This window comes from Halosimplex aquaticum (genome assembly GCF_028747785.1).
Lineage (GTDB): Archaea > Halobacteriota > Halobacteria > Halobacteriales > Haloarculaceae > Halosimplex > Halosimplex aquaticum.
In genome coordinates this window covers 2,572,648-2,793,690 of record NZ_CP118158.1, presented here as the reverse complement: position 1 = coordinate 2,793,690, position 221,043 = coordinate 2,572,648, and the positions used below count along the sequence as shown (strand labels likewise).

Annotated in this window: 220 protein-coding genes and 1 tRNA gene (2 of these 221 cut by a window edge); 102 read left to right on the top strand and 119 right to left on the bottom strand. The window is 68.7% G+C overall.

The genetic code is table 11. The features are described from left to right. Both PSC72_RS14095 and PSC72_RS14090 read left to right on the top strand, forming a co-directional pair. Positions 1-349: the 3' portion of a S8 family serine peptidase gene (locus PSC72_RS14095; RefSeq protein WP_274322054.1), read on the top strand. It extends 935 nt beyond the left edge of the window; 349 of the gene's 1,284 nt are visible here — the last part of the coding sequence; its start codon lies beyond the left edge, outside the window; the stop codon is at positions 347-349. Positions 350-421: 72 nt separating this feature from the next. Further along, positions 422-1,030 (top strand): ArsR/SmtB family transcription factor, encoded by a 609-nt coding sequence (locus PSC72_RS14090; RefSeq protein WP_274322053.1) that lies wholly within the window; start codon positions 422-424, stop codon positions 1,028-1,030. A gap of 249 nt (positions 1,031-1,279) precedes the next feature. On the opposite strand, the gene PSC72_RS14085 is transcribed toward PSC72_RS14090, so the two are convergent. Then, a complete protein-coding gene (locus PSC72_RS14085; RefSeq protein WP_274322051.1) occupies positions 1,280-2,755 on the bottom strand; it encodes a DUF7827 domain-containing protein in 1,476 nt (491 codons plus the stop codon). A gap of 262 nt (positions 2,756-3,017) precedes the next feature. On the opposite strand from PSC72_RS14085, the gene PSC72_RS14080 reads away from it, so the two are divergent. Next, on the top strand, positions 3,018-3,266 hold the full coding sequence (locus tag PSC72_RS14080; RefSeq protein ID WP_274322049.1) for a glutathione S-transferase N-terminal domain-containing protein: 249 nt from the start codon (positions 3,018-3,020) through the stop codon (positions 3,264-3,266). Between the two features lie 178 nt (positions 3,267-3,444). On the opposite strand, the gene PSC72_RS14075 is transcribed toward PSC72_RS14080, so the two are convergent. Both PSC72_RS14075 and nirK read right to left on the bottom strand, forming a co-directional pair. Beyond that, entirely contained in the window at positions 3,445-4,860 is a 1,416-nt protein-coding gene (locus tag PSC72_RS14075) for a UDP-N-acetylglucosamine 2-epimerase (RefSeq protein WP_274322048.1), read from the bottom strand. A gap of 486 nt (positions 4,861-5,346) precedes the next feature. Then, a complete protein-coding gene (nirK, locus tag PSC72_RS14070; RefSeq protein ID WP_274322047.1) occupies positions 5,347-6,435 on the bottom strand; it encodes a copper-containing nitrite reductase in 1,089 nt (362 codons plus the stop codon). Between the two features lie 137 nt (positions 6,436-6,572). Between nirK and PSC72_RS14065 the strand changes: the two genes are divergently transcribed. Next, the gene (locus PSC72_RS14065; RefSeq protein ID WP_274322046.1) at positions 6,573-7,664 is read left to right on the top strand and encodes a halocyanin domain-containing protein; all 1,092 of its coding nucleotides are present in this window, start codon (positions 6,573-6,575) and stop codon (positions 7,662-7,664) included. Between the two features lie 68 nt (positions 7,665-7,732). Then, positions 7,733-9,025: a BNR repeat-containing protein gene (locus PSC72_RS14060; protein WP_274322045.1), complete on the top strand. Its 1,293-nt coding sequence runs from the start codon at positions 7,733-7,735 to the stop codon at positions 9,023-9,025. 26 nt (positions 9,026-9,051) lie between these two features. On the opposite strand, the gene PSC72_RS14055 is transcribed toward PSC72_RS14060, so the two are convergent. Then, positions 9,052-10,020, bottom strand: coding sequence for a transcriptional regulator (locus PSC72_RS14055; RefSeq protein WP_274322044.1), 969 nt, complete (start codon positions 10,018-10,020; stop codon positions 9,052-9,054). Between the two features lie 144 nt (positions 10,021-10,164). On the opposite strand from PSC72_RS14055, the gene PSC72_RS14050 reads away from it, so the two are divergent. Then, on the top strand, positions 10,165-11,436 hold the full coding sequence (locus tag PSC72_RS14050) for a tRNA(Ile)(2)-agmatinylcytidine synthase (protein WP_274326181.1): 1,272 nt from the start codon (positions 10,165-10,167) through the stop codon (positions 11,434-11,436). Positions 11,437-11,503: 67 nt separating this feature from the next. On the opposite strand, the gene PSC72_RS14045 is transcribed toward PSC72_RS14050, so the two are convergent. Beyond that, entirely contained in the window at positions 11,504-11,920 is a 417-nt protein-coding gene (locus tag PSC72_RS14045) for a VOC family protein (protein WP_274322043.1), read from the bottom strand. Positions 11,921-12,085: 165 nt separating this feature from the next. Here PSC72_RS14045 and PSC72_RS14040 point away from each other — a divergent pair, with 165 nt between their 5' ends. Next, a complete protein-coding gene (locus PSC72_RS14040; protein ID WP_274322041.1) occupies positions 12,086-12,310 on the top strand; it encodes a hypothetical protein in 225 nt (74 codons plus the stop codon). A 4-nt stretch (positions 12,311-12,314) separates the two neighbouring features. Here the strand turns inward: PSC72_RS14040 and PSC72_RS14035 are convergent, their stop codons facing one another. From PSC72_RS14035 to PSC72_RS14015, 5 genes are all read right to left on the bottom strand, one after another. Beyond that, the gene (locus PSC72_RS14035) at positions 12,315-12,869 is read right to left on the bottom strand and encodes an NUDIX domain-containing protein (protein ID WP_274322040.1); all 555 of its coding nucleotides are present in this window, start codon (positions 12,867-12,869) and stop codon (positions 12,315-12,317) included. After that, complete coding sequence (locus tag PSC72_RS14030; protein WP_274322039.1) at positions 12,866-13,954, bottom strand: pyridoxal-phosphate dependent enzyme; 1,089 nt, start codon at positions 13,952-13,954, stop codon at positions 12,866-12,868. The genes PSC72_RS14035 and PSC72_RS14030 overlap by 4 nt, the downstream gene beginning before the upstream one ends. An 85-nt stretch (positions 13,955-14,039) precedes the next feature. After that, a complete protein-coding gene (locus tag PSC72_RS14025) occupies positions 14,040-14,162 on the bottom strand; it encodes a hypothetical protein (protein ID WP_274322038.1) in 123 nt (40 codons plus the stop codon). Between the two features lie 118 nt (positions 14,163-14,280). Further along, positions 14,281-15,417, bottom strand: coding sequence for a citrate synthase (gene citZ, locus PSC72_RS14020; RefSeq protein ID WP_274322037.1), 1,137 nt, complete (start codon positions 15,415-15,417; stop codon positions 14,281-14,283). Between the two features lie 392 nt (positions 15,418-15,809). After that, complete coding sequence (locus PSC72_RS14015; protein ID WP_274322036.1) at positions 15,810-16,112, bottom strand: DUF7536 family protein; 303 nt, start codon at positions 16,110-16,112, stop codon at positions 15,810-15,812. A 145-nt stretch (positions 16,113-16,257) separates the two neighbouring features. Between PSC72_RS14015 and PSC72_RS14010 the strand changes: the two genes are divergently transcribed. Further along, positions 16,258-17,214, top strand: a complete 957-nt coding sequence (locus tag PSC72_RS14010) for a succinylglutamate desuccinylase/aspartoacylase family protein (protein ID WP_274322035.1) — start codon at positions 16,258-16,260, stop codon at positions 17,212-17,214. Positions 17,215-17,434: 220 nt separating this feature from the next. On the opposite strand, the gene PSC72_RS14005 is transcribed toward PSC72_RS14010, so the two are convergent. After that, positions 17,435-17,920 carry a dihydrofolate reductase gene (locus PSC72_RS14005; protein ID WP_274322034.1) on the bottom strand — a complete coding sequence of 162 codons (486 nt, stop codon included), beginning with the start codon at positions 17,918-17,920 and terminating at the stop codon, positions 17,435-17,437. Between the two features lie 69 nt (positions 17,921-17,989). Next, a complete protein-coding gene (locus PSC72_RS14000; protein ID WP_274322033.1) occupies positions 17,990-19,408 on the bottom strand; it encodes an MATE family efflux transporter in 1,419 nt (472 codons plus the stop codon). Between the two features lie 107 nt (positions 19,409-19,515). Here PSC72_RS14000 and PSC72_RS13995 point away from each other — a divergent pair, with 107 nt between their 5' ends. Together PSC72_RS13995 and ilvA are read left to right on the top strand one after the other, a co-directional pair. Continuing rightward, positions 19,516-19,935, top strand: a complete 420-nt coding sequence (locus PSC72_RS13995) for a gamma-glutamylcyclotransferase family protein (protein WP_274322032.1) — start codon at positions 19,516-19,518, stop codon at positions 19,933-19,935. A 129-nt stretch (positions 19,936-20,064) separates the two neighbouring features. After that, entirely contained in the window at positions 20,065-21,276 is a 1,212-nt protein-coding gene (gene ilvA / locus PSC72_RS13990; RefSeq protein WP_274322031.1) for a threonine ammonia-lyase, read from the top strand. 19 nt (positions 21,277-21,295) lie between these two features. Here the strand turns inward: ilvA and PSC72_RS13985 are convergent, their stop codons facing one another. Then, positions 21,296-21,514: a hypothetical protein gene (locus tag PSC72_RS13985; RefSeq protein WP_274322030.1), complete on the bottom strand. Its 219-nt coding sequence runs from the start codon at positions 21,512-21,514 to the stop codon at positions 21,296-21,298. A 279-nt stretch (positions 21,515-21,793) separates the two neighbouring features. Between PSC72_RS13985 and PSC72_RS13980 the strand changes: the two genes are divergently transcribed. Continuing rightward, a complete protein-coding gene (locus PSC72_RS13980) occupies positions 21,794-22,039 on the top strand; it encodes a BolA family protein (protein ID WP_274322029.1) in 246 nt (81 codons plus the stop codon). 33 nt (positions 22,040-22,072) lie between these two features. On the opposite strand, the gene PSC72_RS13975 is transcribed toward PSC72_RS13980, so the two are convergent. Beyond that, positions 22,073-23,248, bottom strand: coding sequence for a DUF7118 family protein (locus PSC72_RS13975; RefSeq protein WP_274322028.1), 1,176 nt, complete (start codon positions 23,246-23,248; stop codon positions 22,073-22,075). Positions 23,249-23,252: 4 nt separating this feature from the next. Next, the gene (hisI, locus tag PSC72_RS13970; protein ID WP_274322026.1) at positions 23,253-23,621 is read right to left on the bottom strand and encodes a phosphoribosyl-AMP cyclohydrolase; all 369 of its coding nucleotides are present in this window, start codon (positions 23,619-23,621) and stop codon (positions 23,253-23,255) included. 132 nt (positions 23,622-23,753) lie between these two features. Here hisI and PSC72_RS13965 point away from each other — a divergent pair, with 132 nt between their 5' ends. Beyond that, entirely contained in the window at positions 23,754-24,014 is a 261-nt protein-coding gene (locus tag PSC72_RS13965; RefSeq protein ID WP_274322024.1) for a hypothetical protein, read from the top strand. A gap of 5 nt (positions 24,015-24,019) precedes the next feature. Here the strand turns inward: PSC72_RS13965 and PSC72_RS13960 are convergent, their stop codons facing one another. The 3 genes from PSC72_RS13960 to PSC72_RS13950 form a co-directional block, all read right to left on the bottom strand. Further along, positions 24,020-25,105 carry an A24 family peptidase gene (locus tag PSC72_RS13960; RefSeq protein WP_274322022.1) on the bottom strand — a complete coding sequence of 362 codons (1,086 nt, stop codon included), beginning with the start codon at positions 25,103-25,105 and terminating at the stop codon, positions 24,020-24,022. Positions 25,106-25,312: 207 nt separating this feature from the next. Continuing rightward, on the bottom strand, positions 25,313-25,702 hold the full coding sequence (fer, locus tag PSC72_RS13955) for a ferredoxin Fer (RefSeq protein ID WP_274322020.1): 390 nt from the start codon (positions 25,700-25,702) through the stop codon (positions 25,313-25,315). 131 nt (positions 25,703-25,833) lie between these two features. Then, the gene (locus PSC72_RS13950; RefSeq protein WP_274322019.1) at positions 25,834-26,994 is read right to left on the bottom strand and encodes an inorganic phosphate transporter; all 1,161 of its coding nucleotides are present in this window, start codon (positions 26,992-26,994) and stop codon (positions 25,834-25,836) included. A 125-nt stretch (positions 26,995-27,119) separates the two neighbouring features. Here PSC72_RS13950 and hisA point away from each other — a divergent pair, with 125 nt between their 5' ends. Further along, a complete protein-coding gene (gene hisA / locus PSC72_RS13945; RefSeq protein WP_274322018.1) occupies positions 27,120-27,839 on the top strand; it encodes a 1-(5-phosphoribosyl)-5-[(5-phosphoribosylamino)methylideneamino]imidazole-4-carboxamide isomerase in 720 nt (239 codons plus the stop codon). Positions 27,840-28,097: 258 nt separating this feature from the next. Further along, entirely contained in the window at positions 28,098-28,382 is a 285-nt protein-coding gene (locus PSC72_RS13940; protein WP_274322017.1) for a hypothetical protein, read from the top strand. Between the two features lie 6 nt (positions 28,383-28,388). On the opposite strand, the gene PSC72_RS13935 is transcribed toward PSC72_RS13940, so the two are convergent. Beyond that, positions 28,389-29,462 (bottom strand): TrmB family transcriptional regulator, encoded by a 1,074-nt coding sequence (locus PSC72_RS13935; RefSeq protein ID WP_274322015.1) that lies wholly within the window; start codon positions 29,460-29,462, stop codon positions 28,389-28,391. Between the two features lie 137 nt (positions 29,463-29,599). Between PSC72_RS13935 and PSC72_RS13930 the strand changes: the two genes are divergently transcribed. Beyond that, positions 29,600-30,841, top strand: coding sequence for an MFS transporter (locus PSC72_RS13930; protein ID WP_274322014.1), 1,242 nt, complete (start codon positions 29,600-29,602; stop codon positions 30,839-30,841). 88 nt (positions 30,842-30,929) lie between these two features. Here PSC72_RS13930 and PSC72_RS13925 read toward each other — a convergent pair whose 3' ends face one another. The 12 genes from PSC72_RS13925 to PSC72_RS13870 form a co-directional block, all read right to left on the bottom strand. Then, a complete protein-coding gene (locus tag PSC72_RS13925) occupies positions 30,930-31,103 on the bottom strand; it encodes a hypothetical protein (protein ID WP_274322013.1) in 174 nt (57 codons plus the stop codon). A 74-nt stretch (positions 31,104-31,177) separates the two neighbouring features. Continuing rightward, positions 31,178-31,573, bottom strand: a complete 396-nt coding sequence (locus PSC72_RS13920; protein ID WP_274322012.1) for a hypothetical protein — start codon at positions 31,571-31,573, stop codon at positions 31,178-31,180. A gap of 301 nt (positions 31,574-31,874) precedes the next feature. After that, positions 31,875-32,297, bottom strand: coding sequence for a hypothetical protein (locus PSC72_RS13915; RefSeq protein ID WP_274322011.1), 423 nt, complete (start codon positions 32,295-32,297; stop codon positions 31,875-31,877). Between the two features lie 3 nt (positions 32,298-32,300). Beyond that, positions 32,301-32,999: a hypothetical protein gene (locus PSC72_RS13910; RefSeq protein ID WP_274322009.1), complete on the bottom strand. Its 699-nt coding sequence runs from the start codon at positions 32,997-32,999 to the stop codon at positions 32,301-32,303. Continuing rightward, positions 32,996-33,343: a hypothetical protein gene (locus PSC72_RS13905; protein ID WP_274322008.1), complete on the bottom strand. Its 348-nt coding sequence runs from the start codon at positions 33,341-33,343 to the stop codon at positions 32,996-32,998. The genes PSC72_RS13910 and PSC72_RS13905 overlap by 4 nt, the downstream gene beginning before the upstream one ends. Positions 33,344-33,352: 9 nt before the next feature. After that, positions 33,353-35,275: a LamG-like jellyroll fold domain-containing protein gene (locus PSC72_RS13900; protein WP_274322007.1), complete on the bottom strand. Its 1,923-nt coding sequence runs from the start codon at positions 35,273-35,275 to the stop codon at positions 33,353-33,355. Positions 35,276-35,300: 25 nt separating this feature from the next. Further along, a complete protein-coding gene (locus tag PSC72_RS13895; protein ID WP_274322006.1) occupies positions 35,301-35,786 on the bottom strand; it encodes a hypothetical protein in 486 nt (161 codons plus the stop codon). A 1-nt stretch (position 35,787) separates the two neighbouring features. Next, entirely contained in the window at positions 35,788-37,416 is a 1,629-nt protein-coding gene (locus tag PSC72_RS13890) for a phage tail protein (RefSeq protein WP_274322005.1), read from the bottom strand. Positions 37,417-37,643: 227 nt separating this feature from the next. Next, positions 37,644-38,093 (bottom strand): hypothetical protein, encoded by a 450-nt coding sequence (locus PSC72_RS13885; protein WP_274322004.1) that lies wholly within the window; start codon positions 38,091-38,093, stop codon positions 37,644-37,646. Between the two features lie 62 nt (positions 38,094-38,155). Next, a complete protein-coding gene (locus tag PSC72_RS13880; protein ID WP_328518161.1) occupies positions 38,156-39,139 on the bottom strand; it encodes a phage tail tube protein in 984 nt (327 codons plus the stop codon). Between the two features lie 379 nt (positions 39,140-39,518). Next, positions 39,519-40,313, bottom strand: a complete 795-nt coding sequence (locus PSC72_RS13875) for a hypothetical protein (RefSeq protein WP_274322002.1) — start codon at positions 40,311-40,313, stop codon at positions 39,519-39,521. Positions 40,314-40,594: 281 nt separating this feature from the next. Continuing rightward, positions 40,595-40,825 (bottom strand): hypothetical protein, encoded by a 231-nt coding sequence (locus PSC72_RS13870; RefSeq protein WP_274322000.1) that lies wholly within the window; start codon positions 40,823-40,825, stop codon positions 40,595-40,597. A 733-nt stretch (positions 40,826-41,558) separates the two neighbouring features. Here PSC72_RS13870 and hisB point away from each other — a divergent pair. From hisB to PSC72_RS13850, 4 genes are all read left to right on the top strand, one after another. Then, positions 41,559-42,146 (top strand): imidazoleglycerol-phosphate dehydratase HisB, encoded by a 588-nt coding sequence (hisB, locus tag PSC72_RS13865; RefSeq protein WP_274321999.1) that lies wholly within the window; start codon positions 41,559-41,561, stop codon positions 42,144-42,146. Between the two features lie 104 nt (positions 42,147-42,250). Further along, positions 42,251-42,739, top strand: a complete 489-nt coding sequence (locus tag PSC72_RS13860) for an amino acid-binding protein (protein ID WP_274326180.1) — start codon at positions 42,251-42,253, stop codon at positions 42,737-42,739. Between the two features lie 112 nt (positions 42,740-42,851). Beyond that, positions 42,852-43,904, top strand: a complete 1,053-nt coding sequence (locus PSC72_RS13855; RefSeq protein WP_274321998.1) for a YhjD/YihY/BrkB family envelope integrity protein — start codon at positions 42,852-42,854, stop codon at positions 43,902-43,904. Between the two features lie 25 nt (positions 43,905-43,929). Continuing rightward, positions 43,930-44,550, top strand: a complete 621-nt coding sequence (locus PSC72_RS13850; protein WP_274321997.1) for an IMPACT family protein — start codon at positions 43,930-43,932, stop codon at positions 44,548-44,550. Positions 44,551-44,736: 186 nt separating this feature from the next. Here PSC72_RS13850 and PSC72_RS13845 read toward each other — a convergent pair whose 3' ends face one another. Further along, positions 44,737-46,116, bottom strand: coding sequence for a hemolysin family protein (locus PSC72_RS13845; protein ID WP_274321995.1), 1,380 nt, complete (start codon positions 46,114-46,116; stop codon positions 44,737-44,739). 148 nt (positions 46,117-46,264) lie between these two features. Beyond that, positions 46,265-46,855 carry a type IV pilin gene (locus tag PSC72_RS13840; RefSeq protein ID WP_274321994.1) on the bottom strand — a complete coding sequence of 197 codons (591 nt, stop codon included), beginning with the start codon at positions 46,853-46,855 and terminating at the stop codon, positions 46,265-46,267. Positions 46,856-46,944: 89 nt separating this feature from the next. Between PSC72_RS13840 and PSC72_RS13835 the strand changes: the two genes are divergently transcribed. The 4 genes from PSC72_RS13835 to PSC72_RS13820 all read left to right on the top strand — a co-directional run bounded on the left by PSC72_RS13835 (position 46,945) and on the right by PSC72_RS13820 (position 49,875). Beyond that, positions 46,945-47,214 carry a glutathione S-transferase N-terminal domain-containing protein gene (locus PSC72_RS13835; protein WP_274321992.1) on the top strand — a complete coding sequence of 90 codons (270 nt, stop codon included), beginning with the start codon at positions 46,945-46,947 and terminating at the stop codon, positions 47,212-47,214. Next, positions 47,214-47,729, top strand: a complete 516-nt coding sequence (locus tag PSC72_RS13830; protein ID WP_274321991.1) for a redoxin domain-containing protein — start codon at positions 47,214-47,216, stop codon at positions 47,727-47,729. Before PSC72_RS13835 ends, PSC72_RS13830 begins: the two co-directional genes overlap by 1 nt. A gap of 494 nt (positions 47,730-48,223) precedes the next feature. Next, positions 48,224-49,216, top strand: a complete 993-nt coding sequence (locus PSC72_RS13825) for a ring-cleaving dioxygenase (protein ID WP_274321990.1) — start codon at positions 48,224-48,226, stop codon at positions 49,214-49,216. A 74-nt stretch (positions 49,217-49,290) separates the two neighbouring features. Beyond that, positions 49,291-49,875 (top strand): L-threonylcarbamoyladenylate synthase, encoded by a 585-nt coding sequence (locus PSC72_RS13820; RefSeq protein ID WP_274321989.1) that lies wholly within the window; start codon positions 49,291-49,293, stop codon positions 49,873-49,875. Positions 49,876-49,956: 81 nt separating this feature from the next. Here the strand turns inward: PSC72_RS13820 and PSC72_RS13815 are convergent, their stop codons facing one another. Together PSC72_RS13815 and PSC72_RS13810 are read right to left on the bottom strand one after the other, a co-directional pair. After that, positions 49,957-50,610 (bottom strand): CRISPR-associated protein Cas4, encoded by a 654-nt coding sequence (locus PSC72_RS13815; protein WP_274321988.1) that lies wholly within the window; start codon positions 50,608-50,610, stop codon positions 49,957-49,959. A gap of 97 nt (positions 50,611-50,707) precedes the next feature. Further along, complete coding sequence (locus PSC72_RS13810; protein WP_274321987.1) at positions 50,708-51,307, bottom strand: conditioned medium-induced protein 4; 600 nt, start codon at positions 51,305-51,307, stop codon at positions 50,708-50,710. A 175-nt stretch (positions 51,308-51,482) separates the two neighbouring features. On the opposite strand from PSC72_RS13810, the gene PSC72_RS13805 reads away from it, so the two are divergent. After that, entirely contained in the window at positions 51,483-53,687 is a 2,205-nt protein-coding gene (locus PSC72_RS13805) for a heterodisulfide reductase-related iron-sulfur binding cluster (protein ID WP_274321986.1), read from the top strand. Positions 53,688-53,723: 36 nt separating this feature from the next. Here the strand turns inward: PSC72_RS13805 and PSC72_RS13800 are convergent, their stop codons facing one another. Then, positions 53,724-54,656: a glycosyltransferase gene (locus PSC72_RS13800; protein ID WP_274321985.1), complete on the bottom strand. Its 933-nt coding sequence runs from the start codon at positions 54,654-54,656 to the stop codon at positions 53,724-53,726. Positions 54,657-54,784: 128 nt separating this feature from the next. Here PSC72_RS13800 and PSC72_RS13795 point away from each other — a divergent pair, with 128 nt between their 5' ends. Both PSC72_RS13795 and PSC72_RS13790 read left to right on the top strand, forming a co-directional pair. Further along, positions 54,785-55,516, top strand: a complete 732-nt coding sequence (locus PSC72_RS13795; protein ID WP_274321984.1) for a competence/damage-inducible protein A — start codon at positions 54,785-54,787, stop codon at positions 55,514-55,516. A 94-nt stretch (positions 55,517-55,610) separates the two neighbouring features. Further along, positions 55,611-55,832: a hypothetical protein gene (locus PSC72_RS13790; RefSeq protein WP_274321983.1), complete on the top strand. Its 222-nt coding sequence runs from the start codon at positions 55,611-55,613 to the stop codon at positions 55,830-55,832. Positions 55,833-55,883: 51 nt separating this feature from the next. On the opposite strand, the gene PSC72_RS13785 is transcribed toward PSC72_RS13790, so the two are convergent. From PSC72_RS13785 to PSC72_RS13775, 3 genes are all read right to left on the bottom strand, one after another. Further along, positions 55,884-56,423 carry a GNAT family N-acetyltransferase gene (locus PSC72_RS13785; protein WP_274321982.1) on the bottom strand — a complete coding sequence of 180 codons (540 nt, stop codon included), beginning with the start codon at positions 56,421-56,423 and terminating at the stop codon, positions 55,884-55,886. After that, the gene (locus PSC72_RS13780) at positions 56,423-57,031 is read right to left on the bottom strand and encodes a GNAT family N-acetyltransferase (RefSeq protein ID WP_274321981.1); all 609 of its coding nucleotides are present in this window, start codon (positions 57,029-57,031) and stop codon (positions 56,423-56,425) included. Before PSC72_RS13780 ends, PSC72_RS13785 begins: the two co-directional genes overlap by 1 nt. Before the next feature lie 64 nt (positions 57,032-57,095). After that, positions 57,096-57,743, bottom strand: coding sequence for a DedA family protein (locus PSC72_RS13775; RefSeq protein ID WP_274321980.1), 648 nt, complete (start codon positions 57,741-57,743; stop codon positions 57,096-57,098). Positions 57,744-57,909: 166 nt separating this feature from the next. On the opposite strand from PSC72_RS13775, the gene hemB reads away from it, so the two are divergent. The 11 genes from hemB (at position 57,910) to PSC72_RS13720 (ending at position 68,551) form a co-directional block, all read left to right on the top strand. Further along, the gene (gene hemB, locus PSC72_RS13770) at positions 57,910-58,941 is read left to right on the top strand and encodes a porphobilinogen synthase (RefSeq protein ID WP_274321979.1); all 1,032 of its coding nucleotides are present in this window, start codon (positions 57,910-57,912) and stop codon (positions 58,939-58,941) included. 78 nt (positions 58,942-59,019) lie between these two features. After that, a complete protein-coding gene (locus PSC72_RS13765) occupies positions 59,020-59,820 on the top strand; it encodes a hypothetical protein (protein ID WP_274321978.1) in 801 nt (266 codons plus the stop codon). 395 nt (positions 59,821-60,215) lie between these two features. Continuing rightward, entirely contained in the window at positions 60,216-61,625 is a 1,410-nt protein-coding gene (locus tag PSC72_RS13760; protein WP_382261864.1) for an ammonium transporter, read from the top strand. Further along, positions 61,618-61,983, top strand: coding sequence for a P-II family nitrogen regulator (locus PSC72_RS13755; protein ID WP_274321976.1), 366 nt, complete (start codon positions 61,618-61,620; stop codon positions 61,981-61,983). Before PSC72_RS13760 ends, PSC72_RS13755 begins: the two co-directional genes overlap by 8 nt. Before the next feature lie 6 nt (positions 61,984-61,989). Continuing rightward, positions 61,990-62,460 carry an Lrp/AsnC family transcriptional regulator gene (locus tag PSC72_RS13750; protein ID WP_274321975.1) on the top strand — a complete coding sequence of 157 codons (471 nt, stop codon included), beginning with the start codon at positions 61,990-61,992 and terminating at the stop codon, positions 62,458-62,460. Positions 62,461-62,887: 427 nt separating this feature from the next. After that, positions 62,888-64,249, top strand: a complete 1,362-nt coding sequence (locus PSC72_RS13745; protein ID WP_274321974.1) for an ammonium transporter — start codon at positions 62,888-62,890, stop codon at positions 64,247-64,249. A 5-nt stretch (positions 64,250-64,254) separates the two neighbouring features. Further along, positions 64,255-64,710 carry a P-II family nitrogen regulator gene (locus PSC72_RS13740; protein WP_274321973.1) on the top strand — a complete coding sequence of 152 codons (456 nt, stop codon included), beginning with the start codon at positions 64,255-64,257 and terminating at the stop codon, positions 64,708-64,710. A 40-nt stretch (positions 64,711-64,750) separates the two neighbouring features. Continuing rightward, entirely contained in the window at positions 64,751-65,212 is a 462-nt protein-coding gene (locus tag PSC72_RS13735; protein ID WP_274321972.1) for an Lrp/AsnC family transcriptional regulator, read from the top strand. 97 nt (positions 65,213-65,309) lie between these two features. Beyond that, positions 65,310-66,158, top strand: a complete 849-nt coding sequence (locus PSC72_RS13730) for a CBS domain-containing protein (RefSeq protein ID WP_274321971.1) — start codon at positions 65,310-65,312, stop codon at positions 66,156-66,158. Continuing rightward, entirely contained in the window at positions 66,155-67,951 is a 1,797-nt protein-coding gene (glyS, locus tag PSC72_RS13725; RefSeq protein WP_274321970.1) for a glycine--tRNA ligase, read from the top strand. Before PSC72_RS13730 ends, glyS begins: the two co-directional genes overlap by 4 nt. 18 nt (positions 67,952-67,969) lie before the next feature. Beyond that, a complete protein-coding gene (locus PSC72_RS13720) occupies positions 67,970-68,551 on the top strand; it encodes a diacylglycerol/polyprenol kinase family protein (RefSeq protein WP_274321969.1) in 582 nt (193 codons plus the stop codon). A gap of 50 nt (positions 68,552-68,601) precedes the next feature. Here PSC72_RS13720 and PSC72_RS13715 read toward each other — a convergent pair whose 3' ends face one another. The 3 genes from PSC72_RS13715 to prf1 all read right to left on the bottom strand — a co-directional run bounded on the left by PSC72_RS13715 (position 68,602) and on the right by prf1 (position 71,410). Continuing rightward, positions 68,602-69,798 (bottom strand): cation:proton antiporter, encoded by a 1,197-nt coding sequence (locus tag PSC72_RS13715; RefSeq protein ID WP_274321968.1) that lies wholly within the window; start codon positions 69,796-69,798, stop codon positions 68,602-68,604. Then, positions 69,795-70,280 carry a cation:proton antiporter regulatory subunit gene (locus PSC72_RS13710; protein WP_274321967.1) on the bottom strand — a complete coding sequence of 162 codons (486 nt, stop codon included), beginning with the start codon at positions 70,278-70,280 and terminating at the stop codon, positions 69,795-69,797. The genes PSC72_RS13715 and PSC72_RS13710 overlap by 4 nt, the downstream gene beginning before the upstream one ends. Before the next feature lie 62 nt (positions 70,281-70,342). Continuing rightward, positions 70,343-71,410 carry a peptide chain release factor aRF-1 gene (gene prf1 / locus PSC72_RS13705; protein WP_274321966.1) on the bottom strand — a complete coding sequence of 356 codons (1,068 nt, stop codon included), beginning with the start codon at positions 71,408-71,410 and terminating at the stop codon, positions 70,343-70,345. 264 nt (positions 71,411-71,674) lie between these two features. Between prf1 and PSC72_RS13700 the strand changes: the two genes are divergently transcribed. The 3 genes from PSC72_RS13700 (at position 71,675) to PSC72_RS13690 (ending at position 75,315) form a co-directional block, all read left to right on the top strand. Next, positions 71,675-71,998, top strand: coding sequence for a hypothetical protein (locus tag PSC72_RS13700; RefSeq protein ID WP_274321965.1), 324 nt, complete (start codon positions 71,675-71,677; stop codon positions 71,996-71,998). Between the two features lie 91 nt (positions 71,999-72,089). Beyond that, positions 72,090-74,633 (top strand): DEAD/DEAH box helicase, encoded by a 2,544-nt coding sequence (locus PSC72_RS13695; protein ID WP_274321964.1) that lies wholly within the window; start codon positions 72,090-72,092, stop codon positions 74,631-74,633. A gap of 148 nt (positions 74,634-74,781) precedes the next feature. Further along, positions 74,782-75,315, top strand: a complete 534-nt coding sequence (locus tag PSC72_RS13690) for a redoxin domain-containing protein (RefSeq protein ID WP_274321963.1) — start codon at positions 74,782-74,784, stop codon at positions 75,313-75,315. Positions 75,316-75,354: 39 nt separating this feature from the next. Here the strand turns inward: PSC72_RS13690 and PSC72_RS13685 are convergent, their stop codons facing one another. Then, positions 75,355-76,149 carry an Sjogren's syndrome/scleroderma autoantigen 1 family protein gene (locus tag PSC72_RS13685; RefSeq protein WP_274321962.1) on the bottom strand — a complete coding sequence of 265 codons (795 nt, stop codon included), beginning with the start codon at positions 76,147-76,149 and terminating at the stop codon, positions 75,355-75,357. Between the two features lie 162 nt (positions 76,150-76,311). On the opposite strand from PSC72_RS13685, the gene mdh reads away from it, so the two are divergent. Next, a complete protein-coding gene (gene mdh / locus PSC72_RS13680; RefSeq protein WP_274321961.1) occupies positions 76,312-77,235 on the top strand; it encodes a malate dehydrogenase in 924 nt (307 codons plus the stop codon). Positions 77,236-77,307: 72 nt separating this feature from the next. On the opposite strand, the gene PSC72_RS13675 is transcribed toward mdh, so the two are convergent. The 5 genes from PSC72_RS13675 to PSC72_RS13655 all read right to left on the bottom strand — a co-directional run bounded on the left by PSC72_RS13675 (position 77,308) and on the right by PSC72_RS13655 (position 81,154). Continuing rightward, complete coding sequence (locus PSC72_RS13675; protein ID WP_274321960.1) at positions 77,308-77,439, bottom strand: hypothetical protein; 132 nt, start codon at positions 77,437-77,439, stop codon at positions 77,308-77,310. A gap of 116 nt (positions 77,440-77,555) precedes the next feature. Then, a complete protein-coding gene (locus PSC72_RS13670) occupies positions 77,556-79,070 on the bottom strand; it encodes an aldehyde dehydrogenase family protein (RefSeq protein ID WP_274321959.1) in 1,515 nt (504 codons plus the stop codon). Between the two features lie 155 nt (positions 79,071-79,225). Further along, a complete protein-coding gene (locus PSC72_RS13665) occupies positions 79,226-80,113 on the bottom strand; it encodes an OapC/ArvC family zinc-ribbon domain-containing protein (RefSeq protein WP_274321958.1) in 888 nt (295 codons plus the stop codon). 6 nt (positions 80,114-80,119) lie between these two features. Then, the gene (locus PSC72_RS13660) at positions 80,120-80,509 is read right to left on the bottom strand and encodes a DUF2073 domain-containing protein (RefSeq protein WP_049930009.1); all 390 of its coding nucleotides are present in this window, start codon (positions 80,507-80,509) and stop codon (positions 80,120-80,122) included. Positions 80,510-80,512: 3 nt separating this feature from the next. Beyond that, complete coding sequence (locus tag PSC72_RS13655) at positions 80,513-81,154, bottom strand: Era-like GTP-binding protein (protein WP_274321957.1); 642 nt, start codon at positions 81,152-81,154, stop codon at positions 80,513-80,515. 1,087 nt (positions 81,155-82,241) lie between these two features. Here PSC72_RS13655 and PSC72_RS13650 point away from each other — a divergent pair. Beyond that, positions 82,242-84,152 carry a Cdc6/Cdc18 family protein gene (locus PSC72_RS13650; RefSeq protein WP_382261801.1) on the top strand — a complete coding sequence of 637 codons (1,911 nt, stop codon included), beginning with the start codon at positions 82,242-82,244 and terminating at the stop codon, positions 84,150-84,152. Between the two features lie 132 nt (positions 84,153-84,284). On the opposite strand, the gene PSC72_RS13645 is transcribed toward PSC72_RS13650, so the two are convergent. Continuing rightward, positions 84,285-85,265: a S26 family signal peptidase gene (locus PSC72_RS13645; protein ID WP_328518160.1), complete on the bottom strand. Its 981-nt coding sequence runs from the start codon at positions 85,263-85,265 to the stop codon at positions 84,285-84,287. Between the two features lie 182 nt (positions 85,266-85,447). Between PSC72_RS13645 and PSC72_RS13640 the strand changes: the two genes are divergently transcribed. Beyond that, positions 85,448-87,130 (top strand): DNA-directed DNA polymerase II small subunit, encoded by a 1,683-nt coding sequence (locus PSC72_RS13640; RefSeq protein WP_274321956.1) that lies wholly within the window; start codon positions 85,448-85,450, stop codon positions 87,128-87,130. A gap of 48 nt (positions 87,131-87,178) precedes the next feature. Here PSC72_RS13640 and PSC72_RS13635 read toward each other — a convergent pair whose 3' ends face one another. Continuing rightward, the gene (locus PSC72_RS13635; protein ID WP_274321955.1) at positions 87,179-87,481 is read right to left on the bottom strand and encodes a hypothetical protein; all 303 of its coding nucleotides are present in this window, start codon (positions 87,479-87,481) and stop codon (positions 87,179-87,181) included. 70 nt (positions 87,482-87,551) lie between these two features. After that, positions 87,552-87,851, bottom strand: a complete 300-nt coding sequence (locus tag PSC72_RS13630) for a hypothetical protein (RefSeq protein WP_274321954.1) — start codon at positions 87,849-87,851, stop codon at positions 87,552-87,554. Between the two features lie 203 nt (positions 87,852-88,054). On the opposite strand from PSC72_RS13630, the gene PSC72_RS13625 reads away from it, so the two are divergent. Together PSC72_RS13625 and PSC72_RS13620 are read left to right on the top strand one after the other, a co-directional pair. Further along, entirely contained in the window at positions 88,055-89,347 is a 1,293-nt protein-coding gene (locus PSC72_RS13625) for an O-acetylhomoserine aminocarboxypropyltransferase/cysteine synthase family protein (RefSeq protein ID WP_274321953.1), read from the top strand. 71 nt (positions 89,348-89,418) lie between these two features. Continuing rightward, positions 89,419-90,900, top strand: a complete 1,482-nt coding sequence (locus PSC72_RS13620) for a sensor histidine kinase (RefSeq protein WP_274321952.1) — start codon at positions 89,419-89,421, stop codon at positions 90,898-90,900. Between the two features lie 14 nt (positions 90,901-90,914). Here PSC72_RS13620 and serB read toward each other — a convergent pair whose 3' ends face one another. From serB to PSC72_RS13600, 4 genes are all read right to left on the bottom strand, one after another. Next, on the bottom strand, positions 90,915-91,553 hold the full coding sequence (gene serB, locus PSC72_RS13615) for a phosphoserine phosphatase SerB (RefSeq protein WP_274321951.1): 639 nt from the start codon (positions 91,551-91,553) through the stop codon (positions 90,915-90,917). Between the two features lie 102 nt (positions 91,554-91,655). After that, positions 91,656-92,123: a GyrI-like domain-containing protein gene (locus PSC72_RS13610; RefSeq protein ID WP_274321950.1), complete on the bottom strand. Its 468-nt coding sequence runs from the start codon at positions 92,121-92,123 to the stop codon at positions 91,656-91,658. 220 nt (positions 92,124-92,343) lie between these two features. Next, the gene (locus PSC72_RS13605) at positions 92,344-94,506 is read right to left on the bottom strand and encodes an ATP-dependent DNA helicase (protein WP_274326177.1); all 2,163 of its coding nucleotides are present in this window, start codon (positions 94,504-94,506) and stop codon (positions 92,344-92,346) included. A 184-nt stretch (positions 94,507-94,690) separates the two neighbouring features. Beyond that, positions 94,691-95,650, bottom strand: a complete 960-nt coding sequence (locus PSC72_RS13600) for a cation diffusion facilitator family transporter (protein WP_274321949.1) — start codon at positions 95,648-95,650, stop codon at positions 94,691-94,693. Positions 95,651-95,732: 82 nt separating this feature from the next. On the opposite strand from PSC72_RS13600, the gene PSC72_RS13595 reads away from it, so the two are divergent. Beyond that, a complete protein-coding gene (locus PSC72_RS13595) occupies positions 95,733-96,275 on the top strand; it encodes a metallophosphoesterase (protein ID WP_274321948.1) in 543 nt (180 codons plus the stop codon). A gap of 75 nt (positions 96,276-96,350) precedes the next feature. Here PSC72_RS13595 and PSC72_RS13590 read toward each other — a convergent pair whose 3' ends face one another. Continuing rightward, a complete protein-coding gene (locus PSC72_RS13590; RefSeq protein WP_274321947.1) occupies positions 96,351-96,989 on the bottom strand; it encodes an ArsR/SmtB family transcription factor in 639 nt (212 codons plus the stop codon). A 187-nt stretch (positions 96,990-97,176) separates the two neighbouring features. Between PSC72_RS13590 and PSC72_RS13585 the strand changes: the two genes are divergently transcribed. After that, a complete protein-coding gene (locus PSC72_RS13585) occupies positions 97,177-97,323 on the top strand; it encodes a DUF7859 family protein (RefSeq protein WP_274321946.1) in 147 nt (48 codons plus the stop codon). 11 nt (positions 97,324-97,334) lie between these two features. Here PSC72_RS13585 and PSC72_RS13580 read toward each other — a convergent pair whose 3' ends face one another. After that, a complete protein-coding gene (locus PSC72_RS13580; protein ID WP_274321945.1) occupies positions 97,335-98,345 on the bottom strand; it encodes a threonine aldolase family protein in 1,011 nt (336 codons plus the stop codon). Between the two features lie 76 nt (positions 98,346-98,421). After that, positions 98,422-99,669, bottom strand: a complete 1,248-nt coding sequence (locus PSC72_RS13575) for a hypothetical protein (RefSeq protein ID WP_274321944.1) — start codon at positions 99,667-99,669, stop codon at positions 98,422-98,424. A gap of 181 nt (positions 99,670-99,850) precedes the next feature. Between PSC72_RS13575 and PSC72_RS13570 the strand changes: the two genes are divergently transcribed. Together PSC72_RS13570 and PSC72_RS13565 are read left to right on the top strand one after the other, a co-directional pair. After that, positions 99,851-100,891 (top strand): nucleotidyl transferase family protein, encoded by a 1,041-nt coding sequence (locus tag PSC72_RS13570; RefSeq protein WP_274321943.1) that lies wholly within the window; start codon positions 99,851-99,853, stop codon positions 100,889-100,891. Between the two features lie 67 nt (positions 100,892-100,958). Continuing rightward, positions 100,959-102,053 (top strand): aminopeptidase, encoded by a 1,095-nt coding sequence (locus tag PSC72_RS13565; RefSeq protein WP_274321942.1) that lies wholly within the window; start codon positions 100,959-100,961, stop codon positions 102,051-102,053. Between the two features lie 12 nt (positions 102,054-102,065). Here the strand turns inward: PSC72_RS13565 and PSC72_RS13560 are convergent, their stop codons facing one another. Continuing rightward, entirely contained in the window at positions 102,066-102,725 is a 660-nt protein-coding gene (locus tag PSC72_RS13560) for a helix-turn-helix domain-containing protein (RefSeq protein WP_274321941.1), read from the bottom strand. A 78-nt stretch (positions 102,726-102,803) separates the two neighbouring features. After that, entirely contained in the window at positions 102,804-103,013 is a 210-nt protein-coding gene (locus tag PSC72_RS13555) for a hypothetical protein (RefSeq protein WP_274321940.1), read from the bottom strand. 98 nt (positions 103,014-103,111) lie between these two features. Between PSC72_RS13555 and PSC72_RS13550 the strand changes: the two genes are divergently transcribed. The 3 genes from PSC72_RS13550 (at position 103,112) to serA (ending at position 106,037) form a co-directional block, all read left to right on the top strand. Then, entirely contained in the window at positions 103,112-103,789 is a 678-nt protein-coding gene (locus PSC72_RS13550) for an MBL fold metallo-hydrolase (RefSeq protein ID WP_274321939.1), read from the top strand. A gap of 224 nt (positions 103,790-104,013) precedes the next feature. After that, on the top strand, positions 104,014-104,181 hold the full coding sequence (locus PSC72_RS13545; protein WP_274321938.1) for a DUF7556 family protein: 168 nt from the start codon (positions 104,014-104,016) through the stop codon (positions 104,179-104,181). A 266-nt stretch (positions 104,182-104,447) separates the two neighbouring features. After that, positions 104,448-106,037: a phosphoglycerate dehydrogenase gene (gene serA, locus PSC72_RS13540; protein WP_274321937.1), complete on the top strand. Its 1,590-nt coding sequence runs from the start codon at positions 104,448-104,450 to the stop codon at positions 106,035-106,037. 64 nt (positions 106,038-106,101) lie between these two features. Here the strand turns inward: serA and PSC72_RS13535 are convergent, their stop codons facing one another. Further along, on the bottom strand, positions 106,102-106,524 hold the full coding sequence (locus PSC72_RS13535; protein WP_274321936.1) for a hypothetical protein: 423 nt from the start codon (positions 106,522-106,524) through the stop codon (positions 106,102-106,104). Positions 106,525-107,106: 582 nt separating this feature from the next. Here PSC72_RS13535 and PSC72_RS13530 point away from each other — a divergent pair. Next, the gene (locus tag PSC72_RS13530; RefSeq protein ID WP_274321935.1) at positions 107,107-108,384 is read left to right on the top strand and encodes an adenosylhomocysteinase; all 1,278 of its coding nucleotides are present in this window, start codon (positions 107,107-107,109) and stop codon (positions 108,382-108,384) included. A 171-nt stretch (positions 108,385-108,555) separates the two neighbouring features. On the opposite strand, the gene PSC72_RS13525 is transcribed toward PSC72_RS13530, so the two are convergent. The 3 genes from PSC72_RS13525 to PSC72_RS13515 form a co-directional block, all read right to left on the bottom strand. Next, complete coding sequence (locus tag PSC72_RS13525) at positions 108,556-109,326, bottom strand: response regulator (protein ID WP_274321934.1); 771 nt, start codon at positions 109,324-109,326, stop codon at positions 108,556-108,558. Between the two features lie 142 nt (positions 109,327-109,468). Continuing rightward, entirely contained in the window at positions 109,469-109,621 is a 153-nt protein-coding gene (locus tag PSC72_RS13520) for a hypothetical protein (RefSeq protein ID WP_274321933.1), read from the bottom strand. Between the two features lie 2 nt (positions 109,622-109,623). Beyond that, a complete protein-coding gene (locus PSC72_RS13515) occupies positions 109,624-109,869 on the bottom strand; it encodes a HalOD1 output domain-containing protein (RefSeq protein ID WP_274321932.1) in 246 nt (81 codons plus the stop codon). A gap of 315 nt (positions 109,870-110,184) precedes the next feature. Here PSC72_RS13515 and PSC72_RS13510 point away from each other — a divergent pair, with 315 nt between their 5' ends. The 3 genes from PSC72_RS13510 (at position 110,185) to PSC72_RS13500 (ending at position 117,177) form a co-directional block, all read left to right on the top strand. Then, entirely contained in the window at positions 110,185-115,722 is a 5,538-nt protein-coding gene (locus PSC72_RS13510) for a PAS domain S-box protein (protein WP_274321931.1), read from the top strand. 110 nt (positions 115,723-115,832) lie between these two features. After that, positions 115,833-116,678: a methyltransferase domain-containing protein gene (locus PSC72_RS13505; protein WP_274321930.1), complete on the top strand. Its 846-nt coding sequence runs from the start codon at positions 115,833-115,835 to the stop codon at positions 116,676-116,678. Between the two features lie 142 nt (positions 116,679-116,820). Continuing rightward, the gene (locus PSC72_RS13500) at positions 116,821-117,177 is read left to right on the top strand and encodes a VOC family protein (RefSeq protein ID WP_274321929.1); all 357 of its coding nucleotides are present in this window, start codon (positions 116,821-116,823) and stop codon (positions 117,175-117,177) included. A 494-nt stretch (positions 117,178-117,671) separates the two neighbouring features. Here PSC72_RS13500 and PSC72_RS13495 read toward each other — a convergent pair whose 3' ends face one another. Further along, on the bottom strand, positions 117,672-118,454 hold the full coding sequence (locus PSC72_RS13495) for an SDR family NAD(P)-dependent oxidoreductase (protein WP_274321928.1): 783 nt from the start codon (positions 118,452-118,454) through the stop codon (positions 117,672-117,674). Positions 118,455-118,572: 118 nt separating this feature from the next. On the opposite strand from PSC72_RS13495, the gene PSC72_RS13490 reads away from it, so the two are divergent. Both PSC72_RS13490 and PSC72_RS13485 read left to right on the top strand, forming a co-directional pair. Beyond that, a complete protein-coding gene (locus tag PSC72_RS13490; protein ID WP_274321927.1) occupies positions 118,573-118,995 on the top strand; it encodes a PPC domain-containing DNA-binding protein in 423 nt (140 codons plus the stop codon). A 13-nt stretch (positions 118,996-119,008) separates the two neighbouring features. Beyond that, positions 119,009-124,240 (top strand): LAGLIDADG family homing endonuclease, encoded by a 5,232-nt coding sequence (locus PSC72_RS13485; RefSeq protein WP_274321926.1) that lies wholly within the window; start codon positions 119,009-119,011, stop codon positions 124,238-124,240. Positions 124,241-124,338: 98 nt separating this feature from the next. Here PSC72_RS13485 and PSC72_RS13480 read toward each other — a convergent pair whose 3' ends face one another. Continuing rightward, positions 124,339-124,647: a hypothetical protein gene (locus PSC72_RS13480; protein ID WP_274321925.1), complete on the bottom strand. Its 309-nt coding sequence runs from the start codon at positions 124,645-124,647 to the stop codon at positions 124,339-124,341. A 153-nt stretch (positions 124,648-124,800) separates the two neighbouring features. Here PSC72_RS13480 and PSC72_RS13475 point away from each other — a divergent pair, with 153 nt between their 5' ends. Continuing rightward, positions 124,801-126,489: a histidine kinase N-terminal 7TM domain-containing protein gene (locus PSC72_RS13475; protein ID WP_274321924.1), complete on the top strand. Its 1,689-nt coding sequence runs from the start codon at positions 124,801-124,803 to the stop codon at positions 126,487-126,489. A 36-nt stretch (positions 126,490-126,525) separates the two neighbouring features. Here PSC72_RS13475 and PSC72_RS13470 read toward each other — a convergent pair whose 3' ends face one another. The 5 genes from PSC72_RS13470 to PSC72_RS13450 all read right to left on the bottom strand — a co-directional run bounded on the left by PSC72_RS13470 (position 126,526) and on the right by PSC72_RS13450 (position 129,295). Continuing rightward, complete coding sequence (locus tag PSC72_RS13470) at positions 126,526-127,065, bottom strand: hypothetical protein (RefSeq protein WP_274321923.1); 540 nt, start codon at positions 127,063-127,065, stop codon at positions 126,526-126,528. A gap of 81 nt (positions 127,066-127,146) precedes the next feature. Then, positions 127,147-127,794: an imidazole glycerol phosphate synthase subunit HisH gene (gene hisH / locus PSC72_RS13465; protein ID WP_274321922.1), complete on the bottom strand. Its 648-nt coding sequence runs from the start codon at positions 127,792-127,794 to the stop codon at positions 127,147-127,149. Between the two features lie 99 nt (positions 127,795-127,893). Then, entirely contained in the window at positions 127,894-128,487 is a 594-nt protein-coding gene (locus PSC72_RS13460; protein WP_274321921.1) for a uracil-DNA glycosylase, read from the bottom strand. A 59-nt stretch (positions 128,488-128,546) separates the two neighbouring features. Beyond that, positions 128,547-129,119, bottom strand: coding sequence for an endonuclease dU (locus PSC72_RS13455; protein ID WP_274321920.1), 573 nt, complete (start codon positions 129,117-129,119; stop codon positions 128,547-128,549). Then, the gene (locus tag PSC72_RS13450) at positions 129,116-129,295 is read right to left on the bottom strand and encodes a DUF5786 family protein (RefSeq protein WP_274321919.1); all 180 of its coding nucleotides are present in this window, start codon (positions 129,293-129,295) and stop codon (positions 129,116-129,118) included. Before PSC72_RS13450 ends, PSC72_RS13455 begins: the two co-directional genes overlap by 4 nt. Positions 129,296-129,906: 611 nt before the next feature. Between PSC72_RS13450 and PSC72_RS13445 the strand changes: the two genes are divergently transcribed. Continuing rightward, on the top strand, positions 129,907-130,320 hold the full coding sequence (locus PSC72_RS13445) for a hypothetical protein (RefSeq protein WP_274321918.1): 414 nt from the start codon (positions 129,907-129,909) through the stop codon (positions 130,318-130,320). Between the two features lie 42 nt (positions 130,321-130,362). On the opposite strand, the gene PSC72_RS13440 is transcribed toward PSC72_RS13445, so the two are convergent. Next, positions 130,363-130,950 (bottom strand): hypothetical protein, encoded by a 588-nt coding sequence (locus tag PSC72_RS13440; protein ID WP_274321917.1) that lies wholly within the window; start codon positions 130,948-130,950, stop codon positions 130,363-130,365. 159 nt (positions 130,951-131,109) lie between these two features. Here PSC72_RS13440 and PSC72_RS13435 point away from each other — a divergent pair, with 159 nt between their 5' ends. The 10 genes from PSC72_RS13435 (at position 131,110) to PSC72_RS13390 (ending at position 138,852) form a co-directional block, all read left to right on the top strand. Further along, positions 131,110-132,420, top strand: coding sequence for a nickel pincer cofactor-dependent isomerase, group 22 (locus tag PSC72_RS13435; protein ID WP_274321916.1), 1,311 nt, complete (start codon positions 131,110-131,112; stop codon positions 132,418-132,420). A gap of 141 nt (positions 132,421-132,561) precedes the next feature. Beyond that, entirely contained in the window at positions 132,562-133,977 is a 1,416-nt protein-coding gene (locus PSC72_RS13430; protein WP_274321915.1) for an APC family permease, read from the top strand. Further along, complete coding sequence (locus tag PSC72_RS13425; protein WP_274321914.1) at positions 133,974-134,678, top strand: universal stress protein; 705 nt, start codon at positions 133,974-133,976, stop codon at positions 134,676-134,678. The genes PSC72_RS13430 and PSC72_RS13425 overlap by 4 nt, the downstream gene beginning before the upstream one ends. A gap of 134 nt (positions 134,679-134,812) precedes the next feature. Continuing rightward, positions 134,813-136,015 (top strand): inorganic phosphate transporter, encoded by a 1,203-nt coding sequence (locus PSC72_RS13420; protein WP_274326176.1) that lies wholly within the window; start codon positions 134,813-134,815, stop codon positions 136,013-136,015. Between the two features lie 433 nt (positions 136,016-136,448). Next, a complete protein-coding gene (locus tag PSC72_RS13415; RefSeq protein WP_274321913.1) occupies positions 136,449-136,790 on the top strand; it encodes a glutaredoxin family protein in 342 nt (113 codons plus the stop codon). Positions 136,791-136,899: 109 nt separating this feature from the next. After that, positions 136,900-137,418, top strand: coding sequence for a DUF2243 domain-containing protein (locus PSC72_RS13410; protein ID WP_274321912.1), 519 nt, complete (start codon positions 136,900-136,902; stop codon positions 137,416-137,418). A 71-nt stretch (positions 137,419-137,489) separates the two neighbouring features. Next, positions 137,490-137,975, top strand: a complete 486-nt coding sequence (locus PSC72_RS13405; protein WP_274321911.1) for a hypothetical protein — start codon at positions 137,490-137,492, stop codon at positions 137,973-137,975. 78 nt (positions 137,976-138,053) lie between these two features. Then, complete coding sequence (locus tag PSC72_RS13400; RefSeq protein ID WP_274321910.1) at positions 138,054-138,431, top strand: RidA family protein; 378 nt, start codon at positions 138,054-138,056, stop codon at positions 138,429-138,431. After that, on the top strand, positions 138,431-138,706 hold the full coding sequence (locus PSC72_RS13395; protein WP_274321909.1) for a hypothetical protein: 276 nt from the start codon (positions 138,431-138,433) through the stop codon (positions 138,704-138,706). Before PSC72_RS13400 ends, PSC72_RS13395 begins: the two co-directional genes overlap by 1 nt. A 65-nt stretch (positions 138,707-138,771) precedes the next feature. After that, positions 138,772-138,852, top strand: a tRNA-Ser gene (locus PSC72_RS13390). 427 nt (positions 138,853-139,279) lie between these two features. Here the strand turns inward: PSC72_RS13390 and PSC72_RS13385 are convergent. The 3 genes from PSC72_RS13385 to PSC72_RS13375 all read right to left on the bottom strand — a co-directional run bounded on the left by PSC72_RS13385 (position 139,280) and on the right by PSC72_RS13375 (position 141,573). After that, a complete protein-coding gene (locus tag PSC72_RS13385; RefSeq protein ID WP_274321908.1) occupies positions 139,280-140,476 on the bottom strand; it encodes an MFS transporter in 1,197 nt (398 codons plus the stop codon). Between the two features lie 72 nt (positions 140,477-140,548). Then, on the bottom strand, positions 140,549-141,208 hold the full coding sequence (locus PSC72_RS13380; protein WP_274321907.1) for a hypothetical protein: 660 nt from the start codon (positions 141,206-141,208) through the stop codon (positions 140,549-140,551). A 119-nt stretch (positions 141,209-141,327) separates the two neighbouring features. Then, complete coding sequence (locus PSC72_RS13375; RefSeq protein WP_274321906.1) at positions 141,328-141,573, bottom strand: DUF2249 domain-containing protein; 246 nt, start codon at positions 141,571-141,573, stop codon at positions 141,328-141,330. Positions 141,574-141,727: 154 nt separating this feature from the next. Here PSC72_RS13375 and PSC72_RS13370 point away from each other — a divergent pair, with 154 nt between their 5' ends. Next, positions 141,728-142,144 (top strand): SRPBCC family protein, encoded by a 417-nt coding sequence (locus PSC72_RS13370; RefSeq protein WP_274321905.1) that lies wholly within the window; start codon positions 141,728-141,730, stop codon positions 142,142-142,144. Positions 142,145-142,179: 35 nt separating this feature from the next. Here the strand turns inward: PSC72_RS13370 and PSC72_RS13365 are convergent, their stop codons facing one another. Further along, positions 142,180-142,899, bottom strand: coding sequence for a hypothetical protein (locus PSC72_RS13365; RefSeq protein ID WP_274321904.1), 720 nt, complete (start codon positions 142,897-142,899; stop codon positions 142,180-142,182). Positions 142,900-143,045: 146 nt separating this feature from the next. On the opposite strand from PSC72_RS13365, the gene PSC72_RS13360 reads away from it, so the two are divergent. Continuing rightward, a complete protein-coding gene (locus tag PSC72_RS13360; RefSeq protein WP_274321903.1) occupies positions 143,046-143,666 on the top strand; it encodes an IMP cyclohydrolase in 621 nt (206 codons plus the stop codon). Positions 143,667-143,746: 80 nt separating this feature from the next. Further along, the gene (locus PSC72_RS13355; RefSeq protein ID WP_274321902.1) at positions 143,747-144,454 is read left to right on the top strand and encodes a metallophosphoesterase family protein; all 708 of its coding nucleotides are present in this window, start codon (positions 143,747-143,749) and stop codon (positions 144,452-144,454) included. Positions 144,455-144,485: 31 nt separating this feature from the next. Here PSC72_RS13355 and PSC72_RS13350 read toward each other — a convergent pair whose 3' ends face one another. Continuing rightward, on the bottom strand, positions 144,486-145,838 hold the full coding sequence (locus tag PSC72_RS13350) for a tryptophanase (protein ID WP_274321901.1): 1,353 nt from the start codon (positions 145,836-145,838) through the stop codon (positions 144,486-144,488). Between the two features lie 291 nt (positions 145,839-146,129). On the opposite strand from PSC72_RS13350, the gene PSC72_RS13345 reads away from it, so the two are divergent. Then, positions 146,130-147,395 (top strand): cation:proton antiporter, encoded by a 1,266-nt coding sequence (locus PSC72_RS13345; RefSeq protein ID WP_274321900.1) that lies wholly within the window; start codon positions 146,130-146,132, stop codon positions 147,393-147,395. On the opposite strand, the gene PSC72_RS13340 is transcribed toward PSC72_RS13345, so the two are convergent. From PSC72_RS13340 to PSC72_RS13310, 7 genes are all read right to left on the bottom strand, one after another. Then, complete coding sequence (locus PSC72_RS13340) at positions 147,396-148,448, bottom strand: pentapeptide repeat-containing protein (protein WP_274321899.1); 1,053 nt, start codon at positions 148,446-148,448, stop codon at positions 147,396-147,398. A 126-nt stretch (positions 148,449-148,574) separates the two neighbouring features. After that, positions 148,575-150,380 (bottom strand): HAMP domain-containing protein, encoded by a 1,806-nt coding sequence (locus PSC72_RS13335; RefSeq protein ID WP_274321898.1) that lies wholly within the window; start codon positions 150,378-150,380, stop codon positions 148,575-148,577. A gap of 373 nt (positions 150,381-150,753) precedes the next feature. Continuing rightward, positions 150,754-151,932 carry an aspartate kinase gene (locus tag PSC72_RS13330; RefSeq protein WP_274321897.1) on the bottom strand — a complete coding sequence of 393 codons (1,179 nt, stop codon included), beginning with the start codon at positions 151,930-151,932 and terminating at the stop codon, positions 150,754-150,756. A gap of 210 nt (positions 151,933-152,142) precedes the next feature. Then, positions 152,143-153,882: a glycoside hydrolase family 97 protein gene (locus tag PSC72_RS13325; protein ID WP_274321896.1), complete on the bottom strand. Its 1,740-nt coding sequence runs from the start codon at positions 153,880-153,882 to the stop codon at positions 152,143-152,145. Positions 153,883-153,984: 102 nt separating this feature from the next. Beyond that, positions 153,985-155,070 carry a DUF373 family protein gene (locus tag PSC72_RS13320; RefSeq protein ID WP_274321895.1) on the bottom strand — a complete coding sequence of 362 codons (1,086 nt, stop codon included), beginning with the start codon at positions 155,068-155,070 and terminating at the stop codon, positions 153,985-153,987. Between the two features lie 84 nt (positions 155,071-155,154). Continuing rightward, positions 155,155-155,460: a hypothetical protein gene (locus PSC72_RS13315; protein WP_274321894.1), complete on the bottom strand. Its 306-nt coding sequence runs from the start codon at positions 155,458-155,460 to the stop codon at positions 155,155-155,157. A 61-nt stretch (positions 155,461-155,521) separates the two neighbouring features. Beyond that, complete coding sequence (locus PSC72_RS13310; protein ID WP_274321893.1) at positions 155,522-155,809, bottom strand: hypothetical protein; 288 nt, start codon at positions 155,807-155,809, stop codon at positions 155,522-155,524. 104 nt (positions 155,810-155,913) lie between these two features. On the opposite strand from PSC72_RS13310, the gene hisG reads away from it, so the two are divergent. Then, positions 155,914-156,762, top strand: a complete 849-nt coding sequence (hisG, locus tag PSC72_RS13305; protein WP_274321892.1) for an ATP phosphoribosyltransferase — start codon at positions 155,914-155,916, stop codon at positions 156,760-156,762. Between the two features lies 1 nt (position 156,763). Here the strand turns inward: hisG and PSC72_RS25625 are convergent, their stop codons facing one another. The 3 genes from PSC72_RS25625 to PSC72_RS13295 form a co-directional block, all read right to left on the bottom strand. Continuing rightward, positions 156,764-156,910, bottom strand: a complete 147-nt coding sequence (locus PSC72_RS25625) for a hypothetical protein (protein WP_407653015.1) — start codon at positions 156,908-156,910, stop codon at positions 156,764-156,766. Positions 156,911-156,924: 14 nt separating this feature from the next. Further along, positions 156,925-157,368 carry a DUF7473 family protein gene (locus PSC72_RS13300; RefSeq protein WP_274321891.1) on the bottom strand — a complete coding sequence of 148 codons (444 nt, stop codon included), beginning with the start codon at positions 157,366-157,368 and terminating at the stop codon, positions 156,925-156,927. Positions 157,369-157,437: 69 nt separating this feature from the next. Further along, positions 157,438-157,998, bottom strand: a complete 561-nt coding sequence (locus PSC72_RS13295) for a TATA-box-binding protein (protein WP_123535123.1) — start codon at positions 157,996-157,998, stop codon at positions 157,438-157,440. A 228-nt stretch (positions 157,999-158,226) separates the two neighbouring features. On the opposite strand from PSC72_RS13295, the gene PSC72_RS13290 reads away from it, so the two are divergent. The 3 genes from PSC72_RS13290 (at position 158,227) to PSC72_RS13280 (ending at position 160,899) form a co-directional block, all read left to right on the top strand. Then, the gene (locus PSC72_RS13290) at positions 158,227-159,318 is read left to right on the top strand and encodes a TIGR01177 family methyltransferase (RefSeq protein WP_382261799.1); all 1,092 of its coding nucleotides are present in this window, start codon (positions 158,227-158,229) and stop codon (positions 159,316-159,318) included. Positions 159,319-159,394: 76 nt separating this feature from the next. Then, positions 159,395-160,393 (top strand): thymidylate synthase, encoded by a 999-nt coding sequence (gene thyA / locus PSC72_RS13285; RefSeq protein WP_274321890.1) that lies wholly within the window; start codon positions 159,395-159,397, stop codon positions 160,391-160,393. 2 nt (positions 160,394-160,395) lie between these two features. After that, positions 160,396-160,899: a dihydrofolate reductase gene (locus PSC72_RS13280; protein ID WP_274321889.1), complete on the top strand. Its 504-nt coding sequence runs from the start codon at positions 160,396-160,398 to the stop codon at positions 160,897-160,899. Between the two features lie 23 nt (positions 160,900-160,922). Here the strand turns inward: PSC72_RS13280 and PSC72_RS13275 are convergent, their stop codons facing one another. The 7 genes from PSC72_RS13275 to PSC72_RS13245 all read right to left on the bottom strand — a co-directional run bounded on the left by PSC72_RS13275 (position 160,923) and on the right by PSC72_RS13245 (position 164,625). Beyond that, positions 160,923-161,474, bottom strand: coding sequence for a GTP-dependent dephospho-CoA kinase family protein (locus PSC72_RS13275; protein WP_274321888.1), 552 nt, complete (start codon positions 161,472-161,474; stop codon positions 160,923-160,925). A 1-nt stretch (position 161,475) separates the two neighbouring features. Continuing rightward, positions 161,476-161,676, bottom strand: a complete 201-nt coding sequence (gene spt4, locus PSC72_RS13270; protein ID WP_382261862.1) for a transcription elongation factor subunit Spt4 — start codon at positions 161,674-161,676, stop codon at positions 161,476-161,478. Then, on the bottom strand, positions 161,673-162,251 hold the full coding sequence (locus tag PSC72_RS13265; protein ID WP_274321886.1) for a DNA-directed RNA polymerase: 579 nt from the start codon (positions 162,249-162,251) through the stop codon (positions 161,673-161,675). The genes spt4 and PSC72_RS13265 overlap by 4 nt, the downstream gene beginning before the upstream one ends. Before the next feature lies 1 nt (position 162,252). Further along, positions 162,253-162,633, bottom strand: a complete 381-nt coding sequence (locus tag PSC72_RS13260; RefSeq protein WP_274321885.1) for a twitching motility protein PilT — start codon at positions 162,631-162,633, stop codon at positions 162,253-162,255. Next, positions 162,630-163,862: a translation initiation factor IF-2 subunit gamma gene (locus PSC72_RS13255; protein ID WP_274321884.1), complete on the bottom strand. Its 1,233-nt coding sequence runs from the start codon at positions 163,860-163,862 to the stop codon at positions 162,630-162,632. The genes PSC72_RS13260 and PSC72_RS13255 overlap by 4 nt, the downstream gene beginning before the upstream one ends. A gap of 82 nt (positions 163,863-163,944) precedes the next feature. Beyond that, a complete protein-coding gene (locus PSC72_RS13250; RefSeq protein WP_274321883.1) occupies positions 163,945-164,121 on the bottom strand; it encodes a hypothetical protein in 177 nt (58 codons plus the stop codon). Between the two features lie 84 nt (positions 164,122-164,205). Next, on the bottom strand, positions 164,206-164,625 hold the full coding sequence (locus PSC72_RS13245) for a response regulator (RefSeq protein ID WP_274321882.1): 420 nt from the start codon (positions 164,623-164,625) through the stop codon (positions 164,206-164,208). A gap of 139 nt (positions 164,626-164,764) precedes the next feature. On the opposite strand from PSC72_RS13245, the gene PSC72_RS13240 reads away from it, so the two are divergent. From PSC72_RS13240 to PSC72_RS13215, 6 genes are all read left to right on the top strand, one after another. Continuing rightward, positions 164,765-165,664, top strand: coding sequence for a winged helix-turn-helix domain-containing protein (locus tag PSC72_RS13240; protein ID WP_274321881.1), 900 nt, complete (start codon positions 164,765-164,767; stop codon positions 165,662-165,664). Between the two features lie 142 nt (positions 165,665-165,806). Beyond that, on the top strand, positions 165,807-166,331 hold the full coding sequence (locus tag PSC72_RS13235; RefSeq protein WP_274321880.1) for a DUF7287 family protein: 525 nt from the start codon (positions 165,807-165,809) through the stop codon (positions 166,329-166,331). Position 166,332: 1 nt separating this feature from the next. Beyond that, complete coding sequence (locus tag PSC72_RS13230) at positions 166,333-166,965, top strand: DUF7288 family protein (RefSeq protein ID WP_274321879.1); 633 nt, start codon at positions 166,333-166,335, stop codon at positions 166,963-166,965. Beyond that, complete coding sequence (locus PSC72_RS13225) at positions 166,959-167,927, top strand: hypothetical protein (protein WP_274321878.1); 969 nt, start codon at positions 166,959-166,961, stop codon at positions 167,925-167,927. The genes PSC72_RS13230 and PSC72_RS13225 overlap by 7 nt, the downstream gene beginning before the upstream one ends. Continuing rightward, positions 167,924-170,584, top strand: coding sequence for a DUF7266 family protein (locus PSC72_RS13220; protein ID WP_274321877.1), 2,661 nt, complete (start codon positions 167,924-167,926; stop codon positions 170,582-170,584). The genes PSC72_RS13225 and PSC72_RS13220 overlap by 4 nt, the downstream gene beginning before the upstream one ends. Then, positions 170,581-171,333: a DUF7289 family protein gene (locus PSC72_RS13215; protein WP_274321876.1), complete on the top strand. Its 753-nt coding sequence runs from the start codon at positions 170,581-170,583 to the stop codon at positions 171,331-171,333. Before PSC72_RS13220 ends, PSC72_RS13215 begins: the two co-directional genes overlap by 4 nt. A 221-nt stretch (positions 171,334-171,554) precedes the next feature. Here the strand turns inward: PSC72_RS13215 and PSC72_RS13210 are convergent, their stop codons facing one another. Further along, on the bottom strand, positions 171,555-173,768 hold the full coding sequence (locus PSC72_RS13210; RefSeq protein ID WP_274321875.1) for a vWA domain-containing protein: 2,214 nt from the start codon (positions 173,766-173,768) through the stop codon (positions 171,555-171,557). 158 nt (positions 173,769-173,926) lie between these two features. Between PSC72_RS13210 and PSC72_RS13205 the strand changes: the two genes are divergently transcribed. After that, positions 173,927-174,949, top strand: a complete 1,023-nt coding sequence (locus tag PSC72_RS13205) for a DUF5787 family protein (protein WP_274321874.1) — start codon at positions 173,927-173,929, stop codon at positions 174,947-174,949. Position 174,950: 1 nt separating this feature from the next. On the opposite strand, the gene PSC72_RS13200 is transcribed toward PSC72_RS13205, so the two are convergent. From PSC72_RS13200 to PSC72_RS13190, 3 genes are all read right to left on the bottom strand, one after another. Next, positions 174,951-175,193 carry a hypothetical protein gene (locus tag PSC72_RS13200; RefSeq protein ID WP_274321873.1) on the bottom strand — a complete coding sequence of 81 codons (243 nt, stop codon included), beginning with the start codon at positions 175,191-175,193 and terminating at the stop codon, positions 174,951-174,953. A 91-nt stretch (positions 175,194-175,284) separates the two neighbouring features. After that, the gene (locus tag PSC72_RS13195; RefSeq protein ID WP_274321872.1) at positions 175,285-175,995 is read right to left on the bottom strand and encodes a queuosine precursor transporter; all 711 of its coding nucleotides are present in this window, start codon (positions 175,993-175,995) and stop codon (positions 175,285-175,287) included. Further along, positions 175,992-176,168 (bottom strand): ribbon-helix-helix domain-containing protein, encoded by a 177-nt coding sequence (locus PSC72_RS13190; RefSeq protein ID WP_274321871.1) that lies wholly within the window; start codon positions 176,166-176,168, stop codon positions 175,992-175,994. The genes PSC72_RS13195 and PSC72_RS13190 overlap by 4 nt, the downstream gene beginning before the upstream one ends. Before the next feature lie 130 nt (positions 176,169-176,298). Between PSC72_RS13190 and PSC72_RS13185 the strand changes: the two genes are divergently transcribed. Beyond that, the gene (locus tag PSC72_RS13185) at positions 176,299-178,143 is read left to right on the top strand and encodes a sensor histidine kinase (protein ID WP_274321870.1); all 1,845 of its coding nucleotides are present in this window, start codon (positions 176,299-176,301) and stop codon (positions 178,141-178,143) included. A 70-nt stretch (positions 178,144-178,213) separates the two neighbouring features. Here the strand turns inward: PSC72_RS13185 and PSC72_RS13180 are convergent, their stop codons facing one another. Further along, complete coding sequence (locus PSC72_RS13180; protein WP_274321869.1) at positions 178,214-180,421, bottom strand: twin-arginine translocase subunit TatC; 2,208 nt, start codon at positions 180,419-180,421, stop codon at positions 178,214-178,216. Between the two features lie 161 nt (positions 180,422-180,582). Here PSC72_RS13180 and PSC72_RS13175 point away from each other — a divergent pair, with 161 nt between their 5' ends. Both PSC72_RS13175 and PSC72_RS13170 read left to right on the top strand, forming a co-directional pair. Next, entirely contained in the window at positions 180,583-182,184 is a 1,602-nt protein-coding gene (locus PSC72_RS13175) for a twin-arginine translocase subunit TatC (RefSeq protein WP_274321868.1), read from the top strand. Between the two features lie 36 nt (positions 182,185-182,220). After that, entirely contained in the window at positions 182,221-182,838 is a 618-nt protein-coding gene (locus PSC72_RS13170; protein ID WP_274321867.1) for a histidine phosphatase family protein, read from the top strand. Between the two features lie 437 nt (positions 182,839-183,275). Here the strand turns inward: PSC72_RS13170 and PSC72_RS13165 are convergent, their stop codons facing one another. Further along, positions 183,276-185,258 carry a MutS-related protein gene (locus tag PSC72_RS13165; protein ID WP_274321866.1) on the bottom strand — a complete coding sequence of 661 codons (1,983 nt, stop codon included), beginning with the start codon at positions 185,256-185,258 and terminating at the stop codon, positions 183,276-183,278. A gap of 62 nt (positions 185,259-185,320) precedes the next feature. Continuing rightward, the gene (locus PSC72_RS13160; RefSeq protein WP_274321865.1) at positions 185,321-186,301 is read right to left on the bottom strand and encodes a hypothetical protein; all 981 of its coding nucleotides are present in this window, start codon (positions 186,299-186,301) and stop codon (positions 185,321-185,323) included. Between the two features lie 271 nt (positions 186,302-186,572). On the opposite strand from PSC72_RS13160, the gene larE reads away from it, so the two are divergent. After that, positions 186,573-187,529 carry an ATP-dependent sacrificial sulfur transferase LarE gene (larE, locus tag PSC72_RS13155; protein ID WP_274321864.1) on the top strand — a complete coding sequence of 319 codons (957 nt, stop codon included), beginning with the start codon at positions 186,573-186,575 and terminating at the stop codon, positions 187,527-187,529. A 165-nt stretch (positions 187,530-187,694) separates the two neighbouring features. Here larE and PSC72_RS13150 read toward each other — a convergent pair whose 3' ends face one another. Next, positions 187,695-187,889 carry an AbrB/MazE/SpoVT family DNA-binding domain-containing protein gene (locus PSC72_RS13150; RefSeq protein WP_274321863.1) on the bottom strand — a complete coding sequence of 65 codons (195 nt, stop codon included), beginning with the start codon at positions 187,887-187,889 and terminating at the stop codon, positions 187,695-187,697. Between the two features lie 155 nt (positions 187,890-188,044). Here PSC72_RS13150 and PSC72_RS13145 point away from each other — a divergent pair, with 155 nt between their 5' ends. Further along, entirely contained in the window at positions 188,045-188,299 is a 255-nt protein-coding gene (locus tag PSC72_RS13145; protein ID WP_274321862.1) for a HalOD1 output domain-containing protein, read from the top strand. Between the two features lie 146 nt (positions 188,300-188,445). Here PSC72_RS13145 and PSC72_RS13140 read toward each other — a convergent pair whose 3' ends face one another. The 3 genes from PSC72_RS13140 to PSC72_RS13130 form a co-directional block, all read right to left on the bottom strand. Next, the gene (locus tag PSC72_RS13140; protein ID WP_274321861.1) at positions 188,446-189,588 is read right to left on the bottom strand and encodes a Gfo/Idh/MocA family protein; all 1,143 of its coding nucleotides are present in this window, start codon (positions 189,586-189,588) and stop codon (positions 188,446-188,448) included. Positions 189,589-189,684: 96 nt separating this feature from the next. Next, positions 189,685-189,927, bottom strand: a complete 243-nt coding sequence (locus tag PSC72_RS13135) for a hypothetical protein (RefSeq protein WP_274321860.1) — start codon at positions 189,925-189,927, stop codon at positions 189,685-189,687. Between the two features lie 139 nt (positions 189,928-190,066). Beyond that, a complete protein-coding gene (locus tag PSC72_RS13130) occupies positions 190,067-191,110 on the bottom strand; it encodes a radical SAM protein (RefSeq protein WP_274321859.1) in 1,044 nt (347 codons plus the stop codon). Positions 191,111-191,233: 123 nt separating this feature from the next. Here PSC72_RS13130 and PSC72_RS13125 point away from each other — a divergent pair, with 123 nt between their 5' ends. After that, a complete protein-coding gene (locus PSC72_RS13125; RefSeq protein WP_274321858.1) occupies positions 191,234-192,538 on the top strand; it encodes an amidohydrolase in 1,305 nt (434 codons plus the stop codon). Positions 192,539-192,573: 35 nt separating this feature from the next. Here the strand turns inward: PSC72_RS13125 and PSC72_RS13120 are convergent, their stop codons facing one another. Further along, the gene (locus PSC72_RS13120; protein ID WP_274321857.1) at positions 192,574-193,743 is read right to left on the bottom strand and encodes a zinc-dependent alcohol dehydrogenase; all 1,170 of its coding nucleotides are present in this window, start codon (positions 193,741-193,743) and stop codon (positions 192,574-192,576) included. A gap of 383 nt (positions 193,744-194,126) precedes the next feature. Between PSC72_RS13120 and PSC72_RS13115 the strand changes: the two genes are divergently transcribed. After that, positions 194,127-194,936 carry a DUF4249 domain-containing protein gene (locus PSC72_RS13115; protein WP_274321856.1) on the top strand — a complete coding sequence of 270 codons (810 nt, stop codon included), beginning with the start codon at positions 194,127-194,129 and terminating at the stop codon, positions 194,934-194,936. A gap of 239 nt (positions 194,937-195,175) precedes the next feature. On the opposite strand, the gene PSC72_RS13110 is transcribed toward PSC72_RS13115, so the two are convergent. Next, on the bottom strand, positions 195,176-196,237 hold the full coding sequence (locus PSC72_RS13110; RefSeq protein ID WP_274321855.1) for a zinc-dependent alcohol dehydrogenase family protein: 1,062 nt from the start codon (positions 196,235-196,237) through the stop codon (positions 195,176-195,178). A 109-nt stretch (positions 196,238-196,346) separates the two neighbouring features. On the opposite strand from PSC72_RS13110, the gene PSC72_RS13105 reads away from it, so the two are divergent. Beyond that, on the top strand, positions 196,347-197,021 hold the full coding sequence (locus PSC72_RS13105) for a hypothetical protein (protein ID WP_274321854.1): 675 nt from the start codon (positions 196,347-196,349) through the stop codon (positions 197,019-197,021). Between the two features lie 92 nt (positions 197,022-197,113). Here the strand turns inward: PSC72_RS13105 and PSC72_RS13100 are convergent, their stop codons facing one another. Both PSC72_RS13100 and PSC72_RS13095 read right to left on the bottom strand, forming a co-directional pair. Next, positions 197,114-197,662: a KH domain-containing protein gene (locus PSC72_RS13100; protein WP_274321853.1), complete on the bottom strand. Its 549-nt coding sequence runs from the start codon at positions 197,660-197,662 to the stop codon at positions 197,114-197,116. Between the two features lie 645 nt (positions 197,663-198,307). After that, on the bottom strand, positions 198,308-199,075 hold the full coding sequence (locus PSC72_RS13095; RefSeq protein ID WP_274321852.1) for an IclR family transcriptional regulator: 768 nt from the start codon (positions 199,073-199,075) through the stop codon (positions 198,308-198,310). 207 nt (positions 199,076-199,282) lie between these two features. On the opposite strand from PSC72_RS13095, the gene PSC72_RS13090 reads away from it, so the two are divergent. The 6 genes from PSC72_RS13090 (at position 199,283) to PSC72_RS13065 (ending at position 207,037) form a co-directional block, all read left to right on the top strand. Further along, positions 199,283-201,199 carry a HAMP domain-containing protein gene (locus PSC72_RS13090; protein WP_274321851.1) on the top strand — a complete coding sequence of 639 codons (1,917 nt, stop codon included), beginning with the start codon at positions 199,283-199,285 and terminating at the stop codon, positions 201,197-201,199. 108 nt (positions 201,200-201,307) lie between these two features. After that, positions 201,308-202,459: an ABC transporter ATP-binding protein gene (locus PSC72_RS13085; RefSeq protein ID WP_274321850.1), complete on the top strand. Its 1,152-nt coding sequence runs from the start codon at positions 201,308-201,310 to the stop codon at positions 202,457-202,459. Positions 202,460-202,603: 144 nt separating this feature from the next. Further along, positions 202,604-203,965, top strand: a complete 1,362-nt coding sequence (locus PSC72_RS13080) for an ABC transporter substrate-binding protein (protein ID WP_274321849.1) — start codon at positions 202,604-202,606, stop codon at positions 203,963-203,965. A 28-nt stretch (positions 203,966-203,993) separates the two neighbouring features. Further along, on the top strand, positions 203,994-204,956 hold the full coding sequence (locus tag PSC72_RS13075) for a carbohydrate ABC transporter permease (protein ID WP_382261791.1): 963 nt from the start codon (positions 203,994-203,996) through the stop codon (positions 204,954-204,956). Position 204,957: 1 nt separating this feature from the next. Continuing rightward, complete coding sequence (locus tag PSC72_RS13070) at positions 204,958-205,890, top strand: carbohydrate ABC transporter permease (RefSeq protein WP_274321847.1); 933 nt, start codon at positions 204,958-204,960, stop codon at positions 205,888-205,890. Between the two features lie 460 nt (positions 205,891-206,350). Further along, positions 206,351-207,037: a hypothetical protein gene (locus tag PSC72_RS13065; RefSeq protein WP_274321846.1), complete on the top strand. Its 687-nt coding sequence runs from the start codon at positions 206,351-206,353 to the stop codon at positions 207,035-207,037. A gap of 24 nt (positions 207,038-207,061) precedes the next feature. Here the strand turns inward: PSC72_RS13065 and PSC72_RS13060 are convergent, their stop codons facing one another. The 8 genes from PSC72_RS13060 to PSC72_RS13025 all read right to left on the bottom strand — a co-directional run bounded on the left by PSC72_RS13060 (position 207,062) and on the right by PSC72_RS13025 (position 217,040). Beyond that, on the bottom strand, positions 207,062-208,300 hold the full coding sequence (locus tag PSC72_RS13060) for an ABC transporter permease (protein WP_274321845.1): 1,239 nt from the start codon (positions 208,298-208,300) through the stop codon (positions 207,062-207,064). After that, positions 208,301-209,110, bottom strand: a complete 810-nt coding sequence (locus tag PSC72_RS13055) for an ABC transporter ATP-binding protein (RefSeq protein WP_382261789.1) — start codon at positions 209,108-209,110, stop codon at positions 208,301-208,303. A 25-nt stretch (positions 209,111-209,135) separates the two neighbouring features. Next, positions 209,136-209,489 (bottom strand): hypothetical protein, encoded by a 354-nt coding sequence (locus PSC72_RS13050; RefSeq protein ID WP_274321844.1) that lies wholly within the window; start codon positions 209,487-209,489, stop codon positions 209,136-209,138. A 121-nt stretch (positions 209,490-209,610) separates the two neighbouring features. Then, positions 209,611-212,430, bottom strand: coding sequence for a DUF1508 domain-containing protein (locus PSC72_RS13045; RefSeq protein ID WP_274321843.1), 2,820 nt, complete (start codon positions 212,428-212,430; stop codon positions 209,611-209,613). Between the two features lie 182 nt (positions 212,431-212,612). Then, positions 212,613-213,815 carry a tryptophan--tRNA ligase gene (locus PSC72_RS13040; RefSeq protein WP_274321842.1) on the bottom strand — a complete coding sequence of 401 codons (1,203 nt, stop codon included), beginning with the start codon at positions 213,813-213,815 and terminating at the stop codon, positions 212,613-212,615. A gap of 218 nt (positions 213,816-214,033) precedes the next feature. Next, the gene (locus PSC72_RS13035) at positions 214,034-215,296 is read right to left on the bottom strand and encodes a beta propeller repeat protein (protein WP_274321841.1); all 1,263 of its coding nucleotides are present in this window, start codon (positions 215,294-215,296) and stop codon (positions 214,034-214,036) included. Between the two features lie 88 nt (positions 215,297-215,384). Further along, entirely contained in the window at positions 215,385-216,209 is an 825-nt protein-coding gene (locus PSC72_RS13030; protein WP_274321840.1) for an MBL fold metallo-hydrolase, read from the bottom strand. Positions 216,210-216,311: 102 nt separating this feature from the next. After that, positions 216,312-217,040, bottom strand: a complete 729-nt coding sequence (locus PSC72_RS13025; protein ID WP_274321839.1) for a sugar phosphate isomerase/epimerase family protein — start codon at positions 217,038-217,040, stop codon at positions 216,312-216,314. A 176-nt stretch (positions 217,041-217,216) separates the two neighbouring features. Here PSC72_RS13025 and PSC72_RS13020 point away from each other — a divergent pair, with 176 nt between their 5' ends. Beyond that, positions 217,217-217,750: a gamma carbonic anhydrase family protein gene (locus PSC72_RS13020; protein WP_274321838.1), complete on the top strand. Its 534-nt coding sequence runs from the start codon at positions 217,217-217,219 to the stop codon at positions 217,748-217,750. On the opposite strand, the gene PSC72_RS13015 is transcribed toward PSC72_RS13020, so the two are convergent. Continuing rightward, a complete protein-coding gene (locus PSC72_RS13015; RefSeq protein WP_274321837.1) occupies positions 217,751-218,122 on the bottom strand; it encodes an SHOCT domain-containing protein in 372 nt (123 codons plus the stop codon). A gap of 140 nt (positions 218,123-218,262) precedes the next feature. On the opposite strand from PSC72_RS13015, the gene PSC72_RS13010 reads away from it, so the two are divergent. Continuing rightward, positions 218,263-218,931, top strand: coding sequence for a DUF2270 domain-containing protein (locus tag PSC72_RS13010; RefSeq protein ID WP_274321836.1), 669 nt, complete (start codon positions 218,263-218,265; stop codon positions 218,929-218,931). Positions 218,932-219,025: 94 nt separating this feature from the next. Here the strand turns inward: PSC72_RS13010 and PSC72_RS13005 are convergent, their stop codons facing one another. Further along, positions 219,026-219,475: a hypothetical protein gene (locus PSC72_RS13005; protein WP_274321835.1), complete on the bottom strand. Its 450-nt coding sequence runs from the start codon at positions 219,473-219,475 to the stop codon at positions 219,026-219,028. Between the two features lie 126 nt (positions 219,476-219,601). Here PSC72_RS13005 and PSC72_RS13000 point away from each other — a divergent pair, with 126 nt between their 5' ends. Further along, positions 219,602-221,043, top strand: the 5' portion of a protein-coding gene (locus PSC72_RS13000) for a hypothetical protein (RefSeq protein ID WP_274321834.1). Its footprint extends 181 nt past the window's final position; only the first 1,442 of its 1,623 coding nucleotides appear in the window; the start codon lies at positions 219,602-219,604; the stop codon falls past the right edge of the window.

The following is a 221,043-nucleotide window of genomic DNA, read 5'->3' as shown; positions in this document are numbered from 1 at the left end:
CGTCGTCGGCGTCGGCGCCTACGACCCCCGAGACGGCGGTATCGAGCCGTTCAGCTCCCGGGGCCCGACGTTCGACGGCCGCCTCGGCGTCGACCTGGTCGCGCCCGCTCGACACGAAATCAGGGGGTACGACGAACCCCTCGTCGGCTCGTCGGCCGCGACGCCCTACGTCGGCGGCGTCGCCGCGCTCGTCCTCGACTCCCGCCCCGGGCTGGCGCCGGATCGAGTCGAACACCGTCTCGAACGGACGGCCGTCGACGTGGGGCCGAACGGCACCGACACCGTCGCCGGCCACGGCGTGGTCGCGCCGCGGCGAGCGGTCGGCCGGCCGACGAACGCGACCGGATAGGGGCGTTCAAAGCGCGATTTAACCTACGGACAGGGCTATAGTACCGGCGAATGGATCGGCGTGTACGGACAGATGTCGGGGCTCATCGACCGCATTCAGGACCGGACGGCCACGAGCGACGAGCAGTTGCGGGTGTTAGACGTCGAGGGCGAGGAGACCGACGACGTCCTCGACGCGCTCGCGACGGACACCCGCCGGGCCGTCTACCGCGCGCTCTTCGAACAGCCCCGCACCGCCTCGGAGATCGCCGACCGCATCGACACCTCCGTCCAGAACGTCCACTACCACGTCTCGAACCTCGAAGACGCCGGCCTCGTCGAGGCCATCGACTCGCGGTACTCCGAGAAGGGCAACGAGATGACCGTCTACGGCCCCGCGAGCGACCCGCTCGTCATCGTCGGCAACCGCGAGATGCGACCGCGCGTCCAGCGGTCGCTGACCGACGTGGTCGGCGGCATCGGCCTGCTCGGGGTCGCCGCACTCTTCGTCCAGTGGGGCGCCGAACGGATCGCGCGTCCCGCCATCGACGACGCTAGCGCCATCCCCGCCAGCCCGAACGCGACGCTGGGCGAACCCGGCTCGCTCGCCTGGGTCGTCTTCGACGTCGTCGAGCCCGGCGTCCTCTTCTTCTTCGCCTGCCTCGCCGTCGCTTCCGTCGTCGCGCTCGCGCTCGACTGGTGAGCGCCGGCCGACGCGGGAGCCCTGCGCTGACCGTACTGACGAGATAGCCGACGCTAGTCCTGCGAGTGGCGACTCGTGACGAGTGACGGGAGCCAGATCAGGCGAGAATACTATCGGCGGAGCGGCGGTAGGCGGAATTGCGATGAGCGGAACCGCGGCGGACGGAACCGCGACTGGCGGAACCGGCGGGAAACGGGGAATCGGGGAACGAAAACAGCGGGAGTGGCGTGTGACTCTCGACGGTGCGGATCAGCTGCGGACGAACCCGAGGAACATCGCGATAGCGCCGAACGCGAGCAGTCCGCCGAGCGCGAGCGCGCCGACGCCGGTGAGGAACGAGCTGGAGCCGCTGTCGTCGGCTGCCACGGTCGCGTCGCCGGGTCCGGGCGGCTCGTCGTCGGTCGCTGTCTCGTCGCCGTCACTTCCGCTGTCGCCGCTCTGTTCGCCGCCGCCGTCACCGGCTTGCACGACGATCGTGCCGACCGTCGCGGGGTTCCCGTCGGCGTCCGGCCCCGAGAACACGTCGACCGAGTAGGGCGCGGGATCGAGGACCGAATCGAGCGTCGTTTCGCTCGTGACGTTCGCCGGGCGGGTCTCGCCCGCCTCGGCGACCGCGAGCGCGGGTCGGTCGGCGTCGGCGGTCGCGTTCGTCCGGAAGAGCACGACGGCGCGGCCGTCGCCGTTCGTGTCCCGGATCGAGGCGGTCGTCTCGTAGTTGACCGCCTCCTGGTCGCCGATAGTGATCGTCAGCGCGTCGGCGTCGCCGAACGTGACCGGGATCCGGGCGACGGCGCCCTGGTCGACCCGGTTGATGTCGTGGACCCGGATCTCGTCGGTGGCGAGCGGCGTGGGCGTCGCGGTCTCGCCGTCGCTACCGCCGGAGGTCGCCGTCCCCGTCGGACAGTCGGTCTCGCAGTCGACGATCTGACCCGGGCTGGCGGCGAGGCGGCGGTCGTCGGTGCGGACGGACACGTCGATGGGCGTCCCGGACGACATGTCGCTGAAGTCGAACGTGCCTTCGAAGGTGCCGTCGTCCGCGACCGTCGTCTCTGCCGTCACGAGGAACGGCGACGACGGCGAGTCGGACACTACCCGGATCGAGATGGGCGTTCCGGCGTCGAGCGTCGTCTCGCCGGAGATCGTCTGCCCCGCCTCGGGAGCGACGCGGACTTCGCCGTCGGTCGTGTCGAGGGTCGTCCCGTCGTGCGTCGCGGTGGCACCGTCGGTCGGTGTGGCGGTGTCGGTCGGCGTCTCGTCGTCCAGATGACGGCTGCCCTCGGACAGGACCGAGAGCGTCGCGGTCGCGGCCGGGTCCCCGGGATCGCCGAGGCGGAGACCGTACGGCGCCCGGTTGAGCAGCTGGTCGACCCCGTCGACCTCGGTCCGGTTCTCGATCACGTCGTCGCCGGCGGCGGTGAGGTACGAAGCGGGCCCGGACTCGTGGGCCGCGCCGGTGTCGAATCGGACCGTTACCGTCCCGTCGCCGTCGGTGTCAGTGACCGTCCCTCGGACCTCGAAGTTCACCTCCTCGGCGTCGCCGACGGTGAACCGAGCGGTGTCGGTTCCGTTCATATCGATCGCGATTTCGGCCGTCTCGCCTTGGGCGACCTCGTACCCGTCGTCTGCGAACGAGGGGGCCGCCTCGCCGGCGGCGACGGCGCCGGCCATCGGCGCGGTGAGCAGCGCCGCGACGGCGAGCGCGGCGAGCAGCCGTCGGGCGGTCACGCGACCACCCCCGCTGGCGACGTTCGATGGTCACGCGGTTGTTCGCGGGCGGTGCGTCGGTCAGTACGGCGGTCCGGAGGGGACCGGTCAGGGCGTCTGGATGCCATGCACTCGTCGGATCGTTCGGTACACAAATACCACCCCCGTAAGCTTCAAAGTGGCTTTGAGCGCGGACCGGTCTCGGAGCGGCGGCTCCGTCGGCCGTGCGCGGCCGGTACACGCGACCGTTGGTCTCTTGCCACTCGATCCCTAACTCCCGACGATGGCAAACCTCGAACTGTACGAACTCGAAGGCTGTCCCTACTGCGCGAAGGTCACGAAGAAACTCGACGAACTCGACCTGGAGTACGAGTCGCACATGGTCCCGCGCTCGCACGACGAGCGGACCGAGGTCGAGGAAGTGAGCGGCCAGACCGGCGTCCCCGTCCTCGTCGACGAGGAGAACGACGTCGAGGGGATGCCCGAGAGCGACGACATCGTGGAGTACCTCGAAGAAGAGTACGGAAGCTAGGGCGGTCTCTGCGAGCGCGACAATCGGGAGCGCTCGCCTTTTTGGTCCAGATTTTTGGCCGAGTGGGTCGCGTAGCGACCCCGAGGCGAAAAAGGTGGGACTGACATCGTGGAGTACCTCGAAGAAGAGTACGGGAGCTAGAGCTGTCTCTGCGGGCGGTCCCTTTTTAGACAATCGCTTAGAGGTAGTCGACGGTCTCGCTGCCGACGCCGTCGAACCCCTGGCGTTCGTGCGACCACTCGAAGACGCCCTCGTCGCGGCGCTCCGCGAGGAAGTCCACGATTCGCTCGCCGACGTTCTCGCCGTACAGGTCGGGGCCGGACTGCAGGCGCTCGCGCACGTCGGATTCGAGGGCGTGGGTGACCATCTCGTGGACGAACTCGCCCGATATCGGCGGGACGAGCAGGTTGGTGTTCGCCTCGAAGACGGTCTCCGGCCGGTCGGTGTTGAACCGCGCCGTGAGACAGCAGGCCTCGTCGATGTGGTTGAGCTCCTCCTGCATGCTCCCGGAGTCGGTCAGCTCGGCGAGGCACTGTCCGGATTCGAGGAACTCGTAGACGTGGGCGTGTTTCTTCCAGAGCCCGGTGAACAGGAAGTTCTCGCGCTCGTCGGCCAGCCGCTGGAGCCGGTCGCGGTAGCCGTGGCGTTCGAGCGCGTGGCGCGTCGCGGTCAGTTCGACGAAGTTGACGTTGTGGCCGTCCTCGACGAGCGCGACGACGCCCTCGACGAGCGCCTCGAAGCGGCCGGGCAGGAGGTTCGCCCGACGGTGGATATCGACGCGGATCCAGTCGTCGCGCTCGTCGAGGACGGGGTAGACGTCGAAGACGCTCTCGCCGTCGTGGCCCTCCTTCATCTGAATCGCGTCGACGACGGAGTTGCCGACGACGGGCATGCGCTCGCGCCCGTCGACGGTCCGCGGGTAGCCCTCGGCTTCGAGGTGCTCGCGGTTGAGTTCGACCGGCGCGAAGTGATAGCGGGCGGCCGCCGACCCGACGAACGTGTCGTACTGCTCGGGGAACGGTTCCGTCCGGTCGACCGACCACTCGCCGTTCCACTGCTCCTCCACGAGGGCCTCGGGGTCGGGGTAGTCACCGCCGGCGTCGCTTCCGGCTGCGGCTCCCGCGGACGGCACGGCGTCGTAGTCCGGCGCCATCCCGCGGAGGCCCGCCTCGTTGTGGGCGACCTGCTGATTCGTGGCGAACAGCCACGCCTGCGGGAAGATGGCGGCGGCGTGGGTGTCGCCGTGGACCAGCGGCAGGACCGTCGTGTCCGGCCATTCTTCGAGGCGCTCGGCGAACTGTCGCACGGCGAGCATCGTCTGGGCGGTCTTCTCGCTCAGGTCGCCGCGGATGCCCAGGTCGACGGCGATGGAGTCCTCCAGGTCGTACTCTTCGAGGCCGTGTCCGAGCAGGTCGTCGTAGTGCTGGCCGGTGTGGATCACGAAGCAGGGCAGTCCGCGCTCGCGCGCGGCGGCGACGACCGGCGCCTGCTTGTAGAAGTCCGGTTTCGTGGCCGTGACGACCGCGAGCACGAACTCGCCGCGGTCCATCTCCGCCGCGAGTCGTTCGTCGTAGAACGTCGGGTCGGCGTCCATTGTGTCAACTGTCGAGAGGACCGGACGGGTGTTTACAGTTCCGGAGGGAGGTGGAATTCGTATCCGGGGAATCGTTTCGAATGACGGCGACAGCGCGCGATAGAAGCCCTCGACCCGCTCGCTAGCAGTCGGAGTCACCGCAGGAAACAACAGGTGGTGAAAGCCCTCGACCCGCTCGCGCGGTCTGTGCGGGATATCCTCGGTCGCTGGCGCTCCCTCGGATAGGGCCCGCGCAGACCACGCGACCAGGTCTCGCCCTTTCAGTCCGCCAGGACAGCCACGGCACAGCACCGCACCACACACCTCCCCAGCCGATTCCCTCGGTCGCTGCGCTCCCTCAGTCATCCCTCGCACGGCTCCGCCTCGCGGCCCTCGCAGTGCTCGGGCACGCTCGACAGCGCGCGCCACATCTGAAAACAGGAATTGGCGACACCGTCGAACGCCACTCACGCCGAAACCCCCACCCCGGCGGTCCGCCGACGCCGGTCAGGCGTCGGGTTCCGGGTCGAAGATTTCGGGGTTCTCCCCACCCTGGACGTCGATCACGGCGAGCGCACCCTTGCGGGCGACCCGCGAGAGCGCGTGGTCGACGAGTTTGATCGGGCCGGGGACCGGGTAGTGCATCGTCGCGACGGCGGTGCTGCCCGGCTGGACCGGCGTCGTCTGGATGTTCGGCTGGGGTCGGCCACCGAGGCCGCCCTGCGGGTACACCTCGTCCCAGACGCTCCCGATGGGGTGGAAGCTGCTGGCGAGGTTCGGGCCGCCGACGCAGTAGTACACGCGGGCGGTCTCGCCCGCCTGAGCGGTCATGTCGGCGTACTTGTCGGACGTGATTGCGTACTTCTCGCCGTTGATGAGCACGTAGGTCGGCTCCTCGCGGGCCATCGCGCCCATGTCGAAGGTGTGGTGTCCCTCCTGGCCCGTCTCGCCGTCGGTGTAGACCTCGTGTTGGCCGAGGTAGAATTCCTGATCCACCTCGGGCAGGCCATCCTCGGGCTCGACGAGGATGATGCCGAACATCCCCGAGGAGATGTGGTAGTCCATGTTCGCGACGGCGCAGTGGTAGATGAACGCGCCGGGGTAGGTGACCTTGAAGCGGACGCGCTGAGTCTCGCCGGGCGCGACCGTCGTCGCCTCGGCGCCGCCGCCGGGCCCGCGCACCGCGTGCAGGTCGACGTTGTGCGGCATCCGGTTGCCGTCGTCGCTGTGGACGGTCAGATTGACCGTGTCACCGACGCGAGCGCGGATCATCGGCCCCGGAATCTGCCCGTCGAAGGTCATGTACTCGAAGGTGACGCCGGGCTCTATCTCGGCGGTGACCTCCTCGGTGGTGAGTTCAGCCTCGACCGTGGCGGGCTCGTCGCGGTCGATGGGGGCCGGGATGTCCGTGGGGTCGGCGGCGACGCGGTCGGCGGTCGTCGCCTTGGGGGCGTCGAGCGACTGCGGGCCGCTGTCGGCCTCCGTGTAGGTGACCTTGTCCTGGGGAATCTCGCCGGCACAGCCGGCGACTGCGGCGGCGCCCGCCGCGGCGCTGGTCTTCAGGAACGTCCGACGGGTGGCCGTGGATCGGGTCATGGCTTCACCTGGATATCGGTCGAGGAGACACATATACCGGGACGCGGGTTCTCGGCCGCGAGGAACCACCGAAAGGAGTTCCCAGCATCTGGGAACGCCCGTCGCGGGTTATGTGTGTCAGGTGGCTACCTCCAGATATGAACGCCGACGACGGCATCGACGAGGGACGGCGCACCGTCATGAAGGCCCTCGCTATCGGGGCGACCGCGGGCGGGCTCGCGACGGTCGGGTCCGCGCCGGCGGCGGCGCAGTCGACCGACCTGAGCGGGTGGTTCTCGAACGTCAGCAACGTCGACGGAGTGGTCGACGAGACCGGCAAGAGCGAGGTCACGGTGAAGGTCGGCGTGCAGGCCAACAACGGCGCCTTCGGCTTCGGGCCCGTGGCGGTCCGTGTCGACCCCGGGACGAAAGTCGTCTGGAAGTGGACCGGCGAGGGCACCCCGCACAACGTCGTCGCCGAGGACGGCAGCTTCAGCTCGGACATGATCAGCGAGGCGGGCGCCACGTTTTCCCACACCTTCGAGAGCGCGGGCGTCACGAAGTACGCCTGCGTCCCGCACAAGGCGATGGGGATGAAAGGCGCGGTCATCGTCGGCGACGCCGAGGTGACCGTCCCGAGCGCGAGCGGGTCGAGCGGGTCGAGCAGCGACGGCGGGAGCGGCACCGACACCGGAGGCGACGGCACCGCTGCGGGCGGCGAGTTCGTCGAACCCGACTACGAGGGCTGGTTCGACAACGTCGGCAACTTCGACGGCACGGTCGACAAGACCGGGCAGGACGAGGTGACCATCAAGGTCGGCGCCGAGGGCAACGGCGGCCCCTTCGCCTTCAGCCCGGCGGCGGTCAGGGTCGACCCCGGCACCAAAGTCGTCTGGGAGTGGACCGGCAAGGGCGGCCAGCACAACGTCTCCGGGGAGACCCACGACTTCGAGAGCCCGATGCAGGGGTCGCAGGGCGACACCTACGCGCTGAAACTCGACGGGCAGGGCGTGGTGAAATACGCCTGTACGCCCCACCAGGCCGCCGGGATGAAAGGCGCCGTCGTCGTCGGCAACCCCGCCGGCGCGGCGTCCGGCGCCACCGGGATCGACCTGTTCCAGACCTCGCTGTGGGGGCTCGCCGGCGCCATCGTCGCCGCGCCGTTCGTCGCCAGCGAGATCGTCGCACGCCGGCGGCGCAAGGACGAGGACGACGAGCACCGCCGGCCGCCGACCCACCCCGCGGACTGACCGCGGGACGGCCGCGCCCGCTCTCGGGGGACCCGAACTATTACGTCGGCGACACAGGTAGAGCGGGCATGCGACCGCCGAGAGAACGTAGCGTCGAGACCGTGCTCGACGTCGACGAGGTGTGGGCGGGACATCCGGTCGGGTTCGACCTGCTGACGGTCGAGAACCGGCAGTTCGTCGCCTACTACGACGCCGAGCGGTGGCTGACCGTCGCCCAGCGCGATCTGGACGAGGAGGAGTGGACGCAGACGGCTCTGGACGAGCGCGTCGAGTGGGACAGCCACAATGACATCGCGATGTCCGTCGACGCCGCCGGGCACCTCCACGTCAGCGGGAACATGCACGTCGACCCGCTGGTGTACTTCCGGAGCACCGAACCGCTCGACGCAACGACGCTCGAACGCGTCGACGCCCTCGTCGGCCGCGACGAGGACGCGGTCACCTATCCGACCTTTCTCGACGGTCCCGACGGCGACCTCGTGTTCATGTACCGCGACGGCGGGAGCGGCGACGGCCGGCGCCTGCTGAACGCCTACGACCCCGAGGCGGAGACGTGGCGCCGACTACTCGACGAGCCGCTGCTGGACGGCCGCGGCGAGATGAACGCCTATCCGACCGGGCCGCTCCGCGGTCCGGACGGCGACTACCACCTCGCGTGGGTGTGGCGCGACACGCCCGACGCCGCGACGAACCACGACCTCTCGTACGCCCGGAGCCCGGACCTCGTCGACTGGGAGCGAGCGGACGGGCGAGCGCTCGACCTGCCGATCACGGTCGACGACGGCGCGGTCGTCGACCCCGTCCCCGCAGGCGACGGCCTGCTCAACAGCAACGTCGCCGTGAGCTTCGACGCGGAGGGGCGACCGGTTCTCTCGTATCACAGGCACGACGCCGACGGAAACACGCAGGTCTACGACGCGCGGTTCGACGGAGCGGCTGACGAATGGACCGTCTCGCAGGTCAGCGACTGGGACTACCGCTGGGCGTTCGGCGGTCACGGCACGCTGGACGACGAGATCCTCGTCGACCCCGTCCGCGTCGTCGACGATCGGCTCGTGCAGACGTTCTGGCACGCTGAATACGGCCCCGGTCGCTGGATTCTCGACCCCGAAACGCTCGCCGTGGAGCGGACCGACGCGCCGTGGCACGGCCTCCCCGAGGAACTCGGACAGCCGACGACCGGCGGTCACGAAGTGCAGTGGGCCGCGGACGCGGCGAAACCGCCGGACAGCGAAACGGGAGACAACAACGACGATACGCGCACGTACGCGCTACGCTGGGAGACGCTGCCGGCGAACCGGGACCGGGCGCGGGGGGGAGCTCCGGAGCCGACGACGCTGCGGCTCTACGCCTTCGAGTAGCGGAGAATCCGACGGCGAGACCGCGCTTACGCCGAACCGCCTTCCAGGTCGGCGCGCTCGCGGATGAGGTCGCGGAGTTCGTCGGCCTCCTGGAGGTTCTCCATCTCCGACTCCTCGACGATGGCGGTGCCCTCGACGGACTCGCGGGTGGCGCGCTCGACGACGTACACCGAGCGGGTCCGCGTGACCTTGCCGACCGAGGACATGATGCGGGCGCGCTTCTCGGCGGTCTTGGTGAGCTCCGAGTGGCCCGTCAGCATCTCCTCCTCGCGGCGCTCGTTCTCGCTGACGGTTTTAAATGGCGCGCGGTCCGTCGGGTGGACGTCGAAGCCGACGCGCGTGAGGACGGCGACGATGGGCTCGTCCTCGGGGTCGACCTCGGGGTCCTCCGGCGTCGGTTCGTCCTCGCGGACCTCCTCGGCGCCGTCGAGGACGTCGACGGGCGCGGTGAGCGGCTCGTCGAACAGCTCTTCGAGCTGGCTCGCGACCTCGACGGAGGCGTCCATGCCGTCCTCGTACTTGGAGACGGTCCGGCGGGAGACGCCGAGTTCGTTCGCCAGCCGCCCGAGCGACCAGTCGCGCTCCTCGCGGGCGTCCGCGAGGACGTCGCTGTCGATGTTGACGTAGAGGCCGCCCGGCGCGGCGTAGATGAGCGGCGGGACCTCCTCGACGAAGAGATCCATCGCCGTGTCGGGCGAGAGGACCGGGACGCCGTGGCGGAAGTACGTGACGCCAGGCTTGAGTTCCTCGTCCCGGGTTCGAAGCCCGATGACCATCGGCGTGGCGCCGAGGTAGGTGCCGAGGCGGCGCATCTCGGCGCCGGTGTGGCCGTCGAACGCGTCGATGTTGCCGAGGATCTTCACGAGGAGGACCTCCTCCCCGCGGCGGGCCGCGACGTCGAAGCTCTTGGGCCGGATGGCACAGCGCTCGCTCACCACGAAGCCCGCGTCCTCCAACATCGCGGTGACGTTGCCGACCAGTGCCGACCGTGACATACCCGGAGGTAAGTACGTCACCGCATATATGCATTGTGCCGCCCGTAGACTGTCCGTGCGTCCCGTTCTTTCGCGTTAACCGATAGATTGATATAGTGAAACGCAGTCGAAACCCGTTTGCCCGCGACCCGGCTACGGGCGTTCGTGACCGTCATCGGCCTCGACGATACCGATTCTCGCGAGCGCGGGATGTGCACGACCTACGTCGCCGCGACCCTCGCCGAGCGGGTCCGCGAGGCCGGTGGCCGCGTCGAGCGCCGGCTGCTGGTACGGCTGAACCCCGGCGTCGAGCACAAGACCCGCGGGAACGCCGCGCTCGCCGTCCACACGGACCTCGATCCGGCGCGCGCGCTCGACCTCGCGCGCGACCACCTCGACCTGGCCGAGACCGCCGACCCGCGAACCAATCCCGGGGTCGCCGTCGCGCCGGGGGCTCCGGACGACGTGCCCGACGACGTGGCCGAGTTCTCCCGCGCGGCCGTCCGCGACTACCACGAGGTCGACGACGCGGTCGCCCTGGCCGCCGACGCGGGCTACGAGACCGCCCACGCGGGCAACGGCCGCGGCCGTATCGGCGCCCTCGCCGCCGTCGGCGCCTGGCGCGCGTTCGACGACTGGACATACGAGTGCATCTCCTACCGCGAGCGCGACCGCTGGGGGACCGACCGCGAGGTGGACTGGGAGTCGGTCCGCTCGGCGGCCGAGCGCGCCTATCCGGACGCCTGGGACACCGTCGACCGCGGCGAGGGCTACCCGGTCTGCGTCCCGCGGACGCCCTGCCCCATCCTGCACGGGATCCGCGGCGACGACCCCGAGACCGCCCGGTCGGTGGCCGAATCGATCGAGGGCGAGCCGGTGGCGAGCCGCGCGCTGTTCGTGACCAACCAGGGGACGGACGCGCACTTGCGGCCCGTCGACGGCTTCGGGTCGGTCGCCGACGGGCGAGCCTACCGCGTCGACGGCGAAGTCGTCGAGTCGCCCGAGACGCGCGAGGGCGGACACGTGTTCTGCACCGTGCGCAGCGACGACGGCGCGGCACTCGCGGTCGCGGCCTTCGAGCCGACGAAGCGGTTTCGGGACCGCGTGCGAGCGCTGCGCGTCGGCGACCGCCTGACCGTCTGCGGCGAGGTGACCGGCGGGACGCTCAAACTGGAGAAGTTCGCCGTCCGCGAGTTGGTGGCGACGGAGCGAGTGAACCCGACGTGTCCCGAGTGCGGCCGGTCGATGGGTTCCGCCGGTGCTGGACAGGGGTATCGCTGTCGGGACTGCGGCACGAGCGCCGACGAGAAGGCCGAACGAGTGATCGACCGTGATCTGGAACCCGGCTGGTACGAGGTACCGCCCTGTGCCCGCCGCCACGTCGCGAAACCGCTCGTGCGCGGCGGCTTCGACGCGCCGACGCATCCCGAGCGGTAGCGACGTGACCTCTCGCGGCAGAACGAAATTCGCGATAGCGCCCGCGAAAGGCGCGATTAGTCGGTGCCTACGCGTCGAGCACTTCGATCAGGTTGCCGTCGGGGTCGCGGAGGAAGAGGATGGTCGTCCCCGTCCCCGTCGTCTGCGGTTCGCTGATCGTCTCCACGTCGTCGGGGAGGTCCTCGTAGAACGCCTCGACGTCGTCGACGCCGAAGCCGAGGTGTTTGGCGCCGCGGTCGTTGACGCTGTCGGCGACGGCCTCCTCGCCCTCGGGTTCGTACTCGACCAGTTCGACCCGGGTGCCGTCGCCGTCGAGGTGGGCGAACTGGCCGGTGGCGTTCTCGACGCCGACGCCGGTCGAGAAAGCTTCACCTCCGGACTCGAACTCGGCGAGGACCTCCAGGTCGAACACCTCGGTGTAGAACTCGACGGCGCGGTCCAGGTCTGCGACGGTCGTGCCGGTGTGGTGGACGCTTCCGGACATGTCCGGGTGGCCGACTGCCGGCGGGTAAACGGTGTCGGTCGGCGGCCGCGCGGGCCGGCGAGAGCGGTCGGGGCGGCGGCGAGGGAGTGCCTAATTCGCGGTTAAGCGGGCCTGAACGCGGGTAGTAGACTCGTAACAATGATCGCTGCGTTCGTCCGAGCGGACATGGCAGAGAGATCCTCGGAGACCCGCGACGGGCGCGTCGTGATCGGACCGCCGCCGCCGCCGACCGCCGCGCCCGAGGACGTCCTGCCGGCGGTCGTCAGGACCCGCACCGACGACAGCCGACGCTACATCCTCTACTCCGACGCGCCCGACCGCGACGGCGTCGCCGAGTCCCGGCTCTCCGTCGACGCCGACGTGGTCCTCGACCGCGAGCTCTGGCGGTAGCGGGTCACTCCGCCGTGAACTGTACTCTCTCGCCACGCAGTCGCTCGACCGCCGCCTCGATCCGCCGGCAGTCCACCGACCGCGTCAGGACGCCCCCGTCCCGGAGGTCGGCGAACGACCAGAAGCGCGCGTCGGTCGTCTCCGGTCCCGGCCGGACGGTGCCCGCCGTGTCCGCGCGCTCGACGGCGAACGTGATCGAGAGGTACGAACCGTCGTCGGGGTCGTCGACGTCGAGGCCGGTCCGGACCAGTTCGAGCGCGCCGGGGTCGACCGACAGCCCGGCCTCCTCTTCGAGTTCCCGCGCGGCGCCCAGCGCCGCCGGTTCGTCGACCTCCAGGATGCCGCCGGGGACGGCCCAGGCGCCGAGGTCGGGTTCGATACCACGCTCGATGAGCAGCGCCGCGTCCCCGTCGAGGACGACGACGTGCCCGCCCGGCGTCGGATTCTGGAAGACGAACTCCCGGCACTCGGGGCAGAACCGCCGGTCGCGCCCCTCGAACCCCTTCGTTTCGAGTGCGGTCCCGCAGTACGGGCAGTAGCTGGCTCGTCGCTTGGTCATCCCTTCAACCCCGTTCCCGTGAGCGCGACGACCACGTCGTCGTCAGGCGAGACAGTCCCCCGCTCCCTGAACTCGGCGAGCGCCGCCGTCGCCGTCGCGCTGGTCGACTCGACGTGGAATCCCGCCCGCGCGAGGCGGTCGTGTTCGCGCTCGGTCGCGTCGGGACCGACCGCCATCGCGCCGCCGTCCGTCTCCCGGATCGCCGCGAGGATCTGGTCCTCGCGGGCCGGGTCGCGGATCTGGATGCCGTCGGCGGCGGCGTTCGGCGCTTCCTCGGCACTGCCGCCGCCGTCGTCGACCGCGTCGGCGATGGGGGCCGCTCCGGTGGCCTGGGCGCCCAGCAGTTTCGGCACGGCGTCGGTCCACCCGGCGTCGCGCAGCGCCCGGAAGCCGCGGTAGGCGCCGAGGAGGAGGGTGCCGTGGCCAAGCGGCGTGACGACGGCGTCGGGCGCCGTCCAGTCGCGCTGGGCGGCGAGTTCGAACGCGACCGTCGCCGTCCCGCGGAAGAAGGCGGGGTTCCAGGCGTGGCTTGCGTACCAGCCCTCGCCCGCCTCGACCGCCTCGACGCAGGCATCGGTCACGTCGCCGCGCGACCCCTCGACGCGCACCACGTCCGCGCCCGTCCGCTCGATGGCCCGGAGTTTCCCCGCTTTGGCGTCCGCGGGCACGTAGATTTCGGCGTCCATGCCCGCGCGGGCCGCGTAGGTGGCGATGGCGAGACCGGCGTTGCCCGACGAATCCTCGACCAGTCGGTCGACGCCGAGCTCGGCCGCTCGCGAGACCGTCAGCGCCGCGCCGCGGTCCTTGAAGCTCCCCGTCGGGAAGACCGATTCGAGTTTGAACGCGACGCCCCACTCGGGCGCGTCGACCACCGGCGTCCACCCCTCGCCGAGCGTCACCGCCCGTTCGGTATCGAGAAACGGGTCGAACGCCCACAGCCCGCGGTCGCGGTCGAGGTGCGCGGGCGGGTCGCTCGCGTCCGGGAGCGGTCGCTCCGCGTAGTCGAGCGCGTGGCCGCACTCGCAGCGCCAGGGCGCATCGGCGTCGTCGGGATAGGTCCGTCCGCAGTCGCCGCAGGTGAGCATGGACGTGTCGTGGTGCGGTACGCCCCTGTAGGTGTTGATCCGCGAGCCGCGACGGATCCAGAAAGAGCGCGCTGGCGGCGGCGCGTTACCGCTCGTCGATATCGACGAACTCCAGGTCCTGCGGACCGGTGTAGCGGGCCCGCGGGCGGATCAGCCGGTCGTGCCACCACCTTTTTCTTCGACGGGTTTCCTCGCTCGCTTCGCTCACGGCGCTTCGCGCCGTTCGCAGCGAGGCCCTCACTCCGTTCGAGCCTCGCGCTCGCTGCGGGAACCCGCCTCGAAAAAGATGGGGCAAAAAGCGGCCGCTCACTCCGTTCGCGGCCGTACTATCGCTCGTCGATATCGACGAACTCCAGGTCGTGCGGGCCAGTGTAGCGGGCGCGCGGGCGGATCAGCCGGTTGTCTTCGACGTACTCGACGGCGTGGGCGATCCAGCCGGCCGAGCGACTCATGGCGAAGATGGGCGTGTAGATGTCGACGGGGATGCCCATCTGGTAGTACGTCGAGGCGGAGTAGAAGTCGACGTTGGGCGCGAGGCCCTTCTCCTCGGCCATGTACTCCTCGACCTTCGTGGAGTACTCGTACCACTTCGGCGTGCCGGCGGCCTCGCCGAGTTCCTGGGAGCGTTCGCCGAGGATCTTCGCGCGGGGGTCCTTGACGTTGTAGACCCGGTGACCGAACCCGGAGATGCGCCGGCCCTCGTCGAGGGCCTTCTCGACCCAGCCGATGGGGTCGCGGTCGCTCTCGTCGACCTCCTTGAGCATCTGCATGACGTCCTGGTTGGCGCCGCCGTGGAGCGGGCCTTTCAGGGTGCCGATGGCCGAGGTGACCGAGCTGTGCAGATCCGAGAGGGTCGAGGCGGTGGTGATGGCGGAGAACGTCGAGGCGTTGAGGCCGTGGTCGGCGTGGAGCACCAGCGCCATGTCGAACGTCTCGGCGAGGACGTCGTCGGGCGCCTCGCCGTTGAGCATGTAGAGGAAGTTCGCGGCGTGGCCCAGGTCCTCGCGGGGCTCGACGGGATCCTCGCCGTCGCGCATGCGAGTGAAGGCCGCGAGGATGGTCGGGATCTTGGCGACGATGCGCCGGCCCTTGCGGAGGGTGGCCGTCTCGTCCGTGGCGGGGGCGTCCGCGTCGGGGTCGTACGCGGAGAGCATCGAGACCGCCGTGCGGAGGGCGGCCATCGGGTTCTCGTCGGCCGCGGCGAGCTGGCCCACCGTGTCGAGGACGTCCTCGTCGACGGCCCGCTCGGCGACCATCGAGTCGGTGAACGAGTCGAGCTCGTCGGCGTCGGGGAGGTCGCCGTGCCAGAGGAGGTAGATGACCTCCTCGTAGCTCGCGTGTCTCGCGAGGTCCTCGATGGCGTACCCGCGATAGATGAGTCGGCCCTCGTCGCCGTCGATCTCGCTGAGATCGGACTCGGCGACGAGCACTCCCTCGAGGCCTTTCCGAAGCTCGTCAGTCATACCACCATTTTTGTTCTGGCCCGGGCAAAAGGGTTACCGTTCGTAGGTGGACGCGTACGGAATCACCGAACGCCTTTCTGGACGAACGTCTATCGGCGCCCCGCCCACCCCGCCGACGAATCGAACGTCTCTGCACCCGACGCCCCGCGACGGAGGGGTTTCAGTCGTCGATAGTGACTTCGACGTTCGTCGTTATCTTCCCGCTGGGAGGCGAATTCGTTCGATTCTCCCGAACGGATCGTCGGACCGAGCCGCTCCGGCGGAGCCGCGGCGCCAGACCGCTCGACCCGGTGGTGTGCGGAGACGAGGCGGGACAGCGAGACGACCGGTCGCGAGTCAGAGACGGGATCGGCGGGGATCGATCGGCGGTCCGCGGCGTGCCCTCCGCGAGGTCAGAGTTCGCGTGAGAGCCGGACGGCGCGGCCGAGCGTCAGGAGGAAGGCGACGAGACCGGCGGTCGACATCGCGAGGGTGAACCCCAGCGCGACGTACCACAGCGGCGAGTCGCGCGCGTCGAGGAGCACGACGAAGAGAAAGAACGCGCCGAGCGCGACCGCGACGCCGACGGCCAGCCCCCACTTGGCGTTGCGTCGAACGCGGAGCGCGGCGAGGAAGGCCGCGCGGCCGCTCTCGGGCCGCTCGGTCCCCTGCTCGCCCGGCATCGACTCGCCGCCCTCGGGTCGCTCGCCCACCATGGCGGCGCTTCGGTCACGACCGGCAAAGACGCGTCGATCGGTGACCGCGACCGGCGACGAGAGACGGCGGTCGTCGGGGGACGACGGCGGCAGAGAGCGGGGCACACCGAATCGCTAAAGAGACGCGGGTTCTGCAGTTGTGGTAATGACGACGCTCGGTACGGCCCAGGCGGCGCCCGGGGAGATGGACACGGGCCGTCTGCCGGTCGGCGAGACGCGGGACGGGACGCAGGTCGGGCTCCCAGTGGCGGTCATCAACGGCGCGGCGGACGGCGACACCCTCTACGTGCAGGCCGCGAGCGACGGCGACGAACTCAACGGCGTCGGGGTCGTCCAGCGGGTCGTCCCGCAGCTGGACCCCCAGGATATCGCGGGGACGGTCCTCGTCGTCGGCATCGTCAACTTCCACGCCTTCCAGGTCGCCGAACACCGCAACCCCATCGACGACACGAAGACCAACCGCGCTTACCCCGGCGACGAGACCGGAACCTCCACCGAACGCATCGCCGCCGCCACCTTCCAGGTCGCCCGCCGCGCCGACCTCATCCTCGACCTCCACCAGGGGTCGACCTCCCGGATGATCGACGAGTGCCGCGTCCGCTGTGGTCCCCGCCACCGCCTCCACGACGCCTGCCTCGAACTCGCGAAGGTGTTCGACTGCGGTTACGTCCTCGACCAGAAGGGCCCCGACGGCCAACTCGCCCGCGCCGCCCCCGACGAGGGCATCCCCACCATCGACCCCGAACTCGGGGGCTGTGTCGGCTGGGACGAAGACTCCATCCAGGCCGGCGTCGAGGGCGTGTTCAACGTCCTCTCGTACTACGGCTTCACCGACGGCCAGGTCGACCTGAACCCCCAGACCCGCGCGAACGGCTTCGAGCAGTACGGCTCCCCCGCCGGCGGCCTCGTCTCGCTCCGCGCGGACCTCGGCGAGCGCGTCTCCCGCGGCGACGTGCTCTTCGAGGTCACCGACACCTTCGGCGGCGTCAAGGAGACCGTCACCGCCGACTCGAGCGGTATCTTCTGGCGCGCCCGCAGACTCCCGCAGGTCGCCACCGGCGAGTACGTCTGTTCGGTCGGGACCGACGTGGACAGTTACTGAACCATCTTTTTCCGCCGGGGGGTGTCCTCGGCGCGCTACGCGCGCCTGCGGGCACCCCCCGACGCAAAAGCATGGGTGAAAAAGGCCGGACGCATCACTCACTTCGTTCGCTCGCGTCCGGAGAACCGGCGCGCTTTGCGCGCCGGATGCTTCATCCGCCTACCGCTCCGCGACCGTACCGCTGCCGCTCCGCGACCGTACCGCTGCCGCTCCGCCACCGCTACGCCTTGTCCCCGTGCTTCCGCTCCCACGTCTCGACGGTGAAGTTCTCGTACTCCTCGGTCTCGACGAGGAGCCACTCGTTCTCGTCCCACGCGGGGTAGAAGGTGTCGCCCTCGTACTCGCCGGGGACGCGCGTCAGGACCATCCGGTCGAGGTGCGGCTGGAAGAGGTGGTAGATGGCGCCGCCGCCGAGGACGTAGGCGGTGTCGGCGCCCAGCGACTCGGCGATCGAGACGGCCTCGTCGACGCCTCCGGCGTGGTAGGCGTTCTCGCGGTCGTACTCCCGCTCCGTGCGGCTGAGGACGACGAACGCGGAGCCGGGCGGGTCCGCGAACATCTCGTAGGTGCGCCGGCCGAAGATGGTCGGGTGGCTTGCCACCCGCTCGCGGTACTGCTTCTTGTCCTCGGGGAGGTCCCAGGGGACCTCGTCGCCCTCCCCGATGACGCGGTTCTCGGCGACGGCCGCGACCGAGACGAGTTCCATACCCTGGATTCGGGCGGGTGGACAATAACGAGCGGTGTCTCCCCGTGCGGTCCGGGGGACCGCTCGCGCTCAGTCCGTCGGATCCGCCTCGGCGTCGGGCTCGCCGTCGACCCCGCCGGCGCTCCCGCGCTCGTCCATCATCGCCGCGGCCTTCGCCGCCCAGTCGCCGCGGGCGAACCCCCACGCGACGACCGCGAGCGCCCAGAACTGCTGGAGTGCGATGGCGGCGTAGATGCCGACGACGCCCCACCCGAGGACGACGCTCGTCAGGTAGCCGAACCCGAGCAGGAAGCCGAACAGCCCGGTCGTCTGCGCGATGAAGGGCGTCCGGGTGTCGCTGCCCCCCTGGAGGGCGCCCGAGAGCGCCAGGTACGCGCCGATGGCCGGCGCGGCGACGGCGTAGGCGCGGGCGAACCCGGTCGCGTACCCGGCGGTCGACTGGTCGCCCGTGAAGAACGCGACGAACCAGTCGGCGCCGAAGAACAGGACGAGGCCGATGGCGCCCATCGTCGCCACGGCGAGCACGGTGGTCGCCCACCCCTGGAAGCGGGCGCTCGCCACGTCGCCGTCGCCGAGCGACTGGCCGACGACGACGCTGGTGGCCGTGTGGTACGCCCGGCCCAGCGGCGAGGTGACCTGCTGGTACATCCGCCGGCCGATCTGGTAGGCGGCGTTGACATCCGTCCCGAACGTGAGGAGCAAGGCGTTGAACGGGAACTCCGCCAGCGTCCGCACCAGCCCCTCGGCGATCCGGGGAGCGCTCACCGCGAGCAGTTGCCTCGCGATGACCAGGTCCCGCGGGCGAGTGAACGACGCTTCCGTCCGGGAACTCCAGATCGCGAGCGACAGCACGCCGGCGGTGAAACAGTTCCCGACGGCCGTCGCGATGCCGACGCCGACGATGGCGAGTCGCGGCGCGCCGAACAGCCCGAGCCCCAGCACGAGCGATCCGGCGATGTTGAGGACCGAAGAGGTCACGTCGACGTACATCGGCGTCCGGGTGTCGCCGGTGCCCTGGAGCGCGCGGGCGCCGACGAGCGCGACGTGTCTCGCGGGCGCGCTCGCGAAGACGACCGCGAGGTACGTGCCGCCCATCTCCGCGACGGTCTCGGGCGCGCCCAGCAGCGCGATGGCCTGCTGGCCGAACAGGAAGCCGAATGCGATGAACGGGACCCCCGAGAGCAGGCCGATGAGGATCGCCTGTGTGATCGCCTGGTCGCGGTTCTCGATGGCCTCACCGCCCGTGTCCTGACTGGACAGGGCGATGGCGCCGCTCCCGAGGCCGAGGCCGATCCGGAGCGGGAAGCGGGCGTACAGGTCCGCCAGGCCGACCGCGGCGACCGCCGCCGGCGAGAACAGGCCGGTGACGATCACGTCCGTCGTCCGCATGAGCGTCCGGAAGACGTGCTGGATCATCATCGGCCACGACAGCGAGAGCACTCGCCGCCAGACCGACAGCCCGCGCTCCCGCACGCCCGCCGTCGACATTGCTCCGGAATCCGGACTCGCGACGATTGAAGCTACCGGTGCCGGCGGAACGGACGACGGCGCGGAAGTCGCAACGCCGATACCGTTCGCCGACCGCCGATCCACGTATGGACGTCTTCGTCTACGGCACCCTCACCGACACTTCCCGGGCGGAGACAGTGCTGGAGGACTTCACCTACTGCGGGCCCGCCGTCCTCGACGGCCTCCACCGCGTCGACGGCGAGTACCCGACGCTCGCGCCCGGCGGTCGTGTGGACGGCCGTCTCCTCCGGACCGGCGACCGAGCGGCGCTCGACCGCTACGAGGGCGTCGAGAGCGGGCTGTACGCCCGAGTTCCGGTGCCGCTCGTGGCGAGCGGCACCGACGGAAGCGGAGGCGGCGGGACGACGGTCGAAACCTACGTCGGCGACCCCGATCGGCTGAGTGCGCCTGCCGAGTGGCCCGGAGAGGGCGGGTTCGCCGAGCGCGTGCGAACGTACGTCGAACGTGAAGACGTGGTCGTTCGCCCAGGAGCGGGCCCGTCGTAGCACCTGCTCGGCGTCCCTCGGTTCCACTTTCACTCCGGTTGGCTCGGGTTCAAGTACGGTCGGGCCGAAGTACCAGTCGTCACACGCTCTTCCCCCTACATCTAACACGCCGCGAGCGGTAGCTATGGCATGATCGAACTCGCGGACGTGCTCGACGCACGCGAGCGGGTCGCGGAGACGGCCCGCCACACGCCGCTGGACTACTCGCACACCTTTTCGGCGATGACCGGCGCCGACGTGCACATGAAACTGGAGACCTTCCAGCGGACGGGGTCGTTCAAGATCCGCGGCGCCACCAACAAGATCGCGACGCTCTCCGACGGGGAGCAGGACTCGGGGGTCGTCACGGCCTCCGCCGGCAACCACGCCCAGGGAGTCGCGCTCGCCGCGACGCGCATCGGCGTCGACTCGAAGATCGTCATGCCCGAGCACGCCCCCGTCTCGAAGGTCCAGGCCACTCGCAACTACGGCGCGGAGGTCGTCCTCCACGGCGCCGACTACGACGAGGCCTCCGAGCGCGCCCACGAGATCGAACGCGAGGAGGAGCGCGTCTACGTCCACGCCTTCGACGACCCGATGGTGATGGCCGGCCAGGGAACCATCGGCCTGGAGATCCTCGAAGACCTCCCCGAGGTCGAGACCGTCGTCGTCCCCATCGGCGGCGGCGGCCTCGTCAGCGGGATCGCCACCGCCGTGAAGGCGAAGAATCCCGACGCGCGGGTGATCGGCGTCCAGGCGGAGGGCGCCTCCAGCGTCGCCGACTCCCTGCAGAAAGGGGAAGTGGTCGCGCGCGACTCCGTGGACACCATCGCCGACGGCATCGCCACCCGGAAGGTCGGCGCGCAGACCTTCGACGTGATCCGCGAGCGCGTCGACGAGGTCGTCACCGTCAGCGACGACGAGGTCGCCGTCGCGCTGACGACGCTACTCGAACGCGGAAAGACACTGGTCGAGGGCGCCGCCGCCGTGGCGCTGGCGGCCGTCCTCGAAGGCGCCTTCGAGTACGACGACGACGAGGTGGTGGTCCCCGTGCTCAGCGGCGGCAACATCGACCTGAACGTCCTCACCACGGTCGTCATGCGCGGCCTCGTCGAGACCGGCCGCTACCTCCGCATCCGGACCACCCTCAAGGACCGCCCGGGCGAACTGGAACGCCTCGTCGAGGTCATCAGCGACTCGCGCGCCAACATCCACGCCATCGAGCACGACCGCGCCGGCAAGGACGTCGCCATGAACGCCGCAGAGGTCGAACTCGATCTGGAGACGCGCGGCCCCGACCACGCCACGGAACTGCTCGACGCGCTGCGGTCCGAGGGCTACGACGTCGACGTGCTCGTCTGAACCGGCCCCGTCGGCCGCGTCAGTCGTCGGATTCGAGCCGGTAGCCGACCTCGAAACGCCGGTCGCAGTGCGGACACTTCGTCGTCGACGACCCCTCGGCTTCCTCCGCGGCGTCGACGATCGTGCTCTCGTTCGGGACCGGGACGCCCGTCGCCCGCCCGCAGTCCGGGCACGGAACCATCTGTCCGGTGATCGTGGTATCGGACTCTCCGAACCGACCGCCGGGTGGACGGATCATTCGTCTGTAAGTTCCCCTCCATCGGAAAGAGCGTCCTCCCCAACGTGTTGGGATATCCGCGAGAACCGGCGACGAGCGTCACGCGCCGCTCGGCGGTCCGAGTCGAGGCGGCTCGGAGTCCCGTGTCGTCACAAGGGGCTCGGAGGGGTAACTAATCGTCATCGCCGCCGGTCGGACGGAGACGCCGCGGGCGTATGAATCCCCCGTCATCCTCCGGTTCGGTGGGTCCCCGCGGCGCCAGTGGCAAGCGTTTTTCCGCTCGCCCGCCTCGCTCCGGGCATGAACCTCGACGACGTCGAGCGCCTCATCGAGGAGTCCATCCCGGACTCGGAGGCGACCGTCAGCCGCGCCCGCGGCGCCGACGACGACGACCACCTCGCCGCCACCGTCGTCTCGCCCGCCTTCGCCGGCGAGTCGCTCGTCGACCGCCACCAGCTGGTCTACGACGCCCTCGGCGACCGCATGACCACCGACATCCACGCCCTCGAAGTCGAGACGTACACGCCCGAGGAACGCGAGGAGTAAGCGTTTCCTGCGAACGGACGAGGAGAAGTGCCGCTACAGCGCCGGGTACTCTTCCAGCGCGTTCTCCAGCCGTGCTCTCGCGTCGCGACAGGCGTCCAGTTCCTCGGCTACCTCGCCGCTGGCCAGTCGGTCGCGCTCCTCGGAGCCCAGCTGAGCGCGGGCCTGCGCGCTGTCGCGGAGCCGCTCGTAGTCCGTCTCGCGGGGCAGTTCCCGGACCGTCCGCAGCGCCACGAGCGCGCCTTCGCCGTCCTCCACGTCGTCGGCGAATCGGGCGACGACGCTCGTCAGCTCTCGCGCCCGGAACCGAAGCGTCTCCGCCTCCGGCGGCGGCCAGTCCACCGTCAGCGGCTCCGGACCGAGCCGGCGCAGGTAGGTCCGCTGGGTCGAGACGTTGCGCTTCAGCGCGTCGGGGTCGTTCACGTAGTGGTCGAGCTTCGACTTCGAGTAGTCGGCGTACTCCAGCAGTTGGCCCATCGGCTCCGCGCCGGCCTCGTGGGTCTCGACGTACTCGCGGAGGTCGTCGGGCGGCGACTCGAAGCCGACGAGCGGGTACGACTGGGTCTTGGCGACGAAGTCGAGGAGTTCGCGGGCGCCGGCCGACTGCCGGAACGCCGCGAAGGCGTCGGTCACCCGGTCGTTGTACGTCTCGATGGGGTCGCGCAGGCGCTCGGTGGGCGCCTCGAGGTCGGCGTCGCCCAGCCGCTGCAGGTCTTCGAGGTCGGCGATGCGGTCGGCGAGCGCGTCGATTCGGCGCTCGACGGTAAACCGGACGTCTTCGTACCGCTCGCGGGCCTCGCGGCGGTCCTCGATGCGGGCGACGTCGTCGCGGACGGGTTCGAGCGCCGAGCGGACCTTCCGCCAGTCCGACTCGGTGAGCCGGCGCTGCTGGAGGAGTTCGTCGACGCGCTCGAAGACGTCGCGGTGGCGGAGGTCCTCCGAGAGCTCCTCGGTGACGGCGGCGATCTGGCTCTGGAACTCGATGAACGTCTGGAAGTCGCCGTCGCCGGTCACCTCCTCCTCGTAGCGGTCGAACAGCGTCGTGAGGTCGTCGTAGGTGTCTGCGACGGCCTGCAGTTCCGACTCGCCGATAGCGTCGACGCGGTCGCGGGCGCGGTCGAGGGCCTCGCTGGCCTCGCGGAGGTCGGCGACGAGGGCGTCCGCGGCGGCGCGGGGGTCGTCGGTCGCGGGGTCGAAGGCGGCGTCGCTCATCTCGCTACTCGTAGACCTCGTCGGGGTCGAACACCCGCTCGCCGACGGTCTCGCCGTCGATAGTGCGGTAGAAACACGACTCGTAGCCCGTGTGGCAGGCGCCGCCCTCCTGGTCGACGAGGTAGAGCAGCGCGTCGCCGTCGCAGTCGACGCGGATCTCCTCGACCTCCTGGACGTGGCCGCTGGTCCCTCCCTTCTGCCAGAGCTCCTCGCGGCTGCGCGAGTAGTAGTGGGCCAGTCCCGTCTCGCGAGTGCGCTCGACGGCCTCGCTCGTGACGTACGCGAGCATCAACACCTCGCCGGAGTCGGCGTCCTGGGCGACGGCGGGGATGCGCTCGTTGTCGCCGAACGCCAGGTCCACTTCGTCGGTCATATCTCAACTGGGAGCGACCGGCGAATAGGTCTTTTGTCGCGTTCGGGAGCGCTCGCGGAGGACAGAGTCAACGCGGGATTCAGCCACGGCGGCCGCCCACACTTATGCCCGGGGACGCACAACCCACGGCCGATGATCGGATCCGTTCGGCAGTTCCTCGCCGCCTGGCGCGAGGAGGAGCGGGCGATGCAGGCGTTCCTCCTGTGGAACGCCGGCAACACGGCCGTCGCGGTCGCGCTCCTCGTCGGCGCGTTCGCCCTGCTCGTCGCCACGAGCGCGCCGGGGTTCCAGCGGACGCCGCTGCTCTCGTACATCGCCGTCGCCGTCGTCTGGCTCGTCTCCATCTTCGGCATCGGCCCGGCCTACGACCGAGTCGAGCCCGCCGAATCGTAACGCGCTCAGACGAGGAGGGAGACGAGTTTGAAGAACAGGTCCCCGTAGACGAGGCTGACGACGAGCGCGACGAACATCGGGACGATGAACGGCATCCCCGGCGAGATCCAGACCACGTCTTCGGCGGCGAGTACGTCCAGTCCCTCGCGGAGGTCCTCGACTGTCGTCCCGTACGCCGAGCCCTCGATGTCGTCGAGGAACGCCGCTGCGCCCCACGGGTCGTCGTACGGCGCGGCGTCGGCGTCGGCTCCTGTGACGTCAGCGGCCGCGTCGCGGCCAGCGACCTCGGCGTCGTCGCCGCCGTCGGTCGCGACGTCGGCCTCGACGGGTCCGGTGACGTCGTCGCCGTCGGGGACGGACCCGTCGCCGGGCGAGTTCGGATCGTCGGGGAGGCTGGCGGGGTCGCGGTGGCGCTCGGGGTCCGCGCGGACGGCCGCGAGCGTCGTCCCGCGCCAGCGCAGGTACATCCGGAGGGCGTCCAGGTCGAGGCCGCCGCGGGAGAACCCCTCGGGCGTCTGGAGGAGCGACCCGTACTCGGTGGCGGCGTCCGCGGCCCGGATCGGCTTGCCGATGAACATGATCGGCGCGCGGTGGCCGGAGAGGGCGTTGCGGAGCGTGACGAAGACGGGGTAGGCCGCGCCGACCAGCACCGTGTTCGAGAGGACGGTCAGCGAGAAGACGCCGACGGTGGTCCGGGTCAGCGGCAGCGCCGTCGTCGGGAAGATGTACTCGGGGAAGGTCGGGAAGAGCACGGCGAGGACGATCAGCGCCTTCGCGTCGGCGCCGCCGAACCCGCCGAACCAGTAGAAGAGATAGCCGATCGACCCGACCATCCCGAGCGAGAGCGCGACCCGGAGGTAGAAGCGCTCGCGCTCGACGAGGTCGCCCACCATGATCCCGGTCGTGGCGCGGTAGATGTCCCAGGCCAGGAGGGCGATCCCGAGGAGGGCGAGCGGGAGCCACGTCCGGTTGGGCACCCGTCGAGTGCGGACGTCGCGGTAGGCGGCCCAGGCGAAGACGGGCACGGCGACCAGGCGCAGCAGGTCCGGCGTCGGCGAACTCGTCAGGAACGTCGCCAGCCACTCGATCACGACCGGATGAGTGCGATGGAGTCAGTTAGTGGTTTCGGCGCGCTGCCAGCGGCTGCGACAGCGTCGAACAGAACGAGTGCAGACGCGGGCGAGTGCGGACCCGTCGGGCGGTCTCCCCCGCCAGACCGACGCCGTCGCTCGCGGTGCGAGTTCGAAAAATCGGGCGGGTCCCGATAGTCGTGTAGTACGAGCGCGTCGGTGAGACGCTTATATGACGCGGTTCTGCAGGTAGTCGAGGTGCTTTGCGTTGTAGACGATCTTGACCTCGTCCTCGGCGGCCGAGCCGATGCAGGTCAGGCGGACGTTCTTCTCCTCGACCTCTTCGTCGGAGAGGATCTGCTGCATGTCCATGTCGATCTCGCCCTCGACGACGATGGCTGCGCAGTTGGCGCAGGCGCCGGCGCGACACGAGAAGGGCCAGTCGTAGCCCTGGGCCTCGGCGGCCTCGAGGATGTACTCGCCTTCGTTGACCTCCAGCGTGCCGTAGTCCTCGTCGTCGAGGTCGGCGTCGGCGGCCTTGTCGAAGGTCGCGTCGTCGTACATGTCCCAACCCTGGTCGTCCAGTACTTCGTAATTCAGGTACTCTACGGTGGGCATCACCTGCGATGTTCGCCTTCCTGACTGTTAGACCTTGCTGTTTCCGCTACCGTCTCGACCCCGCGATCGCAAGGTTTGCCGATCGAGCGCCCCGATCAGTGGACGTACGCACACGTCCGGGACCCGCCCGCTCAGACGATCGGGAGGTACCGGAAGACGAGATACGACGCGACGGCCGACAGCGACGGCGTGAGTATCCACAGCAGGACGACCCGGCCGGTCGCCGCGGGGTCGAAGAGGTCGGCGGCCGTGACCTCTTCGGGGGCTTCCTCCCCGATCTTCGCCACGTCGCCAGGTTCCGGCGAGTCCCGGTGCCCGGCGTCGCCGTCGGCGATGGCGTCGACAGAGACGGTGCTGTCGTCGGCCTCGGGCGGGCCGGCGACGGCCTCCGCGGCGGCGTCGGCGATCTTCTTCGTCCGCGTGGCGCGGCCCCACCCCAGCCCGACGATGCACATCGTCGCCGAGACGGCGAGGCTGGCGGGGATCCCCGCGGCCGAGAGCAGGTAGATGATCGTCGCGCTGACCGCCTCGACGATGAGCGCCGCGAGGATCGGCAGGTCGGTGAGGTCGTTGCCGACGGTGTCGAGCGTCCGCCGGGCGATGGTGAACGCGCCGATCCCGATGGCGACCCCGGCCAGGGCCACGTAGGGGGTGAACGAGTCGCCGAGCAACCGGCCGCCGTACAGCGGGCCGACCGCGTTGGCGACGTTCGACGCGCCCGCCGCGTAGGCCATGTAACAGCCGATCCCGACGACCAGCGCCGTCCCCAGCCGCTCGCGCAGCGACGGTTCGTCGCCGGGCGACTCCAGCGTGAAGCGGGCTTCGAGGTGCGGGTAGAGGTACCGGCCGGTGACCGCGCAGACCCAGAAGGCCGTGATGGGCGCGACCAGCCACCAGGTGACGATCTGGCCCATGACTTCCCAGTCGATGCTGCCGGTGGCGACGCCGAGGCCGGCGATGGCGCCGACGGCCGTCATCGAGGTCGAGGCCGGCACGCCGAAGAGGTTCGAGACCAGGAGCGCGAGACCGACGAAGAAGAGGACGGCGACGCTCGCGGCCAGCGTGAACTGGTCGCTCGGGACGATCCGCCCGCCCATCGTTTTGATGACGTTCGTCCCCGCGGTGGCGCCGCCGAAGATGGCGAACACCGTCATCAGCGCCGCGGCGCCGGTCTTCGACACCGACCCGCTCCCGACGGCCGGTCCGAAGGCGACGCCGGTCGACGAGCCGCCGATGTTGAACCCGACGAACGCCGCGACCGTGATCCCGGCGACGAGCAACAGAGAGACCATATCCACTCACTCGACCGACGGCGAGTAAAACGTGATGGAGACGGCGCGGACCGGTGGCGGCTCCGACGCGGGTCGCGGTCCCGCCGATCGATACGCTTTACGGCCGCGCTCGCGCATCGACGGGTATGTTCCCCGAGTTCGAGGTCGTGCCGGCCGTCGACGTCCAGGACGGGCAGGTCGTCCAGCTCGTCGGCGGCGAGCGCGGCACCGGGAAGACGTACGGCGACCCCGTCGAGGCCGCGCGTGAGTGGATCGACCAGGGCGCGCGGACGCTACACCTCGTCGACCTCGACGGCGCCTTCGAGGGCGAGCGGGCCAACGCCGACGCCATCGAGGCCGTCGTCGACGCCGTCGACGTCGACACGCAACTCGGCGGCGGCATCCGCACCGTCGCGGACGCCACCGCGCTCCTGGACGCCGGCGTCGACCGCGTCATCCTCGGCACCGCCGCGGTCGAGAACCCCGATATCGTCGCGGAGATCAGCGACGAGTACCCCGGGAGCGTCCTCGTGAGCCTCGACGCGAAAGACGGGGAGGTCGTCGTCTCCGGGTGGACCGAGGGCACGGGACTGGACCCCGCCGAGGCCGCCGGCCGCTACGAGGACCTGGGCGCGGGAGGGATACTTTTCACCGACGTCGACGTGGAGGGGCAACTCGAAGGCGTGCGGACCGACCCCGTCGAGCGCGTGGTCGACGCGGTCGACATCCCGGTCGTCGCGAGCGGCGGCGTCGCCACGCTCGACGACGTGCGAGCGCTGGAGGCGGCCGGCGCCAGCGCCGTCGTCGTCGGGAGCGCACTGTACGAGGGCGCTTTCTCCCTCGAAGAGGCCATCGATGCCGTCTGACCCCCGATACCGCTCGTTCGCGGCCTGCCGTCGCGCCGCAGCTGTCTGGCGCCCTCATTCGAACTGCCCCTCGATCACGACTGAACTGCGGCTTTCTTCCCAGGTCGATACCGGTAGGGACCGAAGTGGAGATAGTAGGCTACGCTTCGATACCAGTTGAGTGAGGACACTGATCGTTTTCGCCTCTATCCCCGCATATTTCCTACGTATACTCTCGAAAGACGAGTTGTTATTGCGAATTAGGAGAGAGATGCCGCCATGGGACTGAAGTCGATCACATCACTGGACACCGATTCCGCGGAGCAACTCGCCGGCGTGACGGGGCTGGGCTGGACCACTTCGACTCTCGGATTTCTCGGGACGGTCCTCGGCTACGGGAACAGCGTCGTGAGTCGGCTGGTGACCGACCCGCAGTCGCTGCTGTACGTCGGCGTCGTCTGCTTCCTGGCGACACTTGGGCTGGACCGGGTCGCCAGGCGCGCGACGGACGACGCCGGCGAGGTCGAAACCAAAAACGACGGCGAGCGCGAGGTCGGTGCCTGAGGCGCGCTACGCCTCCCGCAGCGTGACGCGGCGAGCGGCGAAGTCCTCGAAGTAGGGGTCGAAGCCGGGGGAGTCGCCGCCGATGCTCGCGGGGCCGTTCTCCGTCTCGACGACGAGCGCGTTCTCCACCGGGAAGGAGCTCGTGACCGGCGGGACGAGGCTCTGTCTCGCCTCGCGGACCGGGACGCCGTCCAGGTCGAGTTCGTGGTCGGAGCCCGTGTCGGCGACGGTCACGTCGGCGACGAGGTCGCGGCCGGCGTCGAGGTGCTGGGCGGCGGTGGTGACGCCGTTGCGGAAGTACTCGACGGTCGTCGGGAGTTCCGGCGGGTCGGAGACGTGGCGCGGGTCGCCCATCGGCCAGACGTTGCTGACCATGTTGCCGTAGAAGCCGTTGGCGACCTCCGGCTGGCCGAACGTGACGGCGTACTCGTCGCCGTGGCGGCCCGTGAGGACGCCGTGGGAACCGACCAGGCCCGCGCGGGCGTCCCGGAGGACGATGATCTGCGGGCGGGCCTCCCAGGTGCGGACGACGTGGGCGTACGCGCCGAAGTCGTCCACGGCGTCGGCGACGACGCCGGTGTCGGGCGCGACGAGCATGCAGTAGACGAAGACGCCGCGGTCGACGGCGGCGGCCATCGCCTCCTTCAGGTCGCCGAAGGAGGTGGCCGGGACGACGACGAACGCCTCGTGGACCGCGTCGCCGAGGAAGCGCTCCGCCCGGCGCTCGACCGTCTGGCGCGAGCGCACCACCTCGAACCCCACGTCGGTCGCCGCCGGTTCGCTGTACACGTCGTCGATGGCCGACTGCAGGTCCGACAGGCGCGTCGACAGCTCCGCCACCGCCTCGGCCGCCGGCCGCGCCCGCAGGACCGTCGGGCTGGCGCCCTCGTCGACGGTCACCAGCCCGCGGTCGACCAGCGTCTCCGCCACCTCGTAGACGTAGCCCTGCGAGACGTCCGCCGCCGTCGCCACGTCCCCCGTCGTCGCCTCGCCGCGGCGCGCGAGCGCCAGGTACGTCTCGATCTCCGTCGTCGAGAGCCCGAACGCCCCCAGGTGTTCCCTGATCCGCGACTCGCTCATTGTGGAAGGTTCTTTGACTATCTACAAAAACGTTTTCCGGTGGCACTCGGTACGGCTCCGTATGCACGAGACGAGCGAGCGGAACGGACGCCGAGCGCCGGCGGGTACCTCCGGAGGCCGCGGCGGGAGGGCTGGCGGTGAGTGAGGAGGCCGCCGGCCCCGCTGAGGCGACGGGCCCCGACGACGCCGACCCGAGGAACCGCCGGCTGTGGACGGTCGCGATCTTCCTGACGATGGCGTTCACGGGCGCCGTGATGCAGGTCCGCGGCGCCGTGCTCCCGACGCTGGAGGGGTATTTCACCGTGCCCGAGTGGCAGCTCGGGCTCGTCGCGCCGGCGGGGACCGTCGGCTACCTGCTGATCATCCTCGTCGTCGGGTCGAGCGCGGGGCGCGTCGACGTGCGGCGGCTCATCGCGGTCGGCGCGTTCGTGACCGGCACCGCGCTCCTCGCGATGGGGCTGGCCCCGTCGTTTCTCGTCTTCCTCGGCGCGCTCATCGTTCAGGGCGCGGCGGTCGGGCTCTTCCGCGCGCTCGACAGACCGCTCCTGAGTCACTTCTACCCGAGCGTCCGCGGACGCGTCTACAACCTCTACGACGGGACCTGGGCGGTCGGCGCCGCGCTCGGCCCGCTGGCGGTCGTCCTCGCGCTTCGAGCGGGGTCGTGGCGGTTCGTCTACGGCGCGCTCGGGGTCGGCGTGCTCGCGCTCGCGGTCGCGTTCCGCTCGCTCCGGGCGCCCGCGGTCGAGTCGAGCGAGGAGCCACTGACGCGCGAGGACCTCGCCGAGCTGGTCCGCCGGCCCGAGGTGCTGGCGCTGCTCGCCATGCTCTTTTTCGTGACCGGCGTCGAGGGCGGCTTATTCACCTGGCTCCCCTACTACGCGCGCGCCGAACTCCCCGCCGGGTGGGCGGAGGCGACCCTGACTGCGATGCTCGTCGCGTACGTCCCCGGGCGGTTCGCCTGCGGCGCCCTCAGCGACCGGCTCGGGCCGCTCACCCTGCTCGTGGGCGTCCTCGGCCTGCTCGTCCCGGCGTTCGCGTTCACGTTCTTCCTCGCCGACGGCCTGTGGGTGCTCGCCGGGGTAGTCGCCATCGGCCTGCTCGTCTCGGGTGTGTTCCCGACGATGATGGCCTACGCGACCGACGCCGCGCCCGAGTACAGCGGGCCGGTCAACGCGCTCGCGTCTGCGGTCTCCGCCGTGTCGGTCGGCGGCGTGCCCGCGCTCATGGGCTTCGTCGTCGGCGACGCCGGCGCGGCGACGGCCATGCGCCTGCTCCTCGCCCCGATCGTGGCCGCGCTGACGGTGGTCGTCGTCGCACGCGTCGCCGAGGGGCGACGGGAGGCCCGCGAGGCCGGCGGGACGGCCGCCGTCGACGACTGAACACGACGGCCTCGCGACGAGCGGGACGGCGGAAGAATCCGCGACCGCCGGGGCCAGCGGGGTCGGCAGTCGCGTTCGCTGGGAGGGGTCAGCGGGGACTGGCCCGTCGGCTGGACGCGACGAACTCGGGGAGGACGAGCGCGTACGCGCTGACGGCGGCGACGACGCCGGCGAGGAGGGCCGCGTTGCTCACCGTGAACAGGACGAACCCGGCGGCGATGCCCGACAGCGCGACGAGGTCAAGCGTCCAGTGACGGTCCATACTCGTGTCATCGACGCAACCAGACGTAAAGCCTCGGCAGACGCGCGTCTGACGATCGGCTGACGCCGCGCCGGTCAGACGACGCGCCGTACTTGCACGCTGTAGTGGTAGCCGCCTGTCGACCCCTGTTCGTAGGATTCGACGACGCGGATCTCCTCGCCTGCGCTCGCGTACGCGTCGACCGTCGCCGCGCCGCCGTCCGGCCGGGTGGTGTCGACGCCGACGCTCGAGCCGCGACCGGCGCGGTCGATCGAGGGCGCTATCCCGTCGAGCGTCGCGCCGTCGCCGACGCCGACGGACACTTCGACGCCCGAGGCGTCGCCGCTGCCGTCCGCCGTGACGTAGACGCCGTCGACGTACCACAGTTCGCCTGCAGGTACCGTCAGCGAGGCGAGCGTGGTCGTCGCGCCGTCGAGTGGCTGTCTGTCGTGGATCGATTCGTCCGCCGTGGTGGTGTCGTAGGTTGGCATAATTTTGAGTGCGTCTCTGCTGCTCGTTTCAGTTCTTTTCTGCCTCCGTTACTCGATCGACGGGCCAGTTCAGCAGGTACTGTCTGCCCTGCACCCACTGTAGCAGCTCGTCAGATTCGATTCGGGACTTGATGCTCACCGCCCGTCTACTGTCTCTGACGGTTGGGCAGCGATCGTCCTTCCAAATCCGTTCCTCCGCTATCCTCGAGTTAGACCGGGAAGGCGAGAGCCTCAGACAATCACATCGCCCATGTGGACAGGCCGAGGAAGCCGCCGGCAAGCGGATCTGCTTTCGGATACGCTACAGAATTTTTCTAGCTATCAACCGAGAATCGACGTTTCTAATCGCTGCTGTGTACCCATCGCTCTGGCTTCGGAGCTGCAACTGGAATTCGTAGTTCCAACCGTCCCCTTGCAGGTATTCTCCAATATTCCCATAACTATACTCTTTGTCGAAATTGGTGTTGTCAGATCTAATTGTCGGTGTTGCGTACTGATTCGAAACTAGGTTGTTCTCTGGGTTGATCATTCGAATCACACCTCGTCCGCGTCCAGGGTACCCGCTACTAGCACCCTTTATTTCGCCGCATATGCCCATTCCGTCCAGATAGATTATCTCACCGTTACTGATGTTGAGCGGTTCAGATTTGACGGTTTGCCACGAATCGTTCGTCGTGCTGGCTTCCGAGCTATGCGAGATGTTCTGTTGATAGGTGTCGACCATGTGTTATCCAAGGAATCCGGGCGCGAAGCCCTCGCTGTGAATCAGTGCTGCGTGTTTTGCTTCCGAGTCACTGTACCTCGTGTGATGGGCTTCAGCGTTCGAGGCGTGGGAGTTTAGCTCGCTGTCGGTTGCGAATTTGGATGCGTGAGCTCCGTCCAGTGTGTCGGCGTCAAGACCGCTCCCCGGCCCGTCTGCGAGCGCACTGGCTGGGAGCGGCGTATCGTTCCCGTCCAGCGTGTCGGCGTCCAACCCGCTGCCGGAGCCCTGAGTGATCACGTTGTTCGGGACGTTCGCAAGCACCGCTCGCGCGTCGTGGATCTCCGAGTCTGACACGCCGTTCGCGTTTGCGGGCACCTCGGTTATCGCCAGCAGTACGGCGTTCGGCGGAATACTCGGTGTCTCGGGAGTCGCCGACGGTTGCCCGGAGACGGCCGACACCGAACCGTCCCGCTCTGCTACCACGATATCGTAGCGGGCGTGGTCGGGGTCGGCGTCGGCGAGGATCACCGACTGGGCCGTCACCGGGACTTCGGTACCGTCGACGAACACGTCGCCATCGACGACGCTCACCGACATATCGATGCTTCCATTGTCGCTGACCATGCAGCCCCGCTTGACCAGTGTGCCGCTGGCCAAGGCGTCCCGTACGACCGCATTGAAGTCGTTGGCGAAGGGGAACTCGCCGTCTTCGTGCTCTCTCATGGGTTCATCGCCCGTTCCGTCAGCCGGAACTCGATCTCGAAGTCGCTCGTCTTGACAATCGAACTATACGTCAGTCGCGCCTGGAGGTCGCCGTCGCCGTCAACGGCGCCGAGTTCGGCGAGGTCTGCACCGTTGGCCTCCGAACTCGTCAGTCGAGTCGCGAAGGTAACCTCACCAGTGCCGGCGTCGTCGCCGTCGACGGGCTTGCGGATCACCTCGTTTTCGAGCGCGGTGTCGGTCTTCGTCGGATCGGTCGTGCCGGTACCGACCGCCAGTTCCGTGACCTCCGACTGCAGGAAGTCCCGGGTAGCGTTCAGTCCGGCGTTAGTGATTGTTCCTGGCATCAGTATGAGTTACAGCAGTTGTTCGGGCTCGCCGCGTTGATCGCCCCATCGGCCGCCACCGACCCGCGGGTCACCCCATCCGCCCTTCGTCGTCCCAAGCAGTAGCTGGTCGTCAGGGACGGTCCGCCTGTAGGCCGTCAGTTCGAGGTCGACGCCGAGCGCTCGGTCGAACTCCACGAACTGGGTGATAGTCGCGTCCTCGTCTGCGGCACGGGAGTCGATACGTGTGACCTCATTACTGAGCGAGACGAGGGTATCGACGACTCCACCGGTGTTCTCCGCCAACTGGACCGCCGTCTCGTCGTCGGCCCAGCGGTAGGTGACCTCCGCTATCCGGAAGTCCCGGTCGACGCCCTGGTCCGGTGCGACGACGTGCGTCACGTCGCCGGGGCGGAGGCCGAACGCCTCCCAGGTGGTCAGCGAACCGGTCTGGACCACGTCACGGTCGGTGAGGATCTGGCGAGCCTTCCGCTCGGCCGCCTCCTCGGAGTCAATCTCGGGGAAGCTCTTCGTGACGCCGATGACGACTGGCCGCGGTCGGTCGAGCTTCTGAGCGAGTTCCTTCTGGCTTTCGCGGTCCTCGACGGCGACCGCCCCCGTGTCCGGTCGCTCACCGTAGTAGAGCGTGACCTCGTTGACCTCCCGTTTGGCGTTCTCCGAGAAGTCCGCGTCGAGGTACTCGCCAGCGGGGAAGTTCCGGGGTGCCGTCCGTTCCTCCCGCGGCCGGAAGAAGAACTCGCCGGCGTCGTTGGCACCGAACTCCTCGTCGGCGGAGATGGACGCGAGCTCCGAGAGCACCTCGTCGAGGCGCTCGCCCTTCCAGTCACGAGTGACGGGTTCATCGTGGAGGACCGAGACGTTCCCCGGGACCCAATCGAGCGGCGTCAGGTCGACGACCAGTTCCCGGAGGATGTCGCTGATCGCGGCGTCAGTGAACCCGCGGAATACCTGCCGCTTGCGGAGCCAGAAGTCGTGGCTGAGTGCCTCTAGCTCCGTTGTGTGTTCGAGTGTCGTCGAGTTGACCACAAACCCGCCGAAGCGACGTGCGTAGCCATCGTCGATATCGCGCCTCACCTCAAGCTCGACGGGGGTCGGCCGTGCGTAGCGGTCGTCGACCCTTCCCTCGGGGTCGTCGACCCTTCCCTCGGGGTCGTCGAGGGTCGCGGTCGCCGAGCGGGCGAACCGGTTGAACGCGTCGGTCACCTCGACATCGACCAGCGCGGGGTCTGGGACGGAGTGACCCGCGCCCCAAGACAGGTCTCCCCGGATGGTTCCGTGGTTGCCGTTACCGGTAGCGTCGGAGAGTCGGTCGCCCTCGCCGTCGAACCGCCAGTAAGCGATGAGTTCTCGGTCGTCGGGCGAGCGGCCGTGCCAGAGCCGCTTAACTTCCTCGGCGTTGAGCGCGCGTTCGTATAGCAGCGTCTCGTCCTGTTCGCCCTCGAAGAGGTGACTATTCCTGTTGCCATCGAACGTCTCCGCCTCAGACCCGTCGCCGAGGAACCCGTACCGCGTGGTCCCGCTTCCGATGGCGGAGCCACCGTACACGTCCACCGCACGGGCGTCTTCCTCACCGTCAACGTAAATGAGCTTGTCCGAGCCGTCGTAGACGACCGCGAGGTGGTGCCACTGGCCGTCGTTGATCGCAGTCTCGGAGTACTGGTCGTGAATGACATCCGATTGGCCCGTCGTCGCAAACCAGACGCGACCGTCGTCGCCGCGTACGGAGAGATTGAAGTACTCGGTACGGTCGAAATCGAGGTTCGCCCAGTTGCCCTCGCTGCTTCGACCGCTCACAGCTGTCTTGACCCACGCGCTCACTGAGAACTCGGGCAACGCACCGGGTTCGCTGTACGACATGTCGAGCGCGACGTAGCCGCTGCCGCCGAACTCCAGCACGGGCCGACCGGGCCGAAGCCGCCAATCGACAGTCATCGGAATACCTCCAGAGCCTCTGTACTCATCGGGGCACCCCCACGGTGAAGTCAACGGCGTACTCGAACCGCGGCAGTCCGGCCTGTGACGGCGGCGTGATCTCGGCGATCTGGACCGCCGGATAGACGCCAGCCCGCAGATTCACGTCAGCGGGATCCGTCGCGGTGTACTCGTCGGCACCCTCGTAGAGGTGGAATGGACCGCCGACCTGCGTGGCGTAGTAGACCAACCGGTTGACCTGGTCGCGCGGGGTCACCGGCGCGGCCCCGACCATCGATTCGACGTCGTCGGCGTGAGCCGCCGGCAGGTTCGACGAGTGCTCGAAGACGCCCTGAACCGACAGGTCGTGGCTGTAGCGCTGCCCGTCCCTGACGACTGGCGGGTCGCCACCGGACCGGTCAGCCTCGTGCAGGTCGTTGGAGATCTTCGGCTTCACCTCGAAATTCGGCGCGAAATATGCCACGACGGTCCCGTCCTGCGTCTCCAGTCGAACGTCGGTGTGGTCTCCCATCTCACCGCCTCCCGAACTGGTTCGCCATCTCCTCGCCGATGCCCTCGGCGGTCCGTTCGGCGTTCAGCCGATCAGTTCCGCGGCCGTTCAGCTGGACCGCTCCAGCCTCGACGGTGACGTCAACGGCAGTGGTGTTCGCTGCAGTCGGCTGAGGCTGTGGCAGTCCCATCGCACGGGGGCCGGTTCCTGGGAGCGAGCGGTGGAGCAGCCCGGCGTTCGCCTGAACCCCACGAGAGAAGTGCGTGATCAGGTCCGCACCCCAGCGACGGGCCATTCGATCGTTGGACGGGATATCGAACGAGATCCGGCTCGTGACCTCGCTCTTCACGTCCGAAATGGCACTTCTGACTGCACTGATCTTGTCTTTGATCCCGCTAACGAACTCGCCGATGACGTCTCTCCCCCACCCGGCCGCCTGCTTCGAGAGCGAGGAGAGCGGACTCGTCACGTCGTCGGCAACCGCCTGCGCGCGCTCTCTCAGCACCTCGATCTTCGCGTCGATCCCCTCGACGAGTTTCGTGAGGATATCCTTCGCCCAGGTGATCGCCTTCCCCGGGAGCGCAGAAAGCGGGTCGACGACCGCCCCTTCGACCTCGGCGATCTTGGACAGCAACTGCTCCGTCTTCGCCGTGATCCCCGCGAGGAACTGCGACATCATCTCCGTCGCCCAGGAGATGGCCGCGTCCCCAAGGCCGCCGAGGATCGACTGGATACGTGACGCGAACCCGTTGATGCGGTCCACGAGTCGCTGGACGTACCCGACGACGATCTGCACGGCGCCGTCGAAGTCGCCCTGCATGAGCGCGAGCGTGAGTCGGACGGTACTGAGAAGCGCGTCCATGACCGTCAGGACGACCGTCTTGATGACCGCGAAGTGAACCTTTACCAAGGCTGCGATCACTGTGAGAAAGCCCTCCCAGAGCGGTTTCGTCACCGCTACGAACTGCTTGAATCCACCGGTCAGGTTCGACATCGTCGTCGTGATCCGCGACGCCAGTGCGGATCCGTGGACGTTCCAGAGCTGCTTGAGTCCGGCCACGAACCCCTCCCAAATCGGCCGGACGAATTCGACGACTGCCTGAAACTGCTGTTTGAGAGCCTCAAGGACGACGGCAGTCTTCTGCTTGATGCCGAAGAGATTCGTCGTCCACACCGCGTAGAGGCCTGCTATCAGGGCGGATGCGACGAGTATCGGCGTGAGCAGCGATCCGAACGTCACTGCAAGAGCGGCGACGGCGCCTTGTGCCGTTGCGACGACCGCTCCAAGGCCGACGAGCGCCGTCGTGAGGGCGAACGCTATCCCGACGAGTCGCCGGACCGGAGACGGTAACGCCCTAAACACCGAGACAGCGCTTTTCACGAACCCCGAGACCAACCGGAACGCCGGGATGAGCGTCGACCCGAGCGAACTGGCGAGCGCCTCGAACTGGGTTCCCATGCCCGCAAGTTGCGACTGTAGCTTCGGGCTCTGAGCGACGATCGACTCCCAGATTGGGAGGAGCCCGTTTAACGCCATGCCGAACATCGATGCCGCGCTCGACGCCCTGCGCAGCCTGTCGCTCGCACCGCTCATCCCCTTGGTCGTGTTCTCTGCGGCCGACTGCGCACGCTGCTGGACGCTCTCGTTCACACCCGATGGCATCTACGAATCACCGCCGACCGTGGCGCTGGCCGCGCCGGGTCCGTTTCTGTTCTTTTTGTCGGGCCGTCTGCTTCCCGTCGAGCACGGCGAGGTGCGCCTCGTGTTCCCGCGCTGGGAGGGTCCGCGGGTCGAGCGGGCAGCCGTACGCGTCCCAGAAGGCCGCGTCTTCGAGGACACGCCGTTCAAACGGGGTTTCAGGAGTGACATCCTTCCCCTCACCCCATCTCTTGAAACCCGTCGTGCTCCTCGACGGACAGTGTGCTCAGCGACTCGACGACGTCCACGAGTTCGTCCTGGACGCCCGGTGGAAGCGTGTTCAGGTGGTCCGCACGGCCGGGTTTGAATCCGTCCGGCCCGTCGACGATGCCGTACTCCAGTGTCTTGCGACGAATAGCACCGGTGTCCACCTCGACATCAGGGTCGCCGCGACCCCGCTGCGTGACGGACGCGGCGGCCTGTTCGACGTCATCGCGCTCTTCGCGGGTGAGGCCCCGCAGCGTGAACGTCGCCACGCCGACGTCGGGGATCTCCACGCCGATGGTCCGGCGCTCCTCCCGGCGTCGCTGGAAGCCGCTCGCGGCCTCGTCCCAGGTGAGCGGGTCGCCGGCCGTCTGCTGGTCGTCGTCCTGTGCGTCTCGGTGCTGTCCTGTCTCGTCCGTGCTCATGGTGTGTCTCGGGTGTCTTCGGTCTGCGAGCGGTGCCGAATTCGCGGTTCAGTCGCCGCCGGCTAGACCGGTTCGCGGATCTCGATCTCCGTGTCTCGCGGCGCGAGTCCGACCTCCGCCTCGACGACGCCTTCGCCGGCGTCCGGGATCGGAGCGCTCGTTACCGTACACTCCTGTAGTCGGACGTACAGTGCGTCGGTCACGTCCGCCTGGTTCGGCGGGCGGTAGAACGGGATCTCGACGTCGACTGGGGCCTCGGCCTCGGCTGCCCGCCGGTACAGCGCGGTGTCGGTGACCGAGACGGTGATCGTCATGTCGTACTTCTCGGCGCCCGTCGTCTCCGCGACCGCGTGTGCGTCGCGTCCGGTCCCGGTGTGCTGGCTCTCGAGGCCGTTGTCCCAAGCCAGATCGATCCCGGAGACAGTGGCCACGGTGTCGACCGTCGAGCCGTCGGAGGGGTTCGAGAGCGTGACGTCGCCGGCCATCCAGAACCGGAACGGGCTCCGACCCTGCGGGATCGAGAGGTCGGTCGCCGACGACGACGCGTCATCGTACTCGCGATCGGCGGCCGTCATCGACATCGTCGCCTCCAGGGGTTCGCCCTGCTCCGCGGAGAGTTCGAGGTTGGCCTTCGTCCCGACGAACCACTCGGTGAAGTCCATGTCCGCCTGCTGGTGTTCGATGGACATCGTCGGCAGCCTGTCGGCCTCCGTGAACAGGTGTTCGGTGTACTCGTCGCCGCTCCCGTCGGTTCCGTCGGGGTTCTTGCTGGTCTCCGAGCGGTTCCCGAGCGCGAACTCGAACGGTGCGTTCGCGTCGAGGACGAGGAACGGGACCTCCAGTTCGTAGGTTCGCGGGTCCGGGGAGTTGACGTGTGGACCGCGCCGACCGCCGCTCGTGGCCATCGGCGTGGCCTCGTTCGGGTTCGCGACTTCGACGTCATCCGTGATGATGCCGAAGTACGAGTCTGTCGCCCCGGCTCGTTCGTATGCCGTCCCTTCGCGTCCGTAACTGACCTGACCCTGGCTCGCTTGTGCGTAGCGCATGTGTGTTGTATCGTGCGGGCGTGGTTCCCGGCGCCCACTCCGCCGATGGGGCTGTCCGGGGCGAGTGCGGCCCGCGACGCACCGCCGCCTGCTATCACGCACCGACGGCGACCGAAGCGGCCCCGGTCGGCGCGTACTACTACGTAGGGGCCGGGACCACCTCAGTCGACGACGAACGAGTCGTCCACGGGGTTGCCCCCTCAGTGGACCGGAGTCCGCACGTCCACGACGGCGCGACGGTGTCGATATTCACCGACGAACTGCCGGAAAATGCAGGCGACTCCGACATCCGGGCGACTCAAGGGAGCGGAGCCGCGCCGGGCGTCCTCAGAGTGCGGTCGGACCCCGGTTTTCAGTCACGGCGGACTCGAACGGAGAACTAGCGGCCGCTGTACCGGTCGAAGTCCACGAGATACGCGTCGAACCAGCGATACAACGTCTTCTTCGCGACGCCCAGTTCTCGCGCCCCGCCGCGGACGGACCGGGTCCGTTCGAAGCGACGGAGCAAGTCGACGAACGTCTCGTCGGGCCGCGCGTGCGCCCGATACACCTCCCACTCGCGGTCGCTCAGCGGTTTGACCGGGTCACCTCCCTGTTTGACCGTGACGCCGTCGCTCGTGGCGAGCGCGCGGGGATCGGTGCGAGCGACTGGTCCGAGCACGACCCGCTGGATGCACGAACAGGCCAGCGGCGTCCGTTCTCCGACGACGTACGCGGTCCCACCGACGGCCGGTTCGCCGAAGCAGCGCTGGACCGGGCGCTTCCGCGAGACGGTCCCGTGGACCGGGCAGACGGCCTCGTCCGCGGTCCGCCACTGCTTGGCGGTGACGAGGTCACACTCGGCCGCCAGCGCCTGCGAACCGCACCGAGCCGCCAGGAGCAGCGTCGCCGTCGCGAGGATGCGCGACTGCGCGGTGGCGAGCGTGGAGAACCGCTCCCTCGGGCGCCCAGTCCCGACGACCGTGGCGTGGAGGGTACGGTGTGCGGCGGTCACGGCGCGGTCAAGCAACGAGGAGAGACCCCGGCGTGCGTACTGGCGCGCGAACCCGTCGGGGTCGACGGTGACGGACACGTCGCCGTCGTATGCGACCCGGGCCTCGACGCGCGCCGCTAGTGTACTCGCCTCGTCGTCGACGGCCGCTCGGATACTCTCTCGGACGGTCGTCTCGAGCACGGGACGGAGCGCCGAACGGAGACCGAGTTCGGAGCGATCCGCCGGCTGGATGTCGCCCCGTGTACGGACCGCTGCGATAAACGGTCCGACCGCCTGTCGCCGCCGTCTATACGCGTCCGTGATCGATTCCTCGAGCGACGGGATCCGCTTGGTGAGCGATGGGCAATAAGCGGCAAGTGCGACCCGCTGTCTGCTGACGAGGTCGTCGACCGGGTCCAACGAGCCGCCGACCCCGCACTCCGCCGCCGGGATGTCCAACCCGGCCGCGGCAGTGCCGGCCGTCACCGCTTCCCACCTCGGAGTCCGCGGAGGACCCGGTATCCTGTTCGGACGGCCTCGCTACCGAGGACGGCTGCGCCGGCCGCGAGTCCAAGGAGTGAGACCAAGACGACCAGCCAGCCCTCCGTCTCCCCCCTCGCCGTCAACTGATACAGGAACGCCACCAGAATAGCGACGATGATCAGAAGACCGCCGACCGCTCGTATCCACGGTGTCTGGGTATCTCGTTTCACAGTCGATCACCCACGCGAGTCGTCCCGGTGGGATCAGACGATACTGTCGTCAGCGACTTCTCGCACGACCCGTTCGACGTACAGTGTGTCCTCAGTTCACGATGTGTCAGGAGAACCACCCGGCACCGTCTCAGCCACCTGTCAACCGTCTCCGGTGAGAGGGTAGTCCATCGGCTCGGTCGCGCTCGGATCGGAGGGATCTCGTATCGCCACTCACCGTCGGCGAACGTCAGGACAACGCCGTCGCCGGGGCCGAGCAGGCGAGCACACAGCTCGCCGTCGGACCCTCGGATCGCGTTGTGGTACGCCTCCGGCGTCGGACAGACCTCGACGCCGGTGGGATATCGATCCACCGTTCTACCGGGCGCCTCTCGGCGACAGATAGGTGGGGCGGAGTAACCTCTTAACCGATCGTGTGCATACGTACTCATGCTCTTTCCACCTTGGGAAGGGCATCCCCGCCGGTGTCCTCGCACCGGCGGTCGATACCGCAGAGCGGGGATGCTGGATAGGGACATATCCACTATAATGTATTAAACGACAGCCATATCACCGGAGTGAAAGTAAAGTGGCAATGGACCGCCAGATCCATCTCGTACAGACCAGAAACCGTCCTCAACAGCAATCTCGGGCAGTTGGATCGAGGTGAAAGTAGTACCCCGGTTAAACACGAACCGCTCTTGGGCGCGGGGTAGCACAATCGCCTTGTACCAGGCTCGCGTCTGTTCGGGACATGACTCAGCGGACGGCGGCGGTGACCCGCGAGACCGCCGAGACGGCCATCGAGGTGACGCTCGACGTCGACGGCGACGGCGACGCCACCGTCGACACCGGGATCGGCTTTTTCGATCACATGCTCGGGTCGTTCGCCACGCACGGCCTGTTCGACCTCACCGTCCAGTGCGACGGCGACCTGGAGGTCGACGACCACCACACCGTCGAGGACGTGGCGATCACTCTCGGCGAGGCGTTCACGGAAGCGCTGGGCGACAAGCGCGGCATCCGCCGGTTCGCCGACCGGCAGGTCCCCCTCGACGAGGCCGTCGCGTCGGTCGTCGTCGACGTGAGCGGGCGCCCGTACTTCGACTTCGACGGCGAGTTCTCCCAGGACGCCGTCGGGGAGATGACGAGCCACATGGCCCAGCACTTCCTGCGCTCGCTGGCGATGAACGCCGGGCTGACGCTCCACGCCGGCGTCGAAGGCGAGAACGCCCACCACGAGGTCGAGGCGCTGTTCAAGTGCCTGGCTCGCGCGCTCGACGACGCCACGCGGATCGACGAGCGCCGCGGCGACGTGGCCAGCACGAAAGGCGAGCTATAATGAGCGGCGACGACAGCGACGGCGCCGGGGCCGACGACGCCGACGCCGCCGGAAGCGACGGCCGCGGGGACGTGGACGCCGAAACGGCCACCTTCGACGCGATCATGGAGAAGTTCGCCGACTCGCCGAGCCAGCAGGCCGTCATCCGACTCATCCTGGAGCGCGGCTTCTCGGTCAACGACGAGGGCCGCGTTGTCTCCGGCGGCATAGAGATCCCCAACACCGGCATCGCCCGCGAGATCGACGTGGACCGCCGGGTCGTCGACGCCACCACCGACGCAATCCTCGCCGACGACCAGTTGCGGCGGATCTTCCAGAACATCTCCGCGATCCCGAGCCTGATGGACCTCGCGCCGGTGCTGGACCTGACGGCGCTGGCGATCACCGTCCGCGACGCCGAGGAGTCGGGCATCGTCGCCACGGTCACGAGCGCGATCGCGGACCGCGGCATCTCCATCCGCCAGACCATCAGCGAGGACCCCGAGTTCACCGACGAACCGAAGCTCTACGTCATCACCGACGGCGAGATCCCGGGCGACCTCCTGAACGAGATCCGCGGGATGGCGTTCGTCCACAAGATCGAGTTGCGCTGAGCGCCGGTGGCGGCCCGTCGCGGGCCCGCGCTGCCCGCCGCCGCCGGTTCGCGGCCGCGGCCCCTGCGTCCGTCGGCCCCCTCGTTTTCAGACTCGGACCCGTAAGCGAGCCATGTCCGCGTTTCGACGAGCGGCGACGCTGGCTCGCGCGGTCGTCCGGGAGGCGCGCGCCGAGCGGCTGACGTTCATGGCGGGGAGCATCGCCTACCACGCGTTCGTCTCCCTGCTCCCGTTCATGCTGGTCGTGCTGCTGCTGGTCACGTCGGTCGACGACCAGGCGACGGCCGTCGACGTGCTCGACGCCATCGGCACCTACCTCTCGCCGAACGCCAGCGGACTGTTGACCCGGACAGTCACCGAGGCGACCGAGCGGACCAGCCTCTCCCTGCTCGGCGTCGGCGTCCTCCTCTGGGGTACGATCAAGATCTTCCGCAGCCTCGACGCGGCGTTCTCGAACATCTACGACCTCGACCACCGGAAGTCCGTCGTCGACACCTTCCGCGACGCCGTCGTCGCCCTGCTCGCCGTCGGCGCCGGGCTCCTCGTCGCCGGCGCGATCGGATCGGTCCTCTCGTTCGGCCCCGGACCGCTCGGTCGGGTCCTCAACCGCATCGTCTCGACGGTCAGCCTCGTGGTCGTCTTCCTCCCGCTGTTCTACCTCTTCCCCGACGAGGACGTGTCGGTCAGCGAGGTCGTCCCGGGAACGGTGTTCGCGGCCGCCGGCTGGACCGTCCTGGAGTATCTCTTCCGGTACTACGTCGCGGTCGCGGGCGTCGGCGAGCGCTACGGCGTCGTCGGCACCATCGTCCTGCTCGTGACGTGGCTGTACTTCAGCGGCTTCGTCATCCTGATCGGCGGCGCCCTGAACGCCGTACTCGGCGGTCGAACGGCCGACGTCGCCGAGTACGGCTGGGGCGAAAACGACGCGGCGAAGTCCCGGTCGCCCTTCGGGGACGAACTGGAAGCCGTCGGCGAGGCGCTCGCCGCCGGGCACTCGCTCACGCTCCGCGTCGGCGACACCGAAGTGACGCTCCCGCCGCCCGACGAGTACGAGGCGGAGGTGTCGGCTCCGAACCGCCCGGACAGTCTCGGCGGCGACGAAGTGGAGGGGCACCTCGACCTGACGTGGGTCCGGGGGCGGTCGGGCGGCGACGATGAGGTCTAAGAGCCACCGGCGCGAACGGCGAGCCGTGACAGACGAACGCGGCACGAGCGACGAGCCCTACCGGACTGTCGCCGGACGGGGGGAGGCCCGGTTCGAGGTGCGCGGTTCGGAGTTCATCGGCCACGTCGCTCCCGCTCGCACCGTCGAGGCCGCCGAGTCGTTCGTCGCCGCGGTCCGCGAGGAGTACGACGACGCCACGCACAACGTCCCTGCCTACCGCGTGCGGGCCGACCCCTTCCGGGAGTGGACAAGCGACGACGGCGAGCCCTCCGGCTCGGCGGGCGACCCCGCGCTGAACGTCCTCCAGCAGGAAGAGGTCGAGAACGTCGTCGCCGTCGTCACCCGCTACTACGGCGGGACGAACCTGGGCGTCGGCGGGCTCGCACGGTCGTACTCCCGGGCGGTCAAAGACGGTCTCGACGCCGCCGGCACGGTGACCGAACGCCCCCAGGAGGCCTTCTCGGTCGCCGTCGACTACGACGACTCCGGCACCGTCCGGGGCATCCTGGAGAGCGCCGGCGCCGAGTTCGACGCCGACTACGCCGAACGCGCGTCCTTCGACGTGCGCGTCCCCATCGAAGACGGCGACGCGCTCCGCGACCGACTCCTGAGCGCGACGAGCGGACGCGCCGACATCGAACAGTGACCGGATCCATGCCCCGGGAGAGGGTCGCTGAGGTCGAACAGATATCCGCCTATCTGTCCGTCTCCCGTAGCTACTCAGGACAGTTCCAGTCGAAACGGTGGCCTTCAAGACGAGGTGGTCAGACGAGCGGCCACCCGCAGTCGGTTCCGCGGACCGGGGCAGAAGCGGGCGGTCGACGCGGGCCGGTCACTCGGGCTGGGCCTCGCCGGTGTCGGCTTCGAGTTCCTCTTCGCTGGGGGTTTCGTCGGGGTCGTAGTCCTCGGTGCGGGTGACGCGGGCTTTCATGATCCGGGTGTTCTCGACGCCTTCGACGGTGATCTCGATGCCGTCGTACTCGATCACTTCGCCCTCCTCGACGAGGCGGCCGGCGAGGTTGAAGATGAACCCGGCGATGGTCTCGAACTCCTCGCCCTCGGGGATGTCGATCTCCAGGGCCTCGTTGACCTCCTCGATGTTGACCTCGCCCTTGACGACGACGGTGTCGTCGCCGACGTACTCGATCGGTTCGTCCTCGCCGCCTTCGAGGATCTCGCCGACGATCTCCTCGGTGAGGTCCTCCATCGTCACGAGGCCCTCGGTCGTCCCGAACTCGTCGATGACGATGACCATGTGCAGGCGCTCGTCGCGCATCTCCGTCAGGAGTTCGTCGACGTTCTTCGACTCGGGGACGTGCAGCGTCGGCTCGATGAGGTCTTCGAGTTCGAGGTCGCCGTCCTCTGTCTCGCCGTAGTTCTGGTCGCGGACCAGATCGCGGATGTTGACGACGCCGATGACGTTGTCGAGACTCCCCTCGTAGACGGGCAGACGGGCGTGGCCGCTGTGGATGCACTGCTCGATGGCCTCCGAGATAGAGGCGTCCGTCGAGATGGCGTCCATGTCCAGGCGCGGCGTCATCACCTCTTTGGCGATGGTGTTGTTGAACCGCAGGGTGCGCTGGAGCATCTCGCGTTCCTCCTCTTCCAGCACGCCCTCGCGCTCGCCCGTCTCGATCATCTCTCGGATCTCGTCGCGGGTGACGTACGACTCCTCGATGGCCGAGCGGCCGCCCGTTACCTTGTTCACGATCCGGGTGAGGTAGTCGAACAGGACGATGAGCGGCAGGAGGACGTACTCGGACATCTTCAGCGGGCGCGAGACCCGCAGCGCCCACGATTCGGTGTTCTCGACGGCGTAGGACTTGGGCGCGCTCTCGCCGAACAGCAGGACGATGGCGGTGATGCCGAAGGTGGCGGCCGCGACGGCCTGCCCCTGGCTCAAGTAGAGGCCGAACAGCCCCGTCGCGATGGAGGACATCGCGATGTTGACGAGGTTGTTCCCGACGAGGATCGTCACCAGGAGCCGGTGCGGGTCGGCCTTGAGTCCCTTGAGGGTATTCGCCCCGCGGCGCCCCTCCTCGACGAGCCCCTCGATGCGGTGGGAGGGGAGCGAGAACATCGCGATCTCGGACGAGGAGAAAAACGCCGAGAGCCCGATCAGGACGACGATCAGGAGCACTCCGGCTGTCGCGACGACGCTCTTCTGGACCACGTATCCGTAGACGTTGAGATCGGTCTGTGCGATCGGCATCACTTGCGACCACGCCGCTGCGGGTATACCCATCGACGCCAAGACTTGTCGTGGGGCGGAATTAAGGCTTGTCATACCGGACCCCCATTTCGGCCGGCAAACCGGCCGAAGAGGGCCGTTTCGGGTGGAGATCGGGGGATCCCGCCGGTCACGAGGCGGCCACCTCGACGGTCGCGACGGTCGCGCCGCTCGGCCAGTGGACGATGCGGACCGTCGCATCGTCGCCCGATCGCACGTCGAACTCGTGCTGTGCGATCCGGAGCGACGCGGCCTCGCCGCTCTCCCATCGGCCATCGCCGTGAGCGGCGTCGAGTTCGCCGTCGACACCGGCGTACGTCCGGTCGAACAGATCCGCCCCACGGCGGTGTTCGTCCGTGAGCCGCCGCGTCGGGAACCCGCGCAGTCTCGCGCGCTCGCCCGACCGTTCGAGTTCGACGACGACTGCTAGGTCCGAGACGACGAGCGTCTCACCGGCCTCGTGGACGACCCGGAGTCGCTGGCCGGACGGCCAGCCGTCGGTCGCCGACAGCTCCGCGCTCAGGTGAACCTGGGGCGCGGCCGCGGGGCGGGCGTGGTTCAGGCCGACCACGGCCAGCGAGACCGACGCCAGGAGCGCCGTTATCCCGACCAGGACTACCACGCCGACGACCGGACTCGTCGCTCGATCGGTGTGGGCGTCACCGGTCGGGGATCGGACGCCGGTCGCGGGGCGAGGGCCGGATGGGCGACGGTCGGTCACGCGCCGGGCTGGTCGCCCGTTCGCCCTTAAATTTCGGGGTCGCCGACGGCGAAGCGCTTACCCGGCCGTTGGCCGTACTTCCCGGTGAGATGAGCGAGCCAGCCATCACGTTCTACCGGTTGCAGGCCTGTCCGTTCTGCGAGCGGGTCACCAGGAAGCTCGATGAGTACGACCTGGACTACCGCTCGCGGTTCGTCGAACCGATGCACAGCGACCGCGACGTCGTCCAGCGCCTCACGGGCAAGCGCACCGTGCCCGCCATCGTCGACGAGTCCACCGGCGTGACGATGTCCGAGAGCGCCAACATCGTCGAGTACCTCGACGCGACCTACGGCGAGCGCTCGAAGGGGGGTGCCTGATGGACCTCGACTTCGACGTCGTCGACCTCCCCGAGACTGACCACCCAGAGGAGGGCGACCGCGTCCCCGACTTCGAGCGCCCGCTCGTCAACGAGGAGTACTGGGAGGACGTCTCCCTCTCCGAGTTGACCGACGAGCAGCCCGTCGTCCTCGTGTTCCACCCGATGGACGGCGCGTTCCCGGCGACGTACGTCTGGAACGAGATCCGCGACCGGGGGTGGCTCGACCGCGATAACTGCGAGGTGGTCGGTCTGTCCATCTCCTCGCCGTACGAGCACGCCGACCTGCTGGACTCGCGGGGGGTCGACGCGCGACTCTACTCCGACCCCGGAAACGGCGTCGCCGAGCAGTTCGACATCGTCAACGACCTGGACGGCATGGCCGGCATCGAGGAGCCCCGCCCCGCCGTCTTCGCCCTCGACGAGGAGCGGGTCGTCCAGTACGCCTGGGTCGCCTCCCAGTGGCCCGAGTTCCCCGACTACGACGAAGTCGGCGAGGTCATCGAGGAGTTGTGACCCCAGGCGTCGTTTCGGCGATTCTGTGACTGGATACCGTGCGGTGGCGCGCGCTGTCGCGGCGTTCATGCCGCGACGAAGCCGTGCGAGGGATGAGGAGCGCAGCGAAGCGAGCACCGCAGTCGGTTGGGGAGGTGTGTGGCGCGGTGCTGTGCGGGGCGGTACGGTCCTGGCGGACTGAAAGGGCGAGGCGCGCTCGCGGTGAGCGAAGCGAACGGAGTCGCCTGAGCGGGCACTATCCGAACGGAGTGAGGATATCCCGCTCAGGCGACCGCGAGAGCGAGGGCGACCGAAGGGAGACCTCGAATTCGAACGGGGAGCGTAGCGACCCGTGAGCGAGCGGCCGAGGGCTTTCATCGCTGGCTGTCTCCTGCGGTCCAGAGTACTGCTAGCGAGCGGGTTGAAGGCTTCCGATCGGGGCAATCACACAACGATATCCCGGTTACACTGATGTCAGCGCCTACTGAAGTACGAGCAGTCCATACGGAGGGGCAATGACAGACGACACGCGGACGCCGGGCATCCACCACGTCACCTGCATCGCGAGCGACCCGCAGCAGAACCTCGACTTCTGGGTCGAGACGCTGGGGCTGCGGCTCGTCAAGCGGTCGATCAACCAGGACGACCCGAGCACCTATCACTTCTTCTTCGCGGACGCGGAGGGGAACCCGGGGACGAGCATGACGTTCTTCCCCTGGGGCGAACAGACGGGCCAGGGGAAGGTCGGCTCCGGGCAAGTCTCCCGAACCGCGTTCCGCGTCCCCGAGGGGAGCCTCGACTACTGGGAGGAGCGGTTCGACGACTACGGCGTCGACTACGACGAACGCGTCGAGCGCTTCGGCGAGACGGTCCTGCCGTTCCGCGACCCGGACGGGCTCCCGGTCGAACTGGTCGAAGTCGAGATTCCCGAAGACGATCCGACCGCGCCGTGGACGGAGTTCGTCCCCGAGGAGGCGGCGATCCGCGGGTTCCACTCGGTGACGCTGTGGCTCGTCGACCCCGAGCCCACCGAGGGGCTGCTCCGGCGGATGGGCTTCGAGGAGGTCGGCACCGAACAGGCCCAGGGCGACACGCCGGGCGACCAGCGGACGCGGTTCGCCGCGCCGGGGTCGGTCGGGAAGTACGTCGACGTGTTGCCGACCGTCGAGTCCGGACGACAGGGACGGGGCACGGTCCACCACGTCGCCTTCCAGACGCCGACGGACGAGGACCAGGAAGCGATCCGGAAGGTCGCCCGCTCAGAAGGGCTGAGCCCGACGACGCAGATCGACCGCCACTGGTTCCGGTCGGTGTACTTCCGTGAACACGGCGGCGTCCTCTTCGAACTCGCCACCAACGGCCCGGGCTACGACAGCGACGAACCGCTCGACGACCTCGGGGGCCGGCTCGTCCTCCCCGGGAAGTTCGAGGGCCGACGCGAGCAGATCGAAGCGGGGCTGACCGACGTGACGATCCCGCGAGCGGAGACCGCGGACGCGGACGACTGAGCCCGGAACGGGGTCCGGGGCTGGGGGACTCCCGTCGCGTCACACTTTTCCCGACCAGTGTCGGACACTCCGACATGAGCGACGTAGCGCAGGCGGCGCGGGCGATCGAGGACGGCGAACTGGTCGTCTACCCGACGGAGACGGTCTACGGACTCGGCGCGAACGCCGTCGACGCCGACGCCGTCGAGCGGGCGTTCGAGGTGAAAGGCCGCGCGCGGGACAAGCCCGTCTCGCTGGGCGTCCCGAGCGTCGAGCGGGCACGGGAGTACACCGAGCCAACGGAGCGCGAACTGGCGTTCATGCGGGAGTTCCTGCCCGGGCCGGTCACCGTCGTCGTCGAGCGGCGCGAGTCCGTTCCGGACGTTCTCACGGCCGGACGTGACCGCGTGGGCGTCCGTGTGCCGGACCACGAGCTGGCGCTCGAACTGCTCGACGCGAGCGACGCGCCCGTGACCGCAACGAGCGCGAATCTCAGCGGAACCGGCAGCGTCCGCGAGGTCGAAGCGTTGAGTGACGAGGTCCGGGACGCCGTGAGCGTCGTGCTCGACGGCGGCCGGACCGACGGCGCGGAGAGCACCGTGGTCGACGTCCAGGCGGGCGAGATCCACCGCCGGGGAGCGATGAGCGAGGAGATCGACGCGTGGCTGGAGCGGAACTGACGGCGCCGTTTTCGGTGGCTGTGGGAGGGACGGCGCCTCAGATCGATACCGACAGCGCGTGCCACCGTCGACATCACTCCGCTATAGCATCGACTTCAGCGACCGGGTGACGACGCCGCACTGGTCCCGATAGTCACAGGGCGAGCACTTCTGGCGGTTCGACGTGCGGGAGGGCGGGCCGTCGATTGACTCCGCGGTCCGGATGGCGGATCGGTAGGTCGCCTTCCGGCGGGTCGTCAGCGGCACCTCGCGGACGATGCCGTAGGCGGGGTACTCGGCGAAGGCGGTCTCGACCGTCGTCTCGCGCTCCCAGGCCAGCGCCTTCGCCGCGGCGACCAGCCTGACGGTCTGTGGCTCCCAGACGCCCTGCTCGGGCGGCGAGCCGGCGAACACGAGTGAGGGCCGCGGCGGGCCGTCCAGCACCTTGTGCGCGACGCCACGGCACTCCCGGCCTTCCAGCACGACCTCGCGGCCGGCGGGGTCGACCAGGCCGTCCCACGCGTCGAGCGCCGCCCGTAATCGGCCCAGTCGGGAGCGGTACTGCGTCGGCGTCACCTCGATGGGCGCCGCCTGTATCTCGGGATCCGATTCGAGCAGCGCCGGGTAACGGAAGGCCAGATCCCGGCGCGCGCGGACTTCCTGTGGGATCTCCTCGTCGGCCGCGGGGTCGCGGTGGCGGTAGTAGAGCTTCCGCGGGCAGTACGCCGCCGTCGCCACGTCGCGGAACGTGTGCATAGACCGGCGTGGCCGCGCTTTCGGTCATAAATTCTCGGCGGCCCCGGCGCTGCCCGGCGACGGGAGTCCCCGGCGACAAAAAACGGTGAGCCGCTGGTCAGAACGAGACGTCGGTTTCGATGTCCTCGGCGGCCTCGTCGAGGCCGTCTTCCGTGATCTGTTCGGTGAACTGGCCGGACAGGGCGGCGTCGGTGAGGATCTCGTCGAATTCTGTCTGATAGCGGTGGTTCGCGGCCCGGGCGGCGTCCTGGGCGGCGACGACGTGCCGGTAGTGGCGGACCGTCGCTTCGTCGACACCGAACTCGGCGGCGAGCGTCTCGTCGCTCGCGTCGCGACGCCGTCGCAACTCGCAGACGTCGAACGGCGCGTCGGTGTCCTCCCCCCGGAGCAGGTGCAAGTCCATGCGTGCGCGGAACACTTCGTCCTCGGAAACGTCCAGTTCGTCGGCGATCGAAGCGTCGGACTCGTCGTCGTAGAACGCGCGGACGAGTCGGACGTACGTCGCCGTGTCGAGATCGGTCGCGAAGTCGTAGCGGCCGCCGAGCGCCTCGATTACCCCCCGCAGGCGCTCGCGGACGGCCTCCTCGTCGTCCGTCTTCGCGATAGAGCCGCGCGGCTCTTCCTGGCTCTCCGTGACCGTCCCCTCCTCGGAGACGTCCATGAAGATGTCCCGCAGTTCTTCGGTCTTGTCGTCCATCCCCGACCAAGAGTCCGGGACCGTACACATAAATAATTGTTGACACCAGAGTGTTATATAGTTGCCACGTTACTGGCGCCGACGGCGGCGAGATCGACAAACTCCGCGACGATTGCGAACCGTTGTCGTGTGAGTTCGTAGCAAGCTTTAAGCGGGCGGTTGCCCGCCATCTAGTATGTCTGTACTCCAGTCCGGAGCGCCGACGCGCCCCACGTTCTGGGGGATCGGTCCGGTCGGGAAGGCGGCCTTCTACTATCTCACCGTGCTGACCGTCGTCGTCTTCCTGCTCGGCTCGTACCGCCGGGTCGCCCGCTACGCCGAGGGCGACGCGGACCCGCTCCCGCGGCTCGACGACCTCCCCCGGCGGATCGTCGGCGCCGCCGGGACCGTCCTCTCGAACCGGACGCTGCGCGACCGCGACGTGGTCGCCGGCCTCGCCCACGCGTTCGTCCTCTGGGGGTTTCTCACCCTGCTGCTCGCGACGACGATCCTCGGCGTCGACATGGACTTCTACCGCCCGCTGGCCGGCGAGTCGTTCTTCGTCGGCGACTTCTACCTCTCGTATTCCTTCGTCGTCGACGCGATGGGCCTACTGTTCGTCGTCGGCCTCGGCGTCCTCCTCTACCGCCGCTACGGCGTCCGCCAGGGTCGCCTCTGGGGCCGCCACACCAGCGCCGAGGACGATCTCTTCGTCTGGGCGCTGTTCCTGCTCGGCGTCGGCGGCTACCTCACCGAGGGCTTTCGCATCCTCGGTCAGGGCTACCCGGACTTCGAGACGGTGAGCTTCGTCGGCTGGGGGGTCGCGGCCGCCCTCGACGGCGCGGGGATGACCCCCGCGATGGCCGAAGCCACCTATCCGCTCGTCTGGTGGAGCCACTCGCTCCTCGCGTTCGCCTTCATCGCGGCCGTCCCCATGGGCAAGCCGTTCCACATGCTCTCGTCGTACGCCAACGTCGTCACGCACGACGAGGACGCGGGCAGGCGCCTGCCGGGCGTCCCTGCCGACCTGGAGGCCACCAACGCCGAGTCCATCGACGACTTCACCTGGAAGGAACTGCTCGACCAGGACGCCTGCACCAAGTGCGGCCGCTGTTCGGCCGCCTGCCCCGCGAAGGCCTCCGGGCGCCCGCTCGACCCCCGGAACGTCATCCTGGACCTGAAGAGCTACCGCGAGGCCCGCGACGCCGGCGACGAGACGATCCCGATCGTCTCCGACGACCTCGACCCCGACCGCCCGGGCGAACTCGCCTACGACGAGGGCGGGAGCGTCATCGCCGCCGCCACGATGGAGTCCTGCATGGCCTGCATGGCCTGCATGGACGCCTGTCCCGTCGAGATCGAGCACCTCACTTCCTTCACGCGGATGAACCGCCAGCTCGTCGACCAGGGGGACCTCGACCGCAACATCCAGGACACCTTCCAGAACGTCATGCAACAGGGCAACACCTTCGGCGAGTCACAGCGCAACCGCGCCGACTGGGCCGACCCGCTCGACGCCGAGCCCGCAGACGCCCGCGAGGAGTCCGTCGAGTACCTCTGGTACGTCGGCGACTACCCGAGCTTCGACGACCGGAACAAGAAGGTCGCCCGCTCGCTCGCCCGCCTGTTCGAGGAGGCCGGCGTCGACTACGGCATCCTCTACGACGACGAGGTGTACGACGGCAACGACGTGCGCCGCGTCGGCGAGGAGTTCCTCTTCATCGAGCAGGCCGCGACGCTCGTCGACGCCTTCGACGAGTGCGAGTTCGAGAAGATCGTCTGCACCGACCCCCACGCGTTCAACACCTTCGCCAACGAGTACCCCGAGCTCGACTTCCAGGAGTTCGCCGACGACCCGATGATGGAGGTGCCCGACGAGAACTGGGCGGGCGCGCCCGTCTTCCACTGGACGCAGGTCGTCGAGGACCTCGTCGACGACGGCCGGCTCGGCCTCCGCGGCGACGAACTCGACTACACCGTCACCTACCACGACCCCTGTCACCTCGGCCGGTACAACGGCGAGTACGAGGCGCCCCGCGAGTTGGTCCGCGCGACCGGTTGCGAACTCGCCGAGATGCCCCGCAACCGCGACGACTCCTTCTGCTGCGGCGGGGGCGGTGGCGGCCTCTGGATGGAGTTCGACGAGGAGACGAAACCCAGCGAGGAACGGCTGCGCGAGGCGCTGGAGGACACCGACGCCGGGCCGACGGTCGAGAAGTTCGTCGTCGCCTGCCCGATGTGCACGACGATGTTCGAGGACGGCCGCAAGACCGGCGGCTTCGAGGGCGAGATCGAGGTCGTCGACGTGGCGGAGTTGCTGATCGAGGCCGTCGAGGTCCGGGAGGACGCCGGTGTCGCAGCCAGCGAAGCCGACGCGGCGGAGTTCCCGGCCGACGACTGAGCGCCGTCGCGTCCGGCGGCTGCGACCCCGCTCCTCTCAGCGCCGGACGCGCTCGACCACGTCGACGTCGAACCTGCTCCGCCAGCGATAGCGCCGTCCGCACCAGACGAACGTCCGGCGGAGGTGCGCGTAGACTCCCAGCGGGACCGACGCGACGAGCGACGGGAACGCCAGGAGGAACGTCGGCCTGGCGACGCCGAACCGGGCGTAGGCGGCCGCGGTGAGCGCCGTCAGGACGGCGGCCGAGCCGAGCGGGAAGGCGACGCTCAGCGCGACGATCAGGAGGACGACGGCGACCGAGGCGGCTGTCCCACCTGGGTCGTGCTGGCGGACGAGCTTGTTGAAGCGGACGTGCCGTTCGAGCGTCTCGCGGACGCTACCGCCGATCGCGACGCGACGCGTCCGATCGACCGCCGTCACGTCGAGGGCGTCCGTGAGGACCCCGTCGTCGCTGACCGTTCGCCGGAGCCGGTCGCACAGCGCCGCCTCGTCGTCGATGTCCGAGCGGTCGAACGTGACCGACCCGCCCCAGGCGTAGTCGTTCGCGTACGTGACCAGCGTGGCGCCGACCAGGTACACCGGCTCCAGCAGGACCGCGAGCGGGTCGCGACCGACGAAGACGGGGACCTCCGAGACGGGTCCGTGGACCTCGTAGTCGGCGTGGAGCGCGTCGAGCCAGTCGGGCGGGTGGTGGAAGTCGTCGTCCGTGCAGACGATCCGGTCGTGCGCGGCGGCCTCGATCCCCGCCGCGACGGCGTTGGCCTTGCCGGAACAGCCGCTCGGCTCGCCCGCGGCGACGATCCGGACGTTCGCCGGGAGCGGTCCCGTGCGGTCGGCCACCGGGTCTGTCTCGTCGTCGTGGACGACGAGCAGTTCGTCGCCGGGGTCGAGCTGGTCGGCGGCCTCCGCGCAGGCGTCGGTCCACCGCACCGTCGGCAGGATCACGCTCGTCGGCGGCCGGTCGGCCATGTCTATCACGTCGGGCTCGCGGCCAATAAGCGCCGAGCCGGAAGTGGACGGGTCGAGACGGGGCCGAATCGGAGACGGCGGGTCGGCGAGCCGGTAGCGTTTACCCGTCCGATCCCCACGTCTCGCTCATGGACGTCGCGATCGTCACCGTCGGCGACGAGTTGCTCGCGGGCGACACCGAGAACACGAACGCGACCTGGCTGGCGCGCCAGCTCGCCGAGCGCGGCGCCACGGTCACGCGGATGCTCACGATACCCGACGACCGCGCCCTGATCGCACGGTGGGTCGGCGAGTTCGCCGACGCCTTCGACGCCGTGATCGTCACCGGCGGCCTCGGCGACACGCCCGACGACGTGACCGTCGCGGCCGTCGCGGACGCCTTCGACCGGGATCTGGAGGTCCAGCCGGACGTCCGCGAGCGCATCGCCGAGAAGGCCCGACAGTTCCGCGAGGCGGACCCCGAGTACTACGAGCAGCACGACTTCGACCTCGACCTGGACGAGACGGCGGCGCTCCCCGCGGGCGCTCGCCCCATCCAGACGGAGGAGAGCTTCAATCCCGGCTGCGTCGTCGAGAACGTCTACGTCTTTCCGGGGTTCCCCGGGGAGCTGAAAGTGATGTTCGACAGCGTCGCCGACGAGTTCGGCGGCGACGCCGTCTCCGACGCGGTCGAGACGGCGACACCGGAGGGCGCGCTGAAGGACGTGCTCGACGGCGCCCGCGAGCGCTTCGACGTGGCCGTCGGGAGCTACCCCGCTCGCCGCGGCGAGCCCGGCCGCGTGAAGGTCACCGGCACCGACCCCGCCGAAGTCGAGCGAGCCATCGAGTGGGTCGACGAACGGGTGGCCGACCCCGAGTGAGCGAGCGAAAGCAGGGCCGTACGCGACTCGTTCACTCAAGCGGGGACGAACTGTTGCCTGAAAAACTTATTCTTCCGCCGAGAGTTGCGAACGTATGGACGACGACCACGGCCAGAGCGGATTAGTGGGATCCGCCGCGACGAATACCTCCGAGACGACGGCGTCGAACCTCGAGTCGCTTGGTTACGGCGTCACGGACGACGCCGAACCGGACGGCAGCGCCGGAAGTCCCACACACATCGCGATCAAGATCTTCGCGTTCGTCGGCACCGCCTTGCTCCTGGCCCTGTTCCTGCTGGGGAGCGGGCTGTTCTGACGGCCGCGGACGACTGGCGATCACTCGCGGGAGACCGAGGGAGAAGAGCTGTTAGCCGTCGTCCCACTCGCTCGCGAGCAGGCCGTACTCGACGCGGTCGACGTGCTCGCCGCCTACGTAGTAGTACTCGCGGCGCCGTCCTTCCTCGACGAATCCCACCCTGTCGAGCAGCGCCGCCGACCGGTCGTTCGTCGCGAGTCGGCCCGCGTTCAGGCGGTCGAGTCGCCGCTCGTCGAACGCGTAATCGACCAGGAGCGAGAGGGCCTCCGTGGCGTACCCCTGCCCCTCCGCGTCGGGCGCGAGCCACGCGCCGACCTCGGCCCGTCCCGAGTCCCCGTCGATGGCGAACAGCGCGCAGAATCCGAGGCGCTCGGTATCGCCGGCCTCGCCGTCGCAGATCAGCAGGCCGACCGACTCGTCGTAGCCCTCGACGTACTCCTCGCGGGTCGCCTCGCGGTTCTGGGGGTGGACGCGCGGCATCGACCGCCGGACGTCCGGGTCGTTGTGATTGCGCTGGAGGAAGTCGAGGTCCTCGTCCTCGGGCGGTCTGAGCGTAACGCGGTCGCCCCGCAGGAACACCGGACCGGGCATCAGCGGTCGCCCCCGTTCGACTCGGCGCCGCGGTCGGCGTCGGACGCGTCGTCTCGCGGTCCGTCCCAGTCGTCGGCGACGAGCCCGTACAGTTCGGCGTCGACGTACTCCCCGTCGACGTAGTACTCGTCGCGTCGCCGACCCTCGGGCTCGAAACCGACCTTCTCCAGGACGCGCCGCGATCCGTCGTTGAACGCCAGGACGCGGGCGTCGACCTTGCGGAGGCGCCGCTCGGCGAAACAGTACTCGACGAGCAGTTCCGCCGCCGCGGTCGCGTAGCCGTTGCCCTGGTGGTCGGGCGCGATCCAGTAGCCGATCTCGACGCTCCCGCGCCGTTCGTACAGGTCGAAGCAGAACGCCTCGCCGACTCGCTGGACGGACTCCGAGTCGTTCCCGCCGGCGGCGCAGACGAGGAACGTCTCGCTGTCGTCGGACTCGGTCACCTCCTCGATCCGGTCGGCGACATCGTCGGCCGAGGTCGGCGCGCCGCCGCCGAAGCCGGAGCGGACCGCCGGGTTGTTCGCGTGCCGCTGGAGGAACTCGTAGTCGGACTCCTCGACTGGACGGAGCGTGACGCCGTCGCCGCGGAGGAAGACGGGGCCTGGCATACCGGCGAGTCGCGGGGCCGGGGCGAAAGCGTTTGGGTGGTCTGGGAACCGTTCGCGCGACCGCTCAGAAGAAGTTCAGGAGGCCGAGCGAGACGGCGTAGTGGTACGCCACGGCGAGCCACGCCTCGAAGATGAGCGTGCCGACCGCCGAGAGGGCGGCGAACTCCCGGACGTCCATCTCGGCGACGCCGGCGGGGACGGTCAGCATGCCGCGCGTGAACAGGAGGGCGTTGCTGACGAGCACGGCCCACTTGCCCCAGCGGTCGAACCAGCCGTCGAAGCGGTCGAGTTTGGACTCCTCGATGCGGAACCACGGCTTCTGGAGGAGCCACTCCCGGCCGCCGCGCTTGGCGAGGAGGAACAGCGAGACCTGACCGACCGTCGCGCCGACCGTCGCGACGGCGAAGATGAGGGCGATCGTGCCCCACTCGTACCCCGCGGGCTCGGTCGCCAAGAGTTCGATCGCGCCGGGGACGAGCGCCTCGCTGGGCGCGAAGTACAGCAGCATCGCGCCTTCGAGGACGAAGATCGGGAGCAGCGCGGGGAGGCCGTAGTCGTCGATGATCCGCTGGGCGAACGCCTCGTCGCCGAAGACGAACAGGAGCACGCCCGCGACCGCGAGCGCGAAGAAGAACCCGGCGACGAGTATCAGGCCGTAGTCCTCGGCGAACCCGCGCAGTCGGGACCGGTCGGCCGATTCCAGTGATGCCATTCGTCTGACCGGTCGGAGCGTCCGGGCCAAATGTCTTCCGTTACTCGGCGTCACCGCCAACGCGATGCGCCTCTCGCGCGTCACGCCGGAGCGGTTCGAGTAAGACCGGTCGGCAACCAGGTCGCCAGCCGGTGCCCTAATTACCGAGAGGCGACGACAACGGGGTATGAACCTCACACGCCGCCCGCGTCGGCTCCGGAGCGACGGCGTCCGCCCGCTGGTCCGCGAGACGGACCTGTCGGCGTCGGACCTGGTCGCGCCCGTGTTCGTCGACGCGACGACCGACGAGCGCGTCCCGATCGAGTCGATGCCCGGTCACGAGCGGGTGCCCGTCGACCAGGCCGTCGAGCGGGTCCGCGAAGTCCTGGAGACCGGCGTCGAGGCCGTCATCGTCTTCGGGATCCCCGAGTCGAAAGACGCGGAGGGGTCGCGGGCGTGGGCCGACGACGGCGTCGTCCAGCGGGCCGTCCGGGCGATCACCGACGAGACCGACGCGTACGTCATCACCGACGTGTGCCTCTGCGAGTACACCGAGCACGGCCACTGCGGGGTGCTCACGAGCGAAGCGAGGGAGCGCTCGGAAGAGCGAAGCTCTTCCGGTGGTATCGAAGACGGCGCCCGCGAGGACCCGCACATGACCGTCGACAACGACCGGACGCTCGACCTGCTCGCGGAGACGGCCGCCTCTCACGCCGAGGCCGGGGCGGACATGATCGCGCCCTCCAGCATGACCGACGGGATGATCGGCGCGATCCGCGGGGCGCTGGACGAGTGCGGATTCGAGTCGACGCCGATCATGAGCTACGCCGCGAAGTACGAGTCGGCCTTCTACGGTCCCTTCCGCGACGCCGCCGACGGCGCGCCGGCGTTCGGCGACCGCCGGCACTACCAGATGGACCCCGCCAACGGCCGGGAAGCGATGCGCGAGGTCGCCCTCGACGTCGAGGAGGGCGCGGACGTGCTGATGGTCAAGCCCGCGCTGCCGTACCTCGACGTGGTCGCGGACGTGCGCGAGAACTTCGATCACCCCGTCGCCGCGTACAACGTCTCCGGCGAGTACGCGATGCTCCACGCGGCGGCCGAGAAGGGGTGGCTGGACCTGGAAGCCGTCGCGTACGAGTCGCTGCTGTCGATCAAGCGCGCCGGGGCGGATATCATCGTCACCTACTTCGCCGAGGACGTGGCCGAGCGGCTGTAGCGAGCGGCTGTTGCGGGCGATACGAGCGGCGGCCACGCACCAACACTTAACTCGTCGCGCGCGGGATACCGGCAGGTAATGACCAGCGACGAGGGAGCGAACGCGGCCAGACTGCTCACGTTCGACGCGTACACCGACGACACGGCACCCGACTACGACGGACTCGCCGTCGCGTACGTGACGGTCGTCTCGGCGCTGCTCGTCGCGATGACCGTCGGCGTCGTCTGGGTCCTCGAAGACGGCGTCGTGGGCCGGCTCGCGGCGGACGGGTTCGGCTACGGCGGCCCCTTCGAGTCCGTCGTCGTGGGCTTCGGCGTCCTCGCTGTGAGCGCAGCCGTGCTCGCCGCCGGCCGCTACGCGAGCGTCAGGGCGATCGACGGGAATCACGCGCCGACGGCGGTCGGCGTGACCCTCGTCCAGGTCGCCGTCTACGGCGTACTGGCGACGGTCGCCCTCGAGGTGTTCGTCGTGATCGTCACCGACCGACTGCTGCTCGTCGGTGGCGCCGCGGCGACGGGGCTGGCGGTCCTCGGTGCGCTCGCCGTGCTCGCGACCGACTGGGACCTCTCGTGGACCGCCAGCGCGGCCGTCGTCGTCCTCGGCATCGCCGGGCTGCTCGCGCTGGTCTCCGCGTTCGTCTGGGACGCCAGCACCGACGGCTTGCTCTGGTGGACCTACCTGCGCATCTGGGACGTGATCAAGTACGTCTGCGCGCCGGCGTTTTTCGGCCTCGCGTACGTCCACGACGTCTGGCGCGTCTCCGAGCGCGGCCTCTCGCCGACCGTCGGCGCGATGGCGACCTACACCGCCGTCGCCGGGCTGTTCCTGATCCCAATCGAGTACGTCGTCGGCGCGGTCAAGCTGGCGAGGGAGAACTGATCTCGGCCCGAGCGGAGCCGCAGTCGGCCGATCGTACAGCCACCGCACACGACCACTCACACGGCCACCGCGCACGAACGAGAACGGGCCCGGCCCCGCCTGATCGGCCCGGCACCGGCCGACGAACGTCAAATTCGAACCGGACGTTCGTCCGCATTTCTGGACGAACGATGACCTATTATCCATAATATCGTTGGATAGTTCTGACGCGTGTCTCGTTCTCGGGGAAAATTTCCAATTATTTCAAGCATAACCTTATGTGGCAGGATTCCATGAGGTCCAACCGAGATGATAGCCACGAACGTAGTGAGATTCGGTGGAAAGGTAGACGTTCATCAAAATTCTGCGAGCCGTCTCGTCGGGATGGGGGTGGCGCGCTGATGGCGGGGGCGCTGCTGGCGCCGGCGGTCGACGCGGCGCTGCAGTTGGGGCCGGGGCCGGTCTCCAACAGCGTCAACTACGTCTGGATCCTTGTCGTGTGTTTCCTGATCTTCTTCATGCAGCCCGGCTTCGCGCTGCTGGAGAGCGGCCAGGTCCGCGCGAAGAACGTCGGGAACGTCCTGATGAAGAACATGACCGACTGGACGCTGGGCGTGCTCGTCTTCTTCCTCCTCGGGGCGGGCGTCAGCGCGCTCGTCGCCCAACTGACCTCGGGGGCCGCGTTCGACCTCACGGGCGCGTTCGGCCACATGGCCGCGCCCGGCGAGAGCGGCACCGGCTGGATCGACTGGTTCTTCGGCGCCGTCTTCGCGATGACGGCGGCGACCATCGTCTCCGGCGCCGTCGCCGAGCGGATGGACTACAAGGCGTACGTCTTCGTCGCCGCGGCGATGACGGCGGTCATCTACCCGGTCGTGACCGGCCTGACGTGGGGCGGCGGGCTGCTCGCCCTCGGTGACACGCCGGGGTACCTCGCCGACGCTATCGGCGCCGGCTACCTCGACTTCGCCGGTGCGACCGTCGTCCACATGGTCGGCGGCGTCGCCGGCCTCGTCGGCGCGAAGATGGTTGGGCCGCGCGCCGGTCGCTTCGACGCGAACGGCAACAGCCAGCCGATCCCCGGCCACTCGATGCTGCTCGCAGTGCTCGGGACGCTGTTCCTCGCGTTCGGCTGGTACGGCTTCAACGTCGGCACGCAGGCGACCGTCCTCACCGAGGGCGGCGTCTTCATGGGCGGCGCGCTCGGCCGCGTCGTCCTGAACACGACGCTCGGCATGGGCGCCGGCGGCGTCGCGGCCATGCTCGTCTCCTCGGCCTGGCAGGGCAAGCCCGACCCGCTGTGGGCGGCCAACGGCCTGCTCGCCGGCCTCGTCGCCGTCACCGGCGCGGTCCCGCACGTCACGTGGTGGGGCGGGCTCCTGCTGGGCGGGCTCGCCGGCGCGCTCGTCCTGCCGACCTACCGCTGGGTCGTCGACTCCCTAAAGATCGACGACGTCTGCGGCGTCTTCGCGGTCCACGGCAGCGCGGGCGCCATCGGGACGATCCTGATCCCCGTTCTCGCGGCCGGCAGCGGCGGGGTCGCCGTCCTTGGTGACCCCTGGACGTTCCTCGGTGTCGACCAGCTGATCATGCAGGTGGTCGGCGTCGCCGTCATCACCGTCTGGACGGTCCTGGCGACCGCGGTCGCGTTCAAGATCGCCGACGTCCTCTTCGGCCTGCGCGTCTCCGAGGAAGAGGAGGAGATCGGCCTCGACGAGAGCGAACACGGCGTCTCGACGTACCCCGAGTTCGTCGCCGGCGGCAGCCGGGAGGGGCCGACCGTGAGCGCCGATGGAGGGGTTCAGGGGGGTGTCTCCGATGACTGACGAACCCGACGACGGCGAGATCAAGATGGTCGTCGCGGTCGTCCGCCCGGACAAACTGGGCGACGTGAAACAGGCGCTGGCCGAGGCGGGCGCGCCGTCGCTGACGGTGACGAACGTCTCCGGTCGCGGCTCTCAGCCCGCCAAGACAGGCCAGTGGCGCGGCGAGGAGTACGTCGTCGACTTACACCAGAAGGTGAAAATCGAGTGCGTCGTCGCCGACATCCCCGCGCAGGACGTCGTCGACGCCATCGCCGAGGCCGCCCAGACGGGCGAACCCGGCGACGGCAAGATCTTCGTCCTCCCCGTCGAGGACGCGGTCCAGGTCCGGACGGGCGACTCCGGGCCGGAGGCGGTCTGACGCTCGATGTCCGCGGACATCGACGACACGGACCGGCGGATACTCGACGCCCTGCTGGACAACGGGCGCGCCAGCGCGAGCGAGCTGGCCGAGACCGTCGGGATCGCCACGGCGACGGCGACAAAGCGACTCCAGCGATTAGAGGAGTCCGCCGTCGTCGACGGCTACCAGCCCGAGGTCGACTACGAGGCGTTCGGCTACGAGGTGACCGCGGTCTTCCGCCTCGACGTTGCCGGGTCCGGACTCGCGGCGGTGGTCGACGACCTCCGCGACGCCGGTCACATGATCGGCGTCTACGAGGTCACCGGCGGCGACGACGTGGTCGCCATCGGCAAGTTCGAGAGCACCGAGGCGATGAACGCCCAGATCAAGGACCTGCTGACTCACCCGGAGGTGCGCTCGGCCCGGACGAGCATCGCCCTCGAGACGGTCTGCGAGTACGAACCGGTGCCCGTGGGCGCCGCCGAGGGAGAGTAGCCGGCGGTCGCCGGCAAGCAACCACCGGTCGCCAGCCAGTGGCCGCCGACCGCCGGTCGACGGTCGCGACGATGGCACCTGATCACTTTTTCGGCCGTCTCCGATCGGATCGTCACGACGACCGCGCGAGAGGTCGACACCCCCGTTTTCGCGGTTTTTGCCGGATCCACTGGTTGACGAGCGTCCAGATCCGCGGGACATCGGTGTCCGGTTTCTGGACAGAGTACAACCTTAAACACGTAATACTCTGCCATAATTTTGACGAGCGTCTACGGGAGCCCTGAAATATTCGTCATTGTAAAGCCAACCCTTATAGGGTACGATTCCGCACAGTTCTCCCGTACTCTCCGAAACGTTCGGAGTGAAAAGACGCGTTCGACTGGACGATTCGGAACAAATCTCCCGAGACGACGCAACGATACAAACCATGCTCGAACCCACCGCGCTACAGACCGACACGCAGACGCTGATCGACGCGATAAACAACATGTGGATACTGGTAGTCACGTTTCTCATCTTCTTCATGCACGCCGGCTTCGCCATGCTAGAGGCGGGGCAGGTGCGCTCGAAGAACGTCTCTAACCAGTTGACGAAGAACCTGCTCACCTGGAGCATCGGCGTGACGGTGTTCTTCCTGATAGGTGCCGGCGTGGACAGCCTCGTCGGTGGCGCCGGCTTCTCACCGGCATTCGCTGCCGAGTCAGCCGCTGACTGGATCGGCTGGCTCTACGGCGCCGTCTTCGCGATGACGGCGGCGACCATCGTCTCCGGGGCGGTCGCCGGCCGGGCGAAGCTCCGCGCGTACGTGACCTACACGATTCTGCTCGCGGCGGTCATCTACCCCGTCGTCTCCGGGATGGCCTGGTACGCGACCGGCCTGCTCGGCGCTGACGGCGCCGTCGGCTCGGCCGTCGGCATGGCCTTCACCGACTTCGCGGGCGGGACGGTCGTCCACGCGATGGGCGGCATCGCCGGCCTGACGGCGGCGTGGGTGCTCGGCCCGCGCATCGGCCGGTTCAACGACGACGGCTCGGCGAACGTCATCCCCGGTCACTCGATGACCTTCGCCGTGCTCGGCACGCTGATGCTCGCGTTCGGCTGGTACGGCTTCAACGTCGGCACCTCGGCGATCTTCAACACCGAGAACGCCTTCCTCGCCGACCAGCTCGGCCGCGTCGCGATGACGACCACCATCGCGATGGCATGCGGTGCGATGGGCGCCGGGCTGGTCGCCTGGGCCAAGACCGGCAAGGTCGACACCCTGTACGTCGCCAACGGGCTGCTCGCCGGCCTCGTCGGCATCACGGCGATTCCCCACACGACGACGTGGTGGGGCGCGTTCCTCGTCGGCGGCCTCGCCGGCGCGCAGCTGCCCGTCGTCTTCTCGTTCGTCGAGAAGCGCCTGAACATCGACGACGTCTGCGCGGTCTTCCCCGTCCACGGGAGCGCCGGCGTCCTCGGGACGCTCATGTACTCGTTCGTCGCGACCGAGGCCTGGAACGGCTTCACGCCCGACGTCGGGTTCATGATCGAGGGCTTCATCGCCCAGTTCGCGGGCGTCGCCATCATCGCGGCCTGGACGGTCCTCACCACGGGCCTCATCTGGGGCGCGTTCAAGGCGCTCGGTCAGGCCCGCGTCAGCCGCGAACACGAGCAGGAAGGGCTCGACGGCAGCGAACACGGCATCGAGACCTACCCCGAGTTCGGCGACGAAGGCACTGCGGTCGCCGACGGTGGCACGGTACGGACGGACGGCGGCGTAGTTCCCGCGGATCGTCGGAGCGACTGAGACACATGGACGACCAGAACACCGACCTCGACGGCATCGACGCGGACGACCAGCGACACTCTGACACGAACATGCACGAACACGACATCCGAACCGACGGAGGAGAAGCGAACGACGGAGAGATCAAGATGGTCGTCGCGATGGTGCGACCGGACAAACTGGGCGACGTGAAACAGGCGCTCGCGGAGATCGGCGCGCCGTCGCTGACGGTGACGAACGTCTCCGGTCGCGGCTCCCAGCCCGCCAAGAAGGGCCAGTGGCGCGGCGAGGAGTACGTGGTCGACCTACACCAGAAGGTGAAAATCGAGTGCGTCGTCGCCGATATCCCCGCGCAAGACATCGTCGACGCCATCGTCGAGGGCGCCAACACCGGCGAGAAGGGCGACGGGAAGGTCTTCGTCCTCCCCGTCGAGAGCGCGACCCAGATCCGCACGGGCAAGACCGGCCGGGACGCCGTTTGAGGGTCCCGTGCCCCCCGCTCTCTCAGAACGAACGCGACCGATGATCGACATCGACGACATCGACAGGCAGCTGGTGGACGGGCTCCTGGCCGACGGCCGGGCGAGCGCGAACGAGCTCGCCGACTCGGTCGGGATCGCGACCGCGACGGCGACCAAGCGCATCCGCGCGCTCGAAGACGCCGGGGTCATCGAGGGGTACCGCGCCGACGTCGACTACGCCGGGTTCGGCTACGAGGTGACGGCAGTCTTCCGCCTCGACGTGACCGGTGACGGGCTCGGTGAGGTCGTCGCGGACCTGCGCGACACCGGCCACATGATCGGCGTCTACGAGGTCACCGGCGGCGACGACGTGGTCGCCATCGGCAAGTTCGAGGACACCGACGCGCTGAACGCACAGATCAAGGACGTGCTCACCCACTCCCGGGTCGAGTCGGTCTCGACGAACGTCGTGCTCGACACCGTCTGCGAGGACGACCCGGTGGCCGTCACTGCCGTGGAGTGACGACGGGCCCGCCCGCGCTCACGGGGTAGAAGTGAGTCGGTCCCGCGAGCGGGGAAGTGTAAGGTCTTAGTATTTGGGACTGGGAGTACGCTGTACTATGAACGTCGCAGACGTAATGACGCCCCGCGAGGACCTCGTCACGGTCGAGTTACCCGGCACCCGGGACGACGTCCTCGAGTACCTCCAGGAGCGGGCCTTCTCCTCGGTCCCCGTCGTCACCGACGGCGACGACGGCGAGGAGTTCCGCGGGCTCGTCTCCCGCGACGCGCTCATCGACGAGCCCGACGAGGACCAGCTCGCCATGCTCGTCGAGGAGGTCCCGACCACCGGCGCCGACGCGACGCTGGAGGAACTCGCGGCGCTGATGCTCGACGAGAACGCGCGCCGGGTGCCCGTCGTCGACGGCCGCCTCGAAGGGATCGTCACTATCACCGACGTCGTCCGCGCCATCGCCACCGGCGACGTGAACGGCGACGTCACCGTCGACGGGCTCGCTCGCCGGGACGTCAACTGCGTCTACGAGGACGCGCCCCTCCCGGTCGCCGAGCGCGAACTCTCCCACGCCGACGTGCCCTACGGCGTCGCGCTCGACGACCTCGGCGAGACCAGCGGGATGATCACCGAGGTCGACATCATCGACGTCGCCCGCGTCGTCGAGGGTGAGGAGGAGACCGGCGACAGCCTCGCCGCCGACGACGACGACTGGAAGTGGGAGAGCGTCAAGGCCGTCGGCAGCCGCTACATGCCCACCCGGAACGTCGAGATCCCGGCCGGCCCCGTCTCCGAGTTCATGACCGCCGACTTGGTCACCATCAGCGGCCGGCGCACGGCCCAGGACGCCGCACAGCTGATGATCGAACACGACATCGAGCAGATCCCGCTGATCGCCGGCGACGAGCTGGAGGGCATCGTCCGGGACATGGATCTGCTGGAGGCGCTTCGATGAGCGAGGAGGGCGACTACGACCTCGCCGAACTCGCCAAGCGCCGCGGCTTCTTCCTGCAGAGCGCCGGCGCCTACGGAGGCGTCTCCGGCTTCTATACTTTCGGTCCCCAGGGCGCCAGCCTCAAGGACAACATCGAGAACGTCTGGCGCGAGCGGTTCACCGTCCGCGAGGGCAACATGGAGATCGACGCGCCCACCGTGATGCCCGAGCCCGTCTTCGAGGCGTCGGGCCACCTCGACGGCTTCGACGACATGCTCGTCGAGTGTCCCGAGTGCGGGGAGTCCCACCGCGCCGACCACATCGTCGAGGACAACACCGACTACGAGGAAGCGGAGGGCCTCGGCCCCGAGCGCGTCGGCGAGATCATCGCCGAGTACGAACTGGTCTGTCCCAACTGCGGCACCGGTCTGGCCGGCCAGGCCATCGAGGACTTCAACCTCATGTTCGAGACGAACATCGGCCCCGGCAGCTCCTCGCCGGGCTACCTGCGCCCGGAGACCGCACAGGGCATCTTCGTCGAGTTCCCGCAGCTCAAGGAGTACGCCCGCAACCAGCTCCCCTTCGGCGTCACCCAGATCGGCCGGGCCTACCGCAACGAGATCAGCCCGCGGAAGTCGCTGCTGCGCGTCCGGGAGTTCACCCAGGCCGAGCTCGAACTGTTCGTCGACCCCGAGGACGGCGAGGGTCCCGACCTCGCGAGCGTCGCGGACGTCGTCGCTCCCTTCTACGGCGTCGACCAGCAGGAACAGGACGGCGGCGAACCGCTGGAACTGCCCGTCGGCGAGGCCCACGAGCGCGGCCTCGTCGCCGACCCGTGGATCGCCTACTACCTCGGCGTGGCCGCGGAGTGGTACGAGTCCATCGGCGTCGACATGGACCGCTTCCGGTTCCGCCAGCACCTCAGCGGCGAGCGCGCCCACTACGCCGCGGACTGCTGGGACGCCGAGGCCGAGGTCGACGGCGACTGGATCGAACTCGCCGGCTTCGCCTACCGCTCGGACTACGACCTCTCGAAACACGACGAGTACTCCGACGAGGACTACACCGTCTTCCGCCAGTACGACGAACCGGTCACGGTCGAACAGCCCACCGTCGATCCGGACATGAGCTACCTCGGGCCGGAGTTCGGCGGCGCCGCCGGCGACGTGGCCGACGCGCTGGAGGACCTGGCCGCGGAGGACCCCGACGCGTTCCGCGACGCCGCCGAGGACCCCGAGGGCGACGGCACCGTCACCGTCGAGGTCGGCGGCGACTCCCACGAGGTGCCCGTCGAGCAGACCGGTTTCGCCGTCGAGGAGGTCACGGAGTCCGGTGAGCACATCCTGCCCCACGTCGTCGAGCCGTCGCTCGGCATCGACCGCGCGCTGTACACCGTCCTCGACCACTGCTACCGCGAGGACGAGATCGACGGCGAGGAGCGGACCTTCCTCGAACTCCCGGCCGCGGTGGCGCCGACGACGGTCGGCGTCTTCCCGCTGATGGACCGCGACGGCCTGGGCGAGCGCGCCCGCGAGGTCGCCGCGGACCTGCGCGAGCGGGGCCTCTCGGTCGCGTACGACGACTCGGGCGCCATCGGCCGGCGCTACCGCCGCCAGGACGAGGTCGGCACCCCGTTCTGCGTCACCGTCGACTACGCGACCATCGGCGAGGCGCGCGACGAGGACGAGGGCGAGCCCGGCACGGTCACCGTGCGCGAGCGCGACACGACTGCCCAGCGCCGGCTTCCCATCGACGAACTGCCCGAGACGCTCGAAGCGCTCCGGGACGGCGACCTGGCGTTCGACGAGCTGTAGCCCAGCGACACCCCTTCAATGCGCGACGAGATCGCCCGGCGGCTGGTGCACGCGAGCGGGACAGCGGTGCCCCTGGCGTTCCTCCTGTTCGAGGAGGTCACCTGGCGGCACATCCAGCTCCTGCTGGTCGGCGGCCTCGTCGTGGCATTCGTGCTCGAAGTCGTCCGCCTCGTCGTCGGCCTCGACTGGCGGATCTACGAGAAGCTCACCCGCGAGTACGAGCAGGACAACCTCGCCGGGTACTTCCTCGCGGTCTTCGGGATGACCGTCGTCGCGCTCGTCTTCGAGTGGCGGATCGCGGTCCCCGCCCTGTTGATGCTCACCATCGCCGACCCGGTCAGCGGCCTGCTCGGCTCCGGTGAACTCCGGACCGCCAAGGACGTCTCGGTGCTGCTGGTCACGTTCGCCGTCGCGACGCTGCTCGCCGTCCCGTTCGTTCCGCCGGTGGCCGCCGTGCTCGGCGGCGCCGCCGCCACCGTCGCCGACGGGATCAAGCCCGTCATCCGCGGCTACGTCATCGACGACAACCTCACCATCCCAGTCGCCGGCGCCCTCGCGATGTTCCTCGCCGTGCAGTATCTGCCCGCGAGCCCGGTCTGAGCGGTCGCGCCGGGTGACCGGTGAGTCGTCCCCCTGTCGAGAGCGGCGAGTCACTCGTCCGTCGGGACCAGCGGGGCGAGCGCGCCGGTCAGCGGATCGGCGTACTGGATCATCACCGTCCCGAGGACGCTCATGACGAGGACGTATCCCACCGCGAACGGCGGGACGACGGCGGCGAGGAGTCCGCCGGCTTCGAGCGCGAGCGCGGCGACGACCAGCGAGAACTCCCCTCGCGGTACCAGGCCGATTCCCGTCCGGAGCGAGCGAACCGCGCCGAGACCGTAGATCCGGCCCGAGACGGTTCCGCTGACGATCTTCGTCACCGTCGTGACCGCGACCGCGGTCGCCAGCAGGCCGGCGACGGTCGCGAGGACTGTGACGTCGATGCTCAGCCCGATGGCGAAGAAGAAGAACGCCGCGAAGACGTCGCGGACGCTCCCGAGCGACCGCTCGATGCGCTCGACGTGCCCGGTCCCGCTGAACGCGGTCCCCACGAAGAAGGCCGCGACGGCCTCGCTCAGCCCGACCGCGAGCGCTGCCGCGCCCGCCAGCGTCGCCGCCGCCAGCACGCCGAGGACGAACTGTTCCTCCGCGTCCACGTCGAACACCGCCTGAAGGGGGCCCGTCCCCACCCACGCGACTGCGGCGAGAACCAGCAGGAAGGCGAATGCGAGCCCCACGTCGAGGGCGACGGCAGCGAGGCTCTCGCCGCCGCCGACCAGCGCCGCCAGCACCGCGAGGTAGACGGCGATCAGCAGGTCCTCGAAGACCAGCGTCCCGAGGATCGGGTCGCTCTCGGGGTTGGCGATCCACCCCTGTTCGATGAGCGACTTCGTGACGATCGCCGACGAGGAGATGTAGACGACGCCGGCGAGAAAGAGCGTCTCCAGGGGCGTCCGGCCGAAGGCGAGCCCCAGCGCGACGCCGGCGCCGAAGTTCAGGACCAGGTCGACGGTCCCCGCGGTCGCGATGCGACGGCCGTCGGCGAACAGGCCGCCGACGCTGAACTCCAGTCCGAGGAAAAAGAGCAGGAGGATCACCCCCAGGTCGGCCAGCACGTCGACGAACTCCGTCTCCGGGACGAGCGTCAGCGACAGGCCGAACAGCGACGTGGGCTCGTGGGGGCCGACGACGATCCCGGCGACGATGTAGGCGGGGATCACCGAGAGGGAGACACGCGAGGCGGCGTAGCCGGCGACGGCGAGCGCGCCGAACGCGATCGCGACCTCGACCAGCGCCGCGCTCATTCCTCGGCGCCGAGCAGCGCCGCGAGGTCGCTCTGCTCTTCGCCCGTCCCGAGCGCGACGACCGTGTCGCCGGGTTCGAGCACCGTGTCAGCCGGCGGGTTCGGGATGGTCTCCTCGCCGCGCTGGATCGCGACGACGGAGGCCCCCGTCCGCCGGCGGACGTTGCACTCTTCGAGCGTCGCGCCGACGATGTCGGCGTCCGCTCCGACGGTGTGCCACTCCATGATGGCCTCGCCCAGCGGGACCCGCGCGTCGTCGAGTTCGACGGGCTGGAAGTACGCCCCCTCCAGGATCGACCCGAGCTTGCGCGCCTCGTCGCCGGACAGGGAGAACAGCCGTTCGCTGTCGGCCTCCGGGGAGGGCCGGAGGTACACCTCCCGCCTGCCGTCGTGGTGGATGACCACGACGAGCCGCCGGTCGTCGCCGATCTCCAGTTCGAACTTCCGGCCGACGCCCGGGACCTCCGTCTCGTAGACGGTCATACCGGATCTTCGCCCGGACCCGGCATAAATTGCTGGTTATCAGCGGATCTAAGCGGTATGGATCACTCCACCGGGAACCGCAGCAGCGCTCCCACTCGAAATGTCTCTGCGAAGCGAGCGCCGCGATCGAACTCAGTCGGAATCGTCAGGGTTTCGCCGCCATGCTCCGCGACGGCGGTCTCGACAGCCTCGCGGCGGTCGGGGTCGACGGTCGACGCGACGAGCGCGGTGTCGACGGCTCCGTACTCGACGGCGCGCTCGACGTCGTCGCCGTACACGACAGCGTCGCCGTTGCGCAGTCGCTCGAAGAACTCGTCGAGGCGCTCGCGGGTCGCACGCGCGTCCGCGTCGAGGAGTTCCTCGCCGGCCGCCTCGACCAGCTCGTGAAGCCCCTGCTCGGTGGCGTACTCGACGCCGTAGGTCCCGACTACCCGCTCGGCCAGGCGGTAATCGAGGTAGTCGTCGTCGACGAACTGCTTCGCCGTTCCGAGCGAGCCGCCGACCACGAGCCCGGCGACCGGCTCGCCGTCGTCGAGGAAGGCGGCGTCGGCGATGTCGCCGACCTGCTGGAAGAACTCCTCGGCCTGGCGCTCCCGTTCGCGCTCGAAACGCTTGGCGGACTGGCCGCCGGCCCGCGAACTCCCCATGACGTGGCTGTCGAGGGTCCGCACGGGGACGACCCGGTCGCCGACGAGGCGGCCGACCGCGGCGGCGCCGCGTTCGACGACGACGAGGCCGTACACCTCGCCCGGCGCGACGGTTTCGCGGACCGCGTCGAGGTGAAAGCGGTCGTCGCAGCGGTACGTGCTCTCAGTGATCGGTTCGGGCAGGTCGTCGAAGACGGCCGAGATGAGGTCCCCCTCGACCACGCCCGCGTAGACGGCGAGCCCGCAGTCGGGGGTGCCCTCGTACTCGCGGAGGTGGCGCCTGACGCGGTCGAGCGCCCGCCGGACACGACCGCGGGTCCGGTCGGACCTGATCTGCTCGGCGCCGGCGTGTTCGGCTGCGATCCGCTCGCGGGTCGACGCGAGCGACTTCCCGGCCGGGACGGTCAGCGTGACGAGTTCGGTGCCGTCGCCGTCAAGCGATTCGAGTCTGTCGATGCGGTCGCGAGTCGTGAAGTGTGACATCGGTTGGTGGTGGTCTGCTGGGTCGTCGTGGGCGATACCCGTGGCCCGCGCTGGGCGGTCACCACCGTCTTCAACGGAAAAACTCGCCACTCGCGGCGCCCGCGAACCCGGTCGGCTCGGCGCGTGAGTGGTCCATGCTCGTGCCGATGCGCGGCCGGATGAAAATGATTCCGATAGTGTGTGAATGAGTGTCACATCTGGGTGCAGGAGTGGACTTGCCACGGCAGGCCAGATGTTCATGGCCAACACGCGGTAAGCGCCGCTATGCTCGAAGCGCCCGACTGGGACGTGTACATCGGCGAGCGCGTCCGCGACCGCGGCAAACCGATCGGAACCGTCGTCGACTACGACGACGAGCGCGGGGAACTGTTCCTCGAACCGTCGCCGGAGATCGACGAGAACACCTGGGACGGACTGGGCTGGGGCGACCGCGCGGCGTACGACGTCGACTGGGAAGACGTCGACTACGAGCGGTGGCAGGCGGGTGAGAGCGACCTCCCGGTCGACTACGACGAGTGGCCCTGCACGCTGCCGAACGCCCGCCTCGAAGACGGTGAGGACGGGCTGCAACTCGTTCACCTGCCCTGAGCGTTCGCAGCGAGGACGGCCGTCGACCTCGTTTTTCACTTCCACCCCGCTACCTGAAGCCTTATCCACCGGCGCGGCCAACCGGAACGTAATGGCGACGACCGACGAGGGGGACGGCGTAGCGGGGCCGCTCCTGGTTGACGGCTTCCTCGAGGACCGCAGGTATCAGCGCGAACTCGCCGACGCGGCGCTGCGCACGCACACGCTGGTCTGTCTCCCGACCGGCCTCGGCAAGACGACGGTGAGCCTGCTGGTCACCGCCGAGCGGCTGGCCGGCGACGTGGTCAACAAGTCCCTGCTGCTCGCCCCGACGAAGCCCCTCGTCCAGCAACACGCCGACTTCTACCGCGAGGCGCTGGAGGTCCACGACGACGAGATCGTCGTCTACACCGGCGACACGCGCCCCGACGACCGCGCGGACCTGTGGTCCGGCGCGCGCGTCGTCGTCGCGACGCCCGAGGTCGTCGAGAACGACCTCGTCGGCTCGCGGATCGACCTGACCGACGTGGTCCACTGCACCTTCGACGAGTGCCACCGCGCGACCGGCGACTACGCCTACAACTACATCGCCGAGCGCTACCACGAACAGGCCCGCGACCCGCTCGCGACCGGGATGAGCGCCTCCCCCGGCGACGACGAGGAGGCCATCCTCGAAGTGTGTCACAACCTGGGTCTCCGCCAGGTCGAGGTAATGACCGAGGAGGACGCCGACGTCGACGACTACACCCACGAGACCAGCGTCGACTGGGAGCGCATCGAACTCCCGGAGACCGTCGTCGAGATCCGCGACGCGATAAACGAGGTCATCGAGGACCGCCTCGGGAAGCTCCGGGAGCTCGGCGTCACGAACACCAGTAAGGCAGACGTCTCCGAGCGGGAGATCCAGCAGATCCAGGGCAAGCTCCGCGAGCTGATGAACAACGACCAGTCGGAGGGCTACGAGGGCATGAGCCTGCTCGCCGAAGTCCGGAAGCTCCGGACGGCCGTCACTTACGCGGAGACCCAGAGCGTCGAGAGCCTCCGGCGGTACTTCGAGCGGCAGAAGCAGGCCGCCCGATCGTCGGGCGCTTCGAAGGCCGACCAGCGGATGATCTCCGAGCCGAAAGTCCGGGAAGCGATCCGCCGCGCCGAGGACTACGACGACCTCCACCCGAAGTTCCGCCGGACGCGGATGCTCATCGCCCAGACGCTCGGCATCGAGAACGGCGAGCGCGTCATCGTCTTCACCGAGTCCCGTGACACCGCCGAGACGCTGACGGACTTCCTCAACGAGCACTTCACCGCCCGGAAGTTCGTCGGCCAGTCCGACACCGACGGCAGCGACGGGATGACCCAGAAAGAGCAGCAGGAGACGCTCGACGAGTTCCGTGCGGGGGAGTTCGAGGTGCTCGTGTCGACGTCCGTCGCCGAGGAGGGGCTGGACGTGCCGGAAGTCAACCTCGTGCTGTTCTACGAACCCGTCCCGACGGCGATCCGCGCGATCCAGCGAAAGGGGCGGACCGGCCGCCAGACCGAGGGCGCGGTGTCGGTCCTGCTCGCCGAAGACACCCGTGACGAGGCGTACTTCTGGAAGGCCCGCAACGACCAGAAGCGGATGAAAGAGGAGTTGCGGTCGCTCAAATCGATCACCGGCGAGATCGAGAGCGAACTCTCCCAGACCGGGATGGACGAGTTCGACGAGGAGAACGGAGCCGTGGAGAGCGACCCGTCGGCCGGGGACGACGGCGAGGTTCCACACGAAACGGAGGGCGAAACCGCAACTGAGAGCGAGAAGCCGTCGCCGTCCGGTAGCGGATCCGCACGCAGCGACGGGGAGTCCGCACGTGACGGTGACGAGACCGCAACTACCGCGCAATCGTCGGACGGCGACGGGCAGGCGGGCCTCGACGCGTTCGCGGGCGACGACTCCGCCTCCGACGATGCCGCGACCCGCGACGAGCCGGACGGGGAGATCGCGACCGCGAGCGCGGACGGGGAGGAGTCGGTCGAGGTCGTCGTCGACCAGCGGGAACTCGACGCGTCCATCGCGAAGGACCTCTCCCGGGAGGAGGACGTCGAGACCCGACTGGAGACGCTCGCCGTCGGCGACTACGTCCTCTCGGACCGGGTCGTCGTCGAGCGCAAGACCGTCGCGGACTTCCTGGACACGCTTACGGGGGGCGACGAACGGTCGATGTTCGAGCAGGTCAAAGACGCGACGCGCTACTACGCGCGGCCGGTCGTGGTCGTCGAGGGCGAGGACCTCTACGGCGAGCGGAACGTCCACCCGAACGCCATCCGCGGGGCGCTCGCGTCGCTCGCCGTCGACTTCGGCGCGAGCGTCCTCCGGACGACCGACGAGGACGAGACGACGGAGTTGCTGCGAGTCATCGCCACGCGCGAGCAGGAGACCGAGGACCGGACCGTCAGCGTCCACGGCGAGAAGAGTTCGAAGACGCTCGCCGAACAGCAGGAGTACGTCGTCGCGAGCGTCGCGGAGGTCGGCCCGGTCACCGCCGAGTCCCTCCTCGCCGAGTTCGGCAGCGTCGAAGCGGTGATGACCGCCGACGCCGAGGATCTGCAGACCGCCGAGGGCGTCGGCGAGGTGACCGCCGAACGCATCCGCGAAGTCGTCGGCAGCGACTACGACGGCTGACTCCCGGGTTTCTCCGGCGTCCGCCGCCGACTCGCCGGACCGGTGACCGCCTCCGTCCCACCGACCCCTTCGTTTCAGGTGGAGATTCCGACCGATCACAACAACGAATACCCCCGGGTTCGTTGGAGGTGACGACAGGGGGCCATAGATGAGCGACGGCATGCACTGGATTGTCAGGTTCGAGTTGCCGAACGGGGGGCCGGGGCCGGACACGGTCGCGAGCGACGATCTCGCGGCCGAGTTCGACGCCGTGGTCGTGCTCCTCCTCCGTGACCACTACTGCCAGGTGTCCCGCGACCGGGCGATGGCCTACAGCGACGCGTTCGAGTCGTTCGCCGCCGAGGACGTGGCCGTCATCGGCGCGCTCCCAGACACCGAGGACCGTGCGGCTTACTGGCGACGCCGCTACGACCTGACGTACCCGGTGCTCGCCGATTCGGCGGAGATAACGGCGGCCGCGGACGCCGACGCGGATACGGCCCCCGCGATGACCGACGGGACGCCGCGGTTCGACGCGTTCGCCGACATCGAGACGGGGACCGACACGCTCCCCGGGATCGGCGTCCTCGACACGCGGTCGAAGTTCCCGCGACTGGTCTACACCGAGGGCGGCGAGACGCTCCAGGAGTGTCCGAGCCCGGACGAAGCGCTCGACGCGGCGCTCGACGCACTCGACAGATAGACGAGCGGACGCGGAGAAGCGGGCGGAGAACTCCTCGCGTCAGTACGACCCGGACAGCGCCGACAGCGCCTCGGCCGCCTCGCGCGCGGCGGTGAGGTGGTCGCGGGCGCGACGGGGATCATCGCAGTTCTCCGCGTGCTCGGCGTGTTTCCGGAGCGTCCGGACCAGCGACGCGCGCGCCGCCCCGAAGTCGTCGCTCGCATCGGCCTGCGCGCTCGACCGGTCGGCGGCCGGCGGCTGCTGACCGGACGGTGGCTGTCGGTTCGACGATGCGGACTCGTTCTGTCCGGACGGCGGCGATCGCGGAGTGCCGCCCGCGGCGGGACGCTCGCCAGGAGCGGTCGCATCGTCCCGGCTGGCATCGGTCTCGTTCACGCCTGCCGCGCCCGATCCGGTCACGTCGGCCGCCGACGCGCCCGCTTCGGATTCGTCGGACTGGTCGGCGTCGCCCTGGTCGGCGCCGGTTTTGACGGCGGGGCCGTCGGGCTGTTTGATCTCGATGTGGTCCGGCGCGTCGCCGTTCTCGGCGTCGGCCCCCGTCTCGTCGAGACCGGTCGAATCCGCCGCAGCGTCGTCGCCGTCGTCCTGCTGGCCGCTCTCGGCGGCCTCCTCGGCGGCGTCGTCGCTGGTGACCACCTGCTGGCAGGTCGGGCAGAACTCGTCGCCGTCGTAGCGGAAGATGGGGTCGCCGCAGTTCCCGCAGTGAGAGTTGGTCATCGTCGCGCCCTTCAGCAGGAGGTCGCTCATCCGCTCGCTGGCTTCCCGCTTCTGCTGGTCGCGCTCGTACTTCTCCCGGAGCCGCTCGCGCTCGGCTTCCTTGTCGAAGTCGCTCATACCAGATTGATACCAGCGACCGCCAAAAAGGGCGTCGCCACGACCACCGACCGGGCCGGCCCCTCGAATCGTCGTCTGTCGAACCGAAAATGGACGACTGACGGGCCGAGAGGGTGGGGTCCGATAGATTTACCCACCGAACGGGGCAACGATTTACGTGGTATGACGAAAGTTAGCATCGTCGGTGCCGCCGGCACCGTCGGGGCAGCAGCGGGGTACAACCTGGCGCTTCGGGACGTCGTCGACGAGCTCGTCTTCGTCGACATCCCGGACAAGGAAGACGAGACCGTCGGCCAGGCCGCGGACGCCAACCACGGCGTGGCCTACGACTCGAACACGACCGTCCGGCAGGGCACCTACGAGGACACCGCCGGCTCGGACGTCGTCGTCATCACGGCGGGCATCCCCCGCCAGCCCGGCCAGACGCGGATCGACCTCGCGGGCGACAACGCGCCGATCATGGACGACATCGGCTCCTCGCTCGCCGAGCACAACGACGACTACGTGACCGTGACGACCTCGAACCCGGTCGACCTGCTCAACCGCCACCTCTACGAGACCGGCGACCGCGACCGCCACCAGGTCGTCGGCTTCGGCGGCCGCCTGGACTCGGCGCGGTTCCGCTACGTCCTCTCCGAGCGCTTCGACACGCAGGTCCAGAACGTCGAGGCGACGATCCTCGGCGAGCACGGCGACGCGCAGGTCCCCGTCTTCTCGAAGGTCCGCGTCGACGGCCGCGACCCCGAGTTCTCCGCCGACGAGCGCGATGAGATCCTCGAAGACCTCCAGGAGTCGGCCATGAACGTCATCGAGCGCAAGGGCGCGACCGAGTGGGGCCCGGCGACCGGCGTCGCCCACATGGTCGAGGCCGTCCTCCGCGACACCGGCGAGGTGCTGCCCGGTTCGATCGTCCTCGACGGCGAGTACGGCTACGAGGATACCGCCTTCGGCGTGCCTGTCAAGCTCGGCTCGAACGGGGTCGAGGAGGTCGTCGAGTGGGAGCTGTCCGACTACGAGCACGAACTCATGGACGAGGCGGCCGAGAAGCTCTCCGACCAGTACGATCAGATGACCAGCGGGGACTGACGGGTCTCTCGCGGTCCGATTACTGTTTTCGGGTACCGCCCTGGGCGTCGTTCCCGGACTCGCGAACCCGTCTCACCCGCGCTGACGAGGTTCTGACCAGTCGGTCCCGCTGTCGGGCTGGATCCCCTCGTCGAGCGCTTCTTCCGAGACGCGCTCGTCGAGCAGCGACGCCCACTCTTCGAGGTGTGATCGCTGTCTGTGCACGGGAAACACTCCGTTGGGACGAGTATCGACGGCCGAGAGTATAACGATTGTGCCTGCATCGTAAACCGCACGAACACGCCCGGACTTCCACGGAATCCGGACGCTCCCCCGCGAGTTTAGAACGGGTACCGCCTCTGTTTCCGCTGGACGGACACCCACTTCGGTTCGGTGAACTCGCGGACGACAGCCTCCCCGTTGTAGCGGCCGATGCCCGAGGCCTTCCGCCCGCCGAACGGGACGTGGGGCTCCTCGTTGATCGGCTGGTCGTTGACGTGGACCATTCCCGCGTCGACAGCGTCCGCGACAGTCTCCGCGCGGCCGAGATCGCCGCCGAACACCGCCGCCGCGAGGCCGTACTCGGTGTCGTTGGCGATCTCGACGGCCTCGTCGTCGTCCGCGAACGTGATGACTGGCGCCACGGGGCCGAAGTGCTCGTTGCACGCCGCCGGCATGTCGTTGGTCACCCCCGACAGCACCGTCGGCGCCACCACGAGGGAGTCGTCGACGCCGTCGATCGGGACCGTCTCGCCCCCCGTTTCGAGTGCGGCGCCGGCCTCGATCGTCGCTTCGACGTAATCGAGGACGCTGTCCCGCTGGGTCTCGTCGATCAGCGGCCCGACGACAGTCTCCTCGTCGTGGGCGCTCCCGGTCGGAACCGCGGCGAGTCGCTCGGCGAGGCGGTCGACGTACTCGTCGGCCAGCGACTCGTGGACGAGGTGGCGATTGATGGAGATACAGGCCTGCCCGCTGTGGTAGACCGTCCCGTAGGCCGCGGCGTCGACGGCGGCGGCGAGGTCCGCGTCGTCGAGGACGACGAACGGCGCGTTCCCCCCGAGTTCGAGTGCGGGGAACGCCAGCGAGTCGACGGCGCGTTTGCCGACGCGCCTGCCGACCTCCGTCGATCCCGTGAACGCGACGACGTCGGCGGCGCTGTGCCCCGAAATCGCGTCCCCAACCTCCTCGTCGCGACCAGTGACCACGTTGAGTAAGCCCGGTTCGAGCCCCGCCTCCTCGAACAGACGGGCGAACGCGAGTCCACCCGAAATCGGGGTGTTCGGCGCGGGTTTCAACACGACGGCGTTACCGAGTGCCAGCGCGGGGAGGACCGCACGGGCGGTGAGACTGAGCGGGAAGTTCCAGGGCGTGATGACGGTGACCACCCCCGCGGGGACGCGCTCGACCCGGTTGTCCTTCCCCGGGATGAGCGAGTCCTTGAGTTCGCCGGAGAGACGGGTCGGGAAGCCCGCCGCTTCCTGGGCGACGCCCTTCGCCGTCATCACCTCGAATTTGGCCTTCGTCGCGCAGCTTCCCGATTCCTCCGTGAGCAGCGACTGCAACTCCCCGAAGTGCTCGTCGAGCGCGTCGACGAACGACCGGATCACCGAGGCTTTCCGATGGGGCGGCGTGTCGGCCCACTCGGGTTGCGCCGACTCGGCCGCATCGTAGGCCGCGTCGACGTCGTCGGTCGACCCCGCGGCGACGGTCGCTATCCGCTCGCGGGTGGACGGATCGAACACGTCGATCCCGCCGCGGTCCCCCCGTTCGATCCACTCGCCATCGACGTACTGGAACCCCCAGTTCGTCTCCGTGGAGAGCGGTCCATCGGCCGGACGTGGCGCCTGCTGTGCCATACGCTATCGTGGGCCCCGAACCGATAAAAAGATCGTGTAGAACATCCAGTCGACGCCGATCAGCGACACTGTGACTACACGCCCAATAGCGAGCGTGGGATACGAGCGCAGAAGGGCGTCGTGGGACACGTACGCAGAAGGACGGATGGAAGAGGTCAGGCGTCGGCCTGGCGCCAGGTTTCGGGGACCTGGATGCTGTAGCGGCCGTCTTCCTGGAGCGCGATGATGTACTCCTCGCGGTCGTAGAGCTCCATGAGGTTGAGTTCGTACTGCCCGGGTTCGACGACGCGGATGCTCTCGAACTGGTCGTTGAGCTCCTCGCGCAGTTCGGCCAGGTCCGGCCGGTCGGCGCGCTCGGCATCGGGTTCGTCCGCGACCGTTCGATCGGGAGCGGCCGTCTCGTCGGTTTCGTCGTCCGCCGGCGACGCCGTCGCCTCGCCGTCGGCAACGGATTCGACCGCGGTGTCGGTGGCCCCTTCGGCGGTCGAGTCGTCGCGGTCGGCGGGGTCGAAGCCCTCGGTGTCGGGCATCTCGTCGGGGTCGACGAGCTGGCTCCGGGCGTCGGCCTGCGCCGTGTCCTCGCCCTCGATCGGTTCGGACTCGGCGACGATGATGTCGTCGTCGAGCGCGGCGTCCGACGATCCCGCGGATTCCGTGGTAGACGCAGTCGACGAGCCGGTCACCGCGGTCTCCGTCGCGGACGCCGACTCGGTCGCCGACGCCGAGTCCGCGGGCGGTTTGGCTCGCGTCGCGTCGCTCCCCGCGGAGCCGCTGACCAGGTCTCGAACCGTCGCGGCGGCGTTGCCGACCGTCCGGGTCATCGAGTCGCCGGGCCGGTCGGTCGGTTCCGGCGGCGACTCGGCGGAAGTCGATTCCGCGGCCGTAGTCGCGCCGGCGCCGGTGCTCTCGCCGCCGGATCCCGACCCGCCGAAGCCGTCGGGACGGAACTGGAACTTCGTGCCGCCACACTCCGGACAGCCCGACAGCATCTCCTTGGAGCCGTCGGAGAACGTCCGGTCGCAGTTCGTACACTGATGGGGCATACCTGGCTATTTCCGCGATACGAGTGCGCTGATGAGGGTCTCGTCCTTGTGGAGCGTCTCGATCTGATTGGCCGGGCCGATCACGGTGAGCTTCTTCGTCTCCTCTTTGCCCATGAGCCTACCGAGCAGGCTCGAGTCGTCGGCCTGGGACTTGGGGTAGGTCTCGATCTCGATGCCGTTGAACTCGTCGGGGCTGATCTCGGTCATCGTGACCTCGATGAGCCGCGACTCCTCGTCGGGCGTCAGGCCGGCTTCGAGGATGACGATGTTGTTGTCCCGGACGCCGTCCAAGATCATCCGGATCTTCTCCATCGTCGTCTTGCCGTCCATCCGCTCGGCACTGATCAGGTCGATCTGCACGCCGTCTTCGTCTTCGGGGTGTCGTGCTTCAGCCATGATTCACCCGAAGTACTCCGCTATCTGGTCGTACACTTCGTCCATGTTGTCTCCTTCGAGCGCCGACAGCTCCGTCGTCTCGTGTTGCGGGAACGCGTTGCGGATCCGCTGGACGCTCGATTCCTCTAAGTCGATCTTGTTCGCAAGGATCAGCACTGGCAGGTCCTGGCTCTCGATGATCCCGATGAGCATCGTGTTGACCTGCGTGAACGGGTCCTCGGTCGAGTCGAGCACGTAGATGACGCCGTCGACGTCCTCGCGGAGCCAGTGCATCGCCTCGGCGACCCCCTCGGTGGCCTCGCGGGAGCGACGCACGGCGTCGTCTTTCTCCATGTCGTGTTCGAGAAACTCGGTGTAATCGACCTTCGTCGTCACGCCGGGCGTGTCGACGATGTCGATGGTCACCGTCTTGCCGTCGCGTTCGATCTCGACGTTCTCTTTGCGGCGCGCGCGTCGCGTCTCGTGGGGAACGTGACTCTCCGGACCGACCGCGTCTCCGGTCCAGTCGCGCGCGATGCGGTTCGCGAGCGTCGTCTTCCCCGCGTTCGGCGGGCCGTAGATACCGATACGTTTCGGGTCTTCCTCGGAGAACAGCGTCGATGCTGCCCGCGAGATGCTGTCTTTGAGTTCTGTGAACAGTCCCATCCTATCCTCCTGCGCCACAGCGACGCATCTGAGCGAATAAGCCGCGCCGACTCACTTAAGCCTACGTCAGACAAATATAAACTATCCGAATTAAACGCCGTAATTCGGACGGCTCGGCGTTCGACTCGGCGTCTCACGAACGTAGCCGCATTCACTGTCAGATACCATATATGTGTGGCGACAGAGTTTGCGGGAAGGTGACGATGGAACGAACGGTCTGGTCGAAGCCGACACGTGGAGACGAGACGCGGATGCGGCTGCCAGTGAGGCAGGACAAGTTCACGTCGCGTTCTCCTCTCCGGAGCAGTTCGGCGAGGGGAAACGGAGTTGAAACGGCGGGCGACCGATCGCAATCCCGGCGTTCCAGGGGCAACTGGAACTGGCGACGATGGAAAACGCGGGATCGGTCACACCCCCACCCCCTTGTTTCAGGTGGAGCGGGGAAGGCCCGTGGGTGACGCCTGACGACACCACGTGAGAGATGTCACTCCGATCCCGGGATTGAATTACTGAGAGTGATTTCGAGTGAGTCGAAATGTCTTCTAGACATTCACCCATAACTACGGCGCATAATAACCCTAGTCCTAGAAACGAAACCCCTTGAAAATTTGTTTTCTTACTAGTGCGGATTTGGTTTTAATGACTAGGTAGTAAATCTTTCTCTCTAGCAGGGCCAAGCAAATCCCGCTCGCCCCCCACCTCTCTTTCTCGCTCTCCACCCGAAACGAAGGGGTGTGGGGGATCCGGCTAGAATATCTCTCTCCGTGACAAGTCGTTCAGTCGGGGCGGCGGTTCCCGTCGATCTCTGGCAAGAATCGGGTCATCGGCCGAACCGGCATACGTGAAAAATACGCCGTATGGCGTCTCTATCGGATAGTTTCGACGTGCAGCCGAACGCCGCCTGCGATACTCACCGAAATATTTAATATCGTATCAACCACGGGTTCTTGTGGTTCAACTGGACGCGCCGTCGTTCCCGAAATCGGCGGATGACGGCGTATTACTCGATGTGAGCGACGTTCCGAGGGCGCGTGGTCGCGTTTCCAGACGAAATAGAGGGGTTCGGTATCGCAGCAATCACAGAATAATGGACGGGGACGACAACGATCAGGACACGACGCTCGATTCACCGGGGCAGGTGGATGGGGCGGGCGACGAGGAGGAACCGGTACCGGCGCCGACTGACGGTGAGGCGTCGCGGACTGACGATCCCGACGGATCGGCGACGAATTCTGACGATCCGTCGGCGGACGAATCCGTCGGGGCCGGATCGATCGCCGGCGCCGACGAATCAGGTGGCGTGGACGGGAGCACTTCTGCCGACGAAGCCGTGGGGTCAGGTGGCACGGCCGAGACGCCTCCGGCCGGCGAGGTCGCCGACGCGACGGACGCGACTCCCGACGACGCCGTCGATTCCAGGGACGCGGCTCCCGACGGCTCGGGCGGCGAGGTGACGGGTGACGACTCGTCGTCGACGGTGCGCGGCTCGTCGAGTTCGTCGCCGACCGTCGATATCGACGCGGACCCGGGCGCGGACGGTGAGGACGCCGAATCGTCGGTTCTCGACGAAGTCGTGCTCGACGACGTCGCCTCCGAGGACACCGAGGAGGCCTCCCAGGGGCTGTTCGACGACCTCCTGGCCGGCGACCCGATATTCGAGAACAAGGAGGTGCTGCGCCCCTCGTACACGCCGCGGAAGCTCCCGCATCGCGAGGAGCAGATCAACAACATGGCGACGATCCTCGTGACCGCGCTCCGCGGGGACTCCCCGTCGAACATCCTCATCTACGGGAAGACGGGGACCGGCAAGACCGCCAGCGCGAAGTTCGTCAGCACGGAACTGGAGTCGACCTCCCAGAAGTACGAGGTCCCCTGCGAGGTCGAGTACATCAACTGCGAAGTGACCGACACGCAGTACCGCGTCCTCGCCCAGCTCGCCAACAAGTTCATCGAGAAGAACGAGTCGGTCATCGACGAGGAACTGGAGGAACTCACGGACCTGCGCGAGCGTGCGCGCGAGAACGAACAGGCGCTCGTCGAGACCGAGTACGACTCGCTCGCGGCCGTCGAAGACCGGATCGACCGCCTCCGGGAGGACCGGGAGTCGTTCGAACACGTCCCGATGACCGGGTGGCCGACAGACCGGGTGTACAGCACCTTCTTCGACGCCGTCGACTACCACGAGCGCGTCGTCGTCATCATGCTCGACGAGATCGACAAGCTCGTCGAGAAGAGCGGCGACGACACGCTCTACAACCTCTCGCGGATGAACTCGGAGCTCGAACGCTCCCGCGTGTCTATCATGGGCATCTCGAACGACCTGAAGTTCACCGACTTCCTGGACCCGCGGGTCAAGTCCAGCCTCGGCGAGGAGGAGATCGTCTTCCCGCCTTACGACGCCAACCAGCTGCGGGACATCCTCGAACACCGCGCCGAGGTCGCCTTCGAGGGGCACGCGCTCACCGACGACGTCATCCCGCTGTGTGCGGCCTTCGCAGCGCAGGAACACGGTGACGCTCGCCGCGCGCTCGACCTGCTGCGGACGGCGGGCGAACTGGCCGAACGCGACCAGACCGACAACGTCAACGAGGCCCACGTCCGCAAGGCCCAGGAGAAGATCGAACTCGACCGGGTCGTCGAGGTCGTCCGCACCCTCCCGACCCAGTCGAAGCTCGTCCTCTTCTCGATCATCATGCTGGAGAAAAACGGCGTGCACAACATCAACACCGGCGAGGTCTACAACGTCTATCAGCGCCTCTGCGAGGAGATCGACGTCGACACGCTCACCCAGCGGCGGGTCACCGACCTCATCTCCGAACTCGACATGCTCGGCATCGTCAACGCCGTCGTCGTGAGCAAGGGCCGCTACGGCCGCACGAAGGAGATCTCCCTGTCGGTCCCCATCGACGAGACCGAGGCCGTCCTCCTCTCTGACTCCCGGCTCTCGGACATCGAAGACACTCAGCCGTTCGTCCAGACCCGCTTCGACAACGACTGATCGGCCGACCGCTTCCCCCGATCGCTCGCGACGAACACGCTCGAACGGTTCTCGCCGTCGTCACTCCGGAGTGAGTGCTGTCTGGTCGACAGAGTACAGTCTGCACAGGAGTGAGAGCCGGCCGACCGGGAGTCAGGGCGCCGCCTGGCCGGCGCTCTGGTTGCACAGGCACGCTCGCTCCAATGAGGTCGCGCCGGCGCTCGGGGCGACGAATCCGAAGGCCCCGTTCATACAACCCTCCGAGCGAAGGCGGATGCAGCCGAGTTTCGGGATCCGGACCTCGGCGGTGCCGACGACCCAGGCGGGTTTGACGGGGCTGCTCAGCCCCTGGGCCTGGTCGTAGATGCCGTTGGCATCGCCCTTCGTGATGAACCCGGCGTGGGGGGCCGGGCAGTTCGGCAGCGCCTCGTCGGGCGTCTCCCCGCACTTGCTGTATCGGCCGATCGACTGTTTGTTCGCCTCGTCGTACCAGTTCTCGCTCTCGTTGACCCAGAACATCGCTCGGTGGATGATCGGGGTCTTGTCCGCTCGGCCGTCTGGCTTGTAGACTATCACGTCACCGGTCTCCGCGAACTTCCGGTAGTCCGTCCGCTCTCCCGTCTCGGCGGTGACGACGCCGGTTCCGGCGATCGCGCCGTCGCCGGGGAAGCGCTGCTCCTCCATGACGAAGACCAGGTCGCCGGTCTTCATGTGCGGCGTCATGCTCGGGCTCTCGACGGCGACCATCGGCGGCCAGACGCCGCTGACAGCGAACAGGAGCACGCCGACCAGCAACACCGCGATCGCGCTGCTCAACACGTCGACGACGAACGTCCGCAGGGCACCGCCGCTCTGGCGCTCCGGTTCGGGGTCGGCCCGCCTGGCCGGCGGCGCGTCGACGGTCCCGCCGGCGCCGTTCGGCGCCACGTCGCTCTCGCCGTCGGACTCTCCCGGCAACCCATCGTCGCCGCCAGAGCCCGTCGATCTGTCGGGAGCCAGCGGATCGCCAGCGGACGCGTCGTCGGGCCCGCTCGCGTCGTCGGCACGTGGAGGGCCGTCGTCGGTGGCGTCGTTCGACGGGTCGTCGGCGGGCCCGTCGTCTGGGGGATCCTCGCCGTCGCGGGGCGGACTCATTGACAGTCTGTTGGTGCAGCGGCCGTTTGAATGTTCTGACCAGAATCGCGGGGCGGCGACCGGTGTCGACGCGGTTCGACCGGGGTACGCCACAGCGACCGTCTCAGTCCGTGACTGGCGAGGTGCGGACCAGTCGCTTGCAGGTTCGCTACGCTTTTGCGGACCGCCGCCGATCACCGATTGTGCCGCTCGAGACGCCGGTCCACGTCGCCAACGAACTCGCCAGACGCGGGTACAACGCCGAGCCCGAAGCGGTCACCCTGATCGCCTCCGCGTCCGACCCCGCCGGGGCCCTCGAACGGACACTCGAAACGGTCCCCGACGAGGCCGTCAAGCTCACTGCCGACCACGTCAAGGAGGCCATCGAAACCCGATCACGCTCCGGCGGTCAGGGGGGCGACGTCGGCGCGTCGCCCGGAACCGACGACCCCGGTCGATCCGCCGACCCCACCGTTTCAACTGGAGAATCGGACCCGGGGTCGACCGACACCGGTTCGGGAGCTCCAGTCGAAACGAAGGGGGTTAGCGGCGACGGGTCCGCGGCCGCGAGCGATACCGGTGCTTCGACTGCGACGGTCGAGGCGGACGCGGATCAGCCGACGGGGACCGGGCAGTCGTCGAGCGAGCGGGCTTCCGAGAGCGGTCGGACGCCGGCCGACCCCGACGCGCAGTCGATCGACATCGAGGGCGACATCTCCAGCACGGGGACCGGCGAGTACGCGGACTTCGTCGCGGTGTTCCGCGACCGCTACGAGAAGCTCTCCAAACAGCTCCGCGGTCGGGTCAACCACCGGCCGACCGACGCCATCGAGTCGATGCCCGGCGGGAGCGAGGCCGCCATGGTCGGGATGGTCTCTGACATCCGCTCGACCGCCAGCGGCCACTGGCTGGTCGAACTCGAAGACACCAACGGGACCTTCCCCTGCCTGGTGATGAAAGACCGCGACATCGCGGACCTGGTGAACGAACTCCTGCTGGACGAGGTGATCGCCGTCGACGGGACGCTCGCCGACGACGGGGGTATCCTCTTCGTCGACTCGCTGTACTTCCCGGAGATCCCCCGCACGTACGAGCCGTCGACCGCCGACCGCGAGGTCGAGGCGGCGCTCATCAGCGACGTCCACGTCGGCAGCCAGGAGTTCGAGGCCGACGCCTGGCACCGCTTCACCGACTGGCTGCACACCGCCGACGCCGACCGGGTGGAGTACCTTCTCATCGCCGGCGACATGGTGGAGGGCGTCGGCGTCTACCCCGGACAGGACGAGGAACTCGACATCGTCGACCTCTACGAGCAGTACGAGCGCTTCAGCGAGTACCTCAAAGAGGTGCCCGGCGACGTGGAGATCGTCATGATCCCGGGCAACCACGACGCGGTCCGCCTCGCCGAGCCCCAGCCCGCCTTCGACGAGGAGCTCCGGGACATCATGAGCGCCCACGACGCCCGGATCTCGGGCAACCCCTCCACGGTCACTGTCGAGGGCGTCGACGTGCTGATGTACCACGGCGTCTCGCTCGACGAGGTCATCGCCGAACTCCCCGACGAGAAGGCCACCTACGAGGAGCCCCACAAGCCCATGTACCAGCTCCTCAAGAAGCGCCACGTCGCGCCGCAGTTCGGCGGCCAGACGCGCCTCGCGCCCGAGAAGGAGGACCACCTGGTCATCGAGTCGGTGCCGGACGTCTTCCACTCGGGGCACGTCCACAAGCTCGGCTACGGCAAGTACCACAACGTCCTCACCATCAACTCGGGCTGCTGGCAGGCCCAGACCGACTTCCAGAAGAGCGTCAACATCGACCCCGACGTGGCGTTCGCGCCCATCGTCTCGCTCGACACGCTCGACCTGCGGATCCACGACTTCGAGTAAGCGGAATCACGGACGCCTTCGTTTCGGGTGGAACCGGTCGGTCGCCGATCAACCCAGCAGCGGCGTCTCCTCACCGGCGACGACGAGGACGAACCCGAGCAACGCGACCATCGGATACGCGGGGTGCGCGGCGGCGAACTCGACCAGCGCGGTCACGGTTCCGATGTCGGCGGTGGCCGTCGCGGTGTTCGCCCCCGACTGACCGGGGACCGAGAGCCCGTGCGGCGTGGTGAGACTCGCCGCGGTGACGACCGCCGTACAGCCAACCGTCACCAGTCCGACGATACGGAGGGTCTGTCTGGCTAGCCTCGCTCCCAGTCCCCTGCTCGCGTTCCCTCCGAGCCGTTCCATCGGGCGTGTACAAACGTCACGACCGCATAAATCTACGTCAGACGCTGCACGATACGCCCCCGCTCGTCATCTACTTCCCGAGCACCGGCGTCTCGTCGCCGGCGACGACCAGCACGAACCCGACGAGCACCGCGACCGGGTAGGCGGGGTGGGCCGCGGCGAACTCGACGAGCGCGGAGACGGTGCTCACGTCGGCCGTGTACGCCGCCGTCTGGCTCTTCTCCCCGACGGTGACGGCCAGTCCGTACTCGGTCGAGACGCTCAATCCCGCGACGCCGGCGGACAGCAGGACGGTGAGCAGGCCGACGACCCGGAGCACCTGCGCGCTGACGGTCGCGACCAGCCTCGATCCGATCCCCGTGTGACTCATTACCGGACACGCGGACGCGAACGGACTTATAGACGCGTCAGACGCTCGGTCGCGAAACGGGGTCGATCCGGACCGTCCGCGCCCGGGTGTATCGCGGGGCGAACCGGTTCGGGCCGGCGCGAAATCCTGCCGGAGTCGCCGACAGCGGGCGGAATTAACCCGCTGAGGGGGACTTATGTGGAGGGCGCCCCTCTGTTCGTGGTATGTCCGAAGACTGGGACCCGGCCACGGAGGCCCTGCACGTAGGACAGGAAGCGCCCGACGCGGCGACCGGCGCCCGCGCGCCGCCGATCTACCAGACGACGTCGTACGTCTTCGAGGACGCCGACGACGCCGCCGCACAGTTCGCCCTGGAGAAACCGGGGCACATCTACTCGCGGCTGATGAACCCGACGAACGCGGTCCTCGAAGAGCGCATCGCGGCGCTGGAGAACGGCGCCGCCGCGGTCGCTACCTCCTCGGGGATGGCCGCGCTGAACCTCGCTACCTTCATGCTCGCGGACGTGGGCGACAACGTCGTCACCGCCTCCTCGCTGTACGGCGGGACCTACACGTACTACACCCACACCGCGCCGCGGATGGGCGTCGAAGCGCGGTTCGTCGACACGCTCGACTACGAGGCCTACGAGGAGGCCATCGACGACGACACCGCCTACGTCCACTTCGAGACCATCGGTAATCCAGCACTCGTGACGCCGGACATCGAGCGCATCGCCGACATCGCCCACGACCACGGCGTCCCGCTGTTCGTCGACAACACCTTCGCGACGCCGCACCTCTGCCGACCCCTCGACCACGGGGCGGACCTCGTCTGGAACTCCACCACGAAGTGGATCCACGGCCACGGCACGACCGTCGGCGGCGTCCTCGTCGACGGCGGATCCTTCCCCTGGGACGAGCACGCCGAGAAGTTCCCCGAGATCGCCGAGCCGAACCCCGCCTACCACGGCGTCAACTTCCGCGAGCGGTTCGGCGACGCCGCCTTCACCTACGCGGCGGTCGCCCGCGGGCTGCGCGACCTGGGGAGCCAGCAGTCGCCGTTCGACTCCTGGACGACCCTGCAGGGCCTGGAGTCGCTCCCGATGCGGATGGACCGCCACTGCGAGAACGCCCAGGCCGTCGCCGAGCACCTCGCCGACCACCCCGAGGTCTCCTGGGTCACCTACCCCGGGCTCGACGACCACGAGACCCACGACGAGGCCAGCGAGTACCTCGACGGCGGCTACGGCGGCATGATCACCTTCGGTCTCGAGGAGGGTTACGACGCGGCCCGCACCACGGTCGAGTCGACGGAGATCGCCTCCCTGCTCGCGAACGTCGGCGACGCGAAGACGCTGATCATCCACCCCGCGTCGACGACCCACCAGCAGCTGAGCGACGAGGAGAAGGCCGCCGCCGGCGTCACCGACGACATGGTCCGCCTGTCGGTCGGCCTCGAATCCGTCGACGACATCGTCGCGGACCTCGACCAGGCCATCGAGACCGCGACCGAGTGACGCGCTCGACCACGCCGCCCGCGGCTCCCCGACGACTTTTATAGATCAAACGCGTCCCTTTGTCTTATCGCATGGATCGGGGGCCCGAATCGACCGATATTGACAATCAGGCGTTCTTCGAGACGCTCGCCGGCGCCGTCGACGCTGGGATTGCGGCCTGCGGCGGCGACGGTCGGATCGTCTTCGCCAACGAGGCCGTCGAGACGATGCTCGGCGTCGCGGAGGGATCGCTGCTCGGATTGGGGCTCGGTGAGACGGCGCTCGTCGACGCCGACGACGGGGGCGCGTGGGTCGCCGCGCTCGACGGCCCGTCGACGGTCGAGCGGACGATCGAACGCGATCCGGACGGGGTTCCGGTCCTCGACGAGGGGCTGTCGGACGGAGCCGGATCGCCGGTGTCCGCTCCGAGTGCCGACGGCAGGCTGTCAGTCGCCCTCGAAGACGCGCGGGAGGTCGCGATAGAAGTGACGGCGAAACCGGTCGCCGTCGGCGGCCAGCGCCACGCGGTGTTGACCGTCCGAGACGTCACCGAGCGCGCGCTCCTCCAGCGCGAGAGCAACATCCTCGACGCCATCTTCGAGTCGATCCCGGTGTACCTCTACGTCAAAGACGAGGAGGGCCGGCACGTCCGCGTGAGCGACTACAACCCGGAGGCCCACGAGTACCTCGGAAAAACCGACCTCGATATCTGGGGCGAGGAGGGCCGCGAGAGCTACGAGGACGACATGCGCGTCATCGAGGAGGGGGAGGAGATAATCGACAAGGTACGAGCGAACCCGGAGTGGAACCACTTCTTCACTACCTCGAAAGTTCCGTGGCGTGACGGAAACGGCGAGATCCGGGGACTGATCGGGCTCACGCACGACATGAGCGAGTGGAAGCGACAGGAGCGACAGCTCGAACGCCAGAACGAGCGCCTGCGGACCGTCGCGAGCGTCATCTCCCACGACATCCGGAATCCCCTCCAGGTCGCCTCCGGCCACCTTGAACTCGCGAAACAGGGGACGGGCAGCGACCACGTCGAGTCGGCCGCCGACGCGATCGACCGGATGGCCGTTCTGCTCGAAGACCTGCTGGAACTGGTGCGCCACGGCCAGTGGGTCGAGGACCCGGAGCCGGTGTCACTGAACGCAGTCGCGAAGGGGTGCTGGGACACGGCGACCGGGGAAGCCGGGACCCTGCGGTTCCACGAGGACCCCGATCTCGAGGCCGACCGCGACCGACTTCGGCAACTACTCGAGAACCTCTTCCGCAACGCCGTCGTTCACGCCGGCGACGACGTCACCGTCAGAGTCGGTCCGCTCTCGGACTGGTCGGGCTTCTACGTCGAGGACGACGGGCCGGGCATCCCCGACGACGACCGCGAGACGGTCTTCGAGTCGGGGTATACCACGTCCGAGGACGGGACCGGGTTCGGGCTCTCGATCGTGCAGGTGATCGCCGAGGCGCACGGGTGGCGTGTCTCACTCGCAGACCCGGCGGACCGCGACGGTCCGGGTCCCGACCCGCTCGGCGGCGCTCGCTTCGAGTTCCGCGGGGTCAAGTTCGTCTAGACGGGTTTCGCTCCCTATTCGAGGACCTGCTCGGCTTCGAGGACCTCCTGCAGTTCCGCCATCGTCTCGACGATGGTGTCGCAGGCGGGCGCGACGGCCGGTTTCGGGTCGAAGCCGACGGCCAGCCCTGCGACCTGCAGCATCGGGAGGTCGTTGGCGCCGTCGCCGACGGCGATGGTGTCGTTCCTGTCCGCGCCGACGACCGCCGTCAGCACCTCCAGCGCGTCGTCTTTCGTCCCCTCGATGAGCGGTCCCTCGACGGTCCCGGTGAGGGCTCCGTCCGCTACCGGGAGCCGGTTGGCGACGATGGCGTCGACCTCGACCCCCTCCGTTTCGAGTGCGGCGGCGACGCCCCGCTCGAACCCGCCGGTGAGGATGGCGACGTAGACGCCTGCCTCGCGGAGCGCCTCGATCACGTCGGCGGCGCCGGGCCGCAGCTGGACCTGGTCGAACGCGTCCTGGGCCTGTTCGTCCGGCAGGCCTTCGAGCAGCGCGCAGCGCTGGCGGAGGCTCTCGGCGTACTCGATCTCGTCGTTCATCGCCCGCTCGGTAATCTCGGCCATGTCGTCGGCCGTGCCGTTCTGGCGGCCGAGCAGCACGGTCATCTCGGAGTCCGAGAGCGTGCCGTCGAAGTCGAACGCGACTACGGTCATGACTCACCCGTTCGCTACGGGGGGATTCAAACCCCCCGATTTCGGGTGGAACTGACCGGTCGAGCAGCGGCAACCTGCGGTGCGGGCGCGCCGGCTACGACCTCACTCGTCGCGGACCGGGACGTATATCTCCCGGTCGGCGACGGTCGTCGGGTCGCTGTCGGCGCCGTACCGCTCGAAAATCGGCGAGTGGACGCCGTCGCCGTCGTCCCTGGAGTCGAGTTCCTCCTCGTGGATCTGAACGACCATCTCGTCGACGGTCTCGTAGTCAGGTCGGAGGACGGCGTAGGTGGCCTGGGGGATCTCGACGGCCGTCAGCTCCGGCGAGAGGTCGTCCGCGGAGTCGACCTCGCGGCCGGCGACGTAGGTGAACTCGCCGCTGTCGGTGTCGACGTCGTACATGACGGCGTAGTAGTCGTCGCTGATCGCCGCGTCCTCGAGGTCGTCGGCGTAGTCGTCGAGCGAGGCCCACAGCGCGGCTTCGTCGACGTCGGTCCCGCGGTGGGCGACGCCCGCGACGAGGAAGTTACCGTGCCGTTCGGTCTCTGTCTCTTCCGTGTCGAGCACCATACCAGCGGTTGGGGTGGTACCGGCTTACGTTCCCGGAATCGGGGGATAACCCGACGAACAGGTCGCCTCAAGCCGGTACGTACTCGTAGCCGCTCCTTGCGTGCTCAACGAAATCCACGCCTCCTGCGGGTCGATCGGTCGACCGGTCGGGGAGGGCGGCGACCGACTCGAATCATCACCTGAGGACGGTTCGACACACGGCCGCGACGGACGCCTCGACTCACGGCCGCGGCGGTTCCCCGTCGTAGCCGTCCACGTCTTGGAAGAAGTTCAGGAGCGCGAACTTCAGTTTCTCGGGGTCGATGTCGACCATCTCGCGGCGTTCCTCCGGCGGGAAGGTGCCCCGGACGGAGTAGTCGCGCATCTCGACCTCCGAGCGCTCGGTGTAGCGCTTGTCCAGCAGGATCCGCGCGCCGAAGTCCTCAGGCGAGCGGACGACCCGGCCCAGCGCCTGCCGGGTCTTCCGGACGGTCGGGATCTCGACGGCGTAGCGCCAGCCGGCCCCGTCGTCGTCGCTCGTGCGACCGCTCGCGCCGCCGCGGCCCTGCTCGTCGTCCTCGCCGAAGGCGGCGTCGTAGGCCTCCTGGACGGCGTCCATTCGGTCGTCGAGGTGGGGGTAGGGGACGCCCACGACGACGACGGTCCGGGCGTCGTCGCCGTCGAAGCTGACGCCCTCGGCGAGCGTGCCCCACAGCGACGTGAACAGGACGGCGTCGTCGTCGTCGGTGAACGACTCGCGGAGGTCCTTGGCGGAGGTCCCCGGGCGGTCGAGGTACGTCGCGCCGCCGGCGTCGACCCGCTGGTGGTAGCGTTCGGCCTCGCTGTAACTCGGGAAGAAGGCGAGCGTGTTGCCCGGCGTGATGCGGGCGGCGTCCTCCAGCACCTCGGCGACGGTCGACTGGACCTCCATGTCGTCGCGCTTGCTGGCGAACAGGGCGGGACCGTCGACGGCGTAGGTGCGGCGGCGCTCCTCGGGGAACTGCGGCCCGTAGGCGAGCGTCACCGGGTCGTCCAGCCCGAGGACGTCCTCGGTCACGTCGAACGGCCGCAGCGTCGCGCTCATCAGGACGCCGGCGTGCAAGTCGCCGAACAGCTCCGCGGTGACGGAGCTCGGGATGCAGGTGTACAGCTCCGCGCGGCCGTAAATCTCGCCGGCCTCGCGGGGGCCGCCCTCCTCGGCGCGGCGGACGCTCACGACGGGATACTGCCCCTCTGCGGCGGACTCGTCGAGCCAGTCCTCGACGAAGCTGGCGGCCTGCAGCGTCTGGCACTCCTGTCGGGTCGTCGTCTCGCCGCTCTTGTAGGCCTCCTCGTAGGACTGGTCGAGTTCACGCCCGAGGTCGAGCGTGCGGTCCAGTTCCTCGTGGAAGCCCGGCCCCGAGTAGTTCTGGAGGAACGCGAGCGTCAGGTCGTCGCGGGCGTCGTCGTTGTCGATCGAGAGGTCGTACCAGTGCTCGTCGACGCCCTCGCGCTCGCCGAAGGAGAAGGCCTCCTCGTAGGCGTCGACCAGCGCGTCGCGGAAGGTGGTGAGGACGTTCAGCGCGGCGTCGGCGCGGGGGTCCTCCGTGGTCTCCAGTTCGTCGAGGGCCTGGTCGAGGGTCGTCTCTGTGACGGTGCGGCGGGCGTGGTCGCGGGCGGCGTCCTCGACGTTGTGCGCCTCGTCGAAGACGGCGATGACGTCCTCGGGGTCGCGGCCGAGCCACCGGAAGAACTGCTCGCGGATCATCGGGTCGAGCAGGTGGTGGTAGTTGCAGACGACCAGATCGACGCCGTCCATGCCCTCCTTGAGGAGTTCGTAGCCACAGAGCCCCTCGCGGTCGGCGTAGTCGTAGACGTCCTCCGGAGTGCGTACGCCGTCGAACAGCCAGCCGTAGAACTCGTCGGTGTCGGCGGTCAGGTTGCGGTAGTAGTGGTCGCAGACGTTGCGCTCCTCGCGGATCCCCTCGATCTCCTCCTCGACGGATTCGAGTTCGTCCATCACCGCGCCGCGGGCGTCGGCCGCCTCGGCGCTCCCCTCCTGGCTCTCCTCCAGCAGGGCGCGCTGCTGTGCTTCCAGTTCGGCCCTGTTCTCCTCGGCGTCGACGAGTTCGCGCGTCGTGTCCCGGAGCGCCTGGCACTCCTCGTAGCCGACGTCGATGTGACACATCGAGGCCTTCCCCTGGAAGACGACCGCGCGGATGGGCTCCTGGTCGGTGATCGCGGCGGCCTCGCGGACGAACTGGCGCATCTGCTGGTGGACGTTGGTCGTGATGACGACGGTCTTGCTCGTCTCGCGAGCGTATTCGAGCGCGGGCGCGAGCGCGGAGAGGGTCTTGCCGGTCCCGGTCGCCCCCTCGAAGAGGACGTTCCGCGACTCCTCCAGCGCGTCGTAGATGCTGCCCATCGCCTCGGTCTGGTGGTCGTACGGCTCCTCGTAGGGGAAAAAGCGGAGGTAGTCGGGGTCTGACGCGCTCGCCACTGTAGATAGCTGTTTGCGCGCCCGAATAAAAGCCCTAGCCCCATCGCGGTGAAAGTGGTCGAGCGGACCGTCGCGACCGTCTGCTGGCCCGTCGTCACCCGGTCGGCGCTCACACCTCGGGTTCGATGTAGATCTTGTTGACGTCGCTGTTGGCCTCGCGGATCGCATCCTGCATGGCGCTGATGCGCTCGTCGAGTTCCGTCCCGCTCAGCCCGGGCCTGAACTCCACGTCGGCCGAGAGGAGCGCTTCCTCGGGGCCGAAGTACACCGTCCGGAAGCCGACGATCCGGTCGACGTCGTCGGCCTCCTCGATGACCGTCCGGAGCCTCCCTTCCTCGTCGGCCGGGAGGCTCTCGCCGAGGATGAGCCGCTTGTTCTCCCAGGCGAGCGCGACGGCGAACACCATCAGCATCCCCCCGATGACCAGTGCGCCGGCGGCGTCGAACAACGGCTCGTCGAACACTCGCGCGAGGGTGATCCCGAGGAGCGCGACGACCAGCCCCAGCAGCGCGATGGTGTCCTCGGTCAGCGCCGTGAGCGTGGTCACGTCGCTGGTCTTGCGGAACGCCTCCCGGATCCCGCCCCAGTCGTTCTCGGCCATCTGTCGCTTCATCTCGGCCCAGGCCTTCTTGAACGCGTAGCTCTCGAAGGCGACGGCCGCGAGCAGGACCGCGACGTTGACGTAGAACAGGTCGAAGCCGACGGGGGGCTGGTAGGTGAACCCGAGGAACTTGACGGCGCCGCCGGCCTCGGTGCCGCCGTGCGTGAGGACGTGGTACCCGTGTTTCAGCGACTCCCAGCCGGCGATGCCGAAGAGGAACACGGAGACGAGAAAGGAGTAGAAGAACTGCGCTTTCCCGTAGCCGAAGGGGTGTTGCCGGTCGGCCTCGCGGCCGCCGAAGCGGAGGCCGATCAGCAGGAACACCTGGTTGCCCGTGTCGGAGATGGAGTGATACGTCTCCGAGAGCATCGATGGACTCGCGGTCAACAGGAACCCGATGAACTTCAGAATCGCGATCGCACCGTTCGCGAACAACGCCGCGATCACGACGCCTCTGCTACCTGCCATTTCCTGTTGAGTCGACCGGATCGGGCAAAACGCTTGGGTTAGACTCGCGGCGTTTTTGTCCGTCGACGCCCGCCTTCCGGCCGTGATCACTGTCGTCTCGGACACCCACGGCACCGACGGACACCGACTCGAGGGGCGAACCCTGGAGGCGGTCCGCGCGGCGGACCTGGTGATCCACGCCGGGGACTTCACGACGGAGGCGGTGCTGGACGACTTCGAATCGGAGGCGGGCGCCGACGCGGACGGCGCCGGCGAGTTCGTCGCGGTGTACGGCAACAACGACGACGCGGGGATCCGCGGGCGGCTGGAGGCGACGCGGACGGTGCAACGGGCAGGGCTTCGGTTCGTCGTCGCTCACGGCCACGAACACGACGACACCTCGCTGTCGCTCCTGGGACGCCAGGAGCGGGCGGACGTCGTCGTGGTCGGGCACTCCCACGAGCCAGGCTGGCGGGAGATGGGGACGGTGGCTGTCCTGAACCCCGGGAGTCACGCCGACCCGCGCTGGTACCGTCCGGCCCACGCGGAGATCGAGACGGCCGGGGAGGGCCTGCGTGGCCGACTCGTGGCGCCGGACGGGGAGGTCTACAGCGAGTTCGACCTGACCGCCACCGGGCGAGAGTGACGGCGGTCGGGGCGGCGCGCATCCGTTGCTTCGAGGGGGACGGGAAAGTAGGCGGCGGAAACTAAAAGGCGAATTTCAGTCTGTGACGTACCACACGAGAAAGGCGCCGGCCAGGACGGCGGCGCCGCCGAGGAAGAAGAAGACGCCGGGCGGCAGGCCGGCGGCGGCACCGGTCGCGGCGTCGACGGCGCCGGCGTCGGGGACCGGCGTGTGCGCCGCGGCGGCCGGTCCCTCGCTGGCCGGCGGGCCCCCGTCGCTCCCGGACGAGGGGAGGGCTGAGCCGCCCACGAGCGCCTGGACGATGAGGCTGACGACGGCGAGCAGGCCGACGGCGCCGAGCAGCCGGGAGAGGGCGGTGCGGATGCTGGTCGACTTCTCCTGGTCGCCGGCGAAGATCACGAGCGGCTGGTCGGCGGGCGCGTAGACGTCCATCTCGCGGCCCTTCTGGGAGTAGGCGGTGTCGACGACTTCGACGGCGCCGGCCTCTTCGAGGTTCTCCAGGTGGTACTGGGCGTTCTGGAGCGAGGTGTCGACTCGCTCGGCGAGTTCGGCCGGCGGCGCGGGGTCCTCGTGGAGTTCGCCGAGGAGTCGGCGGGCGGTCCCGGAGGAGAGCGCAGAGAGGAGGTCGTCGGCGTCGTCGCTCTCGACGCCGACCACCCGCGGCTCCGCGTCCTCGGCCGCGGTGGAGTCGGGTTTGGAGGGCAGCAGCGACATCTCACGTCGCGCTTTGCACTGCGGGGGCATGAGTCTTATCACACGATTGGCGCGTTTGACGATCGTGGCCGAGCCGTGATCGCGGGACCGCGCGGCGTCGCCGTCTCCAGCGGCCGGCGCTCGTCGGCCCGCGAGCGCGAGCGGGCGTGCCGAAACCTCTTTGCCCGACGGGGCGGTAGCCCGGCGTATGCAGATCGGTGATCTGGTCTCCGGGTTCTTCGAGGATCCGGTCCTCGTCTTCATCGTCGCAGTCCTCCTCGGGTTCGTCTTCCTCGTGTACCTGTTCCTCCGTCGGACTGCGAAGAGTTTCAAGGAAGGAATGAACCAGAGCTAGCGGTAGACAGCTCAGTCGACAGCGCGCTCGACGCCGTCGAGCGCTCGCTCCACGTCCTCGTCGTCAACGTTCCAGTGCGTACAGAAGCGCACGCGGTGCTCGCCGAAGGCCACGCAGCCGACGCCCTCGCGCTCGCAGGCGGCGACCACCTCGTCGGCGGAGGCGTCTGTCCGCGCGACGACGATGTTCGTCTCGGGTTCGTCGGCCGCCAGCCCGCCAATCTGATCGATGCCCGCGGCGAGCCGTCGAGCCCGTTCGTGGTCTTCGGCGAGGCGGTCCCGGTTTTCGAGCGCGAGCAGGCCGGGCGCGGCGAGGATGCCCGCCTGGCGCATCCCGCCGCCCATGAGCTTGCGGACGCGGCGGGCGCGTTCGACGAACGCCTCGCTGCCGGCCAGCACGGACCCGACGGGCGCGCCGAGGCCCTTCGAGAGACAGACCATCACCGAGTCGACCTCGCGAGTGAACCGCTCGGCGGGGACCTCCAGCGCGGCGGCGGCGTTGAACAGGCGCGCGCCGTCGAGGTGGACGGGGACGCCGCGCTCGCGGGCGGCCGCCGCGGCGGCGTCGATCGCCTCGGGCGCGATTGCGGTGCCCCCCTTGCTGTTGTGGGTGTTCTCCAGCGCGAGCAGACCCGTGCCGGCCCGGTGACCGTCCGCCTCGACGTAGGCGTCGCGGACCTGCTCCGGTGCGACGACGCCGCGCTCGTCGCCGTCGACGGGGCGGGTCTGGACGCCCGAGTGCTGGGCGACGCCGCCGAGTTCCCACTTGTAGACGTGGCTCTCGCGTTCGAGGATCGCCTCTTCGCCCCGCTCGGTGTGCGTCCGCACGGCGACCTGGTTGCCCATCGTCCCCGAGGGGACCAGCAGCGCGTCCTCGGTGCCGAGCACGTCGGCGACGCGGGCTTCGAGTTCGTTGACGGTCGGGTCCTCGCCGTAGACGTCGTCGCCGACCTCCGCGTCGCGGGCGGCCGTCCGCATCGCGTCGTCGGGTCTCGTGACGGTGTCGCTGCGCAAGTCGATCATGGCCCTCGGTTGGCGCTCGCCGCAGAAATAGGTGGCTCGACGAGACCGCAGTCGCACGGCGGGACGGCCCGACCGCTCAGTGCCGGTCGACCAGGTCGCTGGGGGAGACCTCGGTGCCGTTGTAGTCGATCCGGAAGTCGGCGTCGCCACCGGTCCGCTGGAAGTCGGTCACGTCGCCGGTGACGGCGTAGGTGTCGCCGTAGCCGGCGTTCCCGGTGAAGCCGCTCACGGTCACGGTCCCGTCGCCGTTGTCGGTGACGCTGTCGTTCCCCGCGGCGGAGCGCTTGGGGCCGGCGTTGGTGATCGGCCGGGCGACCCCGTCGACGGTGAACTCGTAGTCGACCTCGCCGGACTCGGTCGCGACGACCGCGAGGAGGTCGGTCGACGGCGATGTGTCCTCCACGATCCGCCACTCGCACTCCCGGAGCACGTAGTCGCCCGGCCCTCCCGTCTGTTCGAACGACGTGACTGCACCGTTGACGGCGTAGACGTCGCCGTAGCCGGGGTTCCCGGTCGACCCGGCGACCGTCCACGTCCCGTCGCCGTTGTCGCTGATGGCGTCGTTCCCGCCGGGGGTGGCGCCGCGCCGGTCGGAGAGCGTGACCGCGCGCACGGGACCGTCGACGGTGAACTCGTAGTCGACGGCGCCCTCGGTCGCGCCCACGACCTCGATGCAGCGGTGCTGGCAGCTCTCTTTGCCGAGGAGGTACTTGTCCGTAGCGGGGTTTCGCACGTAGTGAGTGGTGTGGTTGAGGTCGTAGGATATCTCGAACGCCTCGATGACTTTCCCCTCGTTGTCCCCCGTCCCGCGGTAGACGTCGGGGACGTTGGTCGGCGGTCCCTCGTAGTGATACACGTTCTCGGTGGTGCCGTCCACGAAGTGCAGGTCGACGGTCGAGATCAGGCTGTCCGGCGTGGCGTCGACGTCCAGGAACTGCCCGCCCCGGACGGTCACGCGCGAGTCGGTGAACGTGACCGCCTTCGCTCCCGGATCGCAGTCGGTCGAGTCGTTGGAGAACGTCCGGTCGTTGCCGTTCGAGTCGGTGAACGTGACAGATTCGACGACGCGGCCGGGCGCGCCGAAGCGGTCCGGCGTCCCGTCGCCGACCGAGACGAAGCTGCCGTCGCGGAAGACGGCGCGAGCGCCCGAGGCGGTGTCCCAGTCGTCCACACTGACGGTGGAGCAGTCGATCGTGAACTCGGGATCGGGCGCCGTTGCACCCGTTTCACCCGCGCTCCCAGTCGTTGCGATCCCCGCGAGGGTCCCCAGCGCGCTCGCCGCGAGGAACGTCCGCCTCGTGTTCCGCAGTGGTCGGTCCGTCATAGCACGCTATCCGGGTAGGGTGGTTTCCGTATTTCGTTATAGACACCCCATTGCCCGATAAGCACGGGTTACGCCGCTTCAGATCGACCGATGGCGCCGGGGGCGGCGGAGCACCGCCGACATTGTTGTTCGTTACCTCGTCACAAATTAGCACTTTACGCGTCGGAGACACGTACCGACTGTGACGCGACTACCCGACCACTACGAACTCGTGCGCGAACGGAACGACTACGAAGCCGTGACCGGAGCAGTCGGTCCGATCCCGACGGCGCAGCGGCGACGCTTCGTGGCGGTCGACGGGACCGACGTGCTTGACGCCGCGGCCGACCGTCCGACGCTCGTCTCGACCGGGGTCGGGATGACCGGTCCGCCGCACCTGGGCACCGTCGGCCAGGTCCTGACCGCCGTCGAACTCCAGCAGGCCGGCCTCGGCGTCCAGTTCGTGATCGCAGACCTCGAACCGTACCACGGCGGCACGCCGCTGGAGCGCGTGCAGGCCCTCGCGGAGCGCTACCGCGGTTTCATTCGCGGCCTCGGCTTCGACCCCGACCGCGGACGGCTCCGCACCCAGTCGGAGGCCCGTGACGTGATGCACACCGCCCAGTTGCTCGCGCCGTACTACGACCCGGATTCGTGGGACGACGGCCCCGACCATCCGCCGACGGCGTGGGAGCGGGCCGTCAGCGACGCCTACGAGGCGGCCGACGGCGAGTGGACCGTCGAACACTCGGGACCGACCTCCGAGGCGGCCCGCACCCACAGCGCCGTCCTCCACGGCGTCGACTTCCTCCACCCGCTCTACGCGGGCGAGTACGAGCAACTCGTCCTCTCGTTCGGGATCGACGAGCACCATCTGACCCGGATGGCTCGTCGGTACCGCGACGCCGCACCGGTCGAGGGGCGCGTCGCCGGCATCTACACCCGGATGCTCCCGGGGTTCGACGGCGCGCCGAAGATGGCGAAGTCGATCCCGGGATCGGGGATCTCCCTCGACATGGCCCCCGAGACGATCCGCGAACGGATCGGTCGCGACGAGGGCGGTGACCCGGAGGGATCACCGGTGTTCCAGGCGATGTGTCTCGCGTCGCGCTACGACGCCGAGCGCCTCGACGAGTTCGAAGCTGCCTGTGAGCGGGGCGGCGCGGAATGGGAGCGGGCGAGGGAGGAGTACGCCGATTTCGTCGTCGACCTCGCCGAGCGCTGGCGAGCGACCGGGAGGTGACGGCTTCGCCACGTCGGCGTCGCCTCGACGCGAAACCGGTTTCACCGTTCCGTCCGAGGAGTGGGGCATGGACCCGCGCGTTCGCGAACACGCCGAGATAATCTGTGACCACTCCGTCGACCTGCAGGAGGGCGACCAGGTCGTCATCGACGCCCACCCCGAAGCCGAGGACCTGGTGACGGCGCTGCACGAGGTCATCGCCGACCGCGACGCCCTGCCGCTGGTCGTCCAGGACCGCATGGGCAAGCGCTTCCAGCGGGCGTTCCAGCGCAACCACGACGGCGACTTCGACCTCCCGGAGCACCAGATGGCGCTCTACGAGGAGATGGACGTCTACATCGTGATCCGGGGCAGCGACAACGTCACCCAGACCAGCGACGTCGACCCCGAGGTGTCGACGGCCTACGCGGCCGCCCAGCAGCCCCTGCTCGACGAGCGGCTCTCGAAGCGGTGGTGTCTCACGCAGTACCCCGCGCCGGCCAACGCCCAGCTCGGGCAGATGAGCACCGAGGGCTACGAGAACTTCGTCTGGGACGCCATCCTGCGCGACTGGGACGAGCAGCGGGCGTTCCAGCAGAACATGGTCGAGATCATGGACGACGCCGAGGAGGTCCGTATCGTCTCCGGCGACTCGACTGACGTGACCATGAGCGTCGCCGGCAACCCGACGCTCAACGACTACGGCGAGCGCAACCTCCCCGGCGGTGAGGTGTTCACCGCGCCCGTCCCCGACTCCGTCGAGGGCGAGGTGTACTTCGACAAGCCGCTCTACCACCAGGGCCGCGAGGTGACGGACGTCTACTGCCGCTTCGAGGGCGGCGAGGTCGTCGAGTACTCCGCGGGCAAGAACGAGGAGGTACTGCGGAACGTGCTGGAGACCGACGAGGGGTCGAACCGCCTGGGCGAACTGGGCATCGGGATGAACCGCGCCATCGACCGGTTCACCTACAACATGCTGTTCGACGAGAAGATGGGCGACACCGTCCACATGGCCGTCGGTCGCGCCTACGAGGACACCGTCGGGGAGGGCAACGAGCAGAACGACTCGGCCGTCCACGTCGACATGATCGTCGACATGAGCGAGGAATCGTACATCGAGGTCGACGGCGAGGTCGTCCAGCGGGACGGTACCTTCCGGTTCGAAGACGGTTTCGACGGGTAGTCGATCTCGGGCCTACCCGACGAGTGCGCCGAACACGGCGCGTTCGATCTTCTGGAGGTGTTCGCCGACGGTGGCGGGCGAGCAGCCGACGGCCTCGGCGATGTCCTCGTGGGTCGCCTGCCGGGGCGCCTCGTAGTAGCCGACGGCGACGGCGGCCTCCAGCACTTCCCGCTGGCGGCTCGTGAGCGCGTCGAGTAGGCGGCCGCTCTCGGGGTGGTACTCGCCGGTCTTCTCGATCTCGATGTCGTACCCCTCGGGTTCGTCGAACCGGGCGGCGCGGGCGAACGCCTCCTCGGTGCCGACGAGGGTGACCCGCTGGTCGCCGTCGTCGGTGATCTCGATGGGCATGTCCCGGACGAGTTCGAGCTCGCGGTCGCGTTCGAGCATGTACTCGACGAGATCGTTGGTCTCGACGCGCGAGTAGCCCCACCCGCGATCGCCCTCCCCGTCGGCGACCGTGAACTCGTGGACCTTCGGGGACGATTCGAGGATCTCGCGATATCGGTCCAGGTCGCCCGTGCCCTCGGTCAGCATCGTCACCGTCCCGTCGCCGAGGTCGTCCATCCGGTGGATCGCCTCGCCGGCCACGTCGGGATCGCGGGCGATCCGCTCACCGACCGGGTGAAAGCCCTGCCCCTCCGTCGGCGATACCAGCAGCGTGACGTACCGCATACGGTGGTGTACGCTCGCTGTGGCAAAGATTCGTCGGTCGCGGGCGAGGCGGCCGCTGTCCCGGGCCGACTGGCGGCGTCACACGCCGGCGGTGTCGCGGCGCTGTCTGCTTTTGATGAGTACGAACGAGAAGCTCAGACACACGAGCACAACCAGTCCCAGGCTGGCGACCCAGTACCCGAATAGGTCGGCGGCGGCGAGGTAGTTCGGCGGGACGAGCAGAGCGATGAGCAGGTACTGCCGACGCTCGATACCGCGGAGTCGCGCCTGGAGGGCGTCGTCGTCCATACCGGGTGACGTGTTGTCGACCGGCCATAGTTCTCCCGGCCGGCGCGGCGGAACGACCCGGCCCGACCTACTTTGTGGGGCCGCCACGAAATCCCGCCATGGAAGAACTCACGGGCGGCGTCTACGCCCTGACGGAGACCATCGAGACCGACGACAGCGAGCGGGCCTTCCATCCGGCGGCGGTCGAGACGGACCGGGGCCTGCTGCTGATCGACGTCGGCCTCCCGGGACAGGCCGACGCGCTCGCGGCCGAACTCGCCGAAGCGGGGTTCGACTGGGCGGACGTGTGGGCGGTCCTGATCACCCATCAGGACGGCGACCACGCGGGCGCGCTGGCGACCGTCCGGGAGGAGACCGGTGCGGTCGTGTTCGCCCACGAGGGCTGTGCGCCCTACGTCGACGGGCGGGAGGACCCGATCAAGGGGGACGGCGAGCGCTACCCGCCGGTCCCGGTCGACGTGGAACTGGTGGGCGAGGAACGGTTCCGGACCGCGGCGGGGCCGATGCGGGTCGTGTACACTCCCGGTCACGCGCCGGGGCACGTGTCGCTCTACCTGCCCGAGGAGCGACTGCTGCTGGCGGCCGACGCGCTGACGGCCGCCGACGGAGAGCTACAGGGGCCCAGCGAGCACTTCACGCTTGACATGGCCGAGGCGGGCCAGTCGGTCGCTCGACTCGCCGCGCTCGACGTCGAGCGGGTGCTCTGCTATCACGGCGGCGCCGTCGCGGCGGACGACGACCGGATCGCCGCGATCGGCGAGTCGATAGCGGCCTGACGCGCAGCGAGTCGCGTGTCGACGCCGTTCAGGCGTCCAGACAGTTCATGTATCAGTATCTACGCCTACCCCGCGTACGCGTGCAAGTAGATCACAATTAATACGGCGCGTTCCCCGCTCGTCGCGGTGTGCCATTCGCTGGTCTGACGGGCGTCCGACACCAGTTTTCAGGTTATGAGAACGGTTCCGGCAGTTTTATAGGTGATTGCTACATGTTCTCACACATGGCGCCGGATATGGTCGCTGAAGCCGAGGTGGAAGCGAACGCCGAGGTTATGGCCTCCGTCGAAGACGGGCCCACCGAGACCCTCGTGATCGCGGATATCAGCTGTGACGATGCGTATCTCACAGCGCCGCTCGCCGACGCCGCCACCCTTCCCGAGTGGCGCTAGGCGCGGATTCGCTTCCGGCTCGTCGCGTTTCTTCCCGATACCCGTCGCGTTCGACCGTTCCTGACCGACGACCAGCGTGGCTTTTGTAACGTCTCTTCCGATCGACGCTTCGCTGCTCCGTCCGAGCAACGCTCACCCAGGCCTCGACGGGAGCGCATCTGGACCGAGACGGGAGTGACCCCCGACTGTGTCGACAGTGTCGATAGTGTCCTCGGCTGCGTCCGGAGAGAACAAGCGTTATACGCGCTGGCCGGGATCTGACCCCCATGAAGGTACTCGTCACGGACCCGATCGCGGACGCGGGTCTGGACAGATTCCGCGAAGCGGGCCACGAGGTCGAGACAGCCTACGACGTCGAGGGCGACGCGCTCCTCGCCGCCGTCGAGGACGCCGACGCGATGGTCGTGCGCTCGGGGACGGAGGTCACCGCAGAGGTGTTCGCCGCCGCGCCGAACCTCCAGATCGTCGGCCGCGCCGGCATCGGCGTCGACAACATCGACATCGAGGCCGCCACCGAACACGGCGTCATCGTCGCCAACGCGCCGCAGGGCAACGTCCGCGCCGCCGCCGAGCACTCCGTCGCGATGGCGTTCGCCACCGCTCGCTCCATCCCGCAGGCCCACAACCGCCTGCGCGACGGCGAGTGGGCCAAGGGCGACTTCCTCGGGACCGAACTCAACGAGAAGACACTCGGCGTCGTCGGCTTCGGCCGCGTCGGTCAAGAGGTCGCCCGCCGCCTCGACGCCCTGGGCATGGATCTCGTCACCTACGACCCCTACATCAGCGAGGAGCGCGCCGAGCGCTTCGGCGCCGAACTCGTCGACTCGCTCGACGACTGTCTCGAGCAGGCGGACTTCATCACCATCCACACGCCGCTGACCGACGAGACCGAGAACATGATCGGCGAGGAGGAGATCGCCCAACTCGAGGGCGGCTACGTCGTCAACTGCGCCCGCGGCGGCATCATCGACGAGCCCGCCCTCGCCGAGGCCGTCGAGGACGGCCTGCTCAAGGGCGCCGCCATTGACGTCTTCGCCGACGAGCCGGTCGACCCCGATAACCCGCTGCTGGACGTGGACGACGTCGTCGTGACGCCGCACCTCGGCGCCTCCACGGAGGCCGCCCAGGAGCACGTCGCCACCTCCACCGCCGACCAGATCATCGCCGCGTTCAACGGCGAGCCGGTCATCAACGCGCTGAACGCCCCCTCGATGGACGAGAGCGCGTTCCCGGCCGTCGAGCCGTACCTCGACCTCGCGGACACCGCCGGCACCATCGCCGTCCAGCTGTTCGACGGCCACGTCTCGGACGTGGAGGTCACCTACGCCGGCGACATCGCCGACCACGACACCGAGATCGTCACCGCGACCGCGCTGAAGGGCGTCTTCGAGCGCGCGGTCGAGACGCAGGTCAACGCCGTCAACGCCGAGCGCATCGCCGAGGAGCGCGGCATCGACGTCACGGAGTCCAAGACCAGCTCCGCCGAGGACTTCCAGAGCCTGATCACCGTCACCGTCTCCGACGGCGAGGAGTCGATCAGCGTCTCCGGGACGCAGTTCGCCGGGAACGACGCCCGCATCGTCCGCATCGACGGCTACCGCGTCGACGCCGTTCCGCACGGCCACATGCTCGTCGCCCGCAACGAAGACGTGCCCGGCGTCATCGGCTTCATCGGCACCGTCCTCGGCGAGGCCGACGTGAACATCGCCGGCATGTTCAACGGCCGCGAGACCATCGGCGGCGAGGCGCTGACCGTCTACAACCTCGACGACCCCGTCCCCGAGGAGACGGTCGAACGCCTGCTCGACGACGAGCGCGTCATCGACATCACGCAGATCCAGCTCAACGGGCAGTAACGCTTCTCTGCGGCTCTTTGGACGCTGAAAACGGAGTTCTCCTCCCCACGTGCGACGGCCGCGACTAGCTGAGCAGTTCCCGGAGTCGGTCGACGGGACCGGCCGAGCGCTCTCCGTCGGTCGAGTCTCGGTCGGCTCGGTCGCGTCGATCGGTGGTCTCGGTCGCGTCCGATTCGATCTCGATCGAGGCGAACTCGTCGGACACGAGTGGTTCGTCGCGGCAGGCGTCACGTTCCTGGAGAACGTGTTCGTAGCGGTCGACGACGTGCTGGAGGTCTCGCTCTTTCGATTCGAGGTCTGCTTCGAGCGTCGCAACTCTCGCTTCGAGCATCGCGATCCGTACCAGATACAGCGTCTCCGGCGTGTGATCGACGGCGCTGTCGGCCGCCTCGATCTCCGGTGCCGGTGCTACGCACGACTCGCCCGCCGACTGGCGGTCGGTGCATGGGACGTCCCCCTGATTCGGTTCGTCGGCGTTCGCGGCCATGCTTTCGAACAGACGTGACACCCGTGCAAAAAGACCGGGCAGACGGACACCCGACGCGCGTCTGACGATCAGTATCACACCGGCGCTGTCTTGCGGTTTTCAGCGGTGATGAGTTTGTTCCGGCCCGCTCGCTAGCAGTCGACAACAGGCGGTGAAAGCCCTCGGCCAGCTTGCTAAAAGTTGGACGCGCAAGCAACACCTAGCGTCGAAAGCCCTCGGGCCGCTCAGGCGGTCTGTGCGGGATATCCTCGGTCGCTTACGCTCCCTCGGATAGGGCCCGCGCAGACCGCCTGACCGACCCTCGCCCTTTCAGTCCACCAGGATCCACCGCACAGCACTGTAGACAGCCTCATACCTCCCCAGCCAATTCGCTCACTCGCTACGCTCGTTCGCTCGTCCCTCGCACGATGGTGTCGCGTCTAGCGAGAGCAAAGCTCTCGCTGACCCTCGTTCGCTTCGCTCACGAGGAAGATGAAACGCGCGACAGCGCACGCCACACGGTTTGCCACACCGGCTGTGCCACCGGATGTGCCGAGCGCCGGATCCGGTGGGGTTTTCCCGGCGCTGGTCTATCTATCGGGCATGACTGACCCGATCACGGAGCGCGTGGACGACCCGGAGGCGAAACGGGAGTCCGGCCGCCGGAAGATGGAGTGGGCGCGCCAGCACATGCCGATCTGCGAGTCGCTGCGCGAGGACTTCGAGGAGAGCCAGCCCTTCGCGGGCGAGGTCGTCGGCATGGCGATGCACGTCGAGGCCAAGACGGCAGTTCTCGCCGAACTCCTCGCCGTGGGAGGCGCGGAAGTCGCCATCACCGGCTGTAACCCGCTCTCGACCCACGACGACGTGAGCGTCGCGCTGGACGCGGTGGAGGCCGTCACCTCCTACGCCGAGCGCGAGGTCGACGACGAGGAGTACTACGCCGCCATCGAGGCGGTCATCCAGCACGAGCCGACCATCACCGTCGACGACGGGATGGACCTCGTCGCGGCAATCCACGAGGACTACCCCGAACTCATCGACTCGATCATCGGCGGCTGCGAGGAGACGACGACCGGTGTCCACCGCCTGCGTGCGATGGACGCCGACGGCGAACTCGCCTATCCGATGTTCGCCGTCAACGACACGCCGATGAAGCGCCTGTTCGACAACGTCCACGGCACCGGCGAGTCCTCGCTCGCCTCCATCGCGATGACCACGAACCTCTCGTGGGCCGGGAAGACCGTCGTCGTCGCCGGCTACGGCCACTGCGGCAAGGGCGTCGCGATGAAGGCCAGCGGCCAGAACGCGAACGTCGTCGTCACGGAGGTCGAACCCCGCCGCGCGCTCGAAGCGCACATGGAAGGCTACGACGTGATGCCGATGGACGAGGCCGCCGAAGTCGGCGACGTGTTCCTGACGACGACCGGCAACCGCGACGTCATCGTCGAGGAGCACTTCGAGGAGATGGACGACGGCGTCCTGCTGGCGAACGCGGGCCACTTCGACGTGGAGATCGACCTCGACGCGCTCTCGGACCTCGCGGTGGACTCCTACGAGGCCCGCGACGGCGTCCAGGCCTACGAGCTGGAAGACGGTCGACGCCTGAACGTCCTCGCCGAGGGTCGCCTCGTCAACCTCGCGACCCCCATCGCGCTGGGCCACCCGGTCGAGGTGATGGACCAGAGCTTCGGCGTGCAGGCGGTCTGCGTTCGGGAACTGGTCGAATCCGGCGACGAGTACGAGGCCGGCGTCCACGACGTGCCGGATCGGCTGGACAAGGAAGTCGCCGAGATCAAACTGGACGCCGAGGGCGTTGCGTTCGACGAGTTGACCGAGACCCAGGAAGAGTATATGGGCTCGTGGCAGCACGGGACGTAGCGTGGTTTGAGCGAGCGGCGCGAGGCGTGAGTGCAAACGAGCGCCTCGATGCGAACGGGGAACGGAGTGACCCGTGAGCGAAGCGAGCGAAAACCACGTCAATGCGAACGACGAGCGAAGCGAGCGGGGAAGAAGTTCCTGCGGCGGAGAAATAGATCGAATATCCGTCGCTTACTCGTCGGTGTCGGTGAGACAGAAGACGAGGCTGCCGTCGTCGAGGCCGGCGACGCGGGTCTGAGCGGCGAACTCCTCGCCGTCGGCGGTCACGTAGCGGCAGCCGCCGGTCCACTGCCAGTTGTCGCGAACGGTCTCGATGGCGGTCGATTCGAGGCGTTCGACCTCGTCGTCGGGGAAGCAGGTCTGCCAGGGGCGACCGGCCAGCTCGTCGGGTTCGACGCCGAGGCGGCTGGCGAACACGCGGTTGGCGAAGGTGATCGTGCCGTCGGGGCCGACGACGGCGATGCCGTCGCGAGTGGCTTCGATGGCGGTAAGCGTCCGGTTCGCCGCCCGGAGCGTGCGGTGGTGACCGACGAGGCGGCGGATCCGGCTCGCGAGGATGGGCATCGCGGTCTCCGGGTCGTCCTTCCGGAGGAACTCGGTCCAGATGTCGTCGGGGAACTCCTCGGCGAGCTTCTTCCGGGCGGACCCGGTGAACAGGACGAACGGGAGGGTCGGCGAGCGCTCGCGCACCTCCGCGTGCAGGTCGAGACCGTCCATCCCCGGCATGTCGTAGTCGCTCACGACGCAGTCGACCTGGTCGACCGCGTCGGCGGCGACGGAGGAGGCGGTTTCCGTGCGGACCGAGAAGTCGTCGTGCCCGGAGAGATGCGCCTCGATCAGGCCGAGGTAGTCGGGGTCGTCGTCGACGCAGAGGACCTCTATCGGCTCTTCGGGGGTCGGGCGAGCGGACGCGGCGGCGTCGTGGTATTCGACCATCGTCATTCACTCCCTCCGCGTGGCACTCCGTGTCGGTCGGTGGACGCGGCCTGGGGACACCACGCGCCCGAACAGCGCACTCCGCGCGGACTCGCCGCTGGCCCGCGGCGGTCGGCCGGTCGTCCGCTATACACCCTCCCCGAACCCCTCATTGCTCGATAGGCTCGGTCCTGTCGGACTGGATCCAGGCGTGTTCGTTCTCCGGGTCGGCGATCATCGCCAGGCGCGTGTCGCCCACGTCGTACTCCTCGTAGGTCTCGCGGATGACCTCGTCGGTGGTCTCGGTGGAGTGGGTCGACATCGTCAGGCCCCCCTCCCGTCGACGGTGACAGTCTGCTCGTCGTCGATGCGGATGGTATGACCGTTGTACTCGAACTCGACGGACGCCACCGCGCCGTTCTCGTAGAGCGAGTCGAGCGCGTCCGTGTCGATTGCCTCGTACAGCGGGGGCTCCATCGTGAGCGGGTCCATATCGGTCACGCTGGCTATCGTCTCTATCACGTCGATACTGACCTGGTCGCGAGCTTCGTGAACTGCCATGCCGTCCATTATACTTCCTCCTCCGTCGTGTCCCGGTATCGGTCTGGCCGCTACGTGAATAACGCGAGCCGGATCCGAGGGGCAATATGTATAGCCCCGACGCGAGACGCGTGCGTACCCGCCGCCCGTCCGATCTGTCGTATCCAGCGCCGAGGCGTCCGAATATAGCGATCCATTACCGGCGGTAAGCCGCTTCTGTCGTCGGGCGCGTGAAACGCGGGGCTCCAGAGCGGGCGCGTGGCGGAACTCGGGACAGTTAGTGGAACGATATATCGCTAAAGTGGGAAGTAACGGTTAATTGCGCGTGCAATCAAATAGGCGTCAATGGACGCTGGTTCGATCCGCGACGCTGTCGTCGGCCGATGTGCCGGGGACAGGGGGGACCGTATCGAGCGCGACGCCCCCGAATCGAGTCGCACGGGGGACGGTGTGATGTCCGGCGGGCGGGGGGCCGCGGGGCGTCACGGCGTGCTGGCACTGGCCGCGCTCGTGTTCGGAAGCGCGGCGATAGCATTGACCGCCGCACACGGGCCGTCGGCACCGCGCGCGGGGACGGGGACTGTCGTGGGGCTGCTCACGACCGGCGTCGTCGGACTGGCGGCGTCGAGCGACGGCGAGGACGCGATCGCCGCGCTGACGGAGAAGATAGCGCGCGTCCGCGAGGGGGAGGACGTGGCCTTCGAGACCGACCGGGAGGGCGAACTGGGCGAGTTGACCGAGGCCGTGGAGGGCCTGGCGGACGACCTGCGCGAGTGCGAGCGCGAGCGGGACCTCCGCGAGCGGGTGATCGACTCGGCGCCCGTGGGGGTCACCGTCGCCGACGCGACCGCGGAGGACTGTCCGCTCGTCGCCGTCAACGAGCGCTTCGAGGAGATCACCGGCTACGACGAGTCCGAGTGCGTGGGCGAGAACTGCCGGTTCCTCCAGGGCGAGGGGACCGAGGAGGAGCCGGTCGCGGCGATGCGCCGCGCCGTCGAGGCCAGAGAGGAGACGACGGTCGAACTGCGCAACTACCGGAAGGACGGGACGGAGTTCTGGAACCGGGTGCGGATCGCGCCGGTCGAGAACGAGGAGGGGGAGGTGACGCACTTCGTCGGCTTCCAGGAGGACGTGACCGACCGCAAGGAGCGCGAGGAGGAACTGCAGCGCCGCGGGTCGCTGCTCGACGCGGTCTTCGACCAGTTGCCGCTCCACATCTACGTCAAGGACCGCGAGGCGCGCCACCTCCGCTACAGCACCGCGTTCGCGGCGGAGTCCGGCCCCGACCTGACCGATGCCGAGGTCCTCGGGAAGACGGACCCGGAAGTGTTCGACGCCGACTTCGCCGAGCAGTCCTACGAGGACGACCTGCAGGTGATCGAGAGCGGCGAACCGCTCGTCAACAGGGAGGAGTACGTCGACCACGCCGACGAGTGGAACCTCACGACGAAAGTCCCCTGGCGCGGCGCGGACGGCGAGATCAGGGGCCTGATCGGCGTCTCGCGGCAGATAACCGAGCGCAAGCGGCGCCAGCAGGAACTCGAACAGTACCGGGCGTACACGAACGACATCCTCGACGCCATCGACGACGTGTTCTACGTGCTCGACGCCGAGGGCGAACTCCGCCGGTGGAACGAGACGCTGGCGGAGGTGACCGGCTACGGCGACGACGAGCTAGCGTCGATGCACGCGACCGACCTCATCGCCGAGAGCGACCGCGACGCGATCCGGCGGGGGATAGCGAACATCGACCGCGCGGCCGGCGTCCCGCTAGAGGCGCGGCTGGAGACCAGAGACGGCGAGACGATCCCCTACGAGATCGTCGCCTCGCCCATGGAGAACCCCGACGGCGAGCGCGTCATCGTCGGGATCGGTCGCGACGTCTCCGAGCGAAAGGAGCGCGAGCGACAGCTGGAGGCCATCGTCGAGAACACGGAGGACCCGATCTACATCAAGGACCGCGAGGGCCGATACCAGTTCGTGAACGAGGCGACCGCGACCCACTTCGGGTTGACCCCGGAGGAGATGGTCGGCAGGACCGACGAGGACCTGTTCGACGAGGCGACGGTCGAGGACATCCGCGCGGACGACCGTCGCGTCGTCCAGCGCGGTGAGTCCGTCTCCCGGGAAGTGATCCGGCCGATCGACGGCGACGAGCGGATCTTCCTCGACCACAAGTACCCCTACCGCGACGACGACGGCGAGATAATCGGTCTCATGGGGATCAGCCGCGACATCACGGACCGGAAGGCCGCCGAGCGCGAGTTGCGCGAGCGCGAGCAGCGCCTGGAGGAGTACAAGGAGTACACCGAGGACATCCTCGACGCCATCGACGACGTGTTCTACGTGTTCGACGACGCCGGGGAGATAAAGCGGTGGAACGAGAGCTTCGCCGAGGTGACCGGCTACACCGACGCGGAGATCGAGTCGATGCACGGGACGGAGTTCTTCCCGGAGAGCGAGCACGCGCAGATCGCCGAGGCGATCGCGTCGGTGTTCGCGACAGGGGACGACGGCCGGGTCGAGGCGTCGGTCCTGACCAAGGACGGCCAGCGGATCCCCTACGAGTTCGTCGCCTCGCGGCTGGAGAACCCCGACGGCGAGTACGTCCTCGTCGGGATCGGCCGCGACGTCTCCGTCCGGAAGGCCCGCGAGCGGGAACTGCGAACGACCAAGGAGCGCCTGCAGAAGTTCATCGATACCTCGCCGGTGGGGGTCGTCGCGACCGACCCCGACGGGCGCGTCACGCTGTGGAACGACGCCATGGAGGACATCTTCGGCTGGTCCGAGGAAGAGATCCTCTGGGAGCCCTACCCCGCGGTGCCGGACGACGAGGAGGGCGACGACGGCGTCCGCCAGCGGGTGCTCGACGGCGAGTCGGTCTCCGGCGTGGAACTCCAGCGCGTCCGCAAGGACGGCGAGCGGATCGACATCTCGCTGTCGACGGGTCCCGTCAGGGACGAGGACGGCGAGGTGACCGAGATCGTCGGCTACATCGAGGACATCACCGAGCGCAAGGAGCGCGAGCGCGAACTGGCGGCGCGGTCGGCGGCGATGGAACAGGCCAGCGACGGGATCGCCATCCTCGACGAGGACAGCGTCTACGAGTTCGTCAACCAGGCCCACGCGGAGGTCTACGGCTACGACGACCCGTCGGCGTTCCTCGGCGAGACCTGGGAGCTGTGTTACGACGAGCCCGAACGCGAGCGGCTCGCCGAGGAGGCCATTCCGACGCTCCTGAACGAGGGTGAGTGGCGCGGCGAGGCCGTCGGGCTCCGGGCGGACGGCGAGCGGTTCATGCAGGAGCTCTCGCTGACCGTCCTCGACGACGGCCGGCAGATATGCGTCATCCGGGACATCACCGACCGCAAGGAGCGCGAGCGCGAGCTCGAACGCTACGAGACCGTCGCCCAGACCGCCTCGGACGTCATCGTGACCATCGACACGGACAGCGTCATCCGCGACGTGAACCCGGCCGCGCGCGACGTGTTCGGCTACGAGCCCGACGAACTCGTCGGCGAGTCGCTGTCGGTCCTGATGCCCGACCGGCTCACGGAGGGCCACTTCGCCGCGCTCGATCACTACCTGCGTTCGGGCGAGCGGACGGTCGACTGGGACCACGTCGAGTTCCCCGGCGTGCGCGCCGACGGGGCGGAGGTCCCGCTGGGCATCTCCTTCAGCGAGTACGAACACGGCGGCGAGCGCTACTTCGCCGGCATCATCCGCGACGTGAGCGAGCGGGTCGAGCGCGAGCGCGAGCTCGAACGGACGACGGATCTGCTCGCTCGCGCCGAGGAGATGGCCGACGTCGGGGGCTGGACGGCCACGGTCCGGGAGGACGGTGAGGATCAAGTCAGGTGGACAGACAACGTCTACGAGATATTCGGCGTGCCCCGCGAGGAGGGGCCGCTGGTCGAGGGCGTGCTCGACCGCATCCACCCCGAGGACCGCGACGCCCACCGCAGAAACCTCGACCGAGCGCGGGCGAGCGGCGAGTCCTGGGACACCGAGTACAGAGTGATCAGGGACGACGGGAGCGAGCGGTGGGTCCACTCCATCTGCGAACCGGTCGTCGAGGACGGGGACGTAGTCGAACTCCGCGGCTCGCTCCAGGACGTCACCGAACGCAAGGAGCGCGAACTCGCCCTGGAGTCGCTCCACGAGGCGACGCGGGGCCTGCTCGGCGTCGAGGACGACGCCGAGACGGCGGAGCTGGTCGTCGACACGGCCCACGCGGTGCTGGACGTGGCGGGCGTGGCCGTCTACCTGCTCGACGACACCACCAACCAGCTCGACGCGCTCGCCTGTTCGGAGGGGTTCGAGGCGCTGTGCGACGCCGGGCCGGTCGGGGCCGGTGCGGGCGACTCGCTGCTGTGGAACGCGTACGTGACGGGGACGCCGACGGTGTTCGACGACACCCAGACCGCCGCCCAGTCCAGCGTGTTCGGTCAGGACGTCGGCGGCGGGCTGCTGGTGCCGATCGGCGACCACGGCGTGTTCGTCGTCGCCACGCGCGAACGCGCGGTCGACCAGGCGACCCGTCGGCTGGCGGAGACGCTCGTCGCGACGACCGAGGCGGCGTTCGACCGGCTGGCCAGCGAGGAGACGCTCCGAGAGCGCGACCAGGAGCTGGAGGCGCGCAACCGCCGCCTGCGCCGGCAGATCCAGATCACCGACCTGCTCCGACGGATCGACCAGTCGCTCATCCAGGCGGAGTCCCGCGAGGCCATCGAGTCGGCGGTCTGCGACAGGCTGGTCGAGAGCGACGACGTGGCCTTCGCGTGGATCGGGTCGCTCGACCCGGCGGGCGACCGCGTCGAACCGAGCGCGTGGGCGGGCGACGGCGCGGACTACCTCGACGCGGTGTCGCTGGCGACCGGCAGCGCCGAACCCGCCGTCGCCACCGCCATCTCGGAGCAGCCGACCGTCGTCCGCAACGTCGTCGACGACCTCAAGCGCGAGGACTGGCGCCAGACCGCCCTCTCGGAGGGGTTCCAGTCGGTGCTGAGCGTCCCCATCGCCTTCGAGGAGTACTTCTACGGCGTGCTCACCGTCTACGCCGGGGAGCCGGACGCCTTCGGCGACCTCGAACGCGAGGTGTTCGCCGAACTCGGGGAGAACGTCGCCCACTCGATGAACGCCGTCGAGACCCAGCGCGCGCTCCACACCGACCAGCGGGTCGAACTCACGCTCGAGTTCGACGCCGGCGACGACGTGCTCGGCCGCCTGGCGACGGAGGCCGACTGCGAGATCGAGTTCGCCGGCCTGTCCACCCACTCGGACGCGGAGACCGGGCTGTTCGTCACCGCCTCCGGGGCGCCGGCCGAACGCGTCGCGGCCGTGCTGGAGGACCTCGTCTCGGTCTCGGACTACCGCCTCGTGAGCGACGGTGACGGCGACGACGAGGGCGGGGACGACGGCAGTTCGCTGTTCGAGGTGACCGTCGGCGGCGACGCGCTCCCCGCGCGGTTCGTCCGTCACGGCGCCGGCCCGCAGTCGATCCGCGCGACCGCCGCGGGCATCGAGGCGGTCGCCGACGTACCGACCGGAACGGACGTCCGCGAGTTCGTCGAGATGCTCGCGGAGACCCACCCGAGCGCCGAACTCGTGAGTCGGCGGACCGTCGAGCGCGGCGACGAGGCCGGCGGGACGTTCGCGGCCAGCCTGTTCGAGGCGCTGACCGACCGCCAGCTGGAGGTGCTCCGGACCGCCTACTTCGCCGGGTTCTTCGAGTGGCCCCGCACCTCCACGGGCGAGGACGTCGCCGAGATGCTCGACGTCAGCCAGCCCACCGTCAACCGCCACCTCCGCCTCGGCCAGCAGCGGCTCCTCCGGCAACTGTTCGAGGAGTCCGCCGCCGAGGTCGGGGCGACGGCCGACTGAACCGACCGGCGCGGTCGTCGCGTCTCCGACTCCCCGCCGGTCGGCGACTCCCGTGCGCACGACTGCCGTACCGGGGCAACGTTCAGGGCACGGGCGCACCCAGTCGCGGTATGGCTGACGACGCCGCCGACGATTCGATTTCCCACGCCTCCGGGGACGCTGCTCGCGCCGACATCTCCAACGACTGGGACCCGGACGCCTACGACCGCGACACCGGCTTCGTCCACGAGTACGGCGGGTCCGTCGTCGACCTGCTGGACCCCGACCCGGGCGAGCGCGTGCTCGACCTGGGCTGTGGCACCGGCCACTTGACCGCCGAGATCGCCGACGCCGTCGGCGAGTCGGGGTCGGCCGTCGGCGTCGACCAGTCCCCAGAGATGGTCGAACAGGCGCGGGAAACGTATCCCGACCTGCGCTTCGAGGTGGCCGACGCCCGGACGTACTCGCCGGACGAGCGCTTCGACGCGGTGTTCTCCAACGCCGCGCTCCACTGGATCCCCGAGGCGGACCAGCCCGCCGTGGCCGAGCGAGTGCGGGAGTCGCTGGCGCCCGGCGGCCGGTTCGTCGGCGAGATGGGCGGGGTCGGGAACGTCGCGACGGTCGTCGACGCGACGGTGGCGGAGTTGCGAGAACGCGGGTACGACGCGGCGAACCCGTGGCACTTCCCGACCGTCGGTGAGCACGCCGCCGTGCTGGAGTCGGCCGGCTTCGAGGTGCGACTGGCCCGCCTGTTCGATCGCCCGACGGAACTGGAGGGCGGCGCCGACGGGCTGGCGCGCTGGCTGGACGTCTTCGGCGACTCGCTGTTCGCCGCCCTCGACGACGGGGAGAAAGCCGACGTGGTCTCCGCTGTGGAAGCGCGGGTCCGCGACGACCTGTTCGATCCGAACGCGGGCGACGACGGGGTCTGGACGGCCGATTACCGGCGACTTCGATTCGTCGCGGTCCGGGAGTGAAGGGTACCGTTTCGGGTCGAACCGGTCTGGGTTGACACTTTCACTCCGTGGCGGACGTTTATCTCCCGTCGTGTCGACTCAGTGGTGTGATGCTGGTGACAGAGACCATCGCGGTGGCGGCGCGGCAGTCGGGGGTGGCGGCGTGAAACTGAGTACCGTCTACGTCGGCGTCGAGGACATGGACCGGGCGCTCGCGTTCTACGAGGACGTGTTCCAGGCCGAACCCGAGCAGGCCGAGCAACGGTTCTCTATCTTCGAGTTCGACGGCGCCGACTTCGGGCTCTACAACGCCGGCGCCGACGGCCACGAGTTCGACTTCGGGAACAACTGCGTCCCGAACTTCGAGGTCGAGGACGTCGATTCGGCGTACGAGCGGATCTCGGCTCTCGCGCCCGAGGTCGTCTCCGACGGCATCTTCGACATCGACGGCTACCGGGGCTTCCACTTTCTCGATACCGAAGGCAACACGATCGAGGTCTTCAGTATCGACTCCGAGTAATCTCACGAGTTCTCACCCCGTCAGGGATGGCTCTTCAAGGAACTGACGGCGAGCGTCGAGACCCCTCGACGCGCTCGCTAGAAGTTGCTCCGGCTGCACTTGACAGTGAGAGTTGAAAGCCCTCGGCCCGCTCGCGGCCGCTGGGCGAGATATCCTCAGTCGCTTCGCTCCTTCGGATAGGGCCCGCCCAGCGACTCCGTCCGCTCCGCTCACCGCGAGCGGACCTCGCCCTTTCAGTCCGCCAGGAGAGCAAACTCTCCTGAGCCCTGGCTCGCTTCACTCGCCAGGACACCAGGAACCGCAGGACAGCAACCGCACAGCACCGCAGACAGCCTCACACCTCCCCAACCGATTGCGATGCTCACTCCGTTGCGCTTCTCATCCCTCGCACGGCTATTTCGAGCGGCCCGCCAAGCGGCGGGCACGCTCGACAGCGCGCGCCAGAATCAAGTTCCGTGACAGAAATACGCTGGAAAGTCGCCGTTCGAATCCGTCTACCGGTTGTCGAGGCGCCAGTCGGGGATGGGGACCTGGCCGCCGTCGACGCGGAGTTCGTGGCCGTTGACGTAGTCGGCGGCGGGGGAGGCGAGGAAGACGACGCCGTTGGCGATGTCCTCGGGTTCGGCGAAGTGCCCGAGCGGGTTGAGGTCCTGGATCTGCTCGGTGACGGCCTCGGAGAAGCCCTCGGTCATGCGGGTGTTGACCCAGCCGGGGGCGACGGCGTTGACGCGGATGCCTTCCCGGCCGAGTTCGAGCGCGAGGCTCTTGGTGAGGCCGAGGAGGCTCCACTTGCCGACGTCGTACTGCGGGGACTGGCCGACGGCGTTCTTGGTGTGGATGGAGGTGATGTTGACGATCTTGCCGTAGCCGCGCTCGACCATGCCGTCGACGACGGCGCGCGTGCAGTTGATCGACCCGAAGAGGTGGACCTCGATGTTCAGCCGGAAGTCGTCGTCGTAGCCCTCGTCGAGGAACGGGCCGGCGTTGCCGACGCCGGCGTTGTTGACGAGGATGTCGACGCTGCCCAGTTCCTCCTCGGCGTGTTCGACCATGGCCTCGACTTCGGCCTCGTCGGTCACGTCGGCGGCGAGACCGACGGCGTCGCTGTCGTCGTCGCGGTCGCGGATAGTCTGGGCGGTGTCTTTCGCCACGTCCTCGTCCAGATCGTTGACGACGACGTCGGCGCCGTGGGTCGCGAGTTCGAGCGCGATGGCGCGGCCGTTGCCGCGGCCGCCGCCGGTCACCAGTGCCGTCTCGCCGGTCAGGTCGAGATCCATGGGGCGGCGTTCGACGGCCGCCGTCTTCAAGCCCGGCCTTCGCGGAACCGCGGCGGATACCGCCCCGGGTGTCGCCGGGTCGGAAACGTTTTTTGTCGAGCCACTCGCTGTAGTGGGTATGGATTACCTGGAACTCGAGGGCGCTCGCGAGTTCGTCGCCCGCCTCGAACACGGCGCGGACTGGCGCGCCCAGATCGAGGCCTTCGCCGCCGACGAGGGGGTCGACGCCGCCTTCTTCTTCGGCCTCGGTGCGGTGCAGGACGCCGAGATCCTCTACTACGACCAGGACGACGAGGAGTACTACCCCGAGACCTTCGACGAGCCGCTGGAGATGGCCGCCTGCGTCGGCAACGTCTCCGAACTCGACGGCGAGCCGTTCGCCCACACCCACGCCGTCCTCTCGCGGGAGGACGGGACGACGCTGGCCGGCCACCTCGACAGCGCCACCGTCTTCGCCGGCGAGTTGTACGTCCGCGAGTTCGACGTCCCGCTCGAACGGGAGTACGACGAGGAGACCGCGCTCGACCTCTGGCCGCTGTGATGGGAGCGCGACGATGAAACCCGAGGACGAGCAGTACTTCGAGCGGCTCGAGTCCGAACTCGACCGGGCGTTCGACGTGGCCGAGGCGGCCCGCGAGCGCGGCGGCGACCCCACCGACGACGTGGAGATCCCCGTCGCCCGCGACATGGCCGACCGCGTCGAGAACATCCTCGGCATCGACGGCGTCGCCGAGCGCGTCCGCGAACTCGAAGGCGAGATGTCCCGCGAGGAGGCGGCGCTCGAACTCGTCTCCGACTTCGTCGACGGCGAGGTCGGTGACTACGACACCCGCGCCGGCAAGGTCGAGGGCGCCGTCCGCACGGCTGTCGCCCTCCTGACGGAGGGGGTCGTCGCCGCACCCATCGAGGGGATCGACCGCGTCGAGATCCTCGAAAACGACGACGGCACGGAGTTCGTCAACGTCTACTACGCCGGGCCGATCCGCTCGGCGGGCGGGACCGCGCAGGCCCTCTCCGTTCTGGTCGCCGACTACGCCCGCGCGATGCTCGGCATCGACCAGTACAAGGCTCGCGACGACGAGATCGGCCGCTACGCCGAGGAGATCGACCTCTACGACAAGGAGACGGGCCTGCAGTACACGCCGAAGGAGAAGGAGAGCAAGTTCATCGCCGAGCACATGCCGATCATGCTCGACGGCGAGGCCACGGGCGACGAGGAGGTCTCGGGCTATCGGGACCTCGAACGGGTCGACTCCAACTCCGCTCGCGGCGGGATGTGTCTCGTCATGGCCGAGGGGATCGCCCTGAAAGCTCCGAAGATCCAGCGCTACACCAGAAACCTCGACGAGGTCGACTGGCCGTGGCTCCAGGACCTCATCGACGGTACCATCGGCAAGGACGACGGCGACGAGGAAGGCGACGCCGACGGTGACGAGGAGGCCGACGCGGCCGACGGCGAGGGCGAGGACGGCGACGAGAGCGAGGAACCCGCCGGACCGCCCCGCCTCGAACCGTCGAAGAAGTTCCTGCGGGACCTCATCGCAGGCCGCCCGGTCTTCTCGCACCCGAGCGAGGCCGGCGGCTTCCGCCTGCGCTACGGCCGCGCGCGCAACCACGGGAACGCGACCGCGGGCGTCCATCCCGCGACGATGCACCTCGTCGACGACTTCCTCGCGACGGGGACCCAGATCAAGACCGAGCGCCCGGGGAAGGCCGCCGGCGTCGTCCCCGTCGACTCCATCGAGGGCCCGACCGTCCGCCTCGCCAACGGCGAGGTCCGGCGGATCGACGACCCAGAGGACGCGCTGGAAGTCCGCAACGGCGTCGAGAAGGTGATCGACCTCGGCGAGTACCTCGTCAATTACGGCGAGTTCGTCGAGAACAACCACCCGCTCGCGCCCGCTTCCTACACCGTCGAGTGGTGGTCCCAGGAGTTCGACGAGGCCGGCGCCGACGTGCAGGCGATGCGCGACTCGACGGACGTGGATCTGTCGGACCCCAGCGCCCAGGAAGCGCTCGACTGGGCCGACGAGTACGACGCGCCCCTCCATCCGAAGTACACCTACTGCTGGCACGATCTCTCCGTCGACGAGGTGTGCGCGCTCGCGGACGCCGTGGAGCAAGGACGGGTCGCCCAGACGGACGGTGCAAGCGAGGCGCGAAGCGCCTCGGTAGCGAGCGGGGAGGGAAGCGATCCGCGAGCAGTCGTCCGGGACCCCGACGATCACGACGGTGATGCCGAGGCCGATACCGGCGTCGAGACGCAGCACGACGCGGCCACGGACGGCCACGACCGCGACGCCGGCGCTGCGGCCGCCGGCGACCTCGTCCTCCCGCGCTCCCCCGCGGTCCGCGAGGCGGTCGAACACCTGCTCGTCGAGCACACCCAGACCGACGACACGCTCGTGATCCCGGACTGGCGCCCGCTCGTCCGCACCCTCGGCTTCTCCGACTCGCTGGAACGCGAGTGGATGCCCGAAGACCTCTCCGAGCGCGCACGGACCTACGGCGGTGGCGAGGCCAGCGACGCGCAACTGGACTCCTCGGCGGCCTCGACCGAGGACGGCGCCAACGCGATCCTCGCCGTCAACGAGATCGCGCCGTTCGAGGTCCGCGAGCGCGCCCCGACGCGTATCGGTAACCGGATGGGTCGCCCCGAGAAATCGGAGAGCCGCGACCTCTCGCCGGCGGTCCATACGCTGTTCCCCATCGGCGACGCCGGCGGCTCACAGCGGAAGGTCGGCGACGCCGCCGTCGCGGGCGACAGCTACGACGACAGCCAGGGCAGGGTCGAGGTCGAGGTCGGCCGCCAGGAGTGCACCGACTGCGGGACGCGGACGTACAAACCCCGCTGTCCAGACTGCGGGGGCGTCTGCGAGGCCGTCTACGTCTGCCCCGACTGCGACAGCGAGGTCGAACCCGACGAGTCCGGCCGCGCGGAGTGTTCGCGCTGCGAAACGCTCGCCCGGCCCACGCAGACGAAAGTCGTCAATGTGAACGCGGAGTTCAAATCGGCCCTCGCGAACCTCAACGAGCGCCCCACCGCCTACGACGCGCTCAAGGCCGTCAAGGGCCTGTCCTCGGAGAAGAAGACGCCCGAACCCATGGAGAAGGGCATCCTCCGCGCGAAACACGGCGTCTCCGCGTTCAAGGACGGCACCGTCCGCTACGACATGACTGACCTGCCCGTCACGGCCGTCCGCCCCTCCGAGTTGGACGTCACCGCCGACGCGTTCCGGGCGCTGGGCTACGAGGAGGACATCCACGGCCAGCCCCTCCAGCACGACGACCAGCTGGTCGAACTCAACGTCCAGGACGTCGTCCTCTCGGAGGGCGCCGCCGAGCACATGCTCAAGACCGCCGACTTCGTCGACGACCTCCTCGACTCGTACTACGGCCTCGATCCCTTCTACAACCTGGAGGAGCGCGACGACCTCGTCGGCGAACTCGTCTTCGGGATGGCTCCCCACACTTCCGCGGCGACCGTCGGCAGAATCGTCGGGTTCACGACAGCGGCGGTCGGGTACGCGCACCCCTATTTCCACGCCGCGAAGCGTAGGAACTGCTTCCACCCGGACACGAAGGTCTGGTACGAGGATGAGGCTGGTGAGTGGCATCACGAGACTGTCGAGCGACTGGTCGAGAATCGTCTGGACGACCCGGACGAAGACGACTTCGGGACGCTCGTACAGGAGCTACCCGGGAACCTCTCGGTTCCGTCCGTAACGGAGGACGGAGAGCCGACTCGAAAATCGGTCGAAGCAGTGTCGAAGCATCCGTCGGCTGACCACCTTATCGAGATCCAGACGAAGACTGGGCGGACCCTGACTGTTTCCCCCGAACACTCGATGCGTCGGTGGAACGGCAGTATCGAGCGGATCCCCGCCCGCGAACTCGAAGTCGGCGACGACCTACCGATGCCGAAATCAGTTCGGGTGGACGGATCTCGGGAACGGATCGACCTCTTGAGACAGTTCTGCGAGAGCGACTCAGTTCCCAACGACGACCTCGTAGTCCGTGGGCTAGGGTCAGACCGGATCAAATCTCTATTCGACGAAGCGACCCCGGGAGACTGTTACCTCAAACCGGCCTGTGAACGCCTCGACTTGAGTGATTCGACCGTCTACAACTGGGTGAACCGGGACAGCGTCCCCGTTGCTGTCTTCGAAGAACTCTTCGATGACCCACCTGCGGACGTACTTCCGGACGACATCGCTCTTTCACTCCGCCGCGATACTGCTGAAGTCAGCCGGTATCTCGCGATCGACGACGAGTTCGGCACCGTCCTCGGCTACTACGCCGCGGAAGGATTCACCCGTCAGAGTGAGGGGAATTTCTACCAGACGACGATCTGTATCCCTGACCAAGCGCCACGCGAACAAATAATCGAGACGCTCAGTGACTCGCTCGGCGTCGAAGGATTCGAGGAGAACCAGTGGAAGGTCACGGTTTCAAGCCGGCTAGTCGCCATCCTGTTCGACGAGGTGCTCGACACCGGTTGCCGAGCGGAGACGAAACGGATCCCGGATCCTGTACTCTCAGGACCGGAAGACGTTCTCCGGTCGTTCCTCGCTGCGTACTTCAGCGGAGACGGCAGTGTATCCAGCTCCCGTATCGAAGTGCGGGCTCACACGGTCAGCGACGAATTGAAGTCCGATCTGATCGCGGCATTGAAACGGTTCGGTATTGTCGCGAAGTCGTATCGCAAGACGAGAACGCCGGAGACGGGAGCGATAGCGGAGTTCTACGACGAACCGAAGACGTTCGAATCCTGGGTTCTCAAAGTTACTTCGGAGAACGCGGTTCGATATGCGAATGAGATCGGGTTCCATCTCTCCCGCAAGAGCGAAACCCTTCAGGAATCGGTCGATTCGATCGATGTTCGAACGCAGAGGCTCTGTGGAGATGGAGGAGAGATCTGGCTCGACGAGATAGAGAACGTCGAGATCGCGGAAAGCGACACGTCTCACCTATACTCGTTGACCGTCGCCGATACGAATACTCTCGTTGCAGAGGACCTGTTCGTCGGCCAATGCGACGGCGACGAGGACTGCGTGATGCTCCTTATGGACGGTCTTCTCAATTTCTCGAAACAGTTCCTCCCCGACCAGCGCGGGGGCCAGATGGACGCGCCGCTGGTCATGTCCTCGCGGATCGACCCGGCCGAGATCGACGACGAGGCGCACAACGTCGACATCATGCGGGAGTACCCGAAGGAGTTCTACGAGGCGACCCGGGAGTTGGCCGACCCGGAGGACGTCGAGGACGTCATGACCATCGCGGAGGAGACGCTGGGGACCGACGAGGAGTACACGGGCTTCGACCACACCCACGACACCACGGACATCGCCGCGGGACCGGCGCTCTCGGCGTACAAGACCCTCGGGTCGATGGAGGAGAAGATGGACGCCCAGCTCGACCTCTCGCGGAAGATCCGGGCGGTCGACGAGACCGACGTCGCCGAGCGCATCATCGAGTACCACTTCCTGCCGGACCTGATCGGGAACCTGCGGGCGTTCTCCCGACAGGACGTGCGCTGTCTGGACTGCGGCGAGAAGTACCGGCGGATGCCCCTCTCGGGCGACTGCCGGGAGTGCGGCGGCCGCGTCAACCTCACCGTCCACGAGGGCTCGGTCAACAAGTACATCGAGACCGCCACCCGCGTCGCCGAGGAGTTCGACTGTCGCACCTACACCAAACAGCGCATCGAGCTGCTCGACCGGAAGATAAACCGCATCTTCGAGAACGACAACAACAAGCAGAGCGGGATCGCGGACTTCATGTGAAGGCCGTGTTTTTCCGGCCGGATCTCCTCGGAAAAGGAGTGTCGTCCAGAGGGAAACTGTGAGTGGCCAGCACTGGGTTCACTGACGTCCACCGATCGTTACAGTTCGGAGACCGTCGCCGTCTCCATCGTGCCGTCGCGTTCTTCCCGCGTCACCTGAAGACGGATCCCCTGCTGCGTGTCGCTCTCCTCGATCACGTCGACCACCTTCTGCGTCGCTTTCGGGTCGAGTAGCGTCAGGCGGTCGTCCTCGGTGACGAGTCCGTACCCGCTCTCGACACAGTGGCCCATGAGGGCGCACTCTTTCGAGTGGATCCGGGCCTTCTCGAGCAGTTCGTTCCGGGGGTTCTTTCGGATGCACGCGACGTCGATGGCGTATCCTTCGATAGATTCGGTACTGGTGTCCATCTCGGGTTCCCGTACGGGCCCACCACGTTTGGACGTTTCACCGCGGCCGGTGGCAGTCCTCCTCACGGAGCAATGCTAAATTCGCAGATCGAACCGAACACCGCGAGTATCCAGCACCCAAACCCCGAAGTAGTTGTATTCGCTGTACTACCCATGGCACCCGTGCCGTTGCCGGCGGCGGCCTCGTTCGCGGCCGCGGGCGGAACCCTCCTCTTGATCCGGTACCTCTGGCGGTACCGCGACAAACCGGGCGCGGACTGGTTCCTCGCGAGTCTGGGATTCCAGACGGTCTGGAGCGTCGCCTACGGGGTCGCGCTGCTCACGTTCGCCGAACCGGTGCGCTGGGCGCTGGAAGTCCTCTCCTGGGCGGCGATGGCCGGGACGGGCGTCTACTTCCTGGCGTTCGCGCTGGCGTACACGGGCCGCGGAACCCCCGTCGATCGATGGTGGCGAGCCATCGCCGCCTTCCCGCTGCTGATCGGGCTGATCGGGGCGACGAACCCGCTCCACGGGCTGGCGTGGACCGACTTCACGGTCGTCCCGGTCGCGGGGATGGCGGGGGCGACCTACGACATGCGGCTGTGGGCGGTCGTCGCCGCGACGGCCGGCGTCTCGCTGATCACCGTCGGGAGCCTCGTGCTGTTCGACACGGTCGTCAGCTACGGGCCGCTCTACCGCCGCGAGGCGGTCGCGGTGGGGCTGAGTACGATCCCGCCGGTGGTCGCGGTGTTCGGCTGGCTCTACGGCGCGGGGCCGATCCCGGAGGTGAACCTCGCGACGGCCGCGTTCGTCCCGCACGTCGCCCTCGACGCGTACGCGTTCGTCGGGAGCGACATGTTCGAGTTCCACCCGGCGACGCGGCGGGCGGGCGAGCGGGCGGCGATCGACGACCTCGGCGCACCGGTGGTGATCGTCGACGAACGACGGCGGGTCGTCACGCTCAACGGCGCGGCGGAGGCGGCGTTCGGCGTGGAGAAGGAAGCGGCGCTGACGCGGCCGCTCGGCGCACTGCTCAGCGAGGAGCGCGCCGACCCGACCGGCGTCGACCCGATCGGCGGCGACGACGTCGTGACGGTCCGCGACGGCGGGCGCCGGCGGGTCTACGCGGTGACGGCGACGCCCCTCTCGGACGCGGGCGGGACCCACGTCGGCCACACCGTCGTCTTCCAGGACGTGACCGACGAGCGCCGGCGCGAGCAGCGCCTCGACGTCCTCAACCGCGTCCTCCGTCACAACCTCCGCAACGACGTGACGGTCGTGCAGGGGTTCACCGAGGCGGCGGCCGAGCGCGTCGACGACGACGAGATCCAGTCGATGCTCGACCGTGCGGCCTCGAAAGCCACCGATCTGGCGGCGCTCGGGGAGAAAGCGCGGACGGTCGAGCGCGTCGTCGACAGCGACCCGCGCTCGGAGCGAGTCGCCGTCGCCGACCTGCTCGCGGAGGTCCGGGACGAGCACGTCGACGGGAGCGGAGACGCGACGGTGACGGTCGACGCGGCCGACGTGGCGGTCACGACCGATCCCGCGGTCCTGCAGGTCGTCGTCGGGGCCCTGCTGGAGAACGCGCTCGAACACGCCGGCGCGGCCCCGACGGTCGAACTCTCGGCCGAGCGGCGGGACGGTGCGGTCGCGGTGGTCGTCGCCGACGACGGGCCGGGCGTGCCCGACCACGAACTCGCCGTGCTCACCGCGGGCGCGGAGTCGGCGCTGGAACACGGGTCGGGGCTGGGTCTCTGGGTGGCCGACTGGGGCGCGACGGCGCTCGGCGGCGACCTCTCCATCGACGCGGCCGGCGGGACCACCGCGACGGTCGCCGTGCCCGACGGGGGCCGCGACCGGTAGCGGGTCGGCGAGTCGTCCCGGCGAGGAGGGCCGGACTCAGAGCCGGTCTTCGAGGACGGCACCGAACCCTGCCGCGCCGATACAGATCGCGACGAGGCCGCCGATCCCAGTGAGGACGAGGCCGCCGTTCATCGCCGCGGCGACGAGGAGGGCCGTCGTCCAGTCGTCCCCGTCGCGGTCGACGAGTCGGTCGGCGATCGCGAGGAAGGCGACGGACGCGCCGACAGCCCAGACGACGTACGCGACGAGGACGAGCGGGATCGCGACGACGATACCGACGAACGAGATGACGAGGAGGAACGTCACAAGTGCGAGGGCGATCAGGACGAAAATTCCGTAGACGAACGACCCGACGGGGTCGTCCAGCACGGCGGCCATCCGGTCTTCGAGGAACTCGGGAGCGACGGCGACGAGGATGGCGCCGACGATCAGCGTCGTCAAAAAGGAGCCGACGGCGCTCCCGACGACGTTGGCGACCGGATCGAGGTCCACGTTCACGTCGATCTGGAGGGCGAGCGACGAGAGATCGACCTGCAGTGCCAGCGTCGAGAGGTCGGCGACGGCGGGGGAAAACATACTGCGAACGGTCGACGGACGGCCTTAAGAAGCCACCGACGAGCCGAATCGGCGGCCGGAGCCCGATCAGACCGGCCGTCGTCACCGCTCGACGCAGACGTCCACGAAGTTGCGCAGGATCCGCAGACCCGTCTCGCCGGACTTCTCGGGGTGGAACTGGGTACCGAAGACGTTGCCGCGCTCGTTGGCGACGATGGAGGCGAAGTCCGTCCCGTAGTCGGTCGTCGCGACGACCGCGTCGGCGTCGTCGGGTTCGGCGTAGTAGGAGTGGACGAAGTAGGCGTACTGGCCGTCGACGCCCTCGACGAGCGGGTGGTCGCGCCGGACGTCGAGTTCGTTCCAGCCCATGTGGGGAACCTTCAGGTCGCCGCGGAAGCGGACGTTCCGGCCGGGGACGAGGTCGAGTCCCTGGACGCTCCCCTGCCCCTCGCGCTCGGCTTCTTCGCTGGTCGTGAGGAGCATCTGCATGCCGAGGCAGATGCCGAAGAGGGGCGTGCCCGCCTCGGCCTGCTCGACCAGGGCGTCGCGGAAGGGGCCGGCGTTGTCCATCCCCTCGGAGAAGGCGCCGACGCCCGGGAGGACGATCCCGTCGGCGGTATCGAAGTCGGCGGGGTCGTCGCTGAGTTCGATGGAGGCGCCCGCGCGTTCGAGGCCGCGCGTGACGCTCCGGAGGTTCCCCAGCCCGTAGTCGACCACGACGACCTCGGCCGCGGTCTGTCGCGTGCTCATGCTCGGGGCTACGAACACCGCGGACAAGTCCCTTTCCGTCCGGGCGAAGCCTGCGGCTCGCGCTGACGGCTGTCCTGTCGGTGCGCGGACCCGCTCGGCTCAGAAGTCGCCGATGCGCGACTGGCCGCTGGTCTCGTCGGTGAACTCGGCGGCCCGCTCCAGCGTCGACGCGAACGTGTCGCGCTGGGAGGGGTCGTACAGCGTCGCCGCGGGGTGGACGCAGATCAGGACCCGCCGGCGCTCGCTCCCGAGTTCGGCCTCGACCACGTCGCCGGCCTCGTTCGTGACGCCGACGTCGCGTTCGAGCAGGTGTTCGGCGGGCACCTTGCCGAGCGTGACGACGACCTCGGGGTCGATCCGGTCGATCTCGGTTTCGAGGTACCCCCGGCAGTTCGCGAGTTCGTCGTCGGTGGGGTCGCGGTTGTCGGGCGGACGACACCGGACGCAGTTGGTGATGCGCACATCGCCGCGGTCCAGGCCGGCGTCGCGGAGGCCGTCGTCGAGCACGTCACCGCTGCGGCCGACGAACGGCTCGCCCTGTTCGTCCTCGTACTGCCCGGGGGCCTCGCCGACGAACAGCAGGTCCGCGTCCGCGGGCCCGGTGCCGTTGACGATGCGGCTGCGGCACTCGACGAGCGTCGGACACCGCTCGCAGGCGGTCACTTCGAGGCCGTCTATCGCGCCGTCGCTCATGCCTCCCCGTCCACCGGGCAGGCCTATAACCGGGTCGGTCCCCGCCCGGTAGCGGGGGGTCAGGCCGACCCCGCATCGCCGTCGCCGAACCGCTCGTCGGCGGCGCGGGCGGCCAGGCGCGCGACCCGGAGCGGTTCCGGCCGGCCGCCCTCGGGGGTGAACGCCCGGACCACGTCGGCGGCCTCGTCGCCGTCGAGCCCCGCCGCGCGCACGTACACCGTCTCGTCGCCGACGGTCACGGGCCGGCGGTCGGGCTGTCGGCGGTAGACCGCCAGGCGCTCGTCGAGGGCGTCGCCGTCGAAGGCGTCGCGGAGCGCGGACTCCAGCCCCTCGCTCTCCTCGAAGCTGACCGAGAGGACCGGCCGGTCGACGCACTCGCGGATCGCCGGCAGGTCGAAGAGGTTGAACCACGCGGGCGCGATGCCCGCGAGAAGCACGTACCGCACGTCCTCGCGGTCGAGGCTATCGACCAGCGAGGCGACCGTTTCGCTGGCGTCGGTGCCGCCCACCGCGCAGGTGTCGAACGCGAACCCGTCGACGACCCGACTCGCGCGGACGACGGCGCCCGCCAGCGTGCTGTGCTGCCCTCGGTACGATTCGGCTACGCCGAGGGCGCGGACCCCTGGCTTCACGTGTTGTCTTTGATGTCCTCCAGGCGGTCCAACAGCTCGTCGTTCGAGGCGTCGAACTCGTAGGACACGTCTCCGTCGTGTGTGTTTTCTGCCGTGTTGACTCCGTCCTCGTCTTCGAGGTCGGCGTCAAGCTCCTGGTTCTCTTGTTCTGATTCGTCGTAGCTCCCGAACCCCATACGAGTAATCATAACACGGTGATCGTGAAAAATCATACGCCCCCAGGGGAGTAATCCGCAATTAACTGATCGAACATCGGATACCGGTGGGTGTAGGAGTATATTATCGAAAACCACTGAGTAACACGAACGTTAATCAAGATACCCGTCGGATAACTGTACGCCCGTGTGCGAAGATATCACACCGAAGACCGGTCGACCGGGTCGCAGTGATCCGGGTATTTCGGACACCACGCCGTCTGTACGGGGGAGTAATCGGTCCCTACGGGTGAGGGCGAGCCGGTATTGACAACACGACAACTAGTGCGCCGTTCGAAACCGCGCTCGGAGCGACCGCAGTGGCGATCACCTCGCCCCACAGTTCGGGCCGCCGACCGGCCCGGAGGGTATGACAGAAGTGTGCCCTGTCGACTCCCGATCAGGTCCGCGGTCCGGTCGGTCGCGACGAGCGCTCGCCGCCGGCACACTGGGTCCGTGACCGTCGTCCGGTCACCGGTGAAATCTCGATAATCGCCGATTCAGCGGCCGAAGCGCACGGTTCTTCCCACGAGAGCGGTTCCGAGAGTGTTCGGTTCGGTGACCTTTTCCGCTCCCCGATCGTAGCGGGCAGTATGACGCGAGCAACTCGTCATCGAGCCCTCTCGCTCGCCTTCGGTGTCGTCACCGGGGCGGGACTCTGGCGGCTCGGCACCGATCCCGTCCTCACGATTGCGGCCGGGCTCTCGGTACTCGTCCTGGGCCTGGTCGGCGGGCGACTCGTGCGCGACCGCCCGGACTACACCAGCGCCGGCGGTAGCTGGCGCGACAACAGGTGGAGCGCCGCCGGCCAGGTGTTCGTCATGCTGGTCGCGTTCCAGGCCGTCTTCGCCGTCCCGGTCTCGCTGGCGAATCAGGTCGGACTCCACGTCGTCGTCCTCGCCACGTTCATGATCGGGTACTTCCTCGGCGGACTCGACGCGCTGGAGCGCGATTCGCCCGAGTCGGGCGGCGGACAGGTCGACGCCGCCGTCTCCGCGGACGACTGATCGGCCGGGCGCAGTCAGGGGACGGCGTTCCGACCGCGCCCCTCACCCGCTACTCAGGTCCTCGGACGTGCGCTCGGGGAGGTAGATGTGGGCTTCCGGGCTCTGGTCGCCGTCCTCGACGACGTCGTCGCGCTCGCGCGCCTCGTTGATGACCGTGTTCGCGTCGCGGCGGTCCATCCCACCGACGAGCATGAGCGCCTCGACGACGGCCTTCTCCGGGACGCCCCCGCCGGGGCCGCCCAGCGCGAGGTCGTCGAGGTAGTCGGGGTCCTCGTCCAGCATGAACTCGACCACCTCGCGCGCGTCGGTCGACTCGCCGAGGCGCTCGTGCCACGCCGCCGGATACAGGCTGATGCGGTGGTCGTCGACGCCCTCCCCGATGTCGTAGTACACCCCGCCTTCCCACCAGTCGCCGTCGGTCGTGTTCTCGTCGACGTGGGCGAGGAAGTCCTCCGCGTCGAAGGCGTAGTCGTCGCGCGCTTCGAGTTCCGCGGCGTAGGCCTCGATCGTCTCCCGTTCGACGCCGGCCCCCCGGTGGTAGCGCTCGATCAGTTCGACCAGGTCGCGAGCGCCCATCGACTCCCCCTCCTTGACGGCCTCGTCGACGACCGCCTGGTTCAGTTCGCTCATGCGATCGGTTAGGCCGTCAGGCGAATAAATTGCAGGCCGGCGGCTCCGGCGGCCGACGGATACGCTCAACTGTCTGCGTGCGCATGACGGTAGCATGGACCGACCGACAGCCGGCGCGACGGGGGCTGGCTCTCCGGCCCCGACCCCGGGAGGCAGTCCGTGAACGTCGACTTCCCGGACGCGGAGGTGCTGGCCGACGCGAACGACTACACGGTCGACGACCTCCCCGAGTTCGCCGTCGCCCGCCGGGAGCGCGAACCGGAGTCCGTCGCGGACGTCGCCGAAGCGGCCCGCGAGGCAGTCGATGCTATCGGTGGCCTCGCCGACCTCGCGGCGGGCGCGTCGGTCGCAGTGACGGCCGGCAGTCGCGGCATTCGCGACGTATCCACTGTCCTCGCGGCCGCGGTCGAGCGCCTGCGGGAACGGGGGTTCGAGCCGTTCGTCGTCCCGGCGATGGGGAGCCACGGCGGCGCGACGGCGGAGGGACAGCGCGAGACGCTCGCGGCGCTCGGGATGACACCCGAGACGCTCGGCTGTGAGATCCGCTCGTCGATGGCCGTCGAGGCCGTCGGCGAGGACGACCTGGGCCGGCCGGTCTACGCCGCTCGCGACGCGCTGGATGCCGACGCGGTCCTGCTCGCCAACCGCGTCAAACCGCACACCGACTTCCGCGGCGACGTCGAGAGCGGCCTCGCGAAGATGGCGGTGATCGGCCTCGGCAAACACCGCGGCGCCGAGTCGCTGCACAACGCGGCCATCGCGACGGACTTCGCCGACGTGATCGCCGACCGCTACGAGATCCTGCGGGCGGAGACGCCCGTCGTCGGCGGCATCGCGCTCGTCGAGAACGCCGACCACCGCGCCGTCCGCGTCGAGGGGATCGACGCCTCCGACGTGCTCGACCGCGAACCGGAACTGCTGGATCTCGCCCGCGAGCACCTGGCCGAACTCCCCGTCGACGACCTCGACCTGCTCGTCGTCGACGAGACGGGCAAGGACAAGTCGGGCACCGGGATGGACACGAACGTCCTCGGTCGCTACGACTTCCACGGCGAGACCGAACCGGATTCGCCGTCGATCACCCGGGTCTACGCCCGGTCGCTGACGGCGCCCTCGCACGGCAACGCCGTCGGGATGGGCCTCGCCGACTTCGTCCACCGCGACCTCGTCGCCGACGTTGACTTCGAAGACACGTACGTCAACGTCGTCACCAGCGGCGAGCCCCGGCGGGCGAAACTCCCGTTCGTCGTGCCGGACGACGCCACCGCGCTCCTGCTGGCGTGTTCGACTACAGGCGTCGCCGACCCGGCCGACCTGCGGGTCGCGCGGATCCCGAGCACGATGGACCCCGACTCGCTGGTCGTCTCCGAACCGGTCGCCGCGGAACTGCGCGAGCGCGACGACGTGACCGTCGGCCCGCTGGCGCCGCTGGATCTCGCTGGGGGACGGTTCGACCCCGACCCGTACTGACGGTGCTGCCGTCACCATCGGGGGTCTGAACTGTCGCCGATCGGGGGTCTGAACTGTCGCCGATCGGCGGTCTGAACTGTCGCCGATCGGGGGTCTGAACCGTCGCCGGACATACGTGGGTGGCGACCCATCGTCCGTCTCGTGAGTACAGACGCGCCCGGCGGGGCGAACATCGAGGGCGAGACGCCCGTCGTCGAGGAGACGGTCGAGACCGACGAGGCGACGATCACCGACGACGCCGAGCTGGAGCGGACGCTCGGGCTGACCGGCGGCCTCGCCATCGGGATCGGGACGATGATCGGCGCGGGCATCTTCGTGTTCCCCGGGCTCGCGGCGGGCGAGGCCGGCCCGGCCGCGGCGGGATCCTTCGCCATCGGCGCGGTCGTCGCACTGCTGGTCGCGCTGCCGACCTCGGAACTCGCGACGGCGATGCCGAAAAGCGGCGGCGGCTACTACTTCATCTCCCGGGGCCTCGGCACGCTCGCGGGCACGGTCGTCGGGCTCTCGCTGTGGTTCGGGCTCGTGTTCGCGACAGCGTTCTACCTCGTCGGCTTCGGCTACTACGCCGTCGACACGCTCGCCGAGATCGGCGTCAGCGTCGGTGAGGGACTGGTCGTCCCCGTGGCCCTCCTCTTCGGCGCCGGCTTCACCGTCCTGAACGTCACGGGGACCGAGAACGCCGCGAAGCTCCAGAACGGCGTCGTCGCCCTGCTGCTGTCGATCCTCTCGGTGTTCCTGCTGTACGGCAGCCTGGACGCGGTCGGACTGGTCGGCGCGCCCAGCGCGCCCGAGCAGTTCATGCCGTTCGGCCCGTTCCCGGTGCTGACGACGGCCGCGCTCGTGTTCACCTCCTACCTCGGCTTCGCGCAGGTCGCGACGGTCGCCGGCGAGATGAAGCGGCCGGGGCGGAACCTCCCGCTGGCGATGGTCGGGTCGGTCGTCGTCGTCGGCGTCATGTACGTCGTGACGGTGTTCGTCGCGACGAGCGCGATACCCAGCGGCGAACTCGCCGAACTCGGCGAGACGGCCATGGTCGACGTGGGCCGCCACTACCTCGGCGCCGCGGGCGCGCTCGCCATCGTCTTCGGCGGCCTGCTGGCGACGATGTCCAGCGCCAACGCCTCGATCCTCAGCACCTCGCGGGCCATCTACGCCGTCTCCCGGGACGCCCTGCTCCCGCGGCGGGCCAGCCGGATCAACCTGAAGTACGGGACGCCCCACGTCGCGCTCGGGCTGGCCGGCGGCCCCGTCCTCGTGCTCGTCGCGACCGGGCAGGTGGCGGTCCTCGCGGAGGTCGCATCGTTCCTGCACCTGATCCTCTACGGGCTGATGTGCGTCGCGCTGATCGCGCTGCGCCGCGACGAACCCGAGTGGTACGACCCCGACTTCCGGACGCCCGGGTACCCGGCCGTCCCGATACTCGGCGCGCTGTCGAGCTTCGCGCTCATCGGCTTCATGCAGCCGGCGTCGCAGGTCATCGGGCTGGCGGTCATGCTCGCCAGCGCGGGCTGGTACTTCTATTACGCTCGCGACGTTAGTCTGCGGGGAGCGCTATGACCCGCGTCCTCGTGCCGCTGGCGATACTGGAGGGGGGAACCGTCCCGCCGGGGCTGATAGACCTCCTGGGGACCGTCGACGTGACCGTCCTCGGGTACCACGTCCTCCCTGAGCAGACCCCGCCCGACCAGGCGCGCCTCCAGTACGAGGACCGCGCCACCGAGGCGCTGGACGACGTGACCGCGGAGTTCGCGGCCGCGGGCGGCGCCGCCGACCACCGCCTCGTGTTCACCCACGACCGGGAGCAGACGGTCCGGCGCGTCGCGGCCGAGACCGGCGCCGACGCCTTCGCCATCGTCGGCGCGACGGGTCCGGTCGAGCGCCTGCTCGTCCCGGTGTCCGGCGACGTGGCCGTCGACCGCATCACCGACTTCGTCGCGGACCTGGTCGGTGACCGCGACGTCGGCGTGACGCTCTTCCTGGCGACCGACGGCGACGCAGACGAGGAGCGGACCGCGCTCGACGACGCCGCGGCCACGCTCCGCGACGCCGGCATCGACGTCGAGACGACGCTGGCGACCGGCGGCCCGTTCGAAGCGCTCGTCGACGCTGCGGCGGGCCACGACGCCGTCGTGATGGGCGAGCGGGCCCCCTCGTTCCGCTCGCTCGTCTTCGGCGAGGAGACCGACCGCGTGGCCGCCGAGACGGTCGGCCCGGTCCTCGTCGTCCGCCGGGGCGACGAGGGCGAGGGCGACGAGTAACCGGCGGGCGGTCCCGACCGGGCAGGACGCGTGGGCCGGACCGTCGCGTCGCTCGGCCGGCGCGAACGTTTATTCGCCCGCCGACACAACGTGCCCGCCATGGTCGCGTCGTCAGTCGACGGGGGGTCGTGAGCGTGGCGGGCGCCGGTTTCTGGGCGCTCGTCGTCCTCGCCACGGTGACGAGTCTGCTGACGGCGTGGGCGCTGGGCGCCAACAGCAACTCGCCGCCGTTCGCCCCCGCCATCGGCGCCAACGCCATCTCGACGATGCGAGCCGCGTTCCTCATCGGCATCCTCGCCGCACTCGGCGCGCTCACCCAGGGCGGCGCCATCTCCGAGACGGTCGGGGCGGGCCTCATCGACGGCGTCGCGATCACTTCGCTGGCGGCCACTGCCGGACTGCTCACCGCCAGCGCGTTCATGGCTTTCGGCGTCTACAGCGGCTATCCCGTCCCCGCCGCCTTCGCCACCACGGGCGCGATGGTCGGCGTCGGCCTCTCGCTCGGCGGCGACCCGGCCGTCGAGACGTACCGCCGGATCACCCTCTTCTGGATCCTCGTCCCCCCCGTTTCGGGTGGACTCGCCTACCTCACCGCCACGATCCTCCGCCGCGACGACATCCCCGAGACCGTCGGCGTCCCGGTCCTCGCGGCCGTCGTCGGCGCGATCATCGCCAACGTCCAGCTGGGGATCATCCCCTCGGGCCCCGAGGCCGAACAGAACTCCCTGGCGGGCTTCGCCGCGGACCTCGTCGACCTGCCCGCCGTCGCGACCGTCGAGCCGATGGTCGCCGTCGTGACGCTCGCGTTCGCCGCCCTGAGCTTCCAGTACATCCGCCGGCGGACCCAGCAGTCGGTCGACCGGGGGATCCGGACGTTCCTCGTCGTCCTCGGCAGCGTCGTCGCATTCTCCAGCGGCGGGAGCCAGGTCGGCCTCGCGACCGGCCCGCTCGAAAACCTCTACAGCGCCGAACTCGGTCTCCCGGGTATCGTCCTGCTCGCCATCGGCGCCGTCGGGATCCTCGGCGGGGCCTGGATGGGCGCGCCGCGGCTCCTCCAGGCGACCTCCCGGGAGTACGCCTCGCTGGGGATCCGCCGGTCCATCGCCGCGCTCGTCCCCGGGTTCATCATCGCCCAGGCCGCCATCGCGCTGGGCATCCCCATCTCGTTCAACAACATCATCATCTCCGGCGTCATCGGCGGCGGCCTCGCCGGCGGTTCGGCGGGCGTCTCCCGCCGGAAGATCGGTGTCACCCTCGCCTTCTGGATCATCACGCTCGTCGCCTCCATCGCCATCGGGTTCGGCCTCTACCGCGCGTTCGCCGCCGTGCTCGGGTGAGGACTGTATTTCGGTGCGATGATGTGTTGAACGAGCGTCGTGGCGCGCGCTGTCGCGGCCTCCGTGCCGCGACGAAGCGCGCGAGGGATGACTGAGCGAGCGTCGCGAGCGAAGGAATCGGTTGGGAGGCGTGAGGCTGTTTGCGGTTGCTGTGGCGGTGTAATGGCTGTCTTCCTGGCGGACTGAAAGGGCGAGGCGCGCTCGCGCCAACGGGGAGTCGTCTGAGTGGGCACTATCCGAGGGGGCGGAGCGACCGAGGATATCCCACTCAGCGACCGCGAGCGGGCCGAGGGCTTTCGACGCGTGCTGTCGACTGCAGTCGAAGTTATTGCGAGCGGGCCGAGGGCTTTCACGCCTTGCTGTCAGCAGCGGCAATCGCGACTCGGAGACGGTCGTCGCAAGAGGTATCCACGAGGGGCGCCAGCACACGGGTATGACGTTCGATCCCAACGAGAGCCTTCCCCAAGACGAGGTCGACGAGCGCGTGGACGAGGCCATCGAGAACAACGAGGTCGTGCTGTTCATGAAGGGGACGGAGATCATGCCCCAGTGCGGTTACTCCGACCGAGCGCTCACGCTCCTCAAGCAGTACCGCGAGGACGTCGAGGTGGTCGACACGCTCGAATCGCTCGACGAGTTCCGCGTCGCGCTCGAACGCCACAGCGGCCGGGAGACCATCCCGCAGACGTTCGTCGACGGCGAGTTCGTCGGCGGGAGCGACATCCTCAAACAGCTGGACGAGCGCGGCGACCTCGAACCGAAGCTGACCGCGTAAGCGCCGCCCGCACGTCGGATCTCGAACGCTGGTGACCCGGTTTCGGACGCCGGCGACGGGTTTCTGTCGCCGGCCGGGCGCTTTTCCGCGCCGTCCCCGTACCCGGCCCATGTCCGACCGATCGGGTAGCTGGCTCGGCGTCCCGCCCGATATCGCGCCGCTCGTCCGGGCCGGCGTCGTCCTCGGGGTCGGCGTCGGCGGCTTCTTCGACGGCATCGTGTTCCACCAGGTCCTCCAGTGGCACCACATGCTGTCGTCCCATCCCGACCCGAGCGTCGCCCGCGACCTGCCGCTGAACGTGCTCGCGGACGGCCTCTTTCACGTCGCGACGTACCTCTTCACCATCGCCGGCGTCGTGCTCCTCTGGCGGGCGTGGCGCGACCCGGCCGTTCCGCCGTCCGGGCGGGTGCTGTTCGGCGCGACGCTCCTCGGCTGGGGCGCGTTCAACCTGGTCGAGGGCGTCGTCGACCACCACGTACTCGCGATCCACCACGTCTACCCCGCCGGTCCCGGCCCCGTCGTTCTCTGGGACCTGGCGTACCTCGCGTGGGGCGCCCTGTTCGTCCTCGGCGGGTACGCCGTCGTCCGCCGCGCGGCCGCGCCGTCGCGCGACACAGCGCCAGCGTAGCGACCGCGGCGCCCGTCCACGGGAAACGTGTGAGTGACAAGCTACTTTCCGGCGTCGTTCGATCGCTCCGCATGGTCGCCGCCCTCCTCCCTCCAGCGCAGTCCGTCGTCAGCGGCGCGATCGAGACAATCTACGGCTTCACCTTCCTCCTCGCGGTGTTCGGCGCCGCGGGGCTCGGTCTGGCCGCGCTGTGGCTCCCCTTCCTCCTCTCCGGTCGCGTCCGGGAACTCTTCGAGGTCGGACCGACGGGTCACTGGGCGGCCAACTACGCCCTCGGGTTCGTGGCGCTGGCGACGGTCCACGTCTCCGCCCTGTTCGTGACGCTGACGAACGCGCCGACGGACGACGCCGTCGCCTCGATCGTCGTCTTCACCGGCCCGGCGATCGCCCTGGCGTGCTGGGCGACAGCGGCGTTCGCCCTCCCGTTCGCCGGCTACGAGTGGCTCGAAGACGCAGTCGCCACTCGACTCCTCCTCTTCGCCGGCGCCGTCTGGTACGCCGCCGTCACCACCGTCCCCCTGTTTATCGCGATGGTGTTCTACTACTTTCCGGGGTGAGCCGACGCGCCCGCGCTGGCGCCTGTACCGGCGGCCGCCCCACGGGATTTTAAGCCGGTCGCGGCCGCTCCTCCGAGTATGAAACGCATCGTCGACACCGACGCGGCGCCCGCCGCGGTGGGCGCGTACAGCCAGGCCACCGAGACCGACGACCTCGTGTTCACGGCGGGACAGATCCCGCTGACGCCCGACGGCGAACTCCTCGACGACGCCGACATCGACGTCCAGACCCAGCAGTCCCTGGAGAACGTCCGCGCCATTCTGGAGGAGGCCGGCGCGAGCATGGGCGACGTGCTGAAGGTCACGGTTTTCCTCGACGACATCGACGACTTCGAGGAGATGAACGACACCTACGAGTCGTTCTTCGACGACGAGCCGCCGGCCCGCAGCGCCGTCGGCGTCGACGAACTCCCCAAGGGCGTCGGCGTCGAGATTGAGGCCATCGCGACGAAGTGATGGCCGGCGACGAGTCACCGAGCGGCGACGAGGAGCCACGCCGACGCTCGACCGACGCTGAGCCCGCCCTCTCGCCGCAGGCCAAGTCCAGCCTGCTGTGGGGCCTCGTCGGCGGGCTCTCTTTCCTCGTGCTCGTCCAGGGGTACGAACTCGTCGCGGACCTGAGGGTCGGGTTCACCGTGAAGTTCCTCGTCGCGCTGGCGGTCGCCGTCGGCGCGGCGGGACTGTCCCACGTCACTCAGGACCGATTGCCGGCGCCCGACGAGGGCGAGTGAGCGGCGGCCGATCGCCGACGGAGAACGAAAGCCCTTAACCGACCGACTGCGGTATCTCCAACTGAGCCAGGATGGCCGAACGGTAAGGCGCACGCCTGGAAAGCGTGTTCCCTTTGGGATTCTGGGTTCAAATCCCAGTCCTGGCGCTTCTGACGCGAACAACTCCGGCGAGCACCTCCTGTGCTCGCCATCGTGAGCGTCGAACCGCTTCGACTGGGATTTGAACCCCTGGAAGTCGCAGCCCCGGAACGGCCGAGTGAAGCGAGGCCGCACGCCCGGAACGTCTTCCTCCGGTTCAAATCCCGAGAGACGCTTCGCGTCTCTCGGCGTTCGCGACCGCGAAGCGGTCGCTCACTTCCAGTCCTGGCGTACCACCTTTTTGCCGGACGGGTTTCCTCGCGAGCCGGAGGCTCGCTGCGGGAACCCGACCGGCAAAAAGATGGGGCAAAAAGGCCGAGCGCGCCGCAGGCGCGCTCGGTGGAAACCGCGCTCGCTCCGCTCGCGCGGTACGCTAGTTCCGCCCCGCCCCGCCTTCTCGCCCTCCATGCCCGCAACTATCACCCGACGACGTACTCAGTCCGCGAACGTCGCCGTTCGGCCGACGTTCAGCCGCAGGAAGACGGGCAGGGTCACGAGCGCGACGACGATCTCCAGGCCGCCCGCGACGAGGAAGGCGGTGGGGTAGTCGTAGGCGCTCGCGACGCTACCGCCGACGACGACGCCGGCCAGAAAGCCCAGGCTGCCGAAGACGTTGAAGCCGGCCATCGCCACGCCGCGCTCGCGCTCGCTCGCGAGATCCGTCACGAGCGCCATCGTCGCCGGCGACATCAGCGCGCCGAGGACACCGACCGCCAGCATTCCAGCGCCTGCCAGTACCGCCGTCGGCGCGCGTCCGATCGCGATGACGACGAGGCCGTAACACGCCGACCCGGCGACGATGGGAACGGTGCGGCCGATCCGGTCCGAGAGGATCCCCATCGGGTACTGCAGGAGCGCGAACGGGGCGAAAAAGAGCGCGAGCATCAGGCCGGTCGCGCCCGGGTCGAGTCCGAACCCGGCCGCCGACCGGAAGTACAGCGTGCCGACGAGCGCGAAGAAGCCGGCGGTTAGCCGGTCGAGGAAGCCGAACGCGTAGGGGACGAACAGCGTCGGCGTTCGCCGCAGTCCGGCCATCGCGCGGGCGAGCGAGTCCCGGTCGCCGGAGGGCGCGCGGTCGTCGACCGCCAGCGCGAGCAGGCCCACGGCGGCGAGCAGTGCGCTCGCCAGATAGAGTGGGACGAACGCGCCCACTTCGTAGAGCTGACCGCCGAGCGGCGCACCCATCGCCGTCCCGCCGCCGATGGCGGCGCCCGCGGCGGCCATGTTCCGGCCGTGACCGCCCTCTAGGTCCATCAGCATCGTCATCGCGAGCGAGAAGGCGCCGATGGTCGCCGCGCCCTGAAGGGCGCGCAGCGCGAGCACGGCGCCGAACGAGAGGGAGGCGAGCCCGGGGACGAGTGCGAGCGCGAGGTAGCCGACGCTCCCCCCGAACGCGCCGGCCGCGATGAAGGGGGTCCGCCGGCCGGCGCGATCGCTCGCGGCGCCCCAGACGCCGGCGAAGGCGACGAACGCGGCGAACTCCGCGGCGAGGAACCACATGCTGGCGTCGAGGTCCGTCGTCGCGCCGAGCGCGCCGACCAGGCGGTCGACGCCGGGGTAGAGGAGCACCTGCGCCAGCAACACGGCGAAGACCATCGCCGCCAGCGACCAGCGGTCGCGCGACTTCGTCATTCACCCGGGACGTGGGACGAGAGCACTATCGGTGTGTCGGATGCGCGCCGCCGTCGACCCCGCCGCCCCGTCTCAGAACGGTGTCTGCGATCTGTCCGGCTCGGGACCGCCGGGGACGCCGTCGTCTATCTCCGTGTCGAGGCCCGAATTCGCTCCGTCGCTCGGTTCTGGCATCTCGCCGGTCTCGACGTACGTCGCCTCCATCTCCCGCAGCGCGGCGTTGATGGGCGCCGACCGCTGGTGCATCTGCGCCACGCGGACCCGCACGAGGTCGAACTCGTGGCGGCCGGCGAGGCCGTTCCACGCGCGGAACGACCCCTTCGTGAGCGTGTCGCTCTGCGGGCAGAAGGCGGTCGTCGGCGTGAACTCCGCGCGCAGGACGCGGGCGTCGTCGGGCATCTCCGGCAGGTCGTCGGCGCCCGCTGGTAGGCCGTCCGTGCCGTCCGCCTTGGCGACGCTGTCGGGGTCCTCGACCGCGTACCGATATCCGGCATTGGGATGTCGGGTGTCGCCGTTCAGCCGGGCGAGGTTGTACCCGAACGTCATGTCGTAGACCGCCCGCTCCTCGAACAGTTCGCGCGCCAACCGGTGGACTGCGAGGTGACGACGGCCGTCGAGCACCCGGTGTCCATCGAGGAACTCGCCCGGGACCGGGACGTGTTCCGGCACGAACTCGTCGTAGGCGTCGAAGGTGTCCTCGTCCGGGCCGAACGGCGATGGAACGCTGACCATACCCCCGCTTGGTCTCCCGTGCGGCTATGTCCCGTCCCGAACGGGTTCGGGACCCCGCTGAGCGACGGAGTCGCCGTTCCGCGGGACGCCGCAACCGCCCGAGAACGCGGTCGCTCCGGTCACTCTCCGTCGGCGTGTCGGATGTAGACGTGCCACTCGTCGTCCGCCACCTGTTCGGTCTCGTGAGTGAACCCGCGCTCGGCGAGCACGCCGTAGAGCGGTTCCGGTTCGAAGCTGTTTATCAGGCGGAGCGTGCCGTCCTCCGGGAGATCGCCGAGCGCGCTCGTGATGTCGCCGAAGGGTTCGCCGTCGATCTCCCGCGCGTCGAGCGTTCGCGTCGCCTCCGTGGATTCGTCGGCGGCCATACCCCGACTTGGGAGTCGCCGGGCGAGCGCGTTGCGCCGAAGACGTTCGGGTCGATTCCCGGAGTTCCGAACGCACCGCGGGAGGGCCCCGCGAGGGCCGCGACCGAATCGATACGGCGTGACACTGACGGGGCTGGAGCGTGTCGTGGCGGGCATGCAGTCGGTCACGGTCTCGCGACGCGTCGACGCCCCGCCCGAGCGAGTGCGCGCGGCCATGGGCGACCTGGAGCGGTTCATGCTCGCCGCCGGCTTCACCGAGGTGACCGTCGACGGCGACGAGATGCACCTGGAGAACCAGGTCGGGCTCGCCACCGTGACGCTCGACCTCCGCGTCGTCGACGCCGACGCCGACCTGGCCTACGAACAGGCCGACGGCTTCTTCGAGACCATGGACACCGAGTACCGGGTGGAGGCGGTGGGCGAGGAGGCGTCCGAAGTGACCGCCACGACCGACTTCGCGCTGGACGTCACGCTCGTCGGCCAGATCCTCGATTCGACCGTGATCAAACGCCAGCGTCGCCACGAACTCGAAAAACAGTTCGACTGGCTCGCCGAGGAACTGGAGGAGTGAGCTCCGTTCACCGCGGCAATTAGGAATCGAGCCGGCTACAGCGACACGGTGTCCAGCGTCTCGGAGATCTCCTCGACGTGCTCGTTGAAGGCGTCGACGAAGGCGGGGAAGTCGTCGACGTGGGCGCGCAGGTCCTTCGGCGTGGGCGGCTGGTACTGCGAGAGGACGTAGATGCCGCCCTCGCCGCCGACGCGGAGGTAGCTGGCCCGCCCCTCCTCCCACTTGAGTTCCCAGCGGGAGCTGTTGACGCGGGCGGAGAAGGTGCCGTAGTCGTTGCCCTCGACGCGGTTGAGCTGCTGGGCCATCTGATTACAGGCGTCGCGCATCCGCGACAGGATCCGCTCGCGCTGTTCGACGACGGAATCGACGGAGGCGATCGCGGGGAGGTCGTCGGCCACCTCGTCGAGGACGCCGTCGAGCGACCTGACGTACTCGTTGAACGACTCGACGAAGGCGTCGTAGTCGACCATCGCCTCGGCGAGCGCCTCGGGTTCGGGTGGCTGCTGTGTCGAGACGACGTAGACGTCGGTCCCGCGCCCCTCGTATCGGAGGTACTGCACGTCGCCGGCTTCGTACTTGAGCGTCCACGTCCCGCGGTCGGTCTCGAACTCCTCCTGGCCGTAGTCGCCGCCCTGGAGGCGGGCGAGTTCGCGGGCGATCCGGCCGGCGTGGTCGGTGACGTCGGCGACCACTTCGTCGCGGCGCTCGGCCGCCGCGTCGGCGCCGACCACGTCCGCATCGAGGCCTGCTGTCATCGACGGATCCACGGGCGCGAGGGGCATAACCCCCGCGCTCTCGGCTCGCTCGGGCCACTCGATCCGCGGCGCGCAGCGCGAACCGAGACGCCTCGCGCCTCGGCCGGATCGACATTTACTTTCGAGACTGGGGCCGAGGTCCGTCCATGTACGTCGGACGCTTCGTCGTCGTCGCACCGGAGGTCGGCGCCTACCGCGTCTCCTCGCGCTCGTTCCCGAATCGCGAGGCGACCGGCCGCCAGCCTGGCACCGTCACCGTCGGTCCGACCGAGGACGCCCCCGAGACGGACAACCCCTACGTCGAGTACAACTGCCTGCAGCAGACGGCTCGCGGCACCGTGATCGGCAACGGCTCGCACGTCGATCCCATCGCCGAGAAGCTCTCGCTCGGGTACCCCGCCCGGGACGCGCTGGCCGAGCCGCTCCTCGCGCTCGACTTCGAGAAGGACGACTACGACACGCCCCGCGTCGCCGGCGTCGTCGGCGTCGACCCCGCCGACCCGAGCACGAACGCCGACGGCCCCGGCGCCGTGATCGGGACCGTCCGCCGCGACGCCCTGCTCGTCGAGGAAGTCACCGAGCCGACGCTCGTGGCGACCTACGAGAAGGACAGCCCCGAGGCGTTCGACTTCTCGGCCGTCGACGCCGCCGGCGCCGCCCGCGAGGCCTACGACCTCGAGTTCGAACACGAGGTCTGCGCCGTCGGCGTCTCCGGATCGGCCGTCGACGGGTTCGAGACGGCCATCGTGAACGGCGGCGACGAGTAGCGGCCGCCGACCCAAGACTTCTCACCGGATTGACGTTCGTCTGCCGTGGAACTAAGACAGCGGCGCGTGCACCCTTCCCCATGAAAGTGGGCGTCATCTCAGACGTACACGGGAACCTGCCGGCGCTGGAGGCGGTTCTCGAGGACATGCCGCCGGTCGACCGACTCGTCTGCGCGGGCGACGTGGTCGGGTACAACCCGTGGCACGCCGAGTGCGTCGCGGCTATCCGCGGCGAGGGCCAGACCGAGCTGAGCGACGAGGCCGCGGCGATGCTCCCCGACGGCGAGGTGCCGACGGTGATGGGCAACCACGACCGCGCGGTCGCGTTCGACCAGGCCTACGGGTTCAACGACATGGCCGCCACCGCGGTCGACCACGCCCGCGAGACCTGCTCGGAGGACCAACTCGCGTGGCTCGGCGAACTCCCCGAACAGCGACTCGTCTGCGACGGTCGGATGCGGCTCGTCCACGGCCACCCGAACGACCCCGACCGGTACACCTATCCGGAGGAGTACAGCGCTGACATGCTCGGCAGCGAGGACGTGCTCGTCATGGGCCACACCCACGTCCAGGGCCACGAGATATTCGACGAGGGGCTCGTCATGAACCCCGGCGCCGTCGGCCAGCCCCGGGACGGCGACCCCCGTGCCGCCTACTCGCTGGTCGACTTCGACGAACAGGAGATCGAGGCCCGCCGCGTCGAGTACGACGTCGACCGGGTCGTCGACGCCGTCCGCGAGGCCGACCTCCCGCTCCGCATCGGGACGCGACTGCGCTCGGGGCAGTAGCGACCGCTGTCGCGGTCGGTTCGTGGCCGGATCAGGCGTCCAGCGGCCGCAGATCGGCCGAGAAGTGGCGCAGCTCTCTCATCGGCGGTTCGTCGACGATCTCGAACCCCGCGAGTTCGTCCGCCCGCTCGACGACCGCGGTCGCGGTCTCGCCGACGTGTTCGAAGTGCTCGCGGTGGTACGTGCGTCGCGGGACGGCCAGGCGAACGTACTCCGGGCGTTTGGTCTCCGGGAACGCGAAGCTCCCGAGCTCGACCGTCCGGACGCCGCCTTCCAGGTACAACTCACAGGCCAGCGCCTGGCCGGGGAACGCCGCGGTCGAGATGTGGTCCAGTGCCGCGCCGGCGTCGACGTAGACGGCGTGACCGCCGATCGGCTCGTAGATAGGGAGCCCCGCGGCCGCGAGTTCCGCGCCGAGCGTCGCCACCTGCTCGACGCGGTGGGCGAGGTAGTCGTCCTCGACCGCCTCGCGCAGTCCGACGGCCATCGCCTCCAGGTCTCGCCCCGCCAGGCCGCCGTAGGTGGGAAAGCCCTCGTAGAGGATGGTTCGCTGTTTCACCCGCTCCAGGAGGTCGTCGAGTCCGTCGTCGACGGCGACGAACCCGCCGACGTTCGAGAGGCCGTCCTTCTTCGCGCTCATGACGAGCGCGTCGGCGTACCCCAGTTGCTCGCGGGCGACTTCGGCCGCGGAGGCGTCGGCGAACTCCGCTTCGCGCTCGGCGACGAAGTGGGCGTTCTCGGCGAAGCGGCAGGCGTCGATCACGAAGGTGGCGTCGATATCGTCGGCGAAGGCGGCCACCTCGCGGGTGTTGGCGACGCTGACCGGCTGGCCGGCCGCGGAGTTGTTGGTGATCGTCAACACGACGACCGGGACGTTCTCGGCGCCGACTTCTTCGACGCGGGCGCGGCCGGCCTCCACGTCGAAGTTCCCCTTGAAGGGGTCGTCGGCGTCGGGGTCGCGCGCGGCGGGAACGGGGCAGTCGACCGCTTCGCCGCCGTTGGCCGCGACGTGTGCGCGCGTCGTGTCGAAGTGGGTGTTGTTGAGCACGCGGTCGCCCTCGGCGACGAGCGTCCCGTAGAGGACGTTCTCGGCGCCGCGGCCCTGGTGGGCGGGGACGACCCGGTCGAAGCCCATCACGTCGTCGACGGCCTCGCGGAGCCGCCGGAACGAACTGCTGCCCGCGTAGGACTCGTCGCCGCGGTGGAGCGCGGCCCACTGGGCGTCGCTCATCGTCCCGGTCCCGCTGTCGGTCAGGAGGTCGACGAACACCCGGTCGGCGTCCAGGTCGAACAGGTTGTACCCGGCGGCCTCGAGCGCGGCGGCGCGTTCCTCGCGGTCGGGCAGGTCCGCCGGCGTCGCCATCCGCGTCGCGTACGAGCGCATGCCCGACCTCCGGGCGGCACGGACTTATTTCGAACGTGACAGGTGCGCTCATCGGTGGCGCCATCCGGCGAGCGATGGGCACGACCGTCCACTGGTCGCCGCCGGGTCTCGGCGCGACGAACGCGTCGCGCCGAGACCATCGCGACGGGCCGTCGCGGGTCCGGCCGAGGATTCAGGTCGCTGCGGCCCGAACGACGATCCGTACTCGCGACTCCCGGGCGGCGACTCGAAACTCCCCCGAACGTCGGGGAGACCGGACAGTAGGGGCGGCGAGCGGTAGGTTCCACACGCATGGCCGGCATCTTCACGCTCCTGGGCGGCATCCTCCTCGTGTTGAGCGTCGCGGCCGTCGTCCGCGTCGTCGCCGCGCGCACCAGCGAGGCGGTCTACCCGGTGTTGCTCGTCGTCGTCGGCGTCGCCCTCTCGGTCACGGGTCTGGACCCGGACTTCCGGCTCTCCTCCGACCTCATCCTGATGGTCCTGGTCCCGACGGTCCTGTTCCAGGGGTCACAGGAGACGAAGTCCGAGGCGTTCGTGCGCGTGCTCCCGGTCGGCGTCTTGCTCCCCATCGTGGGCCTCCCGGTCGCGGTGATCCTGCTCGGCGTGCTCGGCAGCTACGCGTTCGGCCTCCCGCTCGTCGTGACGCTGCTGTTCGCGGTCGTCATCTACCCGGTCGACCCGGTCGCCATCGTCGCGCTGTTCCGGGAGGCCGACGCGGCCGAGCGCCTGTCGATCCTGGCCGAGGTCGAGAGCCACTTCAGCGACGGGTTCGCCGTCGTCACCTTCGGCGCGATGATCGGCATCGTCTCCGAGCGCTTCTCCACCGGCGCCGACCTCGAGACGCTGCTCTCGCCGGCGGACCTGGTGGACCTGGCCGTCGAGATAACCGTCGTCAGCTTCGGGGGGGTCCTCGTCGGCCTGGCGGCGGGCGCGCTCGCGTTCGTCGTCCTCCGGGCCATCGACGACCGGATGGCCGAACTGCTGACGACGGTCGTCCTCGCCTACGGGAGCTTCCTCCTCGCCGACCACTACCTCCACGTCAGCGGCGTCCTCGCGACCGTCGCGGCCGGGCTCGTGATCGGCCTCTACGGGAAGGGCCGCGCCGTCCACCCCGACAACGTCACGTTCATGGAGCGGACGTGGGACACCGCGGCGTTCATCGTGTTCACGCTGGTGTTCGTCCTCGTCGGGATCCAGGCGCCGTGGCGCCGACTGCTGTGGAACGCGCCGACCGTCCTGCTGGCCGTCGCGCTGGTGCTCGTCGTCCGCGCGGTCGTCGTCTACGGCGTCACGAACGTCCTCGGAGTGGCGGGCGCAGAACCCGTCCCGTTCCGCTTCCAGCACGTCCTCGTCTGGGGCGGCATGCACACCGTCATCCCGATCGCGCTCCTGCTCAGCGTCCCCCGCGAACTCCCGTTCCGCCCCGCGCTGGTGGAACTCGTCTTCGGCGTCGCACTCGTCAGCATCGTCGCCCAGGGGCTGCTGTTCCCCGTCGCCCTCCGCCTCACCGGTTCGGGCGAGGAACCCGACGAGGAGTCGCCCGGACTGTTCTGGTGATCACCACGTCACGAGCCGCGCGAGGACGAACACGAGCAGCGCCGAGAGCAGCGACCCGACGATCGAGAGCGTCCCCGCGAGGAATCGCGCCCAGGCGCCGATCGGCTGGATGTCGCCGTACCCGAGCGTCGCGAACGTCACGACGCTGAAGTAGAGGCTCTTGAAGAAGACCCGGCCGATCCACCACACCGGCGCGCTCGAGGGGTCCTCGATGGTGTAGGTGATCGCTCGCTCACCCTGGATCTCCATGATGCCGCCGGTGATCGGGAACAGGGCGGCCGAGACGACGATCGACAGCAGCGCTGCGAGGAGGACGCGGTACGGGCTGCTCCCGTAGTGCATCACCCACCGGGACAGCTCCCACTTCGCGGCGGTCAGGTAGTCGCCCTCGCTCCACGCGAGCCGCCGCCGGGCGTCTTTCTCCTGGGTGTAGCTCTCGCGGGCGAGCCCGGGCAGGGCGTTGTCCTGATAGATCCGCTGGAGCTGGCGGTAAGTCCACGCGGCGGCCTCCAGCGGGTGGTCGTCGCTCAGCGTCGGTTTGACCGGCTCGCGCTCGTACGCGGAAATGTCGCTGAACCGCGTCCCGGCCCCGACGTGGACGTCGGTGAACACCGCCTCGTTGGTCAGGACGTGTTCGAGCGTCGCCCGCCGGAGGTCGGCGTTCGTGAAGACGGCGCCTTCGAGCGTCGCCCCGGTGAAGTCGGCGTCGATGGCGGCGAGGTCCTTCATGTTCGCCAGCGTGAGGTCCGCGCCGCCGAGGTCGGCGCCGTTGACGACGGCGCCCGAGAAGTCGGCGCCGACGAGCGAGGCCTCGGCGAGCCAGTCGACGCCGACGAGCGACGCATCCCTGAGGTACGCGCCGTCGAGCGACTCGCCCGGTTCCGGCCGGAACTCCTCCAGCGTCTCCGCGCTCTTCCCGTCGACGGTCGCGTGCCAGACGCAGCGGTCGTTGTCGTCCCACGCCGGCCGGTCGCACTCCCCCGCCGGGACCGAGACGTCGCTCAGGCCGACTTCGAGGCTGTAGCCACAGCGGCCGTCAGTCGCCGTTTCCATGGCCCCGCTACGGGCGCGAGGCGGAAGTCGGCCGCGCCGCGGGAGTCGGTCGGCGGTCCGGCCGACCGGACGTTCCGACCGTCGGGTCGTCAGTTCGTCTCCCCGACCGGTCCGGCCGCCGGACCGTCAGTTCGTGTCGGCGGTCGCGTCGACGGCGTCGCCGGTCTGGAAGACGAACTCGTGCTCGGCGTCGGTCTCGAAGTGCGAGATGCCCTCGCCGAGGTACTGGGCCGTCCGCTTCAGTTCGAGCGCGCGCGCCGAGACCTCCGCGAGTTCGGCGGCCTGCTCCTCGGCGGCGCCGGCGACCGTCTCGCTCTCCTCCATCACCGTCTCGCCGGCTCCGGCGGCCTCCTCGACCAGGTCCGAGACGGCCCGGATGTGTGAGAGCGCCTCCGCGAATTCGAGGTCGTCGCGCTCGGCGTCCAGCGCTTCGAGTTCGTCCGCGACCGCCTCTATCTCCTGTGCGATCGCGGTCAGGCGCTCTTTCTGCTCGTAGGCGTCGTCGGAGATCTTCTGGATCGACTCGGCGACCTGCTCGCTGGCGTCTTTGACCGTCTCGGCGCTGGTGTGGACGTCCTCGCCGCCCTTGCTGACCTCCTCGGCGAAGGTCTTGAGCTGACCCGTCGTCAGTTCGAGTTCGCGGATCATCTCGTTGAAGTCGGCGGCGATCTGGTCCATCGCGTCGTTCTCGCCGTCGGCGTCCATCCGCCGGGTGAGGTCGCCGCGGGCGCAGGCCGCGAGGACCTCCGAGTAGCGCTCGGCCGTCTCCCGGAGGTACTCGTTCGTCTCGACGGCCTCGGCGCGCGCGACCTCGGCCTCCTTGCGCGCCCGCTCGGTCTCGGCGATCTGCTCGTCGAGCGCGTCGCGCATCTCGGCGAAGCCGCGGGTGAGCTGGCCGAACTCGTCCGCGCGGTCGCTCCGGATCTCGACGTCGAGGTCGCCGTCGCGCATCGCCGACGCCGTCTCGGTCAGGTCGTCGAGCTCGCGGCCCGCGCGTCGGCCGATGACGGCGCCGACGAGCCCCAGCGCGACCAGCGGGACGGCGACCAGCGTCGCCATGCTCGTCGCGATGTCGTTGCGGAGGCTGAACGCGGCCGACTTCGGCTCGTGGGTCAGGACGGTCCAGCCGGTGCCGGCGACCTCGGCGTAGCCCAGCAGTTCCTCGCCCGCGGCGGTGACCCCGGAGCTGTTGGCGGCCAGCGCCCCGGACGGCGCGGCCGCGCTGTCGACGCCGTCCCCGCAGATGGGCTGGCCGTCCGGACCGTGGACCGTCGTGTACGCCGACTCTGACGGTTGATCGAACGACCGGCCGCACGCGGAGAGGTTCGCCTCCACGACGACGAGGTGTTCCGTGTTCTCCGGCGGCGCGCTGACGAACGCGAGCACGCGCTCGCCGGAGGCCGGCGACTCGTAGGGTTCGCTCGCCACGTAAACGGTCGAGGCGACGTTCGTGACCTGGCCGACCGTCTCGGCCCGCTCGCCCGCCCACGGCACCCCGGCCTCCGAGAGGTTCGTCCCTTCGACGCTGTCGTTCGTACTCACCAGCACTTCCCGGCTGTAGGAGTGCACGTAGTGCACGTCGAGGATGTCGTCCCTGAACTGCCGCTGTTCCTGCAACAGGTGGTAGTCGATGGTCGAGCGGTTACCGCCGCGGAACGGCGGCGCCTGCGAGATGAGCCGCGTCTGGTGGGTCAACCCGTCGACCCAGCGGTCGAGCCCTTCGGCCTGCAGTTGCGCCGTCGACTCCAGTTGGCCTTCCGTGCGGTCGGTCAGCGTCGCCGTCGTGGTCCCGAAGAACACGGCGCCGATCCCCGCCGTCAGGACCATCACCACGAGTACTGACAGGAAGAACTTGTACACGAACCGCTCCCGGATCGCCGCCGGAATCAGCCGCGCGATCCCCGAACCCGTCTCCGAACTCCGCTGGCTCATGGCGGTGGGTGGCCCCGACCGATCCTTAAATACCTGCTATATATAGGGTATTGTGACATCCCGACTGTTCGGGTCGGTTGCGGAGCGCTCCGTACCGGATCGAACGGCGCGCTCGGCGGCGGATCGGCGGCCTCGTCCGGAGGGGGGACTGGACGACGGCGAGACTGGACGACGGCGAGACTGGACGACGGCGAGACTGGACGACGGCGAGACTGGACGACGGCGAGACTGGACGACGGCGAGATGGTCGACGGCGAGATGGTCGACGGCGAGATGGTCGACGGCGAGACGGTCGACGCGGCAGGCCGCGGAAGCGATCTGGGAGCCGATTCCCGGCTCGTCGCGGAGGGAGAGAGCGACTCCGGTCGCCCGTTCAGAAGACGTCCTGGACGAGTTCGAGCGTCTGCTCGCGGTCGTCCCAGGGGACGAACACGGAGACGGAGGTCGCGGAGGTGATCACGTCGTAGAGGTGGATGTGGGCCTCCGAGAGGGGGTCGATGGTGCGCTTGACGATGCCCGGCTGGTTGGGCAGGTCGCTGCCGGTGACGCGGACGACGGCGATCTCGTCCTCGACGGTGACGCTGGAGAGGGCGTCCTCCTCGACGACGCGGTCGTGCAGCAGCGCCTCGGCGTCCTCGGCGTCCTCGACGTTCACGTAGAAGGTGATCGAGTCCATCCCCGAGGAGTTGGCCTCGATGTTGATCCCCTCCTCGCCGAGCGCGGTCGCGAGTTCGCCCAGGATGCCCGGACTGTTGCGGATGGCGCGGCCGGCGACGGTCATGCAGGCGAGTTGGTCCTCCTGGAGGTCGATGAGGTTCTGGAACTCGCCCTCGATGGAGGTGCCGCCGGTCAGCAGGTCGTCGTGCTGGTAGTGGACGACCCGGACGCCCAGGCCAGCGTCCTTGTACGACAGCGCTGACGGCGCGACGACCTCGGCACCGCGGAACGACAGCGAGCGAAGCTCGTCGACGGTGATCTCGCCGACGTTGCGGGCGCCCTCGACGACGCGGGGGTCGCCGGTCATGACGCCTTCCACGTCGGTGACGATGACGACCTCGTCGGCGTCCATGAACTTGCCGAGCATGACGGCTGTGGTGTCGGAGCCGCCGCGGCCGAGGGTGGTGACGTTACCCTGGTGGTCCTCGGCGAGGAACCCGGTGATGACGGGCACGACGTCGCCCAGCTGGCCCCCCAGCGCGCTGGCGCGCTTGGTCGTCTCGTCGACGTCGACCTCGCCGTACTCGTCGGTGATGATCGGCCACCCCTCGCTGCCGGGCTCGAAGAACTCGGCGTCGATGCCGCGGGCGGCCAGCGCCCCCTTGAGCATCCGGACGGAGGTGCGCTCGCCCATGCTGACGATCTCGGCGCGGTCCTCGTCCTGGGCCTCGTAGTCGATGTCGTCGAGCAGGTCGTCGGTCGTCGACCCCATCGCGCTGGCGACGACGGCGACCTCGTGGCCGTTCTCGATCGCTTGGGCGATGGAGTCGGCCGCTCGCGTGACTCGCGAGCCGTTGCCGAGGCTCGTGCCACCGAACTTCACTACGACCCGCATCGGATCACCCGCTTCGTGTGTGCGTGACGCATGGCTGGTGCAGTGGCGTTGTCCCTCTCCCCGAATAACTGTGTCCATCTCGGGGCGGCGAAACTCCGCTATCGTGGGATCTCCGCGGCAATATCTGCGACGGCGGTGGAAATATCGCCATCGTTCTCGTAGACGAGGGCGTTCTCGCGGTCGGCCAGCAGGATGCGGACGGCGGGGGCTTTACTGCGTAAACCGCGCCGCGAACCCGCCGTTCTCCGGAACCACAATATCGAGTGCTTCCTCCCCGGTCACCGGCCACTCCTCGGACGCGAGGGCGCCCCCCGTTTCGTCTCGAACGACGTGGGCAGTCCACGTCTCGCTCGGGTCCGCCTCGCCCGACCCGAGGAACGCGCAGTCGACGGTCACGATGCGCTGGGGACCGGCCGTAATCGTGCCGAGGAACCACTCGTCGCCGTCTCTGCGGGCGACGGTCGCCTCGACCCCGGGGTGGCCGCCGACTAAGCGGGTTTCGTCCCAGGCGGCCGGCACGGTTTCGAGAAACCCCTCCGCTTCGGGTCGAGCGGCGTACTCGTCGACGGAGTCGGCGAAGTGCTGGAGCGGCGACTCGAAGACGACCGAGAGCGCGAGTTCGTGGCCCGGCGTGGTCTGTGCGGCGTCGGCCGAGAAGGTCACGGGCGTGTAGTCCATCGGGCCGACGACGTTGCGGGTGAACGGGAGGGTGCAGTTGTGCTCCGGCGTGACGGTGCTCCACTTGTAGTACTCGGCGCCCATGACGCCCTCGTAGGTCATCACGTGCGGGTAGCGGCGCTGGAGGCCGGTGGGCACCACGGAGCCGTGGAAGTTGACGAGCAGTTCGTACTCGGCGGCGTCCTCGGCCAGGGCGTCGTAGAACTGCATCCGACCCTGGTCGTCGTGGTCCATGAAGTCGACCTTGATCCCGGCGGCGCCCCAGTCGGCCCAGGTGCCGAGGCGCTCCTCCCGTTTCCTCCCGGTGTTCAGGTCCGTCCAGTGCGACCAGAGGAACACGTCGACGCCCCGTTCGTTCGCGTACTCGATCAGGTCGGGAACCTCGTCGCGCCGGCGCGGCCACCCGGCGTCGACGAGGACGTACTCCCAGCCGCGCTCGGCGGCGTAGTCGATATATTCGCGCTGGCGATCGAAGTCGTCCGGACTGTCGGACTCGGACCACCACGACCACGCGACGCGCCCGGGTTCGACCCACTCGTCGTCGACAGCCGGTCCCCCGACGAGATCGGTCACCAGCGTCGACTCGACGACGGTCGCGAGGTCGCCGACGACGGCGACGCGCCACGGCGTCTCCAGCGGGAAGTGGGCGTTCAGATGGCCGGCCGGCACGCCGAACGTCATCTTCGATTCGCCGGCGACGAGTCGGGACGTGGCGTAGTCGCCGTCGGCGCCCGCTTCCGTCAACAGCAGCCACTGGTCGTCGACCCGAAACAGTCCCGGCGGGCAGTACTCTCCCTCGGTCTCGACGATGGGCTGTTGGCGTGCGCTGGCCTCGTGGGCGTGATCGAAGGGTATCAGCCAGGAGACGGTGTCGCGGGGGAGCGACAGCGTGGTCCCGTCGCCGGTGTGTATCTCCATCGCGTCACCGGTGACTCGGTACCGAAAGGCGACGCCTTCGGCGGCCGCGCGCAGTTGCACCTCGACGACGCCGCCGGCGTCGGGGTGGTCGTACGTGACGGTGCGTTCGACGGCGCGGTGGGCGCGCTCGCGAGCCTTCCCCTTCGGCATCTCGTAGGTCTCCTCGATCTCGGTGGCGTCGCCGACGGACACGTCGGCCCCGGTCCAGTCGACGCCGTGGAGTTCCCGGGAGAGTCTCTCGACGGGGAGTTCGGAGGGCGTGACGACCGTGGTTCCGTCCCGCTCGACGGCCAGCGTGGCGTCCTCGGGGTCGAACACCGCCGCCGTCGCGCCGTCGGGGCCTGTCAATTCCATGTCTCGACCGGCGGTCGGCCGTCGCAAAAAGTTGCCGGGTCGACCCGTCCCGGGGCGGACGAACCCGGCGCTGGTCCGTCCGCGAGTCCGCGGGTCCGCCGCTCACGTCGGATTGACGCGAGACCCGAGGCGCGACTCCGCCAGCGCGAAGGCGAAGGTGCTGGCGAGGCCGAGCAGGGTCGCGCCGGTGAGCGTGAACGCGAGGTACGACAGGTCGCCGAACGAGAGGACGAAGCTGCAGACGCCGTGGAGGATGAAGGCGATGGCGAGGACGTAGACGGGGGCGTTGAGGTGGCGCCACTCGAACTCGCCGTCGATGTAGCCGTCGACGACGCGCCCGAGGCTGCTCGTAACGCCCGCGGCCGCGAACCAGCGCAGCGACCCGTAGACCAGCGCCGCGATCACCTCGATGACGTCGAGCGCGTCGTCCGCCTGCGCCTGGAGGTCGGTGACCGTTTGCACGCCGGTGAACCCGCCGATGATCAGCAACAGCCCCGCGACGAGGTAGGTCACCAGCGACACGCGCCCGCCGTACAGCCCCTCGCGGACCCGGTCGACGAACGCGTCGAGGCGCTGGCCGAGCGCGAGCCCTCGCGAGAGCAGGTAGAGGCCGATCAGCGCGGACGTGACGCCGAACACGGCGCCGGGCATGTCGAGGCGCTCGGCGACGATGGACAGCGGGTAGATCAGCAGGAGGATGCCCATCGGGATGAGCAGCGTCCCGCGGGTCTCGGGGTCGTCCAGCACCTGCTTGATGGTGTAGTACATCGACTCCAGGTCCTGCGCCTGGCGGACGACGACGCGCTGGACCCCGTCGATGGGGACGCGCGAGCGGATGACCGGCAGGACCGACTCGTCCTGCGCGCCGTCGGTGACGACCATCGCGCGGACGTCCTCGCCGGTCGCCAGCCCCGCCAGCACCTCGTCGAGTTCCTCGCCGACGGCGCGGTTGGCGGCCACGTCGCTGCCGTCGACGCCGGTCACCGCGGCGACCTCCACGGACTCGTCCGTGATGCGGTCGGCGATGTGTAGCCCCTCGAAGAGGACGTTCACGTCGCTGTCTTCGGGGTCCGCCGTCGCCAGATCGACGGCGGCCGACTCGACGGCGTCGCGGCCGACGACGGGCGTGTCCACTCCCGTCTTGCGTCCAAGGTCGTCGTCGAGGTCCACGCACAGGACCAGCAGCATCACCAGAGGGTAGACTGTCGGCGTGTATCAGTCTTCGGGGCTCCGACGACGCGGCTCGGGACGTCGTCTGCGGCTTTCGGACCGTCACTCCCACGACGCGCGGTCGCGCAGCCGGTCGATACGGCGGGCCAGCGGCGGTTCCATCCGCCGCAGCGCCGCGAACCGCCCCCACTCCATGGGAGCGTCGTTCAGGTCGGCGAACCGGCGGATGGCCGCCTCGACGGTCTCCCGATCCGTCCGGCCGGCGGCGTAGGCGTCGGCGCGATAGACGAGGCGCTCGCCGGTCCACAGGCCGACGACGGCGGCGGCGAGGACGCCGCCCGTGCTCGACTGGCCTATCGCCGGCGGAGCCGGGGCTGCGCCCGGCGGAAGCGGATGGAGGGAGGGCATGGGCGTGGCTGCGGCCCGTCGATCGAAAAGGTTTGCGTGTCGACATGTGGTCCTCGGCCCCTCAGGCGGTCCGGCGGGTTCCCCGGTCGATGCCGTCGGCGACGACCTTGTAGAGCAGGCCGAACGTCCCGCCGTACAGTGCGACGAGGCCGACGACGGACAGCGCCAACCCCACCAACAGCCGGCCCCACTGCATGACTTCCCACCCGTCGTACGTGTAGAGGACGGACCCGGTCGCCATGTTCGTCCCGGCGATAGCGAATACGAGTGCGATCAACAGGACGAACCCGAACGAGAGAGTTGCCTTGAGCCCGTACGCGATGCCGTCCGTCGCGCTGACTGCGGTCATGGGGTCCAGTGGCCTCCCCTTCCGGGATAAACGTACGGACGGGCCAGTGGTCCACGCCGCGGAGAGAGGGAAAGACAGTTGCCCGCGGCCCGTGCAGTGCTGGTATGCGCATCGCCGTCCCCAACAAGGGTCGCCTGCACGACCCCGCGATCGATCTGCTGGACCGGGCCGGCCTCCACGTCGTCGACGGGGCCGACCGCAAGCTCTACGCTCAGACCGTCGACCCCGACGTGACCGTCCTCTACGCCCGCGCCGCCGACATCCCGGAGTACGTCGCCGACGGCGCCGCCGACGTGGGGATCACCGGGCTGGACCAGGCCCGCGAGTCCGGCACCGACGAACTCGTCGACCTGCTCGACCTGGAGTTCGGCGCCTGTCGGCTCGTCCTCGCGGCGCCCGAGGACGGCGACATCGAGACCGTGGCGGACCTGGACGGCGGCACCGTCGCCACGGAGTTCCCGAACATCACCCGCGAGTTCTTCGCCGAGCGCGGTATCGACGTGGACGTCGCCGAGGTGTCGGGCGCGACGGAGCTGACCCCGCACGTCGACATCGCCGACGCCATCGTCGACATCACCTCGACGGGGACGACCCTCCGGATGAACCGCCTCGCGGAGATCGCCGACGTCCTGGAGTCGTCGGTCCGCCTGTTCGCCCGCGAGGACGTCGTCGACGACGAGAAGGTCCAGCAGATCCGGATGGCGCTCGAATCCGTCCTCTCCGCGGAGGGCAAACGCTACCTGATGATGAACGTCCCCGAGGACGCCCTCGACGACGTCGAGGAGGTCCTGCCGGGGATGGGCGGGCCGACGGTCATGGACATCGCCGGGAGCGACGACGTGGCCGTCCACGCCGTCGTCGACGAGCGCGAGGTGTTCGAGACGATCAACGCGCTCAAGGAAGTCGGTGCCAGCGACGTGCTCGTCACCGAGATCGAGCGGCTGGTGGAGTAATTCACTCTCCGCGGCGTGCCTGCCCGAGGCAGTCGAGCGCCTGCGGCCAGCAGTCGGCGCACGCTCGGGCGTTCGCCGCGGGCGTTCCGCCCAGCGCCATCCCGCCGGCGACGGCCGTCCCCGCTGTCGGGCGATAGGGCGGCGCGATGCTGTGTCCAGCGCTCAGACGAACTGGAAGATGTTGTTGAGGGGGATGATGAGCGCGACGGAGAAGGCCAGGTGCAGCGCGGTGAGTATCGCCGTCGGCCGCCAGGAGATACGGTAGGAGACGCTGATGGCGATGGCGTCGGCGAGGAGGGTCACGACCAGCGCGACGAGGAAGGCGAGTCCCGGCGGGACGAACCCGATCCCCTCCACGCCGTAGCGCCCGAGCAGGATGGAGACGACCGCCGGGATAGGTCCGACGTAGGCCGCCCGCTGGCTGGGCACGTCGCCGATGAAGAACGTCGCCGCGAGGTGGAGCGTGACGGCGTAGAACAGCGCGGTGAGCAGGAACGTGACGATCAGTGCGAAGATCCCCCCGCCCGTGACGTCGACCTGGAGCGGTGCGAACGCCGTCGTGCGCCCGACCCGATCGACGGCCGAGTACCGCGCTACGAAGTCCATAGCGGCGGTAGGGAGGGCGGCCGCTTGTAGCCTGCTATCGCGGACAGCCGGTCCGGCGAGTGCGAACGGCTATTCGAGCAGGCCCAGGTCTTCGAGGCGCGAGACGATCTTGTCGACGGCTTCTTCGGCGTCCTCGGGCTGTTTACCGCCGGTGATGACGAGCTTCCCGGAGCCGAACAGCAGGGCGACGACGTCGGGGTCGTCGAGGCGGTAGACGAGACCGGGGAACTGCTCGGGCTCGTACTCGATGTTCTCCAGGCCGAGCCCGATGGCGATGGCGTTGAGATTGAGGTTACGGCCCAGATCGGCGGAGGTGACGATGTTCTGGACGACGATCTCGGGGTCCTCGTCGACCTGGATGTTCAGGTCGCGCAGCTTGTCGAAGACGATGCGAAGGCTCTCGTGGACGTCGTCGGTGCTCTTGGCGCCGGTGCAGACGATCTTGCCCGAACGGAAGATGAGCGCGGCCGACTTGGGCTCCTGGGTGCGGTAGACGAGGCCGGGGAACTGCTCGGGGTCGTAATCCGCCCCTTCAAGGTCCATCGCCACGCTCTGCAGATCGAGCTCCTGCCCGATTCCAGTCGAGGCGACGACGTTTTCGATATTGATTGTCTCCTTGGGGTCAACCATGTCTCGACTTAAACGTTGTATTTAAGGCTTATAAACTTTCATACGAGCGGGTGATAGGTCACGCGCTCGAACGAGTCAAATCCGTTATGTAGTGGTCGCCGGGATACCCGTAAAAACGCCTTTTTGTGGGGGTGAGAGTGTGGTTTTATCAGGGGTCGGGGGTACCCGAGAGGGAGCGAACAGGCGGAGGTCGGCGGGGACGCGCGTCGGCGGGTCACCGGTGGGTTCTTGGCCGACGGCGGGCGACTGTCGGGCGTGTACGTCCTCGAACTCGGCGGTCAGGACGACGATTTCGCGGCCTGTGAGGCCGCGAGCGCCGCGTCCGGGGTCGAGATACTCGGCGCGGGCCTGGCGACCGCGCGCGCGGTCACCGACCGCGTCCGCGACCTCGCGTTCGTCCACCGCGCGAGCGAGCAGGTCGGGCGCGCGGACCCCGACGTGGCCAGCGCCCGCGCGCTCCTCTCGGCGGCGAGCGTCGGCCGCGAGGGGAGCGTCGCCGTCCGCGCCGTCGACGTGCGCGCCACGACCGGCGTCGACACCCAGCGCGCGGAACGCGAACTCGGGCAGGTGCTCGTCGACCGCGGGTTCACCGTCGATCTGGACGACCCCGACCACGAACTCCGCGCGCTCTTTGCGGGGCCGCCCAGGGCCGACAGCACGGCCGAGAACGGTGAACCGGAAGGAGACGTAGGATCGGGGGACGGCGTCTGCGTCCTCGGCTGGCTAGAAATCGAGAGCGAGCGCGGGTTCGGCGACCGCCGGCCGACGGACCGCCCGTTCTTCCAGCCGGGGAGCATGGACCCGATGCTGGCCCGCGCGCTGGTGAACATCGCCGGTGCGCGCGAGGGAGCGACCGTCGTCGATCCGATGTGCGGGACCGGAGGCGTGTTGCTGGAGGCCGGGCTCGTCGGCGCGCGCGCCATCGGCAACGACGCCCAGGCGAAGATGGCTCGCGGGACGCGCGCGAACCTGCGCGATGCGCTCGAGCCGGAGGGCGACTTCGGCGTCTGCCGCGGCGACGTGACGCGACTGCCGCTCGCGGACGACTGCGCCGACGCCGCCGTCTTCGACGTTCCCTACGGCCGTCAGTCGAAGATAGAGGGCGACTCGCTGGCCGACCTGGTCGGCGACGCCCTCGCGGAAGCCCACCGGATCGCACCGCGAGCCGTCGTCGTCGCCGACCGTTCGTGGGCCGAGGAGGCCCTCGCGGCCGGCTGGACCGTCGAGGACCACTTCGAACGGCGGGTCCACAACTCGCTGGTCCGGCACGTGCTGGTTCTCGATAACCGCGAAGACGATATCGGTCCGGGCGCAGCGTGACCGCGCTCGGCGCGAACCATTTCGGCACAGCCGCCGACAGATAGTTTTACATTGCCCGGATGCAGGTACTCGAAAGATGCAGCAGTATCTCGATCTCGTCCGGACGGCCATCGCCGACGGCACGTACAAGCCCAACCGGACGGGCGTGGACACGCTCTCGACGTTCGGGGCGCACTACGAGGTGGACCTACAGGAGGGGTTCCCGCTCCTGACCACCAAGGATCTGTCGGGGTATCGCTGGAACTCGCTGATCCACGAGCTCCTGTGGTACCTCTCCGGCGAGGAGCACATCCGCAATCTCCGCGAGGAGACGAAGATCTGGGACGCGTGGGCCGACGAAGAGGGCCACCTCGACACCGCCTACGGTCGCTTCTGGCGGCGCTACCCCATCCCCGAGGAGGGGCTGGAGGGCGAGAGCTGGCCCGAGGACAACCATCGCTGGGTGAACGAGGACGAGCGCACCTTCGACCAGTTCCAGTACGTCCTCGACACGCTCCGGGAGAACCCCCAGTCGCGGCGCATCGTCGTCAACGCCTGGCACCCCGCGAACGCGACGGTCAGCACGCTCCCGCCCTGCCACTACACCTTCGTCTTCAACGTCCAGGGCGACCGGCTCAACCTCCACCTCACCCAGCGCTCGGGCGACATCGCGCTGGGGATCCCCTTCAACATCGCCGCCTACTCCCTGGTGACCCACATCGTCGCCCAGCGGACGGGCTTCGAGGTCGGGAAATTCTCACACTCGGTCGTCGACGCGCACGCATACTGCGGTGAGGGCGCCCGCGGCGAGTGGTACGAGGCCAACCGCGAGGAACTCCGCGAGCGGATGAACGCGGTCGACGAGCGGGCGGCGTTCGCGAGCGTCAAGGACTGGATCCTGACCGAGGCGCCCGCGGAACCGGGGACGGAGAACGCCGACCACGTCCCGAACCTGCTGGAGCAGTTGACCCGGGAACCGCGCGACCGGCCGACCATCGAGGTCGCGGACAAGCCCGTCGACGACCTCGAATACGACGACATCGAGGTCCGGGACTACGACCCCGCGCCAGGGCTGGACTTCGCGGTCGCCGAGTGACGATGGCGGAGACGTGCGGTTCGATGGAACTCGCGCTCATCGCCGCGGTGGCCGAGAACGGCGTCATCGGCGCTGACGGCGAGATGCCGTGGCACTATCCGGACGACCTCGCGCACTTCAAGGAGACGACGATGGGCCACCCAGTGATCATGGGCCGAGTGACCTACGAGTCCATCTCGGGGCAACTCGGCGGGCCGCTCCCCGGGCGGACGAACGTCGTGCTGACTCGGTCCGGCGTCGAGGCTGCCGAGGAAGTCGAAGTCGTCGGGAGCGTCGACGCAGCGGTCGAGGCGGCCGCGGCCACCGGCGCGGAGACGGCGTTCGTCGCCGGCGGCGCGACGGTCTACGAGCAGTTCCTCCCGCGAGCGGACAGACTGGTCGTGACCGAGGTTCCAGGTGAACCGGAGGGGGACACCGTCTTTCCCGAGTGGGACCCGGAGGAGTGGATTGCGGTCTCACGCGAGACGGCGGGTGAGCTTTCGTTCGTGACCTACGAGCGGGACTGAGCGCTCCCCGCGACCCTGGAGCGTTACTGCCGGTCGAGTCCGAGAATCTGGAACGCGCGAGCGGCGTCGCCGTCCATGCGTTCGAGCAGGCCGACGACGCGCTCGCGGGTGTCGGCGTCGACGCTGACGTGGACGACGCCCTCGCCGGGTTGGCCGTAGAGGACGCTCGCGCCTTCCTCGATGGCGGCGATGGCGGGGAGGGCGGCGAGGTCCTCTTCGCCGTCGACGCGGACGAGCGTCCGCTCGCCGGTCGTCAGCGCGTCGGCGAGCGCTTCCAGAAGCGCGGCGGTGAGCGTCCCCGGCGGGTTCTCGACGCGGACGACGCGGTCGAACTGGGAGTCCTCGATGGCTTCGCTGACTTCCTCGTCGACGGCCGCGCGCTCGGTGCGTTCGTCGACGAACGCCACGTCGGGCACGTGGTCGGCGGCGAGCGTGTGGTAGGTGACGATGTCGCCGACGGTGACCAGGGGGCCGCCAGACTCCGCGAGGACGGCGGAGGTGTCGGTAGAAACGGGGCCGAACGGGTCTTTGAGCGCGGAGCGGAGCGCGGGCTGGAGTTCGAGGACGACGGTCACGTTAGCGGACCTTCAGCGCGTAGGCGCCCGGCTCGGTGACGCCCATCTCCTCGGCGATGCGGCTGCGGTCGGGGTGACCGATGACGACGTAGCCCGCCCAGTCCTCCGTCAGCGACGAGGACCCGCAGACGACGCAGGTCTCGGCCTCCTCGGAGTCCTGCACGCGGTGGCACTCGCGGCAGACCAGTCTGTCGGCCATCAGTCTTCACCCGCTTCCGTCGTCGCTCCGCGTTTCTGGCGGTCCTCTTCGAGCCAGCCGTGCTTGCCGAGGCCGACCTGTTTGGCCGTCAGCCCGATCTTCGAGTCCCGCGGGTTGCGCTCGTCGATGCTCTTGGTGACGATGCGCGCCCGGACGGCGTCGCCGACACCGAGGGTGCGATTGGAGTCCCGCGAGGAGAGCATCTGCCCCTCCTCGTCGTAGGCAAGGTACTCGTCGGAGATCTGCGAGACGTGGAGCAGGCCGTCGACCGGCCCGATGCCGACGAAGGCGCCGAAGTTGACGACCTCGACGATCTCGCCGTCGACGACCTCCTGCATCTCGGGATCGAAGGTCAGCGCGTCGAACTCGGCGGTGAAGTAGACGCCTTCCTCGCCGGGGACGACCGCCCCTTCGCCGATGTCGTGGACGTCGATGACCGAGACGACCGATCCGACGTCTTCGTCCATACGCCCTTCGAGCTTGTCCTGCAGGAGCCGTTTGACCAGCCCCGGCGTCACGTCCGCCAGGTGCGCTGGCGGCACTTCGACCGTGTCGCGGAGTGTGACCCGTTTGTACATGTTATGGTTGAGTGACTGTGAGTTTGTTCTCGGCCCGTAAACTAACTACCGGAACGCCCGCGTCGAGCAGCCGGCGCTTGAGCGGACCGTCGTTCGTGACCGCGTGCGTAACCTCCTCTCGCTCGGCGACTTCGAGCACGGCGTCGTCGGCGTAGTCCTCCTCGTGGGCGACCGACTCACAGCGGTCGCGCGCGAGGTCTAGACCGACGCTGGCCGCGGTCGCCTCTTTCCCCCGCCCGTCGGCGAGCTTCGCGAGTTCGTCGAGGACGGCCTCGGGGACGAGCAGTTCGCCTGCATCGACTACTCGCTCCAGTTCCTCGAACACGCGAACGTCGCATTCGACGGGCATCATCAGTGCGTTCGTGTCCATGACGACGCTCATTCCCGCAGCGTGCCGATCCCGATGAGCCGCCAGCGGCCGCCCAGCCGTCGGTTGATGGCGATCTTCGCCCCTTCGCGGGCGCAGACCGGCCGCTGGAGCGCGACCTCGGCCTCGCCGCCGCGTGCGCTGGTGACCGAACCGACCGTCGTGGCCGTGCCGATGGTCATCATCAGCGGCTCGCCCGTCGAGATCTCCTCGACGTCGCCGGCGTTCTCGCCGACGATGCGGTCGAGCAGGTCCACGTCCATCGTGAACTGCTCGTGGGTCGGCGGCAGCGTGCCGGGCGGTCCCGCGACCTGTCCGGCGAGCGCGTCGCCCTTCGTGATCGACGGGTCGAGACCCGTCCCGACGCCGAGCAGTCCGCCCGGCGTCGCCTTCTCGACGGTCTGGCCGCCGGCCTGGAGCGAGCGCACCGTCGTCTCGACGGGTTGCCACTCGGTCTGGCCGCCTTCCTCGACCTCGCGGCCGGGCCGCAGCTGGATCTCGTCGTCGGCTTCGAGCTCGCCCTGGACGAGCGAGCCGCCGAGGACGCCGCCCGAGAGCGAGTCCCAGGTGGTGCCCGGGCGGTTGATGTCGAAGCTGCGTGCGACGAGCATCTCCGCGTCGGCCTCGGGGTCGCGCTCGGGCGTCGGGATCTCCCGCTCGACCGCGTCGATGAGGAGATCCATGTTGACGCCCTGCTGGGCGCTGACCGGGACGATCGGCGCGTCCTCGGCGACGGTGCCCTCGACGAACTCCTGGATCTCCCGGTAGTTCTCGCGGGCCTGCTCCTCGTCGACCAGGTCGATCTTGTTCTGGGCGACGACGATGTTGTCGATCCCGATGATGTCCAGCGCCATCAGGTGTTCCTCGGTCTGTGCCTGCGGGACGGGCTCGCCAGCGCTGACGACCAGGACGGCGCCGTCCATGATCGACGCGCCCGAGAGCATCGTCGCCATCAGCGTCTCGTGACCCGGGGCGTCGACGAACGAGACCGTGCGGAGCACGTCCGTCTCGACGTCGTGCTCGCCGCAGGTCTCCTCGACGGTGTAGGAGTGAGGCGACTCCTCCTCCGGACACTCGCGGAACGTCGCGTCGGCGTAGCCGAGGCGGATGGAGATACCGCGCTTCATCTCCTCGGAGTGCTGGTCCGTCCATTCGCCCGACAGGGCTTGCACCAGCGTCGTCTTGCCGTGGTCTACGTGACCGACGAGTCCGATGTTCACCTCCGGTTGTGTGTTCGTCGTCATCTGGAGAGTAATCTTGGGGAATCTTCGCCCTCTGCGACTGATAAACCTACTGTTCCGTAGCCGGCAGCGCGGACGCCCGGCCTCACTCGTACGGATTCCTGCCCGTCACGTCGTACCAGAATCTGACTGCGGTGACGTAGACCGCAGTCGACGCGACGAACACCGCCGCCGTCGGGAAGGTCGGATCGGTGACCAGCGCTACCGTTCCGACGGCCAGCAGGGCGAACAGCCCCACGTTCAGTTTCCGTTCTGTCTCCACGGCCGGAACTGTCGTCGCGCAGTCATCTACTTTCCGCTACCGGCCGCACACCCGTCCAGCCGGTCGAGTCCGCGAGCGCTTCGGTCAGTCGTCGAGTTCGCGCTCGACCGTCTCGGTCAACTGGTCGAAGCCGCCGGCGGCCGGTCCTTTCCGGACGTACCGTGCCCCGCGTTCTCGCGCCCGCTCGGCGACACTGTGCTCGTCCGCGACGGTGAACAGGACGAACGGCAGGTCCGGATAGCGCTCGCGGACGGCCTCTAGCACGGCGAAGCCGTCCATCTCGGGCATCTCGTAATCGCAGACGACGCAGTCGACGCGCTCGTCGAGCTGTGCCAGCGCCGCCCGCGGGTCTGTCTCCGTTCGGACCGACACGTCGGATAGCCGTCCCAGGTAGGCGCCCACCAGCGCCGTCAGTTCCGAACTGTCGTCCACGACCAGGACCGTTCGGGTCTCACAGCGGCTGGTCGAGCGATAGACGGGGCCGGAATCACTCGATGCACACATCACGTCCCCACCTACGCCGGCGCGCGTGGTAACACCCACCAAGTGTTTTCTGGCTCTGAAATCACCGCGAAAGTAACAGACTGCGAACAAAAGGTCGTTTCAGGGAACCCTTTTGGGAGACGCTGTGGAACGATCGTGTATGAGCCGCGCTCGCGAAGACCCCGGCGAGGACGCCGACGCCGCGGACGTCGACGCCGCGGAGGCGTTCGGCGTCGTCGCCAACGAGACCCGACTGGACATCCTGGAGGCGCTCTGGCGCGCCGACGAGCGGCCCGTCAGCTTCTCTGAACTCCACGACGACGTGGACATGCGCGACAGCGCGCAGTTCAACTACCACCTCCAGCAGCTCACCGACCAGTTCGTCACCAAGACCGACGACGGCTACGACCTGCGCCACGCCGGCGCGCAGGTCGTCCGCGCGGTCCGCGCGGGCACGTTCACCCGTCAGCCCGACGTCGACCCCTCCGCGGTCGAGGGCGCCTGCACCCGCTGCGGCGGCGCCCTCGAAGCGCGGTACGCCGACGAGCAGTTCCGCGTCGAGTGCGTCGACTGCGGGAAGTCCCACGGCGAGTACGAGTTCCCGCCCGGCGGGCTGGTCGACCGCACGGACGAGGAGATCGCCACCGCCTTCGACGAGCGAGTCCGTCACCTCCACTGTCTGGCCGCCGACGGCGTCTGCCCCTCTTGCGCCGGGCGCATGCGCACCGAGATCGTCCGCGGCGGCGACTGCTGTCTCGACGTCTCGCTGCGATCGGTCCACGTCTGCGAGCGCTGTCGGAACGAGCTCTGTTCGCCGGTCGGCCTCGTCCTCCTCGACGAGTCGATCGTCTCCGCGTTCTACGAGGACCACGGCATCGATCTCTCCTCGCGCCCGTACTGGACGCTCCCGTGGTGCGTCGACGACGAGTACACCACCGTCGAGAGCAGCGACCCCTGGCGGGTCAGCGTCGACATCGCCCTCGCGGACGACCGACTCACCGTCACGCTCGACGGCGACCTCGACGTGGTCGAGACCGACTGTCGCTCCTGTGACGGATAGGAGACTCGACTGATCGGCCGACCCGACAGCACAGAAGACGCCCGATACCCTCGTTCTCGCCCGGTAAGCACGGCCTACTGCGTCTCGGCCACTACGTCGTAACAATGATACTGGTGGACAATGAACTGAAGCGATACTTGACATGGTGGGTGAGCGACAACAGGGGCGTCCGGGGGGCAACGGGACCCGTCTGGGCCGGTGGGACGGCCCGGACGACCGGGGACAAACACTGCACGACTACACGGTGGGCATCAGCCTGTTCATCATCACGCTGAGCACCGTCCTGGCTGGCCTGTTCGGATTCGTCGGGCCGCTGTCGACCGGAGTCGGCAGCGAGGAGGTCTCCCAGTCCGACCGGATCGCCACCACGGTGGTCCAGAACCTCACGACGGGGCGCCAGCCGAACGAGTTGCACGCCGGTCGGCTGTCGGCGATGCTCGCGCTGTCCGAGAGCGAACTCCGGACGCGCTGGGGGCTCCAGGGGTCGGCCCAGTTCAACGTGACGCTCACGACGCTCAACGGGAGCCGGATCGTCAGCCACGGCGGCTCGAAACTGGCCGCCGGCCCGCGGTATCAGGGCAACGCCGCGGGGACGACGGCTCGCATCGTGACGCTCGGGGACGGGACCTGTCGGCCGGGGTGCCGGCTCGCGGTCAGGACGTGGTAAGATGGACGGGATCGGAATCCGCGGGCAGGCGTTCACGCTCGAAGGGCTGGCGGCCGCACTCGTCCTGCTCGGCGCGCTGTTTCTGGCGATCACCTCGGTGGTCGTCACGCCGACGAGCAGCGGCGACGTGGACCAGTCTGCTCGGACCGACCTCCGACAGCAGGCCGACGACGTCCTCCTGATGACGTCCCGTGCCGACGGGAACGACCTCTCCAGCCTCGTGCGGTACTGGTCGCAGAGCCAGCGGACCTTCTCCGGCGCCGCCAACCCGCGGATCGGCTACGGCCCCGAGCAGCTACCGGGGTCGTTCGGCGTCCTGCTGAACGAGACGTTCACGCAGCGGTCGCACTTCTTCAACGTCGAGGTGGCCTATCGCCCGCGAAACCTCTCGACCGGGACGGAGACGATCACGATGGCCCACCGCGGCGAACCGTCCGACGACGCGGTGACCGCGAGCTACACCGTGACGCTGTACGACAACCAGACGCTGACGGCGCCGAACGCCTCGCGTAACGTCGAACTCTGGCAGTACGACACGAACGCGACCAACAGCGAGGACGGGCACTACCCGATACCGAACGCTGTCGGTGGTCCCATCTACAACGTCGTGGAGGTGCGACTGGTCGTATGGTGAGCGACACCGCCCGGAACCGCGCGCAGATGATCCTCCTCGGTGCGATCACGCTGGCGGCCATCGTCGTCGGGCTCACCGTCGTCGTCAACAGCCACTTCGTCACCCAGAACGGGGCCGTCTCGGAGGTCGCCCCGCAGATCGACGAGGCCCAGGAGTTCGAGTACGAGTCCCGGAAGGGGAGCCGTTCGCTCGTCCTCCGGCTCAACCACCGCCACCGGAACCTGACCGCGGCGGATCTGGGGGCGCTGATCGACCGCAACATGACCGTCTACAGCGGGCTCATGGCCGAGTCCTACGCCAGTTCCCGCGGCGAGTACGTCAACGTGACGTACAACAACGCCTCCTCGCAGTTCGGGATGCGGGTCGTCCAGGCCGCCGACGGCAACGTCACGTCCGACGCCGGCCAGGGGGAGTGGATCGTCGGACGACCGGGTGAGCGCCGCAACCTCGGCTGGTTCACGATGAACGTGAACGTCGAGGAGACGAGCGAGCGGCCGACGTGGATCAACGTGACGAACGCGACGGGCCACTCGGTGAACGTCTCGATCAACAGGACGACCGCCGGCACGGGGATCAACCTCGGCGTCAGCTCGAACGTGAGCCACGCCGGGAACGCCTCGACCCTGTGTGACCCCTCGCGCGACCGCGTGCTGCTCGACGTCTTCGAGGGGAGCACGTTCACCGGCGACTGCGCCTTCAACGGGACGCGGTCGATCGCGCCCCCGTACAGGGTCGACGTCTCCGGCGGGAAACAGCTCGTCGCGAAGTACGAACTCGTCTACAACGAGACGCTCGTCTCGACGTATTACCGGCCGTGTACGGCGACCGGGCCGCCGCAACCGATGGACCAGCCCTGCCGGACGCCCGCGGTCTGGAACGCGAACGTGACCACCGAGTTCGGTGGCAGCCAGCTCGATTACACCAACGAGTACAACATCACCGTCTACCGGGAGGCACGATGAGATCACACACGAGCGACGACCGCGGCATCTCGACGCAGATATCCCACGTGTTCGGGATCGCGATCACCAGCCTCCTCATCGTCGTCCTCCTCAACGGCGTGGCGGGCTACGTCCAGGACGAGCGCGCCAAGGTCGCCGATTCGCAACTGGAGACGATCGGCAACCAGCTGGCTTCGCAGGTCGAACGCGCCGACGAGCTGGGCCAGCACGGCGGGACGGTCTCCGTCGAGACGACGGTCGACTCGACCGTCATCGGGGACAGCTACACGGTGACGCTCGCGGAGGGCGATCCCTGCGACACGGGGACCTTCCACACCGATTCCTGTCTCGTCCTCGAGGGGGACGGCGTCGACGCCACGGCGAAGGTCCCGCTGAACCTCACGAGCGACGTGGCGATCGACGACAAGGGGAGCGGGCGGTTCGTCATGACCGTCGTCGCGTCCGCCGGTGTGGCCGACGGCGCTCGGCCGGTCGCCGACCACCAGCCACGGATCGGCGTCGGTCGGACGTTCACGGTCAACCGCTTCGGGACCGTCGTCAGTCCCGTCAACCGGCCGCCGATCTCGAAGTTCACCTTCTCGCCGGGGATGCCCCGGAGCAGCGATCCGGTCCGCTTCAGCGCCGGCGACTCGTTCGACGTCGACGGGAACGTCGTCGCCTACAAGTGGGACTTCGGCGCGGACGGGACGTTCGACGCCCTCGGCCGGAACGTCACGCGGCAACTCGACCCCGGCTCTCAGGAGGTAACGCTCCGGGTCGTGGACAACGAGGGCGCGACGAGCAACGTCACGCGGCAGATCCGGGTCTCCGGCCTCGCGTACGAGGGCGACCTCACCGACAGCGACGAGGGGACCAACGAGCACCACTCGGACCCCGATGAAGGCGCGGTCAACTTCACGGTCACGAACGAGTACAGGCAGCAGATCAAGCTCACGCACGTGCTCGTCGACCCGAAAGACGATAGCCTCGACGCGATCGACAACAACTGCGACGACGACGATACCTGTCCGTTCGGCCACGACGACAACGACGGCGAGATCGTCGTGGACGAGGGCGCAGACAGGGGGCGGGCCGAGTCGATCACGTCGGTGTCCGGCGGCGTCCCGGCGGGCGGTCGCATCGTCGAACTGCGCGATCCGGTGTATCTCCAGGACGGCGAGAGCGCGGAGATCTGGACGGGAGCGCTGGCGGGGAAGAACGACCTGAGCGGGACGGCGTTCGACCTCGGCGTCAGATACCAGGTCGACGGGCAGCGGAACTCGACCGTGTTCACGGACGTCGTCGGGAGCCCGAACGTCGACGACGTCCAGATCGAACACGAAGCCGACGGCGACGTCAACCTCGTCGTGTACGCCGACAGGGAACTCGACACGATCGAGTTCGATCTCGGTGGGGACCTGAGCGGCGTGGCCGACGGTATCGACCACGTGACGTCGGTCGGTCCGAACCGGCACCGCCACGAACTCAACGTCGTCGGCACCCTCTCGAGCGGGATCGTGAAGGCGAACCTCACGACCGCCGAGGTCGGGACGATCCCCGCCTACGAGACGCAGGGATCGAGGTCGATCAACAGGTCGATAAGCATCCTCAGCGGCGACTACGTCTGGCAGAGCGCCGGCGACTGGGACGCGGCGAGCGTCTCCGACGGCGTCGTCCACGACTCGTTCGGCGACCGTCGTGCCGACCGGGTCGCGCTCGGCTACCCGGCCGAAGACCAGTTCGGGTCCGGTCTGGCCGGCTACTGGCCGCTCGACGGCAGTGGCGACGACGCATCGGGATCCGGGCTGTCCGGTACGCTGGAGAACGGCCCATCGAGCGGGCTCGGCGTCCACGGGACGTCAAGCGTCCGGTTCGACGGCACCGACGACTACGTCGACGTCGGGACGGGACTGGGCGACATCCACAGCGGCACCTCGTCGCTCTCGGCGTGGGTGCAGACGAGCAGCAGCGGGAGCTCCAACATGTGGCAGTCGCCCGGTATCCTGGGTGTCGAGGAGGACGGCGGTGGCGACGACATCTTCTGGGGATGGATAGACGCCAACGGGTACATCGGGATTCAGGCGGGCGACAACGCCGCTGCGAAGAGCGCCACGCCGATCGACGACGGGCAGTGGCACCACGTCGCCATGACCTACGACGCGTCGAGCGGTGAAGCGCAGATGTACGTCGACGGGGAGCACGCCGAAACCGTCACGACCGGGACCGGTCCGATAGGGAACGACTTCGGTAGCATCGGTCGCATCGAGGACACCGGCGGGACGCCGGAACACTTCGACGGAAAGATCGAAGAGGTACGCTCGTACGACCGGGTTCTGTCGAGCTCCGAGATCGAAGCGCTCGCGGACCCCAGCGGAGAGCTGGTGACCGACTGGAAGAGCGGGACGCCGGCGCTCGACTCCTCGAACATGTCCCTGAACTACGGGGCCACGGTACCGAGGGCGACCTCGATCAACGTCACGGTCGTCGCGGACACGAACGGCGACGGGACCCCCGACGTCACGAGCGACAAGATATCCCTGCAGGACGGCCAGCACCATATCGCCGTCGACGGTCTCCCCGATACCGCGAGTCGCTTCAGGCTGCAGATTGAGTTCGACTCGGACTCGGTGGTCAAGGCACCGACTCTCGAAAAGATCGGGCTCATGGAGGACTCATGAGACTCCACGGCGACGAGCGCGCGGCCAGGAACATGGTCGGGTTCACGCTGACGTTCGCGATCATCGTCGTCTCAGTCGGGCTCGTCGCGACGATGGGGTACCCGCAGATCGACAACCTCAGCCAGACCGAGCGCCTGGACAACGCGGAGGCCGGGATGGAACTGGTCGCGTCGAACTTCGAGCAGTTGCAGGAACAGCGCGCGACCGTCCGGACGAACGAGCTGTCGCTCTCGGGCGGGTCGCTGACGGTGATCGAGGGACCCACGGTGACGGTCGAGGCCGAGAACACCGACTTCGCCCGGACGTACTCGGTCGGCGGGCTCCAGTACGCCCACGAGGGGACGACGATCACCTACGAGAACGGCGGCGTCTTCAGGACGTACGGCGAGGGCAACGTCGCTATCGTGGACCGGCCGTCGATGACCTGTACGGAGGACCGGGCGGTCGTCTCGGTCGTCCGCGTCGTCCCCGAGTCGACCACCAAGACGGGCGCCGACTACGTGTCCATCTCCGGTGCGGCCCAGACCCGCGAGCTTCACTTCCCGATCAACCGGACCGGCCCGGACAGCATGGCCGCGGCCGACGAACTGCGCGTCTCGGTCTCCTCCCCCCGGTCGATAGCCTGGAACCGGCACTTCGAAGACGCCGGCAACTGGACGGCCGGCCCCACGGCCGGCACGTTCCGCTGTGACGGCATCGAAGCGATGTACGTCCGAGAGACGGTCGTCTCGGTGTCGTTCGACACGTAGCGGCGGGGACTTCGAGAGACACGTGGCGCCGCTCGCCGTAGTCCAACGCTTCCTTTCTGCCGCAAGAGACGATCTTCAATCACGCGACGCGATGGATTCTCGGCACGTGTCGGATGAAGAGCGCGACCACGCGTGGGCCATCCGACGCGCGACCCGGCGAGTACGACCCATCGAGCGGTCATTGGCCAGGTGTGCCGGCCAGTAGCGTCCCCACTGGAGAGTCAGGAGCTGACCTTGACGTTGTTGACCCGGATGTTGATGACGCCTTCCGGTTTCGCCTCCGACTCGGCGAGGCCGATCTGATAGAGCAGCGCCAGTCGGTTCGTCGAGTTCGTCCCGTCGGGGTAGTCGAGGACGACCAGCGCCTGGTTGCTCTTCATGTGGACGATGTTACTCGTCGAGTTGAGGCGGACGTCCGACCGCGAGTCGATGGCCTCCTCGACGTCCTCCTGCCACCACGCCGGCGAGTCGCCCTCGAGGAACGAGGTCATGTTGTCGCCGTCGCGGAACATCGTCGCGTTGTCGGCGCCGAGGGTCTCGTCCTGGGTCGTCATGTTCGTACAGCGGGTGACCTGATACGTCGACCCGTTGTGCGACCGCGTGATACCGGTGCCGCGCCACTCGGCGCAGTTGTACGTCGAGGCGTTGAACGACAGCGACTCGTTGTCCGCGAGAGCGAACGAGTGACTGAACAGCGTCGGCGCAGTCGGGTCGTTGATATTCAGGTACTGCGTCCCGTCGGAGGTGTTGACGGCGATCCTGTCCGTGTCACCGGCGATCTGGGGCGCGTACGTACGGCCCGCGCCGGTCTGGAGGCTCGTGGACGTCGGCATGCGGGCGATCTGTCGCGTGCTGGAGATACGGGTCGCGATGTCCTCGAAGATATCGTCGAGCCTGCTTGCGTTGTCCGCGAAGTAGTACCGACCGCCGGTCGACCCGTTGATGTCTTTCAGTACGTCCTGATCGATATAGTTCTTGTCACCGAATCCGATCGTATGAATCGTCGTTCCCATCTCGGCAGCCTGCTGTGAGCGGTAGATCGCGGCTTCATCTAGCGTATATTGCGTTCCGTCGATCCACGTGTTCTCGTTATCGTTCGCCCCGTCAGAGAGGAAGACGACGATCCGTCTTCGAGTCTGGTTACTCTTCAGGTGGTGAACCAGGTTCGCGTCGCGAAGTCCGGCGTTCCCATGTGTCCCGCCGCTGGAACTCGTGTGGCCGACCGTGGCGTTGAACGCGTCGAACGAGTCAGTGAGGTACCGGCCGTTCGTTCGGTAGTACTGGGCGTTGTCACTGTCTGGCTCGTAGAATCCGATGAGCCCGACCCGATCTTTACTCGCATTCAGGTCGCCGACGAACATCTGTATCGCCTCCTGAACGGCTTCTCGTTTGCTCTGACAGCTCGCCGTCGGCGGGTCGCCTTGATGACAGCCGGGTTTCGACGGGTTTGCGTCCCAGCTCATCGACCCGGATTCGTCGACCACGAACACCACGTCGAGCGGCGGCCCGGTGACGTTCTGGGCGTTCTGGATCCGTCTGATCTGCCCGATGTCCAGCCGGTTCTTCGAGAGCGCCTCGACGTAGGTCCTGTAATCGTTGGAGACGTTCTTGGTGACGCGGATCGAGTTGCCGTCGATCTCGACCTCGTCCATGTACGGCGCGTTGGACACGTTGATGACGTGGTTGCGGCTGTCGTCGACGCGCCGCGGGAGGTCGCTCTGGTTGAGGTAGGCGACCGCGGTCCGGTTCGAGGCGTAGACGTCCGTCTCCACGCCGAGTTCCCTCTCCAGGTAGTCGCCCCAGGCCAGGTAGAAGTCGCTCTGGACCTCTAGCGTGACGTTGTCCGGCCGGGCGCATGTCCCGGTGATCACCTGCTGAGAGCGCGCGGTCGACTCGCGCTTGGACGTGGTCGCGTTGTAGAACGCCTGGTTCTTCTCGCTGGACACCTCGCCGGTGAGGTTCGTCACCGAGACGTCCAGGCTCCCGTTGCGATACTGGACGTCCGGCGCCGTCTGCATCGTGCTCCCGTTGTCGCCGGCCGACCAGACGCCGCCCGCCTCGTAGGCGACGGTCTGGCCCTCGTCGTTCTCGTAGCGGATCGAACTCAGCGTGATGTTGGTCGCGCAGGTCGCGTTCCGATTGACCGTGACGTTCAGGAAGCCCGAGCGTATCAGCCGGGCGTCGTTCCGTTCGAGGTCCCCGAGCGAGAACCGGTCGCGCGCGGAGTACTCCGAACTCGTCAGCGACGCGAGTTTGGAGTCGGCCCCCTCCATCGCGACCTGCGAGCTCACGTCCGACCGGTCCTGCTGGAGTTCGCTGATCGCGCTCGACCCGCTCACCAGGACCAGCATCGCCCCCGTGAGCACTAGCCCTATCAGGATCACCATCCCGATGATCCCGGACTGCCCTCTCCCCGACGTCTCGATGGTTCCCATTTCCCACGTCACCCTAATCTCATTGCCAGTTGCTCACGACCGATCAAAAGTGTATCGGTGAACTGACGCGTCCGGCGACGGCGCGGCGCGAGCGGTCCTCGGACCGGGCGTTCGCGGCGACGCGTCGCGCTTATGTCCGCTCGCGCCAACCCGTTCCTGTGCAGGAGTTCGCGTTCGAACTCGCGCTGTGTGCCCACCTGGAGGCGCCCGACCGCGTCGTCGGGCGGCAGCTCGGCGCCGCGGTCCACGGCCGCCGGGTCGCCGACGTGGTCTGCGTCGAGCCCGGCCCCGAGTTCGAGCGCCGCGCGGCCATCACCTCCGAGACGATCCCGCCGCTGGCCGTCGAGAGCGCCGTCGGCCCGGGCACCGCCCGTTCGGTCACCGATGCGTTCGACTGTCACCCCGACCGCGCACGCGCGGTGGCCGAGCGTGCGGTCGACCTCGGGTTCTTCGAACGCGAGCGCGACGGGTCGAGCGCCGCGGTCCGCCAGACCGTCCGCTACCCCGACTGGTTCGACTCGCTCGTGGGTATCGAGAACAAACCCGACCTCGACCGCCCCGGCGACCTGCGCGACCAGTTGCGCATCGACGTCTCCGTGGGCCTGTTCGACCGGGTCGTCCTCGCCACCGAGACGTACGTCACCGGCGCACACCTCAACCGCTTCCCCGACGCGGTCGGCGTCTGGCGGTTCGACCCCGAGACCGGCGAGCGCGAGGTCGTCCGCGAGGCAGAGCCGCTGTCGACCGACGGGCCCGGCATCGAACTGCTCGACCGGGAGGCGGGCCGGGCGAAGGTCCGGCCCGTCACCGCCGCCGAGAAGCGCCGCCAACGCCGGCGCATCGCCGAACGCGCCTACGGCAAGGGGTGGCGGACGTACGACCTGCCCGACTGCCAGCGGTGCGCCCCATCGGCGGCCGAGCCCGACGAGTACGCCGGCGCGGGGCTCCCGTGGTGCGACTGGCAGGACGGGATCGTTCGGCCCGTGGCCGACTGCGGCCCGGAGTGCCCGGGGTACGAACCCGTCGGGGGGGACGGAGCGGTCGACGGCGCGGACGAGCAGGCCGGCGAGGGCGAACGAGCAGACGACGCGGAGGCGATCCGTGCTCGGCGGAGCGCCTGGGAGCCCGACCCGGCTGGCGTCGCTCGTCGCCAGAGCGGGCTCGACCGGTTTCTGGAGTGAGTCACTCGGCGGGGTCGTCCGCCCGGGAGTCGTCGGGCTGTTCGCCTTCGCCGTCCCGGAGATAGCGGTTCCCGGCGACGTAGACGAGCGTGAAGATCAGGCCGAACGACGCCGTCTCGGCGACCGCGACCGAGCTGTCGAAGACGAGCTGGATCCCGGCGTAGGCCGCGGTCGCGACGAGCGCGACGAGGGCGGTCGCGACGACTGGGCGTTCATCGACGACGGCGTCCACGTCCACGTTCATGGCCCCGTAGAGTCTCCCTGTTGGCATAATTGTACGGGTGAGCGAGAGCGCGGGAGAATCGCAGGTCGGGAGCGGAGACGGGGCGGCGCCGTCACTCGGGTCGCGAGTAGGCGGTCGCGGAGGCGGTCTTCCGGGAGCGGACGGCGGCGACGACGGCGTAGACGAAGGGGGTGTCGACGACGGCGACGAGCAGTTTGAAGAGGTACTGGCCGACGATAAGCGCGACGGCATCCGCGGGCGATGTGCTGCCGAGCAGGACGAAGCCGACGAGGATGAAGATGATCGTATCGAGAAGCTGGCTGGTCGCGGTCGAGCCGATGTTGCGCAGCCAGAGGTACTCGCCGTCGGTGTAGTCGCGGATCCAGTGGAAGGCGAACACGTCCCAGTTCTGGCTGACGAGGTAGGCCGCGAGGCTGGCGACGACGATGGAGGTGCTCGACCCGAGCACGCTCCGGAAGGCGGCGAGGTCGACCGGCTGGGCGGCCTGTGGGAGCGCCGGCGCCTCGATGGTGCTCCAGACCAGCGCGAGCAGGACGAAGTTCATCACGAAGCCGACGTTGACGACGACGGTGGCCGCCTTCCGGCCGTACAGTTCGGCGTAGCAGTCAGAGGCGAAGAACGTCAGCGCGTAGGCCAGCGCCGCGCCGGGCAGCACGAGCGAGCCCTGGACCACGGGCAAGTTGAACGGGAGTCCGAACGCCAGGAGCTTCGATGCGGTCACCTGCGCCGTGACGATGGCGGTGACGAACAGGCCGATGAGGCCGACCTGCACCGGCGACGGCGCCGCGCGCGTGTCGCTCATCGTTCTTCCTCCAGTCGCCCCTGTCGGGAGTCGATGTCGTCGAGCATATCGAGCGTCTTCCGCATGGACGCCCGGATCGCCTCGCTCCGGTTGACGAACTTGCCGTTCTCGCCCACGTGCTCGTCGAGGTCGTCGAGCAACTCCTGGGGCACTTCAACGCTGATCTTCGGCATAGATATTCGTCAGAGGTCACTCCGCGAATATAGGTAGTTCGTTTCACCGAGATCGGGGCGGCGTCCGGGAGCGCGCCGTCGGAGCGAGAGCGGCGGCACGTTTATTCGGGAATGCGGTAAAGAAACTGTCATGCCGCACTCGGGGGACATCTCGACGACAGTCGCCGTCGTCGCGGCCGACGACGCGGTCCGTGACGCGGCGGTCGCCGCGCTGGAGGCGGACACCTCGCTGGCCGTCTCGACACCGAACGGCGAGGGGGAGGAGGCCGCCAGGGCGGGCGTCGAACGCGGGGCCGTCTGCGTCGTCTGCGGTCCGGACGAGGCGTACTACGGCGCGGTTCGGGAGGCCGACCCGGCGCGACCGGTGGTCGTCGTGGACCCGGGAGGCGACCGGATCGCCGGGGACCTGCTCGACAGGGTGCTGGAGGACCCGGCGGCGGCGTACGTCGCCGACGACGAGCACACGTCGAGACTGGTCCGGTCGCGGGTCCGCGACTTCGTCGAGCGCGAACGCGACGAGGTGGGGTGGCACCTCGCCGACCTGAGCGGCGAGGCCATCGTCTCGTTCGACCTGGACACCTACGGGCTCCGGGAGGCCAACGAGACCTTTTTCGACAACTGGGCGCTCGACCCGCAGGCGATCGGCGACGCCACGCTCGCCGACCTCCGCGAGACGGACATCACGCACGAACTCCGCGGGCGCGGGCGGGGCGAACCCGGCGAGGAGGACCTGGAGTGGCTCAGAGACGGCGGTTCCGTCGAGACGTTCGTCGAGGGGGCGCTGAACGGCGACTTCGAGCGCCGCGAGTGGCACTGCACCGGCGTCGACGGGGCGTTCAAGAGCGAAGTCGAGATCGTCGCCGACCGCTCGGCGGGCATCGGCTACCTCGTCGCGACGGTGCCCGACGACGACGGACCCGGCGGGATCGACGACGACTACGACGAGGGCGCCATGCTGCGCTCGCTCGTCGAACACGTCCCCATGTCGGTGTACTTCAAGGACGACCGGAGCCGGCACGTCCTCGTTAGCGAGGACGTCGTCGAGCCGTTCATCGAGTCGCCGGAGGGGAAGATCCTGCAGACGCCGGAGGACGTCCACGGGAAGACGGACTTTGACCTCTACGAGGCGAGCCACGCCGAGGCGGCCGTCGCCGACGACCGGCAGGTGGTCGAGAGCGGCGAACCCATCCGCGGTCGGATCGAACGCGCCAGCCCGCCGAACGGCCGGGATCTCTTCTTCCAGACGACCAAGGCGCCGTGGTACGACGACTCGGGCCGCCTCCGCGGGACGGTCGGCGTCACCGTCGACGTGACCGAGCAGAAACACCGCGAGCGGGAGCTCGACCGACAGAACGAGCGCCTGGAGGAGTTCGCGAGCATCATCTCCCACGACCTTCGCAACCCGCTCAACGTCGCCGGGGGCCGCCTTGAGCGCTACCGGCAGACCGGCGACGAGTCGGACCTCGACGCGGTCGCGGAGATGCACGAGCGGATGGCTTCGATCATCGACGACGTGCTCTCGCTGGCCCGCGACGGCGGCAAGATCGAGGAGACCGAGCGGACCGACGCGAGCGCGGTCGCCACCAGGGCCTGGTCCACCGTCGACACCGGGACCGCGACGCTCGAACAGGACTGGGCCTACGCGATCGAGGCCGACCCTGACCGACTCGCTCGCCTGTTCGAGAACGTCTTCCGCAACGCGATCGAACACGGCGGCGCGGACGTGACCGTCCGCGTCGGCACCCTGGACGACGAACCCGGCTTCTACGTCGCCGACGACGGCCCGGGGATCGCGATCGAACCGCCCGAGCGCGTGTTCGAGCGGGGCGTGAGTGCGACCGAGGACGGCACCGGGTTCGGGCTCGCCATCGTGCGCGAAATCGCCGAGGCCCACCGCTGGTCGGTGGCCGCGGTCGCGGACGAGAACGCTTCTGGCGCCCGATTCGAGTTCACGGGCGTCACGCGCGCGGAGTAGTACCGACCCGACTCGACCCTGCAGTCGTCACGGCCGATAGTCCGCCGTGGGCTAACGGCCGTATCGGGGCTCAGTCGGCCGCTTCGCCCTCTTTCCGGGGCGTGCGTCGGCCGCCGAGGGTGTAGACCCACAGGAACGCGAGGCCGACCATGTACGCCAGGGCCGTCGGGATGGAGAACACCAGCATGGTGAGCAGGCTGGACGGCGTGAGGAACGCCGCCGTGACGACGATGGCCATGACGACTGTCCGCCAGCGGTCGAACATGGTCTGGAAGGTGACCAGGCCGCCGCGGTGGAACAGGAACATCGTCACCGGCACCTCGACGAGCAGGCCGACGCCGACGGTGGTGGCGACGACCAGCCAGCCGAAGTTGTTGATCCGGTAGTAGATGACCATGCTGGAGTTGATGGCGTCGGCGGCGAGCCACGAGATGATCGCCGGCGCGACGTAGAAGAACCCGAGCAGGCTCCCGCCCACGATGCCGACGATGAGCGAGACGGCCCACGCGCCGAGCACCCGCCGGTCGCCGCCGACGAGGCCGCGCTCTTTGAGCCGCGGCCAGGCGTAATAGAGGATCAGCGGAATGGTCGCGACCAGCCCGAGCAGCGTGGCGAACTTGATCTCGAAGATGAGCGCCTCCGCGGGGTGGAGCGTCACGATGTCGGCCTGGGCGATCTGCCCCTCGGGCAGCCGGCCGAAGAACGCCTTCCGGACGGTGTTGATCCCGCCCTGGTAGAGGAAGACGAAGGTCGCGGCCATCACGACGCCGAACAGGCCGACGATGCGGAACGCCCGCGAGGTGAGGCTCTCGAGGATGAAGGCGATGTCGTAGTAGTAGCCGCCGATGTCGTCCTCGGTGGTCTCCTCCTCGGTGAACGAGTCGACAACGCCGGCCGTCGTCGAGGTGAAGATGCCGCCCTCGTCGTCGTCGGACTCGGCGGTCGCGGTCCCGTCGCCGCCCTCGGCGGCCTCCGCGCGTTCCTCTTTGGCCTCCTGGACCTCGTCGAAGCGGTCGAGGATGGCCTGGGCCTTGTCGGGGTCTTCCTGCTCCTGCAGGGCCTCGCGGGCGAGTTCCGTGGCTTCCGGCTCGTCCATGTCCTCGAATCGCTCGGGCGGCGTGGCGGGGATGGCCGCGGCGTCGAGCGCGAGCAGGTCGATGTCCGCGGGTGACCCCGTCGGCTCCGTGGGGTCGCGCGCCGCGTCGAGTTCACGGATGGAGAAGGCGAACAGGGCGGCGCCGAGCCCGACGGCCGCCACGGCGACGCCGACGAGCGCGGCGACGATCTGCGGATCGAGGCCCGTCAGTTCGGCGAGGCTGGGGTAGGGACCGCGCTGGTACTTCTCGGGGAGGCTGGCGAGCAGGTCGTTGATCGCGGCGACGCCGAGGCGGGTGACGAAGAGGTAGCCCGCGGCGAAGGTGAGGAGGGCGATACCGGCCAGCTGGTTCCAGTAGGCGCGGACGACCTGGCCGGCCGAGACCTCGTCGGCCGACCGGCGCAGGAGCTCGGCGAAGCGTGCGAGCGCGAGGCTGAAGCCGTAGAGGCCGATCAGCGGGAGCGCCCACATGATCTGGGTGAGCGGGTCCGGCGGCGAGAAGAAGGCGCCGAACACGAAGATCGCGAGCACGGCGTAACGCCAGCGGTCGCGCATCGACTGGTAGCTGAGGATCCGCAGGTACGCGAGCGAACTCATCGCCAGCGGTAGCTGCGCGGCGAGGCCGAACGACAGTCCGAGGAAGGCGATGAACTGGGTCCACTTCACGATCGACCACGAGGGCTGGAAGCCGGCGGTCGCGGCGTTGCCGGCGAGGAACCCGAGCATGAGCGGGAAGAAAAGGTAGTACGCGTACGCGAGGCCGGCGGCGAAGAGGACGACCGACAGCACCACGGGGAACGCGAGTTTCCAGCGGGGGATGTCTTCGGCCGGCCACCAGCCCCGCGCTCGCAGGGCGTCGCGGCCGTAGTAGATAACGACCGGGACCGCCATGATGATCCCGATAAATATCCCGATCTTCGCCTGCAGGAGGATGACGTCGAACGGCGTCGTCGCGACGATCTTGACGGTCTTCTCCGTGTTGGCGAGGGCCTGTGGGTTCAGGTCGGCCTTGAGCTTGTCCCAGACGTAGAGCCGCAGCGCGTAGAACGTCCCCATGAACCCGATAACGAAGACCATGAACGCCTTCTGCAGGTCTTCGCGGGCGCTGCCGATCATGGACCCGAGGGTCGCGCGACCCTGTGCGACGGTCCGTTTGGTGTCCTCGTCGATCGCGGCAGCCATCTCGGGGAGTGGTAACCGAGTGACTGTTATCAATCTATTCATCACGAGACTCCGCGGGCGGGTCGAACGGCCGCTCGTCGGCCCGTGATCGGCGTTCGACGCCGGCCGAACGGACGAGCGAAAAGAAGGCTTACAATAGGGGAGCGCAAACCCGGCGACGAATGACTGACGAGCGGCCCGGCGACGCGGACGACGACGAGGGAGCCGCCGGTCCGCCCGACGAGTCCGTCGGCGGCGACCCGTCGGCCCGCTCGGACCCCTCGGCCGACCGGCGCACCGACGGCCCTCCGGACGCCGACGCGTCGGACGACACCGAAAACCTCGACGACGGATCCCCCGACCCGGTCTGGACGGACGACGAACCGTCGGAGCGGCCCGACGACGCCGGCCCCGAGGCCGTCGCGTCGGACTCGACCGACTTCGGGGCCGACGACAGCGACGCGGCCGCCGACGGCGGGTCCGACGCCACGGAGTTCGGCGGCGACATCAACCCCCACGTGGACCCGTCGACGGGCGGCCCCACGGAGGGGGCGCCCGCCGCGCCCGAGAACGTCGGCGCGCCGGACGACGAGGAGATGCCGCTGGCCGAGCACATCGAGGAGATGGTCCGCCGGCTGGGCGTCGTCATCGTCGTGATGGCGCTCGTCTCGGGCCTGGCGTTCCCATTCGCCGACCGCATGATCAACTTCCTGTGGTACTCCTTTTTGCCGGGGTCGCCGGGCGTCTGCCCGACGACCGACCCGACCGCCGACGCGGCCTGTCCGTACCTGTTCCACCCGCTCGCGCTGATGTTCGCCCGCCTGAAGGTCGCCTCGCTGGTCGGGTTCATCGCCGCGCTCCCGCTGACCGTCTACGAGTCGTACCTGTTCATGCGGCCCGGCCTCTACCCCCGCGAACGACGCTACTACCTCGCGTCCGTCCCGACCAGCCTCGTTCTCGCGTTCGTCGGCGTGCTCTTCGCCTACCTGCTCGTGCTCCCGACCCTCTTCGCGTACTTCACCGGCTACACGAGCCAGGCCGCCGAGGTCACCTTCAGCCTGACCGAGACGTTCAACCTCATCGTGATGATGCTCGGCTTCTTCGCGCTCGTCTTCCAGATCCCGCTGCTCATCATGCTCGCGGTCATGATGGGCGTCACCTCTCGGCGCTGGCTCGCGGCGCGGCGCATCTACTTCTGGGGCGGCTTCGCCACCATCGCCTTCCTGTTCAGCCCGGACCCGACCGGCATGGCCCCCATCCTCGTCGCCGCGACGATGATCCTGCTGTTCGAGGGGACGCTCCTGCTGCTGTACTGGACGGGCGAGGCGACCGCGGTCGAGGCCGAAGACCTCGCGGCCCGCCGGCCGTTCGTCTGGCTGACCGCGGCCGTCGCCGGCTACGCGGTCAGCACCGCCCCGCTCCCCTCGGGCTACTACGACCAGCTCCCGGCCGCGGTCACGTCGGCGCTCGCGGAGTTCGGCGTGACCCGGATGACGCCGCTGCTGATCGGCCTCGCCCTCATCGCGCTCTACGAGACCGCGCTGTACATCGCCCGCCGCGCCGGCAGGACCGGGCGCGCATACCGGGCCTTCGCCCGAGCGCGGGTCGCCGTCTGGCCGCTCTCGCTGTTCGTCGGCTACCTCGGGAGCCCCGATCCGCAACTGCTCCAGCGCATCGACGCAGTCGACCTCACGACCGTCGAGGCGGCGGGCGTGGTCGTCGGCCTGATCGTCGCCTTCGAGTTCGTGGTCGCCGCCCTCGACTGGTACCAGAGCCGGGAGTGACGGACCGAGACGAAGTATGAACGGTCGAATCTTCGCATGACTGCGACGCTACTGCTGGTCCGACACGGCCAGACCACCTGGAACCGCGACGGGCGGATCCAGGGGTGGGCGGACTCCACGTTGACAGAGCGCGGCCGCGAGCAGGCGCGAGCGCTCGGCTCGCACCTTTCTGCGGAGTACGACGTGGACCGGCTGGTCGCCTCTGACCTGCGACGAACGCGCGAGACCGTGGGGCTGCTAGAGGAGGCGGGTGTCGGGCCGGATCCCGAGTTCGAGCGCGCCTGGCGCGAGCGCGACTTCGGCGACCTGCAGGGACTGACCCGTGCGGAGATCGCGGAGCGAATCCCGGAGTACGACCCCGACGGCTCGCTGCTGGCTGTGGAATCTGTGCCGGGCGGCGAGTCACTCAGCGCGTTCGAGGAGCGCGTGCTCGACGGCTGGGAGCGGTTGGTCGAGGAGTTGGGCGAGGGGGAGACAGCCGCGGTGGTGACGCACGGCGGCCCGATTCGGGCCGTCGTCGCCGCGGTGAGCGGGCGGGAACTGGCCGCGGTCGCCCCGGAACTTTCGCCCACGAACTGCGGCGTGACTGAGTTTCGGTGTGCGACTGACTACTCTGTCGTGCGTCGGGACGTGACTGATCACCTCTCTCTGTAGGCGTTCGGTCGAGGGGTTCGATCGTCTCGGTTGCAGGAGACAGCAAGCGGTGAAAGCCCTCGGCACGCTCGCTTACAGTTGATCTCGTCACAGGAGTCCGCAAGCGATGAAAGCCCTCGGCACGCTCGCTTACAGTTGATCTCGTCACAGGAGTCCGCAAGCGATGAAAGCCCTCGGCGCGCTCGCGGTCGCTGCGTCGGATATCCTCGTTCGCTTCGCTCACTCGGATAGGGCCGACGCAGACGACTGAACTGAACGCGAGCTCGCCTCGCCCTTTCAGTCCACCAGGAACAGCAGAACAGCAACGCGCCTCCCGCCTCCCCAACCGATTGCGTTGCTCGTCGCTGCGCTCCTGCGCTACTCATCCCTCGCACGATACTGCCGCGAGACGAGACTCGCGACAGCGCGCGCCACAGCACCGCAGGACAGTGATTCCCTCAGTCGAACTTCTCGAGGAGTTCGACGTAGAAGCCGTCGCGTTCGTCGGCGAGTTTCTCGACGATGAGTTCGGGGGTCGAGCGCGCGAGGACGTCCTTGACGGGCGAGCGGTCGACTTTGAGTTCGCCGTCGACCAGGCCTTCGGCTTCGATACCGTCGACGGCGAGGTCGGAGCGGGCGGACTCCTGGATCTCGCGGGCGAGGTGGGTGACGAAGACGGCGGTGGCCTCGCGCTCGTCGAACGCTTCGAGGATGCCGGCCATGATCTTCGCGCTCGCGCCGGGCTCGGTGATGCTCTCCAGTTCGTCGACGAGGACGAGCACGCGCCCGCCCTCGCCCGACCGGATCTCGTCGACGAGCGACCCGAACTCCCGCAGGGTGGACTCGAAGGCTCCCGCGTCGAGGGTGCCCTGGGTCTTGGCGTGGTAGTGCAGTTCCTCGACGTGCTCGACGCGGGCGCGTTCGGCGGGGACGGGCAGGCCCATGTGCGCGAGCGTGACCGTCAGGGCCACGAGGTCCAGGACGGATGTCTTCCCCCCGCTGTTGACGCCGGTGAGGAGCGCGACGCCCTCGACGCGGTAGTCGACGGGGTCGACCGCGTCGAAGGGAACGTCGAGCAGGGGCGAGCGGCCGCCCTCGATGGCGACGCCCCTCCCGCCGAACTCCGGCATCGTGCAGTCGTACTCGCGGGCGAAGCGGGCGATGGCGAGTTCGACGTCGAGTTCGAGCGCGGCCTCGGCCAGGCGCTCGGCGTCCTCGCGGGCGTCGGCGAGGTCGGAGGCGACCTCGCGCTTGAGGCGGGTCGCGCGGCGGTCCCGGGCTGTGGTGAGTTCCTCGCGCAGTCGGGAGACGACCTCCTCGTCGCGCTGGACGGGGAAGGTGGGCTGGTCGGGGAACGCGCGGCGGGCCACGTCGGCGTAGTCGTCGAGGCCGAGGGCGTCGATCAGGTGGTCGCGGGCGTCGGCGACCGCCTCGGCGTACTCGTCGGCGAGTTCGCGCTGGAGCAGGGAGTCGACCCCGGCGCCCTGCTCGACCAGCGAGAGGAGGTCGGCGCCCTCGATGGTGACGTCGCGCTCCTCGATTGCCTCCCGCAGGCGGTCGTTGGCGACGCTCTCGGCGGTCGAGACGGCGGCGTCCAGGTCGTCGACGGCGTTCTGGAGGCGCTGGAGTTCCTCGTCGTCGGCGACGTTGCCCTCGGTGTCGATGCGGCCGAGGGCGGTTTCGAGCGCGTCGAGGTCGCATGGCGCGTCGAGGTCGGCGACGCGGTGGACCTCGACGGCGGCCCGCAGGCGGTTGCGGTTGTGCGCGAAGAAGGCGAGGGTGCGCTCGGGGACGACGGTCGCGGGGTCGTCGAGGGCGCTCGGTTCGACGCGGACGTCGCCCTCGACCTCGACGCCGGTGAAGGCGTCGTCGAGCGCGATGACGGTGGCGTAGCCGCGGGCGAGGTCGGCGAGGCCGCGGGCGTCGTCGACGATCTCGACGCTGACCTCGGGGAGGACCTCCTGGGCGCGGGCGTAGGTCTCGGCGTCGGTGGTGGCGAGACAGCGGTCGCGGACGCGGACGTTCGGCGGCGATTCGAGGGGTTCGACGCCGGCGAGGGCGCCGCGGATCTCGTCGTCGGGCTCCCGCTCCATGGCGCGGGCGGCGAACTCGCGGGCCTCCTCGACGCGCGAGCGGGAGGGCGAGGGGTAGAACGTCTCGAGGCGGCGCTCCGCGTAGCGGGTGACCGCGTGGTCCGCGACGAGCTCGAGGGCGTCGCGGTATATCTCCTGGGCGCGGGAGGTCGCCGCGAAACCGCCGGGGTCGCCGTGCTGCTGGCGGATGGCGGCGCGGGCGATGCGCGCGGCCCGGCCGTCGCTGATGCCCGGCGCGCGCGACAGCGTGGCCACGTCCCCTTCGCTGAGCGCACGCTCGGGGTCGTCGAGCGCGGACAGCGCCTCGGCCGTCTTCTCGCCGACCCCGGGGATCGTCTCGATGTCCATCTACCGGTGTCATTCGCACCGGTGGAGAAAAATCCCCCGCCGCGTCGCCGACCCGCCTCCGATCACTCGTTCCACGGCCAGTCGTCAGGAGGCGCGAACGGCGCGACCGACACCGTGTAGCGCATCACCGTCGATATCCGCAGGAGTCGCACCACCAGCAGGACGAGCGGCGCGAAAACCACCGCAAACGCGCCGCTGACGAGCCACGGGAGCGTCAACTCGGGGACTGCCGCGCCCTCGGACCGGTACAACAGCGGGACGTACACCGCGACGAGCAGGGTCGGGACGCTGATGTAGATGATCTCCCGCGAGAGCTGCGCGAGTTCCTGCTGGAGCGCGAGCGTCTTGAAGTACTGTCGCCCGACGGAGAGGTGTCCGAGAAGCTCCTCCACGGCGTCGAGGTCGGCGGCGAGGTCCTCGGGAAGGGCCGCGTCGTCCGCGACCGCCAGCGTCTCGTTGCGGAGCCGCGCGTAGTCCGACCCGGCGATCATCGCGATGACGTCTATCGGCTTCATGTCTTCCGAGATGCGTTCGATCTCGTCGGCGTAGCCGTCCAGGCGGTCCGCGAGGTCCCCGAGGTCGTCGGCCGCGTCGCCGGCCGCCTCGCGCCGTTCCCGGAGCGACGCTACGTGGTCGTTTAGCGCCGTCCCGATGGCGGCGATGAACTCGGCACCCCGGACGGGCGCGGGCCCCGACGTCCCGAGGTCGGACACGGAATCGTGGAACTCGGCCCCTTTCTCGTAGCGGCTCCGCAGCGAGTCGGGCTGGCCGAACACCTGCGAGGAGATGAGCTGGTTGACCGTCAGCGTCAGCGTGATGAGCGTGAACACGCCCGCGGTGACGCCGCTGCCGAACGCCGTCGGCACGCTGCTGCGCGGCCCGACGGCGAGCAGGTCCGCCGCGACGAGTACCCGCGTGAGCACGAAGATGCAGACGCACACCAGGCCGGTGATCAGCAGGCGGTTCCCGTCCAGAAACACCCAGTGCCGTATTCGGCTCGCGCCGTCGTCCGACGCGTCGGTCGCGCTCGCGCTATCGGCCATCGGTCGGTCGGCTCCTGTGTCCCGTCTCTCCCGCCCTCGCCGCCGCGACACTGGGGCGACGGGTGCGCTCGCCGCCGCGGGTTCGGGTCGTCGGAACCCGGCCACGAGAACAGTCGATCATATCGACGGATTGGCGTCCGTCCGGAAAGATCCGCGGCAGGCACTTGCCGGGGTCGACCGCGTTGAGAGCGCCGTCGAGACTCGAACCGATTCGCCCCGTCGCGAGCAGTCGAACAACGGGCTTTTGGCCGCTCGCGCCGAATCGCCGTCGATGAGCACTTCGGTCGCCGACAAACTCGACGCCGCGCGCGCCGACCTGGCCGACCGCGACGGCGTCCTCGTCGCCTTCTCCGGCGGTGTGGACTCCAGCGCCGTCGCCGCTATCGCCCACGACGCGCTGGGCGACGACGCCGTCGCCTGCACGGCCAGAAGCGAGACGCTGCCCGAAGCGGAACTCGAAGACGCCCGTCGCGTCGCCGACGAGATCGGCATCCGTCACGAGATCGCCGAGTTCTCCGAACTCGACAGCCAGGCGTTCGTCGAGAACGGCGACGACCGCTGTTATCACTGCCGCACGATGCGCCTCGGCGCCATGTTCGATCGCGCCAGGGAGCTCGGCATCGACGTGGTCTGCGACGGCACGAACGCCTCGGACCCCGGCGAGGGCCACCGTCCCGGCCTCCGCGCCGTCGACGAGCTCGACGCCTACTCCCCCCTCCTGGAGCACGGCATCGTCAAGTCCGAGGTCCGGGAGATCGCCGACGAGTACGGCCTCTCGGTCGCCGACAAGCCCTCGATGGCCTGCCTCTCCTCGCGCATCCCGACCGGCCTCGAAGTCACCGAGGAGCGCCTCTCCCGCATCGAGAAGGCCGAGACGGTCCTGCGAACCTGGGGCTTCCAGCAGTTCCGCGTGCGCGACCACGACGGCATCGCCCGCATCGAGGTCGGCGAAGACGAACTCGAAGACGCCCTCAACCCGGAGTTCGTCCGCACCGCCCGCCAGTACATCGGCGAACTCGGCTTCGACCACGTCACGCTCGACCTCGACGGCTACCGCACCGGCAGCGTCAGCCCGGACGAGACGCGAAGCGCCTCGGAACCCGCGAGCGGTGCAACCGCGGGCCCCGCCGACGAGCAGGAACCCGACGGCGCGGAGTCGACCGCCGACGACGAGCCGGTCGTCGAAGACGTGTTCGCCACCGATTACCCCACCGCCGACGAGCTCTGAGGGCCGCTTTTCGCCACGGCGCGTTGTCGACTGCGGACGAAGCGCTCGCTACCTAGCACGCCGAGACAGTTCAGCAGGCGCTGTCCGCCGCGTCCCGCGGCGTCCGTTCTCACTGAGACGAACTACGACCCTCCCCGGGGCCGAAGAGACCGCCCGCCTCGACGGCTATTCCGAGTTCCCGTCCGTCTCGCTCAGACGGGTGTATCTGACCACGAGCCGTCCGTCCCCGTCCGTTGTGGTGTCGATGGCGAACTCGTCGCCGATCTCGATGTCGTGCTCGCGAGCGACCCCGGCCGGAATCGAGATGTCCTTTGTCGATGTCCCTTCTCGGCCTCGCACAGCGACCGTCTTCTTCGGCATTAAACCTTCTTCCTAATTATCTTAAGATAACCTCTTTGGTCCGCTACGCTGCCATGTACATATTTAGTCAGATTTATGAACAGAGACGGAGACCTGCACACGTCGAACACAGAGTGCATGATACCGTGACAGCGAAGGACAGCGATACACCGTCGATGCCGCCAGACGAACCGTATACTCGCCAGATCCGATCGGACGAATCCCCCAGTATCGGCGTCGTCCGCACGATCGCCGCGTTGAAGAACACTCCCAGCCACGAGATCGACCCGCTCTCGAAGTCGATCGACCCCGACGCACTGGACCAGCTCGTCGCCCACGGCGACGGGGCTTCCGTCGAATTCGAGTACGAGGGCCTGTCCGTCACCGTGGACGGCCGAACGGTCACCGTCCGCGGCGCCGTCGAGGAGTAGGCTCACGTCCGCGGCCCCGGGCCGGACCGCCGCCACCGCCCTGCTCGGCGACACACGTACCGCCGAGAGCCGTCCGCAATCACCTGGACCGGCGCAGAACCGCTCGAAACCGTCGAGACCGCTCTACCCCGCGACGGCGGCCCCCCTCACAGTTCGACGGCGGTCGACTCCGAGCGCTCGGCGATCTCCTCGGCAGTCAACTCGCGGCCCGCTTCCTGCGAGCGGTAGATGCCTTCCATGATGCGCATCGAGTTCAGCGCCAGCTCGCCGGTCGGGACCGGGTCGGCCGCGTCCCCGGCGACCGTCTCGACCCAGTGGGCGAACTGGTCGCTCGTCTCCGCGGTCTCGTACCCGTCGCCGGCGATGAGGCCCTGTCGGCGCTCGTACTCGTCCAGGTCCAGCGACACCGTCGCCTCGTAATCGCCCGTCGTCGTGTAGAACTCGAAGGGGTCCAGCTGCAGTCCCCCCTGCGATCCGGCCACCACGCTCGGTCGGTCGGGCAGGAACATGTGCCAGGCGGCGCGCAGTTCCACCACCGAGCCGTCGGCGAGGTGGGCCGTCCCCACGCCGGCGTCTTCGACGTCGTAGCCCGACTCCTCCAGCCGTTCGGTGTAGGTCTCGCGGTTCGGTCCGACGAGGCTCTCGTCGTAGGAGTCCTCGGTCCGCTCGAAGGTCGCGCCCCCTACGCGCTCGACGGGCGCGTTCCCGAGCAGGTAGAGCAACTGCCCGAGCACGTACGTCCCGATGTCGATGACCGGACCGCCGCCGGCGGACTCCTTCGAGACGAACCCCGGCGTGCCGTAGCCGTCGACGTAGGGGCGACCGCGCCGCCGCGAGTAGACTCCCCGAGCGTAGTAGGGATCGCCGAGTTCGCCGTCGTCGACGAGGCGCCGCGCCGCCGTCGTCTCCGCGGAGAACAGTTCGTAGTTCTGGACGCCGATCTCGACCCCCGCGTCCGCGGCGGCGTCGGCCATCGCCTTCGCGTCGGCGTAGGTCGCCGCCATCGGCTTCTCGGTGAAGATATGCGCTCCCGCGTCGGCCGCCGCCTCGGCGACCGGCCGGTGCAGGTTGTTGTGGACGCAGACGCTCACCGCGTCGACGCCGGCGTCGCCAAGCATCTCGCGGAAGTCGCCGTAGACGCTCGCGCCGTGTTCGTCCGCGAGCGCGGCCGCCGCCTCCTCGTCGATGTCCGCGACGGCGACCACGTCGGCGCCGTCGACCTCGCTGTACGCGTCGGCGTGGGCCTGCCCGCGGTTGCCCGCGCCCACCACTCCGATAGCGACTGACATGGGTGGCCTTCCCACGCCACTGAAATGAACACTGGCATCGCGGAGGCCGTCGCCGCGACCGACGCGGTGCCGGTCGCGCCGGGGCCGTGCCGGCGCTCAGGCTGGACCGTAGCCCCGTTCGACCGCCAGCGAGTAGCCGACGACGGCGATCGCCCACACCGCGACGCCCACCACGAAGCGGTCGAAGGGCACGTCGCGGCCGAGGTTCCAGGCGAGCACCAGTCCCTGGACGACCGCCAACAGTCCGGCCGTCGCGACTTTCACCACTTCCAGAACCTGCGGCTCCTCCGGCGGGTCGAAGCGCGCGGCGGCGTCGAGAACGAGCGGCAGCGCGACCACGTTTTTCTCATCGGGTGTCCTCGCTCGCTTCGCTCGCTGTGGGCACCACTCGTCGAAAAACGTGGGCGAAAAAGCCGGACGACTCGCTCACTGCGTTCGCTCGCGTCCGGTGAACCGGCGTCGTCGGCGCCGGACAGAATCAGTCGCCGGCCGCACTCCGTCCGCTGTCGGTTTCAGTCCCACTCCCGCCCGACAGCGGCGTCCGCTCGACCACGGTCCCGTCGTAGGTCGGGTACTGCTCGACGATCTCGCCCTCCTCGACGTCGCCGTCCTCGACCATCTCTTCGAGGAGCCACCAGGCCACCTCGACGTGGTCGGACTTCGCCGTGTAGAACTCCTCGGGCACGCCGAGTTCCTCGAAGCGCTCGGGCTCGGCCCACGTCTTCCCGTAGACGAGGGTACCGTCGTCGGTGATCTCGTCGAACGGGCGGCGCAGGCTGCGGGCCATCCGCTTGAGTCGGCGGCGGTGCTGGGCGGCGTCCTTGAAGACGCTCGTGCAGAAGTAGACCTTCTCGTGGTCGCCCATCTGGTCTAAGATCTCCTCGCGCGGGCTGTCGACGGCGCTCATGTGCTCGTCGCGGAGTTCGAAGCCCTCCTCTTGCATCCGGCGGTAGTTCCCGTCGGACATCTCGAACTCGTTGATGTTGCAGAAGTCCGCGGCGCCCTCGTCGAGGAAGTCGATGAACTCCTGTTCCGGGCGGATGCCGGGGATCTCGAAGGCGGGCGTGAGGCCTTCCTCGCGGGCGATGTAGAGGATCTCCTCCCACCCGGTGCCGTGCAGATCGCCCCACTGCTCGTAGGGCGGGTGGAACCGGATCTCGTCGAGGCCGGCCTCCGAGAGGCGGCGCATGTTCTCGCGGCCGCCCGTGATGCCGGTGTAGAGGTGCGTGTGGAAGTCCTCGCCGTACTCGTCTTTCAGCAGAGAGAGGTAGCGCGTCGTGCGACCCATCGCCTCCTGGGGCTCGCCGCCGGTGATCGAGGCGCCGAGGGCGTCCATGCGCTCGGCCTCTTCGAGGACGTCCCGGTCGGACTCGACGGGGCGCTCGTTGGCGTAGACCTGCTCGACGTTCTTGCGGTTCTCGCCGAGGGGACAGTAGAAACAGTCGCGCTGGTCGCAGTAACCGTAGACGAACAGCACCAGCTTGCCGCCTTTGGCGCACTGTTCGCAGCCCTCGGATATCATCGCTCCTTCCTATCCGCCCGAGCGGGAAAAGTCGTGCGCTCCCGCGTCGGGAGTGTGAGGCGGTCACATCCGCGATGGCGCCGAAGGGGTAGATTCAGGCACCCGCCGGGCCAACTCCGGGGCATGAGCGAACTCCTCGTTGCCGGCGGACAGGTACTGCGACCCGATCTCACGGTCGAACGGGCGGACGTGCTCGTCGACCGGGACAGCGGCGAAGTCGTTGCCGTCGACGACCCGGGCGCGCTGGACGGCGACGAAACCCTCGACGCGAGCGACGGGCTCGTCGTCCCGGGGCTCGTGAACGCCCACACCCACGTCGCGATGACGCTCCTGCGGGGCTACGCCGACGACAAGGAACTCGACGCCTGGCTCCAGGAGGACATCTGGCCGGTCGAGGCCGAACTCACGGGCGACGACATCGAGGTCGGCGCCGAACTCGGCCTGGTCGAGATGATCAAGTCCGGGACGACCGCCCTGTCGGACATGTACTTCCACGTCGACCGGATCGCCGACGCGGTCGAACGGGCGGGCGTCCGGGCGGTGCTCGGTCACACGGCCGTCACCGTCGGGAAGGACGACGAAGCGGCCCGCGCGGACCTCCAGCAGAGCCTCGACGTGGCGAAAGAACTCGACGGCGCCGCGGACGGGCGGATCACGACGACCTTCCAGCCCCACTCGCTGACCACCGTCGGCGAGGAGTACCTCCGCCAGTTCGTCCCGAAGGCCCGCGACGCGGACCTGTCGATCCACTTCCACGCGAACGAGACCGAGAACGAGGTCGACCCCATCGTCGACGAACACGGCGTCCGGCCTCTGGAATACGCAGACGATCTGGGCCTGCTGACCGAGGACACCTACGTCGCCCACGGCGTCCACGTCGACGAGACCGAGATCGAACTCCTCGCCGAGCGCGGCACGGGCGTCGCTCACTGCCCGGCCTCGAACATGAAACTCGCGAGCGGGATGGCGCCGGTCCAGCGCATGCGCGACGCGGGCGTGACGGTCGGCATCGGGACCGACGGCGCGGCCTCGAACAACGACCTCGACGCCTTCGACGAGGTGCGCGACGCGGCGATGATCGGCAAGCTCGCCGCCGCGGACGCCAGCGCCGTCCCCGCCGAGGCGGTCGTCGAGATGGTCACGCGGGGGAGCGCGGATCTACTCGGCTTCGATAGCGGACGGGTCGAGGCCGGCGCGAACGCGGACCTGGCCGTGATCGATCTGGACGCGCCACACCTCACGCCCGCCCACGACCTCGTGAGCCACCTCGCCTACGCCGTCCGCGGCAGCGACGTGCGTCATACGGTCTGTGACGGCGAGGTGCTCATGCGCGACCGCGAGGTCCTGACGCTCGACGAGGCGGCGGTCCGCGAGCGGGCCGAAGCGCACGCGCAGGACCTGATCGACCGGGCCGAGAGCGGCGAGTGAAGACGGGACGCGGAGATATTCTGCTACACAGCCGCTCAGGGCGTCAGCACGACCTTGATACAGCCGTCGTCCTTGTCGTTGAACGTCTGGTACATCTCCGGGCCCTTCTCCAGGGGTTCCTGGTGAGTGACGACGAACGACGGGTCGATCTCACCGTCTTCGATCTTCCCTAGCAGGGGGTCGAGGTAGCGCTGGACGTGGGTCTGGCCGCTCTCGACGGACAGGGCCTTGTTCATCAGCGATCCGAACGGGATGCCGTCGACGTCGCCGGTGTAGACGCCGGGGACCGACAGCGTCCCGCCCTTCCGGCAGCAGGTGATCGCCTCGCGGAGGACGTGCGGGCGATCGCTCTCTAGCCCCACCTCCTGTTTCGCGCGGTCAGTCACGCCCGCGAGACCCGTGCCGTGGGCTTCCGTCCCGACGGCGTCGACGCAGGCGTCCGGTCCGCGGTCGCCGGTCATCGCCATCAGGGTGTCGTAGACGTCTTCCTCCTCGAAGTGGATCGTCTCGGCGTCGCCGTGCTCGCGGGCCATCTGCAGGCGCTCGGGCACGCGGTCGATGGCTATCACGCGGTCGGCGCCGAGCATCTGCGCGCTCTGGATCGTGAACTGCCCGACCGGGCCGCAGCCCCAGACCGCGACGGTGTCGCCGTCCTCGATGTCGGCGTTCTCGGCGGCCATGTACCCCGTCGGGAAGATGTCCGAGAGGAACAGCACCTGCTCGTCGGGGAGGTCGGACTCGATCTTGATCGGCCCGACGTCGGCGTAGGGAACCCGCAGATACTCGGCCTGACCACCGGCGTACCCGCCGAGGAGGTGTGAGTAGCCGAACAGGCCGGCGGGCGACTGCCCCATCACCTCCCGGGCCATCTCGGCGTTCGGGTTCGAGTTGTCACACAGCGAGTACAGGTCGCGCTGGCAGAACCAGCACTCCCCGCAGCTGATCGTGAACGGGACGACCACCCTGTCGCCGGCTTCGAGCGTCTCGACGCCCTCGCCGACCTCGACCACTTCGCCCATCGGCTCGTGGCCCAGGATGTCGCCCTCCCGCATCCCGGGAATGTTGTCGTTGTAGGGGTGCAGATCCGAGCCGCAGATCGCGGTCGCGGTGATCTCGACTATCGCGTCGTTCGGATTGACTATCTGCGGCCGGGGAACGTCCTCGACGCGGACGTCCTGCTCCCCGTGCCACGTGAGCGCCCTCATCGCTCGCCCCCGTCGCTGTCGGTTCGCCTGGGTCCGTGAGCATCGTCCACTCGAGCGTCGGTCATCGTGCGATATCTGTTAGCGCGGTACACCCACGGACCGGCTAAATGTGGCCCCTGCGCCTGCAAGAGGCCCCTGAGGCGCTCCGGCGGCCTCACCAGTGGGGCGATCCCTGATTTCGACGGGTAGAGAGCGACGACAGACCGTAGGCTCGCCGACTCGCGACCGCACAGAATAGCCGTGTCACCGTACCGAGCGGTCGTTCTCACAGGAGATAATACCCGAGCAGATAGTTTACGGGCGGAAAATTCGACTTAATTCGGCGCAAGCCGCCCTAAGGGTGACCGGCAATTAAGTGGGATCCAGTTGTGGAATAGCAGCGTATGAGTCAGCACACGCGGGCAGTCGTACTGGCGGCACTGATGGTCGTCTCCGTGGCGGCACCAGCGATGGGCGCGACGACGGCCGACTCGCTGGACGTCGCGGTAACGCAGAGCGACGGCGTCACGGTGACCGTCACAGACGGCAATAGCACGGCGGTCGAGAACGCGACAGTGAACGTGGCGACGCTGACCGAGAACGTCACGTACGAGGGCGCGGGCGAGTACACGACCGATTCGACCGGAACGGTCACCCTCCCGGCACCGAACGAGACGGTGACCGTGTCGATCACGGCGTCGACCGGCACCCTCACGGCGACTACCGAGGCCGAACTGACCGCCGGCGGGAACGAGACCGACAACGAGACGGCGACGCCGTTCGGGACGCGGGTCACGAACTTCATCTCCGGCCTGAACGAGACCGAGGGGCCGCGCGGCCTCGCTATCTCGACCTGGGTCGTCGCCAACAACCCCGGCAACGGGAGCGGTCCGCCGGACCACGCCGGACCGGGGAACGAGACGCGCGGTCCGCCGGACCACGCCGGGAACGAGAGCGGTAACGAGACGCGCGGCCCGCCGGACCACGCCGGCGGCGACGACGGCAACGAGACGCGCGGCCCACCGGACCACGCTGGCGGCGACGACGGCAACGAGACGAGCGACGACGACGAGAACGGCACGCAGGGCCCGCCGGACCACGCTGGCGGCCCCGATAAGAACGACGACGACGCGGACACCGACGACGACGAAGCGGGAAACAACGGCAACGGCAACGGTAACGGTAACGGCGCCGGCAAGGCCAAAAAGCGGTAGCCTACCCGTCACGCGGTTCGTACTGGCGCACTCTTTTCCGACCGAGTGGTCTCGGACGTGCGGTGTTTGCGACCTGTGAGGCCGGAGTACGCCGCACTCGGACGTCGTGGGAATTCACTGGTCATGGCGTCGGCATTCACTGGGCGCGGCGTCGGCACGACGAGAAACGGGGTCGATATCCGGATCTACCTGCGCTCGGAGCGCAAGGGTGCGAAAGTGGCGAGACGAGGCCGGTGGCTTCAGAACTCGTCGATGACGGGGATGCCGACCGTCTCGAAGTCGGTCATGTCGTCGAGGACCTCGGAGACGTCGTCCAGCGCGATGCGGTCGGTGATGATCGCGGCGGGGTCGAGTTTCCCGGTCGCGACCATCCGGAATATCTCGTCGTAGCGCTCGGGCGGCATCCCCAGCGCGCCGTAGAAGTCGATCTCGCCCGTGACCATCTCGTCGGTCGGCAGCGGGAGGGTCCCGCCCGCTTCCTTCGTCGTGAGTCCGACCTGGACGTGCTGGCCGGTCTTGCCGAGGCTCTCGATTGCGTTCCGGCAGGTCGTCTCGATGCCAAGCGCGTCCATCGACACGTCGGCGCCGCCGTCGGTGAGCGCCCGCACCTCCGCGGCGGGGTCCTCGACCTCGCTCGCGTTGATCGTGTGGACGGCGCCCTGTTCTTCGGCGAAATCCAGCTTCTCGTCCATGAGGTCGACGCCGATCACGTTGGCCCCGATAGCGTCGGCGATCTGGACCGCCGAGAGGCCGACGCCGCCGCAGCCGTGGACGACGAACCAGTCGCCCGCGCCCACGTCCGCGCGGTGGGCCAGTCCGTGGAACGCTGTCATGAAGCGACAGCCCAGTCCCGCCATGTCGACCGAGGAGACCCCTTCGGGGAGTTCGACGAGGTTGTGGTCGGCGTGGGGGACCGGCACCTGTTCGGCGAAGGCGCCAGGGGCCGCGGGCTGGAGACCCAGGGCCTGGCGGTTCTCACAGATGTTCGAGTGGCCGGTCTGGCAGAGGTGACACGAGCCGTCGCCGAGGTTGAACGGGACGGCGACGTGGTCGCCCTCGGAGACGCCCTCGACCTCCTCGCCGACCGCGACGACGTGCCCGGCGGGTTCGTGCCCGAGGATGTGGCCGGGGACCGGGTCGAGTCCGCGCCACTCCCAGTCGCCCTGCCAGGCGTGCCAGTCGCTGCGACAGACCCCGCAGGCCTCCACCTCGACGACCGCGCCGTCCGGTTCCGGCTCCGGGTCGTCGACCTCCCGCACGTCGAGCGGTTCCCCGTAGTCCGTGAAGACTGCTGCGCGCATGTCCGAGGTATCGACGCCGCCCGTCAAATACCCTCGTCTCTCCGCGTGGAAAGATAGACGATATCGCCACCCCTATACTTATACAATCGGTCAACTGAAGCCATGCACTGTGAAAGGGTCGCATCGAAATTTCTATTTTAACCTCCTCGTCTCCGCGCTGGCAGCGCTGTGGACTATCCAACTGCTTTGGGAATCATTCCGTACGACGGCACTTGATCCGCTACTTCCCGCCGCTTTTCTGGTCTCGGTGATAGTGATCTCCGGGTTAGATGGATACGAAGACTACACCGGGAAGACGATGTACATCCCAGAGCGATTCGAGGGGCCCGTGATCGCGATCGGGGACGAGCGCCACTTTCCTGAGAACCGGGAGTTTGAGACCGATACCGGGGGAACGTCGTGTCAGATGGCGATCGCGAACCTTCTATTTTTTGTCCCGCTTGTCGTCCACGAGTTCTCGCATGCTTTCGTGGCTGCCGCGGTCGGAGCACTCCCGAAAGCGTTCGTCGCTGGTAACCTTGGCCGTGCCAGTGGATACGTGATTCCTGGTGAAACCGATAGCCGATGGAAGAGCGAACTGATCACCGCGAGCCCGATACTATTCAATGCTCCAATCGGTTTCGCACTCGTCTACACCGGACTCGTTACCAGGCCGTTGAGTGCTGGAGCGGATTCCATACTACTTCTCTACGGGTTCGTTTTCGTGCTGACGGGTCTACCAGACCAGCTCACGTATGGTATCCTCGATCGGGTTACTGGTTCCGTTGGAACGGACCCGCAATGAGAAGTGAACGGTCCCGTCGATGTCTGGTGTGGCCCCGTAGCTCCGTTCACTGAACGACATACGGTAAGGATACGGATCTAGCGTTCGTCTTTCTAACCCGTGAATTGGTGGTAGTCCAGACCCTTGTGTTTCATCTCGTTGTGCTTCTCTTCGAGGAACGAGTAGACGGTGCCGTGCGGGGCGCCCTCGATGATCATCTCCGCGGCCTCGCGGACCACGTCGACCTGTTCGGGGCCGCCGATGATGCCCAGCGTCGAGCCGTAGATGACCACGGAGGCGCCGCTGAGCTCCTCCATGAGTTCGCGGGTACGCCCGCCCTCGCCGATGAGCCGACCTTTGTGGCGCTGGAGGTCGTTCTGGTTGCGCGCGGCGGCGTCGATGTCGATGATGTCGAACATCATCATCTCGTCGTCGAGGAGTCGCATGGCCTCGTCGGGCGCGAACCCGCGGCCGATGGCCTTGACGATGTCGGGACCTTTGAGTGCGGTGATCGGGTCACCGGTCTGCTCGACCTTCACCTGCCCCGTCTCGCTGTCGACGTCGAGCCGGACCTCCGCTCGGTCCTCGATCGCCCGCAGCGTCTCACCCCCCTCGCCGATGAGAGCGCCGATCCGGTCCTGCGGAATCTTCACGTGTTGCATGCCCGACCGTAGGTGTCTCCGCCGTTTTAAGGCTTTGTTGACGCGGTACCGTGCGAACGGATCGCGCGACCCGGGATCGGTTCCCGGTTTCGGCCGAGGAATTGCGTCCGGCTCGCCGAATCTATCGCCGGCCCCGCCGTCTCGTGTACGTGACCGCTGACGACAGTCGAAGTCGTCATTCCTGTCTGGGTTCAATAATACTGATTTATTTTATAATAATAAACTTACTAGTGTCGGGGATACGAGTAGATTTGCTCTTTTACCGGCGTATACTCGGGATATTTTCCAGAATCGCCGACATTGGTACCCCGCATTTACTCCCTCGTTCGAGAAAAGGTATTTTGCGAAAACCGCGATCTGCGTACTCTCCTCTTGTTTGGTTTGTTTGCCATCTTTCCCATAAAATATGATTGGTATAATACTGAAAAGCTGTTGTGACAGAAAACATATGCTCATTCACCACCCTCTGTTTCGGGTGCAACCCCCATCCACTGACAGGTGTTTCTCCAGCCGATTACAGGTTTATGGCTGTAATCCAATCGCCGGTTTCGTCCTGCTCGACGTGCTAGTCCGTTTCTCATCTGCGAACGGGGTAGTGGGGTGACGGGGTTTTCGGCCGCGATCCGTTCGCAGGTAGAAAACGGCTTAGTCGGAGTCGGTCGACAGCGCGTTCTCGACGGACCGCGAAGCGCTGACGACGAGTCCGGATATCTTCGCTTCCAGGCGGGTCTCAGAGAGGCTCTCCGGGGGGCCCGTGACGTACACTGCGCCGATAGGGATGCCTTCTTCGTCTAGCACGGGGGAGGCGACACCGTGGACGCCCTCACGGTACTCTTCCAGCTCCGTCGCCGTTCGCTGCCCGCGAACGGATTCGAGTTCTTCTGTCAGGGCGGCGGTGTCCGTGATAGTCTCGGCCGTGTGTTCGGTCAACGGCTGCTCGTCGAGGACGGTCCGACGCTCGGTGTCGGGGAGGTGGGCGAGCACGGCCTTCCCGGCGGCCGTCGCGTGCAGCGGGAGCGAGTCGCCGAGGGATCCCACCGTGTCGACGTCGGCGCCAGGTCGCTCGCGGTAGACCGAGGAGGCGACGCCGTTTTCGTAGACGACGAGGCTGGCGACGTGGCCGACCGAGGCGACCAGACTGTCGACGGTACGGCGACCGGCCTCGACCGGATACTCCGAGCGAGCGCCGGCTCCCAGCGTCCACATCCCGAGCCCTAACCGGTATTCGCCGCCGTCCTCGACGAGGTATCCGCGGTCCGCGAGCGTGCGGACGTGCTTGTATACTCCGCTCTTGGACCGGTCGAGGTGATCCGCCAGCGCCGTCGGCCCAGCGCCGTCGAGTTCGCGGATTCCTTCGAGGATCTCGAAACTCGTCACGGCCGTCTGCACCGTCTTCCCGTCGTCCGGTGTCATACTCTTCCGTTCCGGCGGGAAGTCCTTATACGTTCGCAGATAGGAAACGGTGGTGGCGCGCTCCGACGCAGCATGCGGTGTTCGCGGGCCGCTGACAGCGGCGTTCGGCGACCAGCGGTTCGCGAGCGGGCTGACGGGCCGACCGCCGTGATACCCTGTCGTGTGGGAACATTTATTACACCGCGGTCGAATTTGCCAGAAACAACCATGGAGGACGATATCGGTGACGAAACCGGGGGAAGTGGGGCCCTTGGGGCGATACGCGCGGCCGTCCCGGATTTCGTCCGCAAGCGGTTCATCCTGAAGTTCGCGTTGATACTGGCGGTGATGGCACTGACCGTGGCGCTCATCGGAGCGACGGCGACGGGGAAGCTCTCGTCGCAGGTCGAGCACGACGTCGAGCAGGAGTACGAGGACCTGGCGACCCAGAAGGCGACGGTCGTCGAGAAGTGGATCCAGCGCAACTCGGTGTCGGTGAAGCTCGCGTCGAAAAACGCCGTGCTGACCCGCGACGGCGACAGGGCCGGCTACCAGATACGCAACGAACTGGCGACGACGGGGGCGAACCTCTACGGCGTCCAGTCGATCTATCTCGTCAATCGATCCACGTCGCCGGCGTCCGTGGTGGCGAGTCCCCAGTTCCCGTTCGACACCGACGTGTCGGCCATCGGGCGCGAGTGGCTGGAGAACGTCTCGACCGAGGAGATGGACGTCGCGGACGTGCACACCACCGACGTGCACGTCGTCGACGGGGACAACCGGGTCATCGCGTTCGTCAGCCCCGTGCAGGGGACCGACGACCGGTATCTGGTCGTCGAGTACAAGGTCCAGCAACTGGCGAACTCCATCGACCAGGACGGGATCTCGTCGCGGTTCACCCAGGTCGTCGACGCGAACGGGACCGTGCAGGTCGCCGCGCGGTCGAGCGAGATCCTCCGGCAGTACGGCAGCGAGGACGCGCTACGGCCGGTCAGCCTCGCCACCGAGGAGTCGGGCCCGGCGGGCGGTTCCGCGGGCGTGATCCCGCGGATGGGGCCGCACTCGCAGGTGCTCGACGAGGAGTACACGGTCGGGTACGCGCCGGTCCGGGTCTTCGGCTCGGACCTCTCGTGGGTCGTGCTGGTCCACGAACCGACCAGCGACGTCTTCGGGTTCGTCCAGACCATCTCCCTGTGGGGGCGGCTGTCGACGCTCGGCGGCGTCGTCTTCATCGGCCTCGTCGGCACCGCGATCGGGCTCAGCACGACCCGCGACATCAACCGGCTGCGCCGCCGCGCGGACGAGATGCGGGAGGGGGACCTCGACGTGGCCATCTCCTCGCCACGGATCGACAGCATCGGCCAGCTCTACGACGGGTTCGACGACATGCGGCGCTCGCTGAAAGAGCAGATCGAGGCGGCCGAGCACGCCCGCCAGCGCGCCGAGGTGTCCCGGGCCGAGGCGATCGAGATGAACGAGTACCTCCAGGAGAAAGCCGAGGAGTACTCCGACATCATGCAGCAGTGCGCCGAGGGCGACCTGACCCAGCGGCTGGAGCCCGACAACGAGAACGACTCGATGGACCGCATCGCCCGCGAGTTCAACGACATGGTCGCGGAACTGGAGAAGACGACCGGGCAGCTCCGCAGCTTCGCCGAGGAGGTCGAACACTCGGGCGAGGTCCTCCAGTCCAGTTCCGAGAGCGTCAAGACCGCCAGCGAGCACGTCGCCAGCTCGGTCCAAGCCATCTCCGACGACGCCCACGACCAGAAGGAGCAACTGGAAGCCGTCTCGGCCGAGCTCGACGATCTGGTCGACCTGTTCGACGAGTACGCCGCCGAACACGACGAACTCGACGTCGCTGAACCGCTCGACAACCTCGAAGAGATCGCCCAGACGGTCTCGCGCGTCGCGGAGATAAGCGAGCAGACGCTGGCCGAGACGGAACTCGTCGCGGGCGCCGCCGAGGAGCAGGCGGCCGAACTCAACGAGGTCACTCAGCGGGCGAACGACCTCACCCAGTACGCGGGCCCGCTCAGCGAAGTGCTCGACGGCTTCGAGACCGAGACCGAACGCGAGTTCTTCTACCCCAACCGCGAGGACGGCCGCCCGTCCGACGAGGGGCCGATATCGGGCGACGACTGATCGACCCCGAGCGCGCCCGGGTTGCGGATTTGCGACCGATCGTGGGACTGGCGACCTATCCGAAAGAAAGGGAAACGATTTTATGCGTGGTTTGTGCTACGCTGTATCATGGCAAATCTGTCCCTAGAGGCAGCTACCAAGCAGTACGGTGACGGTGACGAGGGTGTCCTGGCGGTGGACGAACTGGACCTGGACATCGAGAGCGGCGAATTCCTAGTGCTCGTCGGCCCGTCCGGGTGCGGGAAGTCGACGACGCTCCGGATGGTCGCCGGGCTCGAGACGCTCTCGGACGGGCAGATAACGCTCGACGAGGAGGTCATCAACACGCGGACGCCCCAGGAGCGCGACATCGCGATGGTGTTCCAGTCGTACGCGCTGTATCCGCACATGACCGTCCGCGAGAACATGTCCTTCGGCCTCGAAGAGTCGACCGATCTCCCGGACGACGAGATCGAGGAGTTAGTCGAGGACGCGGCCGAGACGCTGGGTATCACGCCGCTGCTCGACCGGAAGCCCGGCGACCTCTCGGGCGGCCAGCAACAGCGCGTCGCGCTGGGGCGGGCCATCGTCCGGGACCCGAAGGTGTTCCTGCTGGACGAGCCGCTGGCGAACCTCGACGCGAAGCTGCGGGCCGAGATGCGGACCGAACTCCAGCAGCTCCAGGACGAACTCGACACCACGACCATCTACGTCACGCACGACCAGACGGAGGCGATGACGATGTCCGACCGCATCGCCGTCCTCGACGGCGGCGAACTCCAGCAGGTCGGGACGCCCATGGAGTGTTACCACGAGCCGGCCAACCAGTTCGTCGCCGGGTTCATCGGCGAGCCCTCGATGAACTTCTTCTCGACGACGCGGGAGGGTGACACCCTGGTCGGCGAGCACTTCGAGTACGACCTCTCTGAGGAGACGCTGGCCGATATCGGGGACGCGGAGGACGTCGTGCTCGGCATCCGTCCGGAGAACGTCGAGGTCGGGGACGGCCTGCCGGGTGAACACGTTTTCGACGGCGTCGTCGACGTGGTCCAGCCCCAGGGATACGAGAACACGGTTCACCTCCGCTTCGCCTCGCAGGACGAGGACGCCGACACGCTCACGGCGACCATCGACGGCATGCGAGCGCTCCAGTGGGGCGAGGAAGTCGACATACGGATCCCCGAGGACGCGATCCACCTCTTCGACGGCGTCACCGGCGAGGCGCTCCACAACCGGGTCCTCGAAACGGTCGAGAAGGTCGAACAGATCGGCACTGCGTGACCACGGGACTCGGCTCGCTCGCCGCCGACCGCGTTTGCGCTCGCATCGCTGTCGGCCAGTAGCCAGTTTTTCGCCTCCGCGGTCGGACAACATCACGAAAAATTCGGTAAGTATTTATGGGTCGGTTTAGCACGTGTGTATCGTATGTCAGACGATAGCACTGGTGGCAGTACGGGCGAGTACGTGACGCGGCGTCGAGTTGTCGCCGGCACGGCGACGGGGCTCGCCGCATCGTTCGCAGGGTGTATCGGTGGCGGCGGTGACGGTGGCGACGGCGGCGACGGCACCGACGGAGGCAGCGGTACTGACAGTGGCGACGGTGGGACGCCGACGATGACGGACAACGCGATGGAGGCGTTGCACGGGTGGACCGGCGGTGACGGCGCCGCCGCGGTGGGGAAACTCGTCGACATGTGGGAACAGCAGCACCCGGACATCGAGCACGACATCAAGCCGATCGGCGGCGACGCCAACGAGAACCTCAACGCGACGGTGGCACGCCGCCTCGCCAACCGCAACCCGCCGGACGCGTTCGCCTCCTGGCCGGGCAAGACGATGCAGCAGTACGGCGGCCGCCTCATGAGCGTCTCCGACGTCTGGGAAGACGCTGGCTACACGGACACGATGCATCCGAAAGCCGCCGAAGCGTGCCGGCTGAACGACGCGTACCGGGCGGTGCCGCTGGGGTCACACCGGTTGAACAACCTCTTCTACAACGTCAGCGTGCTCGAAGAGGCCGGCGTTGACCCGGAGAGCCTCACGTCCTACGACGCGTTCATCAGCGCGTTAGACAAGGTCAAGAACAACACCGACGCGATCCCGATGACGATGACCACGCGCGGGTCGTGGGCGAACCTGCAGTACTTCGTCGAGTTCTTCCTCGGCACGGAGGGCGCCGACGCCTACGACGCATTCATCAACGGCAACGGTGACAAGCAGGCCGTCGTTCGCGCGCTGAAGAAGACGAAAAACGTCATCGAGAACTACTCCAACGAGGACAAATCGTCGATCAGCTTCCCCGAAGCCAACGACAAACTCATCGCGGGCAACGCCGCGTTCTTCACCATGGGTAACTGGGCCTACGGGATGTATCGCAACACGGAAGACTTCAAATTCAACGAGGACTGGGGGTGGGTCCCGTTCCCCGGCACGGGTGACATGTACGTCTGGCACCTCGACTCGTTCCTGTTCCCCCGCGACGGCAACGCGCCGCGCAAGGCCAAGATCTTCGCCGAATTCCTCGGCCAGAAAGACGTCCAGGTGGAGTTCAACAACCTGAAGGGGTCGATCCCGCTGCGGACGGACGTCGACGGGAGCAAACTTACCGAGTTCCTCAGCCTCAACGTCGACGACCTGAACAACCTGGAGAAGTTCCCGCCGACGCTGGCTCACGGCCTGGCCGGCACGTCCGACCAGCTCAGCGCCTGCAAAGACGCCATCGCCTCGAACTTCATGGGGCCGTACAAACCCAAGGCCACCGCCGACGAACTGATGAAAGTCTTCTGACCAGCCTCCAAACTTCAACTCACAATTTATGGCAAGCTCGCAAGACACAGTGTCCGGTTCCCAGAGCGTCGGTAGCGGCGCCGAACGCGACTGGCGTACGAAGCTCCGGGTGTACTCGAAGAGCGACTTCGTTCGGTCGTTCCCCTACTGGTTCATCCCCTTCTCGATCATGGGACTGGGGGTGTACGGCGGGATCGGCTACAACACGCTGATCTCCCTGACCGACTACGAGGGTTTCAACAAGGGGCCGGATTTCTCGCAGTTAGACCTGGATATGTACGTCCAGGCGATGAACGACCCGTGGGTGTGGACGACGGGTAAGAACACGTTCGTGCTGTTGATCGTGTTCACGACGGTGACGATGCTACTGGGCCTGTTTTTGGCGATCATGCTCGACCGGGGCATCCGCTTCAAAGAGCAGATCCAGACGGTCTACCTGCTGCCGATGGCGCTGTCGTTCGTCGTCACCGCCCAGTTCTGGCTCTGGATGTACAACGTGAATAATGGCCTCGTCAACATCCTCCTCGGCGTAGTCGGGTTGGGCCCGTACAACTGGATCGGCAATCCCGAGTTAGTACTCGGCGCGGTGATCTTCGCGCTGATCTGGCAGTTCAGCGGCTACGCGATGGTCGTCTTCCTCGCGGGATTACAGTCGATCCCCGACGACCAGTTCGAAGCCGCCCAGGTCGACGGCGCCAGCATCTTCAAAACCTACTGGCGCGTGATTATCCCCCAACTCAAATCGTCGTCCGTGAGCGCGGCGGTGATCCTCGTGATCTTCGCGCTCAAAGCGTTCACGTTCCTGTTCTCGATGTTCGGCCAGTACCGCGTGCCCAAAGCCACCGACATCCTGGCGACGCTGATGGTCCGCGAAGCGTTCAAACTCCAGAACTGGGCCTACGCCGCGGCGATTGCGACGATACTACTGCTGATGGCACTCGCCGTGATCGCGCCGTATCTCCACTACCAGCACAAACAAGGGAGCCTCTAACATGAGCAAAGCAACCCAATCTGTCGATGAGAGTTTCGCGGACATCCTGCCGGAGTGGAACTACTGGCGGATCGGCCTCTCGCTGATCGTCACGTTCTTCTTCGCGTTTTTCCTCGCGCCGATCTGGACCGGCCTGGTCACCTCGTTCAAGACCAGCGCCGCGGTCACCGGCACGACGCCGTTCGTCCCACCGGGAGCGGGCGGGTTCACCCTGCAGAAGTGGGGCCGCGCGATCGACCACCTCTCGACCGGCTTCGTCAACAGCCTGATCATGACGGTGCCGGCGACTATCGCGACGGTCTTCTTCGGCAGCACCGCCGCCTACGGTCTGACGCTGGTCGACTGGGGCGACCGGGCCCAGTTCGGCGTGCTCGTGCTGTTCCTCATCGGCATCTTCATCCCCTACCAGGCGGTGCTGGTGCCGCTGTCGGACTTCTGGATCAACGTCTTCCCGCTCGCCGAGATCCTCGCACCGGTGTGGCAACTGCCCTTCCTCGAACCGGATCATGCGCGACTACTCTCGCTAACGATCACCCACGTCGTCTACGGGATCCCCATCTGCATGCTCCTGTTCCGCGGGTACTACATGACGCTCTCGGAGGAGCTGGTCGAGGCGGCGAAGATCGACGGCGCGACGATCACGACGATCTACCGACGGATCGTCCTGCCGCTGTCGAAACCGATGATCGGCGTCGTCTTCATCTACCAGTTCACCCAGATCTGGAACGAGTTCCTGTTCAGCCTGACGCTGATCGGGAGTTCGTCCAGCCCCGCGGCGACAGTCACCCTCGTCCTCTCCGGACTGGGGGCCGACCTGTCGGGTATCGACTTCGGGCTGCGGATGGCCGGCGCGCTGTTCGCCGCGCTACCCACCATCATCATCTACGTCCTGTTCGCCGAGCAGTTCGCCAAGGGCCTCGCCTCCGACAACTGATCGGCGGTCGGACGCAGCCCGACACCTATCCTATCATTTGCTTACAATGATTGTATTTCAGAACTGAATTGAACCGCCGCGAAGCCACTTTATGGCGACTGCATATGGGATATCGCGTCGTAGAGTGCGTTACTATCGGGGTAATCTGCCTTCGGCGCTTTTATTTCGTAAGGCGGTTCCGGTGATTCAGGTCAGATCATCTCAGTTCGGAACATCGGGTAAATAGCCCGAAAACACTCGCTATACGGCGAAAGATGCTCCATCTAGTGTGTCACGGATCTCGATTGCGGCGTTCTGGCGAAAAATAACATAGCAGTTACCGATTCGTCGTACAATAAGATATATGATAACCATCGCCTCGGGCTGACGACCGTATCCCGTGGCGGATCACCAAGTTGCGCCTCGGGCCGAGGTGATATTGAATCGACACCATCATGGGACACCGGCGAGACGGTCGTCTGTGCCACGGTCCCTGCCCGGATCCACGCGGGGTGAGATCTACGTCGCCCTCGGATTCGCGTTGCTCCTCAACCCGTTCGTCGTCGGCGCGTTCGACGTCGGCGACCCGGACAGCTACACCTACGAACCGAAGGAGATCACCTTCTACGACAACGGCACGGTCGATCGGCCGGCCGGCGTCAGGGACGTGGATCCGGCCGTCGCCTGCTTCGAGGCGCTTCCGCAACGGACCTGTATGCTCGAACGCGCAATTCGCGCGAACGGCGGCGTGCGGTACGACGGGCTCTCGTCGACGTTCCTCCGGCACGACTACCAGTACGTCTACGTCTACGGCGAGGGCTTTTTCGCACCGGTCGCCGACGACCTGGGCAACGACACCGTCGAGTACACGATCCGCCCGGTCTCGCAGTCTGCGGCCCTCGACTCCATCGCCGAACCGAGCAGCGACGCGTCCAGGGGCGTCCGGACCGCGCTCGAAACCGGCGAGTACCGGACGAGCGACCCGCTCGACGGCGCGAACGAACTCGTCACGCACGACGGGGACTACTACGTCGTCTCCATGGTCAGCTCCCGGACGACGACGGGCGGGCGCCGGACGTCGGTCGTCGCGCTCCAGTGGGCGCTCGGGCTCGTCGGCGCCTGGCTCGTCCTCCGCGGACAGCGTCTCCGCGTGATGGCCGACGCGTAGCGGCAGGCTGTCACTTCCCGCTCCTCACTCGTACCGGAGCGCGTCGATGGGGTCGACGCGGGCCGCTCGCCAGGCGGGGTAGAGGCCGGCGACGACGCCGGTCAGGACCCCGACGGCGACGGCCGCAGCGGCCCACCCCGGCGCGAGCGTCAGCGGGATCTCCGCGTAGCGCGTCGCGACCCACCCGCCGGCGATGCCGAGCGGCACGCCGAGGAGCGCGCCCAGCGCGCCCAGCAGCACCGACTCCGCGAGGAACAGCTGCATCACGTCGCGGCGGCGGGCGCCGACGGCCTTCATGATCCCGATCTCGCGGGTCCGCTCGGTGACGCTGACGAGCATGATGTTGGCGATGCCGACGGCGCCGACGACGAGCGCGATGACGGCGATGCCGGTGACGAAGCGGGTGAGCCGGGAGACGATGCGCTCGATGCGCTCGACCAGGTCGGCGTTGGTCCGGGCCGAGACGGTGTAGCCGTCGGGGACCAGCCGCGAGGCGTCGGCGTTCCCGCTCGCGAAGTACTCGCGGACGCGCTCTTTCGTCGCGGTGGTGTCGCCGGGGGCGGTGACGACCGTCACCTGCGGGTAGACGAACTGGCTGGCGACCGCGTTCGGGCTCTGGACGACCGACTGGTAGAACGGGTCGGCGGGCAGGAACACGCGCGGCCGGTCGCTGAACGACCCGAAGGGGAGCTGGCCGCCGGTGCCGTTGACGACGCCGACGACGGTGACGTTCTCCCGACCGCCCGCGGCGAGCGTCACCGTCAGCCGGTCGCCGGCCGAGAGGTTGTCCGCGAACAGCCGCGCCGCGGGGCGATTGACGACGGCCTCGCGCTCGCCGTTGCGGAACGCGCGGCCCTCCTCGAAGTCCGCGGTCGCGAACGCGGTCGCGTTGGTCGCGGTGACCTGACTGCGGGCGACCGTCTGGTTCGCGTGGCCGATGGCGCTGACCGGGACGATCCCTCGCGGGACGACTCGCTGGACGCCCTCGATGTCGCGCAACTGCCGCAGGTCGTACTCGGTGAACACTGGCTGGCCGGCGCCGCCGAACCCGCCCTCGTCGGTCTGGCTGGCGACGAGATAGATCTCGTTTGCGCTGGATCCCTCGATCTCCGAGACGACGTCGGCCTTCAGGCTCGCGCCGAAGGTGGCGAAGGTGACGACCGCGGCGATGCCGATGACGATGCCGAGGACCGTCAGCGCGGCGCGCAAGCGGTGGGCCCGCAGCGAGCGGAGACTGATCCGCAGCGTCTCGGCGAGGTCCATCTATCCGGTCTCCGCCCCCGTTCCCGTCCCTCGTTCGTCCGCTCCGCCCACGCGCTCCGCGACGGTCTCGACGCGTTCGATCTCGCCGTCGCGGACGTGGACGATCCGGTCGGCGTGCTCGGCGATGTGGCGTTCGTGAGTGACGAGCAGGATGGTGTTCCCCGCCTCGTGTAACTCCTCGAACAGCGCCATGATCCGCTCGCCGGTCTCCGTGTCGACGTTGCCCGTCGGCTCGTCGGCCAGCAGGAGGGCGGGGTCGGCCGCCAGCGCGCGGGCGATGGCGACCCGCTGGCGCTGCCCGCCCGAGAGCTCCGTGGGCCGGTGGTCCAGCCGGTCGCCCAGGCCGACCTCGGTCAGCAACGCCTCGGCGCGCTCGCGGCGGTCCGCGCGACTCCACCCCTGGAAGACGAGGGGGAGCGCGACGTTCTCGACGGCGGTGAGCCGCGGCATCAGGTTGAACGTCTGGAAGACGAAGCCGACCGTCCGCCCGCGGACCCGCGCCCGCTCGTCCTCAGACAGCGCCGCGAGGTCCCGTCCGTCGAGCCGGACCGCCCCCGCGGTGGGCGTGTCAAGCCCGCCGACGAGGTTGAGCAGCGTGCTCTTGCCGGAGCCGCTCGGCCCCATGACGGCGGTGTAGGACCCTTCGGCCAGCGCGAGCGAGACGCCCGACAGCGCCTCGACCGTGGCGCCGTCCTCGTAGGCCCGCGTCACGTCGACGAGTTCGACCACCGGTTCGTCGCCGTCCCGTCCCGGTGTCGGCGCCCCCGGCGCGTCACTCTCGGGGTCCGCCGTCTCGGTCGCGTCGGTCACACCCGTTTCAGGTGCCCCATTCAAATCAATCATCGGTCGCGCGGCGGCCCGCGCCGACCGCGCCCGCGACGAGACAGAGGAGAATGCCGCCGTAGAGGCCCAGATGAACCGGGCTGTCGGGGGCGATCACCACCGCGATGGCCGCCATCCCGAGGCCGTACGCGGTCGCGGCACCGATCGCGAACTCCTGCGGTCGGATGTCCGCGATCGTCGCGAACGCGCCGCCGAGACCGACCGCCACGGCGATCACGACCGCCAACGTGGGCGCCTCGCCGATCCGCTCGGCCACGGCGGTCCAGTAGACCGCTTGAGGTGGCCACAGAGCGGCGCCCGCGACGGCGGCGAACACGGCGCTGATTCCGGTCGCTCGCGCGTTCACGACAGCGGGTTCGGTGCCCGATCGGAAAGCAGTTCGCGCGTTCGTCGTCACGGCCGGCCGCCCCGGGTACGTCGCCACGACCGGCGGCCTCGGGTCCGGCGACGCCCGGACGGGGACTCGCCTACTCGGCCGTGGAGACCCAGGCGTCCGGGCCGAGCGACTTGATGGTCGAGAGGTCCTCCTGGGCCTCGACGCGGCTCTGGAAGGTCGCGATGCTCTCGGCGAGCTCCTCGCCGTGGTCGTCGACGAGCCGCCAGGTCCACCCCTCGTCGGTGCGGTGGAACTCGAAGGCGGCGGAGTCGATCTCGAGGACGCTCGCGTCCCCGAACGCCTCGCGGGCCGCCTCGATGTCCCGCTCCGCGGCGGCCTGTGACTCGTGATAGCCCGCGGCGGCCCCGACGACGCGCTGTTCCTCGTCGACGAGCCGCCACGTCCAGCCCCCGTCGGCTTCCTGGAGTTCGAAGGCCACGTCGTCGTAGTCGAGGACGTCCGCGTCCGGCGCGAGCCTGCTCACCAGGCCGACCGCGGACTCGACGGCCTCGCGCCCGTCGTACGTCGTCGACGCGCGGGCGAGGGTCTCGTGATCGGCGTCGACGAGCCGCCAGGTCCATCCGTCGTCCGTGCGGTAGCAGTCGAACGCGGCGTCCCGGATCTCGTAGACGGTCGCGTCGGCCGCCGAGGACTGCAGGTCCGAGACCGCCGCCGCGACCGCCTCTCGGTCCTCGTAGGTCACGTGCCCGGTCGCCACGGACTCGCGGTCCGCGTCGACGAGTTCCCAGTGCCAGTCGTCGGGGTCGAGGCGGACCGCGAGACTGCCGACGGTGGCGACCGGCGCGTCGGTCGCGTCGGCCGCGAGCGACTCGACGGCGGCTTCGGCCTGGTGGCGCGTGCCGAACTCCGTCGGCGACTCGGCGACGATCCGGCCGTCGGGGCGGACGAACCGCCACCACCACTCGTCGTCGCCGTCGGCGTAGACCTGGAAGATGCCGTCGCGCATCCGGCGCTCGCCGACGTCGCTGACGGAGCCGACGAGGGCGTCCATCGCCTGCCGGGCGGCCTCCTCGGAGTCGTAGCGCCGCGCGCTGTCGGCGATGGTGTCGCCGATGTCGTCGACGAGCCGCCAGCCCCAGCCGCCGTCGTCCTGGAACAGTTCGAAGGCCGCGTTCTCGATCTCCAGGTGCTCGGCGTCGGGCGCGTTCTCCTGCAGGGTCATCATCGCGCTCATGGCGTCGTCTTTCGACTCGTACTCGCCCTGGCCGGAGTCGGCCAGGACCGTCCCGTCCTCGTCGATGAGGCGCCAGCGCCAGGCGCCGCCCTCGGCCTCGTACACCTGGAAGGCGGCCGTGTCGAACTCGATGAGGTCCGCCTCGGGCGCTTCGCTGCGGACGCGCTCGACCACCGCGGTGGCCTCCTCGTCGGACTCGTAGGCGTCCGTGCTCCGGGCGTGGACCGCGCGTTCGGAGTCGACGAGCCGCCAGTGCCACGCGCCGTCGCGCCGATACGTCTCGAACTCCAGGTCCTCGATCTCGACGACCTCGGCGGACCCGGCGTGGGACTGCAGTTCCCTGGCGCCGGCGGCGGCCGTCTCGGCGTCGCCGACGGTCTCGACGCCGCGGGCCACGGGCGATCCCGTCTCGTCGACGAGGCGCCACGCCCAGTCGCTCCCGGTCTGGTAGACGTCGTAGGTCGGCTGGCCGGCGACGACGGTGCTTGCGCGCTCGACCCGTTCGAGCAGGTCGTAGACGGCCTCCTCGGCGACGCCCTTCGACTCGTAGGCGCCCGCGCTCGACGCCAGGCGGCGGTGGGCCTCGTCGCGGAGGTGCCAGCGCCAGCCGTCGTCGGCCGAGCGCAGTTCCACGCCGTAGGCGTCGACGGCGAGTTCGGTCGCCTCGCCGACTCGCTCGCGGAACGCGTCGATGTCGGCCCGCACTCCCGAGCGGTCGTTCTGGGTCTCGACGCCCTCGGCGAGCGGGTTGCGGTCCTCGTCGACGAGCCGCCAGACGAAGTCCGAGCCGCGTTGCTGGACGTCGAAGGCGGCCTCGTCGCGGACGATGACGTCGGCGTCAGGGCCGTGGTCCTTGATGACGTTGATGGCCGACTCCGCGGTGTCCCGCGACTCGAAGTCGCGCCCGCCTTCCGCCACGGCGCCCCCGTCGTCGCGCAAGAGGTGCCACTGCCACTGGCCGTCGCCGCCCTCGTACAGCCGGAAGGCCGCGTGCTTGATCTCCAGCAGGCTCGCGTCGGCGACCTGCTCTTTGACCGCGTCGACCCGCTCCTCCGCTTCGAGCCGCGAGAGGAACGATCCGGTGCTGCCCGCGACGGCGTTCTGGTCGATGAACCGCCAGCTCCACTCCGTGTTCCGCTTGAACACCGCGAACAGCCCGCCGCGGTCGGTCTTCCCGAGAGCGATGTCCGGGTGTTCGTACTCGTGGCCGACCGTCGTCTCCGAGAAGTAGCTCCGCTCGCCCGTGACGACCGGGACCATGATGACCACCCCGGCCACGACGGCGACGCCCGCGGTGTAGACGGCGATGATCTGCCCGCTGTAGCTCGGCGTCCCGAAGTGCCAGTTCCGCGGGTAGTACATCCCGAACATCACGACCGCCGCGAGCCCGACGACCGTCCCGGTGACGGCCGCGTAGAGGCTCCGGTTGGTCACCGGTAACAGCGACACGATCCCGAGCAACGACAGCAGCAGGCCCGGTGCGGCCAGCAACACCGCGATCTTCCGCACCAGGTACACGGTATCGGTCGCGGCCCCCGTGCCGCTCGGCCCGAGCAGGTAGACCAGCATCCCCCCGATAGCCAGCAGGTACCCCGTCACGAGCAGGGTGTACCCGTAGACGTCCATCTTCGACTCCGGTTCTCGTACGTACTTCGTGTACAGTTCGAACAGCTGCCCGTCGTAGGGCGCCCCCCGACTGTTCGTTTCTGTCGACATGGCCCACCGGACAGGGGTAGTACTAATAAGTCTTCAGACAGTTCATCCCGCTCTGGCCGCGATTGTAACCGGCAAGTACCCGGCCGTAAGCCGATCAGGAACCGGAAATCGACATGGCCGCGCTGCGAACTCGGCGGGGCCACGCGCTGCGAACTCGGCGGGGGCCAACTCGTCCGCCGCTCTCACTCGAACACCGACGGCCGCAGTCGCGCTCGCTCGTCCCCCGTGAGCCGATACGGCTCGAGTTCCTCCTCCAGGTCGCCGAGCGCGTCGCGTCGCTCCCGGTGCTCGGCGAGGAAGTCGCCGATCCGCTCGGCGGCGATCTCCTTCAGTTCGCCCGTCAGCAACTCGCCCGAGCGGTACCGGGCCGCGAGTTCCTCGACGCGCTCGTCGTCGGGTTCGAAGAACGTGTGGAGGTACTGGTAGGCCACGTCGACCGAGGGATCGCCGCCGTGCTCGCGGTGCTCGTCGACGTCGACGCGGCCGCCGGAGTGGGCGTACTGCATGATCTTCTCGCGGACGGTCTCGCGGTCGTCGGTCAACTCGATGGCCGGCGCGTCCGACGAGGAGGACATCTTCCCCGGCCCGTCGAGGGCGGGCAGGAACTTCCCGAGCAGTGCGCCGGGCTTGTCCACGTCGAAGCGCTCCTTGGCGGCCACGTCCCGGCAGACCCGGACGTGGGGGTCCTGGTCGACGGCGATGGGGACCAGCGTCGGGTGGCGGCCGTGGACGAGTTGCGGGAGGAGCAGATGGGTGGCCTGCATCGCCGGGTAGAACGAGAGGCCGACGTTGTCGGGGTCGCCGTAGGTCGCGTCGACGGTGGACTGGGTGATGCCGGCGGCGACGCGGGCGGCCTGCGGGTAGAGCACGTCGGCGTCCAGTCGATCGACGACGATCCGCGTGCGCTCGGGGTCGAAGCCGACCGCGAGCAGGTCCCTGAGATTGCTGCGGGTGGCCGCCTCGATCTCCGCAAACGAGAGGTCCTTGGCGTAGAACTTCTCGTCGTCCGAGAGCGGGACGTAGACGTACGCGCCGGTCGCCTCCTGCAGTCGCTTCGCGAGGTAGAAGACGAGGACGTGGCCGAGGTGCATCGGTCCCGAGGGGCCGATGCCGGTGACGATAGAGTGAGTCTCGCCGGCCTGGGCCGCGTCGAGATACCCGTCGACGTCCCGGCCGGCGTAGAAGACGCGCCGCCGGAGCATCGGGTGGTCGGGGAACCGGCGGATCTGCTCGTCGGTGAGCCGGTCGGCGCCGAACTGCTCCAGCAGGCGGTCGTAGTCGACGGTCCCCTCCACGTCGTAGGGCGTGACGGTGAACTCGTCCGGACGGTCCGTTTCTGTCGGCTCCTGTGCCGTCTGTGCGTCGGTCGCTGTGTCGTCGTGCATGTGTGTCTGTGGGGCTGCGGTGGCTGGCGGGCGAATCGGTCGGGAGAACGAGGGAGCGCCGCGCCCGGCGCGGCCGGGTTAGGCCCGGCCGCCCGCGGTCGCGACACTGTCCGCTCTCGAAGCGGGCGGGCGCCAGCGCCACGCGAGAGCGGACTGCATTCGACTCGGGGTACTCCGCTGGGGCGAAAAAAGATTTCGGCCGGGCGGCCGTGGTCGTCCTACACCCAGACGCCCTCGCGGTACGTCTCTACCCACTCGGGCGCGACCCACAGCGGCTGGGCGCGCTCGACGGACGCGACCGACGCGTTCGTCTCGGTCGACGCCGGCGTCTCTGCCGGCGTCGGAGTGGTCGTCGCCGTCGCGGTGGTGGTCCCGTTCGGTGTCTCGGTGGCGGTCCCGTTTGAGGTCTCCGTGGCGGTTTCGGTCACGGGTGCCGTGGCGGTCCCGTCCGGCGACGTGGTCGCGGTGGTACCGCCACCGCCGCTCCCGTCGCGGACCCGCTCGACGATCCGGCCGTTGTTGCCGACCGCGACGTCGACGCCGCGGGTGCCGTACGCGACGCCCCGGAGTTTCGTCTCGACGGGCGTCTGGGTGCGCTCCCACTGGCCGGTCGAGACGCGGTCGTACACCTTGCCCCCGTCGCCGGCGGCGACGCCCCCGTCGGCCGTCCGGTCGACGGCGCGGATGCTCTGCCTGCCGTCGTCGATGACGTGGGGCGTCCACCGGAAGCCGTCGTAGCGGTAGACGATGCCGTTGCCGGCCGCGACGTTGACGTCTCTCGGGCCGACGCTCGCGACGTCGAAGAAACTCGTCCCGGCGAAGTCGATACCGATCCGGGTCCACGACTCGCCGCCGTCGCTCGACCGCGCGACGAACTGGCTCGTGCTGACCACGTGGCCGTTCGACCGCGAGTTGAAGTCGATGCCGGGGATGGTCGACCCGCCGCCGGGCTTGACCACGTCCCGGTACTTCACGGCGCCGCTGTCCTGCCGGACGCCGACGAGCAGCTCGCCGGACCCGTTGACGAAGTAGAGCCGCTCGTTCTCGCCGGCCGTGCCGCGGACGGCGCAGTCCTCCCACGTGCTCGTCTTGCCCTTCGGCGCCGAGTAGTTCGTCAGCGTCTTCGTCTCGACGTTGTACTCGCCGATGACGCCGCTGCCGCCGACGAACCAGATGGCCGCGCCGTCGTCGGTGACGTCCACGCCGGTGAGCGGCCGACTGCGGGCCTGCGGGCCGTACTCGACGACCTTCCGCCAGCCGTCGGCCGTCCGCCCCACGACGTCGCCGCCGCCGCCGACGGCGAACGGCCCCCGACTCGTCTCGACCGCGTCGTTGAGCGGCTTGTCCGTCGGCGACTCCGCCGCGGTCCACTCGCCTCCGGTCTCGTCGTCGCTCTGGGCCACAGCGGTGGCCGTCCCGGCGGCCCCGAGCGCCGTGACCCCCGCGAGTCGCACGAACTGTCGCCGCGTGTGTTCTGACATTGTCGAAGCTCCGACCAGCGTTGCCCGGCCGCGCTCTTGTACCTCCGAGACCCTCCCGGCGACGGGAGCGTCTGGCCGTCGCGTCCGCTCAGAGTTCGAACCGCTCGCCGTCGACGGCCAGGGGGTCGTCGAACGCGCGGTCGGCGTCGAGGAAGTGCGAGACGTGGACCACCCGGGTCTCGTCGGCGTTCAGGTCCGCGCCGAGCGCCTGCGCGCCCTCGACGGTCATGTGCTTCGTGCCGAAGGTCCGCGCGAGGCCGTCGTCGTCGAAGTGCGCGCCGCCCGCCGGGTGGTGCTCGCAGTACTCCGCGGGGACGATGCCGTCGGCGAGCAGCAGGTCCGGGTCGTCGAGCACGGCCCGGGACGCCTCCCCGATGTCGTACGTCGTGTCGCCCGATATCGAGAGCTTCGCACCGGTCTCGGGGTCTTCGATGGCGAGGCCGTAGCAGTGCAGCGGCGGGTGGTCGACGGGGACGAGCGTCACCTCGAACCCGCAGGTCTCGATGGGCTCGAAGGGCGTGCGCGGGAGCACCTCGACCTGGTCGAGGTAGTCGTAGCGGCGGCGGACGGTCTCGGCGACGCTCTCGTCCGTCTGTGGGTCGGTCTCGTCGGCGGCGTACACCGGGAGGCGGTCGAGCAGGCGGTAGACGTGCCCGAGGCCGTCGAGGTGGTCGAAGTGGATGTGCGTGACGACGGCGGCGTCGGGGAGCGGGACGTCGCGGGCGAGAAACTGCTGGCGGAAGTCGGGGCTGGCGTCGACCAGCAGCGACTCGCCGGTGCGCTCGTTGCGGACGTGGACCGAGAACCGGGAGCGCTCGACGCCGAGTTCCGCCGCGCGCTCGCAGGTGTCACAGTCGCAACCGGGCGTCGGCGTCCCCGTCGTGTCGCCGGTGCCGAGGAGGGTGACGTCCATCGACCGAGGCAAGGCGAGGGGCGGGCCTAAAGGGTGCGGTCGACGGCGGCGGTGTGACCTGTCGCCGGCTGCGGACCCGGCCGTGAATTCACCTGCGTCCGGTCAACAGAGTTCGTTCGTCCGCGAACCGGCCCGTTCGAGCGACGCGACCGGGTCCGCGCCCTCGTACTCGTAGATCAGCCACTCGCTGTCGTTCGCCGCGACGGCGTCGGCGATCCCGTCTAGGTCGAGGTCGCCCTCGCCGACGGGGACGGACTCGCCCGCCTCCACGTCGTAGTCCTTCAGGTGGACCAGCTGCGAGCGGTCGCCCAGCGCGCGCAGTCGCTCGACCACGTCGTCGCCCGCCGCGAGCGCGAGGCCGAGGTCGAGTTCGATCCCGAAGGAGGTCTCGTCGAGGAAGGCGTCGAACCCGGATTCCCCGTCGAGGTCGGTGAACTCGTGGTCGTGATTGTGGTAGTGCAGCGCCATCCCGTGCGCGGAGAGCTCGTCGGCGAGTTTCGCGAGGCGCGCGGCCGCGGCCTCGACCGCCTCGACGGACTCGAAGTGCTCGGCGTCGAGCCACGGGACGACCACGTGTTCGACGCCCAGCTCGTCGTAGAACGCGACCGTCTCCTCGAAGTCGCCTTCCAGCTCGTCGATGGGGACGTGGGCGCCGGCGACGTCCAGTCCCGTCTCGTCGAGCGTCTGGACGACCGCGTCGGGGTCGGCCTCGGTGACGCGGTAGGCGAACTCGACCCCGTCGAAGCCGGCGTCGGCGACCAGTTCGAGCACGTCGGTGAACGGGCGGTCGACGTCGCGGAGCGTGTACAGCTGGACGGCGGAGCGCGTCATACCCGACGTGTCACCCGGCCGGCTGAAAGGCGTTCGCGTCCCGGTCCGCCGCGCCGGTTCCCGTCCGGTTCCACTCGAAACGAGGGGCGACGCGGGATCGCGAACCGCCGGATCCGGCCGCCGCGCCGTCGCGCGGCGGGTCAAGAGTTTAGGCGTGGGAACCCGTCGCACGCTGTATGGACAGTCGCGAGTACGCCTTCGAGGGGACGGCGCCGGACGTCCACGGCTACGCCCACGTCAGTCGCGAGGCGACCGTCGTCGGCGACGTGACGGTCGAAGCCAACGCCAACGTCTGGCCCGGGGCGGTCCTCCGCGGCGACGTCGGGCCGGTGCGCGTCGGCCGGCAGTCGGCCGTCGGCGACAACGCCACCGTCCACGTCTCGGCGATCGGCGAGAAGGTGATGGTCGGCCACGGCGCCGTCCTCAACGACGCAACCGTCGAAGACGGCGCCCTGGTCGGCTTCAACTCCACCGTCAGCGACGCCACTATCGGCTCGGGCAGCATCGTCGCGATGGGCACCGTCGTCCCGCCGGGCTACGAGGTCCCGCCCGAGTCGTTCGTCCGCGGGATGCCCGCCTCGGTCACCCCGCTCTCCGAGACCGCGATCGACCCCGAGGCCGTCTTCGAGGCGTTCAACTCCGGCGACTACGCCAACCTCGCCGAGCGACACGAGAACCTGTTCGCGCCGACCGACGCGCGCGACGAGTAGTCACTCCCGTTCCATCGACAGCTCCCGCTCGGTCCGATTCGCACTGCCGCCGGCCCTGCCGTCCTCGACTTCGACTAGCCGCTCCATCCGCCGCTCGAATTCCGCGTCGTCGATCTCCCCGCGGGCGTAGCGCGCTTTGAGTTCCTCCAGCGGGCTCTCCTCGGCGGACTCGTCGGAACTCCCAGACCGATCGCGAAGCGCCGGCCAGATCTCGTTGCCGACGATGGGGATCAGCGGCGTGAGGAGGAACCACCCGACGATGAACACCACGGCCGCGGCTTCGAAGCTCACGAACAGTCCGGCGAGCAGCCCGAGCGGGAGCGTCAGGATCGCGACGACCGCCGCGATACCGCCCAGCAGCCGGTGGTCCATACGCGACTGTTCCGACGACGCGCTGAAAACGGTTGTTGTCAGGTACCAACGGACACGGCCCTCCGCGCGGATCCGGCGTCGCCGAAACCCCCGGTAAGGGCCCGCTAGCTATCCGGGTGGGGGCCGAACGCATCGCAGAGATGGTCGAAGACGGTTCGGAACCCTCGGCGGCGCAGACCGATGCCGACTCGCGGAGGATCGACAAAGAGGAGGCGATGGCCAGCCTGACCGGGAACTTCTACCGCGGGGAGGTCGAGCGGACGGCCTCCTGGCGGGGCCGGCTGGACCAGACGACCAACTGGGCCGTCGTGGTCGTCGGCGCGATCCTGACTTGGGCGTTCTCCAGCGGTGACAACCCCCACTACGTGATCCTGATCGGCGTGTTCGGCGTCTCGGCGTTCCTCGTGATGGAAGCCACCCGCTACCGCGAGTACGACGTCTGGCGAAACCGCGTCAGGATCCTCCAGACGGACCTCTACGCCGAGATGTACGCGCCGTCGCCGGACGCGGCCGACTGGCAGACCCGCCTCGCCCAGGACCTCCGGAACCCCGAGTTCCACCTGACCATGCGCGAGGCGCTCACCCACCGGCTCCGCCGGTCGTACCTCGCGCTGCTTCTCATCCTCCTCGCGGCCTGGGTCGCCCGAGTGACCGTCTTCCAGCCGTCCCAGCCGTGGACGGAGACGGCGTCGATCCTCGGCGTCTCCGGCGTGATCGTCGCTACCGCGGTCGGACTGTTCTACGCCGTCGTCGTCCTCGTCGCCGCGGTGTCCGTCCGCGGCGAGACCGTGATGGAGTTCCAGGAGTGAGCGACGACCCGCGCGGCCGGTCGGCCGTCGTCAGCGGGCAGTCGCTCGAACGGTTCGTCCGCAGGAGAACGCGCCGGTGAAGTGACTCGGCCGCTCAAAGGCCGCTCTTGTTCATCACGCGGGTGACGTCTCGCCAGTTGCGGACGGTCCAGTACCCGAGGCCGGAGGCGATCATCGCCGCCGACAGCAGGTACGCCGAGAGGTGCGACGCGACGACCGCGTCGGGGTTCGTCAGCCCGTAGACGACGCCCTCCGTGCCGAGGCCGATCATCACGAAGCCGACGATCCCGACGCACGTCGCCGTGACGAGCGCCTCGCGGCCGTAGTACTCGGAGTGCTCCGCGGCGAGCAGGGCGGCGACGAAGCCGACCGACCCCGCGAGCACGTAGACCGGGAGTCGCCCGACGAGTCCCCCCGCGTTGCCCGACGCGATCCCGACGATCCCCAGAAAGGCCGCCGTCAGCGCGAGCGTCGTCGCGCAGATCAGCGGCCCCGCCTGTACCAATACTTCGCGTTCGAAATACCCGTTCGCCGACGTAGCCATCGGCCTAACAACGGCGGTTTCCCCACAAAAAGCCCCGTCAGCCGCGCGTCAGCCACATGTGAGCTGAACGAACGGTCGCCCGTCGCGCCAGCGGGTTTTTTGCCCGCGCTGGTCCACCTCACACCAATGACCGACCACGTGTCGCTCGTCCGGCGCTCGCTCGCCGGGACGGACGAGTTCGACCGGCGCGTCCGCGACCAGGGCGGCCGCCTCGCCGACGCGCTCGCGGAGGGGGCCTTCGGCAACGACGCCGCCACGCTCGGCCTCGAACTCGAAGTGTACGCCCTCGATCGGACGGGCGAGTCGCCGACGCTCGCGCCCGTCCCCGACGCCGTCTACGAGGGACCGGCCGACAAGGAACTGGGCCTGCACAACGCCGAGCTCAACGCCGCTCCGAGCCGGTTCGACGACGGCGGGATCGCCGCGCAGGCCGAGGAGGTGGCTGCCGACCTCGCCGCGACGCGCGAGCGAGCGCGCGACCACGGGCTCGAAATCGTCCTCGACGCGATGCCCGCCGTCGCCCCCGAACCGGGGACCCACGAGTACCTCGACGACGTGGAGATCCGGGGGACCGACGGCGACCCGAACGACGCCGCGGCGCCGACTGACCGCCGAATCGTCGTCCCCGGCGGCGGACCCGACGACCCCGTCCTCGTCGCCAGGAACATGCGCAAAGACCCCCGCTACGGCGCGCTCGACAACGTGGCCGTCCGGCGGGCGGGCGGCGAGATCGAGTTCTCGGTGCCGGGCGCGACGGCGGGCTACCGGACGATCCTCTTCGAGTCGCTCGCGACCTCGATCCAGCCTCACGTGCAGGTGCCCGACCCGAGCGAGTTCCCCCGGTATCACAACCTCGCGGTCCGGACGCTCGGGCCGCTGCTCGCGCTGTCGACCAACTCGCCGTTCCTGCCCGGCGACTGCTACGGCGACGGCGTCGACCCGGAGCGCCTCGTCGACGACACTCACCACGAACTCCGCATCGCGGCCTTCGAGCAGTCGATGAACCAGGGCTGCCGGAAGGTTCGCGTCCCCGACGACCTCGGCTCCCCGGCAGATGCGGTCGAACACGTCGTCGCCGACGAAACGTTCGCGCCGTTCCTGCGCGAGTGGATAGAGGACGAGGACGACGTGGAAGAGGAAGGACAGAAGGGCGGCGACCCGACGAGTGCCGCCTGGGAGTTCGACTACAAGCGCGGGACGTTCTGGCGGTGGGTCCGCGGCGTCGCCGGCGGCGACCCGGTCGACGGCGCCTGCGACGAGCGCTCGCTGCGCATCGAGTACCGCCCGCTCCCGACCCAGCCGACGGTCCGCGACATCGTCGGTTTGCAGGTGCTCACGGCGGGGCTGCTCCGCGGGCTCGTCGCCGCCGACCACCCGCTCGAAAATCTACCCCACGAGGCCGCCGAGGAGAGTTTCTACGCGGCCGTCGAGGACGGCCTTGAGGCCGACCTCGCGTGGGTCACCGCCGACGGCGAGCGGACCGACGACTCCGAGACGATCTTCGCCGAAGTCTTCGAGTTCGCCCGCCGCGGTCTCGACGAGCAGGGGGTCGACGAGGAGACGCAGGA

What these genes read in the sequence shown, in the direction of transcription:
- PSC72_RS13920 (WP_274322012.1), bottom strand. Translation starts at nt 31,573, where the DNA reads ATGCCAACCTACGACACCACCACGGCGGACGAATCGATCCACGACAGA.
- PSC72_RS13200 (WP_274321873.1), bottom strand. Translation starts at nt 175,193, where the DNA reads ATGAACGTGGACGTGGACGCCGTCGTCGATGAACGCCCAGTCGTCGCG.
- PSC72_RS13170 (WP_274321867.1), top strand. Translation starts at nt 182,221, where the DNA reads ATGACTGCGACGCTACTGCTGGTCCGACACGGCCAGACCACCTGGAAC.
- PSC72_RS13100 (WP_274321853.1), bottom strand. Translation starts at nt 197,662, where the DNA reads ATGCAACACGTGAAGATTCCGCAGGACCGGATCGGCGCTCTCATCGGC.
- PSC72_RS13470 (WP_274321923.1), bottom strand. Translation starts at nt 127,065, where the DNA reads ATGTTTTCCCCCGCCGTCGCCGACCTCTCGACGCTGGCACTGCAGGTC.
- PSC72_RS13635 (WP_274321955.1), bottom strand. Translation starts at nt 87,481, where the DNA reads ATGGAACGGCTCGGAGGGAACGCGAGCAGGGGACTGGGAGCGAGGCTA.
- PSC72_RS13835 (WP_274321992.1), top strand. Translation starts at nt 46,945, where the DNA reads ATGAGCGAGCCAGCCATCACGTTCTACCGGTTGCAGGCCTGTCCGTTC.
- PSC72_RS14035 (WP_274322040.1), bottom strand. Translation starts at nt 12,869, where the DNA reads ATGACCAAGCGACGAGCCAGCTACTGCCCGTACTGCGGGACCGCACTC.
- PSC72_RS13780 (WP_274321981.1), bottom strand. Translation starts at nt 57,031, where the DNA reads ATGCCAGGCCCCGTCTTCCTCCGCGGCGACGGCGTCACGCTCCGTCCA.
- PSC72_RS13910 (WP_274322009.1), bottom strand. Translation starts at nt 32,999, where the DNA reads ATGAGAGAGCACGAAGACGGCGAGTTCCCCTTCGCCAACGACTTCAAT.
- PSC72_RS13735 (WP_274321972.1), top strand. Translation starts at nt 64,751, where the DNA reads ATGATCGACATCGACGACATCGACAGGCAGCTGGTGGACGGGCTCCTG.
- PSC72_RS13440 (WP_274321917.1), bottom strand. Translation starts at nt 130,950, where the DNA reads ATGAGCGAACTGAACCAGGCGGTCGTCGACGAGGCCGTCAAGGAGGGG.
- PSC72_RS13550 (WP_274321939.1), top strand. Translation starts at nt 103,112, where the DNA reads ATGGAAGAACTCACGGGCGGCGTCTACGCCCTGACGGAGACCATCGAG.
- PSC72_RS14075 (WP_274322048.1), bottom strand. Translation starts at nt 4,860, where the DNA reads ATGGACGCCGACCCGACGTTCTACGACGAACGACTCGCGGCGGAGATG.
- PSC72_RS14010 (WP_274322035.1), top strand. Translation starts at nt 16,258, where the DNA reads ATGACGACGCTCGGTACGGCCCAGGCGGCGCCCGGGGAGATGGACACG.
- PSC72_RS13195 (WP_274321872.1), bottom strand. Translation starts at nt 175,995, where the DNA reads ATGAGCGACACGCGCGCGGCGCCGTCGCCGGTGCAGGTCGGCCTCATC.
- PSC72_RS13060 (WP_274321845.1), bottom strand. Translation starts at nt 208,300, where the DNA reads ATGGACCTCGCCGAGACGCTGCGGATCAGTCTCCGCTCGCTGCGGGCC.
- hisI (WP_274322026.1), bottom strand. Translation starts at nt 23,621, where the DNA reads ATGACCGACGAAGTGGACCTGGCGTTCGGCGACAACGAGCGCATCCCC.
- PSC72_RS13245 (WP_274321882.1), bottom strand. Translation starts at nt 164,625, where the DNA reads ATGTGTGCATCGAGTGATTCCGGCCCCGTCTATCGCTCGACCAGCCGC.
- PSC72_RS13490 (WP_274321927.1), top strand. Translation starts at nt 118,573, where the DNA reads ATGGATTACCTGGAACTCGAGGGCGCTCGCGAGTTCGTCGCCCGCCTC.
- PSC72_RS13480 (WP_274321925.1), bottom strand. Translation starts at nt 124,647, where the DNA reads ATGGACACCAGTACCGAATCTATCGAAGGATACGCCATCGACGTCGCG.
- PSC72_RS13475 (WP_274321924.1), top strand. Translation starts at nt 124,801, where the DNA reads ATGGCACCCGTGCCGTTGCCGGCGGCGGCCTCGTTCGCGGCCGCGGGC.
- PSC72_RS13385 (WP_274321908.1), bottom strand. Translation starts at nt 140,476, where the DNA reads ATGACGAAGTCGCGCGACCGCTGGTCGCTGGCGGCGATGGTCTTCGCC.
- PSC72_RS13395 (WP_274321909.1), top strand. Translation starts at nt 138,431, where the DNA reads ATGGCCGGCGACGAGTCACCGAGCGGCGACGAGGAGCCACGCCGACGC.
- PSC72_RS13365 (WP_274321904.1), bottom strand. Translation starts at nt 142,899, where the DNA reads ATGACAGCAGGCCTCGATGCGGACGTGGTCGGCGCCGACGCGGCGGCC.
- PSC72_RS13670 (WP_274321959.1), bottom strand. Translation starts at nt 79,070, where the DNA reads ATGGCACAGCAGGCGCCACGTCCGGCCGATGGACCGCTCTCCACGGAG.
- PSC72_RS13830 (WP_274321991.1), top strand. Translation starts at nt 47,214, where the DNA reads ATGGACCTCGACTTCGACGTCGTCGACCTCCCCGAGACTGACCACCCA.
- PSC72_RS13360 (WP_274321903.1), top strand. Translation starts at nt 143,046, where the DNA reads ATGTACGTCGGACGCTTCGTCGTCGTCGCACCGGAGGTCGGCGCCTAC.
- PSC72_RS13355 (WP_274321902.1), top strand. Translation starts at nt 143,747, where the DNA reads ATGAAAGTGGGCGTCATCTCAGACGTACACGGGAACCTGCCGGCGCTG.
- PSC72_RS13175 (WP_274321868.1), top strand. Translation starts at nt 180,583, where the DNA reads ATGACTGACGAGCGGCCCGGCGACGCGGACGACGACGAGGGAGCCGCC.
- PSC72_RS13785 (WP_274321982.1), bottom strand. Translation starts at nt 56,423, where the DNA reads ATGCCCGGTCCGGTGTTCCTGCGGGGCGACCGCGTTACGCTCAGACCG.
- PSC72_RS13345 (WP_274321900.1), top strand. Translation starts at nt 146,130, where the DNA reads ATGGCCGGCATCTTCACGCTCCTGGGCGGCATCCTCCTCGTGTTGAGC.
- PSC72_RS13445 (WP_274321918.1), top strand. Translation starts at nt 129,907, where the DNA reads ATGACGCGAGCAACTCGTCATCGAGCCCTCTCGCTCGCCTTCGGTGTC.
- PSC72_RS13590 (WP_274321947.1), bottom strand. Translation starts at nt 96,989, where the DNA reads ATGTCGCTGCTGCCCTCCAAACCCGACTCCACCGCGGCCGAGGACGCG.
- PSC72_RS13510 (WP_274321931.1), top strand. Translation starts at nt 110,185, where the DNA reads ATGGACGCTGGTTCGATCCGCGACGCTGTCGTCGGCCGATGTGCCGGG.
- PSC72_RS13160 (WP_274321865.1), bottom strand. Translation starts at nt 186,301, where the DNA reads ATGGCCGATAGCGCGAGCGCGACCGACGCGTCGGACGACGGCGCGAGC.
- PSC72_RS13515 (WP_274321932.1), bottom strand. Translation starts at nt 109,869, where the DNA reads ATGGACGGCATGGCAGTTCACGAAGCTCGCGACCAGGTCAGTATCGAC.
- hisA (WP_274322018.1), top strand. Translation starts at nt 27,120, where the DNA reads ATGTTCCCCGAGTTCGAGGTCGTGCCGGCCGTCGACGTCCAGGACGGG.
- PSC72_RS14030 (WP_274322039.1), bottom strand. Translation starts at nt 13,954, where the DNA reads ATGCTCACCTGCGGCGACTGCGGACGGACCTATCCCGACGACGCCGAT.
- PSC72_RS13045 (WP_274321843.1), bottom strand. Translation starts at nt 212,430, where the DNA reads ATGTCGACAGAAACGAACAGTCGGGGGGCGCCCTACGACGGGCAGCTG.
- PSC72_RS13700 (WP_274321965.1), top strand. Translation starts at nt 71,675, where the DNA reads ATGCTCGAAGCGCCCGACTGGGACGTGTACATCGGCGAGCGCGTCCGC.
- PSC72_RS13425 (WP_274321914.1), top strand. Translation starts at nt 133,974, where the DNA reads ATGACCCGCGTCCTCGTGCCGCTGGCGATACTGGAGGGGGGAACCGTC.
- PSC72_RS13110 (WP_274321855.1), bottom strand. Translation starts at nt 196,237, where the DNA reads ATGCGCGCAGCAGTCTTCACGGACTACGGGGAACCGCTCGACGTGCGG.
- PSC72_RS13140 (WP_274321861.1), bottom strand. Translation starts at nt 189,588, where the DNA reads ATGTCAGTCGCTATCGGAGTGGTGGGCGCGGGCAACCGCGGGCAGGCC.
- PSC72_RS13280 (WP_274321889.1), top strand. Translation starts at nt 160,396, where the DNA reads ATGGCGGAGACGTGCGGTTCGATGGAACTCGCGCTCATCGCCGCGGTG.
- PSC72_RS13975 (WP_274322028.1), bottom strand. Translation starts at nt 23,248, where the DNA reads ATGAGCGACGCCGCCTTCGACCCCGCGACCGACGACCCCCGCGCCGCC.
- PSC72_RS13820 (WP_274321989.1), top strand. Translation starts at nt 49,291, where the DNA reads ATGAGCGACGTAGCGCAGGCGGCGCGGGCGATCGAGGACGGCGAACTG.
- PSC72_RS14055 (WP_274322044.1), bottom strand. Translation starts at nt 10,020, where the DNA reads ATGTCACGGTCGGCACTGGTCGGCAACGTCACCGCGATGTTGGAGGAC.
- PSC72_RS13295 (WP_123535123.1), bottom strand. Translation starts at nt 157,998, where the DNA reads ATGGTTGACCCCAAGGAGACAATCAATATCGAAAACGTCGTCGCCTCG.
- PSC72_RS13375 (WP_274321906.1), bottom strand. Translation starts at nt 141,573, where the DNA reads ATGGCCGCCGACGAATCCACGGAGGCGACGCGAACGCTCGACGCGCGG.
- PSC72_RS13580 (WP_274321945.1), bottom strand. Translation starts at nt 98,345, where the DNA reads ATGATCGACTTGCGCAGCGACACCGTCACGAGACCCGACGACGCGATG.
- PSC72_RS13885 (WP_274322004.1), bottom strand. Translation starts at nt 38,093, where the DNA reads ATGAGCACGGACGAGACAGGACAGCACCGAGACGCACAGGACGACGAC.
- PSC72_RS13660 (WP_049930009.1), bottom strand. Translation starts at nt 80,509, where the DNA reads ATGGCTGAAGCACGACACCCCGAAGACGAAGACGGCGTGCAGATCGAC.
- PSC72_RS13815 (WP_274321988.1), bottom strand. Translation starts at nt 50,610, where the DNA reads ATGCACACGTTCCGCGACGTGGCGACGGCGGCGTACTGCCCGCGGAAG.
- PSC72_RS13730 (WP_274321971.1), top strand. Translation starts at nt 65,310, where the DNA reads ATGAACGTCGCAGACGTAATGACGCCCCGCGAGGACCTCGTCACGGTC.
- PSC72_RS13330 (WP_274321897.1), bottom strand. Translation starts at nt 151,932, where the DNA reads ATGCGGGTCGTAGTGAAGTTCGGTGGCACGAGCCTCGGCAACGGCTCG.
- PSC72_RS13605 (WP_274326177.1), bottom strand. Translation starts at nt 94,506, where the DNA reads ATGGGCAGCATCTACGACGCGCTGGAGGAGTCGCGGAACGTCCTCTTC.
- PSC72_RS13800 (WP_274321985.1), bottom strand. Translation starts at nt 54,656, where the DNA reads ATGGCCGACCGGCCGCCGACGAGCGTGATCCTGCCGACGGTGCGGTGG.
- hisH (WP_274321922.1), bottom strand. Translation starts at nt 127,794, where the DNA reads ATGAGCACGCGACAGACCGCGGCCGAGGTCGTCGTGGTCGACTACGGG.
- PSC72_RS13210 (WP_274321875.1), bottom strand. Translation starts at nt 173,768, where the DNA reads ATGGGAACCATCGAGACGTCGGGGAGAGGGCAGTCCGGGATCATCGGG.
- PSC72_RS13805 (WP_274321986.1), top strand. Translation starts at nt 51,483, where the DNA reads ATGTCTGTACTCCAGTCCGGAGCGCCGACGCGCCCCACGTTCTGGGGG.
- PSC72_RS13915 (WP_274322011.1), bottom strand. Translation starts at nt 32,297, where the DNA reads ATGGTCGACACCTATCAACAGAACATCTCGCATAGCTCGGAAGCCAGC.
- PSC72_RS13165 (WP_274321866.1), bottom strand. Translation starts at nt 185,258, where the DNA reads ATGGACATCGAGACGATCCCCGGGGTCGGCGAGAAGACGGCCGAGGCG.
- PSC72_RS13010 (WP_274321836.1), top strand. Translation starts at nt 218,263, where the DNA reads ATGGTCGAAGACGGTTCGGAACCCTCGGCGGCGCAGACCGATGCCGAC.
- PSC72_RS13750 (WP_274321975.1), top strand. Translation starts at nt 61,990, where the DNA reads ATGTCCGCGGACATCGACGACACGGACCGGCGGATACTCGACGCCCTG.
- PSC72_RS13070 (WP_274321847.1), top strand. Translation starts at nt 204,958, where the DNA reads ATGAGCAAAGCAACCCAATCTGTCGATGAGAGTTTCGCGGACATCCTG.
- PSC72_RS14060 (WP_274322045.1), top strand. Translation starts at nt 7,733, where the DNA reads ATGCGACCGCCGAGAGAACGTAGCGTCGAGACCGTGCTCGACGTCGAC.
- PSC72_RS13625 (WP_274321953.1), top strand. Translation starts at nt 88,055, where the DNA reads ATGTCCGAAGACTGGGACCCGGCCACGGAGGCCCTGCACGTAGGACAG.
- PSC72_RS13350 (WP_274321901.1), bottom strand. Translation starts at nt 145,838, where the DNA reads ATGCGCTCGTACGCGACGCGGATGGCGACGCCGGCGGACCTGCCCGAC.
- PSC72_RS13225 (WP_274321878.1), top strand. Translation starts at nt 166,959, where the DNA reads ATGGTGAGCGACACCGCCCGGAACCGCGCGCAGATGATCCTCCTCGGT.
- PSC72_RS13485 (WP_274321926.1), top strand. Translation starts at nt 119,009, where the DNA reads ATGAAACCCGAGGACGAGCAGTACTTCGAGCGGCTCGAGTCCGAACTC.
- PSC72_RS13740 (WP_274321973.1), top strand. Translation starts at nt 64,255, where the DNA reads ATGGACGACCAGAACACCGACCTCGACGGCATCGACGCGGACGACCAG.
- PSC72_RS13880 (WP_328518161.1), bottom strand. Translation starts at nt 39,139, where the DNA reads ATGCGCTACGCACAAGCGAGCCAGGGTCAGGTCAGTTACGGACGCGAA.
- PSC72_RS13795 (WP_274321984.1), top strand. Translation starts at nt 54,785, where the DNA reads ATGGACGTCGCGATCGTCACCGTCGGCGACGAGTTGCTCGCGGGCGAC.
- PSC72_RS13505 (WP_274321930.1), top strand. Translation starts at nt 115,833, where the DNA reads ATGGCTGACGACGCCGCCGACGATTCGATTTCCCACGCCTCCGGGGAC.
- PSC72_RS13665 (WP_274321958.1), bottom strand. Translation starts at nt 80,113, where the DNA reads ATGCCCCATCAGTGTACGAACTGCGACCGGACGTTCTCCGACGGCTCC.
- hisB (WP_274321999.1), top strand. Translation starts at nt 41,559, where the DNA reads ATGACTCAGCGGACGGCGGCGGTGACCCGCGAGACCGCCGAGACGGCC.
- PSC72_RS13255 (WP_274321884.1), bottom strand. Translation starts at nt 163,862, where the DNA reads ATGACGACGAACACACAACCGGAGGTGAACATCGGACTCGTCGGTCAC.
- PSC72_RS13995 (WP_274322032.1), top strand. Translation starts at nt 19,516, where the DNA reads ATGGACGTCTTCGTCTACGGCACCCTCACCGACACTTCCCGGGCGGAG.
- PSC72_RS13900 (WP_274322007.1), bottom strand. Translation starts at nt 35,275, where the DNA reads ATGACTGTCGATTGGCGGCTTCGGCCCGGTCGGCCCGTGCTGGAGTTC.
- PSC72_RS13240 (WP_274321881.1), top strand. Translation starts at nt 164,765, where the DNA reads ATGAGCCGCGCTCGCGAAGACCCCGGCGAGGACGCCGACGCCGCGGAC.
- PSC72_RS14000 (WP_274322033.1), bottom strand. Translation starts at nt 19,408, where the DNA reads ATGTCGACGGCGGGCGTGCGGGAGCGCGGGCTGTCGGTCTGGCGGCGA.
- PSC72_RS13260 (WP_274321885.1), bottom strand. Translation starts at nt 162,633, where the DNA reads ATGAGCGTCGTCATGGACACGAACGCACTGATGATGCCCGTCGAATGC.
- PSC72_RS13935 (WP_274322015.1), bottom strand. Translation starts at nt 29,462, where the DNA reads ATGAGCGAGTCGCGGATCAGGGAACACCTGGGGGCGTTCGGGCTCTCG.
- mdh (WP_274321961.1), top strand. Translation starts at nt 76,312, where the DNA reads ATGACGAAAGTTAGCATCGTCGGTGCCGCCGGCACCGTCGGGGCAGCA.
- PSC72_RS13950 (WP_274322019.1), bottom strand. Translation starts at nt 26,994, where the DNA reads ATGGTCTCTCTGTTGCTCGTCGCCGGGATCACGGTCGCGGCGTTCGTC.
- PSC72_RS13415 (WP_274321913.1), top strand. Translation starts at nt 136,449, where the DNA reads ATGACGTTCGATCCCAACGAGAGCCTTCCCCAAGACGAGGTCGACGAG.
- PSC72_RS13575 (WP_274321944.1), bottom strand. Translation starts at nt 99,669, where the DNA reads ATGACGGACCGACCACTGCGGAACACGAGGCGGACGTTCCTCGCGGCG.
- prf1 (WP_274321966.1), bottom strand. Translation starts at nt 71,410, where the DNA reads ATGTCACACTTCACGACTCGCGACCGCATCGACAGACTCGAATCGCTT.
- PSC72_RS13905 (WP_274322008.1), bottom strand. Translation starts at nt 33,343, where the DNA reads ATGCCAGGAACAATCACTAACGCCGGACTGAACGCTACCCGGGACTTC.
- PSC72_RS13405 (WP_274321911.1), top strand. Translation starts at nt 137,490, where the DNA reads ATGGTCGCCGCCCTCCTCCCTCCAGCGCAGTCCGTCGTCAGCGGCGCG.
- PSC72_RS13145 (WP_274321862.1), top strand. Translation starts at nt 188,045, where the DNA reads ATGCCGCCAGACGAACCGTATACTCGCCAGATCCGATCGGACGAATCC.
- PSC72_RS13555 (WP_274321940.1), bottom strand. Translation starts at nt 103,013, where the DNA reads ATGGACGACGACGCCCTCCAGGCGCGACTCCGCGGTATCGAGCGTCGG.
- PSC72_RS13220 (WP_274321877.1), top strand. Translation starts at nt 167,924, where the DNA reads ATGAGATCACACACGAGCGACGACCGCGGCATCTCGACGCAGATATCC.
- PSC72_RS13190 (WP_274321871.1), bottom strand. Translation starts at nt 176,168, where the DNA reads ATGCCGAAGATCAGCGTTGAAGTGCCCCAGGAGTTGCTCGACGACCTC.
- PSC72_RS13765 (WP_274321978.1), top strand. Translation starts at nt 59,020, where the DNA reads ATGACCAGCGACGAGGGAGCGAACGCGGCCAGACTGCTCACGTTCGAC.
- PSC72_RS13715 (WP_274321968.1), bottom strand. Translation starts at nt 69,798, where the DNA reads ATGAGCGCGGCGCTGGTCGAGGTCGCGATCGCGTTCGGCGCGCTCGCC.
- PSC72_RS14080 (WP_274322049.1), top strand. Translation starts at nt 3,018, where the DNA reads ATGGCAAACCTCGAACTGTACGAACTCGAAGGCTGTCCCTACTGCGCG.
- PSC72_RS13125 (WP_274321858.1), top strand. Translation starts at nt 191,234, where the DNA reads ATGAGCGAACTCCTCGTTGCCGGCGGACAGGTACTGCGACCCGATCTC.
- PSC72_RS14015 (WP_274322036.1), bottom strand. Translation starts at nt 16,112, where the DNA reads ATGGTGGGCGAGCGACCCGAGGGCGGCGAGTCGATGCCGGGCGAGCAG.
- PSC72_RS13545 (WP_274321938.1), top strand. Translation starts at nt 104,014, where the DNA reads ATGGCGCCGGATATGGTCGCTGAAGCCGAGGTGGAAGCGAACGCCGAG.
- PSC72_RS13790 (WP_274321983.1), top strand. Translation starts at nt 55,611, where the DNA reads ATGGACGACGACCACGGCCAGAGCGGATTAGTGGGATCCGCCGCGACG.
- PSC72_RS13340 (WP_274321899.1), bottom strand. Translation starts at nt 148,448, where the DNA reads ATGGAAACGGCGACTGACGGCCGCTGTGGCTACAGCCTCGAAGTCGGC.
- PSC72_RS13380 (WP_274321907.1), bottom strand. Translation starts at nt 141,208, where the DNA reads ATGGTCAGCGTTCCATCGCCGTTCGGCCCGGACGAGGACACCTTCGAC.
- ilvA (WP_274322031.1), top strand. Translation starts at nt 20,065, where the DNA reads ATGATCGAACTCGCGGACGTGCTCGACGCACGCGAGCGGGTCGCGGAG.
- PSC72_RS13530 (WP_274321935.1), top strand. Translation starts at nt 107,107, where the DNA reads ATGACTGACCCGATCACGGAGCGCGTGGACGACCCGGAGGCGAAACGG.
- PSC72_RS14040 (WP_274322041.1), top strand. Translation starts at nt 12,086, where the DNA reads ATGGCAGAGAGATCCTCGGAGACCCGCGACGGGCGCGTCGTGATCGGA.
- PSC72_RS13560 (WP_274321941.1), bottom strand. Translation starts at nt 102,725, where the DNA reads ATGCGGTACGTCACGCTGCTGGTATCGCCGACGGAGGGGCAGGGCTTT.
- hisG (WP_274321892.1), top strand. Translation starts at nt 155,914, where the DNA reads ATGCGCATCGCCGTCCCCAACAAGGGTCGCCTGCACGACCCCGCGATC.
- PSC72_RS13650 (WP_382261801.1), top strand. Translation starts at nt 82,242, where the DNA reads ATGGACGGGGACGACAACGATCAGGACACGACGCTCGATTCACCGGGG.
- PSC72_RS13745 (WP_274321974.1), top strand. Translation starts at nt 62,888, where the DNA reads ATGCTCGAACCCACCGCGCTACAGACCGACACGCAGACGCTGATCGAC.
- PSC72_RS13265 (WP_274321886.1), bottom strand. Translation starts at nt 162,251, where the DNA reads ATGTACAAACGGGTCACACTCCGCGACACGGTCGAAGTGCCGCCAGCG.
- PSC72_RS13090 (WP_274321851.1), top strand. Translation starts at nt 199,283, where the DNA reads ATGGAGGACGATATCGGTGACGAAACCGGGGGAAGTGGGGCCCTTGGG.
- PSC72_RS13600 (WP_274321949.1), bottom strand. Translation starts at nt 95,650, where the DNA reads ATGGCAGGTAGCAGAGGCGTCGTGATCGCGGCGTTGTTCGCGAACGGT.
- PSC72_RS13370 (WP_274321905.1), top strand. Translation starts at nt 141,728, where the DNA reads ATGCAGTCGGTCACGGTCTCGCGACGCGTCGACGCCCCGCCCGAGCGA.
- PSC72_RS13810 (WP_274321987.1), bottom strand. Translation starts at nt 51,307, where the DNA reads ATGGACGACAAGACCGAAGAACTGCGGGACATCTTCATGGACGTCTCC.
- PSC72_RS13525 (WP_274321934.1), bottom strand. Translation starts at nt 109,326, where the DNA reads ATGACGATGGTCGAATACCACGACGCCGCCGCGTCCGCTCGCCCGACC.
- serA (WP_274321937.1), top strand. Translation starts at nt 104,448, where the DNA reads ATGAAGGTACTCGTCACGGACCCGATCGCGGACGCGGGTCTGGACAGA.
- PSC72_RS13610 (WP_274321950.1), bottom strand. Translation starts at nt 92,123, where the DNA reads ATGGTGCTCGACACGGAAGAGACAGAGACCGAACGGCACGGTAACTTC.
- PSC72_RS13825 (WP_274321990.1), top strand. Translation starts at nt 48,224, where the DNA reads ATGACAGACGACACGCGGACGCCGGGCATCCACCACGTCACCTGCATC.
- PSC72_RS13005 (WP_274321835.1), bottom strand. Translation starts at nt 219,475, where the DNA reads ATGGCTACGTCGGCGAACGGGTATTTCGAACGCGAAGTATTGGTACAG.
- PSC72_RS13115 (WP_274321856.1), top strand. Translation starts at nt 194,127, where the DNA reads ATGAGTCAGCACACGCGGGCAGTCGTACTGGCGGCACTGATGGTCGTC.
- PSC72_RS13855 (WP_274321998.1), top strand. Translation starts at nt 42,852, where the DNA reads ATGTCCGCGTTTCGACGAGCGGCGACGCTGGCTCGCGCGGTCGTCCGG.
- PSC72_RS13585 (WP_274321946.1), top strand. Translation starts at nt 97,177, where the DNA reads ATGCAGATCGGTGATCTGGTCTCCGGGTTCTTCGAGGATCCGGTCCTC.
- PSC72_RS13120 (WP_274321857.1), bottom strand. Translation starts at nt 193,743, where the DNA reads ATGAGGGCGCTCACGTGGCACGGGGAGCAGGACGTCCGCGTCGAGGAC.
- PSC72_RS13310 (WP_274321893.1), bottom strand. Translation starts at nt 155,809, where the DNA reads ATGACCGCAGTCAGCGCGACGGACGGCATCGCGTACGGGCTCAAGGCA.
- PSC72_RS13025 (WP_274321839.1), bottom strand. Translation starts at nt 217,040, where the DNA reads ATGACGCGCTCCGCCGTCCAGCTGTACACGCTCCGCGACGTCGACCGC.
- PSC72_RS14045 (WP_274322043.1), bottom strand. Translation starts at nt 11,920, where the DNA reads ATGTCCGGAAGCGTCCACCACACCGGCACGACCGTCGCAGACCTGGAC.
- larE (WP_274321864.1), top strand. Translation starts at nt 186,573, where the DNA reads ATGAGCACTTCGGTCGCCGACAAACTCGACGCCGCGCGCGCCGACCTG.
- PSC72_RS13035 (WP_274321841.1), bottom strand. Translation starts at nt 215,296, where the DNA reads ATGTCAGAACACACGCGGCGACAGTTCGTGCGACTCGCGGGGGTCACG.
- PSC72_RS13755 (WP_274321976.1), top strand. Translation starts at nt 61,618, where the DNA reads ATGACTGACGAACCCGACGACGGCGAGATCAAGATGGTCGTCGCGGTC.
- PSC72_RS13040 (WP_274321842.1), bottom strand. Translation starts at nt 213,815, where the DNA reads ATGCACGACGACACAGCGACCGACGCACAGACGGCACAGGAGCCGACA.
- PSC72_RS13695 (WP_274321964.1), top strand. Translation starts at nt 72,090, where the DNA reads ATGGCGACGACCGACGAGGGGGACGGCGTAGCGGGGCCGCTCCTGGTT.
- PSC72_RS13095 (WP_274321852.1), bottom strand. Translation starts at nt 199,075, where the DNA reads ATGACACCGGACGACGGGAAGACGGTGCAGACGGCCGTGACGAGTTTC.
- PSC72_RS13520 (WP_274321933.1), bottom strand. Translation starts at nt 109,621, where the DNA reads ATGTCGACCCACTCCACCGAGACCACCGACGAGGTCATCCGCGAGACC.
- PSC72_RS13180 (WP_274321869.1), bottom strand. Translation starts at nt 180,421, where the DNA reads ATGGCTGCCGCGATCGACGAGGACACCAAACGGACCGTCGCACAGGGT.
- PSC72_RS13460 (WP_274321921.1), bottom strand. Translation starts at nt 128,487, where the DNA reads ATGAGCGACGGCGCGATAGACGGCCTCGAAGTGACCGCCTGCGAGCGG.
- fer (WP_274322020.1), bottom strand. Translation starts at nt 25,702, where the DNA reads ATGCCCACCGTAGAGTACCTGAATTACGAAGTACTGGACGACCAGGGT.
- PSC72_RS13495 (WP_274321928.1), bottom strand. Translation starts at nt 118,454, where the DNA reads ATGGATCTCGACCTGACCGGCGAGACGGCACTGGTGACCGGCGGCGGC.
- PSC72_RS14090 (WP_274322053.1), top strand. Translation starts at nt 422, where the DNA reads ATGTCGGGGCTCATCGACCGCATTCAGGACCGGACGGCCACGAGCGAC.
- PSC72_RS13895 (WP_274322006.1), bottom strand. Translation starts at nt 35,786, where the DNA reads ATGGGAGACCACACCGACGTTCGACTGGAGACGCAGGACGGGACCGTC.
- PSC72_RS13980 (WP_274322029.1), top strand. Translation starts at nt 21,794, where the DNA reads ATGAACCTCGACGACGTCGAGCGCCTCATCGAGGAGTCCATCCCGGAC.
- PSC72_RS13300 (WP_274321891.1), bottom strand. Translation starts at nt 157,368, where the DNA reads ATGGACTTCGTAGCGCGGTACTCGGCCGTCGATCGGGTCGGGCGCACG.
- PSC72_RS13235 (WP_274321880.1), top strand. Translation starts at nt 165,807, where the DNA reads ATGGTGGGTGAGCGACAACAGGGGCGTCCGGGGGGCAACGGGACCCGT.
- hemB (WP_274321979.1), top strand. Translation starts at nt 57,910, where the DNA reads ATGAACCTCACACGCCGCCCGCGTCGGCTCCGGAGCGACGGCGTCCGC.
- PSC72_RS13015 (WP_274321837.1), bottom strand. Translation starts at nt 218,122, where the DNA reads ATGGACCACCGGCTGCTGGGCGGTATCGCGGCGGTCGTCGCGATCCTG.
- serB (WP_274321951.1), bottom strand. Translation starts at nt 91,553, where the DNA reads ATGACCGTAGTCGCGTTCGACTTCGACGGCACGCTCTCGGACTCCGAG.
- PSC72_RS13710 (WP_274321967.1), bottom strand. Translation starts at nt 70,280, where the DNA reads ATGACCGTCTACGAGACGGAGGTCCCGGGCGTCGGCCGGAAGTTCGAA.
- PSC72_RS13020 (WP_274321838.1), top strand. Translation starts at nt 217,217, where the DNA reads ATGGACAGTCGCGAGTACGCCTTCGAGGGGACGGCGCCGGACGTCCAC.
- PSC72_RS13130 (WP_274321859.1), bottom strand. Translation starts at nt 191,110, where the DNA reads ATGATATCCGAGGGCTGCGAACAGTGCGCCAAAGGCGGCAAGCTGGTG.
- PSC72_RS13925 (WP_274322013.1), bottom strand. Translation starts at nt 31,103, where the DNA reads ATGGACCGTCACTGGACGCTTGACCTCGTCGCGCTGTCGGGCATCGCC.
- PSC72_RS13315 (WP_274321894.1), bottom strand. Translation starts at nt 155,460, where the DNA reads ATGCCCTCCCTCCATCCGCTTCCGCCGGGCGCAGCCCCGGCTCCGCCG.
- PSC72_RS13150 (WP_274321863.1), bottom strand. Translation starts at nt 187,889, where the DNA reads ATGCCGAAGAAGACGGTCGCTGTGCGAGGCCGAGAAGGGACATCGACA.
- PSC72_RS13940 (WP_274322017.1), top strand. Translation starts at nt 28,098, where the DNA reads ATGGGACTGAAGTCGATCACATCACTGGACACCGATTCCGCGGAGCAA.
- PSC72_RS13685 (WP_274321962.1), bottom strand. Translation starts at nt 76,149, where the DNA reads ATGAGCGACTTCGACAAGGAAGCCGAGCGCGAGCGGCTCCGGGAGAAG.
- PSC72_RS13410 (WP_274321912.1), top strand. Translation starts at nt 136,900, where the DNA reads ATGTCCGACCGATCGGGTAGCTGGCTCGGCGTCCCGCCCGATATCGCG.
- PSC72_RS13320 (WP_274321895.1), bottom strand. Translation starts at nt 155,070, where the DNA reads ATGCTGCTGGTCCTGTGCGTGGACCTCGACGACGACCTTGGACGCAAG.
- thyA (WP_274321890.1), top strand. Translation starts at nt 159,395, where the DNA reads ATGCAGCAGTATCTCGATCTCGTCCGGACGGCCATCGCCGACGGCACG.
- PSC72_RS13645 (WP_328518160.1), bottom strand. Translation starts at nt 85,265, where the DNA reads ATGAGTCCGCCCCGCGACGGCGAGGATCCCCCAGACGACGGGCCCGCC.
- PSC72_RS13450 (WP_274321919.1), bottom strand. Translation starts at nt 129,295, where the DNA reads ATGGGGTTCGGGAGCTACGACGAATCAGAACAAGAGAACCAGGAGCTT.
- PSC72_RS13845 (WP_274321995.1), bottom strand. Translation starts at nt 46,116, where the DNA reads ATGCCGATCGCACAGACCGATCTCAACGTCTACGGATACGTGGTCCAG.
- PSC72_RS13075 (WP_382261791.1), top strand. Translation starts at nt 203,994, where the DNA reads ATGGCAAGCTCGCAAGACACAGTGTCCGGTTCCCAGAGCGTCGGTAGC.
- PSC72_RS13335 (WP_274321898.1), bottom strand. Translation starts at nt 150,380, where the DNA reads ATGAGCCAGCGGAGTTCGGAGACGGGTTCGGGGATCGCGCGGCTGATT.
- PSC72_RS13720 (WP_274321969.1), top strand. Translation starts at nt 67,970, where the DNA reads ATGCGCGACGAGATCGCCCGGCGGCTGGTGCACGCGAGCGGGACAGCG.
- PSC72_RS13860 (WP_274326180.1), top strand. Translation starts at nt 42,251, where the DNA reads ATGGAGAAGTTCGCCGACTCGCCGAGCCAGCAGGCCGTCATCCGACTC.
- PSC72_RS13185 (WP_274321870.1), top strand. Translation starts at nt 176,299, where the DNA reads ATGCCGCACTCGGGGGACATCTCGACGACAGTCGCCGTCGTCGCGGCC.
- PSC72_RS13215 (WP_274321876.1), top strand. Translation starts at nt 170,581, where the DNA reads ATGAGACTCCACGGCGACGAGCGCGCGGCCAGGAACATGGTCGGGTTC.
- PSC72_RS13620 (WP_274321952.1), top strand. Translation starts at nt 89,419, where the DNA reads ATGGATCGGGGGCCCGAATCGACCGATATTGACAATCAGGCGTTCTTC.
- glyS (WP_274321970.1), top strand. Translation starts at nt 66,155, where the DNA reads ATGAGCGAGGAGGGCGACTACGACCTCGCCGAACTCGCCAAGCGCCGC.
- PSC72_RS13775 (WP_274321980.1), bottom strand. Translation starts at nt 57,743, where the DNA reads ATGGCATCACTGGAATCGGCCGACCGGTCCCGACTGCGCGGGTTCGCC.
- PSC72_RS13085 (WP_274321850.1), top strand. Translation starts at nt 201,308, where the DNA reads ATGGCAAATCTGTCCCTAGAGGCAGCTACCAAGCAGTACGGTGACGGT.
- nirK (WP_274322047.1), bottom strand. Translation starts at nt 6,435, where the DNA reads ATGACCCGATCCACGGCCACCCGTCGGACGTTCCTGAAGACCAGCGCC.
- PSC72_RS13030 (WP_274321840.1), bottom strand. Translation starts at nt 216,209, where the DNA reads ATGGACGTCACCCTCCTCGGCACCGGCGACACGACGGGGACGCCGACG.
- PSC72_RS13690 (WP_274321963.1), top strand. Translation starts at nt 74,782, where the DNA reads ATGAGCGACGGCATGCACTGGATTGTCAGGTTCGAGTTGCCGAACGGG.
- PSC72_RS13985 (WP_274322030.1), bottom strand. Translation starts at nt 21,514, where the DNA reads ATGATCCGTCCACCCGGCGGTCGGTTCGGAGAGTCCGATACCACGATC.
- PSC72_RS13965 (WP_274322024.1), top strand. Translation starts at nt 23,754, where the DNA reads ATGATCGGATCCGTTCGGCAGTTCCTCGCCGCCTGGCGCGAGGAGGAG.
- PSC72_RS13080 (WP_274321849.1), top strand. Translation starts at nt 202,604, where the DNA reads ATGTCAGACGATAGCACTGGTGGCAGTACGGGCGAGTACGTGACGCGG.
- PSC72_RS13630 (WP_274321954.1), bottom strand. Translation starts at nt 87,851, where the DNA reads ATGAGTCACACGGGGATCGGATCGAGGCTGGTCGCGACCGTCAGCGCG.
- PSC72_RS13230 (WP_274321879.1), top strand. Translation starts at nt 166,333, where the DNA reads ATGGACGGGATCGGAATCCGCGGGCAGGCGTTCACGCTCGAAGGGCTG.
- PSC72_RS13655 (WP_274321957.1), bottom strand. Translation starts at nt 81,154, where the DNA reads ATGGGACTGTTCACAGAACTCAAAGACAGCATCTCGCGGGCAGCATCG.
- PSC72_RS13535 (WP_274321936.1), bottom strand. Translation starts at nt 106,524, where the DNA reads ATGGCCGCGAACGCCGACGAACCGAATCAGGGGGACGTCCCATGCACC.
- PSC72_RS14005 (WP_274322034.1), bottom strand. Translation starts at nt 17,920, where the DNA reads ATGGAACTCGTCTCGGTCGCGGCCGTCGCCGAGAACCGCGTCATCGGG.
- PSC72_RS13565 (WP_274321942.1), top strand. Translation starts at nt 100,959, where the DNA reads ATGGACCCGCGCGTTCGCGAACACGCCGAGATAATCTGTGACCACTCC.
- citZ (WP_274322037.1), bottom strand. Translation starts at nt 15,417, where the DNA reads ATGACTGACGAGCTTCGGAAAGGCCTCGAGGGAGTGCTCGTCGCCGAG.
- PSC72_RS13400 (WP_274321910.1), top strand. Translation starts at nt 138,054, where the DNA reads ATGAAACGCATCGTCGACACCGACGCGGCGCCCGCCGCGGTGGGCGCG.
- PSC72_RS13325 (WP_274321896.1), bottom strand. Translation starts at nt 153,882, where the DNA reads ATGGAATTGACAGGCCCCGACGGCGCGACGGCGGCGGTGTTCGACCCC.
- PSC72_RS14065 (WP_274322046.1), top strand. Translation starts at nt 6,573, where the DNA reads ATGAACGCCGACGACGGCATCGACGAGGGACGGCGCACCGTCATGAAG.